Annotated in this window: 189 protein-coding genes and 9 tRNA genes (1 of these 198 cut by a window edge); 92 read left to right on the forward strand and 106 right to left on the reverse strand. The window is 35.5% G+C overall.

The annotated features are described in order from the left end of the window. A partial coding sequence (locus ACFQ1K_RS10005) for a choice-of-anchor L domain-containing protein (RefSeq protein WP_386134153.1) occupies positions 1-2,961 on the reverse strand: 2,961 nt, incomplete at its 3' end. 186 nt (positions 2,962-3,147) lie between these two features. On the opposite strand from ACFQ1K_RS10005, the gene ACFQ1K_RS10010 reads away from it, so the two are divergent. The 3 genes from ACFQ1K_RS10010 (at position 3,148) to ACFQ1K_RS10020 (ending at position 5,205) form a co-directional block, all read left to right on the forward strand. Next, positions 3,148-4,050: a NifU family protein gene (locus ACFQ1K_RS10010; RefSeq protein WP_320554603.1), complete on the forward strand. Its 903-nt coding sequence runs from the start codon at positions 3,148-3,150 to the stop codon at positions 4,048-4,050. Between the two features lie 71 nt (positions 4,051-4,121). Continuing rightward, positions 4,122-4,322 (forward strand): dodecin family protein, encoded by a 201-nt coding sequence (locus ACFQ1K_RS10015; protein WP_320554604.1) that lies wholly within the window; start codon positions 4,122-4,124, stop codon positions 4,320-4,322. A gap of 70 nt (positions 4,323-4,392) precedes the next feature. Beyond that, positions 4,393-5,205 (forward strand): mechanosensitive ion channel family protein, encoded by an 813-nt coding sequence (locus ACFQ1K_RS10020; RefSeq protein WP_320554605.1) that lies wholly within the window; start codon positions 4,393-4,395, stop codon positions 5,203-5,205. Here ACFQ1K_RS10020 and tsaB read toward each other — a convergent pair. From tsaB to ACFQ1K_RS10185, 33 genes are all read right to left on the reverse strand, one after another. Then, on the reverse strand, positions 5,202-5,873 hold the full coding sequence (gene tsaB / locus ACFQ1K_RS10025; RefSeq protein WP_320554606.1) for a tRNA (adenosine(37)-N6)-threonylcarbamoyltransferase complex dimerization subunit type 1 TsaB: 672 nt from the start codon (positions 5,871-5,873) through the stop codon (positions 5,202-5,204). The two genes, ACFQ1K_RS10020 and tsaB, sit on opposite strands and share 4 nt — an antisense overlap. A 24-nt stretch (positions 5,874-5,897) precedes the next feature. Next, a complete protein-coding gene (locus ACFQ1K_RS10030; protein ID WP_320554607.1) occupies positions 5,898-7,199 on the reverse strand; it encodes an efflux RND transporter periplasmic adaptor subunit in 1,302 nt (433 codons plus the stop codon). Between the two features lie 7 nt (positions 7,200-7,206). After that, on the reverse strand, positions 7,207-8,547 hold the full coding sequence (locus tag ACFQ1K_RS10035) for a TolC family protein (RefSeq protein ID WP_320554608.1): 1,341 nt from the start codon (positions 8,545-8,547) through the stop codon (positions 7,207-7,209). A 140-nt stretch (positions 8,548-8,687) separates the two neighbouring features. Next, positions 8,688-9,848 carry an efflux RND transporter periplasmic adaptor subunit gene (locus ACFQ1K_RS10040; protein WP_320554609.1) on the reverse strand — a complete coding sequence of 387 codons (1,161 nt, stop codon included), beginning with the start codon at positions 9,846-9,848 and terminating at the stop codon, positions 8,688-8,690. 103 nt (positions 9,849-9,951) lie between these two features. After that, positions 9,952-11,211 carry an ABC transporter permease gene (locus ACFQ1K_RS10045; RefSeq protein ID WP_320554610.1) on the reverse strand — a complete coding sequence of 420 codons (1,260 nt, stop codon included), beginning with the start codon at positions 11,209-11,211 and terminating at the stop codon, positions 9,952-9,954. A gap of 1 nt (position 11,212) precedes the next feature. After that, positions 11,213-12,457 carry an ABC transporter permease gene (locus tag ACFQ1K_RS10050; RefSeq protein WP_320554611.1) on the reverse strand — a complete coding sequence of 415 codons (1,245 nt, stop codon included), beginning with the start codon at positions 12,455-12,457 and terminating at the stop codon, positions 11,213-11,215. Continuing rightward, positions 12,450-13,151, reverse strand: coding sequence for an ABC transporter ATP-binding protein (locus ACFQ1K_RS10055; protein WP_320554612.1), 702 nt, complete (start codon positions 13,149-13,151; stop codon positions 12,450-12,452). The genes ACFQ1K_RS10050 and ACFQ1K_RS10055 overlap by 8 nt, the downstream gene beginning before the upstream one ends. 127 nt (positions 13,152-13,278) lie before the next feature. Beyond that, on the reverse strand, positions 13,279-13,506 hold the full coding sequence (locus tag ACFQ1K_RS10060) for a hypothetical protein (RefSeq protein ID WP_320554613.1): 228 nt from the start codon (positions 13,504-13,506) through the stop codon (positions 13,279-13,281). Between the two features lies 1 nt (position 13,507). Next, positions 13,508-14,080: a DUF420 domain-containing protein gene (locus ACFQ1K_RS10065; RefSeq protein ID WP_111684995.1), complete on the reverse strand. Its 573-nt coding sequence runs from the start codon at positions 14,078-14,080 to the stop codon at positions 13,508-13,510. Position 14,081: 1 nt separating this feature from the next. Continuing rightward, positions 14,082-14,831 carry an SCO family protein gene (locus ACFQ1K_RS10070; RefSeq protein ID WP_320554614.1) on the reverse strand — a complete coding sequence of 250 codons (750 nt, stop codon included), beginning with the start codon at positions 14,829-14,831 and terminating at the stop codon, positions 14,082-14,084. Then, positions 14,824-15,534 carry a hypothetical protein gene (locus tag ACFQ1K_RS10075; protein WP_320554615.1) on the reverse strand — a complete coding sequence of 237 codons (711 nt, stop codon included), beginning with the start codon at positions 15,532-15,534 and terminating at the stop codon, positions 14,824-14,826. Before ACFQ1K_RS10075 ends, ACFQ1K_RS10070 begins: the two co-directional genes overlap by 8 nt. Before the next feature lie 69 nt (positions 15,535-15,603). Then, positions 15,604-16,050 carry a cytochrome C oxidase subunit IV family protein gene (locus ACFQ1K_RS10080; protein ID WP_320554616.1) on the reverse strand — a complete coding sequence of 149 codons (447 nt, stop codon included), beginning with the start codon at positions 16,048-16,050 and terminating at the stop codon, positions 15,604-15,606. Between the two features lie 21 nt (positions 16,051-16,071). Further along, positions 16,072-17,073, reverse strand: a complete 1,002-nt coding sequence (locus tag ACFQ1K_RS10085) for a cytochrome c oxidase subunit 3 (protein WP_320554617.1) — start codon at positions 17,071-17,073, stop codon at positions 16,072-16,074. A gap of 36 nt (positions 17,074-17,109) precedes the next feature. Beyond that, complete coding sequence (locus tag ACFQ1K_RS10090) at positions 17,110-17,709, reverse strand: cytochrome c oxidase subunit 3 (protein ID WP_320554618.1); 600 nt, start codon at positions 17,707-17,709, stop codon at positions 17,110-17,112. Continuing rightward, a complete protein-coding gene (gene cyoE, locus ACFQ1K_RS10095; RefSeq protein ID WP_320554619.1) occupies positions 17,710-18,603 on the reverse strand; it encodes a heme o synthase in 894 nt (297 codons plus the stop codon). Positions 18,604-18,698: 95 nt separating this feature from the next. Beyond that, on the reverse strand, positions 18,699-20,810 hold the full coding sequence (locus ACFQ1K_RS10100; protein ID WP_320554620.1) for a gliding motility protein RemB: 2,112 nt from the start codon (positions 20,808-20,810) through the stop codon (positions 18,699-18,701). A 107-nt stretch (positions 20,811-20,917) separates the two neighbouring features. Further along, positions 20,918-21,712 (reverse strand): energy transducer TonB, encoded by a 795-nt coding sequence (locus ACFQ1K_RS10105; RefSeq protein ID WP_320554621.1) that lies wholly within the window; start codon positions 21,710-21,712, stop codon positions 20,918-20,920. 113 nt (positions 21,713-21,825) lie between these two features. After that, a complete protein-coding gene (locus tag ACFQ1K_RS10110) occupies positions 21,826-22,554 on the reverse strand; it encodes an energy transducer TonB (protein WP_320554622.1) in 729 nt (242 codons plus the stop codon). 64 nt (positions 22,555-22,618) lie between these two features. Beyond that, positions 22,619-22,981, reverse strand: a complete 363-nt coding sequence (locus ACFQ1K_RS10115; protein ID WP_320554623.1) for a VanZ family protein — start codon at positions 22,979-22,981, stop codon at positions 22,619-22,621. Then, positions 22,974-23,354: a glycine cleavage system protein GcvH gene (gene gcvH / locus ACFQ1K_RS10120; protein ID WP_320554624.1), complete on the reverse strand. Its 381-nt coding sequence runs from the start codon at positions 23,352-23,354 to the stop codon at positions 22,974-22,976. Before gcvH ends, ACFQ1K_RS10115 begins: the two co-directional genes overlap by 8 nt. Before the next feature lie 71 nt (positions 23,355-23,425). Further along, positions 23,426-30,709, reverse strand: a complete 7,284-nt coding sequence (gene sov / locus ACFQ1K_RS10125) for a T9SS outer membrane translocon Sov/SprA (protein WP_386134162.1) — start codon at positions 30,707-30,709, stop codon at positions 23,426-23,428. 5 nt (positions 30,710-30,714) lie between these two features. Next, positions 30,715-31,296, reverse strand: a complete 582-nt coding sequence (ruvA, locus tag ACFQ1K_RS10130; RefSeq protein ID WP_320554625.1) for a Holliday junction branch migration protein RuvA — start codon at positions 31,294-31,296, stop codon at positions 30,715-30,717. 74 nt (positions 31,297-31,370) lie between these two features. Beyond that, positions 31,371-33,656 carry an NADP-dependent malic enzyme gene (locus ACFQ1K_RS10135; protein WP_320554626.1) on the reverse strand — a complete coding sequence of 762 codons (2,286 nt, stop codon included), beginning with the start codon at positions 33,654-33,656 and terminating at the stop codon, positions 31,371-31,373. 66 nt (positions 33,657-33,722) lie between these two features. Beyond that, the gene (gene queG, locus ACFQ1K_RS10140; RefSeq protein ID WP_320554627.1) at positions 33,723-34,649 is read right to left on the reverse strand and encodes a tRNA epoxyqueuosine(34) reductase QueG; all 927 of its coding nucleotides are present in this window, start codon (positions 34,647-34,649) and stop codon (positions 33,723-33,725) included. A 35-nt stretch (positions 34,650-34,684) separates the two neighbouring features. After that, complete coding sequence (gene ruvB, locus ACFQ1K_RS10145; RefSeq protein ID WP_320554628.1) at positions 34,685-35,707, reverse strand: Holliday junction branch migration DNA helicase RuvB; 1,023 nt, start codon at positions 35,705-35,707, stop codon at positions 34,685-34,687. A 68-nt stretch (positions 35,708-35,775) separates the two neighbouring features. Then, positions 35,776-37,572, reverse strand: coding sequence for a cytochrome c oxidase subunit I (locus ACFQ1K_RS10150; RefSeq protein ID WP_320554629.1), 1,797 nt, complete (start codon positions 37,570-37,572; stop codon positions 35,776-35,778). 27 nt (positions 37,573-37,599) lie between these two features. Continuing rightward, positions 37,600-38,664 (reverse strand): cytochrome c oxidase subunit II, encoded by a 1,065-nt coding sequence (locus ACFQ1K_RS10155; protein WP_320554630.1) that lies wholly within the window; start codon positions 38,662-38,664, stop codon positions 37,600-37,602. A gap of 24 nt (positions 38,665-38,688) precedes the next feature. Beyond that, positions 38,689-40,059, reverse strand: coding sequence for a quinol:cytochrome C oxidoreductase (locus ACFQ1K_RS10160; RefSeq protein WP_320554631.1), 1,371 nt, complete (start codon positions 40,057-40,059; stop codon positions 38,689-38,691). A 22-nt stretch (positions 40,060-40,081) separates the two neighbouring features. Continuing rightward, the gene (locus ACFQ1K_RS10165; protein WP_320554632.1) at positions 40,082-40,642 is read right to left on the reverse strand and encodes a c-type cytochrome; all 561 of its coding nucleotides are present in this window, start codon (positions 40,640-40,642) and stop codon (positions 40,082-40,084) included. Position 40,643: 1 nt separating this feature from the next. After that, positions 40,644-41,183 carry a DUF3341 domain-containing protein gene (locus ACFQ1K_RS10170; protein WP_320554633.1) on the reverse strand — a complete coding sequence of 180 codons (540 nt, stop codon included), beginning with the start codon at positions 41,181-41,183 and terminating at the stop codon, positions 40,644-40,646. An 8-nt stretch (positions 41,184-41,191) separates the two neighbouring features. Further along, positions 41,192-42,928 carry an NrfD/PsrC family molybdoenzyme membrane anchor subunit gene (nrfD, locus tag ACFQ1K_RS10175; protein WP_320554634.1) on the reverse strand — a complete coding sequence of 579 codons (1,737 nt, stop codon included), beginning with the start codon at positions 42,926-42,928 and terminating at the stop codon, positions 41,192-41,194. 29 nt (positions 42,929-42,957) lie between these two features. Beyond that, positions 42,958-46,065: a TAT-variant-translocated molybdopterin oxidoreductase gene (locus ACFQ1K_RS10180; protein ID WP_320554635.1), complete on the reverse strand. Its 3,108-nt coding sequence runs from the start codon at positions 46,063-46,065 to the stop codon at positions 42,958-42,960. A 27-nt stretch (positions 46,066-46,092) separates the two neighbouring features. Next, positions 46,093-47,379 (reverse strand): c-type cytochrome, encoded by a 1,287-nt coding sequence (locus tag ACFQ1K_RS10185; RefSeq protein ID WP_320554636.1) that lies wholly within the window; start codon positions 47,377-47,379, stop codon positions 46,093-46,095. A gap of 210 nt (positions 47,380-47,589) precedes the next feature. Between ACFQ1K_RS10185 and ACFQ1K_RS10190 the strand changes: the two genes are divergently transcribed. Then, the gene (locus ACFQ1K_RS10190) at positions 47,590-47,973 is read left to right on the forward strand and encodes an SPOR domain-containing protein (protein ID WP_320554637.1); all 384 of its coding nucleotides are present in this window, start codon (positions 47,590-47,592) and stop codon (positions 47,971-47,973) included. A 70-nt stretch (positions 47,974-48,043) separates the two neighbouring features. Here the strand turns inward: ACFQ1K_RS10190 and infB are convergent, their stop codons facing one another. From infB to rimP, 3 genes are all read right to left on the reverse strand, one after another. Next, positions 48,044-50,707, reverse strand: a complete 2,664-nt coding sequence (gene infB / locus ACFQ1K_RS10195; RefSeq protein WP_320554638.1) for a translation initiation factor IF-2 — start codon at positions 50,705-50,707, stop codon at positions 48,044-48,046. A gap of 70 nt (positions 50,708-50,777) precedes the next feature. Further along, positions 50,778-52,010 (reverse strand): transcription termination factor NusA, encoded by a 1,233-nt coding sequence (gene nusA / locus ACFQ1K_RS10200; protein WP_320554639.1) that lies wholly within the window; start codon positions 52,008-52,010, stop codon positions 50,778-50,780. Between the two features lie 12 nt (positions 52,011-52,022). Beyond that, positions 52,023-52,487, reverse strand: a complete 465-nt coding sequence (gene rimP / locus ACFQ1K_RS10205; RefSeq protein WP_320554640.1) for a ribosome assembly cofactor RimP — start codon at positions 52,485-52,487, stop codon at positions 52,023-52,025. Positions 52,488-52,641: 154 nt separating this feature from the next. On the opposite strand from rimP, the gene ACFQ1K_RS10210 reads away from it, so the two are divergent. Next, the gene (locus ACFQ1K_RS10210) at positions 52,642-53,466 is read left to right on the forward strand and encodes a universal stress protein (protein ID WP_320554641.1); all 825 of its coding nucleotides are present in this window, start codon (positions 52,642-52,644) and stop codon (positions 53,464-53,466) included. A gap of 60 nt (positions 53,467-53,526) precedes the next feature. Here the strand turns inward: ACFQ1K_RS10210 and ACFQ1K_RS10215 are convergent. Next, positions 53,527-53,599 (reverse strand) — tRNA-Gln (locus tag ACFQ1K_RS10215). A 152-nt stretch (positions 53,600-53,751) separates the two neighbouring features. On the opposite strand from ACFQ1K_RS10215, the gene ACFQ1K_RS10220 reads away from it, so the two are divergent. Both ACFQ1K_RS10220 and ACFQ1K_RS10225 read left to right on the forward strand, forming a co-directional pair. Next, positions 53,752-57,138: a glycosyltransferase family 117 protein gene (locus ACFQ1K_RS10220; protein ID WP_320554642.1), complete on the forward strand. Its 3,387-nt coding sequence runs from the start codon at positions 53,752-53,754 to the stop codon at positions 57,136-57,138. Positions 57,139-57,142: 4 nt separating this feature from the next. Further along, positions 57,143-57,808 (forward strand): polysaccharide deacetylase family protein, encoded by a 666-nt coding sequence (locus tag ACFQ1K_RS10225; RefSeq protein WP_320554643.1) that lies wholly within the window; start codon positions 57,143-57,145, stop codon positions 57,806-57,808. Here ACFQ1K_RS10225 and ACFQ1K_RS10230 read toward each other — a convergent pair. The 5 genes from ACFQ1K_RS10230 to ACFQ1K_RS10250 all read right to left on the reverse strand — a co-directional run bounded on the left by ACFQ1K_RS10230 (position 57,789) and on the right by ACFQ1K_RS10250 (position 64,925). Continuing rightward, a complete protein-coding gene (locus ACFQ1K_RS10230) occupies positions 57,789-58,085 on the reverse strand; it encodes a thioredoxin family protein (RefSeq protein ID WP_320554644.1) in 297 nt (98 codons plus the stop codon). The genes ACFQ1K_RS10225 and ACFQ1K_RS10230 overlap by 20 nt on opposite strands. A 107-nt stretch (positions 58,086-58,192) precedes the next feature. Further along, a complete protein-coding gene (locus tag ACFQ1K_RS10235) occupies positions 58,193-59,419 on the reverse strand; it encodes a metallophosphoesterase (protein ID WP_320554645.1) in 1,227 nt (408 codons plus the stop codon). A 32-nt stretch (positions 59,420-59,451) separates the two neighbouring features. Continuing rightward, positions 59,452-61,863: a beta-mannosidase gene (locus ACFQ1K_RS10240; protein WP_320554646.1), complete on the reverse strand. Its 2,412-nt coding sequence runs from the start codon at positions 61,861-61,863 to the stop codon at positions 59,452-59,454. 55 nt (positions 61,864-61,918) lie between these two features. Then, a complete protein-coding gene (locus tag ACFQ1K_RS10245; RefSeq protein WP_320554647.1) occupies positions 61,919-62,608 on the reverse strand; it encodes a copper homeostasis protein CutC in 690 nt (229 codons plus the stop codon). A 1-nt stretch (position 62,609) separates the two neighbouring features. Beyond that, positions 62,610-64,925, reverse strand: a complete 2,316-nt coding sequence (locus tag ACFQ1K_RS10250; RefSeq protein WP_320554648.1) for a beta-N-acetylhexosaminidase — start codon at positions 64,923-64,925, stop codon at positions 62,610-62,612. Between the two features lie 40 nt (positions 64,926-64,965). Here ACFQ1K_RS10250 and ACFQ1K_RS10255 point away from each other — a divergent pair, with 40 nt between their 5' ends. The 3 genes from ACFQ1K_RS10255 to ACFQ1K_RS10265 are packed head-to-tail and all read left to right on the forward strand — an operon-like array spanning position 64,966 to position 70,627. Beyond that, complete coding sequence (locus ACFQ1K_RS10255) at positions 64,966-67,917, forward strand: GH92 family glycosyl hydrolase (RefSeq protein ID WP_320554649.1); 2,952 nt, start codon at positions 64,966-64,968, stop codon at positions 67,915-67,917. 21 nt (positions 67,918-67,938) lie between these two features. Continuing rightward, entirely contained in the window at positions 67,939-69,609 is a 1,671-nt protein-coding gene (locus ACFQ1K_RS10260; RefSeq protein ID WP_320554650.1) for an MFS transporter, read from the forward strand. A gap of 10 nt (positions 69,610-69,619) precedes the next feature. Beyond that, complete coding sequence (locus ACFQ1K_RS10265; protein ID WP_320554651.1) at positions 69,620-70,627, forward strand: isoaspartyl peptidase/L-asparaginase family protein; 1,008 nt, start codon at positions 69,620-69,622, stop codon at positions 70,625-70,627. Here ACFQ1K_RS10265 and ACFQ1K_RS10270 read toward each other — a convergent pair. Beyond that, on the reverse strand, positions 70,624-72,048 hold the full coding sequence (locus ACFQ1K_RS10270) for an aldehyde dehydrogenase family protein (RefSeq protein ID WP_320554652.1): 1,425 nt from the start codon (positions 72,046-72,048) through the stop codon (positions 70,624-70,626). The genes ACFQ1K_RS10265 and ACFQ1K_RS10270 overlap by 4 nt on opposite strands. A gap of 261 nt (positions 72,049-72,309) precedes the next feature. Between ACFQ1K_RS10270 and ACFQ1K_RS10275 the strand changes: the two genes are divergently transcribed. The 12 genes from ACFQ1K_RS10275 (at position 72,310) to ACFQ1K_RS10330 (ending at position 83,494) form a co-directional block, all read left to right on the forward strand. Continuing rightward, positions 72,310-72,570, forward strand: a complete 261-nt coding sequence (locus ACFQ1K_RS10275; RefSeq protein ID WP_320554653.1) for a hypothetical protein — start codon at positions 72,310-72,312, stop codon at positions 72,568-72,570. Between the two features lie 117 nt (positions 72,571-72,687). Next, entirely contained in the window at positions 72,688-75,543 is a 2,856-nt protein-coding gene (polA, locus tag ACFQ1K_RS10280; protein WP_320554654.1) for a DNA polymerase I, read from the forward strand. Positions 75,544-75,581: 38 nt separating this feature from the next. Then, entirely contained in the window at positions 75,582-75,935 is a 354-nt protein-coding gene (locus ACFQ1K_RS10285) for a hypothetical protein (RefSeq protein ID WP_320554655.1), read from the forward strand. 138 nt (positions 75,936-76,073) lie between these two features. Then, positions 76,074-77,033 (forward strand): L-threonylcarbamoyladenylate synthase, encoded by a 960-nt coding sequence (locus tag ACFQ1K_RS10290; RefSeq protein WP_320554656.1) that lies wholly within the window; start codon positions 76,074-76,076, stop codon positions 77,031-77,033. A gap of 76 nt (positions 77,034-77,109) precedes the next feature. Beyond that, positions 77,110-77,544 carry a universal stress protein gene (locus tag ACFQ1K_RS10295; protein WP_320554657.1) on the forward strand — a complete coding sequence of 145 codons (435 nt, stop codon included), beginning with the start codon at positions 77,110-77,112 and terminating at the stop codon, positions 77,542-77,544. 160 nt (positions 77,545-77,704) lie between these two features. Then, positions 77,705-78,160 carry a 50S ribosomal protein L13 gene (rplM, locus tag ACFQ1K_RS10300; RefSeq protein ID WP_320554658.1) on the forward strand — a complete coding sequence of 152 codons (456 nt, stop codon included), beginning with the start codon at positions 77,705-77,707 and terminating at the stop codon, positions 78,158-78,160. Then, complete coding sequence (gene rpsI, locus ACFQ1K_RS10305; protein WP_320554659.1) at positions 78,160-78,546, forward strand: 30S ribosomal protein S9; 387 nt, start codon at positions 78,160-78,162, stop codon at positions 78,544-78,546. Before rplM ends, rpsI begins: the two co-directional genes overlap by 1 nt. A gap of 212 nt (positions 78,547-78,758) precedes the next feature. After that, positions 78,759-79,529: a 30S ribosomal protein S2 gene (gene rpsB / locus ACFQ1K_RS10310; protein WP_320554660.1), complete on the forward strand. Its 771-nt coding sequence runs from the start codon at positions 78,759-78,761 to the stop codon at positions 79,527-79,529. 86 nt (positions 79,530-79,615) lie between these two features. Then, on the forward strand, positions 79,616-80,590 hold the full coding sequence (tsf, locus tag ACFQ1K_RS10315; RefSeq protein WP_320554661.1) for a translation elongation factor Ts: 975 nt from the start codon (positions 79,616-79,618) through the stop codon (positions 80,588-80,590). A gap of 213 nt (positions 80,591-80,803) precedes the next feature. Beyond that, positions 80,804-81,511 carry a UMP kinase gene (gene pyrH / locus ACFQ1K_RS10320; RefSeq protein ID WP_320554662.1) on the forward strand — a complete coding sequence of 236 codons (708 nt, stop codon included), beginning with the start codon at positions 80,804-80,806 and terminating at the stop codon, positions 81,509-81,511. A 45-nt stretch (positions 81,512-81,556) separates the two neighbouring features. Then, entirely contained in the window at positions 81,557-82,111 is a 555-nt protein-coding gene (gene frr / locus ACFQ1K_RS10325) for a ribosome recycling factor (RefSeq protein WP_320554663.1), read from the forward strand. A 102-nt stretch (positions 82,112-82,213) separates the two neighbouring features. Next, positions 82,214-83,494: a DUF5686 family protein gene (locus ACFQ1K_RS10330; RefSeq protein WP_320554664.1), complete on the forward strand. Its 1,281-nt coding sequence runs from the start codon at positions 82,214-82,216 to the stop codon at positions 83,492-83,494. Positions 83,495-83,545: 51 nt separating this feature from the next. On the opposite strand, the gene ACFQ1K_RS10335 is transcribed toward ACFQ1K_RS10330, so the two are convergent. Together ACFQ1K_RS10335 and ACFQ1K_RS10340 are read right to left on the reverse strand one after the other, a co-directional pair. Continuing rightward, entirely contained in the window at positions 83,546-85,090 is a 1,545-nt protein-coding gene (locus ACFQ1K_RS10335) for a ribonuclease E/G (protein WP_320554665.1), read from the reverse strand. A 321-nt stretch (positions 85,091-85,411) separates the two neighbouring features. Beyond that, entirely contained in the window at positions 85,412-85,702 is a 291-nt protein-coding gene (locus tag ACFQ1K_RS10340) for an HU family DNA-binding protein (protein WP_076619727.1), read from the reverse strand. Positions 85,703-85,835: 133 nt separating this feature from the next. Here ACFQ1K_RS10340 and mutY point away from each other — a divergent pair, with 133 nt between their 5' ends. The 4 genes from mutY (at position 85,836) to gldD (ending at position 89,310) form a co-directional block, all read left to right on the forward strand. Next, positions 85,836-86,885: an A/G-specific adenine glycosylase gene (gene mutY, locus ACFQ1K_RS10345; protein ID WP_320554666.1), complete on the forward strand. Its 1,050-nt coding sequence runs from the start codon at positions 85,836-85,838 to the stop codon at positions 86,883-86,885. Positions 86,886-86,958: 73 nt separating this feature from the next. Continuing rightward, positions 86,959-87,402, forward strand: coding sequence for a single-stranded DNA-binding protein (locus ACFQ1K_RS10350; RefSeq protein ID WP_320554667.1), 444 nt, complete (start codon positions 86,959-86,961; stop codon positions 87,400-87,402). A 16-nt stretch (positions 87,403-87,418) separates the two neighbouring features. Then, complete coding sequence (locus tag ACFQ1K_RS10355; RefSeq protein WP_320554668.1) at positions 87,419-88,741, forward strand: gliding motility-associated protein GldE; 1,323 nt, start codon at positions 87,419-87,421, stop codon at positions 88,739-88,741. After that, a complete protein-coding gene (gene gldD / locus ACFQ1K_RS10360) occupies positions 88,738-89,310 on the forward strand; it encodes a gliding motility lipoprotein GldD (RefSeq protein ID WP_320554669.1) in 573 nt (190 codons plus the stop codon). Before ACFQ1K_RS10355 ends, gldD begins: the two co-directional genes overlap by 4 nt. 64 nt (positions 89,311-89,374) lie before the next feature. Here gldD and ACFQ1K_RS10365 read toward each other — a convergent pair whose 3' ends face one another. The 9 genes from ACFQ1K_RS10365 to uvrC all read right to left on the reverse strand — a co-directional run bounded on the left by ACFQ1K_RS10365 (position 89,375) and on the right by uvrC (position 103,810). Continuing rightward, positions 89,375-92,026: a TonB-dependent receptor gene (locus ACFQ1K_RS10365; protein ID WP_320554670.1), complete on the reverse strand. Its 2,652-nt coding sequence runs from the start codon at positions 92,024-92,026 to the stop codon at positions 89,375-89,377. A 160-nt stretch (positions 92,027-92,186) separates the two neighbouring features. Next, positions 92,187-93,836, reverse strand: coding sequence for a glucose-6-phosphate isomerase (pgi, locus tag ACFQ1K_RS10370; RefSeq protein ID WP_320554671.1), 1,650 nt, complete (start codon positions 93,834-93,836; stop codon positions 92,187-92,189). Continuing rightward, positions 93,836-95,152: a peptidoglycan DD-metalloendopeptidase family protein gene (locus tag ACFQ1K_RS10375; protein WP_320554672.1), complete on the reverse strand. Its 1,317-nt coding sequence runs from the start codon at positions 95,150-95,152 to the stop codon at positions 93,836-93,838. The genes pgi and ACFQ1K_RS10375 overlap by 1 nt, the downstream gene beginning before the upstream one ends. Before the next feature lie 10 nt (positions 95,153-95,162). Then, complete coding sequence (locus ACFQ1K_RS10380) at positions 95,163-96,095, reverse strand: tryptophan 2,3-dioxygenase family protein (protein WP_320554673.1); 933 nt, start codon at positions 96,093-96,095, stop codon at positions 95,163-95,165. 3 nt (positions 96,096-96,098) lie between these two features. Next, the gene (locus ACFQ1K_RS10385; protein ID WP_320554674.1) at positions 96,099-96,893 is read right to left on the reverse strand and encodes a DUF3108 domain-containing protein; all 795 of its coding nucleotides are present in this window, start codon (positions 96,891-96,893) and stop codon (positions 96,099-96,101) included. 287 nt (positions 96,894-97,180) lie between these two features. After that, a complete protein-coding gene (gene hppD, locus ACFQ1K_RS10390; RefSeq protein WP_320554675.1) occupies positions 97,181-98,341 on the reverse strand; it encodes a 4-hydroxyphenylpyruvate dioxygenase in 1,161 nt (386 codons plus the stop codon). 42 nt (positions 98,342-98,383) lie between these two features. Further along, positions 98,384-99,541 carry a homogentisate 1,2-dioxygenase gene (locus tag ACFQ1K_RS10395; RefSeq protein WP_320554676.1) on the reverse strand — a complete coding sequence of 386 codons (1,158 nt, stop codon included), beginning with the start codon at positions 99,539-99,541 and terminating at the stop codon, positions 98,384-98,386. Between the two features lie 209 nt (positions 99,542-99,750). Beyond that, a complete protein-coding gene (locus tag ACFQ1K_RS10400; RefSeq protein WP_320554677.1) occupies positions 99,751-101,928 on the reverse strand; it encodes a patatin-like phospholipase family protein in 2,178 nt (725 codons plus the stop codon). 88 nt (positions 101,929-102,016) lie between these two features. Then, positions 102,017-103,810, reverse strand: a complete 1,794-nt coding sequence (gene uvrC / locus ACFQ1K_RS10405) for an excinuclease ABC subunit UvrC (protein WP_320554678.1) — start codon at positions 103,808-103,810, stop codon at positions 102,017-102,019. A 92-nt stretch (positions 103,811-103,902) separates the two neighbouring features. On the opposite strand from uvrC, the gene ACFQ1K_RS10410 reads away from it, so the two are divergent. Genes ACFQ1K_RS10410 through ACFQ1K_RS10425 form a run of 4 tightly spaced genes read left to right on the forward strand, consistent with a single transcriptional unit; the run spans position 103,903 to position 106,725 of the window. Further along, on the forward strand, positions 103,903-104,346 hold the full coding sequence (locus tag ACFQ1K_RS10410; RefSeq protein WP_320554679.1) for an ATP-dependent zinc protease family protein: 444 nt from the start codon (positions 103,903-103,905) through the stop codon (positions 104,344-104,346). Beyond that, positions 104,321-105,196, forward strand: a complete 876-nt coding sequence (gene rimK / locus ACFQ1K_RS10415) for a 30S ribosomal protein S6--L-glutamate ligase (RefSeq protein ID WP_320554680.1) — start codon at positions 104,321-104,323, stop codon at positions 105,194-105,196. Before ACFQ1K_RS10410 ends, rimK begins: the two co-directional genes overlap by 26 nt. Then, positions 105,197-106,165: a succinylglutamate desuccinylase/aspartoacylase family protein gene (locus tag ACFQ1K_RS10420; RefSeq protein ID WP_320554681.1), complete on the forward strand. Its 969-nt coding sequence runs from the start codon at positions 105,197-105,199 to the stop codon at positions 106,163-106,165. Beyond that, positions 106,162-106,725, forward strand: coding sequence for a 5-formyltetrahydrofolate cyclo-ligase (locus ACFQ1K_RS10425; RefSeq protein WP_320554682.1), 564 nt, complete (start codon positions 106,162-106,164; stop codon positions 106,723-106,725). The genes ACFQ1K_RS10420 and ACFQ1K_RS10425 overlap by 4 nt, the downstream gene beginning before the upstream one ends. On the opposite strand, the gene ACFQ1K_RS10430 is transcribed toward ACFQ1K_RS10425, so the two are convergent. From ACFQ1K_RS10430 to panC, 10 genes are all read right to left on the reverse strand, one after another. Next, positions 106,679-107,344 carry a lipoprotein signal peptidase gene (locus ACFQ1K_RS10430; protein WP_320554683.1) on the reverse strand — a complete coding sequence of 222 codons (666 nt, stop codon included), beginning with the start codon at positions 107,342-107,344 and terminating at the stop codon, positions 106,679-106,681. The two genes, ACFQ1K_RS10425 and ACFQ1K_RS10430, sit on opposite strands and share 47 nt — an antisense overlap. Before the next feature lie 67 nt (positions 107,345-107,411). Next, entirely contained in the window at positions 107,412-107,795 is a 384-nt protein-coding gene (locus ACFQ1K_RS10435) for a TraR/DksA family transcriptional regulator (protein WP_320554684.1), read from the reverse strand. 5 nt (positions 107,796-107,800) lie between these two features. Beyond that, positions 107,801-111,205 (reverse strand): isoleucine--tRNA ligase, encoded by a 3,405-nt coding sequence (gene ileS, locus ACFQ1K_RS10440; protein ID WP_320554685.1) that lies wholly within the window; start codon positions 111,203-111,205, stop codon positions 107,801-107,803. Between the two features lie 126 nt (positions 111,206-111,331). Next, entirely contained in the window at positions 111,332-112,129 is a 798-nt protein-coding gene (locus tag ACFQ1K_RS10445; RefSeq protein WP_320554686.1) for a T9SS type A sorting domain-containing protein, read from the reverse strand. Positions 112,130-112,370: 241 nt separating this feature from the next. Continuing rightward, entirely contained in the window at positions 112,371-113,729 is a 1,359-nt protein-coding gene (radA, locus tag ACFQ1K_RS10450; RefSeq protein ID WP_320554687.1) for a DNA repair protein RadA, read from the reverse strand. Between the two features lie 194 nt (positions 113,730-113,923). Then, positions 113,924-115,105 carry an alpha/beta hydrolase gene (locus ACFQ1K_RS10455; RefSeq protein WP_320554688.1) on the reverse strand — a complete coding sequence of 394 codons (1,182 nt, stop codon included), beginning with the start codon at positions 115,103-115,105 and terminating at the stop codon, positions 113,924-113,926. Between the two features lie 77 nt (positions 115,106-115,182). Continuing rightward, a complete protein-coding gene (locus ACFQ1K_RS10460; RefSeq protein ID WP_320554689.1) occupies positions 115,183-116,331 on the reverse strand; it encodes an alpha/beta hydrolase in 1,149 nt (382 codons plus the stop codon). Between the two features lie 43 nt (positions 116,332-116,374). Further along, on the reverse strand, positions 116,375-117,334 hold the full coding sequence (locus ACFQ1K_RS10465) for a lysylphosphatidylglycerol synthase transmembrane domain-containing protein (RefSeq protein WP_320554690.1): 960 nt from the start codon (positions 117,332-117,334) through the stop codon (positions 116,375-116,377). Positions 117,335-117,340: 6 nt separating this feature from the next. Continuing rightward, positions 117,341-117,691, reverse strand: coding sequence for an aspartate 1-decarboxylase (panD, locus tag ACFQ1K_RS10470; RefSeq protein WP_320554691.1), 351 nt, complete (start codon positions 117,689-117,691; stop codon positions 117,341-117,343). Positions 117,692-117,704: 13 nt separating this feature from the next. After that, positions 117,705-118,556, reverse strand: a complete 852-nt coding sequence (gene panC, locus ACFQ1K_RS10475; RefSeq protein WP_320554692.1) for a pantoate--beta-alanine ligase — start codon at positions 118,554-118,556, stop codon at positions 117,705-117,707. 111 nt (positions 118,557-118,667) lie between these two features. Here panC and ACFQ1K_RS10480 point away from each other — a divergent pair, with 111 nt between their 5' ends. From ACFQ1K_RS10480 to glmS, 3 genes are read left to right on the forward strand one after another with little or no spacing between them, the layout of a single operon-like run. Continuing rightward, positions 118,668-119,480 carry a glycogen/starch synthase gene (locus ACFQ1K_RS10480; RefSeq protein ID WP_320554693.1) on the forward strand — a complete coding sequence of 271 codons (813 nt, stop codon included), beginning with the start codon at positions 118,668-118,670 and terminating at the stop codon, positions 119,478-119,480. A 7-nt stretch (positions 119,481-119,487) separates the two neighbouring features. Beyond that, positions 119,488-121,197 carry a DUF4270 domain-containing protein gene (locus ACFQ1K_RS10485; RefSeq protein WP_320554694.1) on the forward strand — a complete coding sequence of 570 codons (1,710 nt, stop codon included), beginning with the start codon at positions 119,488-119,490 and terminating at the stop codon, positions 121,195-121,197. A gap of 16 nt (positions 121,198-121,213) precedes the next feature. Next, a complete protein-coding gene (gene glmS, locus ACFQ1K_RS10490; RefSeq protein WP_320554695.1) occupies positions 121,214-123,061 on the forward strand; it encodes a glutamine--fructose-6-phosphate transaminase (isomerizing) in 1,848 nt (615 codons plus the stop codon). A gap of 38 nt (positions 123,062-123,099) precedes the next feature. Here the strand turns inward: glmS and ACFQ1K_RS10495 are convergent, their stop codons facing one another. Next, positions 123,100-124,491: a sulfotransferase domain-containing protein gene (locus ACFQ1K_RS10495; RefSeq protein ID WP_320554696.1), complete on the reverse strand. Its 1,392-nt coding sequence runs from the start codon at positions 124,489-124,491 to the stop codon at positions 123,100-123,102. Between the two features lie 154 nt (positions 124,492-124,645). After that, a complete protein-coding gene (locus ACFQ1K_RS10500) occupies positions 124,646-125,950 on the reverse strand; it encodes an arylsulfotransferase family protein (RefSeq protein WP_320554697.1) in 1,305 nt (434 codons plus the stop codon). Between the two features lie 328 nt (positions 125,951-126,278). On the opposite strand from ACFQ1K_RS10500, the gene ACFQ1K_RS10505 reads away from it, so the two are divergent. From ACFQ1K_RS10505 to ACFQ1K_RS10520, 4 genes are all read left to right on the forward strand, one after another. Then, on the forward strand, positions 126,279-129,080 hold the full coding sequence (locus tag ACFQ1K_RS10505) for a TonB-dependent receptor (protein ID WP_320554698.1): 2,802 nt from the start codon (positions 126,279-126,281) through the stop codon (positions 129,078-129,080). A 19-nt stretch (positions 129,081-129,099) separates the two neighbouring features. Continuing rightward, the gene (locus ACFQ1K_RS10510; protein WP_320554699.1) at positions 129,100-130,632 is read left to right on the forward strand and encodes a G-D-S-L family lipolytic protein; all 1,533 of its coding nucleotides are present in this window, start codon (positions 129,100-129,102) and stop codon (positions 130,630-130,632) included. Positions 130,633-130,812: 180 nt separating this feature from the next. After that, entirely contained in the window at positions 130,813-132,321 is a 1,509-nt protein-coding gene (atpD, locus tag ACFQ1K_RS10515; RefSeq protein WP_320554700.1) for a F0F1 ATP synthase subunit beta, read from the forward strand. A gap of 25 nt (positions 132,322-132,346) precedes the next feature. Continuing rightward, positions 132,347-132,625 carry a F0F1 ATP synthase subunit epsilon gene (locus tag ACFQ1K_RS10520; protein ID WP_320554701.1) on the forward strand — a complete coding sequence of 93 codons (279 nt, stop codon included), beginning with the start codon at positions 132,347-132,349 and terminating at the stop codon, positions 132,623-132,625. 489 nt (positions 132,626-133,114) lie between these two features. On the opposite strand, the gene ACFQ1K_RS10525 is transcribed toward ACFQ1K_RS10520, so the two are convergent. Together ACFQ1K_RS10525 and ACFQ1K_RS10530 are read right to left on the reverse strand one after the other, a co-directional pair. After that, entirely contained in the window at positions 133,115-134,089 is a 975-nt protein-coding gene (locus ACFQ1K_RS10525; protein ID WP_320554702.1) for a Gfo/Idh/MocA family protein, read from the reverse strand. Between the two features lies 1 nt (position 134,090). Then, the gene (locus tag ACFQ1K_RS10530; RefSeq protein ID WP_320554703.1) at positions 134,091-134,855 is read right to left on the reverse strand and encodes an XRE family transcriptional regulator; all 765 of its coding nucleotides are present in this window, start codon (positions 134,853-134,855) and stop codon (positions 134,091-134,093) included. 74 nt (positions 134,856-134,929) lie between these two features. Between ACFQ1K_RS10530 and ACFQ1K_RS10535 the strand changes: the two genes are divergently transcribed. The 5 genes from ACFQ1K_RS10535 (at position 134,930) to ACFQ1K_RS10555 (ending at position 140,950) form a co-directional block, all read left to right on the forward strand. Then, positions 134,930-137,956, forward strand: a complete 3,027-nt coding sequence (locus ACFQ1K_RS10535) for a DNA polymerase III subunit alpha (RefSeq protein ID WP_320554704.1) — start codon at positions 134,930-134,932, stop codon at positions 137,954-137,956. Continuing rightward, positions 137,943-139,160 (forward strand): DNA polymerase IV, encoded by a 1,218-nt coding sequence (gene dinB / locus ACFQ1K_RS10540; RefSeq protein ID WP_320554705.1) that lies wholly within the window; start codon positions 137,943-137,945, stop codon positions 139,158-139,160. Before ACFQ1K_RS10535 ends, dinB begins: the two co-directional genes overlap by 14 nt. A gap of 25 nt (positions 139,161-139,185) precedes the next feature. Next, positions 139,186-139,917: an SOS response-associated peptidase gene (locus ACFQ1K_RS10545; RefSeq protein ID WP_320554706.1), complete on the forward strand. Its 732-nt coding sequence runs from the start codon at positions 139,186-139,188 to the stop codon at positions 139,915-139,917. A gap of 9 nt (positions 139,918-139,926) precedes the next feature. Next, the gene (locus tag ACFQ1K_RS10550) at positions 139,927-140,343 is read left to right on the forward strand and encodes a putative signal transducing protein (RefSeq protein WP_320554707.1); all 417 of its coding nucleotides are present in this window, start codon (positions 139,927-139,929) and stop codon (positions 140,341-140,343) included. Positions 140,344-140,419: 76 nt separating this feature from the next. Beyond that, positions 140,420-140,950, forward strand: a complete 531-nt coding sequence (locus ACFQ1K_RS10555) for a hypothetical protein (protein ID WP_320554708.1) — start codon at positions 140,420-140,422, stop codon at positions 140,948-140,950. On the opposite strand, the gene ACFQ1K_RS10560 is transcribed toward ACFQ1K_RS10555, so the two are convergent. Beyond that, complete coding sequence (locus ACFQ1K_RS10560) at positions 140,947-142,440, reverse strand: aminotransferase-like domain-containing protein (RefSeq protein ID WP_320554709.1); 1,494 nt, start codon at positions 142,438-142,440, stop codon at positions 140,947-140,949. The two genes, ACFQ1K_RS10555 and ACFQ1K_RS10560, sit on opposite strands and share 4 nt — an antisense overlap. A gap of 70 nt (positions 142,441-142,510) precedes the next feature. Between ACFQ1K_RS10560 and ACFQ1K_RS10565 the strand changes: the two genes are divergently transcribed. The 5 genes from ACFQ1K_RS10565 (at position 142,511) to ACFQ1K_RS10585 (ending at position 148,291) form a co-directional block, all read left to right on the forward strand. Next, positions 142,511-144,328 (forward strand): TonB-dependent receptor plug domain-containing protein, encoded by a 1,818-nt coding sequence (locus tag ACFQ1K_RS10565; RefSeq protein WP_320554710.1) that lies wholly within the window; start codon positions 142,511-142,513, stop codon positions 144,326-144,328. A 347-nt stretch (positions 144,329-144,675) separates the two neighbouring features. Next, complete coding sequence (locus ACFQ1K_RS10570; protein ID WP_320554711.1) at positions 144,676-145,320, forward strand: hypothetical protein; 645 nt, start codon at positions 144,676-144,678, stop codon at positions 145,318-145,320. A gap of 27 nt (positions 145,321-145,347) precedes the next feature. After that, entirely contained in the window at positions 145,348-146,775 is a 1,428-nt protein-coding gene (locus ACFQ1K_RS10575; RefSeq protein ID WP_320554712.1) for a flotillin family protein, read from the forward strand. Positions 146,776-146,887: 112 nt separating this feature from the next. Further along, positions 146,888-147,748, forward strand: coding sequence for a cupin-like domain-containing protein (locus tag ACFQ1K_RS10580; RefSeq protein ID WP_320554713.1), 861 nt, complete (start codon positions 146,888-146,890; stop codon positions 147,746-147,748). Positions 147,749-147,805: 57 nt separating this feature from the next. After that, complete coding sequence (locus ACFQ1K_RS10585) at positions 147,806-148,291, forward strand: DUF6646 family protein (RefSeq protein ID WP_320554714.1); 486 nt, start codon at positions 147,806-147,808, stop codon at positions 148,289-148,291. 55 nt (positions 148,292-148,346) lie between these two features. On the opposite strand, the gene ACFQ1K_RS10590 is transcribed toward ACFQ1K_RS10585, so the two are convergent. Then, complete coding sequence (locus tag ACFQ1K_RS10590) at positions 148,347-148,817, reverse strand: regulatory protein RecX (RefSeq protein WP_320554715.1); 471 nt, start codon at positions 148,815-148,817, stop codon at positions 148,347-148,349. A gap of 105 nt (positions 148,818-148,922) precedes the next feature. Here ACFQ1K_RS10590 and ACFQ1K_RS10595 point away from each other — a divergent pair, with 105 nt between their 5' ends. Continuing rightward, a complete protein-coding gene (locus tag ACFQ1K_RS10595) occupies positions 148,923-151,199 on the forward strand; it encodes a T9SS type A sorting domain-containing protein (protein WP_320554716.1) in 2,277 nt (758 codons plus the stop codon). Positions 151,200-151,250: 51 nt separating this feature from the next. Here the strand turns inward: ACFQ1K_RS10595 and ACFQ1K_RS10600 are convergent, their stop codons facing one another. The 4 genes from ACFQ1K_RS10600 to gdhA all read right to left on the reverse strand — a co-directional run bounded on the left by ACFQ1K_RS10600 (position 151,251) and on the right by gdhA (position 158,275). Then, positions 151,251-153,686: a TonB-dependent receptor plug domain-containing protein gene (locus ACFQ1K_RS10600; protein WP_320554717.1), complete on the reverse strand. Its 2,436-nt coding sequence runs from the start codon at positions 153,684-153,686 to the stop codon at positions 151,251-151,253. Between the two features lie 22 nt (positions 153,687-153,708). Next, positions 153,709-154,428 carry a DNA repair protein RecO gene (gene recO, locus ACFQ1K_RS10605; protein ID WP_320554718.1) on the reverse strand — a complete coding sequence of 240 codons (720 nt, stop codon included), beginning with the start codon at positions 154,426-154,428 and terminating at the stop codon, positions 153,709-153,711. A 1-nt stretch (position 154,429) separates the two neighbouring features. Then, the gene (gene porZ, locus ACFQ1K_RS10610) at positions 154,430-156,811 is read right to left on the reverse strand and encodes a type IX secretion system anionic LPS delivery protein PorZ (RefSeq protein ID WP_320554719.1); all 2,382 of its coding nucleotides are present in this window, start codon (positions 156,809-156,811) and stop codon (positions 154,430-154,432) included. Between the two features lie 120 nt (positions 156,812-156,931). Beyond that, positions 156,932-158,275: an NADP-specific glutamate dehydrogenase gene (gene gdhA / locus ACFQ1K_RS10615; RefSeq protein ID WP_320554720.1), complete on the reverse strand. Its 1,344-nt coding sequence runs from the start codon at positions 158,273-158,275 to the stop codon at positions 156,932-156,934. Positions 158,276-158,494: 219 nt separating this feature from the next. Between gdhA and ACFQ1K_RS10620 the strand changes: the two genes are divergently transcribed. Further along, the gene (locus ACFQ1K_RS10620) at positions 158,495-159,298 is read left to right on the forward strand and encodes a THC0290_0291 family protein (protein WP_320554721.1); all 804 of its coding nucleotides are present in this window, start codon (positions 158,495-158,497) and stop codon (positions 159,296-159,298) included. A 6-nt stretch (positions 159,299-159,304) separates the two neighbouring features. On the opposite strand, the gene ACFQ1K_RS10625 is transcribed toward ACFQ1K_RS10620, so the two are convergent. After that, positions 159,305-160,444, reverse strand: a complete 1,140-nt coding sequence (locus tag ACFQ1K_RS10625) for a cystathionine gamma-synthase (protein ID WP_320554722.1) — start codon at positions 160,442-160,444, stop codon at positions 159,305-159,307. Between the two features lie 115 nt (positions 160,445-160,559). On the opposite strand from ACFQ1K_RS10625, the gene ACFQ1K_RS10630 reads away from it, so the two are divergent. The 4 genes from ACFQ1K_RS10630 to ACFQ1K_RS10645 are packed head-to-tail and all read left to right on the forward strand — an operon-like array spanning position 160,560 to position 163,735. Next, positions 160,560-161,297, forward strand: a complete 738-nt coding sequence (locus ACFQ1K_RS10630) for a DUF3298 and DUF4163 domain-containing protein (protein ID WP_320554723.1) — start codon at positions 160,560-160,562, stop codon at positions 161,295-161,297. 60 nt (positions 161,298-161,357) lie between these two features. Then, entirely contained in the window at positions 161,358-161,711 is a 354-nt protein-coding gene (locus ACFQ1K_RS10635) for an arsenate reductase family protein (protein WP_320554724.1), read from the forward strand. Then, positions 161,704-162,597, forward strand: a complete 894-nt coding sequence (locus ACFQ1K_RS10640) for a DMT family transporter (RefSeq protein WP_320554725.1) — start codon at positions 161,704-161,706, stop codon at positions 162,595-162,597. Before ACFQ1K_RS10635 ends, ACFQ1K_RS10640 begins: the two co-directional genes overlap by 8 nt. A 1-nt stretch (position 162,598) precedes the next feature. After that, positions 162,599-163,735, forward strand: a complete 1,137-nt coding sequence (locus ACFQ1K_RS10645; protein WP_320554726.1) for a hypothetical protein — start codon at positions 162,599-162,601, stop codon at positions 163,733-163,735. On the opposite strand, the gene ACFQ1K_RS10650 is transcribed toward ACFQ1K_RS10645, so the two are convergent. After that, positions 163,732-164,211 carry an acyl-CoA thioesterase gene (locus ACFQ1K_RS10650; RefSeq protein ID WP_320554727.1) on the reverse strand — a complete coding sequence of 160 codons (480 nt, stop codon included), beginning with the start codon at positions 164,209-164,211 and terminating at the stop codon, positions 163,732-163,734. The two genes, ACFQ1K_RS10645 and ACFQ1K_RS10650, sit on opposite strands and share 4 nt — an antisense overlap. Positions 164,212-164,341: 130 nt before the next feature. Between ACFQ1K_RS10650 and ACFQ1K_RS10655 the strand changes: the two genes are divergently transcribed. The 4 genes from ACFQ1K_RS10655 (at position 164,342) to ACFQ1K_RS10670 (ending at position 166,805) form a co-directional block, all read left to right on the forward strand. Beyond that, the gene (locus ACFQ1K_RS10655) at positions 164,342-165,199 is read left to right on the forward strand and encodes a YicC/YloC family endoribonuclease (RefSeq protein WP_320554728.1); all 858 of its coding nucleotides are present in this window, start codon (positions 164,342-164,344) and stop codon (positions 165,197-165,199) included. A 15-nt stretch (positions 165,200-165,214) separates the two neighbouring features. After that, the gene (gene gmk / locus ACFQ1K_RS10660; RefSeq protein ID WP_320554729.1) at positions 165,215-165,805 is read left to right on the forward strand and encodes a guanylate kinase; all 591 of its coding nucleotides are present in this window, start codon (positions 165,215-165,217) and stop codon (positions 165,803-165,805) included. Between the two features lies 1 nt (position 165,806). Further along, a complete protein-coding gene (nadD, locus tag ACFQ1K_RS10665) occupies positions 165,807-166,388 on the forward strand; it encodes a nicotinate (nicotinamide) nucleotide adenylyltransferase (RefSeq protein WP_320554730.1) in 582 nt (193 codons plus the stop codon). Between the two features lie 78 nt (positions 166,389-166,466). Continuing rightward, positions 166,467-166,805: a hypothetical protein gene (locus ACFQ1K_RS10670; protein WP_320554731.1), complete on the forward strand. Its 339-nt coding sequence runs from the start codon at positions 166,467-166,469 to the stop codon at positions 166,803-166,805. On the opposite strand, the gene ACFQ1K_RS10675 is transcribed toward ACFQ1K_RS10670, so the two are convergent. Both ACFQ1K_RS10675 and ACFQ1K_RS10680 read right to left on the reverse strand, forming a co-directional pair. Further along, positions 166,802-167,161: a YraN family protein gene (locus ACFQ1K_RS10675; RefSeq protein WP_320554732.1), complete on the reverse strand. Its 360-nt coding sequence runs from the start codon at positions 167,159-167,161 to the stop codon at positions 166,802-166,804. The two genes, ACFQ1K_RS10670 and ACFQ1K_RS10675, sit on opposite strands and share 4 nt — an antisense overlap. Before the next feature lie 12 nt (positions 167,162-167,173). Continuing rightward, entirely contained in the window at positions 167,174-168,100 is a 927-nt protein-coding gene (locus ACFQ1K_RS10680; protein ID WP_320554733.1) for a S66 peptidase family protein, read from the reverse strand. 184 nt (positions 168,101-168,284) lie between these two features. Here ACFQ1K_RS10680 and metG point away from each other — a divergent pair, with 184 nt between their 5' ends. Continuing rightward, the gene (metG, locus tag ACFQ1K_RS10685) at positions 168,285-170,351 is read left to right on the forward strand and encodes a methionine--tRNA ligase (RefSeq protein WP_320554734.1); all 2,067 of its coding nucleotides are present in this window, start codon (positions 168,285-168,287) and stop codon (positions 170,349-170,351) included. Next, positions 170,351-171,253 carry a histone deacetylase family protein gene (locus ACFQ1K_RS10690; RefSeq protein ID WP_320554735.1) on the forward strand — a complete coding sequence of 301 codons (903 nt, stop codon included), beginning with the start codon at positions 170,351-170,353 and terminating at the stop codon, positions 171,251-171,253. Before metG ends, ACFQ1K_RS10690 begins: the two co-directional genes overlap by 1 nt. 43 nt (positions 171,254-171,296) lie before the next feature. Here ACFQ1K_RS10690 and ACFQ1K_RS10695 read toward each other — a convergent pair whose 3' ends face one another. The 9 genes from ACFQ1K_RS10695 to ACFQ1K_RS10735 all read right to left on the reverse strand — a co-directional run bounded on the left by ACFQ1K_RS10695 (position 171,297) and on the right by ACFQ1K_RS10735 (position 175,579). Beyond that, positions 171,297-172,394 (reverse strand): slipin family protein, encoded by a 1,098-nt coding sequence (locus ACFQ1K_RS10695; RefSeq protein WP_320554736.1) that lies wholly within the window; start codon positions 172,392-172,394, stop codon positions 171,297-171,299. A 518-nt stretch (positions 172,395-172,912) separates the two neighbouring features. Continuing rightward, positions 172,913-172,980, reverse strand: a tRNA-OTHER gene (locus tag ACFQ1K_RS10700). Between the two features lie 23 nt (positions 172,981-173,003). Next, positions 173,004-173,075, reverse strand: a tRNA-Arg gene (locus tag ACFQ1K_RS10705). A 990-nt stretch (positions 173,076-174,065) separates the two neighbouring features. Then, positions 174,066-174,138, reverse strand: a tRNA-Phe gene (locus ACFQ1K_RS10710). Between the two features lie 238 nt (positions 174,139-174,376). After that, a tRNA-Leu gene (locus ACFQ1K_RS10715) sits at positions 174,377-174,449 on the reverse strand. A 6-nt stretch (positions 174,450-174,455) separates the two neighbouring features. Then, a tRNA-Met gene (locus ACFQ1K_RS10720) sits at positions 174,456-174,528 on the reverse strand. 5 nt (positions 174,529-174,533) lie between these two features. Beyond that, positions 174,534-174,606: transfer RNA gene (locus ACFQ1K_RS10725), tRNA-Glu, on the reverse strand. Between the two features lie 97 nt (positions 174,607-174,703). Then, positions 174,704-174,775 (reverse strand) — tRNA-Asp (locus ACFQ1K_RS10730). A 222-nt stretch (positions 174,776-174,997) separates the two neighbouring features. After that, complete coding sequence (locus tag ACFQ1K_RS10735; protein ID WP_320554737.1) at positions 174,998-175,579, reverse strand: tetratricopeptide repeat protein; 582 nt, start codon at positions 175,577-175,579, stop codon at positions 174,998-175,000. 940 nt (positions 175,580-176,519) lie between these two features. Here ACFQ1K_RS10735 and ACFQ1K_RS10740 point away from each other — a divergent pair. Then, complete coding sequence (locus ACFQ1K_RS10740) at positions 176,520-177,044, forward strand: ferritin (RefSeq protein ID WP_320554738.1); 525 nt, start codon at positions 176,520-176,522, stop codon at positions 177,042-177,044. A gap of 63 nt (positions 177,045-177,107) precedes the next feature. Continuing rightward, entirely contained in the window at positions 177,108-177,284 is a 177-nt protein-coding gene (locus tag ACFQ1K_RS10745) for a hypothetical protein (RefSeq protein ID WP_320554739.1), read from the forward strand. A gap of 46 nt (positions 177,285-177,330) precedes the next feature. On the opposite strand, the gene ACFQ1K_RS10750 is transcribed toward ACFQ1K_RS10745, so the two are convergent. Further along, positions 177,331-177,663: a single-stranded DNA-binding protein gene (locus tag ACFQ1K_RS10750; protein WP_320554740.1), complete on the reverse strand. Its 333-nt coding sequence runs from the start codon at positions 177,661-177,663 to the stop codon at positions 177,331-177,333. Between the two features lie 227 nt (positions 177,664-177,890). On the opposite strand from ACFQ1K_RS10750, the gene ACFQ1K_RS10755 reads away from it, so the two are divergent. The 12 genes from ACFQ1K_RS10755 to ACFQ1K_RS10810 all read left to right on the forward strand — a co-directional run bounded on the left by ACFQ1K_RS10755 (position 177,891) and on the right by ACFQ1K_RS10810 (position 186,944). Beyond that, positions 177,891-178,442, forward strand: a complete 552-nt coding sequence (locus ACFQ1K_RS10755) for a hypothetical protein (RefSeq protein ID WP_320554741.1) — start codon at positions 177,891-177,893, stop codon at positions 178,440-178,442. Positions 178,443-178,527: 85 nt separating this feature from the next. Continuing rightward, positions 178,528-178,983 (forward strand): hypothetical protein, encoded by a 456-nt coding sequence (locus ACFQ1K_RS10760; RefSeq protein ID WP_320554742.1) that lies wholly within the window; start codon positions 178,528-178,530, stop codon positions 178,981-178,983. A 71-nt stretch (positions 178,984-179,054) separates the two neighbouring features. After that, the gene (locus ACFQ1K_RS10765; protein ID WP_320554743.1) at positions 179,055-179,594 is read left to right on the forward strand and encodes a hypothetical protein; all 540 of its coding nucleotides are present in this window, start codon (positions 179,055-179,057) and stop codon (positions 179,592-179,594) included. A 142-nt stretch (positions 179,595-179,736) separates the two neighbouring features. Next, positions 179,737-180,219, forward strand: a complete 483-nt coding sequence (locus ACFQ1K_RS10770; RefSeq protein WP_320554744.1) for a VOC family protein — start codon at positions 179,737-179,739, stop codon at positions 180,217-180,219. A 176-nt stretch (positions 180,220-180,395) separates the two neighbouring features. Further along, entirely contained in the window at positions 180,396-181,583 is a 1,188-nt protein-coding gene (locus ACFQ1K_RS10775; RefSeq protein ID WP_320554745.1) for an aspartyl protease family protein, read from the forward strand. 72 nt (positions 181,584-181,655) lie between these two features. Further along, positions 181,656-182,228, forward strand: a complete 573-nt coding sequence (locus ACFQ1K_RS10780) for a glutamine amidotransferase-related protein (RefSeq protein ID WP_320554746.1) — start codon at positions 181,656-181,658, stop codon at positions 182,226-182,228. Between the two features lie 78 nt (positions 182,229-182,306). Next, complete coding sequence (locus ACFQ1K_RS10785; RefSeq protein WP_320554747.1) at positions 182,307-183,341, forward strand: inorganic phosphate transporter; 1,035 nt, start codon at positions 182,307-182,309, stop codon at positions 183,339-183,341. Beyond that, positions 183,338-183,964, forward strand: a complete 627-nt coding sequence (locus ACFQ1K_RS10790; RefSeq protein WP_320554748.1) for a DUF47 domain-containing protein — start codon at positions 183,338-183,340, stop codon at positions 183,962-183,964. The genes ACFQ1K_RS10785 and ACFQ1K_RS10790 overlap by 4 nt, the downstream gene beginning before the upstream one ends. Before the next feature lie 109 nt (positions 183,965-184,073). After that, positions 184,074-184,484, forward strand: a complete 411-nt coding sequence (locus ACFQ1K_RS10795) for a DUF4174 domain-containing protein (RefSeq protein WP_320554749.1) — start codon at positions 184,074-184,076, stop codon at positions 184,482-184,484. 228 nt (positions 184,485-184,712) lie between these two features. Then, positions 184,713-186,224, forward strand: coding sequence for an APC family permease (locus ACFQ1K_RS10800; RefSeq protein WP_320554750.1), 1,512 nt, complete (start codon positions 184,713-184,715; stop codon positions 186,222-186,224). Next, positions 186,184-186,456: a hypothetical protein gene (locus tag ACFQ1K_RS10805; protein ID WP_320554751.1), complete on the forward strand. Its 273-nt coding sequence runs from the start codon at positions 186,184-186,186 to the stop codon at positions 186,454-186,456. The genes ACFQ1K_RS10800 and ACFQ1K_RS10805 overlap by 41 nt, the downstream gene beginning before the upstream one ends. A 137-nt stretch (positions 186,457-186,593) precedes the next feature. Beyond that, the gene (locus ACFQ1K_RS10810) at positions 186,594-186,944 is read left to right on the forward strand and encodes a hypothetical protein (RefSeq protein WP_320554752.1); all 351 of its coding nucleotides are present in this window, start codon (positions 186,594-186,596) and stop codon (positions 186,942-186,944) included. Here ACFQ1K_RS10810 and ACFQ1K_RS10815 read toward each other — a convergent pair. Then, on the reverse strand, positions 186,941-187,423 hold the full coding sequence (locus ACFQ1K_RS10815) for a CBS domain-containing protein (protein ID WP_320554753.1): 483 nt from the start codon (positions 187,421-187,423) through the stop codon (positions 186,941-186,943). The genes ACFQ1K_RS10810 and ACFQ1K_RS10815 overlap by 4 nt on opposite strands. Positions 187,424-187,532: 109 nt before the next feature. Here ACFQ1K_RS10815 and ACFQ1K_RS10820 point away from each other — a divergent pair, with 109 nt between their 5' ends. Both ACFQ1K_RS10820 and ACFQ1K_RS10825 read left to right on the forward strand, forming a co-directional pair. Next, a complete protein-coding gene (locus ACFQ1K_RS10820; protein ID WP_320554754.1) occupies positions 187,533-188,342 on the forward strand; it encodes an NAD(P)H-binding protein in 810 nt (269 codons plus the stop codon). Between the two features lie 69 nt (positions 188,343-188,411). Then, a complete protein-coding gene (locus ACFQ1K_RS10825) occupies positions 188,412-189,119 on the forward strand; it encodes a hypothetical protein (protein WP_320554755.1) in 708 nt (235 codons plus the stop codon). 74 nt (positions 189,120-189,193) lie between these two features. Here ACFQ1K_RS10825 and ACFQ1K_RS10830 read toward each other — a convergent pair whose 3' ends face one another. Both ACFQ1K_RS10830 and ACFQ1K_RS10835 read right to left on the reverse strand, forming a co-directional pair. After that, positions 189,194-191,260, reverse strand: coding sequence for a M13 family metallopeptidase (locus ACFQ1K_RS10830; RefSeq protein ID WP_320554893.1), 2,067 nt, complete (start codon positions 191,258-191,260; stop codon positions 189,194-189,196). 99 nt (positions 191,261-191,359) lie between these two features. Further along, a complete protein-coding gene (locus tag ACFQ1K_RS10835) occupies positions 191,360-191,887 on the reverse strand; it encodes a hypothetical protein (protein WP_320554756.1) in 528 nt (175 codons plus the stop codon). Between the two features lie 166 nt (positions 191,888-192,053). Between ACFQ1K_RS10835 and ACFQ1K_RS10840 the strand changes: the two genes are divergently transcribed. Further along, on the forward strand, positions 192,054-193,007 hold the full coding sequence (locus ACFQ1K_RS10840; RefSeq protein ID WP_320554757.1) for an NAD-dependent epimerase/dehydratase family protein: 954 nt from the start codon (positions 192,054-192,056) through the stop codon (positions 193,005-193,007). 53 nt (positions 193,008-193,060) lie between these two features. On the opposite strand, the gene ACFQ1K_RS10845 is transcribed toward ACFQ1K_RS10840, so the two are convergent. Further along, positions 193,061-193,134 (reverse strand) — tRNA-Asn (locus ACFQ1K_RS10845). Positions 193,135-193,207: 73 nt separating this feature from the next. After that, positions 193,208-194,548, reverse strand: coding sequence for an RIP metalloprotease RseP (gene rseP, locus ACFQ1K_RS10850; protein WP_320554894.1), 1,341 nt, complete (start codon positions 194,546-194,548; stop codon positions 193,208-193,210). Between the two features lie 193 nt (positions 194,549-194,741). On the opposite strand from rseP, the gene ACFQ1K_RS10855 reads away from it, so the two are divergent. From ACFQ1K_RS10855 to ACFQ1K_RS10880, 6 genes are all read left to right on the forward strand, one after another. Next, positions 194,742-195,416 (forward strand): SCO family protein, encoded by a 675-nt coding sequence (locus ACFQ1K_RS10855; protein ID WP_320554758.1) that lies wholly within the window; start codon positions 194,742-194,744, stop codon positions 195,414-195,416. Between the two features lie 73 nt (positions 195,417-195,489). Further along, positions 195,490-195,723, forward strand: a complete 234-nt coding sequence (locus ACFQ1K_RS10860) for a FeoA family protein (RefSeq protein WP_320554895.1) — start codon at positions 195,490-195,492, stop codon at positions 195,721-195,723. Next, entirely contained in the window at positions 195,716-197,815 is a 2,100-nt protein-coding gene (gene feoB, locus ACFQ1K_RS10865; protein ID WP_320554759.1) for a ferrous iron transport protein B, read from the forward strand. The genes ACFQ1K_RS10860 and feoB overlap by 8 nt, the downstream gene beginning before the upstream one ends. Before the next feature lie 223 nt (positions 197,816-198,038). Next, positions 198,039-198,437 (forward strand): hypothetical protein, encoded by a 399-nt coding sequence (locus ACFQ1K_RS10870; protein WP_320554761.1) that lies wholly within the window; start codon positions 198,039-198,041, stop codon positions 198,435-198,437. Positions 198,438-198,590: 153 nt separating this feature from the next. Continuing rightward, positions 198,591-202,910: a CusA/CzcA family heavy metal efflux RND transporter gene (locus ACFQ1K_RS10875; protein ID WP_320554762.1), complete on the forward strand. Its 4,320-nt coding sequence runs from the start codon at positions 198,591-198,593 to the stop codon at positions 202,908-202,910. Position 202,911: 1 nt separating this feature from the next. Continuing rightward, the gene (locus tag ACFQ1K_RS10880; RefSeq protein WP_320554763.1) at positions 202,912-204,048 is read left to right on the forward strand and encodes an efflux RND transporter periplasmic adaptor subunit; all 1,137 of its coding nucleotides are present in this window, start codon (positions 202,912-202,914) and stop codon (positions 204,046-204,048) included. Between the two features lie 7 nt (positions 204,049-204,055). On the opposite strand, the gene ACFQ1K_RS10885 is transcribed toward ACFQ1K_RS10880, so the two are convergent. Together ACFQ1K_RS10885 and ACFQ1K_RS10890 are read right to left on the reverse strand one after the other, a co-directional pair. Further along, complete coding sequence (locus tag ACFQ1K_RS10885) at positions 204,056-204,880, reverse strand: ZIP family metal transporter (protein WP_320554764.1); 825 nt, start codon at positions 204,878-204,880, stop codon at positions 204,056-204,058. 1 nt (position 204,881) lies between these two features. Next, on the reverse strand, positions 204,882-205,538 hold the full coding sequence (locus ACFQ1K_RS10890) for a metal-dependent transcriptional regulator (RefSeq protein WP_320554765.1): 657 nt from the start codon (positions 205,536-205,538) through the stop codon (positions 204,882-204,884). Positions 205,539-205,640: 102 nt separating this feature from the next. Between ACFQ1K_RS10890 and ACFQ1K_RS10895 the strand changes: the two genes are divergently transcribed. Beyond that, positions 205,641-207,998 carry a TonB-dependent receptor gene (locus ACFQ1K_RS10895; RefSeq protein ID WP_320554766.1) on the forward strand — a complete coding sequence of 786 codons (2,358 nt, stop codon included), beginning with the start codon at positions 205,641-205,643 and terminating at the stop codon, positions 207,996-207,998. A gap of 111 nt (positions 207,999-208,109) precedes the next feature. On the opposite strand, the gene ACFQ1K_RS10900 is transcribed toward ACFQ1K_RS10895, so the two are convergent. Beyond that, the gene (locus ACFQ1K_RS10900) at positions 208,110-208,904 is read right to left on the reverse strand and encodes a TerB family tellurite resistance protein (RefSeq protein ID WP_320554767.1); all 795 of its coding nucleotides are present in this window, start codon (positions 208,902-208,904) and stop codon (positions 208,110-208,112) included. A gap of 117 nt (positions 208,905-209,021) precedes the next feature. Between ACFQ1K_RS10900 and ACFQ1K_RS10905 the strand changes: the two genes are divergently transcribed. The 3 genes from ACFQ1K_RS10905 to ACFQ1K_RS10915 all read left to right on the forward strand — a co-directional run bounded on the left by ACFQ1K_RS10905 (position 209,022) and on the right by ACFQ1K_RS10915 (position 210,912). Further along, positions 209,022-209,435: a BrxA/BrxB family bacilliredoxin gene (locus ACFQ1K_RS10905; RefSeq protein ID WP_320554768.1), complete on the forward strand. Its 414-nt coding sequence runs from the start codon at positions 209,022-209,024 to the stop codon at positions 209,433-209,435. 86 nt (positions 209,436-209,521) lie between these two features. After that, entirely contained in the window at positions 209,522-210,259 is a 738-nt protein-coding gene (locus tag ACFQ1K_RS10910; RefSeq protein ID WP_320554769.1) for a lysophospholipid acyltransferase family protein, read from the forward strand. Beyond that, positions 210,256-210,912 carry an HD domain-containing protein gene (locus ACFQ1K_RS10915; protein WP_320554770.1) on the forward strand — a complete coding sequence of 219 codons (657 nt, stop codon included), beginning with the start codon at positions 210,256-210,258 and terminating at the stop codon, positions 210,910-210,912. The genes ACFQ1K_RS10910 and ACFQ1K_RS10915 overlap by 4 nt, the downstream gene beginning before the upstream one ends. 1 nt (position 210,913) lies before the next feature. Here the strand turns inward: ACFQ1K_RS10915 and ACFQ1K_RS10920 are convergent, their stop codons facing one another. Continuing rightward, positions 210,914-211,087 (reverse strand): hypothetical protein, encoded by a 174-nt coding sequence (locus tag ACFQ1K_RS10920; RefSeq protein ID WP_320554771.1) that lies wholly within the window; start codon positions 211,085-211,087, stop codon positions 210,914-210,916. A 13-nt stretch (positions 211,088-211,100) separates the two neighbouring features. Then, positions 211,101-211,973: an AraC family transcriptional regulator gene (locus tag ACFQ1K_RS10925; RefSeq protein ID WP_320554772.1), complete on the reverse strand. Its 873-nt coding sequence runs from the start codon at positions 211,971-211,973 to the stop codon at positions 211,101-211,103. A gap of 209 nt (positions 211,974-212,182) precedes the next feature. On the opposite strand from ACFQ1K_RS10925, the gene ACFQ1K_RS10930 reads away from it, so the two are divergent. After that, positions 212,183-212,740, forward strand: a complete 558-nt coding sequence (locus ACFQ1K_RS10930; RefSeq protein WP_320554773.1) for a hypothetical protein — start codon at positions 212,183-212,185, stop codon at positions 212,738-212,740. Between the two features lie 371 nt (positions 212,741-213,111). On the opposite strand, the gene ACFQ1K_RS10935 is transcribed toward ACFQ1K_RS10930, so the two are convergent. From ACFQ1K_RS10935 to hemH, 6 genes are read right to left on the reverse strand one after another with little or no spacing between them, the layout of a single operon-like run. After that, complete coding sequence (locus ACFQ1K_RS10935; RefSeq protein ID WP_320554774.1) at positions 213,112-213,894, reverse strand: enoyl-CoA hydratase/isomerase family protein; 783 nt, start codon at positions 213,892-213,894, stop codon at positions 213,112-213,114. A gap of 12 nt (positions 213,895-213,906) precedes the next feature. After that, positions 213,907-215,361, reverse strand: coding sequence for a sensor histidine kinase (locus ACFQ1K_RS10940; RefSeq protein WP_320554775.1), 1,455 nt, complete (start codon positions 215,359-215,361; stop codon positions 213,907-213,909). A 40-nt stretch (positions 215,362-215,401) separates the two neighbouring features. Further along, positions 215,402-215,950 carry a CopD family protein gene (locus ACFQ1K_RS10945; protein ID WP_320554776.1) on the reverse strand — a complete coding sequence of 183 codons (549 nt, stop codon included), beginning with the start codon at positions 215,948-215,950 and terminating at the stop codon, positions 215,402-215,404. Continuing rightward, positions 215,950-219,036, reverse strand: coding sequence for a VPS10 domain-containing protein (locus ACFQ1K_RS10950; protein WP_320554777.1), 3,087 nt, complete (start codon positions 219,034-219,036; stop codon positions 215,950-215,952). The genes ACFQ1K_RS10945 and ACFQ1K_RS10950 overlap by 1 nt, the downstream gene beginning before the upstream one ends. 47 nt (positions 219,037-219,083) lie before the next feature. After that, the gene (locus ACFQ1K_RS10955) at positions 219,084-220,439 is read right to left on the reverse strand and encodes an MATE family efflux transporter (RefSeq protein ID WP_320554778.1); all 1,356 of its coding nucleotides are present in this window, start codon (positions 220,437-220,439) and stop codon (positions 219,084-219,086) included. 4 nt (positions 220,440-220,443) lie between these two features. Then, entirely contained in the window at positions 220,444-221,481 is a 1,038-nt protein-coding gene (gene hemH, locus ACFQ1K_RS10960; protein WP_320554779.1) for a ferrochelatase, read from the reverse strand. 225 nt (positions 221,482-221,706) lie between these two features. Between hemH and ACFQ1K_RS10965 the strand changes: the two genes are divergently transcribed. Continuing rightward, the gene (locus tag ACFQ1K_RS10965) at positions 221,707-225,231 is read left to right on the forward strand and encodes a TraB/GumN family protein (protein WP_320554780.1); all 3,525 of its coding nucleotides are present in this window, start codon (positions 221,707-221,709) and stop codon (positions 225,229-225,231) included. A gap of 8 nt (positions 225,232-225,239) precedes the next feature. On the opposite strand, the gene ACFQ1K_RS10970 is transcribed toward ACFQ1K_RS10965, so the two are convergent. Then, positions 225,240-226,139: a helix-turn-helix transcriptional regulator gene (locus ACFQ1K_RS10970; protein ID WP_320554781.1), complete on the reverse strand. Its 900-nt coding sequence runs from the start codon at positions 226,137-226,139 to the stop codon at positions 225,240-225,242. Positions 226,140-226,339: 200 nt separating this feature from the next. On the opposite strand from ACFQ1K_RS10970, the gene hemA reads away from it, so the two are divergent. The 4 genes from hemA to ACFQ1K_RS10990 form a co-directional block, all read left to right on the forward strand. Beyond that, on the forward strand, positions 226,340-227,590 hold the full coding sequence (gene hemA, locus ACFQ1K_RS10975) for a glutamyl-tRNA reductase (RefSeq protein WP_320554782.1): 1,251 nt from the start codon (positions 226,340-226,342) through the stop codon (positions 227,588-227,590). Then, positions 227,583-229,166, forward strand: coding sequence for a hydroxymethylbilane synthase (hemC, locus tag ACFQ1K_RS10980; RefSeq protein ID WP_320554783.1), 1,584 nt, complete (start codon positions 227,583-227,585; stop codon positions 229,164-229,166). Before hemA ends, hemC begins: the two co-directional genes overlap by 8 nt. A 61-nt stretch (positions 229,167-229,227) precedes the next feature. Then, positions 229,228-230,253 (forward strand): uroporphyrinogen decarboxylase, encoded by a 1,026-nt coding sequence (gene hemE / locus ACFQ1K_RS10985; protein ID WP_320554784.1) that lies wholly within the window; start codon positions 229,228-229,230, stop codon positions 230,251-230,253. Positions 230,254-230,338: 85 nt separating this feature from the next. Next, positions 230,339-230,686, forward strand: the beginning of a protein-coding gene (locus tag ACFQ1K_RS10990; RefSeq protein ID WP_320554785.1) for an EI24 domain-containing protein. 435 nt of this gene lie beyond the right edge of the window; the window shows 348 of its 783 coding nt (coding positions 1-348); the start codon lies at positions 230,339-230,341; the stop codon falls past the right edge of the window.

The following is a 230,686-nucleotide window of genomic DNA, read 5'->3' on the forward strand; positions in this document are numbered from 1 at the left end:
CGAATAGCCCGGGTTGTTGCCCGTTACCTCACCGTTCTTCAGGCTAAGGTCTATCTCCGTCAGTCCGTCAGGCGTGCCATCATCACATACCTCCAAGGCCGTCGGAGCCACCAATAAAGGTAAGGGATTGACTATCAGAGTAAAGGTCGTCGTACTGTAACAACCAGTGATATCATTCTCACCTCTGACATAAATTGTTTGAGTGCTACTGGTATTAACATAAGGACTTGTTACTGGATTCGTCGCATTATTGGCATCTTCCTGTGTTTCATAAAACGTTAAGCTTATACCCGTTTGCCCATTAAGAATCTCTGCATTTGAAGATTCCAGGTTAAAAGACTCTTGATTGTCACCTGGATTATTCACATCACACAACTCTTGTGGTGCTGCTTGACCTAAAACAGGTAAGGAGTTTACAACTAATTGTAAACTAGTGGTTGCGTAGCAACCTGCGTTATTCTCGACACGGACAAATACTTCTTCTCCACCAACATTTGTATTGGTATAGAGTATTGGAAGGACTCCAACACCTGACATGGCATCGGTCTCTGTAGCATGGAAAGTCAAGACAACATCTGTTTGTCCCCCAATAATTTCATTTTCACGAAGACTCAAATCAAACTCTGTAAAACCATCAGTATCGTCATCACAAACCTCTAAATCTGTCGGTAAATTCGCCAAGGGATTTGACAGAACCTCTAAGGTCAAAGATGTAACGGCATAACATTCTGCATTACCATTATCCTCTAAGCGCGCGTAAATTGTTTGGTTATTTGGAGTAATGTTATTGTAAGGAGATGCTAGTGGTGATGTGTTATTTTCTGCATCTACCTGAGTTAAATGATAAGTTACACTGACATCGTTAGGGTCATTTGTTCCAATAATTTCTGCATCTCTGTCTGTAAGAGTGAAGGTTCCTATTCCATCAACGATATCACCATCGCATACTTGGATGGGGCTAATCGTATTTCCAATAGATAGGTCAGTAAACTCTAACTGAAACGATGTTGTAGCAAAACACTCCCCTGAAGCATCGGCTATTCGAACCCAAATTATCTGTGGACTCGAAATATTGGTATAATTAGTGGGTAAGGCACCTATATTATCAATAGCATCTTGTTCTGTCAGATGATAAGATATTACAAAGTCATTCGGATCTTGTGTTCCCAATACATCATCTTCATTTTCTGACAAATCAAATTCTGCGACCCCATCTGCATCACAAATTGATAAATTAGGTGGGGTATTTGCAACAGGGCTTGGTTTAAACTCGACTAAAATACTATCTGAAGTCTCACATCCTGGGGCAAATACAACATCAACCGAATACGTTCCTGCTTCATCAATGTCTAATGTTGGACCTGTTTCACCTGGAATCTCAACTCCATTAAAGAACCATGTGTGTGTTGCTGTTGTAGCCTCTGTATCTAAAGTTATGGTATTACCACCACATTCTGCATTACCAGCTGCAATGGTAATATCTTCACCTAAATCACCACCTAGGTTAAAACTTCCTGCTTCCAAAAATATAGCTGAGTCCCAAATGGAGTCACCTTCGTCCGCTGCAACCAGTTTTATTTCATAGGTTGTGTTTGGTATAACGGTTGCTGTTGCCGTAAGAACAACGGTTCTTCCGCCATAATTAGTCTCACCGATATTATATCCTTCAAAAAATGCTGGGTTATCCGTACAATTTCCTGAATTATTAATGTTAGTAACATTTACTGGAGTTCCATCAGGCAAAACTGCTAAATTGGTGTAAGCTACTGTTCCGACTTCTCGAAGTAAAAATGCAAATCCATCGGCAAAACTACACTCTGTTGAGCCATCATATTCTTCTGAAGCCATTAAATACCTAAAGCTAATCTCATTTGAGGTTGGTACGAAATTAAACTTTACAAACGTAGCATCATTGGTACTTCCCGCACCAAAACCTAAGGCATTTTCTAAATCCGCATCACCTGCCTGACCGTTATTATTTGAAACCAAATTAGCATTAATAGTGTTTCCTGCTTGAGCAGCTACACCAGATGTAATAATAATTCCTTCTTCGAACGGAAAATTAACTGCTCCCCCTCTTGTGAAATACCCATAACTCTTTCCGCCCAAATCTCCTGGAGCACCATTTACTTGGAATGTAAAATTATCGACCCCCGAGCAACCACCTGATACCAAAACATTTTCCACTAATTCTGGTAAAGACATTGAAGATTCAGGGAATGCATTGTTGTTAACAGATACAATAGCCTGTAAAACATTTACAAAGAAGATCACTGTATCTTGGCAACCTATGGGATTATCATCTTGTACGGTCAACGTCACAGTGTAAGAGCCAGAAGTTGCGTAGGTGTTAGATACATTTGTACCAGTAGCCGTATTACCATCACCAAAATCCCAATTATAGGTGGCATTAGTGCCGTCTACAGAAAATGTGGCACTACCTGTAAAATCAACGGTCTCACCTGGTAGGATCTCAACAACATTTGGTGAAGATTCTGCTGGTACAGTATTATCGATTGAAGCCGTAATGGTCTGACACGAAACCGCACAAGTTATATCCGCCTCCCAACCTGTGGTATTTCCTGTTCCATTAGACGTGAATGTTATTGTTAAACAACCCGAAGTATTAGCTGCAGAAGCTATTACAGTTCCTGGTGATGCCACGCCAGAAAATGTTCCTAGCACAGGTGCTGTTGTATCATCACCATCGTAAATGGTAAGAATATCTGCGTTTAATTGCGTGCTAAATGCGGTAAAATCTAATATAATAAACTCATCTGCATTTGGAGCACAAATAGTGGTTATGAAATTTTCATTGTTCCCATAGTTACCAAACTCACCTCCGGAATCAAAGAATTTATCCGGTTCACAGCGAACAAATGTTCCGTCTTGCATTGGCAAATCTTGAGAAAATCCAAGAAACGTAAATATCAGGGCTGTTATAAATAATATCTTTTTCATAGTTTGTCAAGATTCATTCAAAAACATTTAAAAAATGTTGTGGTATCAACATTTTAGGCTACGCTTTTTACAAATGAGCACGAAATTTAATCAAATAAAATGAATTGACTTAAGAAATTAGTCACAAAACATCATATATAAGATTAACGTTTCCTAGCGATATTTTATATTTTTGCAAAAAAAATTATGCCTGAAACACAAATCACAATAGTACCGACTTCAAACGAGAACATTTTGAAGTTTGAAGCCGACAGATTTTTAACAAATCATAATAGCTTTGAATTTAATAATATAGATGAAGCCAAAGATTCACCTTTGGCGCAGCAGCTTTTCTATCTTCCGTTTGTCAAGAAAGTTTATATAGCAACAAACTTTGTAGCGATAGAACGTTATAATATTGTGACTTGGGAAGATGTACAGGATGAAGTCGCCAAGCAAATAGAAGACTACCTTTCTAATGACGGTATCATAGTTACAGAGGATGCGATAAAACCTAAGGCTGCCGTAACCGTTTATGCAGAGAGCACACCAAACCCAAGTGTTTTAAAATTTGTATGCAATAAGGTATTGGTTCCCAATATTTACGAATTTACCTCTATTGAAGAAGCGAAACCTTCCCCTCTTGCGACAGCGCTGTTTCAATTCCCTTTTGTTAAAAATATATTCATAGAAAAGAACTTTATTTCCATCACCAAGTTTGACATTATTGAATGGGAAGAAATCACACTTCAACTTCGAGAGTTCTTAAAATCTTATGTTGAAAACGGTAAAACTATACTTAATGACGATGCACCAAAACAACTAAACAAGACTGAATCTGCCATAGAGCAAAAATTTGAGGCATTGGATGATATTTCAAAAAATATTGTAAATATCTTAGAGGAATATGTTAAACCTGCAGTTGCAAGTGATGGCGGCAACATAGAGTTTAGATCTTATGATGATAAAACAAAAAAAGTAGAGGTCTTACTTCAAGGTGCTTGTAGTGGTTGTCCTTCGTCTACATTTACATTAAAAAATGGTATTGAAAATATGCTTAGAGAAATGCTAAATGACACTACCATTACCGTCAATGCCTTAAATGGATAAAATTCCTTAACTTTATGTGACTTTTTAGTCCTATATGAATTTAATTAATAATCTAATAAAAACATTACATTATGTCAGTATTAAAAGTAATTGAAGTATTATCAAACTCCGATAATAGTTGGGAAGATGCTACTCAAAAAGCTGTAAAAGAGGCATCAAAAACTGTAAAAAATATCCGTTCAGTATATGTACAAGATCAAAGTGCCATCGTAAAAGGTGATGATGTTGTGGAATTTAGAGTTAACCTGAAATTGACTTTTGAAGTCAAATAGATATCTACAAAAAATTATAAATACTCGGTTTTAAACCGAGTATTCTTTTTAATAAAATTAATTAATCAACATGGACACACAAAAATGGATTGATAAGGGTTATGACTTAATTGTAGAGTTTGCACCAAAACTAATTGCCGCTATTCTCATCTGGATTATTGGTAATTGGATAATAAAAATGGTGATGAAGGGCATTAAGAAAGCCATGACCACAGCTAATTATGACGAAAGCCTTAAAAAGTTTTTACTTAACCTAATAAATTGGGTTTTTAAAATTGTTTTAATTCTTGTGGTTCTTGGTACTGTAGGTGTTGAAACAACATCATTTGCCGCAGTACTAGCTGCAGCTGGTTTGGCAATTGGCATGGCACTACAAGGTTCTCTAGGTAATTTCGCAGGTGGTGTACTTATAATGATTTTTAAACCGTTTAAAATCGGAGATTTGATTGAGGCTCAAGGCGAAATCGGAGTTGTAAAAGAAATAGAAATATTCACAACTAAACTAACAGGTCTTTCGAATAAAGAAATTATTGTTCCTAACGGTGCCCTATCTAATGGCAATATTGTAAACTACACTACTGAAGGCACAAGACGTGTTGACTTGGTCTTTGGCGTAAGTTATGATTCTGACATTAAGGAAACCAAACAGGTTTTAATGAAGGTGCTAACGTCCAACCCTAAAGTTTTAGAAGACCCTGCCCCATCGATTACCGTTTTAGAACTAGCCGACAGCTCTGTTAATTTTGCTGTAAGACCCTGGTGTAAAACAGAGCACTATTGGGATGTTTATTTTGAAGTTACTGAAAATGCTAAAGAAGCATTAGATGCCGCAGGAATTGAAATACCATATCCTCATACAGTAGAAATCCATAAGAAAGGTTAACCCTTCTTTTTCATGGCTACAAAATCCTTTAAATAATAAGGCTCAAAATAGGCGACATCTTCGATGTCGCTTTTTTTATACTTCATTTCGGCGAGTAGCGCCATTTCTTTTGCCGACGGTAATCCTCCTTCTATGAAGGAAGCATTTTGATGCTGGATAATGCCCTTAGTTTTAGTAACCCCACTACCAATAAAGTAAACCTTGTTTTCATCAAGCAATTCCAAAAAACTACTTTCGGTTAATACCTCAGCTTGTATCTCTCTCACTGTCTCATATTTGTGATTAAAAATAGCTGAATAAACCTCCATCCGAAGTGCATCTAACATCGGAACTATAAAACCTTGCTTAATGTTTAGTTGATAGGACAGACTCTCCAATGTAGAAATTGAAATTAAGGGTTTATTTAGAGCATAGCATAATCCCTTAGCTGAAGATACACCAATTCTTAAACCAGTATAAGAACCTGGCCCCTTGCTCACGGCAACAGCATCAATTTCTTCTGGTTTGACATTTACAGCCTCAAAAACGTCTTTTATAAAAACATGTAAGGTCTCCGCATGCGAATAACCAGTACTACGATCTTCTTTTAAAACCAAAGTCTCTCCATCTTTTGATAGAGAGACCGAGCAATTCGTTGTGGCTGTTTCTATATTTAGAACTAAGGCCATATAAAAATTTAATGAATTATGTTCTTATTCCTTATCTGTAGGAGCTTCTTCCTTTTTATTCTTTTGTTCTATGAGGTCTCCTGCTTTTAAAGTTTTAGAAACTACATTATAAGGTCCCGTAATGATTTGATCATTTTCTGATAATCCTGAAACAATTTCAATGTTAGTATCATCTTGAATACCCGTTTCTACAACTCTTAATTTGGCCGTACCATTGTCGTTCACAAAAACACATTCAAATTTTTCTTCTTCCATCACCGTATCGCCTTCATCAGTTTCAGGTTTTTTACCATATAGCTTTTTAGTTGAGCTCGTATCTGTTTTGATAACGATGGCACTTATTGGGACTGCAATAGCATCTTTCCTTTTTTGGGTTATAATATCTACTGTAGCCGTCATTCCGGGTCTAAAAGGAGAATAGGTTTCTGGTTTTCCTTCCGTTAAATCTTTATAAGACTCTTCTAAAATTCTGACCTTTACCTTAAAATTTGTAACCTGATCTGCCGTTAGATTTCCTGCAGCAGAATTCGCAATTTCAGTCACTATTCCTTTAAATTCCTTTTTTAAGTAGGCATCTACTTCAACAATTGTAGAATCTCCAATGCTTACCTTAACAATATCATTCTCATTTACATCGACCTCAACTTCCATATTATTTAAATTGGCCACCCTTAAAATTTCGGTACCTGCCATTTGTTGTGTTCCAACTACACGCTCACCTAATTCTACATTAAGCATAGAAATGGTTCCACTCATTGGCGCATATATGGTAGTTCTGGTAAGATTATCTTTTGCTTCATTTACAGAAGCAGCAGCACTTTGTACACTGTAATAAGCGGAGCTCCTTCCAGCAACTGCTGTTTCATAATTTGCGATTGCTCGGTCCCAATCAGCCTTAGAGATGACTCCTTTTTCGAACAATGATTTATTTCTGTCGTAGTCTGCCTTGGCTTGTTTTAGTGTTGCTTCAGCTTGTTCTAAGTTAGCTCTTACATTTTGATAGGTGGCTTGAGTTCTATTTACTGCTGATTGGATTAAATCCGGATTTATTCGAACTAGAAGATCACCTTTTTTTACTTCTTGGCCCTCTTTAAAAGGTAATTCTAAAATCTCTCCAGAGACCTCAGAAGAAATCTTTACCTCAACTTCTGGCTGTATTTTACCTGTTGCTGAGACCGTCTCAACAATATCTTTTAAAGCAACTTCGTTTACAGTAACTTGTTTAAAGTTTCCCTTTTTTCCAAACCATCCCATTGATTTTCCTGCTACTGCTAGAATTAGCAACACAATAACAGCACCAATGATAATTTTTACTGTTTTACTCATTTTTATATTAATTTAAGTCAGTTATTGGCAGCCCAAAATAGAATTCTAAAATTTTCAATCGAAAAATATAGTCATACTTTGTTCTCACCACATCAGATTGTGCATTTTCATACGCCGTACGCGACTGGTTAAAATCAAATGCATTGGACAGTCCTACATCATAACGTTCTTTAGCATATTCAAAAGCTAAGCGTCTTGCCTCCTCTGTTTGTAATGCTGCCTCATAAGTCTTTTTAGAATTTTTGGCATCGTTATAAGCTTGATATACTGTAGATTCTAAATCCAATTCTGCCTGCTCTAGTTGATACTTTAATCTTTCAACCTGAACTTTGCTTCGCTTCACATTGTTTCTAACGTTGAAACGGTTAAAAATTGGTACATTTAACTGAAGTCCGACTGAAGTACCATCAAATAAGTATAATTGCTCTACAAATGGAATATCTTCACCTGTAAATGGATTGATTTGTGAACTCGCCCAACGCGTATTATAGCCGATAAATCCAGATAATGTTGGGAAATAATCAGTTCTCGCTAACTCAAGATCTTTCTCAGCAAGCTCATAATTGGCCTTTGCAATTTTTACATCGTTTATTTCTTCCTTGGCTTTTTCAGCGATTTCCGAAGCACTTCTTTCTAAAATAGTTGCAGGTACTAAACCATAATCCTCATCACTAATATCAAAGTTTTGATAATCCTTTAACTGTAGAGTTTGAGCCAAGCCAAACTTAGAAATAAACAAGGCGTTTTCTGCGGCAATAATTTGCTGAGCTTGTGTTGCATCAGTCGCCTTTAATTCTAACAAATCACCTTGTGGCAAAACTCCTGCATCCACTAAATCTTGTGTGTTCTTTAGGTTTTCTTTGGTGACTTCATTCTGAGCTCTAAGTACTTTCAGCTGCTCTCTATTGGCTAAAATCTGTAAAAACGAATTGGCTACAAATAAGGAAATATCGTCTTTCATTTTATCTAAACGATATTCTGAAGCAATCTGATTAATTTTTGCCCTTTGGAGTGTCTTCCAATTTGATAATCCAGAAAAAATGTTGATTCCAGAACTCACACCCCCATTTGCAGATCTAAATGTACTATTTTCAAACTGGTTAGTGGCTGGGTTAATGTTGGCACCTGTATTTATATTAAAGGATGCATTAGAGTTTAAGTTAGGAAGAAAATTAAAAACAGCTTGATTTTTATCAATACCTGCTAAATCGACGTCCAACTCTGATTGCTGTATGGAAATATTATTTTCTAAGGCATAATTAACACACTCTAAAAGTGTCCATTTTTTATCCTGTGCTTGAACAAATACTCCAAAGAGCAGTAGTGCTATTATGATTGATTTTTTCATCTGTTGTCTCTATTATTTTATTATCGACAGATGGAATTTGCCATTAAAATCCCAAAATAATCTTAAGATTTATTCTTTGGCTCATTTCATGATGTCTATTTGTCTATAAAAATGCTGAAGTGTTACACTAAATGTTAAAATTATTGTTGGGCATATTTAGGCATGCCCTGTACCTGATTCCAGACCTTTATTTTGTCTTCCTTGGAGATACCACTTTTGACCTCTACGAAAATACCATCACTTATTCCAAGCTCTATTGGTTTTCTCTCAAATTGCTGATCACCAATCTCTATCTCTACAAATGGTTCCTTTGAGTCTTTATCGTATTGTACCAAGGCTTCCTTTATCGCTAACACTTTCTCGGCCTTGTCTAGTATAATGGATGCATTTGCACTTAGGCCAGCTCTAATGAAAGTAGAGTCTATAGTTTTAAGGCTCCCTTTAATTTCAAATTGAATAGCACCATTTTCAGCCACACCTTTAGGGGCGATGTAATCTAAAACAGCATCAAATTTTTCGTCTTCAATGGCACCTACGGTAATCTCTAATGGCAGACCTTCTTTGATCTTTCCAACTTCACTTTCATCTACTTTACCTTCAAATATCATTTTAGTAACATCTGCTAGTGACGCTATTGATGTACCTTCATTAAAATTATTTGCTTCAATAACCTGGTTACCCGCTTTAACTGGAACATCTAAAACCATACCTGAAACTGTAGCCCTTACTTGTGTTTGGGCAATATTTCCAAGTCCAGAAGTGGTACCTGTTTTAATGATATCATAATTCTGAAGAGCTTGGGTTACATTAATTCTTGCTTGCTCTACTTGTTGCTTGGCCTGCAAATATGTGTTATTAACTTGATCGAACTCATTAGCAGCAATAACTCCTTTATCAAATAATTCTTTTTGGCGGTCATAGATAGCTTTTTGAGTTTTGTAATTAATCTCTGCCGTTTGCAAAGCCGTCCTATTAGAGGCAATATTGTTTTTTGCACTAGTTAAATTAGATACATTTGGTATTACCCTGATTTGAGCGATAAGATCTCCTTGCTTAACAAATTCTCCTGCCTCTACAAAGACCTCATCTACAACACCTGAAATGTTTGGCTTAATTAGCACTTCTTCTTTTGGTACTATACTGCCTGTTGCTACAGTCTTAACAACTATTGTTTGTTCTACAGGACTTTCTGAAGTATAGGTTATTGGATCTTCTTGGTTTTTTTGCCATAGATAATACAAAGCTGCACCAAAGGCAACTACAATTGTTGCTAGTATGATTATGGTTTTTGTTCGTTTCATGAATTAATAATATTTGTTATCAGTTGGTTGAACCACCTTGCGTAAATTTCACTTAATTTAACTTTACGCGAAGGTGCATCCTTTATTATTGTTTTACTTTTATCTACTCTATTCTTAAGGCATCTACTGGTTTCATTTTAGTCGCTCTATTTGCAGGGATTAATCCCGCCAAAAGCCCTGAGACTATCAAAATAATTAAAGCCGTAAATACCACCTGCATCCCAACACTTGGATTTGCAAAGTTTTCTACAGTACCTGCTTGATCTAGCAAATAATTTAGGACCCAAATCACTAAGGCTGCAAAAGAGACCCCTAACATGCCAGATAGAATTGTCAACACTAAACTTTCTTGAAGTATTTGACCTTTAATCATCCAAGGAGTTGCTCCAAGTGCTCTTCTTACTCCTATTTCCTTAGTCCGTTCCTTGACCACAATAAGCATGATATTGTTAATTCCAATAATTCCAGACATTAGCACTAAGGCACCAACAAAATAGCCTACTAATGTCAATATTGAAAAAAGACCGCTTATTCGTCCGAATTGTTCCGATAAATCAAAATGACCAATAGCACGATCATCTTCTGGATGAACTTTGTGCCTGTACTTCATTAAGTCGAAAATCTGTTGTTTAATAGATGTTATAGGAACATCATCTACTGCAGTTATAGCCATCCAACCAACATTTTCACCTCTATTGAAAGCTTGGGAAAATGTAGTAAATGGAATATAAATGGTACTGGCATCTTGTTCATCATCTCCCTGACTATTACTCATTTTAAAGGTGCCCACGACCATAAAATTAACACCATTTATCTTTATATAAGTTCCTAAGATATCCTCATCCTTGTCATATAATCCTTTAACCACACCTGTCCCAATGACGCATATTTTTCTTTTTTCATTGATGTCCGAATAGCTTAAAAAACGCCCTTGAAGAATGTCCATGGGTTGCTGCTTGATATACTCTGGATAATCACCATAAATTTCAAAAGCACCGGTTTTTGTTCCTCTGATTACATTATTGGCTCCCCTAAAACCGCCAAGCTGATTTCTAGGTGAGACATATTTAAGATTTGGAATTTCTGACTTGATGGCTGCAACATCGTCTAACTTATAATTGAAATATCTGCCTTTAGGCAACCCTTTATAGGGCTTAGATGTTCCCTGAGTCCACATAAACATGGAGTTGGTGGCAAAATCACCAAAATCTGCAGTCACCCCATTTTTCAAACCGTTTGTTAGGGCCAGTAGCAGTACTAATATTGTAATACCCCAAAACACACCAAATGCTGTCAGGATAGTTCTGAACCTATTTGCATTAAGCGCCTCTAATATTTCGTTCCAACGATCTTTACTAAACATATTACTCGTCTCTTAATGCAACAATTGGTTTGATTTTGGCCGCTCTGTAAGCTGGTATAAAACCAGCTATAGCTCCAGCAAACACCAGTATAAATACAGTTGTTATGGCAATATTAAAATTAACCTGTGGATACTTTATAAAATCATTATCTATTTGTGGGCCTAGCAATTCTAATAAACCTAATCCGAAAATTAGTCCAAATAAACCAGCAAAAATAGTTACAAATACAGCCTCTTGTAAAATCATTCCTACAATAGACATTGGAAGTGCACCTAAAGCTTTTCTGATACCGATTTCCTTGGTTCGCTCTTTAACAATAATTAGCATAATATTTCCAACACCAACAATACCCGCAATTATTGTTCCTATACCAACAAACCAAAATACGGCTTGAATAGTTGCTATGAGTGAATATATTTTTTGAGCTTCTTCTAGCGTGTTGTTTACACGAACTGCACTTTGATCATCCGGTGCTACGGTGTGAAGTTCCTTTACTTGAGATTCTATACCCTGTGCAATAGCATTGGACTGCGCTACAGCTTCATTAAAATTATTGGCCATTTTTACAGTAAAGGACATATTTCTAATATTATCCCCTGCATTAAAAACCTGTTGTGCGGTCGTCACAGGTATGTAGACTTGGCTCTCTTCCCTATCTCCTCCTGGATCATAAAAAACTCCAACCACTTTAAAGTTTACACCGAAAATTTGAATATTCTTATCTATAGGGTCTTCTTCTTTGAATAAATCCTTTTTCATTTTATTTCCTATAACGGCCACTTTCTTTTTATCATCCAAATCTAACTGACTAACAAAGCGCCCGTAACCTATATCTGCGTTTTCAATAAACTGATTATCCGGTAATGTTCCTCTAATCCTATAATTTCCAGACTCATTTTTATAGGTCACAGTGCCACCCCAAATCATGTAGTCTTTGCTACGATATTCAAAATAATCATCGTACTTATTCTCAACAGACTCAAAGGTTGAGTTTTTTAGTTGAACGTATCTACCAGGATTTAAGCCCTTATAACCTTTTGTGGTAACACCTGTCCAAACAGAGATTCTATTTGTAGCGTCTTGCTCAAACTGTGATTTAACACCGTTTTCAATACCTTTACTAAAGCCTAAAAGAATTACCAAGATAAAGATCCCTGATGCCACCGAAAGTCCGGTAAGAAAAGTTCGCAGTTTATTTTTGCGAAGTGTTTCAAATATTTCTTGCCAACGTTCTAAATCAAACATTTGCTGATGCTCTAACTTGTTCTACTTTACTATCGTCTATAATAACACCATCTTTAAGGTTTACGATACGTTTTGTCATCTGAGCTATATCGTGTTCGTGTGTTACTACTAGAATAGTTTTTCCCTCATCATTGATACCTTGAATCAGGTCCATGACTTCATACGACGTTTTTGTATCCAAGGCACCAGTAGGTTCATCAGCCAGAAGCACCTTAGGGTTACTCGCCAATGCCCTTGCTATAGCCACACGTTGTTTTTGCCCACCGGATAATTCACTTGGTAAATGATGTGACCATTCAGCCAAACCAACTTTTTCTAAGTAATGCATAGCTCTATCTGTTCGCTCTTTTCGCTTAATTCCCTTATAGTACAAAGGCATAGAAACATTATCTAATGCACTTTTATAATTGATAAGATTAAATGATTGAAAAATAAACCCGAGGAACTCGTTTCTGTATTTAGCGGCAATCTTTTCGTTTAAATTTTTAATTGGAACACCATCTAAGATATATTCGCCTTTGTCAGCCTCATCCAACATTCCTAAAATATTGAGTAATGTAGATTTACCCGAACCTGAGGATCCCATAATGGATACAAGTTCACCTTCTTTCACATCAAAATTAATACCTTTCAAAACGTGAAGCGTGTTGCTTCCCATATGGTAAGATTTATGCAAATCTTTAATTTGAATCATAGTTGGCTCATTAAAACATGCAAGTTTAAGAAAATCTCGATGCCTTTTCTGCCAATAAATTGTTAAGACTTCCTTTTAAACCCTATGATTAAGACTATTATAATTGGGATTTGTTACAGCTAATTATCTATTTTTTTACCCTTTTAGATTTACTAAAAGTTCGATATACATAAAAGCCAATAACAGCGACTAAAATATAGGGCACTACCATTAAAAACATAATGCCATCATTTATCCCCTCTGCTGCAGATTGATCTTCACCACTTTCCAATACTGCTCTGCACATGGCGCATTGTGCCTTGGCTTGAAGCACAAAGAAAAAAGTGATAATCGATATGATGCCTTTCTTTTTCACTTTAAGCGTAATAAGGTGAAATCATTAAGTAAACTACAACTCCTGTTACAGCAACATATAACCACAATGGGAATGTTTTTTTAGCAATCTTTTTATGACGTTCGAAATTACTAGTAATCGCTCTTACATAGGTAATTAGAACGAAAGGAATAACACCTATTGATAATAAGATATGACTGAATAGAATGAAATAATACAAATATCGGATATTCCCTAACTGACTTAATTCTGCGGCATTTAATTCGCCATCTCCGTTAAGGTCACCAAATTTTGTTGAATCGCTCGTCATGTGATATAAGACGTACATTACCAGAAATAATACAGAGAGAATAATAGCAAATTTCATTAAACGCTCATGCATTTTTCTGTTGCCTCTTTTTATCATGATCACAGCGATGATCAGAACTACAGCGGTTAATGCATTAATAGTTGCATATACTGGTGGTAAAAAAATTGGTAATTCTACATCGATCTTTACCCCAAACAAAATGACTACAACTAAAGGAATGGCTACTGAAAGGATAGCAATCCACTTATTATATTTTTTTTCTTTATCTAAATCAACAGTACTCATATTATTCTTTCAAAAGTTTAGCTATATCTTCTTTTAGGATGGTTATTTCCTGTGGTATACCATCGTCATCTGTACCTTCAGCTTCAGAAATTAAACCATTATAAAAAATCAAGGGGTTTCCAAAGTTATCACGTCTCGAACGAATGTACCCGTCCTTATCTATTAATGCAAAGTTACCTGAATGTTCAAAACCTCCCTCTACAGTTTCATCTTTTGCTGTATATAAATTGAACCCTTCGTTAGCCAGTTTGTAAATAGCCTCTTCACTTCCAGTCATTAAATGCCAATTAGGATTTGAAATACCATATGCTTCAGCGTAGGCTTTTAAAACTTCTGGCGTGTCCGTTTCTGGGTTTATCGTAAACGACGCTACTCCAAAATTTTCAAAATCTTTGAAGTGATTTTGAACGTTTACTAGATTACGATTCATTATCGGACAAATCGTTGGGCAAGTTGTAAAAAAGAACTCCACGACATACACTTTACCTAAATAATCTTCATTAGTTATGGTGTTTCCATTTTGATCCGTGAAACTAAACGCAGGGACCTTTTTGGGTTCATCACCTATCTTAAGATATGCTAGATCACTTTTGGTTCCTTTGGTATTGGTAGAAACATTTTCACTTCGGCTTTCATCCCTCGTTATATCGTCATTACTAATTCTATTCACAATCTTTGGAATAAAAATTATTCCAAATACTAAAATTATGAATGCAATACCTACGTATGAATAATTAGTCTTGTTACTCATTGGTTTGTTTTAAATCTTTACTTCGTCTTTGACTAGAATCATCAAAATCGCCTTTACGCTTGTCTCTATATTCTTTGAAAAGTACGCGCATATCCTCTGCAGCCATTTTATTTTTTAATTCTGCTACTTCAACACAATTATAACTGTAAAGACTGTATAAGGGTTTATTTGATTCAATCTCTTTTTCAGTTCGATCATCTATTCTTCCTCGTTGATTTAAATCCCTATCAACTATAAAAACCATATTGGTAGCTAAATTTTCATCAAGGTCTTCTTCTGATTTCAAACTTTGAAATACACTTTTGATTTCTGATTCCTCCGCATATACAAGATGCCAAAAGCGCAAATCTTCATAAGACTTAATTTCTTTAAGTAATACTTCGGCTTCAGATTTTGCGTCATGAGGAAGCAATATTACTACTTGAAACGTTTTAAACCCTTTACTCCTATCATAAACCAGTTCCTTTAAATTGAAAGCTGCTGTAGAATTATCCATAGGCTTTTTCCCTAAAAAGGAAAGGATGGTGATATAGTCCTTTAGCTGAATATTATCATCATTTTGGGGTAACTCCTGAATATTTTCTTTAACAATATCCAAGGGATTATAGTTATCCTTGGACAGCAACATTATAAGAATAAATGCTACCGGAAGAAAGAATAATATACTTAAGACAATATTGCGTTTTTTACTGCTCAATTCCATATTGCAAAAATAAAAAAGGTGGTTTAGAAAAACCACCTTTAGATATCATTTAACTCAATATTTTGAGTTTTAAAAATCTCTCTTGATTAAAGCATCGTCTGCATTATAAACGTCAAACACATACCCACCTTCTTGTAAAAGGATAAATATGAGGTAGCATATTAAGAATACGCCTGTCCATACTACCATACGTCTTAATGCCTTTACCTCATCTCTCATGTGCATGAAATCCCAGGTGATGTAATATGCTTTTACAATCGTTAGGAAAATGAATATTAGGTTTAGAGGTTTCATATATACAAAAGGTGACAAAATAATATTGCCAATTGTAGCAAAAAACCCTCCTTCTAAAGGACTAACCCACGTATGCATCAAAAACTCTGGCTTGTAAATACCTAGTATAACCTCAATAGCGGTTACAAGAGTTAAGAATGCGAGTACACCCCAAATTTTTTGTGTGTTAGATTTAAATTTCCAACGTCCTCTGAATATTTCTAATTTATGCTCGTGTGCCATATCTTAAATGAAAATGCTATTTTAAACTAAGTAGAAGAATGTAAATACAAATACCCAAACTAAATCAACAAAGTGCCAATATAACCCTACTTTTTCAACCATTTCGTAACTTCCTCTTCTCTCGTAAGTCCCCAATATTACATTAAAGAAAATAATGATATTAATTACTACCCCAGAAAAAACGTGGAATCCGTGAAAGCCAGTTATGAAAAAGAAAAAGTCTGCAAAAAGCGATGTACCATATTCATTTACCCTAAGGTTAGCTCCTTTAACCACTAACTTTCCATTATCTTTTATCTGTTTTAACGATTCTTCTCTGGATAAAATAGTTTTTTCTCCTTCTTCGTTTAACAATTGTGTTCTTACTAATATATTTTCGTTTGCTGCAAGTCCATTGTAAATTTCATTTACTGAATATGGAGGTAATGATTCTTCAGATACGAACCATAAACCGTTTTTACGCTCATGCTGAGCTCTCACACCTTCTTCTACAACTGCAAACTCATCTATTGAAATTCTCTTGAATTTTTCCTTTCCATCTACAGTGACATATTCACCAAACTGAAGAATGTTTCCACCGTTAGTTTGTACTGCACCATAATCTCCTTGTATAAAGGTTGCCCATTCCCAAGCTTGAGAACCTACGAATATTAAACCACCAATAATCGTTAAGAACATATAAAGTGTCACTTTAGCCTTGTTCATGTGATGACCAGCATCTACAGCTAATACCATAGTTACAGAAGACATGATAAGGATAAACGTCATAAACGCTACATATATCATTGGCAATTCTTGGCCGTGTAAAAAAGGAACGTGCGTAAACACTTCATCGGCTATTGGCCATTCCTTTATAAACTTAAATCTAGAAAAGCCGTAAGCTGCCAAGAAGCCAGAAAACGTCAATGCATCAGAAACGATGAAAAACCACATCATCATTTTACCATAACTTGCTTTAAGAGGTTTACTTCCTCCTCCCCAAGTTTTTCCTTCTGTGCCAGTACTTGCTACTGTAGAATCCATAGAAATTAATTAAATTTTAAGATTGGACAAAAATAATCAAATTATGTCTCTAAAAAAATATAAAAACAAAAACAGCACAAGCCAAAGCAGGTCTACGAAATGCCAGAAATTTGCTGCCAGTTCTAATCCCAATATATTATTGGCATTGTACTTTTGTTTAAAATGATTATAAATAACAACAACTATACAAATTAACCCAGCAATAACGTGCAATATGTGCACCACAGCAATGAGATAAATATATGACATAGTGATATTACTCGTTGGGCCCGTAAAATTATATCCTGCCTGTATGATTTGCTTAAACCCTTCCAATTGACTTAAAACAAATACTACCCCTAGAACCAAGGTTGCTAATAACCATGTGGTTGTTAACTTTCGGTTGTTTTGCTTCAATGCTCTTTTTGCCAAAATAAAAGTAAGACTGCTTAGAAGAATAATAACAACGCTTACAAAAAAGGCATCAGGCAAATCATAGTTAATCAGCCAATCTTTACCTCTTCGTTGTTTAGAACTTACAATAAATGCACTAATCAATGCCGAAAATGACATGATTAAAGACCCTACTCCAAACCATAGCATCATTTTTTTTGATCTTGCTACTTTTTCCTCTTGTGTTCCTTCTGTTAAATCCATCTATCTCAAAAATTTATCTGCAACATATATAATTTGTAACATAGTAATATAAAACACGCTAGACAGCATGAGCTGTTTAGCTGCTTTTACAGTTCTTCGCTTAAAAAGTCTTAGGGCATATACCAGCATTAGCAATCCCAATAAGAAAACCAATACAGCACCAACAATTGATAATTTTAAATCTCCGGTAAACCCAAAAACAGGAATTATGGACACTAAAACCGTCCAAACACTATACACTATAATTTGAACAGCTGTTCCTTTATCACGTTTACCAGTAGGCAACATAAAGAATCCACCCTTTTCATAATCGTCGTACAAAAACCATCCAATAGACCAAAAATGAGGGAACTGCCAGAAGAATTGAACAGCAAAAAGCGTTCCTGGCTCTATCCCAAACTCACCTCTAGCAGCTACCCAACCGAGCATAAACGGAATTGCTCCTGGTATGGCTCCAACAAAAACCGAAAGTGGTGTTTTTGTTTTTAATGGCGTATAAACGCTAGTATATAAAAAAATGGAGATGGCTCCCCACATTGCTGTTTTAGGATTAATATTATAAAGGGTTACAATACCCAAAAGTGTAAATAACGTTGCTATAAAAAACGCAGTATTAACAGACATCCTACCACCAGGAATCGGTCTGTTTTTTGTCCTATCCATTAATGCATCTAAATCGCGCTCTATAATCTGATTATAGGCATTGGATGCACCTACCATAAAATAACCCCCTAACGCTAATAGTACTAGTGTTGTAATATTCACCTTATCAGCGCCCAAAAGGTAACCAGCAAGTGCAGAAAATACGACACTAATGGACAATCCCATTTTAGTGATTTCCTTAAAGTCTGTTATTGCAGAAGTTTTTGGTTCCGACGATTTTAACCTGCTCAATTCTTGTTTGTTGTCCTATTCTTAGCGAGTGCAAAGATACTTTGAAAAAAAGTTTTCACCAACGTAATGGAAAACTTTAATAATAAGGTGTATTATTAAAAATCATTGTACCAATTGAATAGATCTGTTCTTAAACCAATGCTAAACCAAAAGGTATTTGAATCTGCGGTTGTTGAGGTAATCGTTTGCGGGTTGAAATCCCTGTAAATTATATTGGTAAAAAGTTTTAAATTGGTTTCTGGATTAAGTAAATAGCCCGCCTGCAGTTCAGTCATAAAACTATTGGTCGTATTACCTTGTCCTATAGTTATTCCCGTATCACCGACTCGATCATTTTCATTGGTGTAAATATCACCACCATATGCAAAACTATCATCCTCAGTATTAAAATCGAATCCTCTCTGACCCATTATAATTTTTGCATCTGCGAACCAACGTTTATAATTATAACGACCAATCAATACCAATTCCCTAAAATTAGCACCCCAAAGATGGGCCATAGGTTGATTGAAATGTCCATAATTTAAAATTTCTGTATTATGTGAATAGGTGTAAGGACGTACTTGATTGTATTCCGCTTGAAGAAGCAAATTATCCACCTCAAAAGCATTGAAATATTTAGCCCCTAATTGAAACCCAAATTTATTCTTCCAGCTTTTATTACCACCTGTTACATCACTTAATGAAAATTCATCTAAAATGAACTGACCATAAAGATTGACTTTATTATTCCATTTGTATTTAGCACTTAAGCCCAAAATAGCATTTCCCGCACCTTGACCTGTCTGAAACTCAATAGCTCTAAAGAAAATTACAGGATTAAGATAGTTCACATCAAAACCTCGACCGTTGGTATCTGCCCACATTACTGACTCAAATAAACCTATGTTTAGTCGTTTAGAAACATTCCAACTCAGATAATGGTTTGCCATATATTTAGTTAAAAATGCATCATCTACAACAACTTCTGGTCTAACATCCTTAAGCCACATCCATGTACTGGTGTACTTTATCTTCCAGAAACTTGCATTCAATTTTAGAAATGGGTAAGGGCTTGCCACATCACTTTGAAATAGCGAACGATAACCATCACCTATAAAATTTTTACCGTGACCAAATTGAATGTTTAAAAAATCAGCCGGTGTATAAGACAAATAGGCTTCTGCAACAGGGTAATCATAGGAGTTCTCTTTAAAACCTTTTCCAATACCACGGCCAGGAATTATCGCTGGGTCTGGCCCAAATGCTCTTAGGCTTTCAGCATAATTATTAAAATAGTCCGCAAATCGTCCTTGACTCTCGTAAATTGAAGTTGAAAGATTGAATCGTTTACCCAATCCTGCCTGGATAAAAACACCTCTTGTATTATTCCATGTACCATCATCACCATCAGTTTCTCCACCCAACTGTAAATCTAAAATAGGATCTACAGTAAACCAATAATCCTTTCCTTGTACTTGAACTAAGTGTTCATTATACAGTTTTCTACCAACCCAAGAGTCGGTTTCTTTAGCTAAACTTTCCTTTTCAGCCTTGATGTCATAATATTTTGCCACATCAGTGAACACAAAAGGTTTTGCTGCCGTATGGCTATTTGTACCTATAGCATTCATTTCGTCATCAAAACGGGCATAATAAGAATGTGTAAAAGGGATGTTCAGTTGACTATCATATTCTAATTTCTCATATGGTTTTAGACTTGCATTAATCTCATCATATTCATCAGATAATGTAGCATTCAAGTTACCCCCTTTTTTAGTGACCCCAACAACTTCACCCTCTTGATTATCTGTTTCTTTTTTAGGCGGCATTAAAGGTATTGAAATACTAAGACTATATTGAACAAAAGTAGGCTTCCCGTTATAGGTTGCTGGTTTTATTTTAGGTAAAGAATCAAAAACACGTTTAGTTTCTTCTTTTAAATCATCATAAATCGCATCTACATAAACTACTCCGAACTCACCTTCTTTATTCACCTCGAACAGAACTTGAATATTACCGCTGTATTCTTCCTCAGTAACAATTTGAGGAATTTTAAAATTGTTGTAAATAATGCTATTCAATGTATAATTGAAACAAGATTTTAGCTGGTTTACTGCTAACGAATCGCATTCAGAAAAAACTGGTGGCTTTTCATAAGTTGCAAGGGTTTGCGCATTACTCAAAAAAGAACATAATAAAACGGTTATAAGCCAAGAGTGCTTCATAAAACGACTAACATTTTAGTGCACGAAAGATACTTATTTTTTTTAGTAACCCTAAAACAAAAAACCGTTACTAAAATAGTAACGGTATATTTTTCGGGTCATTAAAATTAATCCCTTGCCATAAACTTTATTGGCAAATTGTAAATAACACCAACAGGTTTATCTTGTTGATAGCCCGGCTTCATGCTTGGAATTTTATCAATAACACGCTTCGCCTCTTTTTCTAAAACAGGGTGTGGACTTCTAATTTTTATATCGGTGATGTTACCATGCTTATCTACGGTAAATTGGGTTTGGATTTTCTGTAAACCAGTTATACCATGTTCACTGGCCACATCCGTGTTAAACTTTTTACTGACCAGCCTACTAATTTTTTGAGACATACACTTTCTTTTGTCCTCATTGGTTTTCTTTTTTTCACAGCCAGGATAGACAGGTACCTTTTCAATTTTAGTAAACGGAACAAAGATTTCTTTGTCCTTTGGATTTTCCAAATCGGGTAAAGCATCTGGTTTTAAAGGAAGTTCACTTGTTTTAGAAACGTCAGGTTTGAAAATTTCAGATTCAAGAACTGGTTCGTCATTTTCAACTGCTTTAACAGCATTTGTTAACTTTTTACTTCGCACAACCTTAGGTTCTAGCTTTTTTTGTGTTTTTTCCACTGTAAAATCTGAGATCACATCAATAGTAACTAGATCCTGCGGTTCGTTAAAATGGACTTCAATTTTTTTGTCTTGAAACTGCATTTCGAAAAGTCCATAAGTAGCCAATAAGCAAAGAATCAAACCTATTTGGAAATACAGGGTTGAGTTTTTTTGTAAATTTGCATCATGCTTTTGTGACTTCTTTACTTCAATAGTGCTCTGACCAGCACTTTTGATTTTTTTTTGTAAATCTTTCATAATACGTATTATTTAAAATGTTAATATTATGATAAAGTCACAATAAGCATACCAAAAAAAATCCCGTTCAAATTAATTGAACGGGATTTTAATATCTAAATTAAATCTTGTATCTAGTCTTGTACTTGGAACACAATAGGAATTGAGAACGGCATTACAACAGCCTTGCCTCTTTGTTTTCCTGGTTTCATTTTAGGCAATTGTGCTAAAACTTTCTGTGCTTCCTTTTCCAAAGCTGGATGTGGACCACGTGTTTGTATAGCCGTAACATTACCATTTTTATCTACTTTAAACCTGCAAAAAATTCTTTTCTTACCAGGTGCTAAACCTAAATCATTAGCCAAGTCTGTATTAAACTTACGTTGTATGAACTTGTTAACTTTAGCATTCATACACTCCTTTTTCGCCGCATTTGTTTTTTCACCTTCACATCCTGGAAATACCGCTACGTTTTCGATAACATGGAAAGGAACCTCTATATCTTCTTCTACTTCTTCAACTTCAACCTCTTCAACTTCTACAATCTCTGTATCCATTTCAGTTTCTGTAGATTCCACAACTGTTTCTTCAACTTCTACCTCATCTTCAACAACTTCAATAACTTCTATTGTTGGTGGTGGCGGTGGTGGTGGTGGCGGAGGAGTAACAATTTGTTCTGTAATTGGCACTTCTTCTTCAAGGTCGTCGTCTAAATTAAGCGTGTCAGCGACAATATTGCTCTTATCATAAGTCTTGTAGTTTATTGCCAGATAAGCAATACCCAACATTAGAGCTAATCCCACAGCAAAGTAAAGCGAACTATTTCTACTTACATCGGATTTTGGATTCTTTTTAGGTTCCATAGTACTTTTCGTTTAAAGAGTTGCTAATTTAACTAAATAATAGCAAAAAAAGCAAACCTTCTATTTATTTTAACTTTAATATACTTTGTTTAATAGCAATTAATGTGCCAACTACAACACCAATACAGTTTGCCAACAAATCAATAACATCAAATGTTCTATTTGGATTAATTTGATGCTGTATTAATTCTAAAAATATAGCAAACATTAAAACCACTATAAAAACCTTGAAACTTGGCTTAGTCTTTCCAAAATATCTAAAGTACGTGAGCCAAAGGAAGGCTAATGCAATGTACGCCAGAAAATGATAAATCTTATCGTCGAATGAGGACCCTAAGTTAGGTACACCATCCAAATCTATTAGTGATGTGACAATTAATATGACTGTGTAAATGATTGCAATTACTAAAAGTAATCTTTTAACCACTTATTAGTGCTTTATAATCTTCTGCAGACAACAATCCTTCTACTTGTGATGCATCAGATAATTTCAGTTTAATCATCCAACCCTCACCATAAGGATCTGTATTTACTTTTTCTGGTTCGTCCTCGAGTGCTTCATTAAACTCTACTATTTCACCAGATAGCGGTAAATATAAATCAGAAACTGTCTTTACTGCTTCTACGGTACCGAAAACTTCTTCGGCATCCAAGGATTCATCTACAGTTTCTACTTCTACATAGACTATATCACCTAATTCACCTTGGGCAAAATCTGTAATTCCTACTGTTGCAACATCACCTTCGATCTTAACCCATTCATGGTCTTTGGTGTACTTTAATTCTGATGGTATATTCATCTTTAATGGTATAATATTAATGGAACAAAAGTAATTTTTTAATTGTTTGTTTTCAAGCCAAAAACTTAAAATTAATTACCAAAATTATAACGTAGCGTAATACCCGATCTTAAAGAGGTTTGAGGGAATGATGTAGAGATTGCAAAATCGGAGAAAGTATAGTCAAAATAAAAAATGGCGGTTAAATTTTTACTGAATGCATAATCTGCCGTAAACTTACCACTCCAGATGGTCTGACCCGCTGTGACCTGATTATTTTCCAAATCTAAATATCTTATAATGGTTTTATTATCTCTAACAGAGATATCGGCACGCATATTTAAATCACTCTTAACAATTTGTTTAGCACCTGCCAAAGCAGATCTTATCCTTAAATCTTTTATGCGATAACCCAAGCCCAGAGTATATTCTTGGCCTTGAATCTCAGTAAGTAAATTATTATCAAAGCTCAAGGAAAGCATACGATCCTTTTGTATCTCTGCTAATACCTTTATCGAATTTTTCATTTCAAACTCTAAACGTATTAAAGGACTAAATTGTTCCTCTAAGTTAATGTTACTATAGAGTGTTTCGTTTTTAAAATTACCTGCTTGATCTAATGCATCTCCTGATTGGTTATCATATTCTTCACCTCGAACACCCGCAACATAATCCAAATTAGTTCTAAACTGATTAATTGTATATCTGGACCTATAACCATGTTGAATAGAGAATCGTCTAAACGTCTTTTTAAACCAAGGAATCTTCATAAGTCCTGTGTATTTTAACTGCCAGTTTGGAATAGGCACATCCCTAAACGCACTTGTTGTAATTTTATCGGGATTGGTACCTTGGTAGGCCGATAAAAAAGCTGGCAATAAAACACGTTGGCTATTCTTGCCAAATCCTAGAGGATAACCTTCAGCATCTGTAGCAAATGTATTAGTCCCGTAAAATTCTCTTGCCAATCGATTAGCAATAATCAATCTATTGGCTCTAAAGTCATCAAAAGCATCAGACTGGTTTTCATCACTTCTACCAAATGCTGTTTTTATAAGTGCTGTAGATATATTAAAATTACCAAAGGAATTTGTGATTAGGTCTTCATATTCATCACTTAAGCCATCATTATTATTATCTAAGGCTCTAAAGTTTTCCGTAAGATTTTCAGCAAATGTTCTGTTACCAATCAAATCGATTTTCAAGTCGCGCATCGGTTCAATATTTACAGAGTAGTCAAGGGTTTTGTTTGTGACTTCAGTATACTGTTGGTTAAATTCTGGGAAGGTCGTTAACCATCCATTTCTTGCAACCAAATCCCTAACATCCCTTTGACTACCAAAGGTATAACCCCAAGTTGGCCTCAGCGTACCGATAAAACCTGGTGTTGGTAAGTAACCTGGGAGATATGTACCATTATTTTCACTGTATCCGAACTGAATACGCTTTACCATGGTCACAATATCTACTAATGTATTGTAAGCCTTTTTACCTACACTTAATTTATTTGGATCACTATTTTTCTGGCTACTATTATCTAAGGACTTATTATTTGTGTCTGGTGTAGCAGTTCTTGCTTTTGCTCTTGTATTACCAGATCTACCTCTTGGTCTTCTATTGGTCTTTTTTACTAAACCGATGGACTTATAGAAAGTTTCCATGTTTAGTGTAGAGTTTATATTATGTGTATTAGAGTTTTGAATAGAATGCCCTAAATTAAACGTTCCTATATCGGTCACCAAATTCTCATTTAAGTCGGATCCTTTCTGCCATTGGAATGCGCCATTATAAGTATAGGTTGCTCTTAAGAAACTTAAAGCAGGAATCTTATACAACGGCAACTCATAATTAACTTGAAGTTGTTGTGTTTGGAAGTTTGGATCACCAAAATCAAAGAATCCGTCCCAAACATTCAAAGTTGGGTCTTGTCGTCCATTGATACGGTCATCAATAAAATAATTTCTAACAATATTTGTATTGGCAGCAGTAAAGTTAAAACTTAAAGCATCCGTTAGATTATAGTTAATGGCATACTGAAAATCGAAAGTGTAATTTCTTCTAAACAGTTCTTCAATACCTATGTTATTACCCCCAAGCTCTACTTCTCTAAACTTCTGCTTACTGAATTGCCTATTAATATCCATATTGACAGAAATATTAGAAGGTAATAGATTGAGGTTAAAATCTTTAAGAATCTTCCAATATTTACCAGTAAATAGGGAGTCGTTCTTTTTAAATGGTTCTATTCGAGCTGGATTAAACGCATAATTATAATTCACGCCTGCCCTCACATTTTGATCTAAGGCACTCTCTATTTCAAAGTCCCGATGTTCTACTTTATTATAGGAATAATTAAAAGTCAAGTTTTCCACATCATAGAACCTAGCTTTCTTTTCACCTGTACGTTGCTTTCTCACCCCGATGAAGTTGATACTTTTTCGTTTGGTATAATTTTCATTAACCCTGAGAATGGAATCTTGATTTGTTGTATTATCGAGCTGCGTTTGTAGTTCAATATCTCTATAGTACTCATCGAACTGAGGTGTAATAATCTCCTCGCTTTGTGAGTAATTAAAAGGAATCTGAATGCCCCATTTTTTTGGAAGTAATTGTCCTAACTGAACATTAGTAACAACGTCATACTGCTTAACGTCCTCTCTACTTCGCTCATTTGGGGATTGCTCTATACCACCAAAACCAATGGTACTTCGTCTTCCAGTTGCACTAACATCAGCAAAATCTGCAATATTGGAGTCCATACTTACTACAGCAGCCCAACCACCTTCATTCTCTAAGTCAGACATACGCAATTCATTAAACCAAACTTCACCACAGGCATTAGTACCTGTTATACCAGAGTTTTTAAGGCCTACCATTAACACTCTTATATCCCCAAAGTTTGGATTACCTTTAATAGCCACACGTTGCTGACCTGTTGGTAAAGGTGAAAATTCAGGAACAGGAGTTTCATTTAATTGTCCATCTATAACATTGTAAAATGTTGGGTCATCATTGGTAAGAGACTGATCGAAAATACCTCGAGACTTAATGTCTTGAAGAATATCCAAAGAAATATTAATCTCATTAACAGCTGGCCAGACACGTTCCTCAATCGATAAATTCCCATCAACCAAATCCGTTGGTAATAACGGTACTTCAATTTGATAAAAGTTTTGGGTAAAATCATTACCCATTCTTATAAACGCTGTTAACTCACCTTCCTGAAGTGTTTGACCCTCCTGAGCTTCAGCATGCAAAAACATACGTAACTTTTTATACTGACGCATGTCTACATTAATATTTTTAAATACACCTCTAGAATCCTCAGGTTCTAATTCACAAGCTTGAAGCACTAATGATTGCTCATTCTGCCTAATAATGTTGTTATTGTTATTTAACTCTTCACGTCTTACACCTGGTGGAATTACATAATCTCCATCGTTTTCTTGTACTCCAATGATTGCCACATTAAATTCTGCATCCGCACTATTATTCGTAGGATCATTATCTAAATCTAAAGTGTATCGTCTCCAATCACTTCTTACCAGATCAAGGGTGGCAAATCTTAGCACTGTGTTCTCAACAAAGTCCCTAAGATATAACCGTGCAAAACGAACAGATCGGATATCTGTTATGCCTCCAATTGCATTTGTAGGTTCATTAATTGGTAACCTAAACTGATACCATGTCACATCTCTCTGATCACCATTTGGTAAGGTTACCGTTCTAACCTTAACATCATTAATCTGAGGATTATTTACACTAAGGTTAGTTGGGTTTATATCTACTTCGTACTCGTAATAACTATCAATGGTATTCATGGTGTTATCACGGTTAATATCCTCGACATCTGGCTGAGTTGTAGAACCTCTATTAGTGTCTGTAAACACATCTGGTGTATTACCCTCTAACCCATTATACTGCTTATAACGTTCGAATATATTACCGTCTGTATTTAAATAGTAGGTGTAGTTATCCTTGGCAGGATCCTCGCCAAAGTTATTGGCGCCAAAAATCTCAGTAAGCATTTGACTTTCTTCAACATCATCGTAACCATCATACCCAACATCTTGATTGGCTCGTTCTTGTCCTGTTGTTGCAAATGTATAGATTAAGGATTGGCTTTGAGGCACCACATAAGGAGCATTAGGTTGTAATGGATTTGGCTGTAAAAATTCTATATTTCCATCTTCCGGTAAACCATTTTCATATTGTTTTTTTCCATCTTTTAAGACATCTTCGGAAATGTTACCAAGATTAATAAATAACTTACCGCCTTGACTTGAAGGATTATCCAGAAATGGATCTTGGACCCAGAACTCAATATATTCAACATTAGCCTGTTCAAAGTCTGTAGAAGTGATTTGCCTAGAAATACCTGCCCAGCGTTGATCTGGCGCAACGGCACCTTGCGCTTCAAGCGGGTCAAAATTATAGGGTCCTCTTTCTTCGGGATAATATGCTAAATCCAATGTATTTATTACAGAGGTTTGCCCTTGAACAATATCAACCTCAGGAAAAATTTCTTCGATAAAGACACGTCTGGTATACAAGTCAGACACGTCATCGTCTGTGATACCTCCAGGTCTTTGATTACTATAAAAAATAGGATCAATGGTATACCAGTTTAAAAATCCTCTTCCATAGCCATTCTCTATGCCATTATCATCATTTCCTCTAATATTATTGGGTAACTCCTTAGGTCTACTGGAGAGAAACCATGACAATGGACTTAATAAATCTATAGAACCTTGAGTTCCTTCGAAGTCATCGATATAAGCCGTGGCCTCACCATCAAAATCCGTTCCGTTTGGTGCACCCGGCAACAGATAGGCAAACTCACCTCTAACCGAAAGATTAGATGGTACATCTGTGTCTATATTGGGTAGTTTATTAACTAATCTAGTTAAAAATGGGACCTCGGTCGAATAATTTCCATTAAAACCAAATATGGTATTATTAATGGGTTCTGAATTAAAGTTAGCCTTTTGGGTAATTGGTCTTTCGTTAAGATTTAAAAGTGTTGCACCAAGCACAAAATTCTCATTAAACTGATGCTCTACGTTAACACCTGTAAAACGTCGTGTTTGCTGACCAAAAACAGCATTATTCTCCACCGAAACATTAATTGGTGTATTGGAGGCCTTTAAGGCTTCATCTAGAATTTCTACCCTGCCTAATTGATAGTTAACCGTGTAATCTATACCTTCTACCAACACTCTACCTCCGGCTGTTACTCTCACTGAACCTCTTGGTACATTAAAGGCACCTATAGGAATACCTCCTCCACCTCCACTGCTCTTAAAACGACCTTTAATTTGGAATTTATTTTTCTCGGCTTCATCTAAGGCCTGTGTCTTTGTAGATTTATAAAGTAAATCATAAACATATTTTTCCTGATTTTCATTAGTGTAAACATCCTGCTCATAATCAGCAGCATTGTTGTTTGGATTACCATCGTTATCAAGCACATCGAATAAGTAACGCCCAAAAGGCTCTGCTTTTGTGAAAATAATCTTTCCATTTTGCGACAAGACTGTTAAACCAGGTACATAATCAAAGAAACCATCACCACGCTCTTGAGGGTCATTGTTAAAATTAAGACGGTCTAAATGGAAAAGTCTAATAAGAGGGGTTTCATTGATCTCTGTATCATCACCCGTAAAAGGTGTGTTATTATCAAATAATGGAAACGCAGTGCCTTCAACCGGTCTTATATAATTGACAGGAGACGCTTCTGTATAAAAAATGTTCAATCTAAAATCTTCCTGACTTAATTGAAAGGCTCCTGTATCATAAATATTTTTCATCATAAGGTCCCAAATCGGCTGATCAACGGCTGTAACAGCACTTTTCAACATCTTTAAGACTAAACTCTGATTATTAATGACCTGATTACCTCCTGTTCCATCACTAACCTGAGTAGCGTCTACACCGTCATTGGCAAATTCACCTACCTGAAAGACCTCTCCTCCTCTTGTATATTGAAATGCAACCGCTAATACCTCATCATTTAATAAGCGTTGATTCAACGAAATGTATCCTAATTCTGTGTTTAAAACATAATCTTGGCCTTCTTGTAGCTTTCTAGCCGCCTCAAGCTTACCGTAATCAAAACCTTCATTAATATTAACCAAAACACCAGCTTCTACATTGGTAATATCTCTCACCGCACTCGTTAAAAGTGAACCAGCACCACCAATATTACCAGGGTCAAAATCGTTATTGCCATTATCAGGCAGGGCGTTAGGATTATTAATAAATCCTGCTGGTAAAGGATTTAGTCCGATATTATCAATTTCAGACTCTCCTAAGTCCTGAAAAGCGACAATATTTCTAACATTTTCGGTTTGGTTATTTCTATTCGTAACCCAAACTTCAACTCTTGTAATTTGTAATCCTTGGTTATCTATAAACGGATACTGTAAAAGTGCCTTATCGTAATTGTCCCTGAAGTAATGTGACAAAAAATAGTGTCTATTCTCATCATAATCTCGCGCAAAAAACTCAAACTCTTCTAATGTCCCACCACCTTGTGCAACAACAGATCTGGACTGTGATTGCTGTTCTGAAAAAACAGCAGTGACTCTCGTTTTACCAAATTGTAACTCAGTTTTAACACCAAATAGACTTTGTGCTCCTCTAATTAAAGAACTATTAAGTGGCATATTAACATTACCTACTTCAATTTTTCTTACGACATCGTCTTCTGTCGGAGTATATTCTAATTTTACAATTTGCTGAAAATCGAAAGTAGCTTCTGTATCGTAATTAGCTGTAACTTGAAGTCGTGTACCAACTTTACCCAGTAAACTCAATCCTATTCTTTGATCAAAATCAAACGTAAAATTTGTTCTGTTTCTTGGTGAAAACGCTGGGTTGTCCTGTCGTGAAAATAACACCCCCAAATCTACTTCTGCGTAACCACTAGGAATAACATTTATGGTATTTCCACCAAATATGGTTTCAAATAGGCCGGAATTGACATAAAACTCTGGTAATAAATTCTTTTGATCCTCTTCACTACCTTCCTTTTGCCCGGCAGCAGCGTCTGCCATTCGTTTGTAATATTCCTTTATTTTTTCTTCTAAAACCAAACGTTGAAATTCTTCAGGCGTGAGGATTAAAGGGTAGTTGATATTAAAATTACCAACTTTCTCAGTATATATGTAGCGATCTAAGATAGGGTCGTAGGTGTATTTAGAAACAATGCTATTGGGGTTAGGCATTTTTAATTTTCCAAATGCAAATGTTGTTCTGGTAGAATCCTGCTCCTCTGGTTCTTGCGAATAACCAGAAATACCCACTAGTAACATAAACACTAATGAGACGTAAAAACTGATTGATTTTAATTGATTGTAGTTAGTTATATTCAATTGTATTATAAGTTTTTAAGAGCGTCTTTAATGATTTGCTCTACAAGGGCATCTGGTTGGGCTTTTAATATTTTATCAACTACTTTTTCGGATTGTTTTTTGTTAAATCCTAAAACATCTAAAGCAGATAACGCTTCATCTTTATTAGTATTGTTTGGAGCAAGCGAAAGTTCATCCATACCATAAACTTTTAACACTTTATCTTTTAAATCTATGATTACTCGCTGCGCAGTCTTAGCTCCAATACCCTTTACACTTTGAATTAAAGCCACATTTTCACTAGCTATTCCTTCCTTGACCTGTTCTGGCGTTAATGAAGAAAGCATGGTACGCGCTGTATTTGCACCTATACCACTAACAGATATCAAAAGTTTAAAGATTTCGCGTTCAACTTTTGATGAAAATCCGTAAAGACTGTGTGAATCTTCTCTTACTTGGAGATATGTATATAACTTAAGGTTTTCTCTATCCGGGATTTGAGAAAACGTATGCAATGATATATTAACAAAATATCCTACTCCGTTGCAATCTATAACAACATCTGTAGGATTCTTTTCTACAAGTTTTCCCTCTAAGTGTGTAATCATTTATTACTAAAGGTTAAAGTCCCAAATGTAATAAAATTATTTACAATAAAAGGGCTGAAAACCATGTTAGACCGCTAGATCTTTTGCTGGCGTTTTTCTCGCTCTTGGGCATCTATAACCGCAATCGCAGTCATATTTACTATTTCATCTACACTAGCTCCCAATTGCAATATATGTACAGGCTTGGACATTCCCATCATAATTGGACCTATTGACTCTGACTTGTTAAGTTCCTTTAGCAACTTATACGTAATGTTTGCCGCATCTAAGCTAGGAAAGATAAGCGTGTTTACTTTACGACCCGCCAACTTAGAAAATGGGAATATATCTTGAAGCATTTTAGCATTCAATGCAAAGTCTGTCTGTAACTCACCATCTACAATCATATCCGGGTAGGCTTTATGTAAAATAGCCACAGCTTCCTGTACTTTTTGAGCTCTTGGATTTTCTGAAGAACCAAAATTAGAGTATGATATCATGGCGGTGACTGGTTCTATACCAAACATTCTGGCAACTCTTGAGGTCATCCTTGCAATTCGCGCCAAGTCCTTAGCATCTGGTTCTATATTTATGGCCGTATCACTTAAAAACATAGGGCCTCGTTGAGTCATCATTACATTTGTTGTTGCTATTCTAGACACATGATCTGCCATACCAATAAGCTCCAACATCGGCTTTACAACAGTTGGGTAACTCCTTGAGTAACCTGTAACAAGGGCATCTGCATCACCTACATTCACCATCATAGCCGCATAGTAATTGCGTTCGCGCATTATCTTTTGAGCAGAGTATAATGTCACACCTTGTCTTTTTCGTTTTTCCCAATAGACCTTTGCATATTGATTCTTGCGCTCGGTTTCATCGTCAGATTTTGGATCGATGATTTCAATATCAGCTTCAAAATCAATTTCAGACATTAACTCCACAATGGTTTCTTTTCTGCCAAGTAGAATTGGCTTAGCCACTCCTTCTTCATAGACAATTTGAGCTGCTTTTAATACATCTAGCTGATCTGCTTCCGCAAATACAACACGTTTAGGGTTGGTTCGAGCTCTTCCCAAGAGTTGACGTACCAGTTTATTATCTGAGCCTAATCGTTCTAATAACGAATTCTTATAGCGATCCCAATCTTCTATAGGCTCTTTGGCTACTCCACTGTCCATTGCAGCCTTTGCCACGGCAGGAGGTACTTCAGCAATTAAGCGTGGATCAAATGGTTTTGGAATAATATAGTCTCTCCCAAAAGTTAATCGTGTTTCGTTATAGGCGAGATTAACTTGTTCTGGAACTGGCTCCTTTGCCAGTCTAGATAAAGCCTTAACGGCTGCCATCTTCATTTCTTCATTAATCTTTGTTGCGCGCACATCTAAAGCACCTCTAAAAATAAATGGAAAGCCCAGTACATTATTAACCTGATTTGGATGATCGCTACGGCCAGTTGCCATTATGATATCCTCTCTGGTATCTATAGCTAAATCGTAATTTATTTCAGGATTAGGGTTAGCCATTGCAAAAACAATTGGTTTTGCAGACATAGACTTTAACATCTCTGGCGTCACTATATCTGCCATAGATAAACCGATAAATACATCGGCATTTTTCATGGCTTCCTCTAAGGTGTCTATTTTTCTGTCTGTTGCAAATTCTGCTTTTTGAGAAGTCAGGTTATCTCTATCCTTTCTTATGACTCCTTTACTATCTAGCATTACAATGTTTTCACTTTTAGCTCCAAATGCTTTATAAAGTCTTGTACAGGATATTGCCGCGGCACCTGCTCCACTAACAACAATCTTAACATCGGCAATGGTTTTTTCGGCCAATTCTAATGCATTCAGAAGTGCAGCGGCAGATATTATGGCCGTACCGTGCTGATCATCATGCATCACTGGAATGTCCAATTCCTCCTTTAAACGTTGTTCTATTTCAAAGGCTTCTGGTGCCTTAATATCTTCAAGGTTAATACCTCCAAACGTTGGCGCGATATTTTTAACCGTTTCAATAAAATCATCAACATTTTCAGTATTAACTTCAATATCAAAAACATCTATATCAGCAAAGATTTTAAACAGTAACCCCTTTCCTTCCATTACAGGTTTCGAAGCTTCAGGACCAATATTTCCCAAACCTAAAACTGCTGTTCCATTAGAAATAACAGCTACAAGATTGCCTTTTGCGGTATACTTGTAAACATTATTAACATCCTTTTCTATTTCTAAGCAAGGTTCTGCTACACCTGGGGAATAGGCCAAGGATAAATCGCGTTGGGAGGCATATTTTTTTGTTGGGACAACCTTTATCTTACCTGGTGTAGGCTTAGCGTGATATACTAAGGCTTCTATTCGCTTACTCTGTTTGCTCATAATCAATATCTATTGAGTTGCAAAGATAATCAAAGAAGCTTGGAGTTGAATTTACAAGAGAAAAAATCAATCTTTTAGAAACTCAATATTCCGCCTAAGACCTGATAATTTTGTTCGTTTTACTGCAGATTTTTTGAATACCTTTTTAAACGTGTCTTCTGTAATTTCTTGCCAATCTTTCTTTGTCATTGCTAACAAATCTGGATGTGGATCAAATAAGGGTTCATTATGTGGTTTTGAAAATCGATTCCATGGACAAACATCTTGGCAGATGTCGCAACCAAACATCCAATCATCAAATTTACCTTTAAAATCATTTGGTATATTGTCTTTGAGTTCTATAGTGAAATATGAGATGCATTTGCTACCATCTACAACATAGGGTTCTGTTATTGCTTCTGTTGGACAGGCATCTATACAAGCCGTACATGTCCCACAATGATCCGTAACTGGTGTATCATAATCTAACTCTAAGTCTATGATGAGCTCAGCAATAAAATAGAATGAACCAACCTTTTGAGTGAGTAGATTAGAGTGTTTACCTATCCAACCTAATCCAGATTTAGCTGCCCAAGCCTTGTCTAAAACTGGTGCAGAATCCACAAACGCTCGTCCAAAAACTTCACCTATTTCTTCTTGAATAAAAGCCAACAACATTTTGAGTTTATCCTTTATTACAAAATGGTAATCTGTACCATAAGCATACTTAGACAACTTGTAAGATTCTTTAGTTTGAACTTCTGAAGGGTAATAATTCAATAGCAAAGACACCACGCTTTTTGATCCTTCAACAAGTAGTGTCGGATCTAAGCGTTTATCGAAATGGTTTTCCATATAACGCATTTCGCCATGCCTATTTTTATTTAACCAAGACTCTAACCTTGGCGCTTCTTCTTCTAAAAATCCTGCTTGACTAATACCACAAGATAAAAAACCGAGGCGTTTCGCTTCGGTTTTAATCAATTCTGTGTATTTAGCCTTATTATTTATCATTTTTATTACTTCAAGAGGATGAAGTATAAAGTCTTCTAAAACAATCCGCCTTGTATTGGCCCTTTAATCTTACCTAGATGTTTGTAGGCTTGCTCTGTTACTTCTCGACCTCGTGGCGTACGCATAATAAAACCTTGTTGAATTAAAAAGGGTTCATAAACTTCTTCTATGGTTTCTGCACTTTCACTCACAGCCGTTGCTAAAGTTGTTATGCCCACAGGACCACCTTTAAACTTTTCGATAATTGTTGTTAAGATTTTATTATCCATTTCATCCAAACCATGCGCATCTACATTTAATGCTTCTAATGCAAATTTGGCAATCTCAATATCTATCTTTCCATTGCCTTTTATTTGGGCAAAATCTCTAACACGTCGTAATAAGGCATTGGCAATTCTAGGAGTCCCTCTACTACGACCTGCAATCTCAATGGCCGCTTCCATTGATATAGGGACATTTAATATTGAGGAACTACGTTGCACAATGGAGGTTAGCAAGTCAGTTTTATAATACTGCAAACGACTGCTTATACCAAAACGCGCACGCATGGGCGCCGTTAACAGTCCTGAACGTGTTGTAGCTCCGACAAGGGTAAATGGATTTAGGTTAATCTGAACTGTTCTGGCATTTGGCCCAGATTCAATCATAATATCTATTTTGTAGTCCTCCATAGCTGAGTACAAGTACTCTTCTACGATAGGGCTCAAACGATGAATTTCATCAATGAATAAGACATCTCTATCATCTAAATTGGTAAGTAATCCTGCGAGGTCTCCTGGTTTATCCAAAACGGGTCCAGATGTTACTTTGATGTTGACATCCAACTCATTTGCTAATATATGAGCTAGTGTTGTTTTTCCTAATCCGGGTGGACCATGAAACAATGTATGATCTAATGCTTCACCCCTTAAATTAGCTGCCTGAACAAAAACCAGCAGGTTTTCTAGAACCTGATCTTGGCCTGTAAAATCATCAAATGTTAAAGGTCTCAACTTCTTTTCAAGGTCGAGTTCCTCAGGACTGTAATTGTCGTTGGATGGATTGAGGTTTTCATTCATACATAACAAATATAAAGAAAAAGCCTTTCTTAAATTGAAAGGCTTCTCATTATTGTATGCTTAAAACGTTAGTGATGTAATTCCTCTTCACCTTCCTTCATTGGTACATTCTGGGGCACAAAATCTTCATCATGTCCAGGCTTACTGTAATCATAAGGCCAGCGATAAACATGAGGAATTGCACCAGGCCAGTTACCATGAATATGTTTAACCGGTGCCGTCCACTCTAAGGTTGTTGATCTCCATGGATTTTGCTCTGCTTTTTTACCATAGAAAATACTATTAAAGAAGTTGTAAAGAAATACGATCTGTGCCAAACCTGCTATCAATGCAAATACCGTTATAACAACTTGTGTATTAGCCGTATCATCAAAAAGTGGGAAATTAGAATTGGTATAATAACGTCTTGGCAATCCTGCCATTCCTATAAAGTGCATTGGGAAGAAAACACCATAAGCACAAATGGCCGTTATCCAGAAGTGGATATACCCCAAGTTTTTATTCATCATTCTTCCAAACATCTTTGGGAACCAATGGTAAACACCTGCAAATACACCATATAGTGCAGATATACCCATTACCAAATGGAAGTGAGCTACGACAAAATAAGTATCATGCACATTGATATCTAATGCGCTATCTCCTAAAATTATACCTGTTAAACCACCCGTAATGAAGGTAGACACCAATCCAATAGAAAACAACATCGCTGGATTCATTTGTAGATTACCTTTCCAAAGTGTGGTGATATAATTAAATGCTTTTACTGCAGATGGAATCGCAATAAGTAAGGTTGTAAATGTAAATACAGAACCTAAGAACGGATTCATTCCTGAAACGAACATATGGTGACCCCAAACTATTGTTGACAAAAAGGCAATAGCCAAAATGGAAAGAATCATTGCTCTATACCCGAAAATTGGCTTTCTTGAATTGGTAGCGATAATTTCTGAGGTAATACCCAAAGCAGGTAATAATACAATGTAAACTTCAGGGTGACCTAAGAACCAAAACAGGTGCTCATATAAAACTGGAGAACCCCCTTGATAGTGTAACACTTCACCTTGAATAAAAATGTCGGATAAGAAGAAGGACGTACCGAAACTTCTATCCATAATTAAAAGTAAAGCTGCCGATAATAGTACTGGGAATGAAATCACACCAATAACGGCAGTAATAAAGAACGCCCAAATAGTTAATGGCATTCTTGTCATTGACATACCTTTTGTTCTAAGGTTAAGAACCGTAACAATATAATTTAATGATCCTAACAATGAAGATGCGATAAAAATAGCCATGGATACCAGCCACATCGTCATACCTGTACCAGAACCTGGTTGAGCCATTGGTAACGCACTTAATGGTGGATACACTGTCCAACCTGCTGCCGCAGGACCAGCTTCTACAAAGAAGGATAACACCATAATAACACAAGACACAAAAAACAACCAATAGGAAACCATATTAAGGAAACCTGAAGCCATATCTCTTGCACCTATCTGAAGTGGAATCAAAAGGTTACTAAAAGTACCACTTAAACCAGCCGTTAGTACAAAAAATACCATAATGGTTCCGTGAATGGTCACGAGTGCCAAATAAATATCCGCATCCATAACACCACCAGGAGCCCATTTACCAAGTAACGCTTCAAAAACGGCATTTGGTTGCTCTGGCCATGCGATTTGCATACGTATCATCAAAGACATCAAAATACCGATAATACCCATTACAATAACTCCTGTAAGCAGGTACTGTTTAGCAATCATCTTGTGATCTTGACTAAAGATGTATTTAGTTACAAAAGTTTCTTTATGGTGATGTACGTCGTGATCGTCGTGATTGTGTGTATCTACTGTTGCTGACATAATCTTTTATCTTTTTCTTAATTTTTTTTAATTTAATGAATTAGCAAACGTTGTTTGCTCTGCCATCCAAGCATTATACTCCTCTTCGGTCTCTACAATAATCTTCATTTGCATATTATAATGAGACTTACCGCAAATTTTATTACAGATTAGAAGGTAATCAAATTCATAAGGTTCGAGAGCTTCTTCACCATTAGCTGTCAAATCCTTGCTTTTATCGGCTCTAATATTATTAATATTCTGAACCTTATCTTTAATATCTTCGTTTTGACGCATCTCAGCAGTTGTTACCGTTGGTGTAAAACCAAATTGAGTTACCATACCAGGAACACAGTTCATTTGTGCTCTAAAGTGCGGCATATAAGCTGAATGTAATACGTCTTGTGAACGCATTTTAAATAATACAGGGCGATTAACAGGTAAATGTAACTCCGTAACGATAACATCATCCTGGGCATTTGGGTCGTCTTCGGCAACACCAAGGATATTAGCTTTGTCTAAATCAATTAATCTTACATTAGCCTTACCTAAAACATTATCTTCACCACCATATCTAGCTTTCCAGTTAAATTGCTGTGCATAAAGCTCTACAACTAAAGGATCCTCTTGGTCATCAACATTCATGATATCATTCCAAGTGAATAATCCATAGATAATTAATCCTGCTAAAACAATAACAGGAATACCTGTCCATATGGCTTCTAAGGTGTTATTATCTGCATAAAATAATGCTTTTCTTCCCTTTTCACCTCTATACTTAAATGCAAAGTAGTGCAATAAAAATTGCGTAACTGTTTGAACGATAAAGATAACAACCATAGAGATTGCCATAAGATTATCTATTCCTGGACCATGCTCTGACGCTGAATTAGACATTAGAGGTAAATCGCCTAAATACCAAAAACAAAGTATAGTAATGATATATATGAATGCTAGGAAACCCATCATCATATAACCATTCATCCTATTATCCTTATCATCTGCAATCTGAGTATTGCTAGCGCCTACTTGAGCTAAATCAAAAATCTTTATCAATTGCCAAATGGCAACAGCTACAAAGAGTACAATTATAATCGTTAATAAAGTAGTCATTATTATTTCAGTTCTTTTTTAATATTAATAATGGAAATGTTCACTTTCCTTCATAAACGGGTTTCCTTTAGCTAGCAATGGTGCTTTCCCTAAAGCTGTAAATACTATAAACAAGAATAGACCACCAAATAATAGGATAGCACCTATTTCTGGCAAACCTATAAACCATCTATCCACTACTGTTGCTGGCATAATCCAGTTGAAAACATCTAAGTAATGACCACATAGTATAATAATACCAGTCATAATTACAAACCAATTGATACGTTTGTAGTCACTATTCATTAGTAAAAGTAATGGGAAAATAAAGTTCATAGCTAGCATTCCAAAGAATGGTAGTTTGTAATGCTCTATTCTAGTAACAAAATAAGTTACCTCTTCTGGTATGTTTGAGTACCAAATTAACATAAACTGAGAGAACCATAAATAGGTCCAGAAAATGCTGATACCAAACATAAACTTAGCTAAGTCGTGGATGTGACTATCATTTACAAATTCTAATAAACCTTTAGATTTTAAGTAGATAGTTATCATTGCAATAACAGTAATACCACTGACAAACATACTCGCAAAAACATACCATCCAAATAAAGTACTAAACCAGTGAGGGTCCACACTCATTACCCAATCCCAAGCCATCATCGACTCTGTGTAAATATAAAATACCAAAAACGCTGCTGATATTCTAAAATTCTTTTTGAAGTTTCTGTTATCGCTAGCACTATCTTGTGCGATTGAGAACTTTCTTGAGAAATGTCTGTATAATGCCCAACCAGAAATAAATATAACGCCTCTAATAATAAACCATGTCAAGTTTAGATAACCTGATTTTCCTTGAATCAATTTATCATGCTCAACAACCTCTGGATCCATCCATACAAAAATATTGTAATGACCAATGGTACCAGAAGCTACAGCAATCAATAGTACAATGACAGCACCTGGTAATACATAGGCTGTGATCCCTTCCATGACTCTAAACAATACAGGTGACCATCCGGCTTGTGCTGCATACTGAATAGCATAAAATGCAAGAACACCTAATGCAATCATAAAGAAAAAGAATGCACCAACATAAAGTGCGGCCCAGGGTCTATTATGAATTTGATGAAGTGCATGTTCTTCATGTTCAGTTAATGAACCTTGACCTGCTTCTGCATGTTCACCACTATCATGTGATGCCATCTCTCCATGACCTGCTTCTGCATGAGCATTCCCATGAGCTTCAGTAGCGTGTGCATCTCCATGACCATGGTCTTCTGCCGCTAACTTCTCTGTGATATTCTCTTCTGTATATCCATGAGAGTCGTAAAATCCATAAGCAACACCTATCAAACCAAGTACCATCATAATGATAGCACCCATTTTTAATCGATTTGAAATTTTATATTCCATCTATATAATCTTTATCTAAATCTTATTTTTCTAAATCTGCTTTAAGTTTTTCAACATAAGCAACAACTTGCCATCGTTCCTCTTCATTTAATTGGTTAGCGTAAGAGCCCATGGTATTTTTACCATAATAAATGACATGGTAAATACTTCCTGTGGTTATAGCTCTTCCGACATCATCATAACTAGGTACACCAAGAATCTTTTCTCGCTCTACTAATTTACCTTTACCATTTCCTTTGGTACCGTGACAAATACCGCAATAAACGTCATAAAGTACCTTTGCTCTCTCGTAATCTACTTGAGTAGAATCTAAAGGGCTATTTAAATTAGCCTTTGCGTATTCATAACCGTCATTGGTATCTTCAATTTCGTAAGGCATAAAATTACCTCTTGGAATGGTTCCTTCTGCCGGTAATTGAGCTTCTACGCCATTAGCAAAAGCATCCGACTCTTGATAAGCTTCATATCCTACAGATTCGTACATGTTTGGCATGTATTGGTAGTTTGGTCTCGAGTTTTTCCGGCAAGACACAAAGCTCACCAATAAAACTAGTACTACGATATATTTCAATGATGTCTTCATATTAATGTGCATCTTCGTCTTTATCAACAATATTAATTTCAACAGCCCCTGTTTCTTGTAGTAATGAAGTGAGTTCACTTTCGTTACCATGAACTGCAATCTCCATTAAGAAATGATCGTCTGTAGTTCTTGGATCTGGGTTTTCAGCTTTCTTAAATGGCCACATTCTACTTCTTAAATAGAATGTAATTACCATAAGGTGTGCCGCAAAAAATACAGTCAACTCAAACATGATTGGTACAAACGCAGGCATATTTTCCAAATAACTAAAACTAGGTTTACCTCCTATATCTTGTGGCCAGTCTTTGATCATTATAAAATTCATCATAACAATAGCCACTGTTAAACCAACACATCCATAAAGAAATGATGTAATAGCGATTCGTGTAGGAGCTAAGCCCATAGCCTTGTCCAAACCGTGAACTGGAAAAGGTGTATATATCTCTTCGATATGATGTTTTTCTGCCTTAACCTTCTTTACTGCAGACATCAATATATCATCATCTGTATAAATAGCATGAATTACTTTTGAAGCTTCCATATACTATATTAGTTATTTAATAATTTTTTCGCTTGTCCTGCCCAATCATCACGCTCTGCTCTTCCTGGAAAAGAACCTGTGATTGAATCTAACAAGTCATATTCTGTTTTTGTCATCTTACTTACCTGTAAGAACGTATAGATACCAATGCTGTTTAGCACTTCTTCCATTTTTGGACCAACACCATTAATCTTCTTTAAATCATCCGCTGTTTCTTTTGATGCATCAAAAGAACCTATTGTTCCAAGTAGATTGTTTACCTTTTCTGAATTATCTACCACTGTGCTTTCTTTTGAAGAAGAGGCTACAAACTCAACTGGTTTTGAGGTTCTAGCATCAGTACCAGTTCCAACTAAGCTATCGCCACGCTCTCTAATCTTCTTGTAACGCTCACCGGAAGACTTTAAAATAGTCTTAACTTCTGCTTGTGCAATCACAGGGAAGGTACGTGAGTATAATAAAAATAGTACAAAAAAGAATCCTATAGTACCTATGAAAATTCCAATATCTACAAATGTTGGTGAGAACATTGTCCAAGATGATGGTAAGTAATCTCTATGTAATGATGTTACAATGATCACAAAACGCTCAAACCACATACCAATATTTACAACAATTGAAATAAAGAATGAGAACATGATACTTGTTCTAAGTTTCTTAAACCACATGAACTGTGGTGAGAATACATTACAAGACATCATTGCCCAATAGGCCCACCAGTAAGGTCCTGTTGCTCTGTTTAAGAAGGCATATTGCTCGTACTCTACACCAGAATACCATGCAATAAATAACTCAGTAATATACGCCACACCAACTATAGAACCTGTAATCATGATTACAATGTTCATTAACTCGATGTGCTGTACTGTAATATAATCCTCTAAGCTACACACTTTTCTCATTATGATAAGAAGTGTATTTACCATAGCAAAACCAGAGAAAATCGCACCGGCAACGAAGTATGGTGGGAAAATCGTAGTATGCCATCCAGGAATTACCGAAGTAGCAAAGTCAAAGGATACGATAGTATGTACAGAAAGTACTAATGGAGTTGCTAAACCAGCAAGAACTAAGGATACTTCCTCAAAACGTTGCCAGTCTTTTGCTCTACCAGACCATCCGAAACTGATTAATGAATATATTTTCTTTTGGAAAGGTCTAACGGCTCTATCTCTAATCATGGCAAAATCAGGCAATAATCCTGTCCACCAAAAGACTAATGATACCGAAAGATACGTTGAAATCGCAAATACGTCCCAAAGTAATGGGGAATTAAAATTCACCCATAAAGAACCAAACTGGTTAGGAATTGGTAATACCCAATATGCTAACCATGGACGACCCATGTGAATGATTGGGAACAGACCTGCTTGAACAACCGAGAAAATGGTCATTGCTTCTGCAGAACGGTTAATTGCCATTCTCCATTTTTGGCGGAAAAGCAAAAGTACAGCCGAAATCAGTGTTCCTGCGTGACCAATACCAACCCACCAAACAAAGTTAGTAATATCCCAAGCCCAGTTTACAGTCTTATTAAGACCCCAAACTCCAATACCAGTTGAAATGGTATAAATAATACAACCTATTCCCCAAAGGAATGCAACCAAAGAGATGCTGAAAACAATCCACCATGCCTTGTTTGCTTTGCCTTCAACCGGTCTTGCTACATCTACGGTAACATCGTGATACGATTTTTCTCCGGTAACTAAAGGTCTTCTAATAGGTGCTTCGTAATGAGACGCCATAATTATATAATTGATTCTTTAATTTTTATTTATGCTTCTGTTGTGTTGCGTACTTTCGTTTGATACACCACATTAGGTTTTACACCAACGTGCTCTAACAAGTGGTACGCTCTTTTATCTTCTCTGAGCTCAGCAATTTTACTGTCTTTATCATTGATATCTCCAAATACCATAGCACCATTACCACAAGCAGCAGAACATGCTGTTTGGAACTCACCATCTTTAACTGGTCTACCCTCACGCTTAGCATCAAGAATTGTTTTTTGTGTTTTCTGAATACACATAGAACATTTTTCCATAACACCACGAGAACGAACTGTTACATCTGGGTTTAATACCATACGCCCTAAATCGTCATTCATGAAGTAATCAAACTCATCATTTTGGTTATATAAGAACCAGTTGAAACGACGTACTTTGTAAGGACAGTTGTTTGCACAATATCTTGTACCTACACAACGGTTATAAGCCATATGGTTTTGACCTTGGCGACCATGTGCAGTTGCTGCAACAGGACAAACTGTTTCACAAGGTGCATGGTTACAATGCTGACACATTACCGGCTGGAAAGCAACTTGTGGATTATCAGCAGCATTTTCCATCTCACCAAATTCACTCAATGAGCTGCTAAGACCAGAAATATTATCTTTCTTTTCATTATCACCTTCAAATGAATCTTGAGATGAATAATATCTATCTATACGTAACCAGTGCATATCTCGGCTTCGTCTCATTTCGGACTTGCCTACTACTGGTACATTGTTTTCGGCATGACATGCAATAACACAAGCACCACAACCTGTACATGCATTTAAATCAATTGACAAGTTGAAATGGTGACCCACAGAACGATCAAACTCATCCCATAAATCTACCTCTGGAGACGTCACTGGAGTTTCAACGTGGTTTAAAGACACTTCAGGAACTGCATTCCAATAGTGCTTATCTTTAGTATTGAAAATCTCTAAAGTGGTTTCCTTAATGATATCACCACGACCCATTAATGTATTGTGCAACTGTACACAAGCAAATTCATGCATACCAGAAGCCTTCTCTACAGTTACATCTTGTACTGTGTTGAAGTTTTGGTATAATGAATAGGCATTAACACCAGTCTTCATTTCATCTTTAAGCGCATTGGATGTTCTTCCATATCCAACGGCTAACCCTACAGACCCTTTTGCCTGACCAGGTTGAATTAATACTGGTACGTTTTCAACAGTTACACCATTTACAGTAACATTTGCATAACTACCATTCAATCCACCATTAGCCACATTTTCATTAACTAAACCTAATTGCTCCGCATCTGCTCTAGAAACTGTTAAATAGTTATCCCAAGACGTTCTTGTTATAGGATCTGGGAATTCTTGTAGCCATGGGTTATTAGCTTGTTGACCATCACCCATACCTATTTTGGTGTATAGTGATAATTCCATGCCACCAGACTTAGCTGAACGCGCCAATGCTCTGGCTGCATTCCCACTAGGTGTTTCTACTTCCTCAGTAGTTTCATCTGTTGAAGTTTCAACAGCATCTTCTGAAGTTGAAGTCGCAGATACAAAGAAACCATCTTGAACCGCTTTATTAAATGACGATCCATTTAATATATCTTTTGTCCAAACTGACTTCAAGTAATCTCTGTATGATGTATTATTTCCATTCCATCCTAAAAGTACTTCCTGAAATTGTTTTGTATCGAATAAAGGACGTATGGTTGGTTGCATCATTGAGTAATGACCAGACTTTAATTCAAAATCACCCCATGACTCTAGGTTGTGAGGGATTGCCGCGATATAATCACAGTTTGAAGCGGTCTCATCTTGCTTCATCGAGAAGGCTATAGATAACTCTGTGTTCTTTAAGCCTTCAGCAAAATCTTTTGCATTTGGAAGCGTATACATTGGGTTAACGCCATTCATAATAACAGCACCAACTTTTCCAGCGTTCATGTCTCCTATAAGTTGCATTACAGCCTTATCACTTCCTTGTCTTGTATGTATTGTTGTTTTAGGGTCAAATGCCTTACTGTTTAAGTATTCATTGATTTCTAACACTACGGTTTGAGCATTGACATCTTGAATTCCAGTTACAACGACAGCATTGCTTCCTGCTTTTGAAATTTCGTTTGCTGCAGATTGAACTGCTTTAGCAATAGACTCAGGTAAGTCTACTGATACGGCACCACCAACAACCAAACTGTAAAGTTTAGCTAAAGCTAGTTTTTGTTGGCTAGGAGTTAATGGTACACGCTTATCTGCATTGGCACCCGTAAGAGTCATATTAGATTCAAACTGAATATGACGTGACATTTGTCCATTTTGTGGCACACGGTTCTTAGCATAACTAGACTCAAAACCACCACCCTGCCAGTCTCCAATAAAATCGGCACCAACAGATACTATGGTTTTAGCTTTAGAGAAGTCGTAGTTAGCCATTCCTCGCTTACCATATTTTGCTGAATAAGCATCTAATGTAGCTGATTCTGAAACAGCATCGTAAACCACATGATTTACATTTCCATATTTCTCGGTAAATTCAGATACTAATTTCTTAGTTGATGGACTTGGCATTGTGGACGTTAAGAATACTATTTGCTTATCATCACTTAAACCATTCAATTTTGAAGTAGTTTCAGACATAAAGGTTTCCCAAGTTATTTGGGCATCCCCTTTCATTGGAGCTTTCACTCTAAGATTATCATACAAACCTAATACAGACGCATGTACTCTTGCGTTAGCAATACCATTACTTGCTGCTTCCGTGTTGTTTTCAATCTTGATTGGTCGTCCTTCTCTAGTTTTTACTAAAACACTAGCAAAATCAAAACCATCAGCAATAGTTGTTGCGTAATAATTTGCTACACCTGGAACAATTTCCGTAGGTTGCACTACATAAGGAATTGATTTTATCACAGGACCTTCACAAGCAGCAAGCGATGCCGCAGCCGTACTAAATCCTACATACTTTAAGAAATCACGACGCGATGTTGACGAAGACCCTAAAGATTCCTTGTCTCCCAAAAATTCATCCGTTGGAATTTCTTCCACAAATTCATTTTGCTGTAGCGCCTCAACAATAGAGCTGTTTTCGTTTAGCTCTTCAACACTTTTCCAGTATTTCTTGTTTGATGACATATAATTCTGAATTACTTCTTATTAAAATTAATAATGGCACTTACCACATTCTAGTCCACCCATTTGTGCCGCAGTTAACTGATCAACACCATACTTTTTAGATAATTCTTCATGAATCGTAGTATAGTAACCGTTGTCTTTGACTTTTACATTGGTTTCTCTATGACAGTTAATACACCAACCCATTGTTAATGGTGCATGCTGATACATAATTTCCATTTCCTCTACAGGACCGTGACATGTTTGACACTCTATACCAGCAACAGATACGTGCTGAGAATGATTAAAATATGCAAAATCCGGTAAGTTGTGTATACGAATCCACTTTACTGGTTTAGATTCTCCAGTATATCCTGTACCATCCCAACCAACAGCTTCGTATAGCTTTTGGATTTCAGCGTTGTAATCTATTCCGTATTCTTGACCTTCTGCTAATGTTTCTGGTGCTACTTCCGAAATAGCTTTGTGGCAATTCATACAAATATTTAATGACGGAATACCAGAATGTTTACTTACTCTAGCCGACGAATGACAGTATTTACAATCAATACCGTTGTCTCCAGCATGTATTCTATGTGAGTAGTGAATTGGCTGTACAGGCTCATACCCTTGGTCAATTCCGACCTGCATCAAATAACCGTACACAAAATAACCACTTGCCAACAAAAAGAAGATAGCAGTGACCAAAACCAAAAATTGGTTTTCAACAAAAGCTTTCCACAATGGTTTTCTTTGTTCCTCTGCAGGGATTTCAATACCCTTAGCATCAGCAAAACGATTTAATGTTCGTTTTACTAAAATCAGTGCCATTGCCAATAAAGCAAACAATACCGCTAAGGCACCAAGAATTAAATTATTTGAAATTCCAGGTTCAACAGGTTGCCCACTAAGTTCACCTGGAGTTGGCGTTGGCGGTGGAGGTGGTGGTTCAGCAGTGTAAGCTAAAATATCCGAAATATCTTGGTCTGATAAGGTCGGAAACGCTGTCATCGCCGTTTGGTTCCATTCATTGTAAACCTTGTTAGCATAAGCATCACCTGACTTTATTAAAGCAGAGCTATTACGAATCCAAGCATTAAGCCATTCTCTGTCTAAACCTTCTTCTTCAGCTAACCTTGCCTCAACATTACGAAGTGCAGGACCTGTCATCGGCTTGTCTAATTTGTGACAAGCAGCACAATTTGCATTAAATAAAGATTTTCCGTTTGCTGGGTCGCCCTCTTGAGCAGTCAGTGAAGTTGAAAACGTAAGTAATAAAATAAAACCGAGGCTAAGTATCTTAGAGGTTAAATTACGGTAAATCACCTGTTTCATATTGTTAGTTGAATTATCTTCTAAACTTTGGTACGATTTTTTCAGTAAATATGACAAATATCATTGTACTAAAAACTCTGGCAAAAGTAAGATATAAACTCGATTTTAGAAATCTTAGAGAAGTGTTAATATCTAATTTATATCTATTCTAAATAACATTTTTACCGCTATATCGTTGAATAATATAACTTTGCATTTAAAGTCATAAATATGAATAAAATTTTTAAATATATCAGCCTTACAACTATTGCACTATGCCTTTCTTTAACGCTGCATGCTCAGCAAGGGAAAGTTAATGTGGATCAGGATAGTGACATCGATAAACTTATTGAGTACAAAAAAGATATTAAAACCACTAAGGTTTACCGAATTCAAGTTTATCAAAATGTTGATCCCGATAAAGCTGAACGAGAAAAATCCAATTTTTTAAATCTCTACAATGAATGGCCTGTAGAAATTGTTTGGAACACCCCAAACTACAAAGTATGGGTAGGTAATTTTGCTACAAGACTAGAGGCTGACAGAGCTATGGCGAAGATTAAAAAAGAATATATGAACGCCATTATATTTCAACCCAAACTTGATAATAAGTAACAAATTTTAAAAAAGATTATCATAAAAAAAGCGACTCATTAAAGTCGCTTTTTTTGATATTGATAAGAATCTATTTCAGCTTCTTTTTCACTTCTACTTCTTGGAAGGCTTCAATAATATCCCCTTCATTAATATCATTATATCCTTTGATTTGGATACCGCAGTCGTAGCCTTTAGAAACTTCTTTAACGTCATCCTTAAATCGTTTTAATGATGCCAATTCACCGGTATATACCACAACACCATCTCTAATAATTCTAACACCTGAATTTCTGTAGATTTTTCCATTGGTAACCATACAACCTGCAATGGTTCCGATTTTAGAAATTTTGAACGTTTCTCTAATTTCTGCTGTACCTGTCACCTCTTCTTTAAGTTCTGGTGACAACATGCCTTCCATTGCATCCTTAAGGTCGTTTATAGCATCGTAAATGATAGAGTAAGTTCGGATATCTATTTCTTCCTTGTCTGCAATCATTCTTGCATTACCAACTGGACGCACATTAAATCCAACAATAATAGCATCAGAAGCAGATGCTAATAACACATCACTTTCAGTAATGGCACCAACACCTTTATGGATAATATTAACCTGGATTTCTTCTGTAGATAATTTTTGGAATGAGTCCGTTAGGGCTTCCACTGAACCATCCACATCACCCTTAAGAATGATGTTTAACTCTTGGAAGTCACCAAGTGCAATACGTCTTCCGATTTCATCCAACGTAATATGACGCTGTGTTCTTACGGATTGCTCTCGCTGTAATTGCGTACGCTTGGCAGCAATTTGCTTAGCTTCACGTTCATCTTCAAATACATTAAATTTATCACCAGCTTGTGGCGCACCATCTAAACCTAGAATTGATACTGGTGTTGACGGACCAGCTTCTTGGATATCATTGCCACGCTCATCATGCATAGCTTTCACTTTACCACTATTCTTACCAGCCAATACATAATCACCAACCCGAAGTGTACCTGCTTGAACTAAGATTGTTGACACGTAGCCTCTACCTTTGTCCAAATACGCTTCTACAACGGTACCACTCGCAGGCTTGTTAGGGTTCGCTTTTAATTCTAATAATTCTGCTTCTAAGAGCACTTTTTCTAGAAGCTCCTTAACACCCGTACCGAATTTTGCGGATATATCGTGTGACTGAATTTTTCCACCCCAATCTTCTACCAACAAATTCATATTAGCTAATCCTTCTTTTACTTTATCAGGATTAGCATCTGGTTTATCTATTTTATTAATTGCAAATACAATTGGCACTCCAGCAGCTTGAGCATGAGAAATGGCCTCTTTGGTTTGCGGCATTATTGCATCATCAGCAGCCACAACAATAATCGCAATATCTGTAACTTGGGCACCACGTGCACGCATCGCTGTAAAGGCTTCGTGACCTGGTGTATCTAAAAATGCTATTTTTTGACCATTCTCCAATTCAACTCCATAAGCACCAATATGCTGAGTAATTCCACCTGACTCACCAGCAATCACATTTTCTTCTCGTATATAATCCAGTAATGATGTTTTACCATGGTCTACGTGACCCATTACAGTAACGATGGGAGCTCGCGGTTTTAAATCTTTTGGATCATCTTCTACAGTTTCTATTGACTCTTCAATATCTGCGGTTACAAACTCAACCTCATAACCAAATTCTTCTGCAACAATCGATAGGGTTTCTGCATCTAATCTTTGATTCATTGTAACCATCATACCTAGTGACATACATGCAGAAATAATTTGTGTAACTCCGACATCCATCATTGTGGCAACCTCACTTACCGTTACAAACTCTGTAACCTTTAAGATTTTGCTTTCTGCTGCCTCTGCTTGAAGTTCCTTCTGAGATTGTTCTCTGTGCTGTTCTCTTTTTTCTCTACGGTATTTGGCTCCTTTTCCTTTACTTGACTTTCCTTGTAATTTTTCTAGAGTTTCCCTTACCTGCTTTTGTACTTCTTCTTCACTTGGCTCCTCTTTAACTACTTTAGATCTAGACCCTTTGCCTTTTCCTCGTCTATTGTCAAAATTAGGTCTTCCTCCAACATCATTGCCGCCTTTGCTAATACGACGTCTCTTTCGTTTATTGCCGTCCTTATTAGAAGACTCATCTTTTTTATCTTCTTTCTTTTTCTTTGGTTTATTAAATTGAGATAAGTCAATTTTCTTACCCGTTGTTGTTGGACCAGAGAGTTTCTGGTACTGGGTTTTTAATTTTTCGTCTGACTTTTCTTCTTGCGGCTCCTCCTTCTTTTCAACCTTAGGCTCTACCTTTTTAGGCTCTTCTTTTTTTGGTTTTTCCTTTTCAACTTTTGGTTTCTCAACCTCAACTTTAGGCTCTGGCTTTTCTTCTTTTTCCTCAACTTTGGCCTTTGGCTTTTTATCAAGATCTATTTTACCAATTTGCTTTGGCCCACTAAGTTCTGCCTTAGCTTTTACTACAGACTCTTTAGCAGCTTCCTTCTTTTCTTTTTCTTCAATTTCGCGTTCCCGCTGTTCACGAAGCTTCTCTTTTTCCTTGAGCTTTGCCTCGCTAACTTCTTGAGCTTTTTCACGTTTTGATGCGTCTGTTTGAAACTCATCCGATAACGTGTCATAAACCTCCTGCGAAATTTTTGTATTAGGACTTTTCTCAATAGTAATGCCTTTGGACTCTAAAAAATCCACCGCACGGTCTAATGAGATATTCAGTTCTCTTAATACTTTATTAATTCTAATTTGAGCCATAAATTGCTGTAATATACTTAAATCTGTTTTATATCAGTCTAACTTGCTTTCATTTTAAAGTTAAACTGCGTTAGTCTTCAAATTCTTCCTTAAGAATTCTTAGAACTTCCAATATGGTTTCTTCTTCTAGATCTGTTCGTTTCACTAAATCGTCTACGTCTTGCTCTAGAATGCTTTTTGCGGTATCTAAACCGGCCTTGCTGAATTCATCAATAATCCATCCATCGATTTCATCTGAGAATTCCTTTAATTCTACATCTTCTTCTGCACCTTCTCTAAATACGTCTATTTCGTAACCTGTTAATTGTCCTGCTAAACGAATGTTATGTCCACCTCTACCAATAGCTTTAGATACTTCTTCTGGTTTCAATAAAACTTCTGCACGTTTATTTTCTTCATCTAACTTTAAGGATGTTACTCGCGCTGGGCTTAATGCTCTGGTTACAAATAGTTGAATATTATTGGTATAATTGATAACGTCTATATTTTCGTTCCCAAGTTCTCTAACAATACCATGGATTCGAGATCCCTTCATACCAACACATGCACCTACAGGGTCTATTCTATCATCATAGGAGTCTACGGCAACCTTAGCTTTCTCACCAGGAATACGTACTACTTTTTTCACCGTGATTAATCCATCAAATACCTCAGGAATTTCTTGCTCGAACAATTTTTCGAGAAACAAAGGAGAGGTTCTAGACATAATAATGGCAGGCTTACTTCCTTTTAATTCAACACTTTCAATAATACCTCTTACGTTTTCACCCTTTCTAAAAAAGTCAGAAGGTATTTGCTTATCCTTGGGTAGAATAATCTCGTTACCCTCGTCATCTAAAAGAATAATCGCTCTATGGCGGATATGATGAACTTCTGCAGTGTAAATTTCACCTTCTAATTCTTTAAACTGCTTGTAAATATTGGTATTATCGTGCTCGTGAATTTTAGAGATCAAATTTTGTCTCAATGCTAAAATTGAGCGCCTTCCTAAGTCAACTAATTTCACTTCTTCTGCAACGTCTTCACCAACTTCAAAATCGGGCTCAATTTTTTGTGCTTCTGATAATGCAATCTCCTGATTTGGATCTTCAACTTCGCCATCAGCTACCACAATTCGATTCCTCCAAATTTCTAAATCCCCTTTATCTGGGTTGATAATAATATCAAAGTTATCGTCGTCTCCGTATTTCTTTTTTAAAGCATTACGTAACACATCTTCTAGAATCGCCATGAGCGTCACTCTATCAATTAACTTATCGTCCTTAAATTCTGAAAATGACTCTATTAACGCTACATTTTCCATAATTGATTTGAATTAAAATTTTATTTTAACTTTTGCTTCCTTTATGTTTTCGAAAGCAATATTAGCTTCTTTCGTTACCGTAACTTTACCCTTTCCCACAGGTTTTGGCTCTCTAACTTTCCACTTCAAAGCGATATCAGTATCATTAACATCTGCCAGTACGCCTTCTAATTTTTCTCCTTCCACAGTTTTTACCTCTAAATGTCTCCCTATATGTTTGTTGTACTGTCTTGGAAATTGCAATGGAGATGTTGCACCACAGGAGGTCACTTCTAGAGAAAAATCCTGTTCTTCCCTATCAAGGTTATGTTCAATAGCTCTGCTTACAAAAATGCAATCATCTACCAAAACACCATTATCACCATCGAGTACAACTCTTATGGTATTACCACTTAGAACTTCAAAATCTATGAGAAATAAATCTGATCGCTCTTCTAGCGCTTTATCCAGTAAGTTCTTTACAGTTTCCTTAAACATTTCTTGATATAAAAAGAGAGGACTTTTCGTCCTCTCTCGTTTTCACTCCGTAAACAATGGTGCAAATATACAATATTTATATCAATTTTTCAAAGCAATATTAAGTAGTTTTATTTTCGTAAATTTATAATACTAAACTAAATCCTTTGAGATAATGAACAGAATCCTAGTCCCTACAGATTTTTCTGAGCAAGCCCATAATGCCCTTGAAGTTGCCGCTATGTTAGCCAGAAAACATAACGCAGAAATTTATTTGCTGCATATGATGGAAATACCTATGCAACAAATCGATCCGATTAATGCGCATAGCGATGTGCCTGAGGCTTTATTTTTTATGAAATTGGCTCATAAAAAATTTGAAGATTTAATGGAAAGTGACTTTTTACAAGATATAACCGTTCATGAAACTGTAAAGGCAGATATTACATTCAATGAGATTAAAGATGCTTGCAAGGAATTTGATATCGATTTAATTGTAATGGGATCTCATGGTGCCTCTGGCTTAAAGGAGATGTTTATCGGTTCTAATGCCGAAAAAGTTGTACGCTCATCCGATGTTCCAGTATTGGTTATAAAAAACCAACATAATAATTTTAATATCAAAAACTTTGTTTTTGCCTCTGATTTTAAAAATGACAATAGTGCGACTTACAAACAGGCGGTGAAATTTGCCGAACTGTTTGACGCTAAAATTCATCTGCTTTTGGTAAACACCGCAAACAACTTTATCACAACCTATGAATCCAGAAACCGTATTAACGATTTTATCTCTGGGCAATCTTTTGAAAACTATACCATAAACGTTCATAACGATAATAGCGTAGAACAAGGTATTCTTAATTTTTCGCAAGAAATTGATGCAGACCTCATTGGTATTAGTACACATGGCAGACAAGGCATTGCTCACTTCTTTAACAGTAGCATTAGTGAAGATTTAGTTAACCACGCTAAACGTCCTGTTATTACATTTAAGATTTAATGGGACTAAGTACTCTGAAAAAACAAAAAATCCTAATCAAAAATGATTAGGATTTTTTTGTTGGCCTACTAGGGCTCGAACCTAGACTCTTCTGGACCAAAACCAGACGTGTTGCCAGTTACACCATAGGCCAATCTCTTAAATTGAGGGTGCAAATTTAATACAAAAGTTGTCTTGGGCAAAAAAAATGATAAAAAATAATTTAAATTACTTAACGTTAACTTAAAAACCTAGGCATTACTATAATAATTAGTAAATTCGCCAGCACTAATATCCAAGGTTTTCATGACAAATTTTAACTTTAAAAAGTGGAATAATATATTAGCATGGCTTGTATTTGTAATTTCCTGTGCAGTCTATGCCCTAACGATAGAACCAACTGTAAGTTTTTGGGATGCTGGTGAATATATATTAACATCATCAAAACTACAAGTCGGCCATCCACCGGGAGCACCACTCTTTCAAATGATGGGTGCATTCTTCTCAATTTTTGCTTTAGAACCTTCACAAATTGGTATGATTATGAATCTGATGAGTGCTGTCGCAAGTGCATTTACCATCTTATTCATGTTTTGGACCATAAGTATGTTATTGGTTAAACTCGTAAAATATAGCGGTGAATCTAGTAAAGGCAAGGGTATGGCCATTTTAGGAAGTGCTTTTGTAGGTAGTTTGGCCTTTACGTTTACTGATTCTTTTTGGTTTAATGCTGTAGAAACTGAAGTTTATGCAATGGCTACTCTAATAATGTCTATCATGTTTTATTTAGCCTTACGCTGGGAACAAGATATGGACAAACCTAGAGGAAATCGTTGGTTAGTACTTATCGCTTTTGTTATTGGGCTTTCGTTTGGCGTTCACTTTATGGGTTTATTGACCATTCCTGCCATTGGACTCATATACTATTTTAAGAATTACAAAACCATAACCGTCAAAAATTTCATTCTTGCCAATGTTGTTTCTGCAGCCATTTTGTTATTTATTTTCAAACTATTATTGCCTTCGACCTTGAAGCTGTTTGGTTATCTTGAAGTATTTTTTGTAAACTCCATAGGTTTACCTTTTAATTCGGGCACTATAATTACAGGGCTTTTGGTTATTGTTCTTTTCTATTTGGGCTTGAACTACACACGAAAAAAGGGAATGATTCATATAAACACTTTGGTCCTTTGCCTTATGTTTATTTTTATTGGATTTTCATCTTGGATGATGTTACCTATACGTGCCAATGCAGATGTTATTATTAATGAAAATGACCCGTCCGATGCCAGGGAATTATTAGCCTATTATAATTTAGAACAATACCCTGAAACCCATTTATTCTACGGGCCACAGTTTACTGAGATTTATTCTGGTGCTGATCCAGATGAGCCTTTTGTAGACGACAAAAAGAACTACGAACGTGACGAAAAATCCGGTAAGTATGTTATTATCAATGACTGGGAGGGTAGTAAGCAGAATTATAACCATGAGCACGCTTCTATTTTACCGAGAATGTGGAGTAGTGAACATGCAGATAATTATATGATGTTTACTGGGCTGATTGACTTTAAAGTAGATCCTAATTTACAAACTTATGCTTACAATGAGGCGGTTAACGTTGGGTTAAGCGAAGAACAAGCCACCCAATATGCATTGCAAGAAAAACGCCGTTTTGACAACATTGTCAATGATTTTAGAATGAAAATCAGAAAAGGTGAAGTTGACTATGAAGACTACGACAAATTCTTGAGACGTTATGGGCAGCAATATCTTATAGTTGAAAAGCCTTCATTTGCTGACAATATTGCCTATATGTTTCAATACCAATTTGGTTACATGTATTGGCGCTACTTTATGTGGAATTTCACAGGGAGACAGAATGACATTCAAGGTAAATATGATGACTTTAATGGTAATTGGATATCAGGAATAAAATTTATTGATGAACTACACTTAGGGGTATCTCAAGATAATTTACCAACTGAGGCCTTGGAAAATAAAGCAAGGAACACCTACTACTTTTTACCTTTACTGTTAGGTTTAGTCGGTTTCTTCTTTCTACTTTATACAGATGCCAAGCGCTTTTGGGTGTTATTGGTTTTCTTTTTAATGACCGGTTTAGCAATTCAGTTCTATACCAACATTAGACCCTTTGAACCTCGAGAGCGCGATTATTCAGTAGTAGGTTCATTTTATGTATTCGCTATATGGATTGGTTTTGGCGTATACGCCATTTATGATTTATTAAAATCCAGCATTAAGAGTGCTTATTTGGCACCAGCAGTATCCTTGGCTTGCTTAATTATTATACCTGGTATTTTGGCTGCCAATAACTGGGATGACCATGATCGTTCAGGAAAATATACAGCCAATGCTATGGCACGTAAATACCTTGAGTCATGTGCACCCAATGCTATATTATTTACCATTGGAGATAATGATTCTTTCCCGCTTTGGTATTTACAGGAAATTGAAGGTGTAAGAACTGACGTTAGGGTGGTGAATACAAGCCTATTTCAAACGGATTGGTATATTGACCAAATGAAACGTAAAGCCTATGAAAGTGATCCTATTCCTTCCCAATTGACACACAATCAATATAGAGGAAGTAATAGAGATGTTATCATTAGAAAAGAAATTACTAAAGATACACTGCCAATTAACATCTTTATGGATTTTATCACCAGTGACAGGGCAGACACAAAGTTTGGACATGTGATAAAAGCCCAAGGTGAAGATCCTAGACAGTATCCTAAACATCTATTAAATACAAATTATTTCCCAACGAGACATATTAGCATCCCTGTAAACAAGGAACAGGTCCTAAAAAATGGGATTGTCAAAGCTAAAGATGCAGATAAAATTGAAAACAACCTTTATGCAGAAATTGAAGGTAGCTATATTTATAAGAACAGATTATTAATGCTAGATATCATTGCCAATAATAACTGGGAGCGACCCATTTACTTTACTGGTGGTGCATTTGGTGCTGATGATTATATATGGCTTAAAGACTATCTGCAACTTGATGGCATGTGCTATAAACTCGTACCCATAAAAACCCCAGTAGACAGAGCAAATCCTTATGATATGGGAAGAGTTGACTCGGACCTTATGTATAATATGGTTAAGAACTGGGATTGGGGCGGAAGCGGAGAAGATATCTATCATGATATTGAAACCAGAAGAAATGGTATCACTTACAGAGGAAATTTAGCTCGATTAATTGAGACACTAATTAACGAAGACAAATTAAAGGAAGCAGAGGAAATCGCAGATATTGCAATGGAAAAAATGCCTGTGAACAAATTTGGATTTCATTCCTTGTTAGAACCGTATATCAGTGCTTACTATGAAGTAGGTAATATTGAAAAAGCCAGATCATTATATAAGGATGTCGCTAAAATATACCAAGAGAACTTAATCTATTACGATGGTTTAGATGAAGAAGATCAAATTAGGCTAATAGAGGATATTTATTTGGACATTCAGCGTTACAGAGCTCTTGTAGATCTTCTAGTTATATACAACGATAAGGACTTTGCCTTAGAGGAAACCAAAAAATTCAACAGTTACCTAAGTTTACTTGATAAATTCATGGGTGCTGAGGAAGAAGAGCCAATTGATGATCTTGATATCAATACCATTTTAAATGATACTATTAAGGATTCTATAGTTCCCGAAGAATAGATAAATGAAGATAATTCCTGCCAAGACACCTGGATTTGTAAAGTCGTTATTTCCAAAGTTTGTCTGGAATATCAATACTACAAATAAGGAACTCTACCTCACCTTTGATGACGGCCCAACTCCTGAAATTACGGATTGGGTACTTGATACTTTAACTTCGTTTAGTGCTAAAGCCACTTTCTTTTGTATTGGAAAAAACATTCAATCACATCCTGAAATTTTCAATAGGATTATAAAAGAAGGTCACGGTATTGGCAATCATACCTTTCATCATTTAAAAGGTTGGAAAACAAATACAGAAGCGTATATAACTGATGTAGAACGCACTCAAGAACTGATAAATTCAATTATCAAAACTGGAGGTTCAACACGCACAAATCTTTTTAGACCGCCTTATGGCAAATTCAAAAGTGAGCAGAATAAAAAATTACAAGAACTAGGCTATAAAATCATTCTTTGGGATGTTCTATCTTACGATTGGGATAAAACCATTACTGAAGAATCGTGTTTAAAGAATATTATTCCCGTAGCAAAACAAGGAAGTATCATCGTATTTCATGATAGTGTTAAGGCCGCTCGCAATTTAAGGTACGCACTTCCTAAGGTCTTAGAGTATTACAGCAAAAAGGGTTATGAGTTTAAAGCCCTATCTAAAGATATTCTTGAATAATGCCTATTAAGGTGTTGGCATCTTGCTCTCCACTGTGACGCCATTTCATTTCACCGTTTTTATAAATAATCAAAGTTGGTAGACCTTTAACACGAAGCGCTTCTGCCAATTCTTTATTTTTATCGACATCTATTTTAATAACCTTGGCTTTGTCACCTAGAGCAGCAGCAACATCCCGAAGAACAGGATGCATGGCAGTGGACTGTTCATTCCATTCTGTGTAGAAGTCTAATAGCACCGGAATATCGACATCTATTAATTCCCCAAATTTTGACATATGTTATAGTTTTAGTCAAACGAGTTATACAAACCTACATAAAAAATTCTTTCAAAAGCTATAGTAAGTTAGTAATGAACTATATAAAAATAAACAATTGTTAGCAATTATACTTCTTTAAGTCCCTTTTTAAGCTCTATCACCGTAATTTCTGGCCATATACCTACGCGTCCTGGATAAGCTAAAAACCCGAAACCTCTGTTCACGTTAATGTACTGACCAAATGCTTTATAGATGCCAGCCCATTGCTTATAACGCCATTTGGCTGGACTCCATTTTATCCAACCTGGTATTTCTATACCAAACTGCATACCGTGTGTGTGACCACTCAAGGTCAAATGATAATGATACTCGTCGTTAACCACTTCAGCGTCCCAATGGCTAGGGTCGTGTGTCATCAAAATTTTAAAATCCTCCTGACTAATTTGTGAAGACGCCTTTTTTAAATCACCTTTTTGCTTAAAGCCTTTCCCCCAATTTTCCACACCAACAATAGCTATTCTTTGACCATCCTTTTCAACATAGCGGTGCTCATTTAATAACAAGTCGAATCCTATATCCTTTTGAATAGATTTTAATTCCTCAAGATTTTGAACCTTTTCCGCTTTTGAGCTCCAATCCACGTAATCTCCATAGTCGTGATTCCCCAAAATCGAGAATTTTCCATCTTTGGCTTCAAGACGGCTAAATGTTGATTTCCAAGGTAACATTTCATTGGCTTTATTGTTTACCATATCACCCGTAAACAATAGAACATCAGACTGTTGCTCATTAATTAAGTCAACAGCATACTCTATTTTTTCCTTGTTGTCAAAACTGCCGGAATGTATATCGCTAATTTGAGTTATTCGATAACCATCAAAAGCATCTGGAAGGTCCTCAAAATGCAGTGTGTAATTTAAAACTCTGAAATTATATTTTCCTTTATACATACCGTACAAGAGAGATGCAAAAGGAATTGCCGCCAAACCTAAGGCTAATTGACTAATAAATTTTCGTCTTCCTGGTACTTGCAAAGCATCACTCTTGGCTATATACTTATCATAAAGCCCAAAAACTCCTCTTATGATATCCTCTCCAATTAAAATAGGAACCAACACTAAATTTATCGACATAAATACCAGCAAAAAGCCAAATGCATAACTACGTGCAGGATTTAGAACACGCCCTTCACTAGCTATTGTAAACTGGATAACAAAATTTCCAACTACAATTACCGCAATACCTAAAAAAAGATAATGAACCCATGCTTGCTTTGTTACGGTCTTAATCGCCTGTAAGCCATACAAGGTCATTAGAAGGTATATCACGATAAAAATTACCCAGCGTATCATAAAAACTTTTAATTCACAAAGTTAAGCAACTCCTATTCTACTTGTCTTATGAAATTGTTAAAGGTTTTTATTTGCAGGGTACTTATTTGCTCGTCTTGGGTCTCAAAAGTTATTACTTTAGTTGTGTCCGGTAGGATATCGAAAAAATTATCTGAAAAATGACCTTTAGTTTTTGTAAATAAAAAGACATCCTTTTGCAATGTATTTGCAGTTAGCTCAATTCTAAAACCTTCATTTGTTTTTGTAACTTTTTGCTGAATTTTTTCGAGCTTTAACTTTAATTGTTTTGGCTTTACGAAATAGTAGTTAGATGATTCGTCATTAAAGACAGAGACCATAACCGATTCATCAGCTTTAAAGTCCAAAAGACTGAGGTCAATCTCATGCTTATTTTCACTAGAATTTGCTTTTACGTTAATCTGCTTAGATCCTTCCCAAAGTATCTTGCCTTCAAAATTCATAAGAGTTAACTTGAGAGTTCCCTTTTTTGAATCTAAATCGTCATTGATTACCCAGGTTTTCAAAGTTCCATTTTCAATTTTTGAGGATATCAACACATCTTCAAAGCTTTTTTTGGCCTTGTAATGCAATGCTTTCCAATTGCCAAAATAATCTATACTACTCCACGAAACCGCTGGCCAACAATCATTGAGTTGCCAGTATAGCGTACCCATATTGTATGGTTTTGCTCGTCTATGGGCTTCAACACCTTTTGTGATGCCATGAGCTTGCAATAACTGACTCATATACACATAATCTTCTGCTGAATCAGGGACAGGAAAATCACGTTGCATATAATCATTAATAATTTGAAATCCTCTAGCATGCTTCTGATGATTTTTAAAACCTTTGGAATCGATATCAATACTATCGTTTTGATTTATATATTGAATGACCTCATAACTCGGAAAGGATTGAAAACCAAACTCACTCATAAATCGCGGCACATTCTCTTCCAAATGCTCAAAAGGAAAACCATCGTGCCAAATCCACCAATCGTGGGCATCACCTTCGGACTTGTACAAGGGATTACCTCTTCCATATTTTGGTGACGTCTCCCAGTATGGTAAATCTGTTTTAGACCCGACGCTAATTCTGAGTGCCCTATCAAACAAATATTTATAATCCTCCCAAATCTCTTCTTTTTCCTCTTCACTTCTATTGGCTTGCCAACCCCAACGATGCCAACCTTCAGAGCTTTCATTATTACCGCACCACAGTGCTATAGATGAATGATTTCTTAATCTTTTTAAATTATCTAAAGCCTCGTTAATCACATTCATTCTAAATCCATCATCTCCTGGATACATCGCACAAGCAAACATAAAATCTTGCCAAACCAAAATCCCTTTTTCATCACAGAGATCATAGAAAATATCATCCTCATAAATACCTCCTCCCCAAACCCTTAGCATATTCATGTTGGCATTGACTACATCACTTAACAATCGTTCATAATCTTCGTGTTTTACTTCATTCTGAAAACTGTGCTGTGGGATATAATTAGCACCTTTGGCATAAACAGGAACATCGTTGACTTTAAAATAAAAGGATTCTCCAATACTGTCTTTTTCTGTAACCAACTCCATAGTTCTCAAACCTTTTTTCACTGTAATACTATCGAGGATTTTTCGACCTTCTTTCACGATAACTTTAATATCATATAAGTATGGTTCCCCTAAGTTGTGTGGCCACCAAAGTTTTGGGGTTTTGATTTGAAATGGAATCGAATAAGGACTGTATTGGAATCCATCCTTTATCTTTTTAACTAAAGTGTCATTTACAAATAATTCAAAAGTGTAACCTTCAGTTTTATTGTTCAATAAGTCCATTTGAAAATTCAACTTAGCTATTGAATCACTGAGCATTAACTGATGAATAAACACATCTTTTATCCTCAAAGAATTACTAGCAATCAATTTAATTGGTCTCCAAATACCACTGGTGTTCAATTTTGGCCCCCAATCCCAACCATACTGAAATTGTGCTTTTCTGGTAAAAACCCGTTCGCCTTCAGGTAGCTCGTAAGGTAATTTTTCTTGGGCTATTGTTTCATTTTTAGAAGGGCTTTCAAAAACTAATCGTAGTTCATTATCAAATTTTAAAATTGATTTCACATCCACATCCCATTTTCGAAATGCATTATTGGCCTTTAAGATTAGGCTATCATTTAAATAGACCGAAGCGTAGGTATCCAATCCTTCAAAATTAAGTTCAAAATGCTTCTTTTCGAGTAAATCTTCGTCTAACGAAAATATGGTTTTGTATTCCCAATCGGTTTCCGAAACCCATTGTACTTTTTCTTCATTATTCCCAATAAAAGGATCTTCGATTAAATTATGATTTAGCAAATCTGAAAACACATTTCCAGGTACTGAAGCCGAATGCCACACTGAATCTGATACTTTTTTGAACTGCCAATTCTCATCGAGATTAACCATCATTGGCAAATCGTGTTTAGGTTGACAACTAAAACAAAATAATATGAACAACAACAAGCTATATCGCATCTAAAATGGCTTTAATTTTTATTAGGTCTGAAAAAGTGATTGGCATCGAAAACATACTATTACTTGCTTCTTTCGTTGTTGAAGCTGATGCGTGAACTTCAATTAAACCTACCTCTTTAAATAGCATTACATTTTCCTCCGATACTCCTCCTCCGGCTATAATTGTGAGTTTATTTTCGGCTATGCTATGAAGCTCTTTCAACAGTTCCAACCCTTCTTCTGCGGTTGCTTTTTGTCCTGAAGTCAATACGCGATCTGCACCCATATCGATAAGTTGTAATAACGCTTCTTTTGGATTTTTGATCTCATCAAAAGCACGGTGAAATGTAAACGATAATGGTTTAGCTAGATCTATCAATGTTTGTGTTCGTTGGACATCCAGAGTTCTATCGGCCTTTAAAATGCCTGAAACAATACCTTTGTAACCTAAATCCTTGCAGAGCTGAATATCGTTTTTCATGATTTGAAATTCATCATCAGTATACACGAAATTACCACTCCGAGGACGTATCAATACAAAGACAGGAATGTCTATTTCCCCAACTACTTTTTTTAACAAACCGTAAGATGGTGTAATGCCACCAACCGACAATTCCTGGCATAATTCTATACGATGTGCTCCTGCATCTTGAGCATTTTTTGCGGATTGATATGAGTTGGCACAGATTTCTAGAATCATATTAATTTATAATGATTTCATCAATAAAGGTCCAAGCCTTATTGCCAGCACCTTGTTTGCCTTCTGGAATTGTGCCGTAATTAGGAATTCTTATAATTATCTTTATGGTTTCATCGTATAAACCTGTCTCCATTTTACTGAATTTATTATTTAACAACTTAAATCTAGGTTCCTTTGCCATCTTAGGTAAGCCTAAAACAAACGTTGTATCTTGCAAAAACTCATTTGGCTCTTGCAAAATCAAATATTCATATACCGTAGGCGCATAAATCCACTGTCCTTGTGAATCATAAAATCTTGTTTCGATTGAATTTATCTTTGTAGGCTGTTCAAAGTCAATAGTTATCTCAATATCTTCTCCCCAAAACCCTAACCATTCTTTATCCCCGTAACGTGTATCGCTTCCTAAAATTCCATTTATTAGTCCCTTGGCACCACTACCAGAATATGCTTTATGAGGCTGCTTATCAATAGTGATTTTTGCACCAATAGCTTTATGGTAATTAATGTTTTGTGTAAAGATTTTACCTAATTGTTTTTCATCATTAAACACAGCTGCTTTGATTGTTGAACTTTCAGTAATTGGAATTTTAGACTCATAAACTTTTGAATTTATGGTAGGCCCTTTTCCATCTAAAGTATACCGAATGTTTTTGCCTTGAGTCAAGGTTTTTAATTCGTAGTACGATTTTCCTTTATCAAAGATCATATCACCTTCAATCTCATAAAGATGGTTGGCATAATTAATATCTAAAGCATCTAAACGTTGGTGAAAGTTTTCTGACCGTGATACAAAATCTTTGTAATTCTTGTTTTTAGGATTTGACCAAACCACTTCGCTCAAAGCTAACATTCTTGGGAAAGCCATATATTCAAGATGCTTTTCTGTTGGGATATACTCCGTCCAAATATTGCCTTGGGCACCCAAAACATATTTTGATTCTTCTGTTGATAATTCTTCGGGAATTGGGTTAAAACCATATACTTTTTCTAATGGTAAAAAACCACCAATAGCCAGAGGTTCATTATCATTCTCGGATTGATAATAATCAAAATAACAATGCGATGTTGGTGTCATTACCACATTATGTCCTAACCTTGCTGCTTCAACTGCTCCACTTGTACCTCGCCAAGACATTACGGTTGCATTAGGAGCTAAACCACCTTCTAAAATCTCGTCCCAACCAATAATTTGTCTTCCTTTTGAGTTAAGATACGCTTCCATTTTGGTAATGAAATAGCTTTGCAAATGGTGCTCGTCCTTTAAGCCTTCTTTATTAATCAAGGCTTGGCAATGCTCACAATTTTTCCAACGTGTTTTTGGAGCTTCATCTCCACCAATATGAATGTATTTACTCGGAAACAAATCTAGGACCTCATCCAAAACACCTTCTAAAAAGGCAAAGGTTTTTGGATTTGGACAGTAAATCTCTTCAAAAACACCCCATTTAGTGGCAACTTCTACAGGTTCATCTTTACAACCTAATTCTGGATAAGCAGCAATGGCAGCCTGTGCGTGTCCTGGCATTTCTATTTCTGGAATAACGGTAACGAAACGCTCTTTTGCATACTGAACAATATCCTTGACTTCTTCTTGTGTATAATAACCACCATAACGCTTTCCATCAAACTGATGTGGCTGGTCGCTGTAATGTCCAACCAGAGTTGCGTTTCTGTATGCCGAAACTTCCTGCAATCTTGGATATTTCTTAATCTCAATACGCCAACCTTGGTCGTCTGTGAGATGCCAATGAAAGGTATTCATCTTCAACATTGCTAAAGCATCGATATATTTTTTAATGAATTCCACAGAAAACATATGTCTTGCAACATCCAAATGTATACCACGATACAAAAATTGAGGTTCATCCTTCACTGTCAATGCTTCAACTGAAATTTCTTTTCCAGAAAACGTACCATTCTCCAAACCAACTGGCATTAATTGACGTAAGGTTTGTACCCCGTAAAATGCACCTTGGTCTGTTGACGCTTTGATTGTAATTCCTTCTTTTGAAACCGTCAAAACATAAGCTTCAAGTCCTAAATTTTCATCTCGTATAAACTGAATTTCCTTTCCATCTTTTAGATTTATGCGACTTCCGCTTTTAATAAAATCCTTTAGGAATTGAGGACTAACTTTAAAGCTATTATCATATGCTATTCCTGTGCTGTTGTTGATAGTAAAAAATGAATCAGACAATTCTACAACTTCTGGAATTGGAATAATCTGGGGCTGAATAGTTTGAATTGAACTATCCTTACAATTTACAAGTACCAATAATAAAATGAAAAGTGCAATTAATTTCTTGATGTGCATTTTAGTATATTAGATGCATTAAAATTACTAATCTTTTTTGATGCCTATTAAACCAACCTTAGTTTTAATTGTTCTCATTTCTATTTTTGGCTGTAAAGAATCGTCTTCCATAAAAACGGCTAAAAAAGACCAACCGCTAATCTCCTACGTAAATACATTTATTGGTACTGGTGGCCACGGTCATACCTATCCTGGTGCAACGATGCCTTTTGGTATGATGCAATTGAGTCCAGATACACGTTTAGAGGGTTGGGACGGTTGCTCTGGTTATCATTACAGTGATGAATACATCTACGGATTTTCGCATACACACCTCAGTGGCACCGGCATTAGCGATTATGGCGATGTCCTTTTAATGCCAACCAATGCCATTAATTTCAATAATGGTTACAATGGAAAAAAGGGATACCGCGCTCATTTTTCGCATGCTAATGAAAGTGCTGAACCCGGCTATTATAAAGTACATTTAGATTCAACCAATATTGATGTTGAATTAACAGTTTCTAAACGTAGTGGGATTCATAAGTATCAATTTCCATCCGCTGAAAACCAGTATGTGGTTTTAGATTTAGAGCACCGTGACAAACTCTTAGGTCACAAGATTAATAAGCTCAATGCTACTGAGATCAATGGTTATAGGCTTTCTTCAGCTTGGGCAAAAGACCAACGTTTGTTTTATCATCTTAGGTTTTCACACTCAATAAAGGACATTGTTTATCATGATGGTGATGGTACAGCAGTGAGCAAAAACTACAAATTTGAAAGTAAAAAAGCCATCATTCAATTTGAAAATCCAAACAATGAACCAATCTTAATCAAAACAGGTATTTCTGCTGTTGATGAAGTTGGTGCTTATAAGAATCTTGAAGCCGAAGTTTTAAACAAAGATTTCGAAACCGTAAAGCAAGAAGTACAACGGGCCTGGGAATCTCAGTTGGAAAAAATCGTTATTGAAAGTGATGATTTAGACAAAAAAACCAATTTTTACTCTGCGCTTTACCATACTATGATTGCACCGAATATTTACAAGGATGTTGATGGACGTTATAGAGGTATGGATTTAGAAATTCACCAAACTAAGGATTTCGATTATTACACAGTTTTTTCACTTTGGGATACGTATAGAGCAGCTCACCCCCTTTACACAATCATAGAACAAGAGAAAACCAATGATTTCATCAATACGTTCTTGACAAAATACGATGAAGGTGGTATTATGCCCATGTGGGATTTATCAGGCAATTACACTGACTGTATGATAGGCTATCATGCTGTACCTGTCATTGCCGATGCGTATTTAAAAGGGATTAGAGGCTACGATACCGAAAAGGCTTTTGAAGCCATGAAACATTCGGCGACACGAGATAAGTTTGGATTAGAAGCGTACAAAAAATACGGTTTTATACCTGTTGATGAAGAAAGCGAATCAGTTTCAAAAACCTTAGAATATGCTTACGATGATTGGACGATTGCTCAGATGGCAAAAGTGATGAATAAAAACGAAGATTACAAAACCTACATTCAACGTGCGCAGTACTACAAAAATGTGTTTGATCCAAGCACTAAATTTATGCGAGGTCGTTTTAGGAATACGTGGTTTTCACCGTTTGATCCTTACGAAGTCAACTTTAATTATACTGAAGCTAACGCTTGGCAATACAGTTTTTATGTTCCTCAGGATATATCAGGTTTTATGGATTTACTTGGTGGGAAAGAACTTTTGGAAACGCAACTCGATGAGTTGTTCACTGCCAAAGCAGAAACTTCCGGTAGAAACCAAGCTGACATCACAGGTTTAATTGGGCAGTACGCGCACGGCAATGAGCCTAGTCATCACATGGCCTATCTCTACAATTTTGTAAACAAGCCACACAAAACCCAAGAAAAAGTTCATCAAATTTTAACCACGCTCTATAAAAACAATCCAGATGGTGTTTCAGGAAATGAAGACTGCGGACAAATGAGTGCTTGGTACGTGTTAAGTTCAATGGGATTTTACTCTGTAACACCAGGATCAAATCAGTATATCATTGGTGCACCGCTTTTTGACAAAGCAACTATTCATTTAGAAAACGATAACACATTTACAATTGTTGCTAATCATCTTAATGACACCAATATCTATGTAGAATACGTCTACCTTAATGGTAAAAAATTAAACCGAACGTATTTAACGCATCAAGAAATCATAAATGGTGGTACACTTGTGTTTGACATGACAGATAATCCTGCTGTTTGGGGAAGTCGAGAGGGCCAAGAACCAAAAACCGAAATCAAAGACTATATTATTTTACCGTCACCAATTATTGAAAGGGGAAATATCACTTTTAGGGATTCTACTAAAGTTGTTTTGAATACGTCAGAAAAAGATGCGAAGATTTTTTATGCGATTAATGATGAAGATTTTCAACTTTACAAAACGCCTTTCAGTCTAACAGAAGACACAAAAGTGAAATTATATTCAGTAAAAGGGAATTTAAAAAGTCCAATTCTAACGACACCTTTCTATAAAATCGACCCGAACTTAAGCATCATACTTGAAAGTGAATTCGCTAATCAATATTCCGCAGGTGGAAATGATGCATTGATTGATGGTATTAGAAGCACCAAAAACTACAGAACAGGAAGCTGGCAAGGTTATCATGATACGGATTTGGTGGCCACTGTAGATTTGGGAAGACTGAAACCTATTAACCTCGTTTCAGTAAATTTTCTACAAGACCAAGGTGCGTGGATTTTTTACCCAACTGAAGTGCAATGCTTGGTGTCAAAAGATGGTAAGAACTACAGGGCTTTACCTTCTCAGAAAATAAATGCTGAGGATAGGAACAGTGAAATTGAAATCAAAACTGTAGAGTTTATAATTCCAATAACGGAATATAAATACGTAAAAATCATCGCAAAGAAACTAGGCGAACTACCAGAATGGCATTTGGGCTACCCAATGGACGGCAGAAGCTGGATTTTTGCTGATGAAATTTCGATAAAATAACTAAAACTAACTAACAATTATATGAGCAATCAAAACAACAAATCGGCTTTAGCAACCTTAGTTACTGTATTCTTTTTCTGGGGCTTTATTGCAGCATCTAATAGTGTGTTTATCCCCTTTTGCAAGACCTATTTTAATATAGACCAATTTCAGTCGCAATTGGTAGATTTTGCCTTTTATGGTGCCTATTACATAGGGGCTTTACTATTATTTATTCTTTCTGGCTCTATCAAAAAAGATATTATGAACAATTGGGGCTATAAAAATGGTATCATATACGGTTTGTTGCTCTCTGCCATTGGAGCCTTTGTTATGTATCCAGTTACAGCAGGCGCCGAACAAGGACAAACCGGAGTATTTTATCTTGTACTGGTTGCTTATTTTATAGTCGCCTTGGGGTTTTCGCTTCAACAAACTGCTGCCAACCCTTTCGCTATTGCACTTGGCGACCCAAAAACAGGGTCGCATCGTCTGAATTTAGCAGGTGGTATTAATTCCTTCGGAACTACAATAGGTCCTGTTGTGGTAAGCTTGGTCATTTTTGGTTCAGCAAGTTGGAGTACAGATGAATTAGCCTCGATGATTGCCAATAATGAAATTACGTTGATGACAGTTCAACAATTGTATTTAGGCGTTGGAGCTCTATTTTTAGTAGCTGCAGCCTTATTTTATTTCTCAAAGAAATTACCAGCGTTAAAATCTGAAACAGCTTTTGAACCGGCAAATAAAGCTAGAAATCTACTAATTATTTTAACACTCGTCATTGTTGGCTGCTTTGGCTATATTTTTAGTACCTATTCTGGCGACTCCACAACCAATGAAGAACTTGAGCACACAAGACTAATAGTTTTATTCATTGCACTTCTTGCTGTAATTGCCGCTGTAGTAAAAGCAAACTCTAGTGCAACTAAAAAGCCTGAAGGTTGGGGAGCGATGAAATATCCACAATTAGTCTTAGGTATGCTGGCCATCTTTACATACGTCGGTGTCGAAGTTACTGTTGGTAGTAATCTGGGTGAACTTCTAAAACAAGAATTTGAAAATTCTGGATTAAATGCACTAGGTCTTCCGGTTTTGAATGACTCTCAATTAGGCTCTTACATTTCATTATATTGGGGAGGATTAATGATTGGTCGTTGGGTTGGTGCCATTACGGTTTTTAACCCAAGTAAAGGCCTGAAAAAGGCATTGCTGATTATTGTACCTTACGTCGCCTTTGGAGTAATTGTACTAGTTAATTCCATAAAATACAGTTTTAGTTCTGATGAAATTTTATTTTTCGCCGTTTGTATCGCGGTTCAAATTGGAGGCTTTTTCTTGGCAAAGGACAATCCTGTTCAAACCTTGAAAATTTTTAGTTTATTAGGGGTAATTGCCATGCTTATTGGTTTGTTTGCTTCAGGCAATGTTGCCTTATTTGCCTTTTTATCAGGTGGTTTATTCTGCTCAATAATGTGGCCATGTATTTTTACTTTAAGCATCGCTGGCTTAGGAAAATATACATCCCAAGGTTCTGCTTTCTTGATTATGATGATATTAGGTGGTGCTATTATTCCACCTGTACAAGGAAAATTAGCCGATGTCTTTAGCATCCAATCATCTTATTGGATTGCAGTGGTCTGTTTTGTATATCTCTTATTTTATGCATTTAGAACAAAAACTGTTTTAGACAAACAAGGTGTTGAATATTAAATCTTAGATTTTGAAAAGAAGAAATTTTATAAAAAACGCTGCGTTAACAAGTGCAGGATTAGCTATTGGGAATTCTCTTAACAATTGTGCCGATTCCAATCCAAAAGAAAATGCTACAATATCAGCTAATTCAACAGTTGAAGTGAAATTACCATTGGTCATTGCCACTTGGGACGTTAAAAATGCCACAGCAAGGGCAATGGAAGTTTTACAATCAGGTGGTAATGCATTAGATGCTGTAGAACAAGGTTGCATGGTTGAAGAAGCTGATATTAAAAATAGTTCTGTAGGTAAGGGCGGGTTACCCGATAGAGATGGTAATGTTACTTTAGATGCATGTATTATGGACAAACACGGTAATTGTGGCTCGGTTGTTTACCTTCAAAATATTACACATGCGGTTTCAGTAGCCAGAAAGGTTATGGAGGATACACCTCACGTTATGTTGGCTGGCGAAGGTGCCAAACAATTTGCTATTTCCAAAGGCTTTCAAGAAGAAAATTTGCTTACTGAGTCTTCAAAAGAAGCTTGGGAAGAATGGAAAATAAAAAGTGAATACAAACCCATAATCAATATTGAAAATCATGATACCATTGGTATGCTAGCTATTGACAAAAATGGTGATATATCTGGCGCTTGTACCACAAGTGGTTTGGCATACAAAATGCAAGGGCGTGTTGGGGATTCACCAATTATTGGTTCAGGTCTGTTTGTAGATAATGAAATAGGTGGCTGTGTAGCCACAGGGCTTGGCGAAGAAGTCGTAAAAACTGTAGGTAGTTTTTTGGTGGTAGAATTAATGCGCCAGGGCAAATCACCTCAACAAGCTTGTGAAGAAGCCATTAGTAGAATAGTAAATAAACCCAATAGTGATTATAAAAATTTCCAAGTAGGCTATATTGCGGTAAATAAAAAAGGAGAAACAGGAAGTTATTCCATTCACCAATGGTTTAGCATGACCAAGTTTCAAGATGGGAATAATGAGCAAATTCAGTCTGACTACTACGTGAAATCCTAGAACCACTTTATAGTCAATCTTGCTAACTTTTCTTTAAAATTGGTATATGGTGGAAAAAGCAATTCATTGATACCAAAGGTGTGTTGTTTTACTACAGCCCGTTGGTTACTAAAAGCTTTAAAGCCATAAAAACCGTGGCTTTTACCAATACCGCTATTATTAACACCTCCAAAAGGTAAATTATGGTTGGCATAATGTATCACATTACTATTAATACAGGTGCCACCTGCCCTCGTATTTTTAATAATCTGTTTTGTGTTTCTTTTACTCTTACTGTATATGTATAAGGCTAAAGGTCGTTCTTTATTATTGATGTAGTTTATTGCTTCCTCTAATGACTTATAGGTTACAATTGGTAGGATGGGTCCAAATATTTCTTCCTTTAATAATGTAGCTCCTTCTTTAAGCTCGGTCACTAATGTAGGTGCTATATATTTTGTCTCTGCCTCTACATCTCCACCAACAATTATTTTAGCATCAAGACTTTTGGCATTATCCAAATGGGATTTTAAACGTTGAAAATGCTTTTGGGTTACTATCCGAGCATAGGACTCTGACATTTGTGGTTCTTCACTATAATAGTGGTCTATCCATTTCAAACATGCTTCTACAAACTTGTCCTTAACGGATTCATCAATTAATATGTAATCTGGTGACACGCATATTTGTCCTGCATTCATAAACTTTCCCCAAACTATGCGTTTTGCGGCTTTATCTATATTAGCTGTTTGATCTATTACTGTTGGTGATTTTCCTCCTAACTCTAACGTCACTGAGGCTAAATGTTTCGCTGCTGCAGACATCACAATTTTCCCAATGTTTGGTGAGCCCGTAAAAAAGATATGATGAAATGGCAATTGCAATAATTGGGTAGAAGTCTCTACTTCACCTTCAATTAGGGCAACTACATCCTCAGTGAAAATAGCTTTTACAATTTCTGCCATTAATGCGGAAGAATTTGGCGTCATTTCTGAAGGTTTTATCATAACCGAATTACCAGCTGCCAGTGCTGATACTAAAGGGCCAAAGGTTAAATTGAAAGGAAAGTTCCATGGGGAAACAATTAAACAAACACCCTTTGGCTCATAAATGTAATAAGAGCTAGATCCAAACATAGACAGGGGTGTGTCTACCTTTTGCCTACGCATCCATTGACGCAAGTTAGATTTAGCATATTTAATTTCGCTTATTATTTGATAAATCTCTGTAAGCTCTGATTCTACTTTTGGCTTATTTAAATCCTTATATAGTGCATCAATTATCTTTTCTCGGTAAGTTACTTCAACTGCCTTTTTGAGATTATTCAAGTGTTTTATCCTTTGTTCAAAGGGTGTATAACCCATATTGAGCTGATAAGTTTGTTGTTTTAAAAACAATGGATAATATGGATTTTTGCTAAGATCGGTTAGGTTACTACTCATAATTTTTTAAAGCGATTTATGACAATGCATTTCGTCGATGATATCTGTAAAGCATCAATATTGGTCTGAAAACCAACAATTTTAGACAATAAAAACAACGGTTTTAAAGGGCTGCAAGCTCATTTTGTGCATTTCGTCGATGTTTTTGACTCACAAATGTCAGTTATCTAATTATCGTCTTGTTTCGTCCAAAAATTTCACAAGAAACCATAAAACCTATGTTTCTTTGAATCGAAATTAAAACAAAACGGTTTAATAACAATGAAAAAATATTTAGTCATATTAGCTTTTATAACAATGTCCTTTGCGGGATTTGCCCAGCAGGATGTTGTAAGCAATATGGATACTGAATTAGTTGAAACCATTAAATCTGAAAAACCTGAAGCTAGCAAGACTACTATATCTGCTAAAGCTAAGGCAAAAGTTTTAAGAATGAACCACAAGAAAAGTAATGAAATTATAAGTATAAAAGCTTATAGAAAAAGTCTTCAGATAAAAGTAAAGACAGTAAAGCTTTGCTAATCAATTTGCTATTAACCATAAAAAGAGCCGAAACATGTGTTTCGGCTTTTTTGTTTGGGCATTACTTTATTTCAAAGCTTAAGTTTTGTAGTTTTATAGACTTCAAAATTCTAAGTAATGTCAGAACAAAAACGTCTCTTTTTAGTTGATGCTTATGCATTAATATTCAGAGGATACTATGCCTTTATAAAAAATCCGAGAATCAATTCTAAAGGTGAAGATACCTCGGCGATTATGGGCTTTATGAATTCACTTTTGGATGTCATTAAACGTGAAAGACCAGATCATCTAGCGGTTTGTTTTGACAAAGGTGGCAGTGTAGATAGGGTAGAAATGTACGAAGAGTATAAAGCTAACAGAGATGAAACACCAGAGGGCATAAGAACCGCCATACCATACATTCATGATATCTTGAAAGCCATGCATATTCCTATCATGGTAAAAGAAGGTTTTGAAGCCGATGATGTTATTGGAACACTATCCAGACAAGCTGAAAAAGAGGGTTACAAAGTTTTCATGGTAACGCCAGATAAGGATTTTGCACAGTTAGTTACAGAAAATATTTTTATGTATCGCCCAAAATCGTTTGGTGGTGGTTACGAAACGTGGGGAATCGCTGAAGTACAAAAGAAATTCGAAGTAGAAAGACCCGAACAAGTTATAGATTTTTTAGGAATGATGGGAGATTCATCAGATAATATCCCTGGTCTACCTGGTGTTGGTGAAAAAACGGCAAAAAAATTCATCAACCAGTTTGGCAGTATGGAAGGTCTTTTAGCCAATACCCATGAGCTCAAAGGAAAAATGAAAGAAAAAGTTGAAGCCAATGCCGAACTCGGAAGACTCTCAAAAGAGTTAGCTAGAATTATGCTTGACGTTCCTGTTGAATTTGATGCAAAGGATTTTGAATTAGACCATCCTGATATTGAAAAGGTGAAACAAATTTTCCAGGAGTTAGAGTTTAGAAGACTCACTGAGAATTTCTTAAAAACCTTTGCCTCAGGAGAAACATCTAGTCCAGAAAATATCCAATCCTCTCAGGATTCCAATTTAAATTCAACCAAAACCCCTAAAAAATCAAGTACCTCGGCTGGAGCAGGACAATTCTCTTTATTTGGTGGTGATACATCTAGCTCAGAAACAGCTGCAGAATATACCCGAAAGACTGCCGAAACCTCATCTCATTTTTACCAAAGCATTGCCACAGGAATGGCAACCAAATTATTTATTGAGAATTTGATGATGCAAACTTCGGTATGTTTTGACACCGAAACCACAAGCCTTAACCCATTACAAGCGGAGCTTGTAGGCATTGCGTTTTCGTGGGAAGCTGGCAAGGGTTATTATTTACCATTTCCTGAAAATAGAGATGAGGCTCAGGAACTGATTGAAAAGTTACGTCCATTTTTTGAAAGCGAAAACATTGAAAAAATTGGTCAGAATTTAAAATATGATATTAAAGTTTTAGCCAAATACAACATTGAGGTAAAAGGCAAACTCTTCGATACCATGTTAGCGCATTATTTGATCAATCCCGATATGCGCCATAACATGGATGTATTGGCCGAAACCTACCTTAACTACACTCCTATTTCGATTACCGAATTGATCGGTAAAAAGGGAAAGAATCAACTCTCCATGCGAGAGGTTCCTATAGAAAAGCAAACAGAATATGCAGTCGAAGATGCTGATATCACACTACAGCTTAAAGAACATTTTGAAAAAGAACTCGGTGAGGCTAATACCCAAAAATTATTTGACGACATAGAAATCCCTCTGCTGCGCGTTCTAGCTGCAATGGAACTGGAAGGCATAAATCTGGACAAAGATTTTTTAGCATCATTATCCAAACAATTGGATGCTGATATCACAAATCTTGAAAAGAAAATTTATGACACCGCCGGTGAGGAATTTAATATCGCATCACCAAAACAGCTGGGTGTTATTCTATTTGAAAAGCTAAAACTGGTAGATAAACCCAAAAAGACAAAAACCGGACAATACTCAACCGCAGAAGATGTGTTAAGCTACTTGGCCAAAGACCACGAAATTATTCAGAACATTTTGGATTACCGAGGACTCAGTAAACTGAAAAGCACCTACGTAGATGCCCTTCCTAACCAAGTAGAACCTTCAACAGGTCATGTTCATACAGACTATATGCAAACTGTAGCGGCAACGGGTCGCCTAAGCAGTAACAATCCTAATTTGCAAAATATTCCAATTCGAACTGAACGTGGTCGCCAAGTAAGAAAGGCATTTATTCCTCGTAATGAAGATTTTACGCTTTTAGCTGCTGATTATAGCCAAATAGAGCTAAGAATTATTGCAGCATTAAGCGAGGAAGAAACTATGATTGAAGCCTTTAAAAACGGTGAGGATATTCATGCTTCAACAGCTTCAAGGGTATTTAATGTACCTATTTCTGAAGTGACTAGAGAACAACGTAGCAATGCCAAAACAGTTAATTTTGGTATTATTTATGGAGTTTCGGCTTTTGGGTTAAGCAACCAAACCGATTTATCACGGAGTGAAGCCAAGGAGTTAATCGACACCTATTATGAAACCTATCCTAAGTTAAAAAACTACATCAGTAAGCAAGTTGATTTTGCACGAGATCATGGCTATGTGCAAACCGTTTTAGGCAGACGTCGTTACTTAAAAGACATTAACTCCAGAAATGCCGTAGTTCGTGGTGCTGCAGAACGTAATGCCGTTAATGCACCAATACAAGGAAGTGCTGCCGATATTATAAAAATTGCAATGATTAAGATTCATGACCAGCTACAAAACGGAAATTTTAAGTCTAAGATGCTTCTGCAAGTGCACGACGAATTGGTTTTTGACATTTACAAACCCGAACTTAATGACATGAAAACCCTCATTAAAACCGAAATGGAAAATGCGTATCAACTCTCGGTTCCGTTAGATGTAGAAATTGGCCTTGGTGCTAACTGGTTAGAGGCACACTAACATAAATTATCGTATCTTAACATAAAAATTCCCCAATTATGAAAAAATTATTCCTTACCACTTTACTTGTAATGGCCTTTTCAACCGTTGTTTTTGGCCAAGAAATTATTGAATTAGGTAACTCTCAATCCATGTGTATCACTGGGAAAGGAGTTGGTCAAGACGCTGCTAAAAATCCTTATGCTGATGTAAATAGTTTTGCTATTGTAGAAAATATTGGAGCAAATTCATTTTCAATTCGTGTTCAAAAAGAGGCTTCTATTATAAAAGAAATTGTTGTGAATCCTAATGAAACGAAGAAAGTAATTCTACTAAAAGCTTATGAACTTTATTTTGATAGTGAAAAGCCAACTAAGGCTAAAGTGAGTTTTGAAAAAGCCAAAGCATACTAGAGTTATTCTTTTCCTTTAAAAGGATTTAGAACTAAATTTAAATCCATTTGCAGTCAAAACAAGCATTGAGATAATTCTAACATCTTTATTCAAATCTAAAGAAAGAAAGGTATTTTTGCCAAAACTTTAGAAAATAGCATGTCTATTATTTCAAAAGACATATCAAAAGCTATTACGCTTTTAAATAATGAAGAGCTGGTAGCCATTCCAACCGAAACAGTTTATGGGTTGGCCGGAAATATATATTCTAAAAAAGCCATAAACGCTATTTTTAAAACCAAAAAGCGCCCACTTTTTAATCCACTTATTGTTCATATTCCCAACATAGACTATTTAGAAGCTATTGTTGCAGAGGTTCCTGAGAAAGCAAGACGTTTAGCTAATGCATTTTGGCCTGGACCAATTACATTAGTATTAAAAAAGAAACCTACTATACCCGATTTGATAACCGCAGGTAAAACTACTGTTGCGGTACGTATTCCAAATCATCCAATGACATTAGAGCTATTGAGTAAATTGGATTTTCCATTGGCAGCACCAAGCGCCAATCCTTTTAATCGTATAAGCCCAACCACAGCTCAACATGTTGAAGGTTATTTTAAAAATGAAATTAAAATGGTGCTAGATGGTGGTCCTTGTCAAAAAGGAATTGAATCAACCATTATTGGATTTGAAAATGGTGAGTCCATTGTCTACAGACTTGGTTCTACATCAATTGAGGATTTAGAGGCTGTTGTTGGTAAAGTTGAAATTAAAAACAAAAAAGAAGCAGCTCCAGAGGCACCTGGGATGTTAGAACGCCATTACGCCCCTAAAACCAAAACAGTACTTACCAGTCATCTAACAGAAACCCTTGAAGATTATAAAGGCTTACGAATTGGTCTATTAACTTATAATGACATTTTAAACGATGACGCTATTGATTTTAAAATTGTCTTATCAGAATCAAAGAATCTAGAAGAAGCGGCTTCAAAGCTATATGATGCCTTACATCAATTAGACCTGCAAAATTTAGATATCATCATTGCAGAACAGCTTCCTGATTATGGATTAGGAAAATCTATAAACGACCGACTTTTTAGAGCGACCAAAAGCTGATATACATCATTCATTAGAATAAAAAAAATACTTAAATTAATGGGTGCTTTAAAGGCAACATTCAAATTCTATTCTGATGAAAAATATTTTACTTCCTATAGATCTAAGCGGCAACGAAAGTTTACTTTTAGATAAAGCTATTGAAATAGGCGAAAAGTTTAATTCAAAAGTTTGGCTCATACATGTTTCATCTCCAGATCCAGATTTTGTTGGTTATGATGCTGGTCCGCAATTTATAAGAGATAATAGGGCTGACAAATTAAAATCAGATCATCAAAAAATTCAAGAACTAGCGAATGATTTAGTTCAAAAAGGTGTCGATTCCGAGGCCTTACTAATTCAGGGTGCAACTGTAGAATCCATTCTTAAGAAAATCGAAAAGCTAAACATTGATCTCGTCATTATAGGACATGAGGAACATGGCTTTTTTTATAGAGCCTTATTTGGAAGTGTATCTAAAAATCTGATAAAAAAATCGAACACACCAATTCTAGTAGTTCCAATAGTTTAATATTTTTTTCTTAAAAGTATAAGACCTCTGATTTTCAGCTAAAAAAACCTTTAGTTTAGGTTTGCCATTCCAATAAGTTATCGTAGATTTGCAAACTCTTTTTTAAAAGAGAAAATGTTTAATCTATCACGCTTTTGGCGTGGTTATAAATCAAATTAGTGTGGATACATTAAGCTACAAAACAGTTTCTGCTAACAAAGCTACCGTTAACAAGGAGTGGGTATTGGTCGATGCTGATGGACAAACTTTAGGTCGTCTTGCTTCAAAAGTAGCAAAACTTTTAAGAGGTAAGCACAAGCCTAATTTTACTCCACATGTTGATTGCGGTGATAACGTTATTGTTATAAACGCGGAAAAAATCAACTTAACTGGTAACAAGTGGACAGATAAAAGTTACATCCGTCACACAGGTTATCCAGGTGGACAAAGAAGTCTATCGGCTACTGAAATGTTTCAGAAAGACCCAACCAGGTTAGTAGAAAAATCAGTAAAAGGAATGTTGCCTAAAAACAAATTAGGAGCGCAACTATTCCGTAATCTAACTGTTGTTGCTGGTGCTGAGCACGCTCACGAGGCTCAAAAACCAAAAACAATTAATTTAAACGAATTTAACTAATGGAAGTAATTCACAAAATTGGCCGTAGAAAGACGGCTGTTGCCCGTGTATACGTTGCCAAAGGAAAAGGTAACATTACGGTGAACAAAAAAGACATGACGGATTATTTTACTACTGGTCCTTTACAGTATAAAGTAAACCAACCTTTAGTCATGACTAACAATGATGGCAACTTTGATATTACTGTTAACGTATATGGAGGTGGTATCACCGGCCAGGCGGAAGCTATACGTTTAGCATTATCTCGTGCAATGTGCGAAGTTGATGCTGAAAACAGAGCAATATTAAAGCCAGAAGGTCTATTAACAAGAGATCCAAGAATGGTAGAGCGTAAGAAATTCGGTCAGAAGAAAGCGCGTAAGAAATTCCAGTTCTCTAAACGTTAATATCCAACAACACTTAATTCAGGACTTGATATATCAAGTTCTGAATTATTTTATTTAATTGAAAACGTCGCAGAGTGCGGCAAATTTTAACCCAGTTATTGTTGCTTATGACGGTAAAACGTCAAAGTTTAGTTTAGCATCTAAATGGTTAAGGCGAATAAATACAACCACTTAATCATTGCTAATTCAACAGAACGTAAACTATTACAAAAATGGAAAAAGTAGAAGTAAAAGAACTACTAGACGCAGGTGTACACTTTGGTCACCTGACCCGTAAATGGAATCCAAACATGGCTCCTTATATCTACATGGAGCGTAACGGAATTCACATTATTAACCTTTACAAAACAGCTGCTAAAATAGAGGAAACTTGTGCTGCATTGAGCAAAATTGCTGCATCAGGTAAAAAAATCTTATTTGTAGCTACTAAAAAACAAGCTAAAGACATCGTTGCTGAAAAAGCTGGTGCCGTAAACCAACCTTATATTACAGAGCGTTGGCCAGGTGGAATGCTTACTAACTTTGTAACTATCCGTAAGGCTGTTAAGAAAATGTCTTCAATTGATCGTATGAAAAAAGACGGTACTTTTGAGTCCTTATCAAAAAGAGAAAAGCTACAAATAGACCGTCAGCGTGCTAAATTAGAAAAGAACTTAGGTTCTATTTCTGATATGACTCGTTTGCCAGGAGCCTTATTTGTAGTAGATATAATGCGTGAGCACATTGCAATTAAAGAAGCTCAAAAATTGAACATTCCAATCTTTGCAATGGTAGATACCAACTCTGACCCACGTCAGGTAGATTATGTGATTCCTTCAAATGACGATGCATCAAAATCTATTAATAAGATATTGTCAATTGTATCGTCTGCAATTCAAGACGGTTTAGAAGAGCGCAAAGCAGATCGTGCTGAAAAGGACGGTGAAAAAGGTAAAACCAAGAAAGCAGCGAAAGCTACCGAAGCAAAGGAAGAAGAAGAATAAATAACATTTAGAACATATATAAAAGTCGTTTAATTCGTTTCTTTGCAGAAAATAGATTTATTCGACTTTTTTTTAAATTAAAAATCATGGAAAATACTGTAAAAATAACAGCGGCAGAAGTAAACAAGTTAAGACAAGCGACTGGTGCTGGTATGATGGATTGTAAAAAAGCTTTAGTTGAAGCAGGTGGTGATTTTGATAAAGCCATTGAAGTATTACGTAAAAAAGGACAAAAAGTTGCAGAAAAAAGAGCAGATAGAGACTCTTCAGAAGGTGCTGCTGTTGCCAAAATAAATGCAGATAATACTGCTGGTGTAGCCATAGTTTTAGGCTGTGAAACAGACTTTGTTGGTAAAAATGAAAACTTTGTAAAACTTGCTAACGATTTAGCTGAAGCAGCATTAAATTTCAATACTAAAGAAGAGTTTTTAGCTTCTGATTTTGGTGGAATGACTGTTGCTGATAAATTAGTTGAACAAACTGGTGTTATTGGTGAAAAATTAGATATTACTGCTTTCGAAAAGCTTGAAGCACCTTTCGTAGGACAATATGTTCACATCAATAAAATTGCTGCTTTAGTAGGTTTATCTGCTAATGTGGATAACGCTGACACCTTAGTTAAGGACCTTGCTATGCAAGTTGCTTCTATGGGTGCGACAACCTTATCATATAAAGATTTTGATCCTGCTTATGTTGCATCAGAAACCGAAGCGCGTATAGCCGCTATTAAAAAAGACAACGAAGAATTAGAACGTTTAGGAAAAACGTTAAAGAATGTTCCTAAATACATTTCTATGGCACAATTAACTCCTGAAGTATTAGCCCAAGCTGAAGAAGATGCTAAAGCTGAATTAAAAGCTGAAGGTAAGCCAGAGCAAATTTGGGATAGAATTTTACCAGGTAAAATGGAACGTTTTATTTCTGACAACACAACTTTAGATCAAGAACAATGTTTATTAGATCAAAAGTTCATTAAAGATGAAAAGAAAACCGTTGCAGAATACGTTAAAACATTTGGTGATGTTGAAGTTACTGGTTTTAAACGTGCAACTGTTGGATAATTATCTATTCAAAACAAATAAAACTAAAGAGCCTTTCATTACCTGAGAGGCTTTTTTTTTGACATTTTTTTCTCTTTTACAGATGCTAATAATTATGTAGCTTTGTTCAACTTTCAAATTAACCATGAAATGCGCCACGTTACTATTCTTAATTTTAAGTAGTATAACTTGGCAAATTACATTAGACCATAAAAAAGCAACAGAAACTATCTGATGAAATACAAAAGAATTTTACTAAAATTATCTGGTGAAGCCCTAATGGGAGACCGTCAATATGGCATAGACCCACAACGCTTAGCAGAATATGCTCAGGACATAAAAGTTATTACAGATTTAGGCGTAGAAGTGGCAATTGTTATTGGTGGCGGGAACATCTTTAGAGGTGTTGCTGGTGCGAGCAATGGGATGGATCGTGTACAAGGAGACCATATGGGTATGTTGGCTACTGTAATTAACGGATTAGCATTGCAAAGTGCTTTAGAAGATGCTGGTATTCCAACCAGACTTCAAACAGCTATCAAAATAAATGAAGTTGCTGAGCCTTTTATTAGACGTAAAGCAATGCGCCATTTAGAAAAAGGTCGTGTGGTTATTTTTGGTGGTGGAACCGGTAACCCTTATTTTACAACTGATTCTGCTGCTGTATTGAGAGCCATTGAAATTGAAGCTGATGTCATTTTAAAAGGAACTCGTGTAGATGGTATCTATACTGCAGATCCTGAAAAGGATAGTTCTGCTGTCAAATTTGACCAAATTACGTTTGATGACGTGTTGAGAAAAGGATTAAAGGTTATGGATACCACAGCGTTTACATTAAGTCAGGAAAATAAGTTACCGATTATTGTTTTTGATATGAATAAAAAAGGAAACTTATTAAAAGTAGTTTCTGGTGAGACCGTTGGAACCGAAGTCAACTTGTAATATTTGGCTTAACTTTTGATAACTCACAATTAAAATTTTAACATTATGAACGAAGACATTGAATTTATAATAGACACCGCTAAAGAAGCAATGGATAGTGCTATAAAGCATTTAGAAAAGCAACTCGTTAATATTAGAGCTGGAAAAGCTAGTCCTGCAATGTTGGGAAGTGTTATGGTAGATTATTATGGTTCTCAGACACCATTAAATCAAGTTGCTAACGTTAATACTCCTGATGGTCGAACCATTTCAGTACAACCATGGGAAAAAAGCATGCTTCAAGAAATTGAGCGTGGTATTATGCTTGCCAATCTAGGTTTTAATCCTATGAATAATGGCGAGATGATCATTATCAATGTCCCACCATTAACTGAAGAGCGAAGAAAAGAATTAGCAAAACAAGCTAAAGCAGAAGCTGAAGATGCTAAAATTGGTGTTAGAAATGCGCGTAAAGATGCCATGAACGACATTAAAAAATCGGATGTTTCTGAAGATCTACAAAAAAATGCTGAGATAGACGTACAAGAACTTACAGATTCATACGTTAAGAAAATAGATAAAATCCTTGATGTTAAGGAAAGTGAAATTATGACTGTTTAAGTTCACAGGCTATAAATTTATTGTGCTAGAGCCGCATTGTGTGAGTTGATTTTCGGTAACGGAAAACAGAATTTATGCTGCTTTAAATATTAATCCATTTGCATGCTAAAGCGTTATATTGCGATTTTTCTTATTAGTCTTGCAACATACAGCTTGGCCCAAAATCCTGTTTCTAAAGCACAGGATTCTATAGAAATAGCAAGGGATTCCATTAAAAACGCTGAATTTCTCAAAAATATTGGCAATGGCTACTTACCAATAGGTTTCTTTGATCTTGACTTAAGATACCTTATTAAATTTAACCAGTATGAAGGCTTTAGGACAGGATTAGGAGGTATCACAAACGATCTATTTTCTGAGCGCTACAGAGTAAATGGTTATGCTGTTTATGGTTTTAAAGATAAACGCTACAAGTATAGTATAGGTGGAGGTATTAGAGTAAATAAAGCGTCGAACACATGGATTAATTTGTCTTATACTGATGACTTAAGAGAAACTGGAAGTTCTACATTTCTAACGGACAAACGCTTCTTTACCTTTTTTGAACCTCGACTTTTAAACATCAATCTTTTTCATCGGCATATTACAAAGGCTATCAGTGTTCAGCACAAAGTCTCCAATCATTTACTGTCCGAAACGCAATTTTCTACAAGTAAAATTAATCCAACCTATAACTATAATTTTGTCTTGGATGATGAGTCTTACAACACATTCGATATAAGCACTGCCAAATTAAGCTTACAATGGAGTCCTTTTAGCAAATTTGAAGTCAATGGAGACAAGGTAGTTGTGACCAAAGATGGTTTTCCAAAATTTACTTTGCAGGTGACTCAAGGTTTTAAATCTGTTTTTGGTAGTGATTTTAACTTTTCAAAATTAGATTTTAGAACCATTCAGCAATTTGAACACAGCAATGATGCAAAAACAACTATGACCTTAGTGGCTGGAATAGCTGGTGGTGAGACCCCACTAACACATTTATACCATGCCTACCCAAATAACATCACCAAAGAAACCATATTACAACGTTTTTCTGTAGCTGGTCTAAATAGTTTTGAAACTATGTATTTCAATGAGTTTTTTAGTGATAAATTCTCTACCTTACAACTGAAACACTTTTTTAGACCTTTTAAGATTTCTGAGCGCTTCAAACCACAACTGGTCCTTATATCAAGGTATGCCCTGGGGGATATGAAAAGTATTAGCAGACATCAGGGCATTACATTTAATAGGCTTAACCACCTTTATTCTGAGTCTGGTTTTGAAATTAATAAGTTACTGCTTGGTTTTGGATTGAGTTTTGCTTACCGCTATGGCGCATACCATCTGCCAAATTTTGAGGATAATATTGCCTTTAAGTTTACTTTTAATATTTCGCTTTAATAAAAATAAAAAAGCCCTTCCAGTAAATGAAAGGGCTTTTTCCAATAGATATTATTTGATTTTGTTACCATCTTTATCAAAAAAATGGTATTCAAGATATGTGTAAGCATCTCTGGGTATAATCTTTACCCATTTTTTGTGTTCAAAGAACCACTTTGTACGTACCGATGGATACCCTTTGGTTAAAAAGGCCGCTATAAAAGGATGTGCATTTAAAGTTATCTTTTTATAGTCTTTTTTGATAATCCGCTCTAGGTCTTGCTTAATACGTTGTACCACTTTAATTGGTGCCTCTATTTCATCACCACCTATAAGATTCGGATTTTCTTCTTTTGTTTTAATATTGCGTTCTGGCCTAACGCGCTGTCTGGTAATTTGTACTAAACCAAACTTACTCGGCGGCAATATTTTGTGTTTTGCTTTGTCGTCTTTCATCTCATCTCTAAGATGATTGTAAAGTTTTTTGCGGTTTTCTGCCCTACCCATGTCTATAAAATCTATGACGATTATTCCTCCCATATCGCGCAGGCGCAATTGACGAGCAATTTCGGTAGCAGAAATTAAATTAACCTCTAAGGCTGTATCTTCCTGGCTTTTTTCTTTATTAGAACGGTTACCACTATTGACGTCTATGACGTGCATAGCTTCAGTATGTTCTATTACTAAATAAGCTCCTTTGGCCATAGAAACAGTTTTACCAAACGATGTCTTAATTTGGCGCTCTATACCGTATTTTTCAAAAACTGGTATACCGTTTTTATAGTACTTTACAATAGACTCTTTTTTCGGTGCAATTTTTTGCACATAATCTTTTACTTGTATGTACAGTTCTTCATCATCTACAATAATACCAGAAAATGAATCGTTAAAAATATCTCTAAGAATAGAAGATGCTTTGTTCATTTCTCCCAATACTTTTGTTGGGTGATGTGCTTTGTACAATTTTTTACACATTGCTGTCCATCTCGCCAGCAAATTTTGTAAATCGCTATCTAGCTCGGCAACTTTCTTGCCTTCAGCTACAGTACGAATAATAACTCCAAATCCTTTAGGGGTAATACTTTTTACCAATCGTTTTAAGCGGTCTTTTTCTTCTTGCGATTCAATTTTTTGAGAAATTGAAATGCGGTTAGAAAAAGGCACTAAAACAATGTACCTACCGGCAATAGACAATTCTGAACTAATGCGAGGTCCTTTTGTAGAAATGGGTTCCTTTACTACTTGTACTAAAATTGATTGATTAGATTTAAGCGCATTGGCAATACTACCATTTTTGTCTAAATCTTTTTCAAAGGGAAAGTCTTTAAGATTGTAATCTCTTAATTTTCCTGTGCTTACACGTTTAATGAATTTTAAAAGTGAAGGTAATTTTGGTCCAAGATCATGATAGTGTAAAAACCCATCTTTTTCGTAGCCAACATTAACAAATGCGGCATTTAAACCAGGTATAACCTTGCGGATTTTGGCGATAAAAATATCTCCAACTGCAAAGTTATTATCCTCTTCATCTTTATGTAATTCAATAAGTTTTCCATCTTTTAATAAGGCAAAATCAACAATACCTGAACTCGATCTTACGATTAATTCTTTGTCCATAATGTTAATTTATATCTATCTCAATTATGAGGTAGATGGATTTTACTAAATTATTTGACACAGGATTCCGATAACATGTATCGGATAATCCAAACAAACTAGAATATACTCTATTAATACATCTAGCTTTATATCAAAGAACGCTCTTTAAAACTGAAAAAAGTAGTCTAAAAACTACTTTTCCCCAGCTTATTTCTTTTTGTGACGATTAGCGCGTCTACGTTTTTTACGCTTATGCGTCGCTACCTTGTGTCTTTTTCTTTTTTTACCACTTGGCATAATGAATAATGCTTTTTTAAATTAATATTTTTTTTAATGTCTTTAGTTTACTTCAACATTAGATTTTACACCTTCTAAAAATACTTTAGCTGGCTTAAAAGCTGGTATGTTGTGAGCTGGTATTTTTATAGTCGTATTTTTTGAAATATTACGACCTGTTTTTTCTGCTCTGGTTTTGATAATGAAACTTCCGAAACCTCTTAAATAAACGTTATCTCCGCTCTCTAGAGATGATTTAACTTCTTCCATAAAAGTTTCCACTGTAGCTTGAACATCACCTTTCTCCATGCCTAACTTATCAGATATCTTAGCTACTAAATCGGCTTTTGTCATTGTTATTAGTTTTAGGGTTACTATAAATCTTAAGGGATGCAAATATAGGTAATTTAATTTCAATATTTCAAGCGTAATTAATTAAAATTTAACGTAATAAAGATTTATTTTTGTTTGGCTATTTAAAAGGTAAATGGATTTTAAAACAAAACTAACTAACTGGTATTCAAATAATAAACGAGATTTACCCTGGAGGCACACTAAAAATCCTTATCATATATGGCTTTCAGAAATAATTTTACAACAAACTCAAGTTAAGCAAGGTTTACCTTATTATAAAGCTTTTATTAAGCACTACCCTACGGTTTTCGAATTAGCAAATGCCTCAGAACAAGAGGTTTTAAAACTATGGCAAGGCTTAGGTTATTACTCTAGGGCAAGGAACCTTCATAAAACCGCAAAACACGTAGCCTTTGAGCTCAACGGTAATTTTCCCGATAATTATAAAGACTTATTAAAACTTAAAGGTGTGGGTGATTACACAGCAAGTGCCATAGCATCTATAGCGTTTAACGAAGTTTCTGCTGTGGTAGATGGCAATGTCTACAGAGTTTTATCAAGGTATTTCGGAATTGAAACTCCCATAAATTCAACAGCCGGTATTAAGAAATTTAAAAAACTAGCTTCTTCTCTTATTGATAAAGGGAATCCTGCCATGTTTAATCAAGCTATCATGGAATTTGGTGCCACGCACTGTAAACCCAAAAATCCATATTGCATCGTTTGCCCTTTAAATGAAAGTTGCGTTGCACTACAAAAGAATTTAATTGATTCTTTACCTGTAAAATTGAAGAAAACCAAGGTTAAAACTAAGTTCTTTAACTTTTTAGTATGTATTGACAAAAACAACAAGACCATTCTTGAAAAAAGAACCTCCAAAGGAATTTGGCAAAATTTATATCAATTCCCACTTTTAGAATCACATAAAAGTTTGTCCTCAGAAGAATTTCATTTACTTGATCTAGAAGATTCTGTTTTGAAAAATCTAAAATATGATTATTCATTATATAATGAAGAAGACATCATACACAAACTATCCCATCAACATCTTCACACTAAATTCTGGATTATAGAAGCTGAAAAATTGACTGCGAAAGCAATTCTAACCAACGAGATCAAAAATTACCCTGTACCAGTATTAATAAGTGATTTCATCGAGAGCTTTAATTTTAATAAACTATAGAAATCACATTTTTTTATTAATTTTAAATGTGTGATTACAAATTAAGTAACTTTGTACATTAAAATCATTTGATATGTCAGGAACATTGAATAAAGTAATGCTTATTGGGCATTTGGGAGATGAAGTAAAAATGCATTATTTCGATGACAAAAACTGTGTTGGTCGTTTCCCTTTGGCTACAAACGAAACGTATACTAATAAAACTACCAATGAGAGGGTAACTAATACCGAGTGGCATAACATTGTGGTAAGAAATAAGGCAGCCGAGATTTGCGAAAAATATCTTACCAAGGGTGATAAAGTGTACATAGAAGGACGTATTAAAACCAGAAAATGGACTGATGATAAAGGTATGGAGCGCTACTCTACAGAGATACAATGCACAGACTTTACCTTTTTATCCAATAAGAACGAACAGCAACAAGGACAACCACCTGTTGTAAAAGAATCTTCAGAACCTCAACAGTCATCACCAAATACTGTTAATATCGAGGACGAGGACGATTTACCATTTTAATTAAATCACTGTTATTTTGGACCCAGAACCCTCGGTTTTATTTTCAAGTCTTCTAGTTTCAAATACCTCATTTATAACTAGCGTCTTTTTACTTTTTATATTATTAATATGTTCGGCCTTAATTTCTGGGGCTGAGGTTGCCGTATTCTCGTTAACCAAATCAAATATAGATAAGGGCCTAGAGGAAAATTCTCCAGCTATGCAGATTATAGCCTCACTTTTAGAGCGCCCAAAAAAGCTACTAGCTACCATTTTAGTAGCTAATAACTCCATAAATATCGCCATAGTATTGCTATTTGCCTACATAGGTGAAACACTTTTTGAAGGGATTACAAATCCCATAATTAGGTTTCTGTTAGAGGTTGTCTCGGCAACGTTCCTCATTTTGTTATTTGGAGAAATTATACCTAAAATATATGCGAGCAGAAATAGTGTAAAGTTTTCTTCCTTTATGGCAAGACCTTTAAAGGTACTTGATGTTATTTTTTCTCCAATCAGTCTGCCCATGCGTTATACGACGCTTAAGATACAAGAACGATTTGGCAAACAACGTTCTAATCTTAGTGTCGATCAGTTATCACAAGCTCTAGAATTAACAAATAATGACGATACAACACAAGAGGAGCAAAAGCTTTTACAAGGTATTGTTTCCTTTGGCAACACCGATACCAAACAAGTTATGCGACCTCGTATGGACTTGTTTGCACTAGACATTGAGACTCCTTTTGAAACTATTATAAAAGAGATCGTCGAGAACGGATATTCTAGAATACCCGTCTATGAGGAAAATATAGATAATGTAAAGGGAGTACTTTATGTAAAGGACTTACTGCCTCACCTCAATAAGAAAACGTTTAACTGGACCACTTTGCTTAGAGAACCATTTTTTGTACCGGAAAACAAAAAACTAGATGATTTAATGGTCGAGTTTCAAAATAAAAAAGTACACCTAGCAGTAGTCGTAGATGAATATGGTGGTACTTCTGGATTGGTATCCTTAGAAGATATAATTGAAGAAATTGTTGGTGATATCAGTGATGAATACGACGATGAAGATCTTGTATATACAAAACTGGACGACCATAATTATAGCTTTGAAGGTAAAACACCTCTTAAGGATATGTACAAAATATTAAACATGGATGAAGATGAAGTGGAGCATTTTGAAAACAAAAAGGGTGAAGCAGAGACTCTTGCGGGTTTTGTTCTTGAGATTTCGGGTGGCTTTCCTAGAATAGGGAGCAAAATAAATTTTAAAAATTACGTTTTTACTATAGAGGCCTTAGAGCGAAAACGCATTAAACAAATTAAGCTCACCTTGCTTAACACCAATAAATGAAACGTATATTAATACCGATAATGAGTCTTTTTATGTTAGGTTGTGGTAACGAACCCTTACCCAAACCAAAAGGCTTTCTGCGCTTAGAGTATCCCGAAGCAAAATACAAAAAGATAACTTCCTCATTACCCTTTACTTTTGATAAAAATGATTTAACCGCTACAGTTTCGAAAGTAAAAGGTTCTGGAGCCGTTAAAGGTTTAGATGTAAAGTATCCATCTTTAAAAGCAACTATCTACCTAAGCTATAAAAAGGTAAATGACACTAATTTAGACAGCCTGCTGCGCGATGCCCAAAACTTAACACAAAAGCACACTATGAAAGCTGACGAGATAACTTATAAACCTTTTGAAAACCTAAAGGATAGGGTTTTTGGAATGTTATATGAAGTAGGTGGTGATGCCGCTTCTCAATCTCAATTTTATGTAACTGACAGTACCAACCATTTTTTAAGCGGCTCTTTGTACTTCTATGCAAAACCCAATTACGACTCTATATATCCGGCATCAGAATACCTTAAAAAAGACATAAAGCGTCTAATGGAATCCATCCGCTGGAAAGATAAATGACATAAAATAGAAGCATAAAAAAAGCAGCCAAATGGCTGCTTTTTATTTGTTTCAATATAACTCATTAGAAGTTGTAACGTAAACTTGCGTTCCAAGTTCTACCGATACCTAAGAAATAGCCAAACGCATCTCTTTGGTTGATATAAGCTTCATTGAATAGATTAAAAACGTTAGCTCTAAATGTTAATGGATTGTCACCTAAAGAAAATCTATAAGTTAAACCAGCATCTGCAAGTGTGTAGGCAGGAAGTCTTACTGACTCATATTTACCACCAGCAAGGGCTTGCTCAGCAACATCTGCAGGATCTACAAACTCATACAAATCAGTATAAATATTATAGTCCATATCTATAGATAACGCATCTGTTACATTAAGGTTTAAACCAAATCCGAAAGATGTTTGAGGTGCATTACCAATTTTAACATCCGTTAAATCAGCACTTCCATTTGTTTCAATAAAGTCACCTGTATCATCATTCTGAAGTGTGTATGGCGTCTCACCATCATACTTCCAGTTACCAATAGACCCGTAACCTCTAAAAGTCCATGCAGAACCGATAGGACGATACTGTAAATCTACCTCAATACCATTGTGTCTCTGAGTAACATCAGTTAATCTGTAAGTACTAAATTCGTCATCAGAAGTACCAACCTGGCCATCAGCACCGGCTTGAACAGGTCCGTTAATAGATAAGAATCTATTACCCCATTCTGTGCTATAAACGTCAACGTTAATTCTTAAAACATCATTTTGGAAACGGTAACCACCTTCAAAACCAAGAATTTCTTCATTCTCTACTTCTGGCTCTGCAAGTGCATTAGAATATCTGATGTTCGCAAATATATTATCTAAAAATGGTTGACGTGAGTAGAAACCTGCGTTAGCAAATACAGAATGTTGCTCATTAAACTTATAAGCCGCACCACCTTTTACATTGTAACCTGTTTTACTCACCTTTTCAGATTTACCTAAACCGTCACCGAAACCAGTAAAGAATCCTTCTCTTTGGTAAGACTGTGTAGATAATGCTCCTTGAAAGAATGCAGAGAACGACTCATTGCTATACTCTACCTGTCCAAAAGCACCTAAATATTGTATAACTTCTTCATAGTTGTAGTCATATCTTTGGTCATTATCAGCAAAATCGAATAATGAAGCCCAAGGATTTGCTTCAAACGTTTCAGTAATTACATAATCATCTGGACGGTCAGTTCTAAAGTTATCGTTATAACCATCTAAACCTAATGTATTATTTAACTGTCTAAAGTGGATACCGTTGTAAGTTCTACCATCAATACCAAAGTTCATAGACCAGTTTTCATTAGCCTCATAACTTAAGTTAGAAAGTAATCCATACCAGTTGTGGTTGTTTACAGAAGATCTTCTTAAATAAGAGTCTCCAAATGTACCATATAAACCACCATCAATTGTTGTTCCTGTAGCGATGTTGTTATCTACAATAGCATCAAAGTTAATTTCTCTTTCATTTAATCCAGTGATACCAATATCTTCGTTTCTAATACGTCCTCGACCAACACCACCTGTTCCGCCACCACGTCCCCATGATGCATAAAGAACTGTTGACAAATCTAATTTATCATTGATATTGAAGTCCCAGTTTAAGTTCATTACTGGTTTGTGGTAGTAGTTACGTCTTTCTGTAAAACGTTCACCATCTAAGAATCCTGTATTAGCATTAGCCTTCTCCCCATAAGCTTGATAAAATTCCAAGTCCTGGGAAAAGTTTTGATCATGCCACTGAGGAGCACCAGTTAATAAGAAGTTAAAAGCATGCTTATCATTTGGCTTGTAACCTACTGAGAATAAATAGTTTTGTCCTTGACCAGCAGTACCAATAGCATATTTTCTGTGCGCTTGCCAGTGGTCTATTAACACTGAAAATGCCCAGCCTTTATCGTTAATTCCAGAATCGTAAGCAACAGTAGACTTTACATAGCTATCGTTACCTCCTAAAAATCTAACAAAACCTCCTTTATTTTTATCCGTAGTTTTAGATACAATGTTTACTGTACCACCCACAGAAGAAATAGCTAACTTAGAAGATCCTAAACCTCTCTGAATCTGTACAGCATTGGCTACATCAGACATACCAGACCAGTTAGACCAGTACATTCTACCATCTTCCATACCATTAATTGGCTGACCATTTAACAGGTATGCCGTGTTTGTTTGGTCAAAACCACGTAAAAAGATTTGAGAATCACCAAATCCACCAGCTTGATTTGAAACATAAACCGAAGGAGTGTTCTTCATAGCTTCACCAAATTCAACGTTACCCGCTGCCTTTAACTGAATGTCCTTACCTCTAATAGTAGAAACAGCCACTGGAGTTTCTCTATCTTCTGCCAAGTCAATTACACCTGTACCAATTACTACAACTTCATCTAATGTGTTGTCTGGGTATAAGTTTATTGTCCCAACATTGGTATCGCCATCAAATTTAATCGTCTTAGCGGCAAAGCCTACATAAGAGATTACAATTGTACCAGAATTTGATTGAGCGGTAAGTGTAAAGTTACCATCAAAATCTGTAGTTGCACCATTTGTTGTTCCCTTTACTAAAACATTAGCACCAGGTAATGGTGAACTTGTCTCGCCATCTACTACTGTACCAGTAATAGTTGCTTGAGCAAATGCTACTGTAGTAAATAACATCATTACAGCTGCAAATAAAAATTGATTAAATTTTTTCATATAAAATTTAAGTTAATTGGTTTCTATTAGTGGCGCAAAATTACATATAACATTGGGTATAATATTACCAAAATGTTAAGAATTTTAACATCACTAAGTTAATTATGTATTTCGCAATTTATATGCGTGCATAATTAACTTATTAGAATTTTTTTAACAATTATTTGCGGTTTTCTTTATAAAACCGAATTAAATTCTGTGTAGAAGTATCATGTGACGTATGTTTTGCGTCATCATTAAGCTCTTGAAGTATCGTTTTTGCCAGTTGTTTACCTAACTCAACACCAAACTGGTCGTAACTGTATATATTCCAGATTATCCCTTGAACAAAGATCTTATGCTCATACATAGCTATGAGCTTTCCTAAACTCTCTGGAGTTAATTTTTTAATCAAAATAGAGGTCGTCGGTTTGTTGCCTTCAAAGATTTTAAACGGCAGTAATTTTTGTTTTTCATCATCAGACAGATTTGTGCGTTTGAATGCCGCCAATACTTCTGCTTCAGTTTTTCCATTCATTAAAGCTTCGGTCTGCGCAAAGTAATTAGACATTAATTTGTCATGATGATCTTTATCTCCATGTAAAGATTCTACAAAACCAATAAAATCTGCAGGGATTAATTTAGTGCCCTGATGTATTAACTGAAAAAAAGCATGTTGTGAATTGGTACCAGGTTCACCCCAAATAATCGTACCTGTTTGATAGCCTACTCTTTGTCCTGATCGATCTACATACTTTCCATTGCTTTCCATTATACCTTGTTGCAGATATGTTGCATACTGATTAAGATATTGGGTATATGCAATAACTGCTTCGCTTTCAGCCTCAAAGAAATTATTGTACCAAATGGTTAATAAAGCAGCTATAACAGGAATATTGTTATCAAAATCAGTCGTTTTGAAATGCTCATCCATTTTTTGGGCACCTTTTAATAAGCTTTCAAAATTATCATAGCCTAGTGATAGACTTATAGACAAGCCAACGGCACTCCAAAGTGAAAAGCGTCCACCAACCCAATCTTTCATTGGGAATATATTTTTCTCGTCAATACCAAATGCCTTTACACTCTCTATATTGGTAGAAACCGCAACAAAATGCTTTGAAATTGCCTCTTGTGGTAGCGACTGTAAAAACCACGTCCTTATGGAATTTGCATTTGATAATGTTTCTTGCGTGGTAAATGTCTTGGAAACAATAACAAATAGTGTAGTTTCAGGATTTAAGTCTTTGATGATTTCGTTGTAATGATCTCCATCAACGTTACTTACAAAATGAGTTTTTAAATGATTTTTATAAAACTGTAAGGTATCTACAACCATAGCTGGCCCGAGATCTGAACCACCTATGCCAATATTTACAATATCTGTAATCGGTTTACCGGTATGTCCTTTATGTTTGCCATTTACAACAGCGTCTGTGAAATTTTTTATTTTTTGCTTAACCTCAAACACCTCAGGTATCACGTTTACACCATCTACATAAACCTCAGAACCTTTCTCTGCTCTTAAAGCGGTATGCAATACTGCTCTTCCTTCGGTCGTATTAATAACGTCCCCTTCAAAATATTTTGAAATGGCATCTTTTAAATCTACCTCATTAGCCAATTCAATAAGGGATTTAATAATCTCTTTTGTTATTCTATTTTTTGAAAAGTCCACATAAAAATCATCCCATCGTACCGTTAGCTCCTCTGCTCTCTTAGGATTACGCTTAAAAAGTTCCTTTAGATGTGTCGATTTAATCGTTTCAAATTGTGCTTGTATTTTTCCCCAAGATTGGGTTTTGGTAGGGTTTATAGATTTCAGTGCCATTATTGTATGTCTGTAATATTATCTTCTGTTATGGTATTTTCAATCTTTTGAGACTCAGTTTCTAAAAAGAAAATGTTATCCAATCTTTCCTTAATTGGTTTGATATATTCTAAATACCTTGTCTTTAAACTGTCTGAAATAGGTTCTGCCTCAGGTAATTTTTCTCTAAATGGGTCTACCTGCTTTCCATTTTTCCAAAAACGATAACACACGTGTGGTCCACCCGTATTACCAGTCATACCAACATATCCAATAATATCACCTTGCTTTACAAATTGACCTTTTTTAACCGCCTGCCGGCTCATATGGAGATATTGCGTACTATAAGTAGCATTGTGCCTAATCTTAACATACTTTCCGTTACCTCCTCGTCTTGTAGATTCTACAACAGTGCCATTTGCCGTAGCCATTATTGGCGTACCTACAGGCGCAGCAAAGTCTGTTCCCTTATGCGGTCTTACTTTATAACCGTAGTAGGCTATTCTTCTTTTTAGATTATATCGTGATGATAATCTACCGAACTTAACTGGCATTTTCAAAAATGCACGTCGAAGATTTTTAGCATTTTCGTTGAAGTAATCCTTTATACCCTTTAAAGAATCGGTTTCAAATTGAAAGGCATATAAAGAATCCCCATTATGCTCAAAATATGCTGCCTTTACATTATGAACACCTGCATAAATGGTGTCATTGATATACTTATCTGTATAGATTACCTTAAACCGATCTCCTGGTTGTAACCGTCTAAAATCTATAGTCCAAGCATAGATGTCATCTGCCATTTTATAGGCTAGCACCTGACTTAGACCCTTGTTTTCCAAAGTTTCGGATATATTATTTTCTATAACCCCTGTTGCAGTTCTCTCAATATAAGTAATTGGTTTTGTTCGTGTGTAAGCTTGTATAGAATCTTTAAAGTCTATGACCACATAATCCTCTAAATTTTGCTGATAAATGAATGTTGTGGGTTTACGAATACTATCTTTAACATTGGCTTTTGGAAACAATAGGGTATAAGGTTTACCCACCTGAAGTCTTGTTGCTATGTCAAAAGTATCCTTTGCTTTTTCAGCGATATGAAAAATTTCAGGATACCCAATATTATTACGTTCTAAAATAATACCGAAAGTGTCACCTCTTCTTACAGTATCTCTTTTAAACTCAAATTTTGCAAGATCAAAACCAAATTCTAGAATCTTTTCTTCCTGTTTTTTCTCAGCGATTTCCTTTTTATAATTTTCTGCTGAGTTGTCTTCTTTACATGCTATTAAAAATACCGTAATACCGGCAAGTACTATTAATCTCTTTAAGTACATTAATTGTTAATTAAATATTATTACCCCAATTTTTTAATTCTTCATCTGACCATAAATCCGGAAAGAATATCCTCCTCTGATACCTCGGATGCATGTATTTTTTCCAGTCACTTCCACCAGTCGCTTCTCCGTCTCCTATACCACTTTCGATGTAGTGCTTCGCGGCATTATAATGTGCCATGACCCAAGTTACATTGACTGTGTAATCATAATGGCGCATCGCCTTTATTAAGTCTTTATCCTTTTGATCTTCTTTTGGCAATTCTTTAAATCGCGTCCAAAGATTTTTGGTATTATACTTCTCCATAAATCTTAAAAACTCGTCTTTGTAACGGCGCTCAAAATTAACTAAAAGTGTAGATTTTTTACCTGTTTTATGATCTTTTCCTGCAGCTTGCCAATATAAATGCTCAAAGGCATGTGTATACGGAGTATTCCGGTCTATATCTGCTCTAAATCTATAATCTATTAGGTTTATTAATTCTGTGGATGCAAACTCGATAAGACGATATTGTGCACTTTGAAAACCACTTGCAGGTGTCAGTGTGTATCTAAACTTCATGTATTGCTCTACTTCCATACCTTCTCTCATAATATTGAAAGACGTTGTAAGCATATCAAAATAACGACTAATGCGCATTATTTTATTTTCAAAGAAGATGACATCAAGATCTTCTTTTTCTGCAACTTGAGAAATTTCCCAAAGTATCATTTTAAAAATAAGCTCATTGATTTGATGATAGGCTATAAACACCATTTCATCTGGAAGGGTCGTACGCTGAATCTGAAGATTCAACAGTGCATCGGTTTGTATATAGTCCCAATAAGTAATCGGCTTGCTGTATAGCAAGCCGTATAAATGGTCTTCTGTATCTTGGTCTATATCAACATACTTCTCTTGAAGCTGTTTTAAAATCTCATCGTAATTCGGTTGGTCTGACATATGTTAATTATCAAATACTATAGGAAAGGAATGCTTTAAACCCTTAAACTCTTCTAAATCTGCACGCAGCGATCCTACAGCTAAATCTGCTTTAATTTTTAGTGGAATTTTGTTCTTGTCTGCACTGACCCACAAAGTTAAACTTTCTTCTTCTTTAAACACGCGACCAGCCATAACATATGGTCTAAACTTTAAAGATTTCACTTTTATACTAGAATCGTTGATATCTACTTTTATGGTTTCTTTTCCTAAATACCTTAATTTAAATCCATAATTTTCTTCGTCAAAAAACATATTGGTCTTAATTTCGTCACCGACTTCTAAAGTATTTATGTCTATACTGTTTCTTAAATAGTAATACATAGATACCATGTCCTGAACACCTTCTTCTGTGGCTATCGTTTTAATTTCCTTATGTTTTTTATTATTTACTATAGCCTTCTTTTCTTCGTGATTGAATTCAATTTCGATATCTTTTGTATGACCCCCTTCATCAATTTTTCTTATGAATTTATACGGAGCACCCGTATTTTTATCAAAATAACTTTCGTAACGATCTCTAACCCTGAAGAATGCATTAGCTAACCCTGTAGTTTTACCTTTACCTATCACGTGGAAGACTGGTTTACCATTAAGCCGCTTTTCATCTACTCTGAGAGAAGCCTCGCCAGCTTTAAACCAACCACTATAACTCATTCTAAACTTAAACCATTCGCCAGATTGAAACGCAGGTTCTTGCTCCGAAACAGGTGCTTTAATTCCGATTAAAAAAACTAATATGGTAAGTAGGTATTTCATATTCTTTGATTTGTAAATTTAAACAATGTAACTTAATTAAAATGTTACATTAATCTTAATAACAATTACTGTTCCAAATCTACTAAAACCTTGAAATACAGACAAAAAGATTAGACTAATTTAATTATTCATAGGTTGAGCACGCTATTTTTTTTAATGTTTTGGGGTGATAGTTTAAACAAACTATAAATACAATAAGTTTTAAGTGAACTTTTTGTGTAACGAACTAAAAGTTGGATTTATTTTAATAGCGCGTTTAGAAATAGTGATCTAAACGCGCTTTAATTTTATAGGGTCCCTCTTTTTTCTTGCTCTCTCTCTATGGATTCAAACAAGGCCTTAAAGTTACCCGCTCCAAATCCACGAGCTCCCATACGCTGAATAATTTCGAAAAACAACGTTGGTCTATCTTCTACTGGCTTAGTAAATATCTGTAATAAATAACCCTCTTCATCTGCATCTATCATAATACCAAGCCCTTTAAGTGTCTCGATATCTTCTCTTAACTCATGACTAAAGGTTTCCAATCGACCTGGAACAGCATTATAATATTCGTCTGGTGGGATAGACAGAAATTCCACTCCTCTTTTTCGCATAGCCGATACAGTTTTAATAATATCATCTGTTGCTACCGCTATGTGCTGAACACCAGAGCCTTCATAAAAATCCAGATATTCTTCAATTTGAGAACGTTTCTTTCCTTCAGCAGGTTCGTTTATTGGGAATTTTATTCTGCCGTTACCATTACTCATCACTTTACTCATAAGCGCTGAATATTCAGTATGAATTTGCTTATCATCAAAAGATAAAAAGTTTACGAATCCCATGACATCTTCGTACCACTTTACCCAGGTATTCATTTCCCCCCAACCTACATTTCCAACCATATGGTCTATATATTTAAGACCTACGGGTTCTGGGTTGTAATCTGAATCCCATTTTTCGAAACCAGGCATAAAAGTGCCTTTGTAGTTTTTACGCTCAACAAACATATGCACGGTTTCTCCGTAAGTATAAATCCCAGCTCTTACTACTTCACCAAATTCATCGGTTTCAACAGTGGGTTCCATATAGGACTTTGCACCACGACTCATAGTCTCTTCATAGGACTTACGTGCGTCTTCTACCCAAAGAGCGATGACTTTAACACCATCACCATGCTTTACTATATGATCGTTTATGGGATGTTTAGAATTTAAAGGCGTTGTAAGTATTAATCTTATCTTGTCTTGTTTTAATACATAAGATACGGTGTCTTTACTACCCGTTTCTAGACCTTTATAGGCAAACGATTGAAAGCCAAATGCCGTTTTGTAGAAATGTGCTGCTTGCTTAGCATTACCCACATAAAATTCCACATAATCCGTTCCTAAAAGCGGCAAAAAATCTTGTGCTCCTTCAAATATTTTCTCTAGTCCGTATTCTACGGAATTTATTTCTTTACTCATGTCTTTATGTTTTAATGATCCTGTTTCAAGAGGACTTACAATTTATTCCAACCAAGATTTATAATAATCTTCATCGGCTATTTTTAATGCTTCTTCAGTAACCTTTAATGGCTTAAACGTATCTACCATAACAGCCAACTCATCTGTTTTTACTTTGCCAATACTTCGCTCCATAGCACCAGGATGAGGACCATGAGGTATGCCTGCTGGGTGCAACGAAATATGGCCAGCTGCAATGTCATTTCTACTCATAAAATCACCATCTACATAGTATAAGACTTCATCACTATCTATATTGCTATGGTTATATGGTGCTGGTACAGCCAGCGGATGATAATCGTACAAACGCGGCACAAAACTACACACAACAAAAGCATCTGTTTCAAAGGTCTGGTGCACTGGTGGCGGTTGATGTATACGCCCAGTAATAGGCTCAAAGTCGTGAATTGAAAATGCATATGGATAATTGTATCCATCATAACCAACGACGTCAAAAGGATGTGAAGCGTATACCATTTCTATAATCTCATCTTGCTTTTTTATTTTTATAAGAAAATCGCCAGATTCGTTATAGGTTTCCAATTCTTGTGGCTGCCTTAGATCACGTTCACAAAATGGTGAGTGCTCTAATAACTGCCCAAACCAATTTCGATAGCGTTTTGGTGTGTAGATAGGTCTATATGATTCTACAATAAAAAGACGATTATCTTCTGTATCGAAGTCCATTTTATAAATGATACCTCTTGGCACCAATAAATAGTCTCCATATTTAAAATCTAGATTACCCAACATCGTACGCAACTTACCCGTGCCTTTATGCACAAAAATCAGCTCGTCTGCATCCGTATTTTTATAAAAATAATCTCTTGTTGACTCCTTGGGAGCGGCAAGTATAATATTACAATCGCTATTGGTTAAGACTACTTTTCTACTATCTAGATAATCGGTTTCTGGTTTTACTTTAAACCCATGAAAGCGGTACGACTGCATATTATTGGCCTTGGCAACCTTTGGCGCTACACTGTATTGTTTTCTAATTTCCTTTACTTGTGTTGGTCGCTGCTCATGGTAACTATTGGTTGACATACCATCGAACCCAATAGTACCAAATAGTTGCTCATAGTAAAAATCGCCATTAGGTTTTTTGAATTGAGTATGGCGCTTAGGTGGAATTTTTCCTAATTTATGATAAAATGGCATTTGTGTTTTGTTTAATTATTGATTTACTTATTCGTTGATTTGGTAAATTTCAACAACGATTAAAGGTACAAAATTTAAGAATGTCCTGCCTTAACAGGATAAACAAAAACACATACTTATTCTGGGTTCCTTTTAATTAGGAAGTGCAAATGAAGTTTTAGATTTTCCCAAAATGGTTTCATAATTCTACAAAGTTTATAAATTTTAATTTAAAACCAAAACCCAAGATTAAAAAACCAATAATCCTCGCCCGTTTCAGGTGAATACGTATACCTGGCTTCTAAAGGCCCCAGAAAGGTTTCTAAAGAATAGCCTAAAGCATAGCCTGAATAATCTGGTGACGTTAACCAGTTGCCTGTATCAAACAAACGATCTTCTACATTGGCATAATTTGCTGCTAATAGTATATGGTGTTTATTCAACCATTCGTAATCCAAAGTAAAACAAGCCTTCACAAAGCTATCGCCTGTAATATCTATAAAATCGTAACCGTAAAAACTATAAAAGTTATTTATGAAATTATTGGCATAGCCACCTAACGCAAACGCCAATGTATTGGTCGAATTATCACCTATTTTAAAGCCACCACTTGTTTCCGTCTTAAAGGCCAATCTTTTGCTAAAACTAAAGGCATAACCTATGTCGGCTTTGGCTATAGAAAAAGGTCTAAAGTCTGTATTAAAGTCTGAAGCACCAACATACCAATGAAAATCGCCACTGAAATAGACTCCCCGCTTTGGAAAAAAGGGATGACTGTAACTATCGTATTTCAATTTGCCGAACAAACTGATGTAATCTGTATTTTCAAATGTAAAATCGTCTTCCTGATTCTCCGAGAACAATGTTTCAGACGTAATTTTTAAGCGTTTATGCTCACCCCCTAATCGCAAAAAAAAGTCCTTTCTAAATAGGGTCTGCAAGTATATTTGATTAGTAAAATCTTGAAGCTTCGCATCCACTCTATTTAAATCCCCAAGTAAAGGTGAAATTTCACCCAAAACCAATTGTGGATTTATATTTTTATTGAACTGATTATAACTGGATTTTAGCCCAAGACTTATGTAAAACCCCTTGTCTATAAAATAATCAAAATTAAATCTGGAGTTGTCACCTAAAATAATATCCAATGCTGCCAAGTCATTATTAAACAACAATCGTTTTTTAGTAATGTTAGCTAATATCGCGCTTTTATAAAGGGCATCGTAGTGTATTCCTAGTTTTAAAAATGTAGTAGCTTCGGATTCTCTAATTTGTCCTTTTAACCTATATTGATTAATACTATCTGTAGGCGCTAATTGGTATCTAAACGTTTCAAAATTATTAGTAGCAATAAGATTATTTATTCGCCTTTTAAAATCCTCATAGCTCAACGTTTCATTGCCTCTTAGTTTTAGTTTTCCTAAGAGATAAGCTCTAGTGTATTTTTCATTACCATCAAGCGTTATGGACTTAATCTTTATACTGTCAACGATTTTTAAAAGCGGCCGATTCGTAGGAGTTGTCTGAGAATCTTTTATTGCATTTAAAGCCTCTAAGTTTTTTCTGGCAGCAACCTCACCATTTGCGATGATATCTTCACCTTCGTTGAAAGAAAGTACCGAAAAGTTTGCAATATCTGGTTTAATATAGATATCAGCCAAAGGCACCTTATCTTTCATGGCGTTAATAGTCCTAAAATTACTGATCTGTATCAATATTTCTGGTGCTGTTTTCAAGGATTCCCGATCTCTTAAATCATCTTGTACATCAACACCAATGATTATATCCATACCTTTAGACCTCAACTCTTCAATGGGAAAGTTATTAGTTACACCACCATCTATTAAAATTTTATCGCCTATCACTACAGGCTGGAAAATTGAAGGAAGTGCACCACTTGCGGTTACAGCTTCTGCCAATCTGCCTTTGTCCAATATGAGCGACTCTCCAGTCTCGATATTTGTAGCCACGCAAAAGAATGGGATTGGCAATTCTTCAAAATCTCTAACATCATTAACGGGAAGCATCAACTGGTATAAAAGATTATACACATTTTGCCCCCTTGATAATCCCGAGGGTAGATTAATTTTAAAATTTTCGAAGGGAAGTGTGACAGCATACTTTTCAGAATTCTCCCTTTCATAAAAGGATTTTGTTTTCCTCGGAAATTCATCATTAATCAGCTCCTCAAAATCTACAGTATTAAACAAATCCTCCAGTTGCTGACCCGAATAACCCGTTGCATAAAGAGACCCAATTATTGCCCCCATACTGGTACCAGCAATATAATCTATTTTAATGCCTAAACTATCTATTATTTTTAATGCACCTATGTGCGCAAACCCCTTAGCTCCACCACCACTTAACACCAAACCCACTTTCGGTTCTTTTGTCTCTTGAGCATTCATAAAACTCAAGCAAAAAAAGAGCAACATTATGAAAAATGTGCTTTTGGCGCCTTTAGAAAGAATATTATATTTTCTTATATATTTCAAACTATTCTTTATGATAATAATTATAAACTTTACTGGCTCGGGACAGGCCAACAACTGCTTCCAATTCATCTAACTTTGCATTTGCAATACGTTTTACGGTCTTAAATTGTTTCATTAAATCTATTATGGTCTGCTCTCCTACACCTGGTATATTTTGCAATTCGGTTTTTAGAGCACCTTTGCTCCTGCGGTTTCTGTGATGCTCTATCCCAAAACGATGAGCTTCATTTCTCAGCTGTTGTATAATTTTTAATGTCTCACTTTTTTTATCTAAATATAAGGGAATTGGATCATCTGGATAAAATAATTCTTCTAAACGTTTTGCTATTCCGATAATGGCAATTTTCCCTCTTAACTCCAATAATTCTAAACTTTTCAATGCTGAAGATAATTGACCTTTACCACCATCTATAATAATCAACTGAGGCAATGGTTCACCTTCCTCAAGTAAGCGTTTATAACGCCTATATACCACTTCTTCCATCGATGCAAAATCATCTGGCCCTTCCACGGTTTTGATATTAAAATGACGATAGTCTTTCTTGCTTGGTTTTCCGTTTTTAAATACCACACAGGCTGCTACGGGGTTTGTGCCTTGAATATTGGAATTGTCAAAACATTCTATATGCCTTGGTTCTTCTGACAGACGTAAATCAGCTTTCATCTGTGCCATAATTCTATTTGCATGCCTATCTGGATCAACGATTTTAATCTGTTTTAATTTATCCATACGGAAGTACATGGCATTGCGTTTGGACAATTCGACAATACTCTTTTTATCACCCAGTTTTGGCACTGATACTTTAATATCCGCTCCAATATTTACTTTAAACGGGACATAAATCTCTTTTGAATTTGAATTGAAACGCTGTCTTATTTCGGTAATGGCAATTTCTAAAAGCTCCTTGTCTGTTTCTTGTAATTTTTTCTTTATCTCTAAAGTATGTGATCTAATAATAGACCCATAGCTTAGTTGTAAAAAATTGATGTAAGCATAGGTTTCGTCACTCACAATAGAAAAAACATCAACATTACTTATTTTAGGATTGACAACAGTAGACTTAGATTGGTAGTTTTCTAATATCTCAAGCTTTTCCTTGATTTTTTGAGCATCCTCGAACTGCATCGCTTCAGCGTGTTTTTTCATTTGTACCCTAAACTGCTGTAGTGAGTCTTTAAAATTACCCTTTAAAATCTCTCTTATAGCGGCGATATTAGAATGGTATTCTTCCTCGGTTTCCTTTCCTTCGCATGCACCTTTACAATTACCTAAGTGATATTCTAAACATACCTTGTACTTTCCTGCATTAATTTTAGCTTCAGACAAATCGTAATTACAAGTTCGTAATTGGTACAATCCCTTTATTAATCCTAAAAGTGTTTTTACAGTTTTCATGCTAGTATATGGCCCAAAGTACTCAGACCCATCCTTGATTACCCGTCGTGTTGGAAACACTCTAGGGAAACGTTCGTTTTTAACACAAATCCAAGGGTAAGACTTATCATCCTTTAACATGACGTTATACTTGGGCTGATATTTTTTAATCAGATTATTCTCAAGCAATAGTGCATCACTTTCTGTTTCAACAACGATATGCTTTACGGATGCAATATTTTTAACCAAAACCCTAGTTTTTCCATAATCGTGGTGTTTGGTAAAATAACTGCTAACACGTTTCTTTAAATCCTTGGCTTTGCCAACGTAAATCAACTTATTATCTGTATCAAAATATTGATAGACTCCAGGTTGATTTGGCAAGGTTTTTATCTGAATGTCTAGCGGAGTTTCTGGCATATAACCAAAGGTAATGATATCGTAAAAAGTTTTATGTTTTTCATGAAACTTTATGACTATCTTGCGCCACTTTTTTAAAAAATAAATTAACTATGAAAAAAGTTTTGGGACGCGTTGATAAAATTGACTTCCCTGAATTACATCTCAATAATATTGATGTTAAGATAGATACAGGGGCATACACCTCTGCCATTCACTGTTCTAAAATTAGAGAGGAAGATGGCAAACTTTATTGTGTTTTTGAAAGCAAGGGGCATCCAAACTTTAATGGTAAAGCAGTAACTTTTGAAAATTATTCCCTTACTGATGTAAAGAGTAGTAATGGCTATAAAGAAAATAGATATAAAATTAAAACAACTACTATATTCTTTGGAAAAAGCTATAAGATTAACTTAACTTTAAGCACTAGAGACGATATGAAATTTCCGGTCTTGATTGGCCGCCAATTTCTAAGACAAAAATTTTTGGTCGATGTAGACCTAGAAAACCAATCTTTTAACCATACCTCAAATGAATATAGTCATTCTATCTCGTAACTCTCAGTTGTATTCCACGCGGCGTTTAATCGAGGAAGCTGAAAATAGAGGTCATGATGTGGAGGTTATAGACCCACTAAAATGTGATATTATCATTGAAAAGGAAAAACCTACCATTTATTATAAAGACAGATATTTAGATTATGTAGATGCCATTATTCCAAGAATTGGTGCTTCGGTTACCTTTTTTGGATGTGCCGTAGTGAGACAATTTGAAATGATGAATGTTTTCACCACAGTGTCATCTGACGCCATAATCCGATCTAGGGATAAATTACGCAGCTTTCAACGACTATCAAAAGCTGGTATTGGCATGCCTAAAACTGTTTTTACCAATTATTCGAGAGACGTTGAAGAGGTATTAAATCATGTTGGCGGGCCTCCTGTAATTATAAAATTATTAGAAGGTACACAGGGTTTGGGAGTGGTCTTAGCTGAATCCAAGAACGCAGCAGAATCGGTATTAGAAGCATTTAATGGATTACAAGCTAGAGCTCTTGTACAAGAATTTATTGCTGAGGCTAAAGGTGCAGATCTTAGAGCACTTATTGTTGACGGTCAAGTGGTTGGTGCGATGAAACGGCAAGGAAAAGATGGCGAGTTCCGTTCAAATTTGCATAGAGGCGGTAAAGCAAATCTTATTAAACTTAGTGAGGAGGAATTGAAACTAGCCATTAAAGCGGCTCGTGCATTAAAGTTGCCTGTTTGTGGTGTAGATATGCTACAATCTTCAAGAGGACCTCTTATTATGGAGGTTAACTCAACACCAGGACTAGAAGGTATAGAAGGTGCAACCCAAAAAAATATTGCTAGAGCCATTATTACTTTTATTGAGCGTAACCGTAGATAGATGAGTGAAAGAGAAGTTCTAAATATATTAGGAAAAAAAGTCGCGTTGGGAGAAAGTGCAAAAGTCAGTTTCAGTGTTGCGAAACTTCATACCCAAAACACGATTGAAGTCCCCGTGATTATAGAACGTTCTAAAAAACCAGGACCAATTGTTTTGATAACGGCTGGTATTCATGGTGATGAAGTCAATGGTGTTGAAGTCGTGCGTCAAATCATCTCTAAGGGTATAAATAAGCCAAAAAAGGGAACTATTATTTGTATCCCTGTAATCAATGTCTTTGGATTTATACACATGGATCGAGAATTTCCAGACGGTCGTGACCTTAACCGTGTGTTTCCTGGAAGTAAAAATGGTTCATTAGCCAGTAGAGTTGCCCATAAACTCATGACAGAAATTGTGCCTCATGCCGATTTGATTATAGATTTTCATACTGGAGGAGCGGATCGCTTTAATGCTGCTCAGATTCGTATTGTAAAAAATGATATTGTTCTAGATGAACTTGCACAGGTTTTTGGTGCGCCTATTATATATTACTCCAAAAATCTTAAAAAATCTTTTAGAAACTCTTGCTATAAACTTGGTATTCCAATGCTTTTATTTGAAGGAGGTAAATCCTTTCACATTGACAATACCGTTACAAATACAGGTGTTAATGGCGTGAAACGTGTGCTGCATCACTTGGGGATGTTAAATACGAAATTTAAAACTTCTAAACCTAAAAAAAGCTGCATCAAAATTACAGATAGCAAATGGATTAGGGCCAGTTATTCTGGTATGTTCAAAGCTACGATAAGTGTGAATACCCAAGTAAAAAAAGGAGATGTTTTAGGTCATATTACCGACCCCTATGGCAGTTTTAATCATTTTGTAAAAGCCCCAAACAACGGCTATATTTTCAATGTCAATGAATCACCAATTATCTATCAGGGGGATGCCATATTCCATATGTCTACAAGACTTAAACAATGACCAAATCAGAGATTAGGAAAAAATATAAAGCCTTTAGAAAATCACTTAGCTTCGACCAAGTTGACGATTTTAGCCTCTCCATTGCAAATCGGTTACTACAGCTAGATATCTGGGATAGTTCATGTTATCATATTTTCTTAAGTATTGAAGAACAGAAGGAAGTTAACACAGAATTTATCTTAAATATACTTGCGGGAAAAGACAAAAACATTGTTATCTCTAAAAGTAATTTTGACGATATATCCATGACGCATTATTTGCTCACTGATGGCACAAAAATTAAGAAAAACAATTATAACATACCTGAGCCAGTAGATGGTATAGAAATTAAGTCCTCTCAAATAGATGTGGTCTTTATTCCACTTTTAGCATTTGATAATTCAGGAAATCGAATAGGTTATGGCAAAGGGTTTTACGACCGATTTTTAAGTGAGTGCAAACCTGAAACTATTAAAATTGGATTGTCTTTTTTTGATGCTGAAGCTGAACATTTTGAAACTTCAGAAAACGACATTAAATTGGATTATTGCGTAACTCCAAATCAGATTTATCGGTTTTAATTTCTTCCTTAAAAGCCTTTTTATTAAAAACAATCAAAATCCCAATCCCTGTACTTATCGCAACATCAGCGACGTTAAACACAGGGTCAAAAAATGAAAAGTATTTACCACCAATAAACGGTAGCCATTCTGGTAAAACACCACTCCAAATTGGAAAATGCAACATATCTACCACATTACCATAAAATACACCTGCATAGCCACCCTCGTCAGGTAAAAAGGTAGCTACTTGCATATGGCTATCACTAAATAAAATGCCATAAAAAACGGAGTCTAAGATATTTCCTAATGCTCCTGCAAATATTATGGAAATAGCAAATATTAAGATCTTGGATTTTTGTTTTTTGATCACATCTACTAACCAAAATCCAATTGCTGTAACGGCTACAATTCTAAATAAGGTTAAAGTCAGTTTAGCGGTTTTATCAGATATAAAATCGAAAAAGTCACTTAGTTTTGTTCCCCAAGCCATGCCGTCATTTTCAATAAAATCAATTTTAAACCATGAAAACACTGTGATGCTATCATTAATTGCAAAATGAGTTTTAATGTAAATTTTGCTAATCTGATCGATTAGCAAAATGAAGATAATAATTATGGAAGCTTTCTTTAATGACATAATAAAAAAGCTTTGAAATACATTCCAAAGCTTTAGATTTTATTGATTTATAATTCTAAAACAGAATTTATTTTTGCATGTTTTTGGCTTCTATACTCAAGGTAGCATGAGGTACCAATTTTAAGCGCTCTCTGTTGATCAATTTTCCAGTAACACGACAAACACCATAGGTCTTATTTTCAATTCTAATCAAGGCATTTTTTAAATCACGAATAAACTTTTCCTGTCTTATAGCCAATGCAGAATTCGCTTCTTTACTCATGGTTTCACTACCCTCTTCAAACGCTTTAAAGGTTGGAGACGTATCGTCAGTTCCATTATTATGATCATTCATATAAGCACTTTTTATCAGTTCTAAATCGTGCTCAGCTTTATCAATTTTTTCTTGAATTAAAACTCTGAATTCTTCTAAGTCCTTGTCTGAATATCTGTTTTTTGTATCTGTTGCCATAATTGTTAATGTTTTTGAATGAACAATCTCGTATTTACTTCATCGAAAGCAATTTCTATACCATCCTTTACATTGTCCATTATTTGTAAGTCTTCGGTTAAGGTTTCTGATTTTATATACTCTTCATTTGAAGCAATTGCCGCTGCAACTTGTGCATCATTTTGTAACTGAACATCTATGCGATCAGTTACTTCAAAACCTGAATCTTTACGTAAATTTTGAATACGGTTTACGAGCTCACGTGCAATACCCTCTTTACGCAGATCTTCAGTAATTGTTACATCTAAGGCCACGGTTAATGTCCCTTCGTTCGCAACGAGCCATCCCTCAATATCTTGAGATGTAATTTCTACATCGTCAAGTCCCAAATTAATGCTTTTTCCGTTAATTACAACGTCTAAATTGCCATTTTGTTCTATTTTTTTAATGTCGTCTGGCGTAAAAGCACTTATAGTATTGGCAATCAACTTCATATCCTTACCAAATCGTGGTCCTAAGATCTTAAAATTTGGTTTTATTTGCTTCACCAATATATCAGACGCATCTTCTAAAAGCTCTATATCCTTAATATTTACCTCATGCTTTATTAAGCTTGAAACCGCTTCTATTTCTTCTTTCTGCTGCTGACTATCAACAGGTATCATGATTTTTTGTAGCGGCTGTCGTACTTTAATTTTTTCTTTTGCTCTTAGTGACAACACCAAAGAAGATATTGTCTGTGCATTTTCCATTTTACGCTCTAAAATCTTGTCTATAGCACTTTCATCTGCTTTTGGAAACTCTGCTAAATGCACACTTTCAAAACTTTCTTTTTTCGTTACTGAGTTCAAATCCAAATACAAACGATCCATAAAGAAAGGTGCAATTGGTGCACCGAGCTTTGCAATGGTTTCCATGCATGTATAAAGCGTTTGGTATGCCGAAATCTTATCTGTCTGGTAATCTCCTTTCCAGAAACGTCTTCTACTTAAGCGCACATACCAGTTACTTAGGTAATCTTGTGTAAAATCTGATATCGCTCTTGCAGCCTTTGTTGGCTCATATTCGGCATAATATTCATCTACCTTTTTTATTAAAGTATTTAATTCAGACAAAATCCAGCGGTCTAATTCTGGTCTTTCATGTAGAGGAATATCCGCTTCTTCATATTTAAAACCATCTAAATTGGTATATAAACTGAAGAAAGAATAGGTGTTATAGAGTGTTCCGAAGAACTTACGTTTTACCTCTTCTACACCTTCTATATCAAACTTTAAGTTATCCCAAGGATTGGCATTACTTATCATATACCAACGTGTCGCATCTGCTCCGTGATTAGCTAAGGTTTCAAACGGGTCTACCGCATTACCTAAACGTTTAGACATTTTTTGTCCGTTTTTATCTAGCACCAATCCGTTAGACACTACATTTTTATAGGCTACAGAATCGAAAACCATTGTTCCGATCGCATGTAGCGTATAGAACCATCCACGTGTTTGGTCAACACCTTCAGCAATGAAATCTGCTGGAAACGCTTCTTTCTTATCTATAAAATCTTTGTTTTCGAACGGATAATGCCATTGCGCATAAGGCATAGAACCAGAATCGAACCAAACATCAATTAAATCTGCTTCACGCTTCATAGGTTGGCCTAATGGTGACACTAAAACGATTTTATCGACGACGTTTTTATGCAGGTCTATTTTTTCATAGTTTTCTTCAGACATATTGCCAACTTCGAAGTCTGCAAAAATATCTTCAGACATTACTCCTGCTTCAACCGCTTTTGCTATTTCACTTTTTAATTCTTCAACAGAACCTATACATAGCTGTTCTTTACCGTCTTCTGTTCTCCAAATCGGTAATGGAATACCCCAAAAACGTGAACGTGATAAATTCCAATCATTAGCATTAGCCAACCAATTACCAAAGCGACCCTCACCAGTTGATTTAGGTTTCCAGTTAATGGTCGTATTTAACTCGTGCATTCTACCTTTAACGTCGGTAACTTTGATGAACCAAGAATCTAACGGATAGTATAAAATGGGTTTATCGGTTCTCCAACAATTTGGGTAGCTATGCTTATATTTTTCAACCTTAAAGGCTTTGTTTTCTATCTTTAATTTAATGGCAAGCTCAACATCAACAGATTTTTCTGGTGCTTCACCATCGTTATAATATTCATTCTTTACGTACTTGCCAGCAAACTCACCCATTTCTGGTCTAAATCGACCTTGTAAGTCAACTAAAGGCACCAAATTACCATTATCATCTTTTACCAATAGTGGCGGCACTTCTGGTTTAGCTTGTTTTGCTACCAAGGCATCATCCGCACCAAATGTAGGTGCAGTATGAACGATACCTGTACCATCTTCAGTTGTCACAAAATCCCCTGAAATGACTCTAAACGCATTTTCAGGACTGTCGTTTGGCAAGGCGTAATCTAACAATTGCTCGTAGCGAATACCTACTAAATCTTTTCCTTTGAATTCCTTAACAACGTAGAACGGAATCTTTTTATCTCCTTCTTTGAATTCTAGAAGATCTGGCTTGGTTTCAACTTGCTTGTATTTTCCGTCAAATTGTTTACCAACAAGACTCTTCGCCAATACAACATTCATTGGTTTAAATGTATATTGGTTGTAGGTTTCAACTAAAACATAATCAATCTTTGGTCCAACCGTTAAAGCTGTGTTACTCGGCAAGGTCCATGGTGTGGTCGTCCATGCTAAGAAATAGATATCACCTTCATTTTGAAGAAAGTTTGGCAAAGTTTCAGGTTTAGCTTTAAACTGCGCAACAACTGTAGTATCTGTAACGTCTTGGTAGGTTCCTGGTTGGTTAAGCTCGTGCGAACTTAAACCTGTACCTGCTTTTGGTGAATAGGGTTGGATGGTGTAACCTTTGTACAATAAATTTTTATCATAAATCTGCTTCAACAACCACCATACACTTTCCATATATTTGGATTTGTACGTAATGTATGGATCATCCATATCTACCCAGTAGCCCATCTTTTTAGTAAGGTCATTCCAAATATCTGTGTAGCGCATTACGGCTTTTTTACACGCTTCGTTGTATTCTTCAACTGTAATTTTTGTGCCTATATCTTCTTTGGTTATACCCAATTCTTTTTCAACCCCAAGCTCTACTGGTAAACCGTGTGTATCCCAACCTGCTTTTCGTTTAACCTGAAAACCTTTCATTGTTTTGTAGCGTGGAAAGATATCCTTTATAGCACGTGCCAATACATGATGCACACCTGGTAATCCATTGGCAGAAGGTGGGCCTTCAAAAAAGACATAAGGTGCTTTACCCTCACGTGTGGTAACACTTTTTTCGAAGATATTATTAGCTTCCCAATAGTTATTGATGTCTTCAGCAACTTTTGGTAAGTTAAGTCCTTTATATTCAGGGAACTTTGTACTCATTATTCGCATTTCTTTTCGAGCTGCGAAATTAAGGATTTTTTACTAAAAATCAGTCGAGTTTATTGAAAACAAAAGGCTATCCCATTGTCTAATGAAATAGCCTTTGTGATTTTTGTGTTTTGAATCCTAGTTTACAATAATCTTCTTGGTTAAGATAGAGTTGGTTTCTGTTATTACTCTTACAATGTAAATACCTGCAGTCATATGACTAAGGGTATATTGTACACGCTGATTTTCATTTTCAAAGATTTTATTCTCAACCATTTGACCAGAAACAGCATACATTTCGATATTACTAATCTTTACATTTTTTGGATTATTAATAATCATAGTATTTGAGCCATTGATAAAGTTAAGATTAAGACCTTGAAGTTCTAGGTCAGACTGAGATAAGGTTTGTGATTTAAAAAATATATTAAATCTATCTTCAAATGATCCAGACGCTGACGAAAACTGAAATATATCTCCACTTCTTAAGTCATACACACTTTCTGTATAGTTATCTTTTAACCTAATACTTTGATCTCCCATATTTTCCATAGAGGTCAATTGAATAGTAAAATCATAATTACCTGTACTTTGAAGTACAAGTGGCACCGATTTATCTTCGGTAATTGGTCCATAAGCCTGAGCATTCATAAGTTCACCATCTAAAACTAGGTTTAAATCGTCGGATAATACATTTAAATTTTTTGTATCAAAACCTTCATCAAAGCCGTCAGAGGTAATTGAACTAAAACTTAAACGAAGTTCTCTGGATATCTCTAATCCATCTAGGGTAATAAATTCTAATTTAAAGCCTTGCATTTCATCAGATGCTGAATTGTTGCTTGAAGAATTTTGTGCAATTGAAACGCTTGTATAACAAATTAATACAAGCATGAAAAGCCAAATGTTTTTTTGATTAAGTAGTTTTGTTTTCATAGTATAAGGTTTAGTGTTTTGTTTAAGTCCTAATAACTATGTACTACAATAAAATCTTTAAGTCAAATGGATTGTAATCCGAGGGAAAGTATCGTAAATGTCTGATTTACAATTACAATAGTAGCATCAAGAAAACTACCTACCATTCTTATTCGATAAAGTGCTAAGAAAGTCGTTGAACTATTAAATTTTAATGGTAAAGGCTAAAAATACCGATTAACAACCCCTCATTTTCAGGCAGTTAAACCAAGAAATGCACCAAATCCTCGATTTTTGAAATACGCTGAACTTTGATTGAAGTATTTTTTAAGGATATTTTATTGTACTTAGACACAAAAATAGTGGAAAAGCCTAATTTTTCTGCTTCAAGAATACGCTGCTCTACACGCTGTACTGGTCTTATTTCACCTGACAAGCCAACTTCTGCAGCAAAACAGTAATCATTTGGCAAAGCCACATCCTCATTTGAGGATAAAATAGCCGCTACTACAGCTAAGTCTATTGCAGGATCATCAACAGTGATTCCGCCAGTAATATTTAAAAACACGTCTTTAGCACCTAGCCTAAAACCCGCACGTTTTTCTAAAACCGCCAGGAGCATATTTAGTCGTTTGGCATTAAAGCCAGTAGCAGAACGTTGTGGTGTGCCATAAACTGCTGTGCTCACTAAAGCCTGAACTTCAATCATCAGTGGCCTCAAACCTTCTAAGGTGGCGGCAATGGCATTACCGGAAAGTTCTCCGTCCTTTTCAGAAATTAAAATTTCTGAAGGATTGGTAACTTCTCTCAAGCCAGAACCTTGCATTTCGTATATACCAAGCTCGTTGGTTGAACCAAAACGGTTCTTGTGCGCTCTTATGATTCTAAATACATGATTACGATCTCCTTCAAACTGTAAAACCGTGTCTACCATATGCTCTAAAATCTTAGGTCCTGCAATCTGCCCATCTTTGGTTATATGTCCTATTAAAAGCACTGGTGTCGCTGTTTCCTTAGCAAACTTTATAAGCTCTGTAGTACATTCCTTTATTTGAGAAATGCTACCTGCCGAAGATTCTATATAATCACTGTGAAGTGTTTGAATGGAATCTACAACCACCAAATCAGGTTCTAATTCTTCAATTTGCTTGAAGATATTCTGTGTTTTAGTTTCGGTAAGAATATAGCAATTGTTATTACTAGGGTTTATACGTTCGGCACGCATTTTAATCTGCTTTTGGCTTTCTTCACCTGATACGTATAGTGTTTTGTATGGCAAACTTAAAGCAATCTGAAGTAGTAACGTACTTTTACCAATACCTGGCTCACCACCTAAAAGAGTTAAAGACCCTTGTACCATACCACCTCCAAGTACACGGTTAAATTCAGCATCATGCATATCTAACCTAGCTTCTTGGGCTGTATCGATCTCGTTTATTCTTAAAGGCTTTGAAACTCGCTTTGAGGATGGAGCATTAGATTTCCAGTCACTTTTTTCGGGCTTTTGAATGACCTCTTCCGCAATGGTATTCCACTGTCTGCAAGAGGTACACTGACCTTGCCATTTGGCAAATTGGGCACCGCAATTCTGACAAAAAAAAGTTGTTTTTACTTTAGCCATTAACTTCTAAAACCAAAATATTCAAGGTAATAATTAGAACGGCTAAATTAAGATAATTTTAATTGATGTCCTTAAACCAATTTACAATCGCTAAAAGTTTTACGATGTGCAGTTTTGAAAACCTTTGCGTTGAGAAAAAGGACTTAGCCTTTTTAAACAAGTCTTCAAAAAAATAATCCGTCGAAAGGTTTCTTTTAGTTTTCTTCATTGTCCTCCTCTTCTTCTTGTTCGTCAGTATCTGCTATTGTAAGCTCATCTATTTTAGAAAATATAAAATCTCTATCTATATGGCTAACATCATTTAATGTGAGCGCAGACTCATAAAGCTTTTTTGCCTTTTTGGTCTTACCAATCTTCTCTGAATATTGTGCTAAATAATAGGTACCTAGCAAGGATTCTGGATTAAGTTTTTTGGCCAATTTTCCTATTTTTTCCAATGATTCCAAATCGTTACGTTGTTCGGCCACTTTAACAACTTTTTCAAACTCTTGTTCGGTGATCGGTTTTTTTATTCCAAATAAATTTTCAATCCTATCATATCTATCTACCAGATATTCATCTAATGTACCTTCATAAGGCAATACTTTTTCCTCAAGTTCCTTTTCGCGAAGCGGTTTATACAACTCAAAAATCTTATCAAAAGATCTTGCAATAGCACTATTTACTAAGGTGTAATGATTATCGTTTTCAAAATCATCAAAATAATAGGTTAAATTCTGATTGTTGACTTGAGAAATTTGAGAGTCTGCATTTAATACAGCCTGTCTAATGTATGGCAAATCCTTGTCTGATGTCGCCATGTAATAGAAAATATCGTCTTTGAAAAACTCTAAACGCTTTCCTAAATAATCCCTAACTGTACCCGATAAATCAGGGCTAATACATACATAGGCATTAAACAATGGGTCTTCTTTAAACAAATACGAATTAATAAAATTCCCCATTAAATCGTGTCCAACAGCAACTCTAAATTTACTTGTGTTATATCTATTGTCTAAATAAGGTAGGAGTTCTTCTGCTACAAAATTGTGAAAACGCAACCCGGACTCTTTTGGAAGCCCTGTCACCTCATCACAATAGCCGTCGTAACGTCTTTCACTTCCTTGTACTACGCCTACAACAATTGAGCTTGGCATGTCGTCAAAATAGGTTTGAAAATCTACCTGACCTGCAATGGGCTCAAACAGATAGTCCCCATCAAATACAATAATCAAAGGGTATTTCACTTCTGAAGATGGATCGTAATCCTTTGGAAGTTTAATCTTTAGTTTTCGGACTGCATTTAATTTTGATGATTTTATTTCATCATAACTAATTTGAGCAAAAAGCGGTATACAAAAGAGGCACACCAAAACTATTAGGGTAGCTTTTCTCATTATAAGTAGGTTTGACTTAGGATTATCAAACATACTAAAATATCGTCAAGTTGTGAATTTTTTTCGATGAAATGCACTTAGTCATCCAATGCATCTTGGACTTCGTACATTTTTTCTAGCATCATTTCCTTATCAATATATTGTGATGGCTCTAACAACAAACCAGATTTATAACGGAGTAAAGCTTTTCTTAGATTTCCATCTCTTTCGTAGTACATACCCATATAGTAAGCACCTAACATAGATTTCGGGAATTCTTTATTGACCAATTTAGCAAGCTTTTCCAAACCTTCTAAATCGTCTCTTTTTTTGCAAGCTGCAGCAATAGCTCTAATATCATTTTCCGTCAATTGTTTTTCAAAACCATAGAAATACTCAATGTTTTCATACTTTTTAATAAGGTAGTCATAAGGTGAGCCTTCATAGGTTAGTATTTTTTCATTATACTCTTTACCGTTTATAGGTTTGTATAAGGTGAATATCTCATTTAATGCTTTAGGAATACCTCTACCAACAAGTGAATAATGATTAGCATCGTCAAAATTATCAAACTTATAATGCAGCTTGTCATTCTGAATGGTCTTTAACTTAGCATCACACTCTAAAATATCATTTCTTAAAGCCTTAATATCAGCATCTGCGGTAGCCATATAATAAAATGTTTCCTGTTCTAAGATAGATAGTCTTTCTTGTAATCTATTTATCATTTCTGGCGCCAGATCGGGACTCAAACTTATGTAAGCCCTAAACAATGGCTTATCTTTAAACAAATAATAATTCATAAAGTTCGCCCCTAAATCATGCCCAATAATGACTTTAAAATTTGAGACATTGTAACTTTCTTCAATATATGGTATTAACTCACTGCTGAGAAATTCATAAAAGTTAGCACCACCTTCTGATGGGAAATAGGTGGTGTCATCATACATAAAATCATCTTCTCTGGTTTTATCTTGCTTAACACCAACCACAATACAATCTGGTATATCTTCCCAGTAGGCTTGGTAATCTATATTGCCAGCAACAGGTTCAAACAAATAATCACCATCTAAAGTAATGACCAAGGGATATGCTCTTTCTGAGTCAGGATCGTAGTTCCTTGGTAATTGAATCTTTAATTCTCTTGTACCGTCTAACTTATAAGAATCTATTGTTTTGTATATAGCTTGCGCATGGCTAGTAGCTAATAAGCAAAATAAAAGCACAGAGGCAGAAATTGTCTTCATTTTGGTGACTGTCTTTAAAGTTAAAGCAAGGTAAAAAATAATTCTAAATACTTACCCGCTTTCTATTGTAGATTGGCAGATAGACTAAAGAAAAACCACCAAGAATAATAATTACCAAAGTTTGTGTAGACCACATAATCCAACCAAAAGCCCTGCTTGGATCTTCGGTAATATTAAATAATGCAAAAGCTATCACTATGGCTTCTGGGAATGAGCCAATTCCACCATTGGTAGCTGCAATACTAAAACTTGCCAAAATAAATCCAATTAAAACAGCAGCCAAGGGTATTTGGTCCAACTCTGATAATGCAAATGTTGTTATATAAAACATACTTAAATACATTACCCAAATAAAGACGGTATGAAAAATAAAAGCCCACTTTTTCTTCATCTTAAAGATACTAAGAGCTCCTTCTACCAATCCACCAATAAATTCTTTGATTTTTAAGGCAATTTTAGAACCACTTCTAACAATAAATACATAGAGTAAAATAGCCAGTAGTAGCAGTATTAAGACTCCCATTATGATTGTTGAAAGGTTGAACTTGGTAATAAAAAAATTGAATATGAATTCAAACTCTAATGCAAAGGCAAAACCTATAATGATTAAAAGCATAAGCGTATCTGCCACTCGCTCGGCAACTATAGTACCAAAACCTTTTTCAAAAGGTATGTTCTCGTAATTAGTTAAAATGGATGCTCTAGCCAATTCACCAGCTCTTGGTATAGTAAAGTTGATCAAATACGCAGCATAAACCGCCATGAAGCTATTTGCAAACTTAGGTTTATAACCTAAAGGCTCTACCATAAACAACCACCGATAAGCCCTTGAAACATGACTTAAAATGCCAAAAGCAACACCAAGAATTACCCAAAAATAATCAGCATCTTTAAAATACTGAACTAATTTTGAAATCGAAATTTGAGAAATTGAGTAACAAACCAAAATCACACCTAAGAGTAAGGGTATCAAAACTTTTAGGATGGACTTGGAATTGTTCAAACAATATTATTTTAGGAGATTGGTGGCCTCATCTGGAAAAACCAATGATGGCTTAAAAACTTTAGCCTCTTCAATATCCATGAAAGCGTATGTGATTAAAATTAAAATATCACCAACAGCTACTTTACGAGCAGCGGCACCATTTAAAGTAATTTCACCACTATTTCGAGGCCCTGGAATACAATAAGTCTCTAGTCGCTCGCCATTATTATTGTTAACAATCTGGACTTTTTCTCCTTGTATAATATTAGCTGCTTCCATTAAATCCTCATCAATAGTTATACTACCAATGTAGTTTAGGTCAGCTCCTGTACATTTTACGCGATGAATCTTAGATTTTACAACTTGAATTTGCATGAGGCAAAGATAATTAATTTAAGGCGATATTATCTATTAGTCTTATATCACCTGCATAAACAGCAATAAATGCTCGATATGTCTTTTTTGTTGATTTTCGTTTTACTGGCTTTAAGGTTTCTATATCCGCAATAATAAAATATTCCAACTCCAATAGTGGTTGTTTACTAAATTGCGTTTTAACCCATTCCATCACTTGTTTAGCACTTTTTGTGCCAAACTTGGTTTTGGCAGATTTTAATGTTTTGTATAAAAATGGAGCTGCCTTTCTATGCGCCTTTGTTAACCTAATATTTCTGGAGCTCATCGCCAATCCATCCTTCTCCCTGTGAATTGGACAACCAATAACCTCTACAGGTATTTGATGCAATTCAACAAGCTTCTTAATAATTTGTAATTGTTGATAGTCCTTCTCTCCAAAGTACGCTTTATTGGGCTTTACAATTTCAAACAAGCGCTTAACTATAGTTCCTACACCATTAAAATGCCCTTCCCTAAAAGCGCCTTCCATTTCATTTTCAAGACCATCAAACTTAAAAGTATGAGATTGTACCGTATTACCATAAATATCTTCTATAGTTGGGGCATATACTATGATTTTATTATGGTCTAAACTTTTTAACAACTCTACATCGGCCTCCAATGTTCTAGGGTATTTTTCTAAATCTTGCTTGTTATCAAACTGTGTGGGATTTACAAAAATACTCACTACAATGATATCATTTTCAATTAATCCTTTCTCAACGAGGGATAGATGGCCATCATGGAGCGCACCCATGGTTGGCACAAAACCGACTGTAGAGTTTGCAGCCTTGATGCGATCCAAGTGTTGCGATAATTCAGATTTATTATGAAATATTTCCACCCTATTAACTAAAAAATTAACGGGTGCAAACATAATATTTTACTGGCAATCTGCACAAATTTTTGTAATTTTGCATGTTTTTTACTATTAATTTACAAAAGCAGAAGATTTATGAAAGATAAACGAATATTGTATGTGTCCTCGGAAGTTGTTCCATATTTACCAGAAACCGAAATTTCTTCAATGTCCTTTGAAGCTCCTAGAATGGTAAACAAACAGGGAGGGCAAATACGAATATTTATGCCTCGCTTTGGTAATATTAATGAGAGAAGACACCAGCTGCATGAAGTCATTAGACTATCGGGAATCAACCTTGTCATCAACGATCTAGATATGCCTCTTATCATAAAGGTTGCTTCAATTCCCAAAGAGCGCATACAAGTTTATTTCATAGATAACGAAGAATATTTCAAAAGAAAAGCAACCTTAACCGATGAGGATGGAACGCTCTTTCCAGACAACGATGAACGTGCTATATTCTTTGCAAAAGGAGTTATCGAAACAGTTAAAAAGTTGAATTGGGCACCTGATATTATTCATGTTAATGGTTGGTTGGCCTCTTTACTTCCACTCTATCTTAAGGAATTTTATAAAACAGAACCATTATTTACTGAGAGTAAAATTGTAACATCCGTATACAATCAAAGCTTTGACGGGACGTTAGATAAAGGAATGAAAGATAAAGTTAAGTTCGATGGCCTTGAAGACGATGCGATTAAATCACTGGAGAAACCTGATTATATCAATCTTATGAAAGTAGCTATTGACAATTCCGACGCGATAATAAGAGGGTCTCAAGAATTGCCAAAGGAATTAGAGAACTATATTAACAAACTGGAAAAACCTGTATTGGATTTCTATTCTATTGAAGAGTTTGCAGATCCATACACTGAATTTTATAAAGAAACTGTACTAAACAGTTAAAAAGCTTATGAAGAAGAACAAATTTGCCCTAAATATTTTTATAGTTATTTTGGTTGTGTCAAGTTTTATGGCATGCGATAGTGACTTTAACAATTTAGAATCCGATGTCTTAAACAGTGATGTTGCTACCAACTTTGAAATTTTAAACGATACCTATGATATCATAACATACAATAATACCCTAGGCCCTGTGCAAACCAATAATGGAACTGGATTGAGTACTTTAGGTATTTACGATGATGTTTACGGAAGAGTAAAGTCAGACTTTGTTGCGCAACTTACACTATCAAGTTATGATCCCGATTTTGGCGATATCGTCGAAGTAGATTCTGTTGTTTTAAATTTACCTTTTTTTTCTGCAATATCCGATATTGACGAAGAGGGCAATCTCAGCTACATAACGGATTCTATTTATGGAAATTCTCCTATGAAACTGAGAATTTTTGAAAGCAATTATTTTATAAGAGATTTTGATCCTAACTCCGAGTTTAGTGATTCACAACCTTATTTTTCCAACAAATCAGCCTCAACATCTGAGATGATTTCCGATGCAAGCTTAGAAGCCCAAGAATTGACTATTTTACCAAATCCAAACCCGAGTGAAGACAAGCATATTACCTTAGATGCAAATGGAAATATTACAATTAGTGATAATGGCTTTGTTTTAACACAAACTGAAATTGAAGGTGAAGATGAAAATACTGTGGTTACTAGGCAAATCCCAGGCATCCGATTAAAGCTGGACCCCACTTTTTGGCAAAGTAAGATACTAGACCAAGAGGGCAGTGCCGTATTAAGTAATGAAAATAGTTTTTTGGAATATTTCAGGGGCCTCTATTTCAAAGTCGAACCTTTTGAAGATCAAGGCAGTTATTTAATTTTAAGCACAAGTGCCACCGCTGCCAGTATTACAATTTACTATAAAAGGTTAACAGAATCCGAATTAGATGATGAAGACACGACTGAACCTGCATCATTTGCAATGCGTTTTGCTGGAGATCGGATTAATTTTTTTGAAAACGATTTTAATCTTAATATTCCAAACGGAAATCCTGCAACAGGAGATAGTCGTTTATATTTAAAGGGTGGTGAAGGTGCAATTGCTAAACTTAAATTATTTAATGGAGAAGACACAGATGATGACGATGATTCCATGAACACCTTTGAAAGTTGGAAAAACGATTTTGTAGAAACGGATGCTGATGGCAATTTTGTTAAAATTAGACGCCTAGTCAACGAAGCGAATTTGGTGTTTTATGTAGACAACGATGTTCTTAGTCAACTGGATGCCGAAAAAGAACCTCACCGCCTGTATGTGTATAACATAGATGATAAAAGACCGTTGGAAGATTATTTTGTGGACGCTGCTAATAATAGTTTACCTTCGGTATCAAGAATAAATCATCTTGGTGCTTTGCAACGAGTTGATGATGAGCCAACTGGTGATGGTATTAAATACAAATTTAGAATTACTGAGCATATCAATAATTTACTGTTGAGGGATTCAACAAATGTTGAGCTTGGACTTGCAGTTTCCCTAAACGTTAATTTAGAAGGGCAACTTATACAAGCTCAAGTACAATCCGAAGATGACTTAGTGAGTTCACCTGTAAGTTCGATATTGACACCAAAAGGCACTGTATTACATGGAAATAATACTGAAGATGAAACTAAAAAAGTGTACTTAGAAATATATTACACTGAACCAAATGACTAAATAAATTAACCTAATTATGTGTGGAATTGTTGGATATATTGGCCACAGAGAAGCCTACCCTATTGTAATTAAAGGACTTCAGAGATTAGAGTATCGTGGTTATGACAGTGCTGGTATTGCACTATATGATGGTACAGGTATTAAACTTTCTAAGACTAAAGGGAAAGTCTCTGATCTTAAAGAACGTTTAGAAAAAGAAATCACAACAAATGGCTCTCTCGGTATTGGCCATACAAGATGGGCCACACATGGTATACCTAACGATATCAATTCGCACCCTCATTATTCAAACTCTGGTGACCTTGTTATCATTCATAATGGTATTATAGAAAATTATGATGCTTTGAAACAGGAGCTTATAAAACGAGGTTACAAATTTAAATCCGAAACCGATACAGAAGTTTTGGTAAACCTTATTGAGGATGTTAAGAAAAATGAAAATATAAAACTTGGAAAAGCAGTACAAATTGCGCTAAACCAAGTCGTAGGAGCTTATGCCATTGCCGTTTTTGACAAAAACAAACCCAATGAAATTGTCGTTGCGAAATTAGGAAGCCCTCTAGCAATTGGAATCGGGGATGATGAGTTTTTCATTGCGAGTGACGCTTCTCCTTTTATTGAGTTCACTAAAAATGCTATTTACCTTGAGGATGAAGAAATGGCTATAATTAGAAGAGGCAAGGAGATTAAAGTTAGAAAAATAAAAAGTGATGCCTTGGTAGATCCCTACGTTCAAGAGCTACAATTGAATTTAGAGCAAATTGAAAAAGGAGGGTACAATCATTTTATGCTGAAGGAAATATATGAACAGCCTGATGCAATCCTAGACACCTTCAGAGGCAGATTACTAATTAATGATGCAGTAATAAAGTTAGCGGGTGTTGAAGATAACATGAAAAAGTTCCTAGCTGCTGACAGAATTATTGTTGTTGCATGTGGTACATCATGGCATGCTGGTCTCGTATCAGAATATATATTTGAAGATTTAGCAAGAATTCCAGTAGAAGTAGAATATGCGTCTGAGTTTAGATATAGAAATCCAGTAATCACAGAAAAAGATGTTGTTATTGCAATTTCTCAATCCGGTGAAACTGCAGATACACTTGCAGCTATCAAATTAGCGAAATCAAGAGGTGCATTCGTTTTTGGGGTCTGTAATGTGGTTGGGTCTTCTATTGCCCGTGAGACTGATGCTGGAGCATACACCCATGCAGGTCCAGAAATCGGTGTCGCATCTACAAAAGCATTTACAACTCAGATCACTGTTTTAACGCTAATGGCACTGCGATTGGCAAGAGCAAAAGGCACAATTTCTAGCTCAGAGTTCAGACATCATCTTATCGAACTAGAGACAATTCCTGATAAAGTAAAAGAAGCTCTTGAATCAGATAGCTACGTACAAACCATCGCAAATATCTATAAAGATGCTACTAACTTCTTATACCTAGGACGTGGTTTTAACTTTCCCGTTGCTTTGGAAGGGGCTCTCAAACTTAAGGAGATATCCTACATCCATGCTGAGGGTTATCCGGCTGCAGAAATGAAGCATGGTCCTATTGCTCTTATAGACGAACAAATGCCAGTGGTTGTTATTGCCACAAAGAAAGGACACTACGAAAAAGTTGTGAGCAATATTCAAGAAATAAAATCCAGAAAAGGGAAAATAATTGGTATTGTTACTAAAGGAGATAAAAACGTAAGAGAGCTTGCGGATCATGTTATAGAGGTACCAGAATCCTTAGAGTGTTTAACTCCATTATTAACAACAATACCTTTACAATTACTGTCCTACCACATTGCTGTGATGTTGGGAAAAAATGTAGATCAGCCTAGAAACCTTGCAAAATCTGTTACGGTTGAATAAATTTCAATAATCAAATTAAAACAAAAAAAGGTGTCAATTTAAATTGACACCTTTTTTTGTTTTAATTGGTCATAAACTTTTTCTGTTGCATCCAGAAGTTCTTTATTACAACCTGAAGTATCAATCGTCTTATTATTCTTAAATGGTTTTACATTTGACAAATCAAACTCCATTTTCAATTCATTCTGTAAGTGAACAAGAACATCTTTTGGATTAGAAAGATAATCTTGATAATTAATTAAAATAATGGCTGAATCATCTAAAGTTAAAAGGTATGAATAATAGTTCAGCCAAACTGACAACCAATAATCTAACGTACCCTTATCATACTCTATAATAACAGGTTTATTGTCGAAACTAAAAACCTTTTGATTATGTCCAAATTCGTGATGTCCCAACCAATCCATATAAGTTTCTATAAAATCATCATCATGTTGAAAATCAGAAAACCTTAAATGTTGATTTAACAAAGAATCTGCATGTTCTACTGGATTACGGAATAAAAATATAGCTTTAAAATCCCTGTTTAATGATCTTAACGAAGGATATCTCAAAATAAGATTATTATTCTTTGATAAGTATAAATGTGAATTATCACTTCTAATTAAGGACTGATATGCCAAATACTTTTCATAGACCTCCTCTGTTATGTCGTGCTTAGTTAAAATAGAGTCACCAATGAAACTATCATTTAGAAACACCTTGAAAAAATATTCTTCTAGTGCTTCAATAGTATTTAACCCAAACATCATTTTATCCCCATGCTTACGCTCTTTGAGCTCTGCGTTTTTAGGATTATACAGTTTTTTCCATAAATTAGGCGCTAAAAGAAGAGGCATATTAGAGTAATCTAAAGAACTAAATTTTCCAGCTTTAAATAATTGGTCTGTCAAGCTTGTTGTTCCTGCTCTTGCTAAACCTGATACAATAACAAAATTAGACTCCTCTTTAATCTTTTCTCCCTTCTTAAATTTCCTGTCAAAAGAAAAAAGAAGTTTTGATAAGTTATAATTATTAAGAATAAGTCTATGAAAAAGCTTAGAGGCTTCTGAATAATTGTCGTCATTCCTTTTCTTCTTAAATAAGAAAAATGGAATAATGCTTCCTATAGAAAGACTTAGGATAAACCATAACGATGTAAAATCTAAGCTTTCAAAATTTGTTTTACTAAACAAGCTGTATAGATAAAGCGGAAGCAAGGTCGCACAAGCAATTATTATAAAGGCAACAACTGTTTTCAAGAGCGAAATAAGAATTCGCTTTAGTGCAACAATTAATTTCTTCTGCTTAATACTTTCATCTTCTTTAGAAAGCACTTCGTTGGTTAATGATACAGACGACTCTATTAGCTCAAAAAATATTTTTTTTAGAACTAATAAAGATGCAGCCAAGGCAAAGCCTGAAATACCTGCTACAATTAAATACAACATTATCCCTTCTTAAATAAGTTACGAAAGAATCGTTTGATAGGAATCCAAAGCACCACTCCAAACGAAAAAATAACAAGAAGGGCAATAAAAATAACGATTAGTAATGTTCCAAGTCCTAATCCAGGTCCAATATAATTAAGCATAATAGTAGATTTTAAAAATTAATATCTGTATAAATGGTCGTCCAATTTGAAAGATAGTGATATCCCTCAATATCACTTTTTAACACTGTCTTCAGGACAACACCGTTTTCATTTAATACCCATAAGATTCCCGACCCCTGTTCTTCTACAAACATATCTCCATTAGGAAGCAATTCATACAAACCTTCTGCTCCTGTAAAAATTTCATTTTCAATAAATTGATCTTCATAAAGCGCTTTGAATGAATCTTTTTCAAAGTTATAAATAAGTACATTTGAATGGGTTATTTTTCGTTGAATAGTTCCATTACTTGGTTTAAACTCATTTTTATTAAAATGCACATCCCACGCAGGTGAATTATTATTAAAAATGGCTATGGTATTATCAGAAAGGACATCAACATCGTGTTGAAAAGTAAATGGCCCATCAATAACATTAACCACTTTACCCGTTGAAGGCCTATAATGTAAGATTGTTGACAAATGCCTGAAACTCAAAAACAAGTCGCCTTTATTATAATAACTTGAACTATCAATTACTACTGGCTGTATATCATTTAAGTGAAATGGATCGGTAACGTGTGTGGCTTTATTCATTAGTTCATCCAAATCATTTTCTATAAATATTTCTGTTAAAGATTTACTATATATTGTCTTACCTGTTTCAGCATCTACATTTAAAATTAGATCATCTCTGTATTCAGTTTTTTTACTATCTACAGAAACCACCTTAGGGACAATTAATCCACCTTCATGCTTCACACCTGGTATCCATATATTTCCTTCATGATCTAAATTCATTGCATGATGAAAAATAAAATCCTTGTTAAACCATTTTACCTTAGAAGTCGAGTCTAATCTTAAAAGCCCAGGCTTTTCGTTACAAGAAGCGATTAAATCTCTATTAGCCATTAACTTTGTTGGGTATAATCTATCGTTTTGACCAACCTCATAATACTTGGACAAAAACTCAACAGGTAATTTCCATTTATTTATAATTTCATCTGTTTTAAAATTCTTTAGCTCAATATTGAATTGATTTCCGCTTCTATAAGCATAAGAACCATATAAGTCATAACTTAAATTATTAATTTCTTTTAAGTCCTTATCCTTAGTCTTTAAATAATACTCTGGGGCACGGAAAAAATGGTTAAAAGCCATTTTCATATTAGACGGTATTTCTGAAAAAGCTCTTATTGGTTCTGTTAAAGGTCCTGCCGCATTTTGACCAAGTGCTGCATTCCGAACAATACCACTCCATAGCATTAAAACAAAAATTCCAATAATAATAAAAGCCAATTTTCTTATGGTCTTCATTTTAATCTGTTTTAGGTTAGTTTATAATATTCCTCAATAATAAGATTAAATCAATTTATGGCTTAAAATATTCCATATAAAGCAGTTTTATACGTTATGTTTGATATCAAAATACATAAACTCAATAAATTGCCATATAAAGGAGGGTCTATTATAAAACGATAATCATGTTCAAATTTTGTAAATAATGCTAAAATTGTCAATACTATAATTTTTGAACACTTAAATTTATAATAAGTGCTATGCACGCATACTTTTTTAAGAATTTCTTACCTAATTTTCATATATTTATTTAAATTGGCATCAAATAATTAACTAATTCTCTAAAATGAAGACAATCTTAAAGCTTTTTGCATTACTCTTTTGCGTGGTGACATCTGCCCAAACCACGGTAAAAGGTAAAATTACTGATGATACTGGGTTACCCTTACCTGGTGCTAATATTATAGTGGTTGGTACCAGCTCTGGTACTGTATCAGATTTTGATGGAAACTATACGCTTACCGTAGATCAAGATCCACCCTTTTCTATTCGTATCAGCTATACTGGTTTTGAAGCGCAAACCATAGAAATTACTTCCAACGAACAAACGGTAGACGTTACCCTGATGGAAGGAAATTCATTGGATGAAGTTGTCATCTCAGCATCTCGAACACCAGAACGTATATTTGAGTCTCCTGTAACAGTAGAACGTTTTGGATTAAAAGAAATCAAAAATACGGCCTCAGTAGATTTTTACGATGGCCTGGAAAATCTAAAAGGTGTAGATATTAACACCAACAGTTTAACATTCAAGTCTATTAACACAAGAGGGTTTGCAACTTTTGCCAACACACGATTTATGCAATTGGTAGATGGAATGGACAACTCAGCACCAGCACTTAACTTTCCTCTTGGTAATTTATTAGGTATGACAGAAACGGATGTTCAAAGTGTAGAATTGCTACCAGGTGCTGCTTCTGCATTATACGGTGCAAACGCATTCAACGGTATCTTATTTATGCGTAGTAAAAGCCCTTTTGATCATCAAGGTATTAGCGGATATATTAAACGAGGTATTACATCTCAAGAAGCAGCTGGAGATAATGACTACACCGATTTAGGTGTAAGAATGGCCTACAAATTCAGTGAAAAATTTGCCGCTAAAGTCAATTTCGGGTATTTAAAAGGTACCGACTGGTTCGCAACTAATGAATCTGACCGTTTTAATAGAGGTCTAACTAGAGCAGACATTGATTATGATGGAATCAATGTGTATGGTGATGAAGTTAGCACTGACATCAACGATGTCGCACAAACCTTAGAAAGTTTAGGATTGGCTCCTTCGGGTTCATCTGCATTAGTACCTTCGGTTAATGTAAGTAGAACAGGTTATAATGAAAGAGACCTAACCAATTACAATGCTGAAAGTATAAAAGCAGACTGGGGACTTTATTTCCGTCCTTGGGAAAATGATTTTGAAATTCAATATGTGGGTAAAGTAGGTTCTGGTAATACCATTTACCAAGGCGCCAACCGTTACAATATTAAAAATTTCTTCTTACAGCAGCACAAACTTGAAATTAGAAACGATAATTTTTTCGTGAGAGGTTATGTCACAGAAGATAAAGCAGGTGATTCATATGATATGGTCTTTACTGGTATCAACATCAATAGAGCGTGGAAAGACGATCAGACTTGGTTTGGTGAATATGTTGGTGCCTACATTGGTGCTACATTAAGTGGTGCTACTGATGCTCAGGCTCATGTAGCTGCACGAACTCAAGCAGACACTGGAAGATTTTTACCAGGAACACCAGAATTTCAAGCTGCATTCAATAGAAGTATTAATGATCCAGATTTAACTACTGGTTCTAAATTCCAAGATAATTCGAAAATTTATCATGCAGATGCAAATTATAATTTTGGGGATTTGGTGGATTTCGCAGAAATCCAAGTTGGTGGATCATACAGAAGATACCGTTTAAATTCTTTTGGAACAATTTATACTGATAACGATGGACCTATCAACTATTCTGAAGTAGGTGTATATACACAATTACAGCGTTCTTTAGAATTATCTGAAAGCGTAGAATTAAAACTTACAGGTTCCATTCGTTATGACAAGTCTGAATTATTTGATGGATTTTTCTCACCAAGATTATCAGCTGGTTTTACAATTAACCAAGACCATAATATTAGAGCATCTTTCCAAACAGGATTTAGGAACCCAACAACCCAAGATTTATACATTGGCTTAGATGTCGGTAGAGCTATTCTTATCGGAGGTGCATCTGATAATCCTGCCAGAGATATAAGACCCTACGAATTAAGTGCAAACGGTACGGCTATCACAGGTCAAACTAATATAACGTTTGATGGAACCGCTGCTTACAACAACTCATTCTTTGCAAACTCTGTAAGTGCTTTTGCGGCCTCTACTAACCCAGCAGACTTGCAAATAGCTAATTCTAATTTAGTGCAACCTGAGCAAGTAAGTTCTTTTGAGGTAGGATATCGTGGTAAGTTAGACGGTATCATTATTGACGCCTCTGCTTACTATAATAAATATGAAGATTTCTTAGCCAATGAAACTGTAATTGCACCATTTTATGGTGATGTGGAACTGACACAAACCTTACCTAACGGAACACCCTTAGCTGTAGCTGCTATTGCAAATGGAGATTTCCAGGCATATCAAACTTATACAAATTCTGATGAAACTGTAAATTCCTACGGTGCAGCCATTCAGGTTTCTGCAAAGGTATTTGGTGACTTTGATTTAAGTGCCAACTATACTTATGCTAAATTAGATTTTGATGTACAACAAAATCCAGACTTCAGAACAAACTTTAATACACCAGAGCACAAAGTAAAAGCTTCATTTGGAAAAACAGAACTATTCAAAAACTTTGGTTTTAACGTGGCATGGAGATGGAGCGACAATTATTTCTGGGAAGCTTCTTTTGGTGATGGAGATGTTCCATCATTCAATGTATTGGATGCACAAATTAATTTTAGAGTGCCTAGTTTAAAATCTACATTTAAGGCAGGTGCAACTAACTTATTACAGGATGAATACTTTACGGCATTTGGTACAGGCTTTATAGGTTCACAATACTATGTATCTTGGACAATCAACAATTTATAATAACGGAAAAGAAAATATAATGAAAAAAGTAAAATATATAGCACTATCATTACTGGCAATAGGAATGTTAGCTTGCGAAAATGATCTTGTAGAAGATTTAAGAGATAGAAATAATACAAATGACGGTCCGTTACCCGAACTGACAGCTGGAACAGCAGATTTCTCAAATTATGTAGCCATTGGTGCATCATTTACAGCTGGTTTTACAGACAATGCACTTTTCATCGCAAGTCAAGAAAATTCATTTCCTAACATTATAGCAAGTAAGTTTGCAAGTGCAGGTGGCGGAACTTTCACACAACCATTTATGAGTGACAATTTTGGTGGATTAGCAGTTGGAGGTTTACGAATTACGGATCCAAGATTAGTTTTTGGTGGTGCAGGTCCAGTACCTCTAGAGGCTGTAATTGGTCCCGTAACCGTTTCAACTGATATTGCTTTGAATAACCCAACTGGGCCGTTCAATAATTTAGGGATACCAGGTGCTAAAAGTTTTCATTTAGTTGCACCAGGTTATGGTAATTTAGCTAATTTCCCTGCCGCTGCAAATCCTTACGCCGTTAGAGTAACAGGAAATTCTCCTAACGCCTCCATCTTAGAACTTGCTGTGGCACAAAACCCAACGTTCTTTTCGATATCTGAGGTGGGTGGAAATGATGTCTTGGGATATGCCCTTTCAGGAGGCGATGGTACAAACCCAATCACCGATACTGCAACGTTTGATGCTTCTTTGAATGCTTTGGTATCTGGTCTAACTGCCAATGGTGCTAAAGGGGTTATTGGTAACTTACCAAATATTACGAGTCTATCACATTTTACAACAGTACCTCATAACCCAATACCATTAGATGCCGCAACGGCAGGTTTTCTAAATAGCACAAATGCGTATGGAGCATATAACGCGGGTGTTGCTCAAGCCTTAGCTGGTTTAGTACAGTTTGGACAAATCACTCAAGAAATGGCTGATGCCGAATTGGCTAAAAGAACGATTTCGTTTTCAGCGGGTGAAGGTAACGCTGTGGTCATTATGGATGAAAGTTTAATAGACTTGACCGGATTGAATCCAGCACTTATTAGTATGAGACAAGCAACCGCTGAAGATTTAATAGTCTTACCTGCCTCTAGTTTTATTGGTACAGAAGCTGTACCTGGTAATCCTCAAACTGTTAATGGAGTGGCTATACCATTAGAAGATAAATGGGTACTTACGCCTGAGGAACAAGAAGAAATTGCAATAGCTACTGATGCTTATAACGCCACTATATCTTCTGTAGCAAGTGCAAATAACTTAGCATTAGTTGATTTAAATTCTATTCTACAGCAAGCTTCCACAACGGGTATCAATTTTGATGATTATAACTTGAATACAGATTTGGTCTTTGGTGGTTTAGTGAGTTTAGATGGTGTTCATTTAACAGCAAGAGGTTATGCTTTAATGGCAAACAGTTTTTTACAAGCTATTGACTCGACCTATGGCTCTAATTTTGAAGCCTCAGGAAACTTAGCAGAAGCTGGAGACTTCCCTACTAATTTTTCGCCTCTATTACAATAAAGACATTATATTTTAATCAATCAAAACGCACTTATTACGAGTGCGTTTTTTTTATTTAAAAAAGATATTATTTTTTAAATAAAACTATATCTTTGCAGCGCGAAAAATAAGCGTATCCAAACATGGTTGCACAACATATTTTTCAAATTTAAACTATTGCAAAACAAAAACATATAAGTAATGTCTAAAGTTACAGGTAAAGTTGCACAAATTGTAGGACCAGTAATCGATGTAGAATTTGGAGCTGGATCGGAACTTCCAAAAATTTATGATTCATTAGAAATAAACAGGCCTGATGGTTCAAAACTTGTATTAGAGGTACAATCTCACATTGGAGAGGATACCGTACGTACCATCGCTATGGACTCTTCGGATGGTTTAAGTAGAGGAACTGAAGTTATCGCAACTGGTGCACCAATCCAAATGCCAATAGGTGAAGATGTTTACGGGCGTCTTTTTAACGTAATTGGTGATGCCATCGACGGTTTGGGTGATTTACCTAAAGCTGGAGATGCAGGTTTACCAATTCACAGACAAGCTCCTAAATTCGAAGATTTGTCAACATCTACCGAAGTTTTATTTACAGGTATTAAAGTAATTGACCTTATTGAGCCTTATGCAAAGGGTGGTAAGATTGGATTATTTGGTGGTGCTGGTGTAGGTAAGACAGTACTTATTCAAGAGTTGATTAACAACATTGCCAAAGGTCACGGTGGTTTATCTGTATTTGCTGGTGTTGGTGAAAGAACGCGTGAAGGTAATGATCTTTTAAGAGAGATGTTGGAGTCTGGCATTATTAAGTATGGAGACGATTTTATGCACTCTATGGAAGAAGGTGGTTGGGATCTTCAAAAAGTTGATAAAACTGCAATGAAAGATTCTAAAGCTACTTTCGTTTTTGGTCAGATGAATGAGCCTCCTGGAGCACGTGCTCGAGTAGCATTATCTGGTTTAACAATTGCAGAGTACTTCCGTGATGGTGCTGGTGACGGACAAGGAAAAGACGTACTTTTCTTCGTAGATAACATTTTCCGTTTTACGCAAGCAGGTTCTGAGGTATCTGCTCTTTTAGGACGTATGCCTTCTGCAGTAGGTTACCAACCGACATTAGCTACAGAAATGGGTGCTATGCAAGAGCGTATTACCTCAACTAAGAAAGGTTCTATTACATCTGTACAAGCGGTATATGTACCTGCGGATGACTTAACGGATCCTGCGCCTGCAACAACCTTTGCTCACTTAGATGCAACAACAGTATTATCTCGTAAAATTGCTGAGCTTGGTATTTATCCTGCGGTAGACCCTTTAGATTCTACTTCTCGTATCCTCACGCCTGAGATTTTAGGTGCTGAACATTATAACTGTGCACAACGCGTAAAAGAGTTATTACAGCGTTATAAAGAATTACAAGACATTATTGCTATCCTTGGTATGGAAGAATTATCTGAAGAAGATAAATTAGCCGTATCTAGGGCAAGACGTGTACAACGTTTCTTATCTCAGCCTTTCCATGTGGCAGAACAGTTTACTGGTATACCAGGTGTTTTGGTAGATATTAAAGAAACTATTAAAGGCTTCAATATGATTATGGATGGTGAATTAGATCACTTACCAGAAGCCGCATTTAACCTTAAAGGTTCTATTGAAGAAGCTATTGAAGCTGGTGAGAAAATGCTTGCTGAGGCTTAATCGAGAATTCTTAGAAAATTAAATTATGCATTTAGAAATTGTTTCACCTGAAGCGACACTTTTTAGTGGAGAAGTAGATTCCGTTACCGTTCCTGGTATAAATGGTGAGTTTGAAATGTTAAATAACCACGCACCCATAGTGTCAATCCTTAAAGAAGGACATGTTAAGGTTAAGGGTAATAATATTCAATTAAAGGAAGAGGTTGAAAACAAATTCTCTAAATCAGACAGAGGTGTTTGGTTAGCAATAAACTCTGGAACAATTGAAATAAAAGACAATAAAATAATTGTCCTCGCAGATTAATATCTTCTTGAGGAATTTTAAAAACTTAAAGCGTATGTTCTATGAACATACGCTTTTTTTATGGCATATTCATAGCGGAAGCCATTTGTGTCATGGTACTTGTGTAAGTTTCACTAGTAAAGGAAACTACTGCCGACATAATAGACTTTGCGAAAAATGCAAGAAATAAAATGAAGAACAATAGCGTGATAAAGTCAAAAATTCTTGAATAGCGAAAATCCCGATTTAGCCTTTTCATAATAAAGTTGATTGGTTAGACGTCTACAATATACTAAAATATTTTAACTTTTCTTTAACAACTGTAATTTATTTTATTGATTTTCAATGTGTTATATTTTCCTACATTTTAGTTTTTTATTGAATATTAATGATTACGCGATAACTGTAAATGGATATATGCAAAGTTAGAGCACAACAATTGCCCGTTATAACAGTATAGATTTTTCTATTTTTTAAAGGTTTGTGGTTACAAAGACCATGGCCTAAACACTAGATTTGACCGAGTATCTTACCCATTACCCAAGCGGTATGTGTTGCAGTCTCCCCAGTTGAGGGATGTTGGAATTCCGTATTTAAATGTTTTGCCATATTCTCAACATGATACTGTTGAATATGCGTTGGATTTTCAATTGTAATTACTTCTGTATTATTTCTTGTAATTAACTTCACAGGTACTTCCCCAAAAACCGAAAATGATAGTTCACCTTCACTTCCAATGATTCGCACCTTGTCTTCTCTTTTGTACGTTCCGAAACTCCATAAACCAGTTCCCAGAACCCCAGACTCATGCTCCCATGACCCTGAAATACAATCTTTGGCACTGTACAAATTTTGCTGGTTGTTAGCTATACCCTTGGCAGTTTTTACATTCCCAAACAGATATGTAAATAAGTCTAATCCATGGCATGCTAAATCATCAAAATAGCCAGCTGGCGCTATCTTGGCATCAGTTCGCCAATTATAAATATCTGATTCATCTAAATCACTTGGTGTACGACTTAAATACCAGCTCACATGCCTAACATTACCAATGGTATTTTCTTCTAAAAGGGATTTAACCTTATTGAATCTTGGCAAGGATCTTCGATAATAAGCTACAAATAGAGGCTGGTTTAAATTATTAAAAGCATCCTGTATCTCTTTACACTCTGTATAGCTACGTGCCATTGGTTTTTCAATACAGCATATTTTACCTGCTTCGGCTACTTTCATTGCATAATAATAATGAGAATCTGGTGGTGTGGCAATATAAACGGCATCCACCTCGGAATCCTGTATTAATTGATCTGCATTATTATAATACCTCGCTACATTGTGTCGTTCTGCATAGTCTTTAGCCAACTCTAGATTTCGTCGCATTACTGCAACGAGTTCAAATCCTTCAGTCATTTTGTAGGCTGGTCCACTTTTAACTTCAGTTACATTGCCACAGCCAATAATTCCCCATTTTATGGTTTGCTTCATCCTACAACTGTTTTACGGCTTCTAACTCTACCTTGAGCTCTTGAAACATGGTCATGATACTGCTCAATTTCAATTCCTTTTCATCATACTCCTGTGTATTGATACAACATGTAAACTCCCAAAGCTCTAAGATGGTTTCCTTTGGTATTAAATATGGCTCATAGGATTTATTATCTGAACTCAATAATAACACATTGTTGTCATCTGTACTATAAACACGTTTATAAACCAAACCATCATCTTTTGTCAAAACGATATAAGTCCTACCGTTTTTAATATCATTAACATCTTCAACATATTTTGCAACCACAAAAGCCCCGTCCTTAACCGGCAACATAGAATCACCCTTTATAGGAAAGGCCCGATGTGTTCCAGTAGGTAAAAATGGTAGCTTTATTTTTTGAAGCTGTTCTATATATTCAGGATCATCGTAACCTGATAAATAGCCTGCCGAAGCTTTTGCGGGTATAATTTCTATGAGGTCTTCATTATTCTCGTTGACCGTGACGGGAAATAATACGCGCTTATTCCCTACTTCAATGAACGAGGTGTCCTTTGCCTTTCGTAAATCTTTACGCACCAAAATATCTATAGGTATATTAAAGTAATTTGACAGGTCTATTAAACGCTCTATCGGTGGCTCACTTCGTCCTTCTTCATAAGACCCTACCATAGAGCGTGTCCATCCCAAATTATCAGCAAAACGTTCTTGAGACAGCTTCTTTAAGGACCTGAGATGTTTTATGTTGACTTGTATAGGTTTCATTGAAAAATTTTAACAGTATTTACTACAAATATAAGCAATAATAACTACATATAGTAGCTAATTTTGTTAGTCCCATGTATTTAAACTGTCACACATATTACAGCCTGCGTTACGGTACCATAAAACCTGAGCAATTACTTGCTATTGCTTCAGAAAATGGTATACAAACCCTAGCATTGACAGATATTAATACAACCTCAGCATGCTTGGATATCGTCCGTTTATCAAAAAAATACAAGGTAAAACCTGTACTTGGTGTAGACTTTAGAAATAAGGCAGAGCAACAGTTTATTGTCATTGCAAAAAACAACCAAGGCTTTCAAAATATAAATACATATCTATCAAAATTTCTTCATAATCAGGATTTAAAAATTCCTGAGCAACCCGACGACCTTTTAGAAGATTGTTTCATCGTCTATCCTTACCAAAAAGGAAAGCATTTTGAACTTAAGCAAAACGAATTTTTAGGTATCGCACCCAAAGACCTCAACCAACTAAAGTTTTCAAAATGGAATACACACAGAGAAAAATTGGTAGTTTTAAAAACAGTCTCTTTTCAAGATAAAAAAGGCTTTAATACACATCGCCTATTGCGTGCTATTGATAATAATACCTTATTGAGCAAGCTTCCTAAATCCGAAGAAGGCCATGAAGATGATAAAATGTTACCTTATGATGAATTATGTGAAATATATTCAGAATTCCCAAGTCTTATCAATAATACAGAGAGCTTATTAGGCCACTGTTCTATTACATTTGATTTTGAAAATCCTACACCTAAAAATCAACGCTTCTTAACAGAAAATATCAATTCTGATTATGAACTTTTAGAACAGCTCACTTATAAAGGTATTCCATATCGCTACGGAAAAAATGTAGACCCTAAAATCTATAATCGCATAGAAAAAGAGCTCAGTATCATAAAACAAAAAGGGTTTGTCTCTTATTTTTTAATCAACTGGAAAATTTTAGAGTATGCACGCAGTAAGAATTATTATTATGTTGGTCGCGGTAGTGGCGCCAATAGTATCATTGCCTACTTATTGCGTATTACAGATGTAGATCCTATTGAGCTCGATTTATATTTTGAACGCTTTATCAATCTCTTTAGGCAAAATCCGCCTGATTTTGATATTGATTTTTCTTGGAAAGACAGAGATGACATTACTGAATTTATCTTCAAGACTTTTAAACATACCGCACTCATTACCGTATATAATACCTTTAAGTATAGAGCATCTGTAAGAGAACTGGGTAAAGTCTTTGGGCTACCAAAATCTGAAATAGATCTGTTAACACACGGCAAGTTTAACGTCGGTAAACTTGATAGACTGTCTCTGCTTGTCCTAAAATACAGCCGTTATATTGAGGGATTTCCTAATTATTTAGGTATACATGCAGGTGGTATTTTAATTTCAGAAAAACCTATTCATTACTATGGTGCTACATTTATGCCCCCAAAAGGGTTTCCTACCACACAGTTTGACATGATTGTCGCCGAAGATATTGGCTTGTACAAGTTCGATATTTTAAGTCAACGCGGTTTAGGCAAAATTAAAGATGCGGTAGATATTATTAATGAAAACTACAAGAATCAACCTCCTGTAGATATTCATGACATTAAGCGATTTAAGGAAGATAAACGCATAAAGTACTTACTCAAAAATGCCAAAGCCATTGGTTGCTTTTATGTAGAATCACCTGCTATGCGTATGTTGTTGAAAAAGCTGAGAGTAGATGATTATTTAGGCTTAGTTGCTGCAAGTTCTGTGATTAGACCTGGCGTTTCAAAATCGGGTATGATGCGTCAGTATATTCTTCGCTGTCGCCATCCTGAAAAAAGGAAAGATGCACCTGCCGTGCTCTTAGATATTATGCCAGAGACTTATGGCGTAATGGTGTATCAGGAAGACGTAATTAAGGTAGCGCATTATTTTGGTGGGCTCACGCTAGGTGAAGCCGATATGTTACGTCGTGGCATGTCTGGTAAATTTAGATCTAGAGCAGAATTCTTAAAAGTGAAACAGCAATTTTTTGATAATTGTAAAAACGATGGCAAATCGTTAGAACTCACTGCAGAAATATGGAGACAAATTGAAAGTTTTGCAGGTTATGCTTTTGCCAAAGGACACTCGGCATCTTACGCTGTGGAGAGTTATCAAAGTCTCTTTCTAAAGGCTTACTATCCGTTGGAATATATGACGGCTACTATTAATAATTTTGGTGGATTTTACAGTACAGAACTCTACGTTCATGAAGCTCGGATGCACAATGGTATTATTGAATCACCATGTATAAACAACTCATACAATCAAGCTATAATTAAAGGTAAAACCATTTATCTAGGGTTTATGTTTTTACAGTCCTTTGAATCTAAAACCACAGCACGCATCCTTAGAGAACGTCACCAAAACGGAACCTTTACATCACTTGATGATTTTATAGAACGGGTTCCTATTTCCATAGAACAAATCAGTATCTTAATAAAGATCAATGCGTTTCGATTTACAGGAATCAATAAACGAGAACTCTTATGGGAAGCACATTTAAAAATTAGTAAAACCATAGTACAAGACCATGTAGTGACTCTGTTTAAGACAAGACGGATTAGCTACAATACACCCGAACTGCCAAGTACTGCATTAGAAAATGCGTTTGATGAAATTGAATTGTTAGGTTTTCCGCTATGTAATCCATTTCACTTGTTAGAAGTACCATCAACAAGTAAACTACGAGCTAAACACTTAGAACAACTCGAAGGAAAATATGTAAAAATTGAAGGCTATTTGGTCACTACTAAAAACACAAGCACGTCTAATGGAAAGCGCATGTATTTCGGCACATTTTTAGACAGAGATGGTGATTTTATAGATACGGTTCATTTTCCACCTATTGCGAGTAAATATCCTTTTAGAGGAAAAGGTATTTACGAAATTACTGGTAAGGTGATGATAGAGTTTGATTGCGTATCTATTGAGGTTTCAAAATTTGAACGTTTAGCTGTGATTGAAGATCCACGCTATGCAGTAAAATCAGTAAACCCAACATTTCAGCGAAAGAAAAGTTTTAAAGATCTCAAAACACAGTATGAACACCAATAGATCTATAGTACATATGGATTTAGACACCTTTTTTGTGTCTTGTGAGCGCCTATTAGATAGTCGCCTTAATGGCAAACCAGTACTGATTGGCGGCACAAGCGATAGAGGTGTTGTAGCTTCATGTAGTTATGAGGCACGTAAGTTTGGCGTACACTCTGCCATGCCAATGCGCATGGCAAAACAACTATGTCCAGAAGCTATTGTGCTTAGAGGCAACTCTGGTGTTTACACCAAGTTTTCACAAAATGTGACTGAAGTGATTAAAGAAAGTGTTCCGTTATATGAGAAAACTTCTATCGACGAATTTTATATAGACCTTACTGGAATGGATAAATTTTTTGGGTGTCACAAATTAGCTTCCGAATTACGTCAACGCATTATTAAGGAAACAGGTTTACCTATTTCCTTTGGTTTATCGTTGAATAAAACCGTTTCAAAGATTGCAACAGGTGAAGCCAAACCCAATAACGAAATTAGAATTCCTTTGGGTACCGAAAAACCATTTTTAGCCCCACTATCCGTGAAAAAAATCCCCATGGTTGGTAATGTTACTTACAAAGCACTATGCGATTTGGGTGTGAAGCGTATTAAAACCGTCCAGGATATGCCCATGGAATTGATGCATAAAGTGTTGGGTAAAAACGGACTCTCTATTTGGAAAAAGGCCAACGGGATAGACAATAGCCCTGTAATACAATATCACGAACGCAAATCCATCTCTACAGAACGTACCTTTGGACAGGATACCACAGATATTTATAAACTTAAGGGACTCGTCATTGCCATGGCAGAAAATTTAGCCTATCAATTGCGACGTGGTAATAAACTAACGGCCTGTGTCACTTTTAAAATTCGATATTCAGATTTTCAAACTTACACGCAACAAAAACGAATTCCCTATAGCGCCATGGATCATACTATTATCCCTGTAGTTTTAGATCTATTTCATAGCCTTTACAACAGACGATTGTTAGTGCGGCTCATTGGTGTAAAGTTTAGTCATTTGGTCGAAGGCGGGCATCAAATCAACTTATTTGAAGATAACGAAATATACCTTAACCTTAGTAAGGCTATGGATAAGATGCGCGAACGCTATGGAGACAGAGCTGTGATGTCTGCCGCAGGCATGGAGGCTAAAACGATTAGCCGCTGGAATCCCTTTACAGGCGAACCGCCACCATTATTAGCCAACAGACATCAATAAGATTAAAAATTAGTATCTTAGAATTATGTGTTATTCTACAGCATTACGAAAAGAACGGGAAAAAATTGAAAAAGAATTGCGCAAACAAATTACTGTAAAATTTGATTCCAATTCAACTTTTAAGCCGTATTACCATCTCAATGGCTTCACTCATGGTAATCTTCAGATTATTCCAATGAAAGATTCGAGAACCATCTACGATGCTTCTTGGGGAATTATACCAGATTGGGCATTGCATGATCCAGAAACATTTCGAAAAAAAAGCAATACGCTTAACGCACGTTCTGAATCGATTTTTGACAAAGCTTCCTTTAAAAACAGTGCTGAAGACAAACGCTGTTTGATATTAGCAGATGGGTTTTACGAACCACATCACTATAACGGCAAAGCGATACCTTATTTTTGCTACCAACCTTCAGAAGCTAATCCGGAAGGCGATGTATTTCTATTTGCCGGACTTTATAACGAAATTGATGATCATACCCTAAGTGCCACCATACTAACTACAGAGGCTAATGAATTTTTTATGGAAGTACACAACAAGGGAAAACGTATGCCTTTAGTATTAGATTCTAATTATTACGAAGATTGGTTAGACGATGGTTTAAGTATAGCTGAAGTAAATGAACTCATAGCAATTGGTATAACCCATAAACCTTTTAAAGCACATCCTGTAAGTCATGATCTCTACAAACGAAATATAGACACCAACAAACCTTATATTATAAAGCCTGTTCAGAAGGACACATTATTTTAAAACCTATTAATGAAAGATACGTTTACAACCATAGCACGTTACAACTATTCCTCTGAAGCCGAGATCATAAAAGGACGACTAGAGACAGAAGGTATCAAAGTATTCTTAAAAGACAACATTACTATAGACACAGATCCTTTAGTCAGTAATGCCATAGGTGGTATAAAACTAAACGTACTAGCTAAAGATGCCGCTCAAGCAAGAATCATTTTAGACTCTATCCCATCTCACACCTTAGATAATGACGGTAACACTCTTGTTTGTCCAAATTGTAAAAGTCAACAAATCAGCCTTTACTCTACCATTAACAGTTTTAAATCATTCTTTCATTTCGTTATTGGAATTATTTTTGGCACGCTTCCTTTTAGTGCTCGATATGAGTACAAATGCGATAGCTGTGGAACTCATATTGATGCCAAATATTAGGAATCATATCATTACTGCAGATAAGTAAATACTTTTATTGGAGTTTATTTTAAATCAAAAACTATATTTGTGCCATATGAAAGCCATTATAAGTTATACTAGAAAAGTTCCATTTTATAAAATTGCTTTAGGACTTCTATTACTACTAGGTAGTATTTATGGCTTTCTATATGTCAGCATTTTAAATTCAATCGTTTTACTAGTCCTTTCCTTTATCCTCCTGAGAAGTGATGGTTCAGAAATAGACCTAGCATCTAAAACATACAGAAACACCATTTCTGTTTTTGGTATAAAAGTTGGTAAATGGAATCCTTTACCAATGGCTGATTATATCTCTGTTTTTGCAACGAATGAAAGCATAACCGTCCGCGCCTTATCTGCAGAAACCACAAACACTTTTCCTATTATCCATCTAAATTTATTTTACGACAATAACAAGAAAATCACAGTATATGAAACTAAAGACCAAAAAGAGGCTTTTGAAGTAGCCTCACATATTGCCGATGCTTTACTCATAGACTTATTGGATGCTACTGAAAAAGGTGACTTTAAATGGGTAGACAAAACAAGGCTACGTGAAGAAGGTGTTATTGTTCATACTGATTAGCCCATTATGATATCATAGGCCTGCTTCAATCTAGAAACTACAATTTTCAGTTCCTCTTCATCTAAATGTCCAAAACCAAACCTCATGGCACAGATGTCTTTATCTTGATAAAGTATTGTTTTAGGCAAAAATACATCTAAGGCTTCCGTTTCATTAGACAACTTCACCAACGGTATTTCTTTTACAAACTGAATCCAAATGGCCAATCCGCCTGTTGGTTTTTCAAATGCTATTACATCTTTAAAATGGGACTTTAAAATTTCACATAAAACATCTCTGCGCCTTTTATAGGTAACGATGTTTTTTTTGAGCAACCTGTATATTTCACCTTCAGCAATTAACTCTGATAGCATTTGCTCTTGTATAACATCGCCCTGCTCATCCAAAAGTGTAAGGTAATTTTGCGCTTCAGCAATTAAATTTTCGGGTGCCACCACAAAACCCGATTGAAAACTAGGGAAAAGAGATTGACCAATTTTGCCTAAGTAAATGACCATACCATTGGTATCTGCTGTAGACATAGGCAGCATGGCCGAACCGTCGAACTGAAAATCATAATCATAATCATCCTCTATAATGGCAAAACCATATTCCTTTGCCAGGTCCAAAAGTTGTAATCTTCTTTTAGCGCTCAGTGTTTTGGTGGTAGGATAGTGCCTTTGCGAACTTACATAAATGCATCTTATACGCTTTTTCATAAAATGCTTCCGGATGTAATCTATATCTAAACCTTCATCTTCTACAGGAATAGTTCGAATTGTGGCTCCTGCCTCCTGAAAAATAGTATTGGAGGCATAATGACTCAACTGACCCACCAAAACTAAATCTCCTTGCTTAATTAACAATTGCGCTACAATGTAGAGACTCATCTCCGTACTCCGAGTATTGAGAATATTATTTGGTTGAATATGAAATCCTCTTGTGGCATTAAGGTAATTGCATAGTTGTGTTTTAAATGATGAGCTGGAAACTATAGTTGTTCTATTCCATTTTTGAATCAGTGGCTTACGCTTCATCGCTGCACTATACCATCTTGAAAATTGATGTGTAGGATGTAGGCGTAAATCAGGTTTACCATCATTTACAACATACTTGGCTTCTGTTTGTCGGAAGCTAGACGACAAATGAAATGATTCCTGAAACGGAAATCCTGCAGTTTTCGGGTAATGATACGCTTCATGTAAATGTTCTGTCCCTGCTTTAATCCGTTTCGTTTTTTCTTCTGGTGGTAACACAAACGTCCCCTTATTAGCTATAATTTCTACCCAGCCCTGCGAAGCCAACTCGTCATAAATAGCCACCGCTGTATTTCTGTGTACTCGTAATAATTGGCTTAAAACTCTGGTGCCAGGCAATTTGGTGCCTTTAGACAAGTAACCACGTTGAATGGCATTTACAACCTGTTGGGCCACTTGCACATATACTGGCTGTACGATAGTTTTATCATAAGTAAGAAGTTGTTTTAAAATGGCATTAACCGGACTATTCATAGTTTTAAACGCGGACTATTTTAATCGTCCGGAAAGTTACGACTTTTGTACTTTGAATTTAAAACCAGTTATGAGAAAAACCATTAATGCGTTTATATTATTGCTTCTTGTCAGTGTACAATTGAACGCACAGGAGGTTACACAGCAACTCGATTCTGTAACCCTTACCAGTACACGTATCGATTTACCCTTTAGGGAAAATTCCAGAACCATTAATATTATTACCTCCAAGGACATTAAAAATAGTGCCGCCGTTAACGTCGCAGATCTCTTGCAACAAGTGGCTGGTGTAGATATCCGCCGACGCGGTACTGGCGGTAGTCAAGCTGACCTTTACATAAGAGGTGGTGGATTTGACCAAACTCTGCTCCTTATAGATGGTATTAAAATGGATGATGCCCAAACTGGGCATCATACCATGAACGCCGCATTACCGATCGAAGTTATTGAGCGCATAGAAATTATCAAAGGTCCAGCTGCTAGGGTTTTTGGACAAAATGCCTTCGCAGGAGCAATAAATATTGTTACCAAGAAAAATCTTAACACAACAACTTCAGTTAATGTTGAGACAGGCTCCTTTGGTCAACTTAACGGCAATGTAACGGCTGGTGTAGAATTAGAAAACTCATCGCATATCATTCATGTAGGAAGAGTAACTTCTGAAGGGTATCGCAATAATACCGACTACGATAATGCGAACTACTTTCTAAAAAGCAACTTCAACAAGAATGTACAGCCCATTGAAATGACCGTCACATTCTTAGAGCGTAAGTTTGGCGCTGAAAATTTTTATACGACAAACCCAACCTTTAATGAGTACGAAGAAACACAAAACAGCTTAGTTGCATTTACAACTATCTTTAGAAAAAATAAGTTGAAAATTCAGCCTAGAATGTACTGGAAACGCAATCAGGATATCTTTTTATTAAGAAGAAATGACCCTGAGTTTTATAGAAATCTTCATATTTCAGATAAAATCGGTGTAGAAGCAAATGCGTCTTACACATCAGAATTGGGGATTACTGGTTTTGGTGTGGACCTTTCTAAGATTTACCTCAGAAGTAATAACCTAGGAAATCGAAATCGTTTTATGGCCAACGTATTTTTAGAGCATCGTTTTAGTATTTTGGATAATAGCTTAGATATTACACCAGGTATAGCATTGACCTATTTTTCAGATTTTAAATTTCATGCATTCCCAGGCATAGATATCGGCTTTGATATTAACAATAACTTTAAACTATATGGTAATGTTGGCTATACCTACCGCATACCTACCTACACGGATCTCTATTATAGTGATCCAGTAACCAATGGTAATGAAAATTTAGAGCCAGAAGAAGCTTTTGCCCAAGAGTTAGGGTTAAAATATATTTCACCTAGACTAACAGCCAGTATTGCCATATTTAATAGAGACTCCAAAAATCTTATTGATTATGTAAGAGCAGATGTATCAGAAGATATTTTCTCAGCTAGGAATATTACGGAAGCCAATACAAAGGGGCTAGAGTTTGATGCCTCTTACAACTTTAAACTTAATAAGTTCAGCCAAACGTTAGCTTTTGGATACTCCTATTTAGATGATAATATTTTAGATCAAAATGAAGAGCTATCACGCTATTCCCTAAACACGTTAAAACACCAATACATCACACGGCTAAGCACCCGTTTATTTAAAAACCTATCTCAAAATATAATATATAAGTATGCCGAACGCACTACAGGACAAACCTACAATGTCTGGGATGTATCTATCGCTTTAAGTTTAAAACAGGTAGAATTTACCATAACGGCAAGTAATATTTTTGATGCAGACTATATCGAAACAGGATTTGTTCCAATGCCACCAAGTAATGTGTTATTTGGATTGCGATATACCCTTAAGTAAACCAGAGGTTAATTTAATCATTCTAAAATCCTGTTCTAATAGACAGGATTTTTATTTGGTCTGACTGTAACAAAATGAAATCTAAAGCTACTGATATATTGAAAGTGATTTGTAAAACCATTTTACAAGAGCTCAAAAAAATGGCCTATAAATCAACAAGACTAACCATCTATTTTTTTAGTTGATATTCCTACATTTTGGATAATTCATTATCCAAACCAAGATTTCAAAATTTCCAAGACGATTTAAGTCTCAATTGGTGGCTAAACTTTGTCCAAAACTTTCAAAATAAGATTGAATAATCTTACAATGGTTGTATATTTAGTAACCCTTAAAACAGCATATGTATGACAGAGTGGTTTTCAAATTTAGAGTTTCTTTCAAAGCTATATTGGTCTGTTGCCTTAGTGGGCTCATTAGTCTTTATTATAGTCATGTTTATGGCCTTTTTGGGTGGAGATGCTCATGATATTGGCGACTTGGATGCAGATATAGATAGTGATGTTGGAGCAGGCTTCCAATTCATTTCATTTAAGAATTTAGTAGGCTTTTTTACCATTTTTGGTTGGAGTGGTATTGCCTGCATCGATGCTGGTTTATCCAAACCAATGACCATAATTATTTCTGTAATCAGTGGTTTATTGATGATGGCAATCATGGCGATACTATTCTATTTCATCAGTAAACTGAGTGATAGTGGCACACTTAATTATAAAAATGCCTTGGATGCCGTTGGCGAAGTGTATCTAACCATCGGTGCAGACCGTTCTAGTATGGGAAAGGTAACGCTTAATGTGCAAGGTACAATGAGAGAACTTGAGGCACTCACCGATTCGCAAACCCCTTTAAAATCTGGAACCATTATTAAAGTGGTAGATGTTACCTCTAACGGTATTCTTATCGTAGATCGCACACGCAAACCCATAGAACCTTCTTCTAACCAATATGCTGAACTGGAAGAAGGGCAAAACAACCTTTTAGAAAATAAATAAATTATTAACCTATAACTATTTCGTCCTATGATTAACTTACTCATTCAAGACAACGTCAACATAGAGAACTTTGGCGGTCCAATGCTTCTCATATTTGTTGCACTTTTTATAGTGCTCACCTTAATCATTCTTATAAAGCGCTATAAACGCTGTCCATCAGACCGCATTTTAGTAGTTTACGGTAAGGTAGGAGGTGGAAAATCTGCCAAATGTATTCATGGTGGTGCAGCGTTTATCGTTCCTGTTATACAAGACTATGAGTATTTGGACTTAACACCAATTTCTATTGAAGTTAACTTGGTAAACGCCCTGTCTAAACAAAACATTCGTGTTAATGTACCTTCACGCTTTACTATTGGTGTATCTACGGAGCCTGGAGTGATGCAAAATGCTGCGGAACGTCTATTAGGTTTGGGTTTACAAGACATTCAGGAATTAGCTAAAGAAATTATTTTTGGTCAGTTACGTCTGGTTGTAGCCTCAATGGATATTGAAGAAATCAACTCTGACAGAGATAAATTTCTGACCAACATTTCGCAATCTGTTGAATCGGAACTGAAGAAAGTTGGTCTTAAGCTCATCAACGTAAACATTACCGATATTGTTGACGAATCTGGATATATTGAAGCTTTAGGTAAGGAAGCTGCTGCGCACGCCATAAATGCGGCGCGTAAATCTGTTGCAGAGAAAAACAGAGATGGTGCCATTGGTGAAGCTAATGCGGTACAAGATGAGAAAACACAAGTTGCTGCTGCAAATGCTAAAGCAGTTGAAGGTGAAAATACAGCTAAAATTTCGGTAGCTAATTCAGACTCTCTACGTCGTCAGCGCGAGGCAGAAGCAGAACGTGTAGCAATTGCATCAGAAAAAGTGCAAGCTGCAAAAGCATTGCAAGAATCCTATGCTGCTGAGCAGGAGGCTGAAACAGCAAGAGCGGAGCGTGAAAGATCCTCTCAAATGGCAGATGTTATTGTACCTACAGAAATTGCTAAAAAGAAAGCTGAAATCGATGCCGAAGCAGAAGCAGAACGCATTAGAAGACGCGCTAAAGGTGAAGCCGATGCTATTTTATTTAAAGCACAAGCTGAAGCAAAAGGGCTTTATGAAGTATTGACCAAACAAGCGGCTGGTTTAGATGAAATCGTAAAAGCTGCAGGTAACAATTCTAAAGACGCGGTGTTATTACTTATAGCAGATAAATTACCAGAATTGGTGAAAACACAAGCGGAAGCCATCAAAAATATCAAGATTGATAAAGTCACTGTGTGGGAACAAGGTGCCAGCAAGGATGGCAAGTCCTCTACCTCTAATTTTATTTCTGGCATGTACAAAGCCGTACCTCCATTGCAAGAAATGTTTAATATGGCTGGTATGGATTTACCTGAGTATCTAAAAGGTAAAGACAAAAAAGAGATAGAGGCGGAAGATGCTAAAACCGATGAACCAAGTAAATAACCTTCAATTAAATCCACTCATTAACTGAGTGGGTTTTTTTCGCTTTTCAATTTAACAATATCAAAACTTTGGTAACGTTTTATTAACTTTAGCGCTCAAAACGGTTTAACCTTTGCAATTAAATCTTCAAGACATACCTCGTGTTGAAACAATCACAAAGGCTGATTTTTTAAAACACTATTTTAAGCCACAAAAACCTGTGGTGATAGAGCGTTTTATAGAAGATTGGCCAGCATACAAAAAGTGGAACCTAGACTACATGAAGGAAGTTGCAGGTGATAAAATTGTGCCACTTTATGATGATAGACCTGTAGATTACAAGGATGGTTTTAATGAAGCTCATGCCAAAATGAAAATGAGTGACTACATCGACCTTTTAAAACGAGAGCCAACCAAATTCAGGATTTTCCTTTGGAATATATTAAAAGAAGTCCCTCAACTTCAAAAGGATTTTAGCTATCCGGATTTTGGACTTCGATTAATGAAAGGTTTACCAATGCTATTTTTTGGAGGAAGAGATTCCTACACGTTTATGCATTATGATATTGATTTGGCTAATATTTTTCACTTTCATTTTGAAGGTAAAAAACAAATCATTCTTTTTGATCAAAAACAGAATAAGTATCTCTATAAAGTACCGCATTCGTTAATTACCAGAGAGGATATTGATTTTGCCAATCCAGATTTTGAGAAATGGCCAGCATTACAACACGCAAAGGGATGGGTATGTAACCTCAACCATGGCGAAGTACTTTATATGCCAGAAGGTTATTGGCACTACATGCGCTATATAACACCTGGCTTTTCAATGAGTTTACGGGCTATTGCACGCAATCCCAAGAACTTAGGCAAAGCTTTATATAATGTGTTTTTAATGCGAAACTATGATAATTTAATGCGTAGAATTAAGGGTCAAGAGTGGATAGATTGGAAAAATGAAAAGGCCATTACCAACACAAAGCGTTACGTTTAATTTTCTCAAATATATTCTATTTGTATATTTACTAATATTTCTAAAAAAGTAAAAACCATGAAAAATATTGTATTAATAGCTGCATTGTTACTATTCAGTTTCGGAAACTCACAGGCATTTAAAGGCAAAGGTGACCAAAAGTTTCAGGTCGGTGCCAACTTTCAAGATGAAGCCACGGGACTAAATCTTACTTATGATTACGGATTAGGTGAAAATTTCTCGGTTGGTTTGTCCTCGTCTTATGCATTGGGTATTGACGATGTATTAGCTGATGTCGCTGATTTTGGGGATCGTTTTGATTTAAAAGCTAGATTTAACGCCAACCTTGGTAATGTTATAAATATTGATCCTAACTTTGACCTTTATCCTGGTCTTAGTCTAAGCTTAAAGAACTTTGGTGGTCATTTAGGTGCGCGTTATTTCTTTTCTGAAGGTTTTGGTATATATACTGAAGCGGCTTTTCCACTTGCAAAATATGATGATGACGTAGATTTATTTTATAACCAATTTACTTTTAATATTGGTGCTAGTTTTAATCTATAAAACGTCACAAACGTTAATATTTAAAAGCCTTTTCTTAAAATTGAAAAGGCTTTTTTTATAAATATTCATTTAGTTTTTCATACACCAGATGGCTTTCCCACCCTCTATAAAGCAAATAATCAGCTACTTTTTTCTTTTTCTTGTACGGATTTTTTTCAGTCACTTGCGCGATCCGTTTTTGGGTGAGTTCATCTAAAGTTTCAAAATAATCCTCATCCTTAATTTCCTTTAGCGCCACATCAATGGCATACTTTGAAATATCCTTGAATTTTAACTCTCTCACCAACCGTATTTTTCCCCACTTTTTTATTCTGAATTTTCCTCGCACAAAAGCCTTTGCGAAACGTTCTTCATTTAAAAAATTATGCCCAATAAGATGCACCATAATCTTGTCTATGGCCTCAGGAATCATGTTCATGCCCTCTAGCTTTGCCCTTACCTCTTTGTGGCAACGCTCTTGATAAGCGCAGTAATTTTCAAGCTTTTTTTGCGCTTCATCGACAGTATAAGTGCTTTGTGGATTCATTAGGCGAAAATAAAATTTTATTAATACTTTGCCATACATAAACCGCTGTTAATTAGGTATTTTTAATATATATTTGTAACTGATTGATAGTTAATCCTGTCCCTTATGAAAAAAAATTACTACTTACTCCTCTTACTATTATCATGTGCCTTAAATTTTGGTTTTGGGCAAAGTATTTTCTCAAACACAATAGATGGAATCGATCCAAATAATGATAATCCATTTATAACTGGTCAGGTGGTAGATGCTAATATTACAGTTAGTGGCATTGGACGAAGTACTGGGATTACAGGAAATAATGCCACCAATAGATATAATGCCAGAAACTGGAATACAGCTTCTATTGATCTTACAAAATATTTTGAATTTACCTTAAATCCAAATGCTGGTTATGAAATTGATTTTATTAGTTTTGAGTACACCGGCCAACGTTCTGCTACTGGTCCAACTGACGTTGCCTTTAGAAGTAGTGTTGATGGTTATTCAACAAATATAGGTACACCTATTATTACAGGGAATACGATAGACTTATCTGGGGTAAACTACCAAGATATTACAACTGCAATTACCTTTAGAATCTATGCTTGGAATGCGAGTACAGCCGCAGGCACTTATAGTATTAATGATTTCACCTTTAATGGGGTGGTAACATCATTACCATGTAGTACTACTACAACATGGACCAATACTGGATGGGACAATGGCGTCCCAGATATTAACACATCTGTAATTTTAGACTTTAACTATGATACTACTGATAATGGAAATATTAATGCTTGTGAATTAACAATTAACGCAGGAAGTACATTAAGAATTACAGATAATTCATTTGTTAATGTAAAAAATAATATTGTTGCGGATGGAGATATTATATTGGAATCTCAGGGTGCCGTTGTGCAAATAGAAGATGCTGCCACAACGACAGGTACTGGTACAATAACCGTACAAAAGTTTACAACACAAGTAAACGGACCTTTAGAGTACACCTATTGGAGTTCACCTGTCAATGGTGAAACCATAGAAAACACTTTTGGTGTCGTACCAACTTCTAGGCGTTTTTTCTTTAATGCTGCAAACTTTGAAGATTTGCTAACAGAAGTAGACAATACTGGTGTGTTTAATGCTGGGCAAGATGATATTGATGACACTGGAGATGCATGGCAATTAGCAACAGGCATAATGGCACCTGGCATTGGTTATGCTACAACGGTAAGTCCCTTTTTAATGTTCCCCACCCAACAACAATTTAATTTTGTTGGTCCCTTTAATAATGGAACCTATCAAACGACCTTAGTCAATGATAGTGGTGGGTTATACAACGACTGGAATTTTATTGGCAACCCATACCCTAGCGCCATAGATACCGATGTGTTTTTCACTGTTAATGCAGGTATTGTTAACAATATCTATTTATGGAGTCAAGCAACGGCTGCAGACGCTAATGCACAGGGCAACGATGGACAAAACTTCTCTAGTGCGGATTATGCGATAATATCTGCTAGTGGAGTCAATACAGCTGGAGGGGATTTAATAATGCCAAATGATTATGTCCCTTCCGGACAAGGCTTTTTTGTAGAGGCTCTAACCGCTGGTCCCGTTACATTTAATAATTCTATGCGCGTTACTGGGAACAATGATCAATTTTTTAGAAATGCAAATTCCACAAATAGTAATCGTCAAGTCCTTTGGTTAAATTTAAGGTCTGATAATGGAGTGGCTAAACAAATAGCTATTGCGCATATAGACGGAGCTACAGACTTGGATGACGGTACTTTTTATGATGTTAAAGTCAATGGTGCTTCTGCAGCTTACGCAAAACTTTACTCCACAATTAATGATGATAGCGACAACGAGTATGTTATACAATGTAAAAGCCCTTCTAGTTTAGATTTAGACGAAATTATTCCTTTAGGGTTTGAAAATAATATAGATTCTCCAACTATTTTCACAATTTCTATAGCACAATTTGAAGGTGACTTTTATAATAACAATGAGATTTATTTAAAAGATAATCTCCTGAACACTACTCATAATCTTAACGCTTCAGATTATAGTTTTACATCAGAAACAGGAATATTTAATTCAAGATTTGAAATTGTCTTTAACAATAGTGTGCTGTCAATAGATGATAACGTTGCAAATGGAAATGATCTAACCATTTCTGAGCTTAACAATGGCGAAGTAAGACTGAAGGTAAGCAATCCTTTTACCATAAAAACTGTAGAAATTCTAGATATCCTTGGCAGACAGATCTATAAACTAAATGGAAATAGTGCTGTTGAAGTTTATAATTTATCTAAACTGAGTAATGCTGCTTACATTGCTAAAGTGACCTTATCCAATGGGCAAACGATTAGCAAAAAAGCGATTAAGAGACAATAGAAATCAATAAAATCATAAAAAAAGCCTTGTCTTACCGACAAGGCTTTTTTATTATAATCTATAGTTTATAGCTACAATTAAGTTGCGTCCTGCTGCTGCAATACCCGAAGAATACGGTCTATACCTTTGATCTGTTATATTCTCTAAAGATGCCGTAAGTGTTAATTTGTCCTTCCAGTTGTATTGCGTTCTTAGATTCAAGGTATACCATGACGGACTATACGGATTTCCATTTTGGTCTAAAGCATAGATGTAATCTTTCTCGGTCTCTGATGGCGCCAGTTGATTAAAAGACAGTTCGTTATTATAGACCACATAGGCGTCCAATAGTAACTTCTCCTTTTTCCAGATCAGGTGCGTTCTCCCAAAATAAGGAGCTACGTGTCTTACGGGCTCTTCAACTCCATTATTGTCTTCAGTACCGCCAATGACGTTATATTGTGTTCGCAGTTTTAAGGCCTTAGAAAAGTTAACTTCAGCACCTATCTCAAAACCATAAATCCAAGCCTTTGATGCATTTTGTATGGCTTGCACCGTGCTTAATTCACCATCATAAATGAATTCCGATTCACCGTTGATTTCAAAACCCCTTCGAATTAATGCATTATCCAAAAAGGTGTAATAGGTCGCCATATCCAAAATAACCTTATTCTCAAAATTGAGTTTTAATCCCAATTCACCACCATAAGCATATTCTGGCCTTAAGTCATTATTAGGAACCACAACAGCCCCTGGTTCAGAATCAAAAACTTTACCTAAATCATCAATGTTTGGTGCCCTAAATGCTGTTGACGCATTTAATTTCCACTGAATTGTATTACTTGGTGACCACGTAATACCAGCCGTTCCGGTTAATGCTCCTGTATTGATATCTGCCTTATCAAAAGGAAGATTTAAAAAGATATTATTAGCCGTAAAGTCAGCTCGAGCTATAATTTGATTAAATCGCAATCCTGATTGAAATACGAACTTTGAATTAGGCTTATACTTCAAACTGGTATACGCTGCTAAAGATTGCCATGTAGCACCATCTGGGTAACGTGTTACATTTTGGGTTTTGCTATTCGTGTCTATGTTTTCTTCATACCCTTGTGAACCCACTTCATTGTATAAATATTCCAAGCCATAAAAAAGTGATGCTTTTGAACTTAACGATTTCTCTAAATCTAAGTTGAATGATAACACATCCACATCTTCTTCTCTCACTTCCCTTATTGGAGACTGAAAATTCCTATCTCTTCTGCTCTCTTTAAAATTTTGATAGGCCACAGTCGCTTTAATCTTATCGTAAAGGTTTGAGGTGCTACTTGTTTTTGTTATCTGAAAATTACCCATAAACCATTGTTGAGGTCCATAGTCCCATGCAGCTGATCTTAGTACATCTCCTCTTGGCCTTATGAGTCTATCGTATCTTGGATAATCTGATGTGGTCGAAAAGAACAATCCTAAATCAAATTTTAGATTGTCCATAGGTTCATATCTCACTTTTTGCATGAGGTTAATCTGATCGTATCCTGTTGGTTTTTGAATTTTAGGATTATCATTATCAACAATAATATCTTCACCATTTCTCCTTATGACGTATTGAGGTCTTAGATAAGCATCGGGACCATGACTGCCCATTCTTAAATCATCAAAATCGGTATAACTCACATTGGTTAAAAAACCCCACTTTTTATAGCCGAGGTTGATATCAAAATGCCCTGTATTTTCATTATTGGCACTGGCATACCTCACCAATGCATTCCCATTTATAATTTGGTTTTCCTTATACGATAATTGAGGTCTTTTGGTATAAAAACTCATCACCCCTCCAATGGCATCGCTACCATAAACTACCGATCCAGCACCTAAAGTAACTTCAGTATTTTGAACGGACAGGGGGTCAATGGAAATCACATTTTGTAAATTACCGCCTCGAAAAATAGCGTTATTCATTCTTACACCATCTACTGAAATAAGCAATCGGTTTGTAGAAAACCCTCGTATCATAGGACTACCACCACCCATTTGACTTTTTTGAACAAATACATTTCCTGTATTCTCCAATAAATCTGCACTAGTCTGTGGATTGGCTAATGCTATTTCTTTTGCATTTAGGCTTACGATGGATTGTGGTATATCGCGCTTACTTTGCTCAAACTTAGAGACAGAGATTACAATCTGCTTTAACCCTTCCACTTTTGGAGATAAATACACCACTTGGTTGTTCTCTCTGATTTCAAATTTTCGAAGCTGTTTTTTTTCGTAGAGAAAATTTTGAAAAAAAATGATTTCCCTATCATTGAACTTGTCTATGTTGGCATTACCCTCAAAATCGGTAACCACATATTTCGTCTTTTTTAAATTATAAAGCGCAACATCAGAAATTGGTTGATTACTACCTTTTTCTAGCACTGTTATGGTCTGACCAAAAGACAGTTGCAAAACAAGGAATAACAAAATGGTAAAAATGTAACTATCCTGAAGTTTTATGTTCATCTTCATTAAAATCTTTTCGTAAAATAGCCTAATGAAAAACCTCATTAAGCACCTGTAGGGACTTAGGTTTTTTAAAGCCTTCCAAATGTAATTCAAAATAATACAACAACATATTCAAAAACTCATGTCTTTGTTTAGCATTAATTTTTACGGTTAAAAGGTCATCAAAATTTATGCCCAAAAACCGCTTTAACAATGTTAAATTATGTCCTGAAATTGAATAAAACCCATTGTTATTTACTTCAAATACCCCTGATTCCAAATTAAAATAGGGATAATCAGTATTTTGATTTTCAGGCTGAAATCCCAAGTAGCGTGTTAGCTTTAACAAAAACAACAAATGAAAATTAGAATAATGTTCTGCCCCATCCAAATACTGCAGTGTCACCTCTAGATATTCAAAAAGGGATTCATTCTTTTCCTCTTCCTTTAAGGCATTGGAAAGGACTTCAGCTAAAAAAATAACGATAGCACTTTTAAAAACGTTGGTGTGGACACTGGTGTAGATATAACTGAACTTGATGTCCTTTATATTTTGAAGTGAACGATTTGGTTTAAAGTTTTCCTCTAGATAAAGTTGGGATAATTCTTGAAAGTATACCGTTTTATTATTTCCCTTCTTGGATTTTACCGCACCCCTTAAAATATAGCTTACTATGCCACGCTCTTGGGTATAACACTTTACAATGAGATCGTTATCCCTATATTTTAGTTTTGAAAGAACAATTGCTTGATTTTTTGTAAGCATATTATCGTACAATAAGCACTTTAAGGGTCTTCGTTTCAAAAGAATCCAAATCTGAAATCATAATGAGATAAACACCAGTTCTAACAACTGAATTTGCTAGGTTTTTACCATTCCAAATAGCTGTGCCACCATCAATAGCAAAATTGTAATTTGTATTAGAGGATCTGAGGTTTATATTTGATTGTGCCTCAGCCACCAAATTTCCTTCAATATCTGTAATCTTGATATTAACATTTTCTGTTAATCCACTTATCTTTATACCTTTGTTGATGTCATTTAAGTTGTTAAATCCTAATAAATCGTATTCAGGTCTTACAGGGTTTGGATAAACAAATGCATTTTCTAAGGTTTCTTCTGGCTTAGAACCTCCGGCTCTAAATGAAAGCATGCCCTTTGTAGTAGCAATATAGACAATACCATTATTGGGATCTATGGATATATCGGTAATTCGATTAGAAGGTAACGGCGAATTATCTTTTGTGAAATGGTAAATCGTGTTCTGTCCATCTGGCGAAAAGTAAAACACACCTGAATCTACAGTTCCAACCCATTTGTTATTTGAGCCATCAGCTTCAATATCAGTTATAGTTTGTGATTCAAGTAGTTCTTGTGCTATGCCATCTTCCAAAATGATTATAGAATTTAAGGAAGGACTAGGATCATCAAAAAAACCAGAAGTATTAAAGAGTACTCTCAGTCCCGAAAAGGTCCCAACCCATAACTGATTTCTATTGTCTATTTCTAAGGCCGTGACCCTAGGAAATGGCAAGTTCTGCTCTTCGGAAGTTAAGTTTTTAAGAGGATTGGCTAAATTCTCATTGTATGCGTAAAGCCCGTTAGAATAGCCACCTATCCATTTTGTGCCATTATTATCTATGGCTATATCATGAAATCCAAACTCATCAAGCAAAGCATTTTCTATAATAGAAGAGAAATCATAACCTTGCCAACTACCCGAATTTGGATCATAAGATTTTAAGGGGTTGGGAGCTCTCGCTGTAAGACTCCAAAGTACTCCATTTCTGTCAAAAGCAGATGCCGATACCCTTATACTTATGACATTTGGTGAGCCAGGAATTACCAAAGACTCCAATCCGCTATTGTCTTGATTATATAAGATTGTTGGCTGTTCATCATTTATTTCTAATATTCCATTTTGAAATGAGCTGACAAAGACTTGATTTGGATTAAAGGGGTTTACAGCTATTTCAGATAAATTCCTTGCTCCAAAAACACTATCAAAAGGAATACTCTCCCAAACTTCATCCTTTAAATAACTCAAGCCTCTTGCCCTAACAGGTGCGGGATTGAAAGACTCTGAATAATCCCCAAAACTAGCCCAAACCGTTTCGTACTCGGCATTAAGCCTAAAAATTTCATTAAATAAAGGACCATTAGGTTTTATTTCTGTATAGGTAATTCCATCAGAAATTAAAGTACTTAAAACACCAAAGTCTTCAGAGCCAATATAAATTTCATTTTCTAACTGAACAGCTGAAGTAAATCTAGTATCGAACTCACCGTTTGGTAAAAAACTATTAGTTAAAAACGCATTTTGGTCGTAAACATCTACACTATTTACAGTAGAAATGATTAGATTATTACCGCTAACTTCTGTATCTCTAGGTGTTGTTGGCAAAACAAATAACTGAGTAAAAGTTGTATTTGTTATTTCAAATAAAGCTCTGTTAGCTCTTACAGCATATGCCTTATCTGCAACGGTGTTAATATTGATAAAATTGCCGCCTATAAGGGTTTGCCATTGCGAAAAATCTATCAAATTTGGATTATTCAAATCAGCCTTTTTAAGACCATTAACACTAGAACAAGCTGCGAAAATTTCGTTATTCAATACTGTAACCTGATTAACGATAATTTGAGACCCTCCATTACCTAAGAAAAAAGTATCCCCAAATTCTAACCGTGCTAAATCATAAACCGAAATACCGTAGTCTGTTGAAATATACACCAAACCCTCATGCTCATAAAAGTGGTTAATGTTCTTATTGACAGGTGTTATATTATCCTTCTCTAATATATCTACAACTGTTAATACTGAACCATCGGTCTCTGAATAAACTTCTATTAGCCCAGTTTCATAACCTATTACCAAGTATTGAAATTCTGTACTGTAATGTATAGTTGTTATTTGTTCTCCGGATAGCCCATCTATAGTTGTAATGGTCTTTAGTTCTTGTGATTGAGTGTTATATTCAAAAACTGCATTTTGAGCAGCGGCATAGATCTTATCATTTCCGCCTACTACATCAACAATGTTATTATAGGAAAAATGGGCTTGCCACAGCGCAGAAAAGTCTTGAGCTTGAGAATAAAAAGATAACCCAAAACAAAAAAACAAGATTCTAAAACCAGTTTTACACATTATAAATTGTTTACCCAAATATATCTATTAGTAACGATACTATGATATTAATCATATAATTATGTAACAAAAAAAGCTTCCATATTATTATGGAAGCCTTTTATTTATTTATCCTATATGTTAAATAACTCCTTGAGCAAGCATAGCATCTGCAACTTTTACAAAGCCGGCAATATTTGCTCCCCTAACATAATCTACAGAGCCATCATCATTTTTACCATACTCAACACATGAGTTATGGATATTTTTCATGATTTCCTTTAATCGCTCATCGACCTCCTCACGTGTCCAACTTAGTCTAAGCGAATTCTGACTCATCTCTAATCCAGAGGTAGCCACACCACCCGCGTTAGACGCCTTGCCTGGAGCAAACAAGATATTTGCCTTATGAAATTCATGTATAGCTTCTGGTGTTGAAGGCATATTAGCTCCTTCTGAAACACAGATACAACCATTTTCAACTAAGGTTTTTGCTTCTTCGCCATTCAATTCATTTTGGGTGGCACATGGCAAAGCGATATCACACTTCACTGACCAAGGTCTCTCTCCACTAAAATATTTAGCGTTTGGATATTTATCTAAATACTCACTAATCCTTCCTCTTTTGTTATTCTTAAGGTCCATTACAAATTTTAGCTTTTCACTATCAATACCGTCTTCGTCCAAAATGTATCCTCCAGAATCTGAAAGGGTCAAAACTGTAGCACCTAATTCTATTGCTTTTTCAGCAGCATACTGAGCCACGTTACCAGAACCAGATATTACCACCTTTTTCGCTTCAAAGGACTCATTTCTGGTTTTCAACATGTTTTCAGCAAAGTATACATTTCCATAGCCGGTTGCTTCAGGTCTAATTAGAGATCCACCCCAAGATTGTCCCTTTCCTGTTAAAACTCCAGTGAAAGTATTATTCAATTTTTTATACATTCCAAACATAAAACCAATCTCTCTGGCACCTACTCCGATATCACCCGCGGGCACATCTGTATTATGGCCAATATGTCTGTACAACTCCGTCATAAAGGCATGGCAAAAACGCATAATTTCATTATCTGATTTTCCCTTTGGGTCAAAATCAGAGCCGCCTTTACCACCACCCATAGGTAATGTGGTTAAACTATTTTTAAATACTTGTTCAAATGCCAAAAATTTCAAAATACTTGCATTAACAGTTGGATGAAAACGCAAGCCCCCTTTGTATGGCCCAATAGCCGAGTTCATTTGTACTCGATAACCTCGGTTCACCTGAATTTCACCAGAATCGTCTACCCAACTTACTCTAAAGGAAATTAAGCGTTCTGGTTCTACCATTCTCAAAAGAATATTTTTACCATTATAAATATCGTGTTGAGCGATATACGGAATAACGGTTTCAGCTACTTCCTGAACTGCTTGTAAAAACTCAGGCTCGTGCCCGTTTCGTTCTCTTACAAGATCTAAAAAAGCTTCAATTTTATCTTTCATATAAAATATTGTTAATAAATTGTGATTTACAGGGCGTAAAGATAAGTTATCTTTAAAAATAAAGGCTTATTTTTTTTATATTCTCAATTATATTTTAAATATTTATGAATTGTAATAAAATTCTTCTCCTTAAAAGATATTTGCATTTTATCCGTTTTATTTTGTAGTTCGTCGAGTTTTTATATATTTGTTCGACAACAGCTTAATCGTAAGTGTTATATGGCAAAACATATCAAAAATTTAATTGCGCTGTTTGTATTGATGCTAACAATGCAAACATCTTCTGCCCAACTGGGTTTTTCTCATGAAATTGGTGCGTTTGTCGGAGCTGTTGCGTTTCAATCCGATTTTGGAGTACGAAGCGATTTTGAAACCAATTCTGGTAATACTGGTATATCTTTAGGTATAGTACACTACATTAATTTTGCCTACAGAGCCGATTGTAATTGCTATTCAACTGACACTTATTTTAATGATCATTTTAAATTGAGAAGTGAAATTTCCTGGAATAAGACCCAACTCAATCATTTTGGGAAATGGGTTGATGATGCACGCACCAGTGATAATGCAGACCGATTGAGGGCTCACAGTGGTGAAGCTCAAAACTGGGATATTGGTATGCAGCTAGAATACTTTCCTAGAAGTATAAGAGCCTTTTCGGCAGGTGTTTATTCTTTTGCCCCTTTTGTTGCCGTAGGTGCTCATTTTGTTTCGTTTAACCCGACCGTTGAAACCACTTATGGTGATGGTAATATCTTTAACAACGATAATTTCTATAGTTTTTGGGATGAGGCCTCAGGTGGAGACCCTTTTATCAGTGACGAGTCTGGTTCTACTTGGTCTGTAGTTGCTAGTGTAGGTACGCGCTATAAACTCACGATATTATCCGATTTATTTGTAGAATTAAGATGGCAATATTACTTTGATGATTTTGTTGATGGCTTAAACCATAAGTTAGACTCTAATAAAGCAAACGACTGGAACCTATGGCTCCATTTTGGTTATATCTATTATTTGGACTAGTACAGTTTAAGCAATAGCTTGCTTCAAATCATTTATTAAATCTTGTTGATCCTCTATACCTACACTAAGTCTTATCAGTGAGTCTACAATTCCTGTTTTCTCTCGTTCTTCTTTAGGAATACTTGCATGGGTCATACTTGCTGGGTGACCCGCTAAGGATTCTACACCTCCGAGTGATTCAGCAAGGGTGAAAATCTTCAAGTTTTCCACTATTCTAATAGCTTCCTTATAATTATTACCTTTTGTTGTAAAGGACACCATTCCACCAAAATCAACCATTTGAAATTTTGCAATCTCATGGTTAGGATGACTTTTAAATCCTGGCCAATACACATTTTCAATTTTAGGATGATTGTTTAAATACTCTGCAATAGCTTTACCATTTTCACAATGCCGTTGCATTCTAACATGTAAAGTCTTTAGGCCTCTTAACACCAAAAATGCGTCCTGAGGGCCACATATTGCACCACTTGCATTTTGTATAAAATACAATTGGTCTGCCACTGCTTTATCGTTAACAACTAAAGCACCCATGACAACATCACTATGTCCACCTAAATATTTGGTGGCTGAGTGCATTACGATATCTGCACCCAAAGCCAGAGGCTGTTGTAAATATGGCGTCGCAAATGTGTTGTCTACTGCAAGAAGAATATTGTGCCTTTTTGAGATTAATGAAACAGCGCTTATATCTATAATATTCATCATAGGATTGGTTGGTGTTTCAACCCAAATGAGTCTTGTTTTTGAGTTTATATAGTTTTCAATATCGGTAACGTTTTGCATTCCTATAAAATGAAATTTTATACCAAAATCTTCATAAATCTTGGTAAAAAGACGGTATGTGCCACCATACAAATCATTAGTGGCAATAACCTCATCACCTGGTTTCAACAATTTTATAACGGCATCTATGGCCGCTAGTCCAGAACCAAAGGCCAAACCGTAATTACCACTCTCTAAACTTGCAAAAGCCTTCTCTAAAGCATGTCTCGTTGGATTTTGAGTTCTGGAATACTCATAACCCTTGTGCACACCAGGTGTAGATTGCACATAGGTTGTTGTCTGATAGATTGGTGTCATTACCGCACCGTAAGCTGGGTCGGGTTCTTGACCACCATGTATGACTTTGGTATTAAATTTCATTATATATCTTATTAGGATTTATCTTAAACGTATTAATTTTACATAACACGACGTGTTACATAACAAATTTAAATTTTAATTCGTTCTTAGTTTAGCGTTTCAACACCTTTAAACAATGATTAACAAATCAGGCCTTACTCTTTTATTGTCCATTTTTTGTATTACCGTACTAATACATTCCTGTACAAACGAACCTCAATCTTTAGACTTTGAAACCAATATACATGAGTATGATTATGAAGCCAGCATCTCTGTTGCAATTGATGAAGCTAAAGGAAACACTGAAATAAGTAAGATCATAAATTTTAAAATTGAAGAAGCTATAATTTCAACATTTAGTGAAGCAACCAAAAAAACGAGCTTAGAATCCGTATTGGAAGATTTTAACAACGAATTTGTAGCGTTTAAAAATCAATTTCCAGAAGCTTCTCACCTAGTCTGGGAGCTACATATTGAAACAGAAAAAATTTATCAATCGGATGATGTTATAACTTTAGCAATAAATACTTACGAGTTTAAAGGTGGAGCCCATGGTAACGATAAGATTAAATTCTTAAATCTTAATGCCCATACAGGTGAGACCTTAAATCTAGCGGATATGGTTGAAAATACAGAAGATTTCAAAGCGCTAGCAAAAAACTACTTTTTTAAATCCATGAGTTCTGGCACCGAAGACAATCAGACAGAAGATTATTTTTTTGGAAAACCATTTCAACTCCCTGAAAACATAGGTTTCAGTGATGATGGTTTGGTTTTTCTATACAATGTTTATGAAATTGCTTCCTATAGCCAAGGTTATTCAGAATTTATTATCCCTTTTGATGTCGTTGACAAGTATCTAAAAGTTAAGTGACCATTATGAAAATAATAGGTTTAAAAGAGTGTATTTTTGTGTTTTAGTAAAAAGGCCCTTATGAAAAAAATATATTACCTCAGCACATGCAACACATGTTCGAGAATTATGGAAGAACTCGACCTGCCAGATGATTTTGAGCTTCAAGACATAAAAACGCAACCGATTACTAAAGAACAAATCGAAGAAATGCGAAGCTTAACCGATAGCTATGAAAGTCTATTTAGCAAAAGAGCTAGGCTCTACAAAGAATTAGATCTTAAGAACAAATCTCTATCAGATGACGATTACAAAAGGTATATTATAGAGCATTACACCTTCTTAAAACGTCCAGTGATTTTAATTGGTGATAGGATTTATATTGGCAATTCTAAAAAAATAGTTGAGGCCGCCAAAAAAGCAATAAATGAATAGTCGCAAATATGCCATTTTAGCATTATTTGCGGTTCAGCTCATATATGGTTTAAACTATACCATTGCCAAAACCGTTATAAACGAAAACTACATAAAACCTTTTGGTTTTGTATTGTTACGAGTTATTGGTGCCACCGCTTTATTTTGGTTAGTGAGCTTATTTTTCCCCAAAGAAAAGGTTGAAAAAAGAGACTATATTAAGTTTTTTGTGGCAGCTGTTTTTGGTGTAGTTATTAATTTATTGTTTTTTTTTAAAGGTTTAGAATACACTTCACCAATTCATGCCTCGGCCATAATGACCATTATACCCATTATCATATTGGTACTCTCATCCTACATTTTAAAAGAAACAATTACCTCAATAAAGATTATAGGTATAATTGTAGCCCTTTGTGGTGCTCTTATTTTAACTGTTTATGGGAAGTCTGCTAGGGTCGGTGACAATGTTCCACTTGGTAATTTACTGATTTTAATAAACGCTATTTCCTACAGTATATATGTTATCTTAATTAAGAAATTAACCGAAAAATATCATCCATTTACCTTTATTAAGTGGTTGTTTCTAATTGGTTTGGTGATTTTGATTCCTTTTGGATATAAAGATTTAAGTGAGGTACAATGGCTAACATTTACACCCTATATCACATTCTCTGTTATCTTTGTTGTCGCAGGCGCAACATTCGGCACTTATCTTCTAAATCCTTACGCCCTAAGTAAACTTAGAGCATCTACCGTTGGTATTTTTATTTACCTTCAACCTGTAATTGCGACACTATTTGCGCTATCCGTTGGTGCCGATTTTATAGATGCCATAAAAATTGGCGCCATGATATTAATATTTACAGGTGTATATTTAGTAACTGCCAAGCGAAAGCAAAAAAAATAATTTGTCTCTAAACTCTAAAATATTTACCTCTGTAGATACCATACCAAATGAGTATTGGGAAAATATCAATTGTAAAAATAACCAATATTGTTCACCAGAATTCCTAAAAGCCTTTGAGCTTGCTAACACTGATATTGAATTTAATTATATTTTCATTTTAAAGGGAGGTGAGGCTGTGGCATTTGCCAATACTCAAATTGTAACAATTGGTATAGAGACTATCACTAAAAACATTGCCATGTCCTCAAAATTAAAGGGCTTTGTAAATAGGCTATTTCGCAATAATCATATTAAAGTATTGTTCTGTGGTAATGTGTTTTTAAGCGGTGAGTATGGCACATTTTTAAAGGAAGGTGAACCTAAGGTAGAAACTTTTAAGGCTATTGCCAAAGCTGTCAAGGAACTCTACAAATGCAAACGGCTTAATACTATTTTTACTAAAGATTTTGAAGATGAGTCACTTTACATCACGGATCATCTAAAAACTTTTGGTTATGCTTCCATGCACGTAGAGCCAAATATGATCATCTACCTTAGACCTGAATGGAAATCTTTTAACGATTACACTGCTGTTTTGAAATCCAAATACCGTGTTAAAGCTAATAGAGCTGACACCAAAAGTGAAATTTTAGAATCTAAGTTTTTTACAAAAGCTGATATTGAGTTGTACTTAGATGAACTGCAAGCTTTATATCAAAACACAATAGATAATGCTGATTTTAATGCCCAAATACTCAATTTAAATACCTACATCCATTTAAAAAACATATTTGAGGATACATTCTTTGTTAAGGGCTATTTTTTAGATGGTAAACTTGTAGGGTTTTTATCGGCAATGCAAAATGGAGACCATTTAGATGCCCACTTTATTGGTATTGATTACAATAAAAACAAAGATTTTGCTATATATCCCAGAATTTTGAATGATTATATCCGACTAGGAATAAAAACTAAATCATCTCAAATAAATATGGGCAGAACGGCTTCTGAAATAAAAAGCACGCTCGGTGCTCAACCGAAAACGTTAACCTGCTATTGCAGACATAAATATGCCCTACCTAACAAGATTCTAAAGCCCTTTATAAAAAATGTTCAGATCAAAACATTCAAACAGCATCAACCATTTAAAAGCCGCTAAGGATTTATTGGCTTTGGCCTTATATCATGCTTCCTCGTGTCTGCTTTAGTAAGCACTTTATAGTTTTCAGATTTTGGAAATTTATGAGCCAGTTCCAACAATTCTTTTGGTAAATCTGTAAGCTTTCTTGCTTTTAAATCTATCCAGGCACCTTGCATTTCACAATAGGCTAAATTTTCGCCTTTATGATTATAAAAATTGTGCTCAAACATAAATAGCATACCATCTTCACTTAACCCAGAGACTTCAATTGTAACCGTAATTGGCGTACCGATAAAAGATTCTTTAAAATAATACATGTGCTCATAAAAGACAACCGGACCTATGTTGTGCTTCATTATTTCCTGCATAGAAAAACCTTGTTCATTAAAAAAAGACATTCTAGCATGACTCATAAAGTTAGTGTAGGCGGAATTGGCTAAATGTCCATTAGCATCGACATCGCTCCAGCGAATTTCAAATTGTTTTTTATACATGGATTGTTATTCGATTTATATTTGCAAAGTTATAAAAGTCTTCAAGGACACCTTGCAAGTATTACATCTATTTAAGTACAATGCTAACCATTCATTTTGTACCTTTGCTCAACTTTAATCGCATCGTTTAATGATACAATCCATGACTGGTTATGGGAAAACCGTTTTACAACTCCCAACCAAAAAAATATCTATAGAATTAAAATCTCTCAACAGTAAAAACTTGGATGTCAATGCTCGTATGCCGTCTATGTACAGAGCTAAAGAGTTAGACATAAGAAAGCTTCTAGCGAAGCATTTAGAAAGAGGAAAAGTTGATTTTTCGCTTTATGTTGAAATTACAGGAGAAGACACCAGCTCAACAATCAACAAAACCGTGGTTAAAGAGTATATAAAACAATTGAAAGAAGTAGTTAATGGTGATGAAACGGAATTATTAAAAATGGCTATACGTTTGCCTGATGCGGTCACTACGGAGCGAGATGATATTGATGAGGAAGAATGGCATACCATAGAAAGTGGTATCAATGAGGCTATTTCTAAAATTAAAAGTTACAGAGAAGATGAGGGAGCTATTTTAAAACAAGACTTTGCAGATAGAATTAACACGCTAAAACAACTACTTGAAGAAGTCTTAGCCATGGATCCCGAACGTATTGAAGGGGTTAGAGCACGTTTAGAAAAAGGAATTGCAGACATTAAAGAGAAAGTTGACGAAAACCGTTTTGAGCAAGAACTGGTCTATTATATAGAAAAGTTTGATATCACTGAAGAAAAAGTGAGACTCGATAACCATCTAGATTACTTTATAAAAGCCTTAAATTCTGAAAACTCCAATGGTAAAAAACTAGGGTTTATCTCTCAGGAAATTGGAAGAGAAATTAATACTATTGGCTCAAAATCCAATTACGCTCCAATGCAAAAATTGGTTGTGCAGATGAAAGATGAACTAGAGAAGATAAAGGAACAGTTATTAAATGTACTTTAACTAAAAACGTATATAGTGTCTAAAAAAGAACTAAATAAACAAGGGAAACTCATCGTATTTTCAGCACCCTCAGGTTCTGGCAAAACGACCATTGTACGTCACTTATTAAACCAGCCCGAACTAAATTTAGAATTTTCCATATCCGCAACCTCTCGCGACAAACGCGGTAAAGAAATACATGGAAAAGATTACTACTACTTATCGTTAAAAGAGTTTAAAAACAAAATCAAAAACGATGAGTTCTTAGAGTGGGAAGAAGTGTACCGCGACAATTTTTATGGAACTTTAAAGTCAGAGGTAGAGCGTATATGGGCAAAGGGCAAGCATGTTATCTTTGATATTGATGTTTCTGGTGGTTTGCGTATAAAACGAAAATTCCCAGAACAGACCTTGGCTATTTTTGTGAAACCTCCAGATTTAAATGAACTGGTTAGACGCTTAAAAGAACGTGGTGAGGAAAGCCCTGAAAAAATAAGTATGCGTGTTGCCAAAGCACCCGCAGAATTAGCTACAGCTCCACTTTTTGATGAAATCGTTGTGAACTCTAATTTAGATGAGGCCTTAAAAAATGCTTACCATCTTGTTTCTGATTTTATAAATAAATAGTATGAAGGTTGGCTTGTATTTTGGAACATTTAATCCTATCCATATTGGTCATTTAACTATTGCTAATCATTTAGCTGAGCATAGTGACCTAGACCAGATTTGGTTTGTAGTAACACCTCAAAGTCCTTTTAAGAAAAAAAGTAGCTTGCTAGATGACAGACAACGCTATGAGATGGTGTATTTGGCAACAAAAGATTATCTTAAACTTAGACCATGTGATATAGAATTTGGACTAAAACAGCCTAACTATACCATCGATACACTCACCTATCTTCAAGAAAAACATCCAGATTATGAATTCGCCTTAATTATGGGTGAAGACAATTTGAAAAGTTTTCATAAGTGGAAAAATTATGAGCTGATTTTAGAGAATCATAGCATCTATGTCTATCCTAGATTATCTGATGGTAAGGTTGAAAAAAAGTTTAACAATCATTCTAAGATTTTTAACATTTCTGCCCCAATAATGGAGCTATCTTCGACGTTTATTAGAGAAGAGATTAAGGCTGGGAGAAACATTCGACCTATGCTACCCGACAAAGTATGGCATTATATAGACGAAATGAATTTTTATAAACATTAACAAAACTTAGACAGATCTGGCTTTATAATTTTTAAAAGAATAATTAACTTTAAGATTCCAAAAAAGAGAGAAAAAGAAATGACATTTACCACAGTTTTTTTAGTCGCTATTATCGCTTTAATCATAGCAAAAACGAGAGACATTGTGTTAAGAAACAATCTAGACCCTAAAAAAGAAAAGCGTCTGATTATTGCCAGTATTTTATTCATTCTATTTTTGGTTACAAACGCAACACTTCCATATCCTGAATCTCTTTATTGGTTTATAGGTTTGGGTATTGTCTTTTCAACTTCGATACTCTCTTATGATGTTATTAAGAAAGAGTTTAAAAGATTTATGGCATTAGAGACTAAAGACAAACTTCAAAACATTTTATTTTATAGCCTTTTAGTCGTTGTAACTAATATTTATCTCTAAAAATGATAAAAAGCATTTTCTAAATGCTCAATTCTATAGCTTTTATTCTCTTTAACAATCGCAATGATGTCAAATCTGACCTCAACATCTAAATCGTTTTCAGTTACAAATTCGTCAACTGCCTTTACTAGGTTTTTGATTTGCTTTGGTTTCACAAAATCCTGAGGATTTCCAAAATCCAAAGACGACCTTGTTTTAACCTCAATTATTGCTAAAATAGCATCTTTTTTGGCTATGATATCAACTTCAGCTTTATCAAAACGGTAATTACGCTCAATAATTTGGTAGTTGTTTTCTATGAGAAAATCTACTGCCAGTTGTTCACCTTTTTTTCCAAGTTCATTGTGTTGTGCCAAAGCAAGTTAAGATCAGTTAAACGTAATTGTGCTTTCTTCTTTGGAAACTTTTAACTCTACTTCACTACCCAAAACCAAAGCCCTATTATCATCTTCATGGCCAGCTGGCATATTAAAAGCTATTGGAAAATCGTATGCTTCAAGCGCTTCTAAAATCAATTGTTCTATAGACGTTCCCCAAAGCGTTGTGTTTTTTCTTAATTTGGTCATATCACCCACGATTACACCATTACATTTTTCAAAATATCCTGCACGTTTTAAGCTTTGTAGCATTCTATCAATATGATATTTATACTCTCCTATTTCTTCAATAAACAAAATTTTACCTGAGGTATCTATACTGGTTTCTGAACCTAGCATGGTGTGTAGTATCGTTAAATTTCCACCAACCAATTGACCTGTTGCTTCTCCTTCTCTGTTATATTCCGAACCCTCTAGATTATAGTTCGTAGGATTGCCAAACAATGCAGCCTTAAACGTATCTACCGATTGTTGCACTTCAGTAATATCTTGGGTTAAACTTACACACATCAAAGCATGTAGCGATTCAAAACCTTGGTTATGTAGTTGATTGTGTAGCGCTGTAATATCGCTGTAGCCAATAACCCATTTTGGATTTTCCTTAAATTTTGTGTAGTCTAACTTATCTAAGATTCTTACAGTACCATAACCACCTCTAGCACACCAAATGGCACTTACCTTGGGATTGTCCAGCGCATTCTGAAGATCCTCACAACGCTCATCATCTGTACCTGCAAAGTGGTTATCATTATTAAATACATGCTTACCAATTAACACATTTAAACCCCAGCTTTTTAATAAACTATCGGCTTGATTAATCTCACGCTCTCTATTTTTTAATATTCCTGATGGTGCTACAATGGCAACCGTATCTCCCGCTTTAAGATATGCTGGTCTTATAAGTTTGCTTTTAGTCATTTTTAATGAATTATCCGCTTTATTTTGTGCACAGATATTAGAATACGTACTAAAAATAATTGCAATGAAAAGAAAGTGTATGATATGTCTCAAATGCATAAATACTGCTTTTTGTAAATGTACATTTTTTTTAGAACTGTACATATATTGCGTACTTTTGTTGCTTCAAAATAAATAAGCACTCATGTCCAAAAGATATACCGTTACAGCAGCATTACCATATACTAATGGACCAATTCATATTGGTCATTTAGCAGGTGTATACGTGCCAGCCGATATTTATTCAAGATATTTAAGATTAACAGGTAATGATGTGGCTTTTATTTGTGGAAGTGATGAACATGGCGTGCCTATTACCATTAAGGCAAAAAAGGAAGGTGTAACACCACAGGATATTGTAGATAAGTACCACGCCATTATAAAAAAATCGTTTGAGGATTTTGGGATTTCTTTTGATAACTATTCACGTACCTCAGCGAAAATTCATCACGATACGGCTTCAGAATTCTTTAAAACACTTTATGATAAAAACGAGTTTGTAGAAGAAGTCTCTGAGCAATTATACGATGAAGAAGCCAATCAGTTTTTAGCCGATCGATTTGTGATTGGCACCTGTCCCAAATGTGGTTATGAAGAAGCTTATGGCGACCAGTGTGAAAGCTGCGGAACCAGCCATAATGCTACAGACTTAATTAATCCAAAATCGGCAATCACTGGTAATACGCCAACACTAAAAGAGACAAAACATTGGTTTTTACCTTTAAATAAGCACGAAGAATTTTTACGCGAGTGGATTCTTAAAGGCCATAAAAAGGATTGGAAACCTAACGTATACGGTCAAGTAAAATCGTGGATAGACGATGGCTTAAGACCACGAGCTGTTACCAGAGATTTAGATTGGGGAATTCCTGTTCCTGTAGAAGGTGGTGAAGGCAAAGTACTTTATGTATGGTTTGACGCTCCTATTGGTTACATTTCTGCTACAAAGGAATGGGCTGCACGTGAAGGTAAAAACTGGGAAGACTATTGGAAAGACGAAAACACTAAATTGGTGCACTTTATCGGTAAGGACAATATTGTATTCCATTGTATCATTTTCCCATCAATGTTAAAGGCAGAAGGTTCATACATTTTACCAGATAATGTTCCTGCCAATGAGTTTCTAAATCTTGAAGGTAATAAATTGTCAACATCAAAAAACTGGGCGGTTTGGTTACCAGAGTATTTGGAAGATTTTCCAAATCAACAGGATGTATTGCGTTATGCCTTAACCGCAAACGCACCAGAAACCAAGGATAACGATTTTACCTGGAAAGATTTCCAAGCCAGAAACAATAATGAGTTGGTGGCAATTTTTGGTAATTTCATTAATCGAGTGGCTGTACTTACCAACAAATATTACAATGGTGAGATTCCTCAGCCTGCAGAATTTAAAGCTATAGACGATGACACTTTAGCCGCTGTAAAAGCCTATCCTGCTGTTATCGCTAGTTCTATAGAACGTTACCGTTTTAGAGAAGGCAGCCAAGAACTCATGAATTTAGCACGTCTTGGCAATAAATACTTGGCAGACGAAGAACCTTGGAAAACCATTAAAACGGATGAAGAACGTACCAAAACGGTCATGTTTGTTGCATTGCAGATTGCTGCCTCACTCGCTGTTTTAAGTGAACCTTTTTTACCGTTTACTTCAGTAAAATTAAAGTCGATTCTAAATCATTCTGCTCTTAAATCTGATTTAACATGGAAAGACATTTCTACAAAGGATGTCTTGCTTCCTGCTGGACATTCCATTCAAACCGGAAAACCAGAATTATTGTTCTCTAAAATTGAGGACGACACCATTCAGAAACAATTAGACAAGCTTGAAGCCAGTAAAAAAGCTAATGAAGCGGCCAGCAAAAAAGTAGAGCCTCAAAAAGATGAAATTACGTTTGACGACTTTACTAAACTAGACTTACGTGTAGGCACTATTTTAGAGGCCGAAAAAATGCCAAAGACCAAAAAGCTTTTAGTCTTAAAGGTCGATACTGGTATAGACACACGCACCATTGTGTCTGGTATTGCAGAGAGTTTTAAACCAGAGGACGTTATTGGCAAACGCGTTACGGTTTTAGTCAATTTAGCACCGCGAAAACTTAGAGGTGTAGAAAGTCAAGGTATGATTTTAATGACTGAGGATGAACAAGGAAACTTAGTATTTGTAAATCCTAGCATTGAAAATGTCTCTAATGGTTTGAAAATAAGTTAATGCTTAAAATAGCATATCATCCCATATATAAACATCCATTGCCAGAAGGACATCGGTTTCCAATGGAAAAATATGAATTGCTACCTCAGCAACTATTGTACGAGGGTACTTGCCACAGCAGCAATTTTTTTGAGCCCGAAAAACCTAATGACAAGCATATACTCGCTGTGCATACACCAGAGTATTATTACGATTTGGTGAACATTACTCTAGATCAACGCGCCGCGCGTAAAATAGGGTTTCCCCTAAGTGAGGTTTTAGTTGAACGTGAAGTCATTATTGCAGATGGCAGTCTTAAGGCTAGTGAATATGCCTTTAAATATGGTGTTGCGATGAATATTGCTGGTGGCACACACCATGCTTATACCAATCGTGGTGAAGCCTTTTGCTTACTTAATGACCAAGCTATAGGTTCGCGTTATCTTCAAAGCAAGGGATTGGTAAAAAAGATCCTTATTGTAGATTTGGATGTACACCAAGGCAATGGCACTGCTGAAATTTTTCAGAATGACGATTCGGTGTTTACATTTTCCATGCACGGGAAAAGTAATTACCCGTTTAAAAAAGAACAAAGCGATTTAGATATTGCTTTAGACAATGATACTGACGACAGCACTTATCTTGATATTTTAAAACAAACACTTCCAAAACTTATTGAAGATCAAGAACCAGATTTCATCTATTACCTTTCTGGTGTTGATGTTATCGCTTCCGATAAGTTAGGTAAACTCGGAATGAGTATTGAGGGTTGTAAAGAGCGTGATAGGTTTGTACTGCAATCATGTAAAGATTTAAATATTCCTGTAATGTGCAGTATGGGTGGTGGCTATTCTCCAGATATTAAAACCATTGTAGAGGCCCATGCCAACACCTTTAGACTGGCGCAAGATATTTTCTTTTAACTAAAAAGCGCTAGTTAGTACTAGCGCTTTATTTATACACCACTTATTTCCCAGAGAAAATCTCCTTCAATTGTGTGACCATATTTCCATTACCTGAAACGGTGATTTCACCAATCTTTTCGGCAATTTTTTCAATATACTCCATCTCCTTTAGCTTGTACAACATATCGTTCTCCTCCATCAACTTTGCTGTGTTTAACAAACTACGTGTAGAAGCTGTTTCTTCACGTCGCATAATAACGTTCGCTTGTGCTTTCTTTTGCGCAACTAAAACCTGGTTCATAATATCCTTCATTTCACCAGTTAAAATCACATCTCTTATACCGCAGTTTAAAACGGTAACACCCAACTTTGATGCGCTTGTTTTTACGTCTTCAAACACTGCTTCTGCAATATTATCTTTACGTTCTAGCAATTCATCTAAGGTGTAAGCACCAACATAAGCACGCAACACCAACTGCATTGTAACGTATAATTGCTTTTCGTAATCCTTGTTTTCTAAAAGTGCCTTTTCTACATCTTTAACTTTGTACTGTGTGTAAAAGTTGATACGAATAGCGGCTTTATCTTTAGTTAACAATTCTTGTCCTGCAATTTCTAATTGAAGCTGACGCAAATCGGCTTTTACAATTTTAATAGAAGTATCATTTCTCCAGAAACGGTAAGTACCACCTCCGAGTGTCTTTGTATATACATCGTCTACTAAAAGCACAGCTTTTTCGTAAGCAGCAACTTCAAAAGTTCTGATGTACTTATTGACTTCATAATTGCTAAAAAGGGACTTATCCAGATTTTCAGTAATATAGATTTTGCTTAAATCTACATGTACATACTCACGATCAATTAGACCTTTCCAGAATACGTAGCGGCCAGCGGTTAGGACGTTGCTAAAGTTTCCTTTTTCGTAAAGTAAAACCATCTCTCCGTCCTTTACTTCTACAACATCTAACATAGCAGCCAAAATCTCATCTTTTAAGAGAATTTCCAATGCTATCGGTGCAGTAAAACTAGTGCTCAAACTATACATTAGTACACGCTGGTTAAACCCTAACCAGTGTAAACCTTCAGTAATCACTTTAACGTAATCACCGTTTTTGAATACCAAACCTACTTTTCCGGCATTAATTCTTACTCGTAACATTGTTTTTAGTTTTTTTATTAAACATCATTTTTGCCAACTAAGGCTAAACGGCATCACTTGTAACGGACGGATTGCCGGCTTCAAACTAGTATTGACGAGTTTAACACTAGTTGAAGTTTATCTTTATTTCAATTTTTACTTTTAAAAAATAGCAGATTGCAAATCATCTCTTCTATACGGAATTACTCATAGCAATATCAGCCGTAATCAGTGTAATGACATCAAGTAAAAAAACATATCGATTTGATAAGTGTCTTCTCACTTTTAATCATAACAGTAACTACTTTTGAAATAACAAATCATTAATTCAAGGTACTTTCAAGATTGCCTATTATTGAACACTAATTGGTTATTACTAAAGCCAATCTACAATCTACTATTTTGTCATTTTTATTGAGTAGTATGACGGACTACTTGTCTATCAGTTTTACAAGATGATAAGCTTTGGTGGACATCCTTTGCCCTAAAAGCTGCATTTACTGTGCAGTGTCTACTCTACCATTTGAGTTACGAGATTCTGAACATCTCGACCGGACTCGAACCGGCAACAAAACAATCTATTGTTCTAACCTAACTGAACTACTTCCCCTTTACATTGGTATGACTTTGTGGGGAAGGTGGGAATCGAACCCACGACCTATAGAGTCGTAGACTATTTTTTGGTGAACAGTCAAAACCTTCAAGTCTAGTTGAACATAAAAACGAAATACATATACGTATCGCCTTATGCAATAGTGCCATACCGAAACACCCAACAAGACCAGCTTGATATTTTTAAAAAAGCGTTCTGAGAATACCTCCGCTTAAGGATAAACTTTCCCAGGAATATAGCCGTAGCCCTTCCCTGGTTTTCCACGCGCTTCTCTTTGCTCAGAGAATTACGTACTTATCCGATGCCTCTATACATTGTAACCGTTCGGCAACTTAGACTTGGCTTGCATAGTGGCTTAATACCACGCTTTGCAATTAAAAGGGTTGGCTCCCTCACCATTCATAGGCGTCCTCTTTTGAGGCGGCCTACTAGAATGTTTACCACACAGCAAAGGCTTGCGACCTCTACTGTCCCATATGTTTCAATGGGTTTAGGCAACTACTAGCTGCTACAATGCCCGAAGTCTTTTGCCTTATTGCTCACCATCTGAGCATCCTCAATTCTGGTTTTAGGATGGGAATCGAACCCATAGTTTTTTTGACCTAGGAGAAGAGCTTCGGAAATGGCTTCGTAGATTTTAGCCTACAAAATACCAACCTTCTCCTTGTGTGTTTCCCAACACACAGTATGTTAAGTCACCGAATCGTTTCCAATCGGGCAACTCTTATACTGCAACACGCTCCGCAAGGGTGGATAACCTTAACGTAACCCATTACTACAACTTTTCCTATTGGTGTCTCCACCTCAAGCCTCTTTAAAACTGGCTATAGATTCTTAAAATACCTCAGCGGTCGCCCCTAGTATTTAATAACCTATGTTTGTTGCTTGCTTATCTGTACTATTTTCTGAGAAAACAGTCTCCATTTGCAGTGCCTGCAAACAGATTTATCCTTGTTACCAAGTTTATCTAAGGACGATAAGCCGCCCCAACATTCATCAAAAAAAATTTAAGAATGTTGATTTCTGCTAATCATGAAACCAAAAATTTAGGTTTCATGCCATGTCAATGAACTTTGTTGTGGAACAGACAGGACTCGAACCTATATCGTCAGATCTTCAATCTGGTGCATTGACCAACTTTGCTACTGTTCCAAAATTTTAGTGACTATCAAGATTCGCACTTAATCAAGGTAGATATACCGCCTGTGCGAGCCATTACACTATAGCCACTTTATTAGATAACCTGAACGGATTGAACCATTACCTCAAGATTCAAAGTCTTGAATGTTGCCATTACACCACAGGTTATTGTACTCCACCCAAGATTCGAACTTGGACTTAAAGGTGCTTAAAACCTTTGCCTCTTCCATTTGGGCTAGTGGAGTTTTTGTACAGGAAGAGAGATTCGAACTCCCAGTCTCTCGATTCTAAATCGAGTGCGTTTACCATTTCGCCATTCCTGCAAATTGTTGAGATATTAGGATTCGAACCTAAACTTTTCGCCTTATGAGAGCGATGCTCTGCCAGTTAAGCTATATCTCAATTTGTACTCCGTAAGGGAATTGAACCCTTAATTCCACATAGAAAGTGTGACGTCTTAAACCATTTGACCAACGGAGCAAAGCGGATAGCAAAGGAATTGAACCTTAATTACCCTGAGGTAAACTTACTTAGCAGGTAAGCGCAACAAACCAATATTTGCCTACTCTCAATTTTGCAGTACCGACGAGATTCGAACTCGCAACTTCTCGGGAGACAACCGAGCGCTCTACCATTGAACTACGATACTAATTGTGGGAATTGAAAGATTCGAACTTTCTTAGTACAATACAACTGTTTTACAGACAGCCCCAGCTCTCCAACGCTGACGAATTCCCAAATTTGAGATAAGAATGAGCCTTTAACTCTTAAAATCTAACCTGCAGCATTTCACTTTAACCGTTCAACCATCTTATGTTTTAAAACCGGCAAACTGAAGCTTGCCGATTTATTAATTCTCCTTTCTTTTTACTTATAATAAATTATTCAACCGATTCTGAAACCAACGTTTAGGTTCTGCTTCAGCTTCTTTTTTGGCTTGATTTTCTAAGATTCTGTTTTCGTTGGCCTGTGCTTTTCTTTTCTTTTTTACACGAGACAACATATTATCAACAAAACTTATAAAATCATCATTTAGCCCTAATTGCTTCGCTTCTTTTAAAGCATGTTCTGCATCTTCGAACTGAGCCAGACTTTCAAACAATTGACCTTGCGCCAATGCGATAGCAGCTTTATCAATACCTTTTACCGTTTTGGCAAAATCAATAACCTTTTGAGCTTCTTCAAAATCCTCGTTATTGGTTAATAATCGTATATAATCTGGATATATATCTGGTATATCCAATCTGCTGGCCAAAGCACTTTCAAAAGATGTTTTGGCTGTTTCAAAATCACCTAATTGTTCAGCATACACTTTTGCCATTAAGTGCAAAGCTTTAGCATTTTCTGGGTCGTAGGCCAAAGCGTATTGCAATGCTTCTACTGCTTTTTCCAACTCCCATGGGTAAGCTTCAATTGCCCTAAACAAGTGTATGTTTTGTAATATATTTCTCATTCTTCCTTTATTCAATAGTTAATACGGTCTCAAACGCATCTCCTCTAAGGGATGCTTTAAAACTGTTTGTTTTTGATTAGATCTTAATGTTTGGACATAAAAAAATCCGAAACAGTTTTATTGCTTCGGATTTTTTTCTGGAAAGTAATCTGCCTACTGATGAGCAGCTATTTCAGAAATATACCGAAGCCTTTTCTTATATGACCAGAGGTCATAACCAAGCATACTTGTTGGTTCACTAAAGTTTTGAAATGCGATACTATGTTTTAGCATGGCTTCTTGTTTTTTATTGTTAATGTTTAAATGCGAATTCGTTTACTTAATTCTACGGTGCAAATATAAAGTCGAAATTTTATAATTTCCAAATTAAATTTAAATTTATTTATTTGATTTTCAGTTACTTACATTTATATTTAAGCAAAGATTATCCTGTCCGTTTTACACGGATAAGTGAAGGTTTTTCGCAAACGTCTGTCTCCCAATTGCTTATTCTTCAATGTTTATATTTTAGTTTTTAAAATCCTGTTTCAATTTTTTCTATAATTTTTTTTCAGTTTTTTATGTTTTTTTGCCGTTCAACCGCTTTGTTTTTGTCATGTTTGATTGATTATAAACAAAAAAAGCGCCCAATTTCTTGGACGCTTGTATTCTATATTAGTATAAAACTCTAAATCATTTGTAAATAATGATTACCATAGATACACAAGGTCCTTGCTCGTTGAAATAATTCGATACTATTTCCACGATAATCCCACTGATACATCAGTGATTTTGGTGCTTTATGTACTATTGTCTTTCTCATTAGTGGTACAAATATGAAATAATTATGACGTAAAATCAAAATTCCAACACAAATTAGATTAAATATGAATAACCTATAGACCAAACTATTAACTCAGTTTTAAGTTTATAGTTATTACCTTTATACAAAAGAATAATTATGTTATCAAAATCAATAGAAACTGCTTTAAACAAGCAGATACGTATAGAAGCCGAATCCTCTCAAGTGTATTTGGCCATGGCTGTTTGGGCCGAAGTAAAAGGTCTGGAAGGCATCTCTAATTTTATGTACGATCAATCTGATGAAGAACGTGAGCACATGCTCAAATTGGTAAAATTTGTTAATGAGCGTGGAGGCCACGCACGTGTTTCTGAACTAAATGCCCCAAATGTCACCTTTAACTCGTTTCAGGAAATGTTTCAAAAACTTTTAGAGCACGAAGTATTTGTTTCTGAAAGTATCAATGAGCTTGTACACATATCGCTTCAGGAAAAAGACTATGCAACACACAACTTTTTACAGTGGTACGTTGCCGAGCAAATAGAAGAAGAAGCGGTTGCCAGAACCATCTTAGATAAAATTAACATGATTGGAGACGATAAGGGTGGCCTTTATTTGTTTGACCGAGACATACAACAGCTCACGGTAAGTTCTGCCGCACAAACTCCAGGTCAGGGTCTTTAATGTTAAAATTTATTTAGAATAAATTAAAATAACTATTTTTGTCGTGTTGATATACGTGTCAATATGGGCAAAAAGAAAAAGAACAAAGCACTAAAGAAGGAACGCATAAAAATACTCCAAACCTCAGGTATTGAAAGCTTAGGTAAAGTAAAGTCTAAGTGCTGTAAAAAGTATAAAAAAGCAGAATGCAAACGCTGTAAAAAATGTCCTTGCTTTGATCTTATAAGAAAAGTAGCATAAAAAAGAGCCGCAATGTGCGGCTCTTTTCGTTATGGACGACTTGTAATTATTTACCGAGCAATAAGAGCTCATTACAAACCACTTCGGTTGTGTAGCGTTTCATACCGTCTTTATCTTCCCATGAGCGTGTGGTCAGTTTTCCTTCTATGGCTACTTCTTTACCTTTAGTGACAAATTTTTCTACAATTTGAGCCGTTTTTCCCCAAGCTACAATATTGTGCCATTGGGTATCGGTTACCTTTTCTCCGTTGGCATTTTTGTAACTTTCGTTTGTGGCGATAGAAAATTTTGCAAGCATTTTACCCGATTCTAAATTAATGATTTCTGGGTCGTTACCTAAATTACCAATCAACTGTACTTTGTTTTTTAATGTGTTCATGTGTTCTAAATTTAATTGTTAAACAGTTAATACTATCGAGTTCTTATGTTTCGACAAGGCAAAGATGGGATGACCTGTAAATTTTAGTCGGTAGTTACCTATTTAATTTCGTTTGTAAATATTTGTAGTCGTTTGTAAATAGCTAAAGCTTTGTTCTTGTTGGTTTTTGCACTAAATTTATACTTATAAAAAAAGGTGCGTATATACCCTTGTTGGCAACAATTTGAATGAACCATAAAAATATTAATATAAACGAGATACATTTTTTAGGTTCTTTAGGTCGGACCGATAATAAACCTGAACGTTTTGGACTGAAAAAATTGAATGGAACTGAATTTTTCATCGACAATGATGGAAATACGTGGCAAAACGAAATTTTGTGGGATACTGGATGGGGAAATATAAATGGATTTATAAAACTACCTGAACCTAATTTTGAACAATTGTGGACTCTATTGACCGAATCTCAAATAGAAGTTAATTTGTTAGGCTCTGCGGAATTACTTACTCAATACCCAATTGAGGTCAAACAAAAAATAGAAGAAATTTTTAAACACAACAAAAAAATTGACCAAGATTTAACCAAAAGATTATCCCGCTTGGATGTGTTAAACCACGTTATGAATCATTCAGAAATGAAAGGTAAAAAACCAAAAGAAGTTGACGCCGACTATCAAGAATGGAAAAAATTAAAAGATGATTTTGACAAATTAAAAACTGTTGCCAACAATGGCTATAATTCATTGTGGCAAAAAGCTAAATCGATGTTTAAACTATAAATCAAACGGCTGGATTTCGGCGGAATAATCCTGCGGATGATTCCACAACGAAATCATAGCCCAACCGTTGTAACACATTTTCAAAATGAACAAAAAAGTCTTTTTGATTTTATCCCTTTTAATTGGATTTGCTATTGTCTATTTAAATTTGCGAAATACTAAAAATACGAATCGCTATAGTAATGATCATGGGAACTATTTTATTGACAAAGGAAATAGATTATTCATTGTACCATCAACTTATGTAATAATTGGGAATAGACATGACATTTTTCTATACAACGAAACCGCGAATGATGTTGAACTAGCTAAAGATTTAAAAATCAAGCCAAATCACTTTAGAATTTTAAATATGCGTGAATCCGATTCATTAATTCTGAACAATGGAATTAAGTTTACCTTCAGCAATGATAATGAACTGGAAGTTGAAGATAATAATTCCCAAATTTCAGGACTTGGAGGGGAATTCCTAAATGATTACAAGGTCCCTAATGGAGTTGAATGGGCTTTTGTAATTGTTGAACCTGGTGAAGGTGATTAAAAAACGTGTTACAACAATGGCTATAATTCAGCGTGGCTTACTAACTTTAAAACAAAAATCCTAACTTAGTTATGGCTGATTTCTACTTTGGACAAATCCTGCGGATTTATCCACGCCGAAATCATAGCCGAACCGTTGTAAGTAATTTGAGAAAAACGTTAACCATATTAATTTCATTGGGTTTCGGACTTATTTCTTGTAAATCCGAAAAGAAATATTCGGACTTTAATGAATCAGACTTTTACGAAGTTCAAGGAATTATTAATTATGTAAATCCGACAAGTGACCCTTTCGACAGTCCGACTGAAAAAAATATAAGCTTCACCTACTTTTTAGACCGACCAAATCCAAAAACTGGAATCGAAAATGACTTGGAAATGTTTGAGGCAAAAAATGGATATCCATTAATCGTTCTTGTACATAAAGATGATGAAAATATAAGCTTTTATGGTAGAGTTGGAATTCTTGAAAATCTGAATGATAAGGAAAAAGCATTTCTAAAAAACCATTTCCAAAATGAGATGAATAAGATAAAGGAAAAAACACCTGAATACAATTACAACGCATTAATAAAAGACACAATAACGGAAAACCAAACTGACAAAAAATAAAATAACTACAGCCAACAGCGGCTATAGTTCATTGCTGGCACTAGCCTACTTACGAAAATCCTCGCGGATTTTCTATTAAATTTTTATTTGCTAACTTTTATTCTCATAAACTCAACGTATCATAGTACAAAAACGTTGGCATTTGAAAAAAAGAAAACCGATTATGATAAAGGGACTTTACGAAACTCATTTATACGTTGAGAATTTGGAACGTTCGATTAAATTTTATACTAAAGTTCTTGGCTTAAAACAATGTCGTTTTGAAGAGGAAAGAAGAACGGCTTTTTTTTGGATTGGAGAAGACAAACAAGCGATGCTTGGATTATGGGAAAAACCTAAAGATGAAATTGATTTACGACACTTTGCGTTTGAATGTGAACCTCAATGGATCATAAATGAATCCATTGACTTTTTAAAATCTCACAATTTAAACTTTTGGAATTTTTTACAAGATGACAATGAAAAACCAATGGTGTTTTGTTGGATGCCAGCCATCTCAATATATTTTAGTGACCCTGATGGACATTATCTCGAATTCATCGGAATTTTATCTGGGAAGACTAAAGGGAATCAAGAAAAAAGAGTTGTAACATATGAACAGTGGCTCGAAATAAAGAATGAATAAAAAACGCCATACAACAATATATAAAAGCAATTAGCTGTCGCAGTTCGCTATGCTCGTGTCAGCGGATTTGACTTCGTTCGAAGCCACTCGGAATTGCTAAAGTCAGTGCTTAGCCGAAAATTAACGTATGTAAACAAAAACTCACGGTTATACCAGACCGTTAGCATAAATTTAAAATGAGATATCATCATAAAATATTAATATGCATTTGCCTTACGGCATTATTAATTCAAGGTTGCTCTGTTCAGTGGACTGATGCTATAAAGTATGGAAGTGTCACTAAAAGAAGTGCTACAGATATTGTAAATATTGACATTCGAAATAAACTTATCATTGTCCCAATCACTATAAAGGGTAAAGAATATCGCTTTTTATTTGATACTGGTGCACCATTTAGCATATCAAAGAAACTTCAGGAAAGGACTAATTTCAAGACGCTGAGTAAGGGTAATATTATAGATAGTGATTACAATAAGAAGAAAGTCAATTGGGTGCAAGTTGACTCAATAAAAGTCGGCAATGTATGGTTTCAAAACCAAACTGCATTTGTTGGTGATTTCAATGCAAATCCAATCATGAAATGTTTAGGAATAGATGGTATTATTGGCTCAAACCTAATTAGACAATACAACTGGACAATTGACCAAGAAACTAATTCTTTGTGGTTATCCAATAAAACTGAAACAGATACTATTAGCGAGGGTGTTGTTTTACCCTTTAAAACGGATTATCAGTATAATATTTTTGTAGATATAAATATTGGAACAGCTACCATTAAGAACGTGTTGGTTGATTATGGTTCTAATGGGTCTATTGCTTTGAGCGATGACATATTTACTTTACTTGAAGATAAGAATATACTGAGTGAACCATTTATTGAAAGGGGAATTAATCAGAGTGGCATTATTGGTACACCAGTTGAGCTCAACAGAAAGATATCTTATTCAGATTCCGTAAGGATAAATAACATGCGTATTAAAAATGTTATGCTTCGAACAGGAAAAACCGTTTCTCTAGGTAATGATTTTCTATCAAGATTCAAGGTAACTATAGATTGGAATAGTAAAAACCTTTACCTTTTAGAATCAGACAAAATGAGAGATAAATCCAGTACAGCTGGATTTAGACTAGGTTACAACTTAGAAAAAGGTATTTATGTTCAGTCGGTTATGGAAAAATCAGATGCTTACGATAAAGGAATTAGACCCAATATGAAAGTTGTGAAAATTGATGATCTTGATTTTAAGAACGGAAGTGATTTTTGCGACTATGTAGACCATACATTTAACGATCAAATATTTTTGGAACTTATCAATTCAAAAGGAGTGGCCGTAAAATATCAAATAGAAAAGACTTTATTATAAAGATATAATGTTCACAAGAGCTTGAAGGCATGGTATTATACTCCAGACAATAGAGCTGTAAACATTTCAAGCATGCGAAAAAAAATCTTGATTATTAATAATGAGACTCATTTTATAGATGATTTAATTACCTGCTTAGATCAGCATAACATAGAGATTAGACATTTTCAAGCAGTACAGCCCAGAGATGTTGAGGGTTTTGACTGTATCGTTTTATCAGGTGGTGGAACAGCCGGCGAAGTAGCAGATAACGCGCAGCTTTACAAAAATGAAATTAAAATAGTACTAGAATCAAAAGTGCCTATTTTTGGTATCTGTGAAGGGTTTCAAGTTATTGGGAAAGCATTCAATTCTGATTTCCAAGTCTTACGATCATATCGGAAGGGTATAAATAAAGTACATATCTTGGTTGATGATCCGATTTTTAGTGGACTAGAAAACCTAGAATTACGTGTTTTTGAATATCATCATATAGCCATTAAAAAACTTGGAAAAGAGCTAATTTCACTGGCTGAATCGGTAGATGGAATTGAAGTCATGAAACATGAACATAAATTGATATATGCATCCCAATTTCATCCTGAAGAGCTTAAGGTAGGTAACAATGGTTATATTCTTTTAAAAAACTTTCTGTCAATGCTATGACTTCAAAGTATCACATAGAAAAAAAATGACGCAGCCTAATTCATCAATACACAATTGTAACTACTTAAAAGACAGTTTTTGGACATAGGTATCTTATTCATTATAGGCATTATTTTAGTGGTAATTTATGATTTTACCAATGGCTTTCATGATGCGGCTGATATGGTAGCAACTGCCATTGCCTCTAGAACAATGACACCTGGAAGAGCCATTTTTATTGTTTGTATCTTTACTTTTCTTGGGCCTATCCTCGGAGGGTTAGCAGTAGCAAATACTATTGGTGAGGTTGTTGATATTTCTGCAGTTGATACAGTGCTAGCCCAAAATGTAGTTTTGGCGGCAATCCTAGCTGCCATTTCATATAACCTTATTACTTGGAAGTTAGGCTTACCTAGTTCGTCATCAAATTCTTTAACCAGTGGATTGGTTGGAGCAGCTTTAGTTGCCTTGGGTAGCAACCATATAAGATGGGGCTTTAGCACCATACTTTCTGGAGAATTGGAAGGCTTCACCAAAATTTTGATTGGTTTAGCTATTTCACCCTTGGCAGGATTTATTGTAGGCTTTATCCTAATGAAGTTCTTCTTGAGAATTTTGAAACGGTTTTCCTCTACTTCCAAAACACTATTTATAGTCACCCAATACTTAACTGTAAGTTGGTTAGCATTTAGCCATGGCACAAATGACAGTCAAAAAGGAATGGGTATCATCGGTATGCTTCTGCTTGCAAATAATGTGTATCCTACATTTACGGTTCCGTTATGGGTGATTATACTTTGTGCCAGTTCCATAACTGTAGGTACTCTATTTGGCGGTTGGAGCATCATTAAGACTGTTGGGTTTGATATTTATAAGGTAAAGTTAATTCACTCTGTAGCTGACCAAATTAGTGCGGCATCAGTAGTTTTAGGGTCTTCCTTCGTTGGAGCACCTACCTCAACCACTCAAGTAGTTACAACCTCTTTAATGGGAGTGGGCGCGGCAGAACGTCCAAAGCATGTGAACTGGTCTGTAGCAAGCTCTATTTTAAAAGGATGGTTATTCAATATCCCTATTTCACTATTATTGGGTGGCCTATATTGTTTTCTATTCACTAAAATATTTAGCTCATGAACCTTAAAAAAATAACACAATGGATTTTGCCCAATGAAATCGATTTCTTCGGCAATTTACTGAATCAAAGCAAAGAAATTGAACAAATATTAGCTGAATTGAATAGGTTCTATTCTGATGAGACCTCTACAAATCCAGGACATCTTCTTGAACTCATTAATCAAGCAAAAAGCAATCATTCAAAGTATTTAAAGGAACTTAACTCTACCTTTATTATCCCTGTAGATCGCGAAGCACTAAGTAGAGCTTTTTCCCAATTATACTGGATTGTTTTGAGTGTAAAACACCTCATAGTAGAAATTGACACTTATAAGATATACCATTTGAATGAGTACCACCATATTTTTAGACTTTTAGAACAAGGGCTTTCAGAACTTACAAATGGATTTGAGAAACTAAGAGAGAAAAACTATTTATCGGTTAAACACAATATTGAAAATGTCATTCATTTAGACAATAAATTGATTAAGGCATATTCCGTATCACTATCAAAGTTGTTTCACGACGAGAAATTTCCTAAAATATTGATGCAAAAAGAAATCTTATTTCAACTTAGGGAAATAAGCAAACAAATTCATATTTGTGCTAATCTATTAGAAGACATTATATTTAAGGTCAATTGAAATGTATGCCTAACATGGTTGTTAGAACAAATAATAGGGTTTGTAAGCCTTGTTTTTAGATATAAAACAGAATTCAATGAACAGTATAATTTCAAAAATACTTTTTCTTATGGCCAGCATTTTAACCTTAAGTTCTTTTGCGCAAAACTTAAAGGACCACCAATGGCAGCATAGAGTCCTCGTTGTAAAATCCTTAAGTGAAAAATCAGAACAACTGCATGAGCAACTTAAGGCGTTTGAAAATTCTGAGGCAGCGTTAAAAGAACGAAAGTTGGTGCTTTATAAAATTACAGCCGATTCTTTGTCTTATGTTGACTATGCAGATAGCACAAAAAATTACTCTGGGAAGGTTTCTAGGAATTTTGCAGAATCAAATCTTAAAGACCATATGGACTTTGAAATAATCCTCATAGGATTAGATGGCACTATTAAATTTCAGCAAGACCATCTTCTTACAAAAGATAAACTTTTTAGTATTATTGATGCTATGCCCATGCGTAAGAATGAAATAAGAAACTAAAACCGCGGATAAACTTAATTCGTTTGACTTAAAAAACTTCTGGAAAAACTAAACCCCATTGGACTATGACCAAGTAATGTAATGAAATTATAGATGCGATTCATTGCTATTACAAGGTGAAATCTTAATTTAGTGGGAACTAAGTTGCTAGATTATTTCCATAAACTCCTGAGGATTTTCATAACAACATCCTAGCAAAACTTGGTTTAGTGTAAAAATCATAGTCGATTGAAGTATAAACCCGTAAAAAAATTAAACGAATTAGCAGCCACAGCAATTTGTGGGAATGACATTAGTTCATCCTGCCTTTATGTTTCTGCTTTAGCCATAATATATGCAGGCCAATATGCATGGCTCGCCCTACTGATTGTGGCTGCGGTGCTGTTTTTATTCAGAAAAATTTATGGAGAGGTTGTGGGAGCATTACCTTTAAATGGTGGTGCATATAATGCTCTACTTAACACAACCAATAAGTCAACGGCCTCTTTAGCTGCAACACTCACTTTATTATCTTACATGGCTACCGCTGTAATCTCGGCAAGTGAAGCTATGCATTATGTTCATAGTATTTGGCATGAAATACCAGTAATCATTGCTACTATTTTTTTATTGGGAATATTCATGGGTTTGACCATATTAGGCATTGGAGAGTCTTCTAAAGTTGCCATTTTTATTTTTATAACGCATCTAGTTTCTTTAACCTTATTGGCTGGATTTTGCGGATTTTATCTTTTTCAAAATGGCTTCGAGACGTTCTTTAGTAATTATGACCAACCGATTGAAGGAGGGATAAAGCAGGCCTTGTTTTTCGGATTTGCTGCAGCAATGTTGGGTATTTCAGGTTTTGAGAGTTCTGCAAATTTTGTAGAGGAACAAGATGAAGGTGTTTTTCCAAAAACACTTAGAAATATGTGGATTGTGGTAAGTGTCTTTAATCCACTTATGGCATTTTTAGCCCTAGCTATAATAGCCATGCCAGATGTTCAAAACAATCAAGAAGCATTGCTTTCCTTTATGGGTGGACGTGTAGGTGGCAATTGGTTATCTACACTAATTTCCATAGATGCCGCTTTAGTGCTGAGTGGTGCAGTACTAACATCATATGTCGGAGTCAGCGGATTACTAGAGCGTATGACACTTGATCGTATTTTGCCACAATTCCTTCTCAAAAAAAACAATAGAGGTAGTTCTTATCGCATAATGATTATGTTTTTCATTATGTGCATCTCAATTTTAATGATTACAAAAGGAGAATTGGGTGCATTAGCAGGAGTTTATACCATTTCTTTTTTACTCGTAATGACCTTATTTGGCTTTGGTAATATTTTATTAAAATTAAAACGTTCAAAACTACCAAGACCTGTTAAAGCCTCACCTATTGCAATTATTCTTGCTATAATCGCTGTAGTTACAGCCATAGTGGGTAATGCTATAATGAATCCGCCATATCTAGGTGTCTTCTTAGAATATTTTTTACCTGCATTTCTTTTTGTTTTGATAATGCTCAATAGAACCAAACTATTAAAAGCTATTTTAGGACTAATTAAATATATGTTTGAACCTGTTCAAAAGAGTGTGCAAAAAATTAATTTCAAAATTTTAAGGCTAATTGAAGAAATTAATTCGCAAGAGTTTGTATTCTTTACCAATGATGACGACGTCGCTACTCTTAATAAGGTAATGCTTTATGTTAGTAAAAATGAGCATACAAAAAAAGCTAAAAGTTGTATCAGTGATTGAGGAAGGAAAGTCAATCCCCAAACGCCTTAAATCTGATATTGAAGTGCTTGATAGGGAATATCCTGAGATTAAAATTGAATTTATAGAATTAAAAGGGACTTTTGGTCCTATATTAATAAAACAGCTTTCGGAAGAATGGGAAATACCTATCAACTTTATGTTCATAGGATCCCCTGGTGATAAGTTTCCATACCGAGTAGAACAATTAGGTGGTGTTCGTCTTATAATTTAATGTAGAACAGAGGTAAGACTAAATCTCCCAAATCCTAGGTAACAATGATGATAATCATCTTTTATCACATACATACTATTGACTGAGATGATTGTAAATGAATAATTTTGTATTTTGTAGTTATAATGTAGGAGTTTATGCAAAGACAATGTCCTGAATGTGGTGATCGAATTATCGGCAGAATTGATAAAAAGTTCTGTAGCGATAGTTGCAGAAATGCATACAATAACCGTATCAATAAAGACTCAAAAAACTTAATTAGAAATACCAATAATCGCTTACGAAAAAACTACAGAATTTTAGAGGCACTTAATCCCAACAAAAAAACCAAGTGCTCTAGAGCCAAACTAATTGAGAAAGGATTTGACTTTAATTATTTTACCAGTATTTATACCACAAAAGCTGGAGCCGTATATTACTTTGTATATGACCAAGGCTATTTGCCCTTAGAAGGAGACTATTATGCTTTAGTAAAACGAGACGATTAACCTTTAATACTACTATTCCAGTTTTCACCTTTAAGCTGTAAGGCTGCTTTAAGAATATCTTTCTGGCTAATCTGACCCACCAATTTACCGTTTTCTACAATAGGAAAGCGTCGTCTTCTGGAGTTTAAAAACTTATTAGCGGCATCAAACACATCCATGTTGCCATCAATCGTTTCTACATCCCTTGCCATGCGCTTTTCTACATTGTCATGCTCTAAAGGCATATTGTAATAGCGGCTCTCACTAAGTTGTTTTAGGCAATCCCCTTCAGAAATAATGCCAACTAATTCTTGCCGGTCATTAACTACAGGACCACCTGAAATCTTATACTTTATTAAAGACTCTACCACCTCTTGTACGGTTTGGTCTGGCTTAAACGTTATGAGATTGGTTGTCATGTAATCTCTTACTTTAAGCGCTGTAGCTGGTGCGGTATTCTGTTGTTGCTTACGTGCACCCTGAAAACTTTTTATTCCCATAACATTTAATTTTAGTATCAAATTAAAGTTACTGAAAATTAATCAGTTAGCAAAATGAAAAATTTCATCGGTAATTCTTGTGTATTTTTAACCAATTAATCAGCACATTTTGAAACATCAAATTAGCATTATTGGGTGTGGTTGGCTCGGCCTTCCTTTGGCCAAAAATTTGATTGACCAGGGTTTTACGGTCAAAGGCTCTACCACTTCAAAAGACAAACTAACAACACTTCATAATGCTGGTATTAAAGCCTATGAGATTCAATTACATGAAAATGGTATTACCGGAGATGTTACAGACTTTTTAAACGAAAGTGAGACGGTAATCATAAATATTCCACCTGGCTTAAGAAAGCATCCCAACAAGAATCACGTAGCCGAAATACAACAATTGATTAGTGCTATAGAAAGCTCTACTATTAAAAATGTTATTTATATAAGTGCTACCTCTGTCTTTGAGGATGAGACGTCCTTTCCTGTCATAACCTCAAGCACATTGCCCAACGCTACATCGGTGAATGGAAAACAACTTATCGCAATAGAGGACAAACTTAAAGAAAACACCAATTTTAACACTAGTATTATCAGATTTGGTGGTTTGTTTGATGAGCAAAGGCATCCTGGCACCTATTTGGCCGGTCGAAATAACCTTTCTAACCCAGAAGCACCTGTAAATCTTATTCATAAAACGGATTGTATTAATATTATATCCCTTATGCTCAAAAACAAGGTTTGGAATGATGTCTTTAATGCAGCTTATCCTGAACATCCTACGAAGAAGGATTACTATACAAAGTACTGCCAACAACATCAATTAGCGGTGCCCATATTTAATGAAACTAAAAAAAGTAAGGGAAAAATCATTGAGAGTAAAAAACTGGAACACCTTTTGCGTTATACTTTTAAACATGGCTTGTAGAAATTATGAGTTTATTAAGTACTATATTCTCAAATTTTTATAGTTTTAGCCCTCAAAATTTAAATTATAATGAAACAGATTACAATTGCAGTTGTTATGCTTTTCTCGGTAAGTGTTTTTGCCCAGACTAATGCAGATTTAAAAGCACATTACGAAGCTTATTACAAAGAGATGCAAAAGCAAGGTGACGTCCAAGGCATCATTAATGCTTTAACACACCTTAATATTCTAGAGCCTTCCGTAGCTAGAAAGGATACTTTAGCGTATCTATACTTATCAGAAGGGAAGTATATGCAAGCACTTAACACCATTGGTGTAGAAAAAAATGATTCCGACTCGGATATGAATGTTGAAGTAAAAGCATTATCCCTTAAAAATCTTAATCAGCCAAAAATGGCTTTGGAGCATTACGAGATTTTATTTAAAAGAAGTCCTAATGTGTACTTAGCTTACGAAATGGCAGACATGAAAATTCAGGTGGACGATTTAGCAGGTGCTAAAGCCAATATCGAGTATGGTTTGGCCAACGTAAAAGACGACATGAAACGTGCGTTTTACGAAACTCAGCAACCTTATGAAACTTCCATGGAAGCTGCACTTTTATGCTTAAAAGGATTGCTTACGTTTAAAGAGGATAAGAACGCAAACATTGATGCCTCCATAAAACTTATGAACGATGCCCTTGCTATTGATCCAAATTTTAATTTGGCAAAAGTAAGCCGTCAGGCCTTAGAAAGTCAAAAAGCACAAAAAGCCGCTGCCAACAAAAAGAACTAGATTTACATCTTTAATAATGACCACAAAAAAAGCTGCCAATAGGCAGCTTTTTATTTTTATCTAAGGTCTCTGTCTTACCAAATTCTAACGCGCTCTTCTGGTGGTAAATACATCGCATCACCTTCTTTAATATCAAATGCTTCGTAGAAGGCATCAATATTCTTTAAAGGTTGTGTTGCTCTAATATGACCTGGTGAATGCGGATCAGTGTTAATTTGCGTTCTTAAGGCTTCATCTCTAATAAGTGTTCTCCAAACCGTTGCCCAAGACATAAAGAAACGTTGTTCAGGTGTAAAACCATCAATATTTTCTGGTCTTCCGTTTTCTTCAAAATAGAGTTGTAACCCATCATAAGCCCCAAGCACTCCACCTAAGTCACCAATATTTTCACCCAAGGTAAAAGGACCGTTTACATAAACGTTATCTAAAACTTCTATGGCTGAGTATTGATCTGCTAAGGCTTTACCTCTTTTTTCAAACTCTTCCAAGTCTTCCGGAGTCCACCAATTGTTCACATTACCATTGGCATCAAAACGTGCACCAGAATCGTCAAACGCATGGGATATTTCATGACCAATCACAGCACCTATACCACCATAATTAACGGCTTCATCAGCAGTATAATTATAAAATGGAGGTTGCAGTATAGCGGCAGGAAACACAATCTCATTATTTAATGGATTGAAATACGCATTAACCATTTGTGGTGGCATTCCCCATTCGGTTTTATCTACAGGTTCATTGATTTCACTTAAGTTTTTCTGTTGAGACCAAGCTCCTACTGCTAACATATTTTCAGCATACGAATTTCCCTCCTTAACTTGGAGTTCTGAATAATCTTCCCATTCATCGGGATACGCTATTTTAACTGTGAATTTATCCAGTTTTTCAATGGCTTTCTTTTTAGTCTCTTCACTCATCCAATCTAAATTGGTAATTCTATTCTGGAAGGCTTTAATAACATTTTTTATCATTTTTTCAGCTTTCTCCTTAGCCTCTGGTGGAAATTTAGCCTGTACATACAATTGACCAACAGCTTCACCGACGCTACCATCTACAGTTCCAAGGGCACGTTCATCTGCAGGGCGCATCGCTTTAGAACCATTTAAAGTCTTTCCGTAAAATTCCCAGTTGGCTTTTTCAATTTCTGTGGTTAAATAGCCTGCAGCTCCATTAAGAGTGCTCCAGTCCATCAAGGTTTTAATATCTTCAATAGAGGTAGACTTTAGAAAGGCATCCAATGCTTTCATATAGTTTGGTTGCATAACCAACAAGGTATCTATATCCTTTTCAATACCCATATCATCCATAAACTTTTCCCAGTTGATTGATGGTGTCATCTCTTGAAGGTCAGCAACAGATGTTGGATTGTTAAAGTTTCTGATATCTCGGCTAGCTACTTTATCTAAGCGAGGTTCCGCAAGTTGAGTTTCCATAGCCAAGATTTTCTCAGCAGCAGCTTTAGCATCCGCTTCAGAATAGTTTATAAACTGCAACATTCTTGCTACGTGGTCTACATACTGGCCTCTAATTTCCTTGGTCTTCTCATCCTGATCTAAATAATAATCGCGTTGTAATCCTAAACCAGCAGGATACAACCAAGCAGTATTCATGCTACTGTCATTTAAATCTGGATTTGCTCCAATACCTGCAAAAGGTGCTCCTACACCCAACGTTGAGGCATAAACTGTTTGCATGTCGTTTAGGTTATTAATACCGTCTATTTTGTCTAGTAATGGCTGCAAAGGTTCAATTCCTGCTTCATTTCGAGCAACAGTATCTAGCTCAGACTCAAAAATCAATAAGGCTTTCTCTTGGTCAGAGCCTTCTTTGTAAGTCCCTAGCTCCTTAGAGGTATTAAGAATGTCTAGTACATCTTTTCTTGTAGATTTACGCAACACCCCAAATCCTCCCCAACGGGTCTCATCGTCTGGAATGGTATTAGTTTCTAACCATTTTCCGTTAACATACTTGTAAAAATCGTCTTTTGGACTAACGGATGTGTCCATGTTTTCCAGAATAATTCCGGGAATTTTTTCTTCTGCCATGGCAGTGTCTTTCTTGGCTTCCTCTTTACAACCTAATACGGTAAAGAAAGCCAAACCTGATATCGCTAGTACGCGACTTAGATTGGTTCTCATCATGTGATTTTAGTTTATTCGAATTAAACGTAGTTAGTTATAAGACCTTAAAATCAGAAAAATGTTACAACATAACAAAACTTTATGGAAGACAACGGTCTAAAATTCTGATTTTATCTTCTCATATAAATCGCGTTCTAATTTCTTATTGATTTGATAATTAAGGTTAGAAAAGGCGATTAGGACCTCTTTGACACTTTCGCGCTTGAGTTGGTTGTCTATATTGTCTAGCGTGAGGTGCTCATTTAATCTTAAAACCATAGTCTCAATAATTGTGGTTCTTGACACTATTGGGTTTGTCTTTAGCGTGTCGGGAATACTCAACTTTAAAGTATCTATAAATCCCTTTAAAAGTGATTTGTCACCATTAAAAAAAGACAAGTCGGCCTTTTTAAGGTAATCCACTTGAATAGCCAACTCTTTATATTTCCCCCAATCTGCTACAATAGTTTCACCTCTAGAGCTCAAAGCATAGTCTGTGTACTTAAAATCTTCAATCACTTTGGTCGTGATAACGGGTTGCTGACTTTTAGTTTCTTCGGTTTTAATTTCTGAAGAAGGCTTATCATTACCACAGTTTATGAGCAGCAGAAAACTTATGTTAAATAGGAAAAATCGGATTCTCATAAAGTCCTTAGTTTGCTGTAAAGATACTTAAACTATTATTTTGAAATCATAGTATATTCTTAAAATCTAGATTATCAAGTTTTTACTTAAAAGCGCTTTTTTTTGAAAATTTTAATGATTGAACATCTAAATTCTTTCTATTTTTGAGAATACTTTAATTACAGCTATGCCTTCTAAAATTTTAATTATTGGTGCTTGTGGACAAATAGGCACAGAACTTACCACCAAACTAAGAGAAATACACGGTGTAAATAACGTTATTGCCAGTGACATCAACACTAGGAAATTAGATTTAGTTAATTCAGGACCCTTTGAAATTATTGATGCTAAAAACTTTAATGCTATTAAAGATTGTTGCAAACATCACAATATAGATACCGTCTATCTCATGGCAGCACTTTTGAGCGCCACAGGTGAAAAATATCCGATGGAAGCATGGGATTTGAACATGAATTCACTTTTTCATGTGCTTAACTTAGCCAAAGGAGGAACCATTAAAAAAGTCTATTGGCCTAGCAGCATTGCCGTTTTTGGACCAACGACACCGAGAGACCATACTCCGCAGCACACGATATGTGAGCCAACAACAGTATATGGCATTACCAAACAGGTTGGTGAACGTTGGTGCGAATACTACCACAAAAAATATGATGTTGACGCTCGTAGCATTCGTTATCCTGGTATTATTAGTCATAAAGCGATGCCTGGTGGTGGCACTACAGATTATGCGGTGGAAATATATCATGAGGCTCTAAAAAAGGGCACGTATGAATGCTTCCTGTCTGAAAATACGAGTTTACCTATGATGTTTATGGATGATGCTATAAAAGCAACCATAGACTTAATGCAAGCACCTGCAGACGATTTAACAATTAGGTCTTCATATAATCTATCGGCCATTTCATTTACGCCAAAAGAAATTGCTGAAAGCATCAAACGTCACATCCCAGAATTTAAAATTACCTACCAACCCGATTTCAGACAAGCCATTGCCGATAGTTGGCCATCATCTATTGATGATTCCGTGGCACGACAAGATTGGAACTGGAAACACCGTTTTGATTTGGATGCCATGACTTCAGTCATGTTGAAAGAATTAAAGAAGAAATATAAAGCGTAGGATAAAACTACCTTTAATAAAAAAAGCCTGATAAAATTATCAGGCTTTTTTTGCTCCTCAGACTGGGCTCGAACCAGTGACCCTCTGATTAACAGTCAGATGCTCTAACCAACTGAGCTACTGAGGAAGGTATTTTTTCGCTTTAGCGAGCGCAAATATAAATTATTTTTTAATCTCTACAATATGAAACTTTAATTTTTTTAGCGTGTTATGGCTTTAAAAATATCGTTCCCATTGGCAAATAATACCAAGGCTATAAGAATAAAGAAGCCAACGATTTGTGCGCGCTCTAAAAACTTCTCGCTTGGCTTGCGACCAGAAATCATTTCGTATAATAAGAACATGACATGCCCTCCGTCTAATGCTGGAATAGGTAATAAATTCAGAACTGCCAGCATAATCGATAAAAATGCCGTTAATTTCCAAAAAGCCTCCCAACTCCAAAAATCAGGAAATATATCGTAAATGGCCTTAAAGCCACCAAGGCCTTTATAAGCTTCCGTTTTTGGATTAAAAATGGCCTTTAACTGAGAGAAATAATTAGAAATCGTCGAGGTGAATTTTGTAGCACCAGCTGCCCAACTCTCACCAAAGGAATATTCCCTTCTTGTTATCTCGTAATAGCCCAAATCTACAAATCGGCTGCCATCTATCAATCTAAAAATATTCAACTTCCCGTTCTCATTGACCTTTAAATCCCTAGTAATTTTTTGGTCATCTCTTAAAATATCTACGGTGATTGTTTGTCCCTTGAATGTTTTTAAGACCTCTTCATATTGATCGAAGTACTCTAAAGGTTCCCCATTCACCGCTACAAACACATCTCCTTGCTTTAAATCTACAGACTTGTTAAGGGATGAGTCTGGTACTGATTCTACAATAAAAGGATAACGGTATTTGAATAGGTTTTTACTTCCCTCATCTGACAACTGTCCCAAAAAATTTTCTGGAAGGTCAATCACCTTTTTTTGGCCGTCTCTTTCAACCGTTATTTGTTCTGCGCCGATAATGTATTGCCCTATCTCAGAATCCTTTTCAATGCCTTGGTCATTTATGGCTAGGACTTTATCTCCAGTTTTGAAACCGGCATCTAAAAGCACCTGGTTTTCGATTTGGTAACCACCCTTTAGACTATCAATTTTGATATCAGAATCCCCAAATACAAAGGATGCAAATACATAGATAAAATACGCTAATATAAAATTCACCGTTACACCACCTAACATAATAATTAAGCGTTGCCAAGCTGGCTTTGAACGGAATTCCCAAGGCTTTGGTGGTTGTGCCATTTGTTCCTTGTCCATACTCTCATCAATCATTCCGGCTATCTTCACATAACCTCCCAATGGAAGCCAACCTATACCATAAACCGTCTCCCCTATTTTCTTTTTAAATAGCGAATACTTTACATCAAAGAAGAGATAAAACTTTTCAACTTTTGTTTTAAAAAGTTTTGCAGGTATAAAGTGACCCAACTCGTGCAGTACGATTAAGAGCGACAAACTCAATAAAAATTGGGATATCTTAATTACAAATTCCATGTAGTCATTTTCAAATTTCGTTTGCAAAAGTAATGTTTTAAAGGCATTTAGAAAATAAATGTATTTTCAATACGATTATTTTTAACACGGAATTATAAATCCCAATAAACTAGCTGTATATTTTTGTTAAAAAAGTTCTGGTAAATTAGCTCGAGTCGTACCTTTACCATTCTTAACTTTTGAAGGTTTTAGTATGTCATTTTTGTCATTTTTTAAAGAATACAAGAAGTTTGGTATTTTCTTCACAGTATTGTCCTTAATTATCCTAGCCGTAATCTATAATATCTTAAACGTTCAACCTCCTTTACCAATATATCAACCTGCAATGGTGAGTGAAGAATTAGTTGACAGCTCCATACAACACCAAGCAAAATATCATAAGATTGCGGACTTTAGCCTAGTCAATCAAAATGGAGAAATTGTAACACAAGACACCTACAAGGACAAAATTTATGTTGCCGATTTCTTTTTTACGACATGCCAGACGATTTGCCCTATTATGACCGATCATATGTATCAGATCCAAAAGGAAATTATTAGTGATGACGAGGTAATGCTACTATCACACTCAGTAACGCCAAAAATTGACAGCGTTGCCCAACTTAAGAAGTATGCCAAAGAAAAAGGGGTTATTGACCGTAAATGGAATTTGGTCACTGGCGACAAAAAACAGATCTATGAGTTAGCAAGAAAAAGTTATTTGGCGGTAAAAACGGATGGTAATGGAGATGAGTACGATATGATCCATACCGAAAACTTTATGCTTATCGATAAAAACCGTCAGATTAGAGGGTTTTATGATGGAACTAATCCCGAAGATATTGAAAAGATTCTCGAAGACATTAAAATCTTAAAACAAGAAGACTAAATTTTTCTAAAAGCGTTTTAATCGCTAGAAATTTTAACCTATTTTTGCTTCTTTAAATTCAATCTAAATAAGGATAAGCTTGACACTAGCAGACTTAAAACGCGGAGAACAAGGCATCATCAAAGATGTTTCTTCAATTCATATCCCTTTAAAACTACTAGAAATGGGTTGTTTGCCAGGCAACTCAGTTGAGTTGGTTCAAGTTGCCCCTTTCGCAGACCCTATGTACCTTAATATTAATGGTACGCATCTTGCCATAAGAAAAGAGACTGCAATTCATATCGTAATAGACATTGTAAATGGCTAAACAAATCAACGTTGCACTGATCGGAAACCCAAATACTGGAAAAACTTCAGTATTTAATGCCTTAACGGGATTGAATCAAAAAGTAGGTAACTATCCTGGTATTACCGTAGAAAAGAAAGAAGGTATTTGTAAGCTACCTCGAGGTGTTAAAGCCCATATCATAGATTTGCCAGGTACGTATAGCCTCAATGCTTCTTCATTAGATGAAAATGTTGTTATTGAGTTACTACTTAATAAAAATGATAAGGATTTTCCGGATGTTGCCGTTGTAATCAGTGATGTTGAAAATCTAAAGCGCAATCTTCTCTTATTTACCCAGATAAAGGATCTTGAAATTCCAACTATTCTGGTGATTAACATGTCTGATCGAATGACCTATAAAGGCATCTCTTTGGATATAGACTATTTAGAACAATCGCTTGAAACCAAGATTGCCTTAATTAGTACAAGAAAAAATACGGGCATTGCAGATTTAAAAGAATTAATTGCCAATTACAAAGAGCTTTCAACACGTCCTTGTATGCATGCGTCTTCTATTGACCAAGAGTATTTTGACAATCTTAGAAAAGCTTTCCCAAATCAGTTGCTATACAAATTATGGTTGGTTATTACACAAGACGTCAACTTTGGAAAGACCGATAGAAAGACCATTGAAGACGTTTCAGGTTTTAAGACAAAATCTAGGGCAGACCTTAAGCGGCTTCAACAAAAGGAAACGATAAAACGTTACCAGTTTATCAATGATACACTGAAAAAAGGACAGACCATCGATTTAAAATCTGCTAAAGATTTAAGAATAAAACTCGACAGGATTCTAACACACAAGGTTTGGGGCTATCTTATTTTTGGTATCATTTTACTAACTATTTTTCAGGCGATTTATGATTGGTCTAGTGTCCCAATGGATTTTATAGACAGCACATTTGCTTCTCTAAGCGAATGGACAAAAAGTGTTTTGCCCGAAGGTGCGTTTACTAATTTATTAGCGGAAGGTATCATCCCAGGACTGGGTGGAATTGTGATTTTTATACCGCAAATTGCCTTCTTATTCCTTTTTATTTCCATTTTAGAAGAAAGCGGTTACATGAGCCGTGTGGTTTTTTTGATGGACCGTATAATGCGTCGTTTTGGGTTGAGTGGAAAAAGTGTTGTGCCTTTAATTTCTGGTACCGCTTGTGCCATCCCTGCCGTAATGGCAACGCGCAATATTGAAAGTTGGAAAGAGCGCCTTATTACTATTTTGGTCACGCCATTCACAACATGTTCTGCCAGATTGCCCGTTTATCTCATTATCATCGCATTAGTTATTCCTGAAGGTCGATTTCTAGGGTTAAGTTATCAGGCACTAACTTTAATGTTACTCTACCTTATTGGTTTTGGTGCTGCTGTTGGGTCTGCATGGATATTAAACAAAATTTTAAAAATCAGAAGTAAATCTTTCTTTGTGGTTGAAATGCCCAATTACAAAGTTCCCTTATTCAAAAATGTAGCGCTTACCGTATTAGAAAAAACAAAAGCTTTTGTTTTTGGTGCTGGTAAGATCATTTTAGCAATTTCCATTGTCCTATGGTTTTTAGCATCTTATGGTCCCGGCGAAGACTTTAATAATGCCGAACAAATTGTAACTGAACAATATGCTTCCGATAATCTTTCTGATGACGAATTACAGCAAAAAATTGCGTCACACAAACTAGAGCACTCATTTATTGGTATTACCGGTAGAGCCATAGAACCAGCAATTAGACCTTTAGGTTATGATTGGAAAATTGGTATTGCCATAGTATCCTCTTTTGCTGCACGTGAAGTATTTGTTGGAACGTTAGCTACAATATATAGTGTGGGTAGTGATGAGGAAGAAACCATAAAAAACAGAATGGCAGGAGAGGTCAACCCTATTTTAGGCGGACCACTTTTTAATTTTGCCTCTGGTATTTCCTTATTACTGTTCTATGCATTTGCTATGCAATGTATGAGTACCTTGGCCATCGTTAAGCGCGAGACCAATTCATGGAAATGGCCTTTGTACCAACTTGTTGTTATGAGTGGTTTTGCCTACATTGTAGCTTTAATTGCTTACCAGATTTTAATATAAATGAACACATTAATTCAAAATATTCTCGTTTTTACAGCATTAATCTTTGCTGTTGGATTTTTGCTCAAGAAATTTATTTACAACCCAAAAAAAGCATCTGGTAAATCCTGCGATTCGGATAGCTGTGGGTGTCATTAACCATTTATTATATCACTCAGACACACCTCCATTAATTCTTTGTTAAATACTAATAACTTTAGTTAATTTTTCTAACTTTGTCTAAGTGAGTCGATTAATAACCATATTATTCTCTGGGCTAATACTTATTCAAAGTTTTCAAATAGGTATGGAAGACCTTATGCAATTGGATGAGCTCTTCGAGCATGCTCAGTTTCATAAACAAGAATATGGTGATGATTTCTTTGTTTTTCTTTCAAAGCATTATGGAGATTTAAAGGCTGAACATAGTAAAAACCACAAGGAAGAACAAAGTGACCACGAAGAATTACCATTTCAATGTCAAGGACACAGCCTCGTGATTTTAGCCGTTCTTGAGTCAACAGAATTTGAAGCTTCAAATCAGGTTGATGTCCCAGTGAGTTCTAAAGCCATCTTTCATTATTCTAATCTTTACTCCTTACTTAACAAGGAAGAACTTCTTCAACCTCCTCGGAACGCATAATTCATTCCATTTTTTCTGTTTTTAAATATCTAAACAGACGCTTTTTCAAGGTTGTTATAATGAAATGAACCTCAATAATCGATAAAAAACCTCGATTTATTAATAGGTGAGTTTCTGCTAACAGTCAAAATTATCAAAGTTCACAAATGAATTATGTTAGAAAAAATCATAAAAGCAAGCTTAAATAATAAGCTTCTCATTTTCCTTTTTACAGCATTTATTATTGGCTTCGGAATTTTCTCTTTAACCCAAATTCCTATAGGCGCTGTACCCGATATCACCAATAATCAAGTACAAGTGATTACCACATCACGTAATCTATCAACTCAAGACGTTGAGCAATTTATCACCTATCCCGTAGAGTTGGAAATGGCTAATTTACCTGGTGTAGAGGAAATCAGATCGGTTTCAAAATTTGGACTTTCTGTAGTTACAATTGTTTTTGAAGACGATTTAGGCACCTATCTGCCTAGACAGCTTATTGCCGAAAAAATAAAATCGGCTTCAGAAAAAATCCCAGATGGTTTCGGATCACCAGAAATGGGACCAATCACAACTGGCTTGGGTGAAATTTACCAATACATTTTAGATGTAAGACCGGAGTACAAAGACCAATACACTACCACAGAACTGCGTACCATTCAAGATTGGATTGTCAGACGTCAACTATCAGGTATTCCTGGGGTAGTTGAAGTGAATACTTGGGGTGGATTTTTAAAGCAATACGAAGTTGCTATTAATCCTAACAAGTTGAATGCCATGAATATTACGGTGTCTGAAATTTACGATGCCTTGGAAAAAAACAATAGTGTTGCAGGTGGTGGATATATTGAAAAAACTAACGAAGCATATTTCATTCGTGGTGAAGGTTTAGTAAAAAGTCTTGACGACATAGAACAAATTGTTGTCAAAAACGAGGGTGTACCAGTCTATATAAAAGATGTTGCTAAAGTTGGTTTTGGCAGCGCGACACGCTTTGGTGCCATCACAGGTAATGGCGAAGGAGAAAAAGTGCTTGGGCAAATTATGATGCTAAAAGACGGTAACTCTAAAGCCATTATCGACGCTGTAAAAGAACGCGTGAAAAATATCGAAAAAAGCCTACCTGAAGGAGTTTATATTAATGGCTTTTTAGAACGTAGCGAACTTATTGGCAAAACCACATTTACGGTATCCGAAAACCTAATTTTAGGATCACTGATTGTGATATTTGTCGTGGTTTTATTACTTGGTAATTTACGTTCTGGTTTGGTAGTCGCTTCAGTTATACCATTGAGTTTGTTATTTGCTATTTCATTGATGAATATCTTTGGTGTAGATGCTAATTTAATGAGTCTTGGTGCCATAGACTTTGGGATTATTATTGATGGTGCTGTGATTATTGTAGAGTTTATTGCTTTCCAAATTATTACCCAAAGTAATAAGCTAAAATCACTCGAAAAAGCGTCAAAACAGTCCGAAATTGACCAAATTACATTAAAAAGCGCCTCAAAAATGATGAATTCCGCCATTTTTGGACAATTAATCATCTTAATTGTATTTATCCCCATTTTATCGTTAAGTGGTGTAGAAGGCAAAATGTTTAGACCAATGGCATTGACCTTTAGCTTTGCCTTAATTGGTGCGATGTTACTGTGTTTAACTTACGTTCCTGTAGTATCATCATTATTTTTAAAACCTCAACCTCCAAGTGATAAAAATATTTCTGTCAAACTAATGAAAGTGCTCAATTCGTGGTATAAACCATCAATTCATTGGGCTTTACAACACAAAAAAATTGTAGTGAGTTTGGCGGGACTTTTACTTGCCATCAGCATCTTTTTGTTTAGTAGAATGGGTGGCGAATTTGTACCTACTTTAGACGAAGGAGACTTTGTGATTCAACCAGTTTTAAAAACAGGAACCTCACTTGGAAAAACCATTGAGATTACCACAAAAATCGAGAAAATACTGCTTGATAACTTTCCTGAAGTCGATCAAGTGGTAAGTCGTATTGGTGCTGCCGAAGTCCCAACAGATCCGATGTCTATGGAAGAAAGTGATGTGATTATTAAACTGAAACCCAAAGACGAATGGGTAAGTGCTCAAAGTAAGGACGAGTTGGCCGATAGGTTTAAGGAAGCACTTAGCATAATTCCTGGTATGGAAGTCGAGTTTACACAGCCTATAGAAATGCGTTTTAACGAGCTAATTACTGGTGTTAGAGCCGATGTGGCTATTAAGATTTTTGGAGAAGATTTATCAATTTTAGCCAATAAAGCAGACGAAGTGAAAGAGCTAATTAAAGATGTTGAAGGGGCTTCAGATATTATTATTGAAAAAGTTGAAGGTTTACCACAAATGAGTGTTTCCTTTAACCGAAGTAAAATTGCACGCTATGGACTTAATATTTCCGATATCAATCAAGTCATTTCAATGGGATTTGCTGGCGGTACTGTTGGACACGTTTTTGAAGGCGAAAAACGTTTTGATCTGGTGATGCGCTTGGATCAAAACCATCGAAAAAACCTAACCAGCCTTCAAAATTTATATGTTGACACACCGAGCGGCACAAAAATTCCTTTAAGCGAATTAGCAAATATTAAATACACCACTGGTCCAGCCAAAATTTCAAGAGACGACACCAAACGTCGCATTGTAGTTGGTATAAATGTTCGTAATCGCGATTTACAATCTGTAGTAGATGATGTAAGAGCTATTCTTGACCAACAGCTGAAATTACCTGTTGGTTATAATGTAACGTATGGGGGTCAATTTGAGAATTTACAAAGTGCCAAAGCCCGTTTGATGATTGCTGTACCAATTGCCTTAGCCTTAATATTTTTGCTACTCTATTTTGCATTTGGTTCGGCTAAAGAAGCTTTATTGGTGTATTCTGCCATTCCTTTATCTGCCGTTGGCGGAGTATTATTGTTATGGTTAAGGGATTTACCATTTAGTATCTCGGCAGGTGTTGGTTTTATTGCGCTATTTGGTATTGCCGTACTTAATGGTATTGTTCTCATAGAGCATTTTAAAGAACTAAAAGAACACGGCATGGATGATATTGAAGAACGAATAAAAAGAGGCACCGCAGAACGTTTGAGACCTGTATTATTAACGGCTGCAGCCGCAGCTTTAGGGTTTTTACCTATGGCCGTTTCGACCAATGCTGGCGCTGAAGTACAACGTCCACTTGCAACTGTAGTTATTGGTGGCTTAGTCACTGCAACAGTATTAACCTTAATCGTACTACCCGTTCTTTATGCGTGGTTTGAAACCAAAAAAGAATTAAAAATGAACAAAACAACACTGATTACGATTATTGGTTTCTTTTTTATGGTAAATGCCAATGCCCAATCTCCATTAACCGTAGAAGAAACCTTAGCTTTAGCTATAGAAAATAATGCTGGTTTAAAAGCCTCCAATCTTAAAATAGACGAAAGTAACGCTTTAGTAGGAAGTGCCTTTAGCTTCGATAAGACGTCAATTTATTACAGTTATGACGAAAATAATTTAGCTGTTAACAATGAACCTATAAGGGTCTTTGGTGTTGCACAGGACTTTAAATTTCCTACCGTGTACTTTGCAGAAAAAAAGGCAAACAAAGCCAAGGCTAGTCTAGAGGAAACACAGTACAACTTACTTTATAAACAATTGCAACAAGCGGTTTATGCAAACTACTACCAATTATCTTATGCGAATAACAAAGCTAAAACTTATAAATACTTGGATAGTTTATATCAGGATTTTGCAAAAAAATCCGAACGTCGTTTTGAGCTAGGTGAAACCAATTATTTAGAAATGATTACCGCCAAATCCAAGCAGAAACAGTTGGAAACGCTCTACAAGCAAGTTCTAAAAGAAGTCGCCTTTTCTAAAGAACAATTAAAAAGTGTTGTACAAATAGATAGTCTGGATATTATAGATCAGCCGCTTCAACAATTAGAACTCAAAGCTGTTTCAAATCAAAATAATGTAGGTTTACAATATTTTGAACAAGCTAAAAACTACCAAAACGCTTTATATCAAAAAGAAAAGCAAAATTTATTACCCGATATAAGTTTAGAATACTTTCAAGGCACCAACGACCAACTCAATACCAACTTAAGGGGTTATCAAATTGGATTGAAAATTCCGTTATTGTTTTCAGGAAATGCTTCAAAAATAAAGGCTCAAAGGATTGCAAAAGACATTATCGCAGAGCAACAACAAGACTATAAACTAAAATTGGACGCAAGGTATAACTCACTTTTAGCCACATTAGAACAATATGAAGAGGCTGTTAATTATTATCAAAACGAAGGCAATGATCTAAAAAACCAAATTATAAAAACAGCAAGCCGGTCTTTTAAAGAAGGTGAGATTGATTTTTTTCAATACATACAAAGTCTTGAAACAGCGAGCGAGATTGAATTGAATTATTTAGAAAATTTAAACGCATACAACCAAACTGTAATACAAATTAACAACTTAACCTTAAATATTAATTAAGATGAAAAACTTATATATCCTTATAGTTTCAATTTTGTTTCTGGCTTGTGGAGATAAAGAAAACAATGCAGAACCAGTAGTTGACACTACGACTGAAAGCAATATGATTAGTGCAACTAAAGCGCAATTTAAAAGCGAAAATATGGTTTTAGATAGCCTGAAGACCTTGCATTTTCAAAGTACAATACCCGTTACGGGTATGATTGATGTACCCCCAAAAAACAAATCGAGTATCACAACATTTGTTGGCGGATATGTTTCACATACCCCTCTTTTGGTCGGTGAGGAAGTTAAAAAAGGACAGCTTTTAGTAAGTCTAAAAAATCCTGAGTATGTTGAGATTCAACAAAACTACCTCGAAATTGCAGAACAACTCAATTATCTAAAAGCAGAATATGATAGACAAAAGTCTCTTTATGATGAGGAAATAACTTCAGAGAAAAACTACTTAAAAGCCCAAAGCACCTATAAAAGTAATTTAGCGACATACAATGGCCTTAGAAAAAAGTTACAGATGATGAACATTAGTCCTAGTGCGGTAGAACAGGGACAAATCACCTCAACTATTAATTTATATGCACCCATAAATGGAAATGTAACTAAGGTAAATGTTAGTAATGGCTCCTATGTCTCACCAAACGATGTCATAATGGAAATTGTAGACATTGACCATATTCATTTGGAATTATCGGTTTTTGAGAAAGATATCATGCACATTAAAAAAGGGCAAAATATAGAATTCAAAATCCCCGAAGCTTCAGAAAAAACTTTTGAAGCCGAAGTTCATCTCGTTGGTACTACCATTGACGAAACTACAAGACGCGTTAAAGTTCATGGTCATGTAGATAAAGACTTAGCAAATTTTATTGTAGGTATGTTTGTAGAAGCCAATATTATTACAGATAGTAAAAGTGGCATTGGCTTACCCAACGAAGCTATTGTAAGCATAAATAATAATAGTTATGTACTAGTATTAGAGGCAACCACAACTGAAAGCTATCAGTTTAAAAAGTTAAACGTTTCAGTTGGCCAAAAAGACGAAAATTATACAGAAATTTTAAATCCTGAAGACCTAAAAAACAAGCAGATATTAGTTAAAGGAATTGGCATGCTTATGGAAGAACCTTCAGAAGAATAAGCTGTAATTAACCAAGACCTACATCTAAAGTCATCATAATAATAAAGCCGCCTATAAAGCCTAGAGTTGCTAAATCTGTATACTTATCACGTTGGGTTTCTGGTATGACTTCTTCAACCACCACAAAAATCATCGCGCCAGCAGCAAAGGCCAAGGCGTAAGGTAAAATAGGTTGAAAGAATGTGACTGCAACGGCTCCGCAAACGGCAGCCATTGGCTCTACAATAGCTGATAGCTGCCCATACCAAAAACTTCTAAATTTGCTAACTCCGTGTCGTCGTAATGGCATTGAAACAGCTAATCCTTCAGGGAAATTTTGAATACCAATCCCTAAGGCTAAGGCCACCGCACCGCCAATAGTAGCTTCTGGAATACCTGCCGCAACTCCACCAAATAAAACGCCAACAGCCAATCCTTCTGGTATATTGTGTAATGCTATAGCTAAAACCAAAAGTGTGGTCCGTCTCCATGGAGTTTTCACACCTTCCTTTTCTTCTTCTTTAAAATTGATATGTAAATGGGGTAATAACTTATCTAGTGCAAAAATGAAGAGTGCACCTAATGAAAATCCAACTACCGCTGGAATTACTTTAACAAAGCCCTCACCTTTGCTCATCTCTATACCCGGTGCCAACAAGCTCCAAAAACTCGCTGCTACCATTACTCCCCCAGTAAAGCCCAACATCATGTCAAGTAAGGCTCTATTCATACCTTTAAAAAAGAAAACTAGAGACGCACCAGCAGCCGTTACAATCCAAGTAAATAATGATGCATATAAAGCACCAAGAACAGGATCTAAAGTTTCAAAATATTGAACAATATCTTGTATCATACTAAATTGTTTTTACAAATAAGTTATTGGACACTGTTTTTGATATGTTAAGTGTTTTATCTTCTATTAAAATGGTCATAGATTCATCAAAGGATTCTTTGCCTAGAACCTTTATTTCGCAACCTAGAGCAATATGATGTTTATCTAAATATTTTAGAAAATCAGACGAAGAATCATTTACACCAACAAACTTACAATAGGTGTTTGTTTCTGCTTTAGACAACTTAATTTTATCTGATTTTGAAATAACCCCATTTTTATCTGGAATTGGATCTCCATGTGGATCATGTGTTGGAAATTCTAAAAAAGCATCTAACTCATCAATGAGTTTTGGGGATTTAATATGCTCCAATTGTTCCGCAACATCATGAACCTCATCCCAAGAAAAATTTAGTTTATCAACCAAAAACACTTCCCAAAGTCGGTGTTTTCTAATAATATTAATGGCCGTATGTCTTCCCTTTTTGGTTAAGCTTACCCCTTGATATTTCTTATAATTTACAAAGTCCTTATCCGCTAATTTTTTAACCATATCCGTAACTGACGACGCCTTGCTTTCAATTTTTTCAGCAATAGCATTTGTACTAACTGCCCTACCCTCACCAGTTTCTAAATGGTAAATGGCCTTAAGATAATTTTCCTCTGATAAAGTGATCATCGTCGTCTAAACTTTATACAAATATAGCTTTATTTTATTTAAGTAAAAATATTTTTAGTCTTGTCTAAATTTTGTTTTACCTTTGCTAAAAATATAGTTTATATGATACGGTTAATTACTTATGTTTTGTTGATTTCCGTGCAAATAATGACCGCACAAAATGAAAAGGCTACACTAGAAGGAACCGTTACATCAAATGATGTCCCTGTGCCCTATGCTTCCATTTATATTAAAAATAGTAATATAGGCACCACTACAGATGAGAATGGCAATTATAGCCTTTCTGCTAGTGCTGGTAATTTTATAATAACCGTAAGATCTCAAGGGTTTAGTACTTTAGAACAATCTGTGAACCTAAAAGCTAACGAAACCAAAACACTAAATTTCAAATTAGAAGAAGATGTCCTTGGTCTAGATCAGGTAGTGGTAAGTGCTACGAGGAACCAAATAAAAAGAAAGGAAGCACCGGTAATTGTAAAAGTGCTAACACCAAAAGTCTTTAATGCTGCTCAATCTCAAACATTGGCAGATGGTTTAAACTTTCAACCCGGTGTTCGTACGGAAACGAATTGCCAAAACTGTGGTTTCACACAAGTCCGTATGAATGGACTTGAAGGTCAGTACACCCAAATTTTAGTTAATAGCAGACCAGTTTTTAGTGCATTAAATGGTGTTTATGGCTTAGAACAAATTCCGGTTAATATTATAGATCGCGTAGAAGTGGTACGCAGTGGTGGTTCTGCCCTTTTTGGTTCTAACGCTATTGCTGGTACCATTAATGTTATTACCAAGGAACCTATGGATAATCACTGGGAAATGAGTTCTACACTGGCTTTAATTGACGGAACAACTGCAGACCGGAATGTTAATCTTAATGCCTCGATTGTAAGCAACGATTTAACGAGTGGGATAACGCTTTATGGTATATATAGAAATAGAGATGCCTTTGATGCCAATGACGATGGTTTTACAGAAATAACGATTTTAAAAAACAACTCATTTGGTGCCAAAGCATTTCTAAGACCAAATGACAACAGTCGTATAGGTCTGGACTTTACCGCAATAAAAGAATATCGACGTGGTGGTGACCAACTCAACTTAGCTCCACAGTTTACTAACATCACTGAAGAGCTAGACCATAACACTATTTTTTCAGGTGTAGATTACGAACTGTATAACGATGAGCGTACAAATACTTTTTCTGTTTACGCATCTGTACAACATACAGACAGAGACAGTTATTATGGTGGTTTAGGTGGAGGTACTGAACCAGAGGATTTTGAATTGGCCAACAATGCTTTTGGTACAACAAAGGATATAGCTTTTGTAAGTGGCGCAAAATTTAGCCATGATTTTAAAAATAGTGATGTCCTAACCACAGGAATAGAATTTCAAATTAATGATACTGAAGATGAAATTTTAGGCTATAACAAAGTGATAGACCAACGTGTTAATAGCTATGCTCTTTACGGACAATACGAGTGGAAGCCATCAAAGGCATTTACCGCACTTTTAGGGGCAAGGCTCGATCATGTAAACGTTAACGGTTTATACAGCATTCAGGATGTCTCAAGAACTTCAGAAGTAGCACAAACCATATTCAGTCCACGTATTACATTACTGTATAACATTACAGATAAACTTCAGTTCAGAGGTGGCTACGCTAGAGGTTTTAGAGCACCACAGGCATTCAATGAAGATCTACATGTTTCTTCTGTAGGAGGAGAACAACGTTTTGTAATTTTAGGAGAAGACTTAGATAATGAATTTTCAAATGCATTTACAGCATCCTTAGATTACACTAAAAGTTTTGGCAAAACTCAAACCAACCTACTTATTGAAGGATTTTACACATCTCTTCAAAATCCATTTACTATTGTAAGCACAGGCACATCACTTCCCAACGGTTCTATTCTAGAAGAAACCCGAAACGGATCTGGTGCTTACGTTGCAGGTGCAAATATTGAACTGAATGTCGTTCCAAGTCCAAGTTTAGCTTTTCAGGCAGGATTAACCGTTCAAAATGCCAAATACGAAGAAAATCAGATTCTATTTGAAACTGATGGTTCTGTACCAAATGAAACAGATGTTATTATAGATGAATTTGTACGCACACCAAATGTTTACGGTTTTTTAACGTCGTATTGGAATATCAATAAAGCTTTTAAAATAGATGTTACCAGTAATTATACAGGGCCAATGACAGTTCCCTTTGTTGTGGGTGAGTCCGGTTCTATAGACTTGGTGGATTCAAAATCATTTTTTGATTTAACCACCAAACTTACCTATCATCTGGACCTTAAAAAAGAGTTTCATGTTGAATTAAGTGGTGGTGTACAAAATATATTTAACAGCTACCAAGATGATTTTGATACTGGACCAACACGAGATTCTGACTTTGTATATGGACCAAACCGTCCAAGAACATTCTTTGTTGGACTAAGAATTTTTTCTGATTAAGTCATTTTATTAAATAGCTTTTGTAGGTTTAAAACTTTTAATTTTATCTAATTCAGAATAAGGCAGAGGTTGGAAAACCAAAATTAAACCAACTAATACCCAAAGCCCAGACTATTTAAACCCGCGTTCCTGCTGAATGTGCTCATAAGCTTCCTGTACTTGTCTGAATTTTTCTTCAGCACCTTCTTGATGCTCTTTCCCTAAGTGACCTACACGATCAGGATGGTATTTCTTGGCCATTTTACGATAAGCCCTTTTTACAGCTTCGTCTGAAACTGTTTTGTCTACTTCCAAAATTTTGTAAGCATTATTCGTCATGTCATAGAACATGGCTTTTATACTTTCAAAGTCTTTTTTACTTATGCCCAAGTAACCAGACATCGTGTATATCTGTTTTATTTCATTGTCGCTAACATGACCATCCGCTTTTGCTATTCCGAATAAAAAATGAAGCAATTGTAATCGAGAAGCATGATCCATCATTTGCTTTATCTGGAAACACACTTGGCGCATTGATATGTTTTGTTTAGAAATACGCTTAAACAATTCAAAGGCATGATTAGCACGTTCCTTCCCATACATATTCCTAAATTGCTGACGTACAAAATCCAATTCACGCTGATCTTGTTTGCCATCAGCTTTAATAATAATAGAGGCTAAAATGAGTAGGCTTACCTCAAAATCTCCTGACTGGGTTTGTGGTCGTTGATCTTTACGTGTTTGTTTTGGTCGTTGACGATAAGGGTCACGATTACGACTTCTACCTGTTTGTCGCTCGCCAATAAGCGGTGAACCATTATCGGACAAATTATCTATAAAACTACCTAAAGCTACACCAATTATAGCACCAATAGGGCCGCCAAAAGACCAGCCAATAGCACCTCCTATCCATTTTGCAAAACTCATATACTAACTATAGATTTTGTGAATGCATAAATATACTATTAGTTAGTGTATTACTAATAGTAATTGTTACACATTTGGTATCTTTGTGTTTTAAAATTGAAAATAAAAAAATAGATTATGTATCCAGCAGACTTAGTAAAACCAATGCGTGAAGATTTAACCAATGTTGGTTTCGAAGAATTACATACAACTGAAGCTGTAGACAATGCTTTAGCAAAAGAAGGTACAACATTAGTAGTTGTTAACTCAGTTTGTGGCTGTGCTGCTGCAAACGCAAGACCTGGTGCTCGCATGAGCTTACAAAATGCTAAACGTCCAGATCATTTGGTAACTGTTTTTGCAGGAGTAGATAAAGAAGCTACTGACAAAGCGAGAGAATATATGATTCCGTTTCCACCTAGCTCACCAAGTATGGCTTTATTTAAAAATGGTGAATTAGTGCACATGTTAGAACGCCATCATATTGAAGGTCGCCCAGCTGAATTAATTGCAGAAAATCTAATGGACGCCTACAACGAGCATTGTTCATAAACTTTATAGAATTTAGATAAAACTTAAAACCACGATTTAATTCGTGGTTTTTTTGTGCTTATAAGTCATTGGTATACATTTGTGTTATGCAAAAACTATTAGCCTATCCTTTAACTGTTTTATACTTCATCTGCTTTGGACTAACCTTGGTCGTATTTCATCCTATACAATGGTTTTGTAAATCAGTCTTTGGCTATAGAGCTCATAAAATAAGCGTTGATTGGCTACAATTTTTTTTAATGCGTTGCCTTAATGTTCTGGGTACTACCTTTTCGTTTACAAATCCTTATAATATTAAAAAAGGAAAGCCCTTAATTTTAGTAGCCAATCATCAAAGCATGTACGATATTCCTCCTTTAATTTGGTATTTAAGAAAACATCATGTAAAATTCATCAGTAAGAAAGAATTGGGTAAAGGTATACCAAGTGTTTCTTATAATTTGCGTCATGGTGGATCCGTCCTCATTGATAGAAAAGATGCTTTGGGTTCAATAAAAGCTATCGAGGATTTTGCAAAACGCATTGAAAAAAACAAATGGGCTGCTGTTATTTTTCCAGAAGGCACAAGAAGTAGGGATGGTAAACCAAAACCTTTTAAAACCAAAGGGTTACTTACCATGATAAAGTATGCCCCAAATGCATTAATCGTCCCTATTACCATCAATAATTCATGGAAAACGTTGCGTTATGGTAAATTTCCAATGGGATTAGGTGCTCATATTTCTTTTTTGATTCACAAACCTATTGAAGCCAATCATTACGAAGATAAACTCGAGCTTATAAGTATCGTTGAAGCCCAAGTAAAAAGTAGTATTGAACAATGACAGAACTCGGATTAATAGAGTCTACAAAAGCATTTGTACAAGCATCACTAAAGGATGCCGAAGGCGGCCACGATTGGTTTCATACGTTACGAGTATACAATAATGCCAAGTTGATTTCAAAGCACGAAGATGTAGACCTATTGATAGTTGAATTAGCCGCCCTACTTCATGATATTGCAGACCCAAAATTTTATGGTGGTGATGAAACGATAGGTCCAAAAAAAGCATCCGAATTTCTTTTAAAACAGAATGTAGATAACACTATAATAGAACATGTCACCAAAATTATAGAGCACATGTCCTTTAAAAATTCCTTTGATTTGGATACTTCCTTTAACTCCCGTGAAATGGAAGTTGTTCAGGATGCCGATAGATTAGATGCGATTGGAGCTATAGGCATTGCAAGATGTTTTAACTATGGTGGTTTCAAAAACAGAGTATTGTATGATCCTAACATTTCTCCTAATCTAAATATGACAAAAGCAGAATATAAAACTGCAAAATCCCCTACCATAAATCACTTCTACGAAAAGTTGCTACTGCTCAAAGACCAGATGAATACCAAAACCGGAAGACGAATTGCTGAAAAGCGACATGACTTTATGGAAAACTACCTAAAACAATTTTATGCCGAGTGGCACGGTGAAAAATAGATTAACTCTCTTTAGCAACCTCTAGTGCCGTTAACTTATATTCAATAATTGCCATCTCTTCACCATATTTTATGAGCTCATCTGCCGTAATATTGGTATTGGCATTGACTTTTTTTAAAATCTCTTGACCTTGTTTGGTGTAGTACTCTATTGCTGTATTAATTTTTCTACTCATCTTTTTATGTTTTTTATTTTACCATGAGCTTTAATTCACTCCTATATTTTGAAGCGCTTTTACCAGTAAATTCCTTAAAGAGTTTATTAAAATGCGAAAAATTGTTGAACCCGCATTCAAAACTAATATCCGTAATGCTCATCTGGCTTTCATTGAGTAGTTTGGTGGCATGTACCACTCTATACTCATTCACTAGTTTAGTAAAGGTTTTTCCTGTTACTTTTTTAAAATACCTGCAAAAAGCTGGTACGGTCATACTTACTTTATCAGCAATTTCATCCAAACTAATATGCTCCTTAAAGTTTTCATTCACATGTTTAAAGATGATATCAATCTTTGCGCTATCCTGAGGTTCTGCCTCAAACGTATAGCCCTCGGCATTTAGTATGGTGTAATCTTCAGCTTTTGCCAGTTGATGTAATATTTCCAACAAAGTGAGTATTTTCTTGAAACCTTCTTTCTCAGGTAGTTTTTCAATTTTCTTACCCAGTTTCTTCTTGGTAGGAATCCCGAATAATATTCCGTTTTTAGCTCTTTCAAAAAGATTATTGATTTTTTCCATTTCTGGAATTTCAAAAAAATGCTCTCCCAGAAACTCTGGAAGAAACTGAACTACGGTTTCAGAGCCATTTACTGTAAAACGATCTGTAAATCCATTATGGGGCAAATTAGATCCTATAAGCAAGAGTTGACTATTATTAAAATAAGACAAATGATTTCCTATATGACGCTTACCCTTGCCTTTGTTTACGTAGACCAGTTCAATTTCCGGGTGAAAATGCCAAAACGGTTTTTTCTCGCCAATGTAAGCTCCATGCTTTACAACACGCATAGAACTACCAAATTCTGGGCTTATTTTTTCTAATGTGGGCTTTCTTGAATTCACATCACGTGTTTTATACAAAGTTACGTCTTAATAAAATTGAAATGTATATACAATTACCAATATTCTATTCTATTTTAACATTATTTAGCCATATATGTTGTTTCAGGGTTAATTTAATATATAAATATGCCAAAATCCTTGTTTTAAGAACATAATTACCGCCATAGATTTGTATTGTTAATTCAGTTTAACCCTAAAAAAGATTAAAAATGAAGAGATTAATTAGAAATATTATGGTAGTAGCGGTAATGTTAGGAACATCTACAGGCTATGCAAACCAAACGTTAAAAGAGACACCTACTTTTAAATACATTAATGAAGGTCACATGCTAACTGTAATCAATGCTTCTGGAGATATTATATACAGTGGTCGTATTAAACAAAGTGGAAGTCTTGATAGACTGTTTGATTTTAGTCAATTAAAAGACGGCAATTATACAGTTGAAATAAGCAAAGATTTTGAGATTGAAGTTATTGATCTTGAAGTAAAAGACAATAATGTGAAGCTATTCACCGAAACCGAAGAGAAGGTTTTTAAACCCGTTTTTAGAACAGAGAATAGTATGCTGATTGTTTCAAAAATTGCCTTAGACACAAAAGAAATGGACGTTGAGCTTTACTTTGAGGATGAGCTTATCCATAAAGAAACTGTGAAGGGGGATGATATTTTAAACAGAGTTTACAGGCTAGATAGAACTTTAAATGGTAACTATACTGCTGTTATTAGATGTAATGGAAGAGTATATATTAAGGACTTTAGGATATAAATTTTGATTGTTTATATATTAGTTATTTTTTTTTTACTTCGGAAGTGGGCTAAATAGCCCACTTTTGTTTTATAAAATATTTTAATCGTCCCCACAATAATCGAGAGAAATTACACCCTTAAAATAACTCATATTTTAGGTTAATTAAGAGCAGTAATTGGTTAAAATACTTGTTTTTAGATACTTAAATAGCTCTGATATTTGTATAAAAATAAGATGATGAAAAGAAAACACCTGATATTAATACTGCTTAGTCCCTTACTACTAATGGGCACTGTTTTGATTACACCCCTTTTGGTGTTGCATTGGTTAATAGACGATCGGTCGATGAAAATTAATTTAAGCTAAGCATTAGCTAAATTATAAATTACTTATTTGCCCGGAAAGTTAGCCTTTCGCTTCTCTAAAAAGGCAGTTGTACCCTCTGTAAAGTCCTCGGTACCAAAACAATCCCCAAAGGCTTTTATTTCTATATCAAATCCATTAACACCGTCTTTGTAGTTAGCATTTATAGCTTTGATAGCCTCCGAAATGGCCACAGACGAATTATGCATTATTTTATTAGCAATAGTTTCGCAGAACTCTAATAATCCTTCCTGCTCTACAACATGATTTACCAAACCGTAGCTCAACGCTTGGTTAGCATCTATCATACCTGCAGTCATAATCATTTCCATAGCTCTTCCTTTACCAACAAGTTGCGGTAAACGTTGTGTCCCACCATAACCAGGAATAACCCCTAATGATGTCTCTGGTAATCCCATTCGAGCATTGGTACTCGCTACTCTAAAATGACAAGCCATGGCTAACTCTAATCCGCCACCAAGAGCAAACCCATTGACGGCTGCAATTACCGGTGTGTTTAAATTCTCAACAAAATCAAATAACAATTTTTGACCTTGGGCGGCTAACTTCCCACCTTCTTCTACATTAAAATCTGCAAATTCACTAATATCTGCGCCAGCAACAAATGCTTTCTCACCGCTTCCTGTTACAATAATTACTTTCGTTTTAGGGTCTTGATTCGCTTTGTCAAAAGCCTCATGAAGCTCTTGAATAGTACTTCTATTTAAAGCGTTTAACTTCTTAGGTCTGTTTATGGTAATAATTGTTTTCCCTTCGTGAAATTCTGATAAGATGTTGTCGTAAGTCATTTTAAATTGGATTTATGCCTTCGGGAAGGTTAACGTGAATATTGTACCTTCTCCTTCTTGAGATGTAAAGGTAATACTTCCATTAAAAGTTTCCATAATATTTTTAACCATAGCCAATCCTAAGCCCATTCCGCTGCTCTTAGTTGTAAATTTTGGTTCAAAGATTTTGGACTTGGTTTCTTCAGATATACCGCAACCGTTATCATCTATTGTAATCTTAACCTCATCTTCTACAGAAAACACTTTGACTTTTATTCTCGGATTGTCGCTGTCTTCTGGCATTGCCTGAATACTGTTTTTTACCAAATTAGTGACCACCCTAATGAGTTGTGTTCGGTCAAACTTGGCTATAATTTCATTCTGTTCGGCTTCAAAGGAAATATAGTCTTCATTGAAGATATCCAATGCCAATTTTATCACATAAACAACATCCAACTGTTCTGATTTTTGAGCTGGCATTTTGGCAAAGTTTGAAAATGCTGATGCTATAGAACTCATTGTATCAATCTGTTGGATTAGGGTATTGCTATACTCCTGGACCTTTTGATGTATGTTCTCGTCATTAGGATCAAATTTTCGCTGAAAACTCTGCACACTCAGACGCATTGGTGTTAGTGGATTTTTAATTTCATGTGCTACTTGCTTGGCCATTTCTCTCCATGCCTGTTCACGCTCACTTGTTGCTAATTTTACCGCACTAGCCTCAAGTTCATCTATCATGCTATTGTATGAATTAACGAGCGTTTCAATCTCCTCACTGGTAGACTCTACCTGAATTTTTTTATTGCGCTTTTCTAAGCGGGTTTCATTCATTTTATCACTTATGGTCTTTAAGGATTTAGTGATGTATTTAGAAATGAAATAAGCAAAGACTATAGCCGCTAGGATTAAAGCCAAGTAGGCGTAACCCAAACGCATTAAAAACTCATTAAGCTCTCGGTTTAAGAAATCATCATTCTCTAAGTAAGGTAAATTGAGAATAGCTAAGTTTTTAAATTTTCCATCTGTAATATAAGAGTAGGATGATTGGAATGTTTCCCCATTTTCCTCTTGTTTAATCACATATCGATGTTGTGCTGTATTAGATAACGCATTTAATACCTCTGCACTAAGACATTGATCAGAAGAGTCTCTTAATATGGTACGCTTAGAGCTTTTTAATAGCTCACCCTCTAGATCATATAAGTTAATTTGCAGACTGTGAACGGCGTCAATATCAAAGATGGCGTCTTTAAAAATTAAAGGGATATTTTCTGTGGTAACAGGATAGGTGGTTTCTTGAATTGTGAAATCGATACTTTTCCTAATAGCCTTTTCCTTACGTTCTAATCGCTCTCTATGATAATCTCTAGCTTCTTCGTTATACTGATATATGGTAACAGCCGCAATTAATACCGATGCAATTAACACCAAAAGAATCATGGCAATAAAAATACGGGATCTTAAGGACAGCTTTTTTATCTTCATTGGCTTAGTAATGGATTAAATATAGCAATAATCAAGCCAATTAGGCGTCTGGATTTTTAGCACGGATATTTTTATACAGTTTAAATCCAAACATAATCAATACTGCGAGGACGATTATACCAACTACACCAAATATCCAGTTAATAGAACTTTTTAAAATTACCAAGAAAACCACTGCAAAGAGAATAAACGTAGCCCCTTCGTTCCAAATACGCATAAAATTAGAAGTGACTTTGATCTCATCCCCTTGTAACTGCTTGAAATAGATATGCGTCTTGTAATGGTAAATAAATAGTAGTAAAACAAAAGTTAATTTAACATGCATCCATCCTTGCTGAAACCAACTTGGCATTAAAACCATTAGCCAAATTGCAAATAAGGTTGCCAAAATTGCCGAAGGCCAGGTAATAATATACCACAAGCGCTTAGCCATTAGCTTTAATTGTTTTCCTAAAATTTCCTTTTCTGGAGAAGGTTTATAAAAAGCCTCTATTTGATACACAAACAATCTAGGTATATAAAACAACCCTGCAAACCAAGTAATAACAAATATCAGGTGCAGGGATTTTATGTAGTTATAGTACTCCATTAGTCTTCAACAAACAAATAACTCAAGTTTTTGGAATTAAAGGCCGCATTAAACGCTTTTACCTCATCGTTCAAAATTGTATTGAAAGCAGACAATTGCTCTTCAATTTTGGCAGTTAGCTCATTTTTAACAGCAATATCCTGTTCTGTTGGTGCAAAATCCCCCATACTTACTAAGGAATTTAAATGACCCAATTTATTGGTGAGCTTAATAGGAAAATTCAAAGGGTCTTGCGCGCTTCTATTTTTGGTTTGGTATAGTTCTTTTTCAATATTAGAAAGTTGCTCTTCTAGTTCCTTTGCCTTTTCTACCAGATCCTTTACATTATCATCATCCTTATATTGCTTTTGAAAAGCTCCTAGCTGACTATTGATTTTTCTAATTTTTTTTATGGATTTATGGGCCTTATCCATTGTACTATTAACATCCTTAATAAATTGAAACTGCTTTTCCATATCATCAAGAGTGCTTTCTGCTCTTGGGTCTGCTAGAATTGTAAATGGTTGTGATTGCTCATTACCATTAACGCTTAAACTGACTTTATAGCTTCCAGGAATTGCTCTAGGACCTTCTAAACTTGCCCACCATAGTATCATACCGGGTAAGCGCTCTGCACCATCATAGGTCATATCCCATACAAATTGATTGGCTCCTTTTTCAACTTTAAGCATGTTCTTTTTATCCTTGTTTGAAAACGTTTTAATTGTATCTCCTTTACGGTCAAAATATGTAAGCGATACGTTATCCTCGTCCTCGTATTCTTTTAAATTGAAATAAGTAATGACACCATTTGGGTGGTTAGTCCCGGAGGTTAAACTTCCTTTTCTATTACCTCCCCTCATTCTGTAGGTATCTTTAGGTTTGAATAATACATCACTGTTCAAGTCTGCATCGTATAATTGATGAATTACTGTTAAATCATCAATCATCCACAAACTACGCCCTTGTGTTGCAACGATTAAATTATTGTCCTTTATGGTTAAATCAGTTATAGGAACTATTGGTAAATTAAGCTGAAAAGACTTCCAGTCTTGTCCATCATTAAAGGAAATATACATGCCGGTTTCGGTCCCTGCATACAATAATCCTTTCCGTTTTGGATCTTCTCTTAAAACCCTTGTAAAATGCTCGTCATTAATTCCATTCGTGATTTTTTTCCAAGTCTTACCGTAATTAGTGGTTTTATAAAGATATGGTGCAAAATCACCAGTCTTGTATTTAGTGCCTGCGACATAACAAGTGCCTTCATCAAAAGCACTTGGTTCTATACTATTTATCATCATCCACTCTGGCATCCCTTTAGGAGTGACATTGTCCCAGGTTTTACCACCATCTTTAGTAACATGAATGAGACCATCATCACTACCAACCCAAATTAGGCCTTCCTTTAATGGAGATTCGTTAGCTGCAAAAATTGTACAGTAATATTCTACCGAGGTATTGTCCTGGGTAATTGGTCCTCCAGAAGATTTTAATTTTTCTGGGTCGTTTCGCGTTAAATCAGGACTAATAATATCCCAAGACTGCCCTTCATTTTCAGTAACATGGACATGTTGCGAAAACGTATATAATCGATCTGGATTGTGTTTAGAGAAAATAATAGGGAAATTCCACTGAAAACGATACTTCATACCCTCAGCGCCATAGCCCATTGGGTTATCTGGCCAAACATTTACTGCTCTTACTGTTCCTGTTTTATGATTTACCCGTGTTAAAAATCCATCATAACTCCCTCCATAAACAATATCATTATCATCTGGATCTACTGCAATATGGGCAGACTCTCCTCCTGCCGTACTTTCCCAATCGTCTTCTGTAATAGCATATCCGTCAGTACGATGTGGAATTCTAATGGTTGAGTTATCCTGTTGTGCCACATAGATGCGATATGGAAATGCATTATCCGTAGTTACTCTATAAAATTGTGATGTTGGCTGGTTATGATAGGTGCTCCAAGTTTCACCACCATCATAAGTCACTTGTGCTCCACCATCGTCACCAATAATCATGCGATTTGGATTCTCAGGCGCTATCCACAAATCGTGATGATCACCATGTGGTGCATTGTAAGTATCAAAATTTTTCCCTCCATCTGTACTTTTATGATAACGCACATTTAGCACGTAGACCGTGTTTACATCTTCTGTGTCTGCATAAACCCTTGTATAATACCATGCACGTTGACGTAATTTTCTTTCATCATTGACCTTTACCCAAGTATCACCACCATCGTCACTCCTATACAATCCGCCTTGATCTTTATTTTCTACAATAGCCCAAATACGTTGATTGTTTAAAGGAGATACCGTGACACCTATAATTCCCAAAACACCTTCTGGAAATCCTTTATTCGTAGAAATTTCAGTCCATGTTTCTCCACTATCTGTACTTTTCCAGAGTGCTGATCCCTCACCACCAGAGCTTAAACTATAAGGCGTACGTTGAACTCGCCAAGTAGAAGCGTACAAAATTCTAGGATTTGTTGGATCCATTATTAAATCGACAACACCCGCGTGTTCATTAGAAAATAATGTCTTCTTCCAGGTTTTGCCACCATCTGTACTTTTGTACACGCCTCTGTCTTCTGTTGGTTTATAGATGTTGCCCAAGACACCTGCATAAACTATGCTATGATCAGAAGGATGAATTGCGATACGTGGTACGTGTCTACTTTTTGGTAAGCCTGAAGCAACCCATGTTTTACCTGCATCTACACTTTTCCAGATTCCATAACCCGAAGAAACGTTGCCTCTAACCGTTTTTTCGCCACCACCGACATAAATTACATTTGGGTCGCTTTTAGAAACGGCAATAGCTCCAATACTTCCACCAAAATACCCATCAGATATATTTTTCCACGTACGTCCACCATCAGAGGTTTTCCAAATACCACCTCCAGTAGATCCAAAATAAAATAGATTTGGTTGTTTGGGCACACCTGTAACAGCTGCACTACGTCCACCTCTAAAAGGACCTAATAATCTATATTCTATGGCAGAATAATCAGACTGCTGAAAGTTTTGTGATTCAAGATTTGGGCTAAAAAACACAAGTAAAAGTGCCGCTAAATAGATAGAAAATCGCATAAAAATTAGTTGTTGGTTATAAGGATTCTAAAATTACGGATTTAAAATTACTCTGTTTCCTTTGGAAGTAAATTTAACTTTACTTCTCTATGCAAAAAATAAGCTGTAACTACAGTGGCCAAAACATCTGAAATTGGAAAAGACATCCAAACACCAAGCTCACCATAAAAGTTAGGTAAAATAAAAATCAATGGAATAAAGAAAATTCCCTGACGAAGTAAGGTAAGTAATAAGGCAGGCATAGCCTTACCAATAGCTTGAAAATAAGCTGCTCCTATTAATTGGATTCCTATTATAGGTGTTACCGCAAAAACCCATCGCATAGCTGGTGGCGTTTCCTTTAAAACCTCCGTATCCTGAGTAAATAATCGCGTAATTGCATCAGGAAAGAGCATCAAGAAAACAAATATAATACCTGCAAGTGCAATACTGTATTTAATGGCTGTAAGTATAGAATCCCTTACTCGCCGGTATTTTTCAGCACCGTAATTAAACCCTGCTATTGGCAAAAACCCTTGCGTAATTCCATAAACTGGGAATAAAGCAAACATGAGCATTCTACCAACTATGGCATAAGCAGTGACAGACGTTTCACCACCTAGATTGAATAAAATATTATTCATTAACAAATATGTAATACTTACAATAGCTTGTCTTGCTAGAGTTACAAAGCCTAAACTTCCGATTTCTTTAATTATTGGAAAATCTAATTTGTAATGACATTTGGTGATTTTTAATTCAGAGTTTTGGGACAAAAAGTACCAAATGATAAAACTTAGACAGAGCATATAAGATCCTGTTGTAGCCCAAGCGGCACCGTGCATTCCAAAATCGAAAAGCTTAATAAATACGTAATCCAGAACCAGGTTTCCTACAGAAGGAATCATCATGGCATACATGGCAAATTTGGGCTTTCCTTCTGCTCTTATGACGGTGTTTCCCATCATACACAAGGCCAAAAAAGGTACACCATATAACACAATGACATAATAAATCTTTGCTGGACTAAAAATAGCACCCTTGCCACCAAAAGCCGGTATAATGCCATCTACAAAATACAATCCTGGGATTACCAGAGAAACCGTAAGTAATAAGGTAAGAGTAATTTGATTGCCAAATGTCGTTAAGGCCTTTATTTTGTTACTAGCGCCCAATGCTCTTGAAATAATGGAGGAGCCTCCAATTCCAATGGCCATACCTAAAGCGGCTATAAAGAAGGATACTGGTAAAACAACATTTATGGCCGCAATAGCATTAGGTCCTATCCAATTACCTACAAAAATGGTATCTACAAGTATATTTAGGGACATTACGAGAATACCAATAGAAGCAGGTACAGCCTGCTTTATTAACAGTTTACCTATGGGTTGGTCTCCTAAATCTTGTGACAATACTTTAGCCATTAAATTAGACCGCTAATGTTTCTGCAGTTGCCCATTCTTCAATCATATTTGCAAGGACTTGGGCAAAATCATCTCTATCATTAAGGCAAGGAATAACTGTAAACTCCTTTCCACCAACTTCATGGAATATTTCCTCACCTTCCATTGCTATTTCTTCTAAGGTCTCTAAACAATCACTTACAAATGCAGGTGTTACAATTGCCATTTTCTTAACGCCTTCTTTTCCCATACGCTCTATGGTTCTGTCGGTATAAGGCTTAAGCCATGGGTCAAAGCCAAGCCTTGACTGAAACGTTGTAGAATAAGTACCGTTTTTTAATTTAAGCTTCTTAGCCATGTTCACAGTGGTAATTTCGCATTGATGACGGTAACAAAACTCATGCTGTGGGCTACCCATTTTAAAGCAGCACTTCCCATTCATTTTACAGTTCCCTTTAGAAATGTCACTTTTTCTAATGTGTCGTTCTGGTACTCCGTGATAACTAAAAAGAATATGCTCGTAATCCAACCCTTCTAACTTTTCCGCTATACTTTTAGCTAAAGCTTCTTTATAATCTTCTCTACCATAAAATGCTGGAGTTCTGGTGATTTTTACATGCGGAAAGTGTTTCGCAACTAATTCATCTACCTTAACATCAATCGTCTCGGTAGTGGCCATAGCGAATTGCGGATATAGGGGAATGGTTTTTACTTCGGTACAGCCCTTGTCCACTAATTCCTGTAGTCCTTTTTTAATACTCATGCTTCCGTAGCGCATGGCTAGTGCCACAGGATAATCCACTTTTTTCTGAACTTTCTCTTTTAGTCGCTCAGATAATACAATTAAGGGTGAGCCTTCTTCCCACCAAATCTTTTGGTACGCTTTGGCAGAAGCCTTTGGTCTTGTATTTAAGATAATGCCTTTAACTAATAATGTTCGCGCCCAAAGCGGAAGATCAATAACCCGCTCATCCATCAAAAACTCATCTAAATATGTTTTGACATCCTTTGGGTTAGGACTGTCTGGCGAACCTAAATTAACAAGTAAAACTCCTTTTTTCATAATCAACTTTTTCTAAAACAAAAATACAACCCTTTCATTATACAAAACAATCGCTTGTATTGGTTTTATTTATAATGCTATGTTAAATACTGTTTTCCGTTTTTTCGAGTTGTTATTTTTATCATTAAATATTCATAATATTAGTTTTTAAACGAGTTTTATTAATTGAATATGGCTATTTCAACGATTTAAATATCTTTACGAGTTCTGATTATATAGTACAAAATGAAAAAAATTCTTACGGCCCTAATTCTCACTTTTTCAATAACAGTTTTTTCACAACAACAATATCAAAGTTTGCTTTGGGAAATCTCCGGAAATGGGTTAGAAAAAACCTCCTACCTGTATGGCACCATGCATGTTAGTAAAAAAGTGGCTTTTAGATTAGACGACGTGTTCTATAAAGCACTTAATGAAAGTGAGTGTATTGCATTAGAATCAGACCCAACAACCTGGCCTGGTTTTAATTATGACATGATGATTGATGAAATGGCTTTTTACAATAACTATACTCAAGGGTTTTATACCAATTTGTTTAAGTTAACACATCCTGAGGAAATGGCCGTAAGAGCATCGGTAAGAATGGATAACGGTGCCGTTAATGCCTATTTATATAGAAAAAATAATGCAGCAGATAATTTTGAAGAAGAAACCTACTTGGATATGTTTATTTTTCAGGCAGGAAAGAAAAACAACAAGGAAATTTATGGCCTTGAAGACCTAGCAGAATCCCGTTATTTAACTACAAAAGCGGCTTATAATGCTAATAAAAAAGATATTGATCCTTGGTTGCAGAAATTATATGCTAAAGAAAATCCATATCTTATTCAAGAGAATCTTTATCGGGATAGAAACTTAGATCTTTTAGATTCAATTGGTCAAGGTTCCAATACAGAATTCTACAGGGAAAACATGCTTTACATTAGAAATGAAAACATGGTTAATTCCCTAGAAGAATTAATGCCAAAAAAATCAGTTTTTGCCGGTGTTGGGGCTGCACATTTACCTGGCCAAAAGGGCATGATAAATATGCTACGCCAAAGAGGTTACACAGTTAAACCCTTAACTTCTGAGCAGACCGATTACAGTAAAACCGAAAAAACTAAACTCGACAGTCTTTTTGTTGATCCGGTTCTAAAAAAGCATAAAACCCCCGATGGTTTTTTAAGCCTTAACACCTATGACAAGTTACGGGAATTTTCCTACGCTGGACAGAAGTATTATCTAGATCCAGACATGACCAATGGTGCTTATCTCACGATAAATAGAATTAGTCGTTTTACTTATTTACCAAACGAAAAAGAGAGCATAACGCTAAAGGAGATTGATGATTTATTATACGAGGATATACCAGGTGATATCATTAAAAAAGAAGAGCTGAAAGAGCCCTATCCTGGTCTAAGCATTATAAACAAAACAAAGAAAGGTGAATTTCAAAAGTATCATATTTATCAAACTCCCTTGGAGATTATCATCATCAAATATGCAGGGCGTAGTGATTTTGTTCTTAATCATGAGGCTAAGATATTCAACTCTATAGATTTAAAAACACCTTCGGATTCTATTATAACTTTTGTGTCTCCATCCAAAAAATTTCAAGTAAAATTTCCTGAATATTATATTACTAGTAATATGAACAACAAAGGAAAAAAGCTCTTGGAAGGCCATACAAATAATGCCTATTATTTTTTAGAAGAATCTTCTCTACATGATTTGACCTATATTGAAGAGGACAGTTTTGAAGCCAAGTACTTTCATCATGAACTTTACTTAAATTACAATCTTGAGGAGGCGGAAGGCGGTTTTAAAAAAGGCGCTTATCAAACCTATGAATCCAGAGCTGTTTTAGACTCCATATCTGGTAATAATATCCATTTAAAAACAGTTGTTAAAGACGGTAGCTATTACCTTCTGGGCTATGTAGGAACTAACGACGCAGACAAAACAGACTTTTTTAAGTCTTTCAAATTCAATAAAACGGACTATTCAGGTTTTGAGAAAGTTGTAGATACCTCACTTCATTTTACCGTAAACACAAACACTAAATCACCCATACCAAACCCTTATGGTTATGGTATGTATGGTAATAATAAAGATGCCAAGGATTACGAAGAAAAGTCCAAATCAACCACGTATTCTACCAAAGCGAATGAGCAGATAGAAATCACAAGGACTAAATTTCATGATTTACAGATGTTTCGTAACATTGATAGCGTTTGGCAAGAGGTAGAACGTAGAGTATATGGTGTTAAACGTTTCTATAGACCAAAAAATAAGTTTAGGATTTTTAATAGATCTAAGTCCAAAAAGGATGATATGTTCATCTACAGCTTTAACTATACAGATAGTAACAGTGTAAAACAGGTAATGGTAAAAAGCATTCTAAAGGAAGGGGTTCTATTTGAGCTAAAAACCTTAATAGATTCCATTAGCGGACCATCAAAATTTGTGACCGAGTTTTACGATTCTTTTACACCACTAGATACCCTAATGGGAAAGGATGTTCTGAAAGATAAAACCAGACATTTTTTTGAAGCACTCAAAGAAAATGACAGTATAGTTTTAGAATCCTACAACCTTATCAAATTTAAAAAATACAACAGTAGAGATCTTATTTCTGTTTTAAGAGATTTTGAATTTGACAAAGAACGTCTGAATATAAAATCCCATCTCGTTAGCGAATTAATAAAAATTGACCTAAAGAACAATTTAGATTTTATTAAGCAACTTTACTATGATAGTTACTCAGATCCTCAAACTCAATCCACTATATTAGAAGGATTATTTGAATCTAACAAAAAAGAAAATTTTGAATTGGCGATGGACCTAATGGATCGTGATTTACCACTTGGTGGCATTGGTGGCGTTTTTTACAGATACTCTGGCAAGGATTCGTTGGAATTAAAAGCATCATTGTTTCCTAAAATTTTGCAATACAGTACCATAAGTGAATATAAACAGCCACTTTATAATTTGTTGGCCCGTGTTAAAGATTCTGGTTTAATAAAAACCAAAGTGTACAAGAAATATAAAGACCAGATTATAAACGATGGTAAAATTGAAGTTAAACGCAGCTTAAGTAATTCTGGCTATGGGTATAATTCCTATTCAGGTGACCTATCTACGTATATTGATTTAATTTTCCCTTACAGAAATGAACGCTCTGCGAAGGACTTCTTTGAAAAAATATTAAATGTTGATAATACTGCTGCACTCGTGAGGTATTATGTATTGTTATCAAGACACAAGGAGAATATTCCTGAAGAATTGAAAGAAAAACTAGTAGAAGATGAAGAAAATCAATACAAGCTTTTGGAAGAACTCGATGATGCTAACCTACACCAGACTATAAAAATGCTCAACATTAGTCAACAACATTTTGCAAAATCAAAATTACTGGCAAATGCAAACTACGAGAAAGAAAAAGACTCAATTACCTTTTTATTTAAACGCGATTTCAAAACCGATAAGGGCAATAAAGATGCAGTCATGTATTTCTTTAAAATAGATAAGGACGATGAGTATTCTGGGAAGTCTGAAGTATTGCACTACATCTCCTTTATAAAGCCAAAAGATGACAATAAACTAGTTATAGATTATTATTATAAAAGTGATAATTATGGTACCACAAAAGATGAAACCAAGGAGTTAGAAGAGCAGATTTCTGAAATCATTAACCTGGCCATTTATAAAGACCGTAAACGGGTAACACCTAGTTCGAGAGGGTATAATGGCTATTACGATTATTAGATTAGAAATTAACCAGAAGCCGTAATATACTTTTTAGGTGTTGTGCCAAACTTCTTTTTAAAAGCTGCAATAAAATGGCTTGCTGTACTATAACCCACTTTTAGACCAACCTCATTGACATTGTGATCACCAGACTCTAAAAGTTTCCGGGCAACTTCCATTTTATAGTCCAATAAAAAGCCATAAACCGTATCACCATATATTTGCTTAAAGCCCTCTTTAAGTTTCTTTAAGCTTAAGCCAATGGTTTCAGAAAGTTCTTGTAAGGTCGGTGGCTCTGCCATATTAGCAATGATGATATCCTTAGCTTTTTTTAGTTTGGCCACATTAACCTCGTCTACTAAAAACGGACATTGTTCAATATCAGCATCTTCATTTCTATTAAAATACAAGCTTAACAATTCGTAAACTTTAGCTTTGAAATAAAGTGGTTTCATCGTTTGGTTGAGATTAAAACTTATCATTTGGTTTAAGACCACAGCCATTGAAGGATTAATACTTCCATCAGTGTAGTACTTTTTGTTTTTGTTTTCGTTAGACAAAAAAGTCACATAATTAGCATCTTGTGAGAACAAGCCGTGAAACTTCTTTATAGACATTACAAAAGACACCAACCAAGAGTTTGGCTGCAATTCTAGATGTATTGGTAAATCGCGTTGTGGATTGTATAAAAGTAGTGATGTTTCCTCTTTAATACTTAAGGTATATGTTCCGTTATTAAACACAAAATCCGCAGTTCCTTTGGTACAGAAATGAAACTGTATAAAGGTGCTATCAATCTCACGTTCAAGAATTTTGACAGAGTGGTCTTCATTCTTGTGTGTTAGCACAAAAAAGCCATCTTCAATGAAAGTTTCATCAAAAGTACCTTTAGCGACACTTTTAGAAGCTATTTTTTCTGTTCGCATTTTCTTATTATTTAGATTCGTTCTAAACAAAAGGCTTAAAAACCCTTATTCTTACTGTAAAAGTATGACAAAAATCATGTTTTATTAAAAAACAAACCTAAAAAACCACAATCGACACTTTAAGTTCTTCTAGCGTTATTTTTTTTATGGTATCACATATAAATTTGCTCTGTTAATTCTCAAGTCAGGTAAACGAGCGAATGCAACACCAAAAGAATACGTTTTTTTATGCCATTGGTCTTAGCTATCAAAAAGCTGATGCGGAGGTGCGTGGTCACTTTAGCTTAAGTGATACGGCAAAGCAAAATCTGTTAGCTGAAGCTAAGCACAACGGTATAGAAAGCCTTATTGTAATCTCTACCTGCAACCGTACCGAACTTTATGGTTTTGCCGAGCACCCTTATCAGTTGATTCATTTACTTTGCGAAAACACAAAAGGTACCGTTGAAGAGTTTCAGGATGTCGCCTATATTCATAAAGGGAAAAATGCCATACACCACATGTTTAGGGTTGGGTCTGGTCTTGATAGTCAGATTCTTGGTGATTTTGAAATTATTAGTCAATTAAAGTTTGCAGCTAGAGCATCTAAAAAGGAAGGCTTACTTAATTCATTTACAGAACGATTGGTTAATTCCGTTATCCAGGCCAGTAAGCGCATTAAAAATGAAACTGAATTATCTTCTGGTGCAACCTCAGTATCTTTTGCTGCTGTGCAATACATCATGAACAATGTCAAGCACATTTCAGATAAAAACATATTGCTTTTTGGTACAGGTAAAATAGGTCGTAACACTTGCGAAAATTTAGTAAAGCACACCAAAAATCAGCATATTACCTTAATTAATAGAACCAAAACCAAAGCCGAGGAAGTCGCTGGTAAATTCAACTTGATTGTAAAAGATTACGAAAATCTACAAGAGGAAATCAACGATTCAGATATTGTTATTGTTGCTACTGGCGCACAGAATCCAACCGTTTTTAAAGGTTTAATTAACACGGATAGACCACTTTTAGTTTTAGATTTATCTATTCCAAAAAATGTAAACGAAGATATAACTGAGTTAAAAAACGTATCTTTAGTACATATGGATGATTTGGCTAAAATTACTGATGATACTCTAGAAAAACGTAAAGCATTTATTCCTAATGCAGAAGCCATTATAGATGAAATAATGTCCGATTTTAATGTTTGGTTAAACACGTTGAAGTTTGTGCCTACCATTCAGGCTTTAAAACATAAACTTACCGACTTAAAAAATTCGGAATTAAATACGCAGCGTAAAAAAATAGCCAATTTTAATGAAGATCAGGCAGAACTGATAACCAACAACATTATTCAAAAAATTACCAATCAGTTTGCACACCACTTTAGAGAAGACAACGATACGTCTGACGAGAGTTTAGAACTCATTAAAAAAATATTTCAGCTAGAAACTTCAGAGAATGTCTAAAATAATTCGCATTGGCACACGTGATAGCCAATTAGCACTATGGCAGGCTAAAACCGTTCAATCTCAACTAGAACACTTGGGTCACAAAACGGAATTAGTTCCTGTAAAATCTACAGGGGATATTGTACTAGATAAACCTTTATACGAGCTAGGTATTACGGGAATTTTCACCAAGACCTTAGATATCGCCATGCTTAATGAGGATATTGATATTGCTGTACACTCTCTTAAAGATGTCCCTACAGTTTTACCCAAAGGTATTGTACAAGCGGCGGTCATAAAACGTGGTAATGTCAATGATACCTTGGTTTTTAAAAAGAATGAAGAATTTCTTTCGGCCAGGAATGCCGTAATAGCAACAGGCAGTCTTCGAAGACGTGCACAATGGCTTAATCGTTACCCGTCACATACGGTTGTAAACATCAGAGGCAACGTAAATTCAAGATTGCAAAAGCTTGAAGATAACGACGACTGGAATGCTGCAATTTTTGCTGCAGCAGGTATTGGTAGATTAAACATAAGACCAGAAAATGCAATAAATCTAAACTGGATGATCCCTGCACCAGCTCAAGGGGCTATTATGATCACAGCCCTGGAAAGCGACGAAGAGACTAGAGCAATATGTGCAGAAATTAATCACGAAGAAACAGAAATATGTACAAGAATTGAGAGGGAATTTCTAAACCGACTTGAAGGTGGTTGTACCGCTCCTATTGGCGCGTTGGCATTTATCAAAAACGAAGAAGTTAATTTTAAAGGCATTCTTCTTAGTAAAGATGGTACAAAAAAAATCGAAGTCTCTAAAGTTGTTCCTTTAGGAAAACATCATGATTTGGCAGAATTTTGTGCTAATTATGTGATTGGTAAAGGTGGTAAAACACTTATTGATCAATTACAGCGCAGCGACAAAAAAACCAATATTTACTCAACAAAAAAGCTTACAGACGATCAATTACAACTGTTTCATAATAATGTGGTTGCCGATAGTAACGATGCAATAAAAATTAGTTTAAACCGTATCCCAAAAACGGTGGTGCGTAATGAAATTAAAAACGTTATCATTACTAGCAAAAATGCGGTTGAGGCCTTGCTTCATAACTTTTCGGCTATTGAGTTACAGTTTAAAAATATTTACTGCGTTGGCAGACGCACCAAGCGTTTGGTTGAAAAACGTATTGGGAAGGTAATACATACCGAATCTAACGCTAAAAAATTAGCTAACTACCTTGTTGAGCATATTGAAGGAAAAGAAGTAACATACTTCTGTAGTGACTTACGATTAGACGATTTACCTAATATTCTGTCTAAAAATTACATCACTATTAATGAGATAGAAGCTTACCAAACCAAGTTTGATGCAGATAAAGTAGATGGTAACTTAGACGGTGTGATGTTTTACAGTCCATCTACTGTAGAAAGCTTTTTAAAACAGAACAAAGCGTCTGGTATTGCCTTTTGTATTGGAGAAACCACGGCAAAAGCAGCAAGTCCGTATTTCGAAGATGTACGCATTGCTAAGGTACCAACTGTAGAGAGTGTTATTGAGTTAGTGAACGAGTATTTCCTGCAAAAGTAGGAATCTTAAAAATTAAGTTACAATTAAAGTAGATTCCTGCCGCCGTAGGAATGACAGAACTATGATAAAGAACGACTTATATCTAAGAGCATTAAAAGGAGAAACTGTAGAGCGTCCACCTGTTTGGATGATGCGCCAAGCAGGTAGGTATCTTCCAGAATTTATGGAAATTAAAGCCAAGTACGACTTTTTTACACGTTGTCGTACACCAGAATTGGCAAGTGAAATTACCGTACAACCTATTCGTCGCTACGGAATGGATGCTGCTATTTTGTTTAGCGATATCTTGGTCATTCCGCAAGCCATGAATATAGAGGTAGAAATGAAACCTAATTTTGGGCCTTACCTTCCTAATCCTATTCGTTCCCAAAAAGATGTAGATAACGTTATTGTACCTGATGTACATATAGAGTTAGATTACGTCATGCAAGCTATAAAGGCAACAAAGGAATTACTTAACAATGAAATTCCACTTATTGGTTTTGCGGGTTCGCCATGGACTATATTGTGTTACTGTGTGCAAGGCCAAGGGTCTAAGAACTTTGATAAGGCCAAAGAGTTTTGTTTTACAAATCCTGTTGCTGCCCATGGTTTACTTCAAAAAATTACAGATACCACCATCGCTTACTTAAAAGCAAAAGTTGCTGCTGGTTGTAACGCTGTGCAGATTTTTGATTCTTGGGGGGGCATGTTATCACCTGTAGATTATCAGGAATTTTCTTGGCAGTACATTAATCAAATTATTGAGGCTTTAAAAGATGATGCTCCTGTTATTGCATTTGGCAAAGGCTGTTGGTTTGCACTTGGTGAAATGGCTAAATCAAACGCCTCGGCATTAGGTATAGACTGGACATGTTCTCCTAAAAACGCACGTTATTTAACTGGTGGCAACATCACCTTACAAGGCAATTTTGACCCAACACGCTTATTTTCACCACCAAAAGACATCAGAAAAATGGTGCATCAAATGATTGATGATTTTGGAAAAGATAAATACATTGTAAATTTAGGTCATGGTATTTTACCAAATATCCCATTAGATAATGCCAAGGCGTTTATTGATGCCGTTAAGGAATATAAAGGCTAATCGCCTTTTGTAACTATTGAACCACCTAAACGTCTTATCTAGTATAAGTTGAATTAAAAAGATTCCTGATTTCACAGAAAATATTATGGTACAAAACATATTTAGAGGTCTACAAGTTTATACAGGTGCCTACGGATTAATTTCAAAATTGAAACTATGGAAGTATTTTGTTATACCTGTAATCATAAGTCTCTTTGTTTTTATTATGATTTTTGTTTCGGCTTATGGATTATCCGATAACCTTGGTGAATGGATGGCTGGCATTTGGGTCTGGGAAACGGGAAAAGCGACATTTACTGCTATTTCCACCTTTATAGCGGCCATAATTATTTTTGCTATAGGCCTTATTCTGTACAAACACATTATTATGGCATTATCCTCGCCATTTATGAGTCCCGTTTCAGAAAAAATAGAGGCTTATTTTACGGGAAAA

The sequence above is a fragment of the Winogradskyella aquimaris genome, from assembly GCF_042676105.1.
GTDB lineage: Bacteria > Bacteroidota > Bacteroidia > Flavobacteriales > Flavobacteriaceae > Winogradskyella > Winogradskyella aquimaris.

Coding starts and splice junctions, on each gene's coding strand:
- hemE (WP_320554784.1), top strand. CDS start 229,228: ATGATAAAGAACGACTTATATCTAAGAGCATTAAAAGGAGAAACTGTA.
- ACFQ1K_RS10050 (WP_320554611.1), bottom strand. CDS start 12,457: ATGTTTGATTTAGAACGTTGGCAAGAAATATTTGAAACACTTCGCAAA.
- hemA (WP_320554782.1), top strand. CDS start 226,340: ATGCAACACCAAAAGAATACGTTTTTTTATGCCATTGGTCTTAGCTAT.
- ACFQ1K_RS10895 (WP_320554766.1), top strand. CDS start 205,641: ATGATACGGTTAATTACTTATGTTTTGTTGATTTCCGTGCAAATAATG.
- ACFQ1K_RS10330 (WP_320554664.1), top strand. CDS start 82,214: ATGCTAAAGCGTTATATTGCGATTTTTCTTATTAGTCTTGCAACATAC.
- ACFQ1K_RS10190 (WP_320554637.1), top strand. CDS start 47,590: ATGAATAAAATTTTTAAATATATCAGCCTTACAACTATTGCACTATGC.
- ACFQ1K_RS10965 (WP_320554780.1), top strand. CDS start 221,707: ATGAAAAAAATTCTTACGGCCCTAATTCTCACTTTTTCAATAACAGTT.
- dinB (WP_320554705.1), top strand. CDS start 137,943: ATGAACACCAATAGATCTATAGTACATATGGATTTAGACACCTTTTTT.
- ACFQ1K_RS10090 (WP_320554618.1), bottom strand. CDS start 17,709: ATGGATTTAACAGAAGGAACACAAGAGGAAAAAGTAGCAAGATCAAAA.
- radA (WP_320554687.1), bottom strand. CDS start 113,729: ATGGCTAAAGTAAAAACAACTTTTTTTTGTCAGAATTGCGGTGCCCAA.
- ACFQ1K_RS10810 (WP_320554752.1), top strand. CDS start 186,594: ATGCAAAGACAATGTCCTGAATGTGGTGATCGAATTATCGGCAGAATT.
- ACFQ1K_RS10575 (WP_320554712.1), top strand. CDS start 145,348: ATGATTAACTTACTCATTCAAGACAACGTCAACATAGAGAACTTTGGC.
- ACFQ1K_RS10270 (WP_320554652.1), bottom strand. CDS start 72,048: ATGAGTAGTAACCTAACCGATCTTAGCAAAAATCCATATTATCCATTG.
- ACFQ1K_RS10590 (WP_320554715.1), bottom strand. CDS start 148,817: ATGAATCCACAAAGCACTTATACTGTCGATGAAGCGCAAAAAAAGCTT.
- ruvA (WP_320554625.1), bottom strand. CDS start 31,296: ATGATTACACACTTAGAGGGAAAACTTGTAGAAAAGAATCCTACAGAT.
- ACFQ1K_RS10755 (WP_320554741.1), top strand. CDS start 177,891: ATGAACCATAAAAATATTAATATAAACGAGATACATTTTTTAGGTTCT.
- nusA (WP_320554639.1), bottom strand. CDS start 52,010: ATGGAAAATGTAGCGTTAATAGAGTCATTTTCAGAATTTAAGGACGAT.
- hemC (WP_320554783.1), top strand. CDS start 227,583: ATGTCTAAAATAATTCGCATTGGCACACGTGATAGCCAATTAGCACTA.
- ACFQ1K_RS10790 (WP_320554748.1), top strand. CDS start 183,338: ATGAACCTTAAAAAAATAACACAATGGATTTTGCCCAATGAAATCGAT.
- ACFQ1K_RS10875 (WP_320554762.1), top strand. CDS start 198,591: ATGTTAGAAAAAATCATAAAAGCAAGCTTAAATAATAAGCTTCTCATT.
- recO (WP_320554718.1), bottom strand. CDS start 154,428: ATGCTTACAAAAAATCAAGCAATTGTTCTTTCAAAACTAAAATATAGG.
- pgi (WP_320554671.1), bottom strand. CDS start 93,836: ATGGCACTGAAATCTATAAACCCTACCAAAACCCAATCTTGGGGAAAA.
- ACFQ1K_RS10160 (WP_320554631.1), bottom strand. CDS start 40,059: ATGGAATATAAAATTTCAAATCGATTAAAAATGGGTGCTATCATTATG.
- ACFQ1K_RS10150 (WP_320554629.1), bottom strand. CDS start 37,572: ATGTCAGCAACAGTAGATACACACAATCACGACGATCACGACGTACAT.
- ACFQ1K_RS10100 (WP_320554620.1), bottom strand. CDS start 20,810: ATGAAGCACTCTTGGCTTATAACCGTTTTATTATGTTCTTTTTTGAGT.
- gdhA (WP_320554720.1), bottom strand. CDS start 158,275: ATGAAAGATAAAATTGAAGCTTTTTTAGATCTTGTAAGAGAACGAAAC.
- ACFQ1K_RS10410 (WP_320554679.1), top strand. CDS start 103,903: ATGAAAAAAGTTTTGGGACGCGTTGATAAAATTGACTTCCCTGAATTA.
- ACFQ1K_RS10565 (WP_320554710.1), top strand. CDS start 142,511: ATGAGAAAAACCATTAATGCGTTTATATTATTGCTTCTTGTCAGTGTA.
- ACFQ1K_RS10340 (WP_076619727.1), bottom strand. CDS start 85,702: ATGACAAAAGCCGATTTAGTAGCTAAGATATCTGATAAGTTAGGCATG.
- ACFQ1K_RS10460 (WP_320554689.1), bottom strand. CDS start 116,331: ATGAAGACAATTTCTGCCTCTGTGCTTTTATTTTGCTTATTAGCTACT.
- ACFQ1K_RS10045 (WP_320554610.1), bottom strand. CDS start 11,211: ATGTTTAGTAAAGATCGTTGGAACGAAATATTAGAGGCGCTTAATGCA.
- ACFQ1K_RS10655 (WP_320554728.1), top strand. CDS start 164,342: ATGATACAATCCATGACTGGTTATGGGAAAACCGTTTTACAACTCCCA.
- ACFQ1K_RS10535 (WP_320554704.1), top strand. CDS start 134,930: ATGTATTTAAACTGTCACACATATTACAGCCTGCGTTACGGTACCATA.
- ACFQ1K_RS10070 (WP_320554614.1), bottom strand. CDS start 14,831: ATGAGTAACAAGACTAATTATTCATACGTAGGTATTGCATTCATAATT.
- pyrH (WP_320554662.1), top strand. CDS start 80,804: ATGAAATACAAAAGAATTTTACTAAAATTATCTGGTGAAGCCCTAATG.
- ACFQ1K_RS10375 (WP_320554672.1), bottom strand. CDS start 95,152: ATGTACTTAAAGAGATTAATAGTACTTGCCGGTATTACGGTATTTTTA.
- ACFQ1K_RS10040 (WP_320554609.1), bottom strand. CDS start 9,848: ATGAAACGAACAAAAACCATAATCATACTAGCAACAATTGTAGTTGCC.
- nrfD (WP_320554634.1), bottom strand. CDS start 42,928: ATGGCGTCTCATTACGAAGCACCTATTAGAAGACCTTTAGTTACCGGA.
- ACFQ1K_RS10760 (WP_320554742.1), top strand. CDS start 178,528: ATGAACAAAAAAGTCTTTTTGATTTTATCCCTTTTAATTGGATTTGCT.
- ACFQ1K_RS10235 (WP_320554645.1), bottom strand. CDS start 59,419: ATGATACGCTGGGTAATTTTTATCGTGATATACCTTCTAATGACCTTG.
- ACFQ1K_RS10600 (WP_320554717.1), bottom strand. CDS start 153,686: ATGAAGATGAACATAAAACTTCAGGATAGTTACATTTTTACCATTTTG.
- ACFQ1K_RS10435 (WP_320554684.1), bottom strand. CDS start 107,795: ATGGCAACAGATACAAAAAACAGATATTCAGACAAGGACTTAGAAGAA.
- ACFQ1K_RS10570 (WP_320554711.1), top strand. CDS start 144,676: ATGACAGAGTGGTTTTCAAATTTAGAGTTTCTTTCAAAGCTATATTGG.
- ACFQ1K_RS10335 (WP_320554665.1), bottom strand. CDS start 85,090: ATGGACAAAGAATTAATCGTAAGATCGAGTTCAGGTATTGTTGATTTT.
- ACFQ1K_RS10775 (WP_320554745.1), top strand. CDS start 180,396: ATGAGATATCATCATAAAATATTAATATGCATTTGCCTTACGGCATTA.
- ACFQ1K_RS10585 (WP_320554714.1), top strand. CDS start 147,806: ATGAAAAATATTGTATTAATAGCTGCATTGTTACTATTCAGTTTCGGA.
- ACFQ1K_RS10935 (WP_320554774.1), bottom strand. CDS start 213,894: ATGACTTACGACAACATCTTATCAGAATTTCACGAAGGGAAAACAATT.
- ACFQ1K_RS10015 (WP_320554604.1), top strand. CDS start 4,122: ATGTCAGTATTAAAAGTAATTGAAGTATTATCAAACTCCGATAATAGT.
- ACFQ1K_RS10640 (WP_320554725.1), top strand. CDS start 161,704: ATGAATAGTCGCAAATATGCCATTTTAGCATTATTTGCGGTTCAGCTC.
- ACFQ1K_RS10885 (WP_320554764.1), bottom strand. CDS start 204,880: ATGATACAAGATATTGTTCAATATTTTGAAACTTTAGATCCTGTTCTT.
- porZ (WP_320554719.1), bottom strand. CDS start 156,811: ATGTGTAAAACTGGTTTTAGAATCTTGTTTTTTTGTTTTGGGTTATCT.
- ACFQ1K_RS10735 (WP_320554737.1), bottom strand. CDS start 175,579: ATGAGAAATATATTACAAAACATACACTTGTTTAGGGCAATTGAAGCT.
- ACFQ1K_RS10380 (WP_320554673.1), bottom strand. CDS start 96,095: ATGTCAGACCAACCGAATTACGATGAGATTTTAAAACAGCTTCAAGAG.
- ACFQ1K_RS10430 (WP_320554683.1), bottom strand. CDS start 107,344: ATGTCATTAAAGAAAGCTTCCATAATTATTATCTTCATTTTGCTAATC.
- ACFQ1K_RS10420 (WP_320554681.1), top strand. CDS start 105,197: ATGAGTGAAAGAGAAGTTCTAAATATATTAGGAAAAAAAGTCGCGTTG.
- ACFQ1K_RS10555 (WP_320554708.1), top strand. CDS start 140,420: ATGAAAGCCATTATAAGTTATACTAGAAAAGTTCCATTTTATAAAATT.
- ACFQ1K_RS10765 (WP_320554743.1), top strand. CDS start 179,055: ATGGCTGATTTCTACTTTGGACAAATCCTGCGGATTTATCCACGCCGA.
- ACFQ1K_RS10480 (WP_320554693.1), top strand. CDS start 118,668: ATGAAAGATAAACGAATATTGTATGTGTCCTCGGAAGTTGTTCCATAT.
- ACFQ1K_RS10625 (WP_320554722.1), bottom strand. CDS start 160,444: ATGAAATTTAATACCAAAGTCATACATGGTGGTCAAGAACCCGACCCA.
- queG (WP_320554627.1), bottom strand. CDS start 34,649: ATGATAAATAATAAGGCTAAATACACAGAATTGATTAAAACCGAAGCG.
- ACFQ1K_RS10545 (WP_320554706.1), top strand. CDS start 139,186: ATGTGTTATTCTACAGCATTACGAAAAGAACGGGAAAAAATTGAAAAA.
- ACFQ1K_RS10105 (WP_320554621.1), bottom strand. CDS start 21,712: ATGAAAGATTTACAAAAAAAAATCAAAAGTGCTGGTCAGAGCACTATT.
- ACFQ1K_RS10075 (WP_320554615.1), bottom strand. CDS start 15,534: ATGGAATTGAGCAGTAAAAAACGCAATATTGTCTTAAGTATATTATTC.
- ACFQ1K_RS10185 (WP_320554636.1), bottom strand. CDS start 47,379: ATGAAACAGGTGATTTACCGTAATTTAACCTCTAAGATACTTAGCCTC.
- ACFQ1K_RS10805 (WP_320554751.1), top strand. CDS start 186,184: ATGAGCATACAAAAAAAGCTAAAAGTTGTATCAGTGATTGAGGAAGGA.
- ACFQ1K_RS10880 (WP_320554763.1), top strand. CDS start 202,912: ATGAAAAACTTATATATCCTTATAGTTTCAATTTTGTTTCTGGCTTGT.
- ACFQ1K_RS10210 (WP_320554641.1), top strand. CDS start 52,642: ATGAACAGAATCCTAGTCCCTACAGATTTTTCTGAGCAAGCCCATAAT.
- ACFQ1K_RS10635 (WP_320554724.1), top strand. CDS start 161,358: ATGAAAAAAATATATTACCTCAGCACATGCAACACATGTTCGAGAATT.
- ACFQ1K_RS10680 (WP_320554733.1), bottom strand. CDS start 168,100: ATGACTAAAAGCAAACTTATAAGACCAGCATATCTTAAAGCGGGAGAT.
- ACFQ1K_RS10795 (WP_320554749.1), top strand. CDS start 184,074: ATGGCCAGCATTTTAACCTTAAGTTCTTTTGCGCAAAACTTAAAGGAC.
- ACFQ1K_RS10530 (WP_320554703.1), bottom strand. CDS start 134,855: ATGAAACCTATACAAGTCAACATAAAACATCTCAGGTCCTTAAAGAAG.
- ACFQ1K_RS10230 (WP_320554644.1), bottom strand. CDS start 58,085: ATGTCAAAATTTGGGGAATTAATAGATGTCGATATTCCGGTGCTATTA.
- ACFQ1K_RS10620 (WP_320554721.1), top strand. CDS start 158,495: ATGGCAAAACATATCAAAAATTTAATTGCGCTGTTTGTATTGATGCTA.
- ACFQ1K_RS10505 (WP_320554698.1), top strand. CDS start 126,279: ATGAAGACAATCTTAAAGCTTTTTGCATTACTCTTTTGCGTGGTGACA.
- ACFQ1K_RS10220 (WP_320554642.1), top strand. CDS start 53,752: ATGACAAATTTTAACTTTAAAAAGTGGAATAATATATTAGCATGGCTT.
- ACFQ1K_RS10970 (WP_320554781.1), bottom strand. CDS start 226,139: ATGCGAACAGAAAAAATAGCTTCTAAAAGTGTCGCTAAAGGTACTTTT.
- feoB (WP_320554759.1), top strand. CDS start 195,716: ATGGCTAAACAAATCAACGTTGCACTGATCGGAAACCCAAATACTGGA.
- ACFQ1K_RS10030 (WP_320554607.1), bottom strand. CDS start 7,199: ATGAGTAAAACAGTAAAAATTATCATTGGTGCTGTTATTGTGTTGCTA.
- hemH (WP_320554779.1), bottom strand. CDS start 221,481: ATGAAAAAAGGAGTTTTACTTGTTAATTTAGGTTCGCCAGACAGTCCT.
- ACFQ1K_RS10225 (WP_320554643.1), top strand. CDS start 57,143: ATGAAGATAATTCCTGCCAAGACACCTGGATTTGTAAAGTCGTTATTT.
- ACFQ1K_RS10650 (WP_320554727.1), bottom strand. CDS start 164,211: ATGTATAAAAAACAATTTGAAATTCGCTGGAGCGATGTCGATGCTAAT.
- ACFQ1K_RS10510 (WP_320554699.1), top strand. CDS start 129,100: ATGAAAAAAGTAAAATATATAGCACTATCATTACTGGCAATAGGAATG.
- ACFQ1K_RS10695 (WP_320554736.1), bottom strand. CDS start 172,394: ATGTTACGAGTAAGAATTAATGCCGGAAAAGTAGGTTTGGTATTCAAA.
- ACFQ1K_RS10135 (WP_320554626.1), bottom strand. CDS start 33,656: ATGAGCAAACAGAGTAAGCGAATAGAAGCCTTAGTATATCACGCTAAG.
- gldD (WP_320554669.1), top strand. CDS start 88,738: ATGAAACGTATATTAATACCGATAATGAGTCTTTTTATGTTAGGTTGT.
- ACFQ1K_RS10950 (WP_320554777.1), bottom strand. CDS start 219,036: ATGCGATTTTCTATCTATTTAGCGGCACTTTTACTTGTGTTTTTTAGC.
- ACFQ1K_RS10855 (WP_320554758.1), top strand. CDS start 194,742: ATGTCATTTTTGTCATTTTTTAAAGAATACAAGAAGTTTGGTATTTTC.
- ACFQ1K_RS10110 (WP_320554622.1), bottom strand. CDS start 22,554: ATGGAACCTAAAAAGAATCCAAAATCCGATGTAAGTAGAAATAGTTCG.
- ACFQ1K_RS10940 (WP_320554775.1), bottom strand. CDS start 215,361: ATGAAGATAAAAAAGCTGTCCTTAAGATCCCGTATTTTTATTGCCATG.
- ACFQ1K_RS10690 (WP_320554735.1), top strand. CDS start 170,351: ATGCTTAAAATAGCATATCATCCCATATATAAACATCCATTGCCAGAA.
- ACFQ1K_RS10275 (WP_320554653.1), top strand. CDS start 72,310: ATGAAAAAATATTTAGTCATATTAGCTTTTATAACAATGTCCTTTGCG.
- ACFQ1K_RS10035 (WP_320554608.1), bottom strand. CDS start 8,547: ATGAAAAAATCAATCATAATAGCACTACTGCTCTTTGGAGTATTTGTT.
- ACFQ1K_RS10780 (WP_320554746.1), top strand. CDS start 181,656: ATGCGAAAAAAAATCTTGATTATTAATAATGAGACTCATTTTATAGAT.
- ACFQ1K_RS10155 (WP_320554630.1), bottom strand. CDS start 38,664: ATGACTACTTTATTAACGATTATAATTGTACTCTTTGTAGCTGTTGCC.
- ACFQ1K_RS10240 (WP_320554646.1), bottom strand. CDS start 61,863: ATGATGGTTAATCTCGATGAGAATTGGCAGTTCAAAAAAGTATCAGAT.
- tsaB (WP_320554606.1), bottom strand. CDS start 5,873: ATGGCCTTAGTTCTAAATATAGAAACAGCCACAACGAATTGCTCGGTC.
- ACFQ1K_RS10825 (WP_320554755.1), top strand. CDS start 188,412: ATGAAACAGATTACAATTGCAGTTGTTATGCTTTTCTCGGTAAGTGTT.
- rimP (WP_320554640.1), bottom strand. CDS start 52,487: ATGTTTAAGGAAACTGTAAAGAACTTACTGGATAAAGCGCTAGAAGAG.
- ACFQ1K_RS10250 (WP_320554648.1), bottom strand. CDS start 64,925: ATGCACATCAAGAAATTAATTGCACTTTTCATTTTATTATTGGTACTT.
- rpsB (WP_320554660.1), top strand. CDS start 78,759: ATGGAAAAAGTAGAAGTAAAAGAACTACTAGACGCAGGTGTACACTTT.
- rpsI (WP_320554659.1), top strand. CDS start 78,160: ATGGAAGTAATTCACAAAATTGGCCGTAGAAAGACGGCTGTTGCCCGT.
- ACFQ1K_RS10595 (WP_320554716.1), top strand. CDS start 148,923: ATGAAAAAAAATTACTACTTACTCCTCTTACTATTATCATGTGCCTTA.
- ACFQ1K_RS10285 (WP_320554655.1), top strand. CDS start 75,582: ATGAAAAAATTATTCCTTACCACTTTACTTGTAATGGCCTTTTCAACC.
- frr (WP_320554663.1), top strand. CDS start 81,557: ATGAACGAAGACATTGAATTTATAATAGACACCGCTAAAGAAGCAATG.
- ACFQ1K_RS10290 (WP_320554656.1), top strand. CDS start 76,074: ATGTCTATTATTTCAAAAGACATATCAAAAGCTATTACGCTTTTAAAT.
- ACFQ1K_RS10560 (WP_320554709.1), bottom strand. CDS start 142,440: ATGAATAGTCCGGTTAATGCCATTTTAAAACAACTTCTTACTTATGAT.
- ACFQ1K_RS10750 (WP_320554740.1), bottom strand. CDS start 177,663: ATGAACACATTAAAAAACAAAGTACAGTTGATTGGTAATTTAGGTAAC.
- mutY (WP_320554666.1), top strand. CDS start 85,836: ATGGATTTTAAAACAAAACTAACTAACTGGTATTCAAATAATAAACGA.
- ruvB (WP_320554628.1), bottom strand. CDS start 35,707: ATGAATGAAAACCTCAATCCATCCAACGACAATTACAGTCCTGAGGAA.
- nadD (WP_320554730.1), top strand. CDS start 165,807: ATGAAGGTTGGCTTGTATTTTGGAACATTTAATCCTATCCATATTGGT.
- ACFQ1K_RS10295 (WP_320554657.1), top strand. CDS start 77,110: ATGAAAAATATTTTACTTCCTATAGATCTAAGCGGCAACGAAAGTTTA.
- ACFQ1K_RS10910 (WP_320554769.1), top strand. CDS start 209,522: ATGCAAAAACTATTAGCCTATCCTTTAACTGTTTTATACTTCATCTGC.
- uvrC (WP_320554678.1), bottom strand. CDS start 103,810: ATGCCAGAAACTCCGCTAGACATTCAGATAAAAACCTTGCCAAATCAA.
- ACFQ1K_RS10745 (WP_320554739.1), top strand. CDS start 177,108: ATGGGCAAAAAGAAAAAGAACAAAGCACTAAAGAAGGAACGCATAAAA.
- ACFQ1K_RS10905 (WP_320554768.1), top strand. CDS start 209,022: ATGTATCCAGCAGACTTAGTAAAACCAATGCGTGAAGATTTAACCAAT.
- ACFQ1K_RS10350 (WP_320554667.1), top strand. CDS start 86,959: ATGTCAGGAACATTGAATAAAGTAATGCTTATTGGGCATTTGGGAGAT.
- rimK (WP_320554680.1), top strand. CDS start 104,321: ATGAATATAGTCATTCTATCTCGTAACTCTCAGTTGTATTCCACGCGG.
- ACFQ1K_RS10170 (WP_320554633.1), bottom strand. CDS start 41,183: ATGGAAGCTTCAAAAGTAATTCATGCTATTTATACAGATGATGATATA.
- ACFQ1K_RS10020 (WP_320554605.1), top strand. CDS start 4,393: ATGGACACACAAAAATGGATTGATAAGGGTTATGACTTAATTGTAGAG.
- hppD (WP_320554675.1), bottom strand. CDS start 98,341: ATGAGTAAAGAAATAAATTCCGTAGAATACGGACTAGAGAAAATATTT.
- ACFQ1K_RS10815 (WP_320554753.1), bottom strand. CDS start 187,423: ATGGGAATAAAAAGTTTTCAGGGTGCACGTAAGCAACAACAGAATACC.
- ACFQ1K_RS10495 (WP_320554696.1), bottom strand. CDS start 124,491: ATGTTGTATTTAATTGTAGCAGGTATTTCAGGCTTTGCCTTGGCTGCA.
- atpD (WP_320554700.1), top strand. CDS start 130,813: ATGTCTAAAGTTACAGGTAAAGTTGCACAAATTGTAGGACCAGTAATC.
- ACFQ1K_RS10260 (WP_320554650.1), top strand. CDS start 67,939: ATGAGCAATCAAAACAACAAATCGGCTTTAGCAACCTTAGTTACTGTA.
- ACFQ1K_RS10385 (WP_320554674.1), bottom strand. CDS start 96,893: ATGAAATACCTACTTACCATATTAGTTTTTTTAATCGGAATTAAAGCA.
- ACFQ1K_RS10525 (WP_320554702.1), bottom strand. CDS start 134,089: ATGAAGCAAACCATAAAATGGGGAATTATTGGCTGTGGCAATGTAACT.
- ACFQ1K_RS10255 (WP_320554649.1), top strand. CDS start 64,966: ATGCCTATTAAACCAACCTTAGTTTTAATTGTTCTCATTTCTATTTTT.
- ACFQ1K_RS10670 (WP_320554731.1), top strand. CDS start 166,467: ATGACATTTACCACAGTTTTTTTAGTCGCTATTATCGCTTTAATCATA.
- ACFQ1K_RS10630 (WP_320554723.1), top strand. CDS start 160,560: ATGATTAACAAATCAGGCCTTACTCTTTTATTGTCCATTTTTTGTATT.
- ACFQ1K_RS10010 (WP_320554603.1), top strand. CDS start 3,148: ATGCCTGAAACACAAATCACAATAGTACCGACTTCAAACGAGAACATT.
- ACFQ1K_RS10180 (WP_320554635.1), bottom strand. CDS start 46,065: ATGTCATCAAACAAGAAATACTGGAAAAGTGTTGAAGAGCTAAACGAA.
- glmS (WP_320554695.1), top strand. CDS start 121,214: ATGTGTGGAATTGTTGGATATATTGGCCACAGAGAAGCCTACCCTATT.
- ACFQ1K_RS10520 (WP_320554701.1), top strand. CDS start 132,347: ATGCATTTAGAAATTGTTTCACCTGAAGCGACACTTTTTAGTGGAGAA.
- ACFQ1K_RS10165 (WP_320554632.1), bottom strand. CDS start 40,642: ATGAAGACATCATTGAAATATATCGTAGTACTAGTTTTATTGGTGAGC.
- panD (WP_320554691.1), bottom strand. CDS start 117,691: ATGCAAATTCAAGTTGTAAAATCTAAGATTCATCGCGTAAAATGTACA.
- metG (WP_320554734.1), top strand. CDS start 168,285: ATGTCCAAAAGATATACCGTTACAGCAGCATTACCATATACTAATGGA.
- ACFQ1K_RS10065 (WP_111684995.1), bottom strand. CDS start 14,080: ATGAGTACTGTTGATTTAGATAAAGAAAAAAAATATAATAAGTGGATT.
- ACFQ1K_RS10915 (WP_320554770.1), top strand. CDS start 210,256: ATGACAGAACTCGGATTAATAGAGTCTACAAAAGCATTTGTACAAGCA.
- ACFQ1K_RS10830 (WP_320554893.1), bottom strand. CDS start 191,260: ATGAGAACCAATCTAAGTCGCGTACTAGCGATATCAGGTTTGGCTTTC.
- ACFQ1K_RS10365 (WP_320554670.1), bottom strand. CDS start 92,026: ATGAAAAAATTTAATCAATTTTTATTTGCAGCTGTAATGATGTTATTT.
- ACFQ1K_RS10550 (WP_320554707.1), top strand. CDS start 139,927: ATGAAAGATACGTTTACAACCATAGCACGTTACAACTATTCCTCTGAA.
- ACFQ1K_RS10500 (WP_320554697.1), bottom strand. CDS start 125,950: ATGAAGACCATAAGAAAATTGGCTTTTATTATTATTGGAATTTTTGTT.
- ACFQ1K_RS10835 (WP_320554756.1), bottom strand. CDS start 191,887: ATGAGAATCCGATTTTTCCTATTTAACATAAGTTTTCTGCTGCTCATA.
- ACFQ1K_RS10395 (WP_320554676.1), bottom strand. CDS start 99,541: ATGCCATTTTATCATAAATTAGGAAAAATTCCACCTAAGCGCCATACT.
- ACFQ1K_RS10080 (WP_320554616.1), bottom strand. CDS start 16,050: ATGGCACACGAGCATAAATTAGAAATATTCAGAGGACGTTGGAAATTT.
- ACFQ1K_RS10740 (WP_320554738.1), top strand. CDS start 176,520: ATGTTATCAAAATCAATAGAAACTGCTTTAAACAAGCAGATACGTATA.
- ACFQ1K_RS10455 (WP_320554688.1), bottom strand. CDS start 115,105: ATGAGAAAAGCTACCCTAATAGTTTTGGTGTGCCTCTTTTGTATACCG.
- ACFQ1K_RS10945 (WP_320554776.1), bottom strand. CDS start 215,950: ATGGAGTACTATAACTACATAAAATCCCTGCACCTGATATTTGTTATT.
- ileS (WP_320554685.1), bottom strand. CDS start 111,205: ATGAGTACAAAGTTCCCTGAATATAAAGGACTTAACTTACCAAAAGTT.
- rseP (WP_320554894.1), bottom strand. CDS start 194,548: ATGGAATTTGTAATTAAGATATCCCAATTTTTATTGAGTTTGTCGCTC.
- gcvH (WP_320554624.1), bottom strand. CDS start 23,354: ATGAATATACCATCAGAATTAAAGTACACCAAAGACCATGAATGGGTT.
- tsf (WP_320554661.1), top strand. CDS start 79,616: ATGGAAAATACTGTAAAAATAACAGCGGCAGAAGTAAACAAGTTAAGA.
- ACFQ1K_RS10085 (WP_320554617.1), bottom strand. CDS start 17,073: ATGGATTCTACAGTAGCAAGTACTGGCACAGAAGGAAAAACTTGGGGA.
- ACFQ1K_RS10920 (WP_320554771.1), bottom strand. CDS start 211,087: ATGAGTAGAAAAATTAATACAGCAATAGAGTACTACACCAAACAAGGT.
- ACFQ1K_RS10890 (WP_320554765.1), bottom strand. CDS start 205,538: ATGATCACTTTATCAGAGGAAAATTATCTTAAGGCCATTTACCATTTA.
- ACFQ1K_RS10930 (WP_320554773.1), top strand. CDS start 212,183: ATGAAGAGATTAATTAGAAATATTATGGTAGTAGCGGTAATGTTAGGA.
- ACFQ1K_RS10445 (WP_320554686.1), bottom strand. CDS start 112,129: ATGAAAACAAAACTACTTAATCAAAAAAACATTTGGCTTTTCATGCTT.
- polA (WP_320554654.1), top strand. CDS start 72,688: ATGTCAGAACAAAAACGTCTCTTTTTAGTTGATGCTTATGCATTAATA.
- ACFQ1K_RS10245 (WP_320554647.1), bottom strand. CDS start 62,608: ATGATTCTAGAAATCTGTGCCAACTCATATCAATCCGCAAAAAATGCT.
- ACFQ1K_RS10900 (WP_320554767.1), bottom strand. CDS start 208,904: ATGAGTTTTGCAAAATGGATAGGAGGTGCTATTGGCTGGTCTTTTGGC.
- ACFQ1K_RS10400 (WP_320554677.1), bottom strand. CDS start 101,928: ATGAATGCTCAAGAGACAAAAGAACCGAAAGTGGGTTTGGTGTTAAGT.
- ACFQ1K_RS10485 (WP_320554694.1), top strand. CDS start 119,488: ATGAAGAAGAACAAATTTGCCCTAAATATTTTTATAGTTATTTTGGTT.
- infB (WP_320554638.1), bottom strand. CDS start 50,707: ATGGCTCAAATTAGAATTAATAAAGTATTAAGAGAACTGAATATCTCA.
- ACFQ1K_RS10955 (WP_320554778.1), bottom strand. CDS start 220,439: ATGGCTAAAGTATTGTCACAAGATTTAGGAGACCAACCCATAGGTAAA.
- ACFQ1K_RS10425 (WP_320554682.1), top strand. CDS start 106,162: ATGACCAAATCAGAGATTAGGAAAAAATATAAAGCCTTTAGAAAATCA.
- ACFQ1K_RS10055 (WP_320554612.1), bottom strand. CDS start 13,151: ATGATTCAAATTAAAGATTTGCATAAATCTTACCATATGGGAAGCAAC.
- ACFQ1K_RS10840 (WP_320554757.1), top strand. CDS start 192,054: ATGCCTTCTAAAATTTTAATTATTGGTGCTTGTGGACAAATAGGCACA.